212 protein-coding genes, 1 tRNA gene, 11 pseudogenes and 1 riboswitch (2 of these 225 only partly in view) are annotated in these 225,672 nt (G+C 70.7%); of the genes and pseudogenes, 127 read left to right on the top strand and 97 right to left on the bottom strand.

What is annotated here, in order from left to right; genetic code table 11:
* On the top strand, positions 1-287 hold the final stretch of the coding sequence (locus tag ACIOKD_RS13770; RefSeq protein WP_402082594.1) for a TetR family transcriptional regulator. 301 nt of this gene lie to the left of the window's left edge; only the last 287 of its 588 coding nucleotides appear in the window; its start codon lies off the left edge, out of view; the stop codon is at positions 285-287.
* 69 nt (positions 288-356) lie between these two features.
* On the opposite strand, the gene ACIOKD_RS13765 is transcribed toward ACIOKD_RS13770, so the two are convergent.
* The 3 genes from ACIOKD_RS13765 to ACIOKD_RS13755 all read right to left on the bottom strand — a co-directional run bounded on the left by ACIOKD_RS13765 (position 357) and on the right by ACIOKD_RS13755 (position 4,689).
* Entirely contained in the window at positions 357-2,381 is a 2,025-nt protein-coding gene (locus ACIOKD_RS13765; RefSeq protein ID WP_402082516.1) for an FAD-dependent oxidoreductase, read from the bottom strand.
* 201 nt (positions 2,382-2,582) lie between these two features.
* On the bottom strand, positions 2,583-3,968 hold the full coding sequence (locus tag ACIOKD_RS13760) for a cytochrome P450 (RefSeq protein WP_402082513.1): 1,386 nt from the start codon (positions 3,966-3,968) through the stop codon (positions 2,583-2,585).
* A gap of 541 nt (positions 3,969-4,509) precedes the next feature.
* Positions 4,510-4,689 carry a hypothetical protein gene (locus tag ACIOKD_RS13755; RefSeq protein WP_402082511.1) on the bottom strand — a complete coding sequence of 60 codons (180 nt, stop codon included), beginning with the start codon at positions 4,687-4,689 and terminating at the stop codon, positions 4,510-4,512.
* Positions 4,690-4,851: 162 nt separating this feature from the next.
* Between ACIOKD_RS13755 and ACIOKD_RS13750 the strand changes: the two genes are divergently transcribed.
* Together ACIOKD_RS13750 and ACIOKD_RS13745 are read left to right on the top strand one after the other, a co-directional pair.
* Positions 4,852-5,571 carry an HAD family hydrolase gene (locus ACIOKD_RS13750; protein ID WP_402082509.1) on the top strand — a complete coding sequence of 240 codons (720 nt, stop codon included), beginning with the start codon at positions 4,852-4,854 and terminating at the stop codon, positions 5,569-5,571.
* Positions 5,568-6,230, top strand: a complete 663-nt coding sequence (locus ACIOKD_RS13745; protein ID WP_402082506.1) for a hypothetical protein — start codon at positions 5,568-5,570, stop codon at positions 6,228-6,230. The genes ACIOKD_RS13750 and ACIOKD_RS13745 overlap by 4 nt, the downstream gene beginning before the upstream one ends.
* A gap of 7 nt (positions 6,231-6,237) precedes the next feature.
* On the opposite strand, the gene ACIOKD_RS13740 is transcribed toward ACIOKD_RS13745, so the two are convergent.
* The 4 genes from ACIOKD_RS13740 to ACIOKD_RS13725 form a co-directional block, all read right to left on the bottom strand.
* Entirely contained in the window at positions 6,238-7,101 is an 864-nt protein-coding gene (locus tag ACIOKD_RS13740; RefSeq protein ID WP_402082504.1) for a class I SAM-dependent methyltransferase, read from the bottom strand.
* Between the two features lie 97 nt (positions 7,102-7,198).
* Entirely contained in the window at positions 7,199-9,145 is a 1,947-nt protein-coding gene (locus tag ACIOKD_RS13735) for a glycoside hydrolase family 9 protein (protein WP_402082502.1), read from the bottom strand.
* Complete coding sequence (locus tag ACIOKD_RS13730) at positions 9,142-9,276, bottom strand: hypothetical protein (protein ID WP_402082499.1); 135 nt, start codon at positions 9,274-9,276, stop codon at positions 9,142-9,144. The genes ACIOKD_RS13735 and ACIOKD_RS13730 overlap by 4 nt, the downstream gene beginning before the upstream one ends.
* Before the next feature lie 32 nt (positions 9,277-9,308).
* On the bottom strand, positions 9,309-9,515 hold the full coding sequence (locus ACIOKD_RS13725) for a winged helix-turn-helix domain-containing protein (RefSeq protein WP_402082496.1): 207 nt from the start codon (positions 9,513-9,515) through the stop codon (positions 9,309-9,311).
* Between the two features lie 254 nt (positions 9,516-9,769).
* Here ACIOKD_RS13725 and cbiE point away from each other — a divergent pair, with 254 nt between their 5' ends.
* Positions 9,770-11,104, top strand: a complete 1,335-nt coding sequence (gene cbiE, locus ACIOKD_RS13720) for a precorrin-6y C5,15-methyltransferase (decarboxylating) subunit CbiE (RefSeq protein ID WP_402082494.1) — start codon at positions 9,770-9,772, stop codon at positions 11,102-11,104.
* Positions 11,101-11,850, top strand: coding sequence for a precorrin-4 C(11)-methyltransferase (gene cobM / locus ACIOKD_RS13715; protein WP_402082492.1), 750 nt, complete (start codon positions 11,101-11,103; stop codon positions 11,848-11,850). The genes cbiE and cobM overlap by 4 nt, the downstream gene beginning before the upstream one ends.
* 43 nt (positions 11,851-11,893) lie before the next feature.
* On the opposite strand, the gene ACIOKD_RS13710 is transcribed toward cobM, so the two are convergent.
* Positions 11,894-13,036 (bottom strand): cobalt-precorrin-5B (C(1))-methyltransferase, encoded by a 1,143-nt coding sequence (locus tag ACIOKD_RS13710; protein ID WP_402082489.1) that lies wholly within the window; start codon positions 13,034-13,036, stop codon positions 11,894-11,896.
* Positions 13,037-13,054: 18 nt separating this feature from the next.
* Here ACIOKD_RS13710 and ACIOKD_RS13705 point away from each other — a divergent pair, with 18 nt between their 5' ends.
* Positions 13,055-13,822, top strand: a complete 768-nt coding sequence (locus tag ACIOKD_RS13705; RefSeq protein WP_402082486.1) for a cobalt-precorrin-6A reductase — start codon at positions 13,055-13,057, stop codon at positions 13,820-13,822.
* A gap of 112 nt (positions 13,823-13,934) precedes the next feature.
* Here the strand turns inward: ACIOKD_RS13705 and cobJ are convergent, their stop codons facing one another.
* The 3 genes from cobJ to cobG are packed head-to-tail and all read right to left on the bottom strand — an operon-like array spanning position 13,935 to position 17,421.
* Positions 13,935-15,425, bottom strand: coding sequence for a precorrin-3B C(17)-methyltransferase (cobJ, locus tag ACIOKD_RS13700; protein ID WP_402082483.1), 1,491 nt, complete (start codon positions 15,423-15,425; stop codon positions 13,935-13,937).
* Positions 15,422-16,084, bottom strand: a complete 663-nt coding sequence (locus ACIOKD_RS13695; RefSeq protein WP_402082481.1) for a precorrin-8X methylmutase — start codon at positions 16,082-16,084, stop codon at positions 15,422-15,424. Before ACIOKD_RS13695 ends, cobJ begins: the two co-directional genes overlap by 4 nt.
* A gap of 29 nt (positions 16,085-16,113) precedes the next feature.
* Positions 16,114-17,421, bottom strand: a complete 1,308-nt coding sequence (cobG, locus tag ACIOKD_RS13690) for a precorrin-3B synthase (protein ID WP_402082478.1) — start codon at positions 17,419-17,421, stop codon at positions 16,114-16,116.
* 101 nt (positions 17,422-17,522) lie between these two features.
* Positions 17,523-17,597, top strand: a riboswitch (cobalamin riboswitch).
* 92 nt (positions 17,598-17,689) lie between these two features.
* Between cobG and cobN the strand changes: the two genes are divergently transcribed.
* Positions 17,690-21,283 carry a cobaltochelatase subunit CobN gene (gene cobN, locus ACIOKD_RS13685; protein ID WP_402082476.1) on the top strand — a complete coding sequence of 1,198 codons (3,594 nt, stop codon included), beginning with the start codon at positions 17,690-17,692 and terminating at the stop codon, positions 21,281-21,283.
* A gap of 154 nt (positions 21,284-21,437) precedes the next feature.
* Positions 21,438-22,079, top strand: a complete 642-nt coding sequence (locus tag ACIOKD_RS13680) for a superoxide dismutase (RefSeq protein ID WP_402082473.1) — start codon at positions 21,438-21,440, stop codon at positions 22,077-22,079.
* A 40-nt stretch (positions 22,080-22,119) separates the two neighbouring features.
* On the opposite strand, the gene ACIOKD_RS13675 is transcribed toward ACIOKD_RS13680, so the two are convergent.
* Positions 22,120-22,572, bottom strand: a complete 453-nt coding sequence (locus tag ACIOKD_RS13675) for a flavodoxin family protein (RefSeq protein WP_402082470.1) — start codon at positions 22,570-22,572, stop codon at positions 22,120-22,122.
* Between the two features lie 88 nt (positions 22,573-22,660).
* Complete coding sequence (locus tag ACIOKD_RS13670; protein ID WP_402082467.1) at positions 22,661-22,933, bottom strand: hypothetical protein; 273 nt, start codon at positions 22,931-22,933, stop codon at positions 22,661-22,663.
* A 166-nt stretch (positions 22,934-23,099) separates the two neighbouring features.
* Here ACIOKD_RS13670 and ACIOKD_RS13665 point away from each other — a divergent pair, with 166 nt between their 5' ends.
* Positions 23,100-23,429: a hypothetical protein gene (locus ACIOKD_RS13665; RefSeq protein WP_402082464.1), complete on the top strand. Its 330-nt coding sequence runs from the start codon at positions 23,100-23,102 to the stop codon at positions 23,427-23,429.
* Positions 23,430-23,440: 11 nt separating this feature from the next.
* Here ACIOKD_RS13665 and meaB read toward each other — a convergent pair whose 3' ends face one another.
* The 3 genes from meaB to ACIOKD_RS13650 are packed head-to-tail and all read right to left on the bottom strand — an operon-like array spanning position 23,441 to position 28,418.
* Positions 23,441-24,439 (bottom strand): methylmalonyl Co-A mutase-associated GTPase MeaB, encoded by a 999-nt coding sequence (meaB, locus tag ACIOKD_RS13660; protein WP_402082460.1) that lies wholly within the window; start codon positions 24,437-24,439, stop codon positions 23,441-23,443.
* A complete protein-coding gene (scpA, locus tag ACIOKD_RS13655; protein WP_402082458.1) occupies positions 24,436-26,610 on the bottom strand; it encodes a methylmalonyl-CoA mutase in 2,175 nt (724 codons plus the stop codon). The genes meaB and scpA overlap by 4 nt, the downstream gene beginning before the upstream one ends.
* Positions 26,610-28,418 (bottom strand): methylmalonyl-CoA mutase family protein, encoded by a 1,809-nt coding sequence (locus ACIOKD_RS13650; RefSeq protein WP_402082456.1) that lies wholly within the window; start codon positions 28,416-28,418, stop codon positions 26,610-26,612. The genes scpA and ACIOKD_RS13650 overlap by 1 nt, the downstream gene beginning before the upstream one ends.
* Before the next feature lie 87 nt (positions 28,419-28,505).
* Here ACIOKD_RS13650 and ACIOKD_RS13645 point away from each other — a divergent pair.
* A pseudogene (locus ACIOKD_RS13645) lies at positions 28,506-28,670 on the top strand (ABC transporter ATP-binding protein); the annotation flags it as partial.
* Between the two features lie 54 nt (positions 28,671-28,724).
* Here ACIOKD_RS13645 and ACIOKD_RS13640 read toward each other — a convergent pair.
* Positions 28,725-29,120, bottom strand: coding sequence for a ribonuclease domain-containing protein (locus tag ACIOKD_RS13640; RefSeq protein WP_402082454.1), 396 nt, complete (start codon positions 29,118-29,120; stop codon positions 28,725-28,727).
* A 398-nt stretch (positions 29,121-29,518) separates the two neighbouring features.
* Here ACIOKD_RS13640 and ACIOKD_RS13635 point away from each other — a divergent pair, with 398 nt between their 5' ends.
* Positions 29,519-30,232 carry a haloacid dehalogenase type II gene (locus tag ACIOKD_RS13635; protein ID WP_402082451.1) on the top strand — a complete coding sequence of 238 codons (714 nt, stop codon included), beginning with the start codon at positions 29,519-29,521 and terminating at the stop codon, positions 30,230-30,232.
* 153 nt (positions 30,233-30,385) lie between these two features.
* On the opposite strand, the gene ACIOKD_RS13630 is transcribed toward ACIOKD_RS13635, so the two are convergent.
* From ACIOKD_RS13630 to ACIOKD_RS13615, 4 genes are all read right to left on the bottom strand, one after another.
* Positions 30,386-31,183: an ANTAR domain-containing protein gene (locus tag ACIOKD_RS13630; protein ID WP_402082448.1), complete on the bottom strand. Its 798-nt coding sequence runs from the start codon at positions 31,181-31,183 to the stop codon at positions 30,386-30,388.
* A 382-nt stretch (positions 31,184-31,565) separates the two neighbouring features.
* Positions 31,566-32,474 carry a GlxA family transcriptional regulator gene (locus tag ACIOKD_RS13625; protein ID WP_402082445.1) on the bottom strand — a complete coding sequence of 303 codons (909 nt, stop codon included), beginning with the start codon at positions 32,472-32,474 and terminating at the stop codon, positions 31,566-31,568.
* Between the two features lie 10 nt (positions 32,475-32,484).
* A complete protein-coding gene (locus tag ACIOKD_RS13620; RefSeq protein ID WP_402082443.1) occupies positions 32,485-33,084 on the bottom strand; it encodes an isochorismatase family protein in 600 nt (199 codons plus the stop codon).
* A gap of 97 nt (positions 33,085-33,181) precedes the next feature.
* Positions 33,182-33,736 carry an RBBP9/YdeN family alpha/beta hydrolase gene (locus ACIOKD_RS13615; protein ID WP_402082439.1) on the bottom strand — a complete coding sequence of 185 codons (555 nt, stop codon included), beginning with the start codon at positions 33,734-33,736 and terminating at the stop codon, positions 33,182-33,184.
* 98 nt (positions 33,737-33,834) lie between these two features.
* Between ACIOKD_RS13615 and ACIOKD_RS13610 the strand changes: the two genes are divergently transcribed.
* Positions 33,835-33,908, top strand: a tRNA-Met gene (locus tag ACIOKD_RS13610).
* 136 nt (positions 33,909-34,044) lie between these two features.
* Here ACIOKD_RS13610 and ACIOKD_RS13605 read toward each other — a convergent pair.
* On the bottom strand, positions 34,045-34,611 hold the full coding sequence (locus ACIOKD_RS13605) for an AAA family ATPase (protein WP_402082592.1): 567 nt from the start codon (positions 34,609-34,611) through the stop codon (positions 34,045-34,047).
* A 334-nt stretch (positions 34,612-34,945) separates the two neighbouring features.
* Between ACIOKD_RS13605 and ACIOKD_RS13600 the strand changes: the two are divergent.
* Positions 34,946-35,302, top strand: a pseudogene (locus ACIOKD_RS13600) (ADP-ribosylation/crystallin J1); the annotation flags it as partial.
* Between the two features lie 74 nt (positions 35,303-35,376).
* The gene (locus tag ACIOKD_RS13595) at positions 35,377-35,808 is read left to right on the top strand and encodes an ankyrin repeat domain-containing protein (RefSeq protein ID WP_402082436.1); all 432 of its coding nucleotides are present in this window, start codon (positions 35,377-35,379) and stop codon (positions 35,806-35,808) included.
* Between the two features lie 75 nt (positions 35,809-35,883).
* Here the strand turns inward: ACIOKD_RS13595 and ACIOKD_RS13590 are convergent, their stop codons facing one another.
* Positions 35,884-36,420: a cupin domain-containing protein gene (locus ACIOKD_RS13590; protein WP_402082432.1), complete on the bottom strand. Its 537-nt coding sequence runs from the start codon at positions 36,418-36,420 to the stop codon at positions 35,884-35,886.
* Positions 36,421-36,558: 138 nt separating this feature from the next.
* Here ACIOKD_RS13590 and ACIOKD_RS13585 point away from each other — a divergent pair, with 138 nt between their 5' ends.
* From ACIOKD_RS13585 to ACIOKD_RS13500, 18 genes and pseudogenes are all read left to right on the top strand, one after another.
* Positions 36,559-37,020, top strand: coding sequence for an RrF2 family transcriptional regulator (locus ACIOKD_RS13585; RefSeq protein WP_402082429.1), 462 nt, complete (start codon positions 36,559-36,561; stop codon positions 37,018-37,020).
* Entirely contained in the window at positions 37,017-37,934 is a 918-nt protein-coding gene (locus ACIOKD_RS13580) for a DsbA family protein (RefSeq protein WP_402082426.1), read from the top strand. Before ACIOKD_RS13585 ends, ACIOKD_RS13580 begins: the two co-directional genes overlap by 4 nt.
* Positions 37,935-38,485: 551 nt before the next feature.
* On the top strand, positions 38,486-40,057 hold the full coding sequence (locus ACIOKD_RS13575) for an ABC transporter substrate-binding protein (protein WP_402082423.1): 1,572 nt from the start codon (positions 38,486-38,488) through the stop codon (positions 40,055-40,057).
* Between the two features lie 53 nt (positions 40,058-40,110).
* Positions 40,111-41,139: an ABC transporter permease gene (locus ACIOKD_RS13570; RefSeq protein WP_402082421.1), complete on the top strand. Its 1,029-nt coding sequence runs from the start codon at positions 40,111-40,113 to the stop codon at positions 41,137-41,139.
* Positions 41,140-41,141: 2 nt separating this feature from the next.
* Positions 41,142-42,029: an ABC transporter permease gene (locus ACIOKD_RS13565; protein ID WP_402082589.1), complete on the top strand. Its 888-nt coding sequence runs from the start codon at positions 41,142-41,144 to the stop codon at positions 42,027-42,029.
* The gene (locus ACIOKD_RS13560) at positions 42,029-42,952 is read left to right on the top strand and encodes an ABC transporter ATP-binding protein (RefSeq protein ID WP_402082418.1); all 924 of its coding nucleotides are present in this window, start codon (positions 42,029-42,031) and stop codon (positions 42,950-42,952) included. Before ACIOKD_RS13565 ends, ACIOKD_RS13560 begins: the two co-directional genes overlap by 1 nt.
* On the top strand, positions 42,949-43,818 hold the full coding sequence (locus tag ACIOKD_RS13555) for an ABC transporter ATP-binding protein (protein WP_402082415.1): 870 nt from the start codon (positions 42,949-42,951) through the stop codon (positions 43,816-43,818). Before ACIOKD_RS13560 ends, ACIOKD_RS13555 begins: the two co-directional genes overlap by 4 nt.
* A 27-nt stretch (positions 43,819-43,845) precedes the next feature.
* The gene (locus ACIOKD_RS13550) at positions 43,846-45,186 is read left to right on the top strand and encodes an LLM class flavin-dependent oxidoreductase (protein ID WP_402082412.1); all 1,341 of its coding nucleotides are present in this window, start codon (positions 43,846-43,848) and stop codon (positions 45,184-45,186) included.
* A 10-nt stretch (positions 45,187-45,196) separates the two neighbouring features.
* Entirely contained in the window at positions 45,197-45,412 is a 216-nt protein-coding gene (locus tag ACIOKD_RS13545; RefSeq protein WP_402082409.1) for a hypothetical protein, read from the top strand.
* Between the two features lies 1 nt (position 45,413).
* Positions 45,414-46,202, top strand: a complete 789-nt coding sequence (locus ACIOKD_RS13540; RefSeq protein ID WP_402082406.1) for an alpha/beta hydrolase — start codon at positions 45,414-45,416, stop codon at positions 46,200-46,202.
* 61 nt (positions 46,203-46,263) lie between these two features.
* Positions 46,264-46,821 (top strand): NADPH-dependent FMN reductase, encoded by a 558-nt coding sequence (gene ssuE / locus ACIOKD_RS13535; RefSeq protein WP_402082403.1) that lies wholly within the window; start codon positions 46,264-46,266, stop codon positions 46,819-46,821.
* A 150-nt stretch (positions 46,822-46,971) separates the two neighbouring features.
* A complete protein-coding gene (locus ACIOKD_RS13530; RefSeq protein WP_402082401.1) occupies positions 46,972-47,553 on the top strand; it encodes a tellurite resistance TerB family protein in 582 nt (193 codons plus the stop codon).
* A gap of 218 nt (positions 47,554-47,771) precedes the next feature.
* Complete coding sequence (locus tag ACIOKD_RS13525; RefSeq protein WP_402082398.1) at positions 47,772-48,698, top strand: SGNH/GDSL hydrolase family protein; 927 nt, start codon at positions 47,772-47,774, stop codon at positions 48,696-48,698.
* A 162-nt stretch (positions 48,699-48,860) separates the two neighbouring features.
* Positions 48,861-50,222: an NAD(P)/FAD-dependent oxidoreductase gene (locus tag ACIOKD_RS13520; protein ID WP_402082395.1), complete on the top strand. Its 1,362-nt coding sequence runs from the start codon at positions 48,861-48,863 to the stop codon at positions 50,220-50,222.
* Positions 50,223-50,380: 158 nt separating this feature from the next.
* On the top strand, positions 50,381-51,385 hold the full coding sequence (locus ACIOKD_RS13515; RefSeq protein ID WP_402082393.1) for a TIGR03885 family FMN-dependent LLM class oxidoreductase: 1,005 nt from the start codon (positions 50,381-50,383) through the stop codon (positions 51,383-51,385).
* On the top strand, positions 51,376-53,076 hold the full coding sequence (locus ACIOKD_RS13510) for an alpha-amylase family protein (protein WP_402082391.1): 1,701 nt from the start codon (positions 51,376-51,378) through the stop codon (positions 53,074-53,076). The genes ACIOKD_RS13515 and ACIOKD_RS13510 overlap by 10 nt, the downstream gene beginning before the upstream one ends.
* Positions 53,077-53,313: 237 nt before the next feature.
* Positions 53,314-54,468, top strand: a complete 1,155-nt coding sequence (locus ACIOKD_RS13505) for a DUF475 domain-containing protein (protein WP_402082388.1) — start codon at positions 53,314-53,316, stop codon at positions 54,466-54,468.
* A gap of 123 nt (positions 54,469-54,591) precedes the next feature.
* Positions 54,592-54,819: pseudogene (locus ACIOKD_RS13500) on the top strand (MFS transporter); the annotation flags it as partial.
* Here the strand turns inward: ACIOKD_RS13500 and ACIOKD_RS13495 are convergent.
* From ACIOKD_RS13495 to ACIOKD_RS13485, 3 genes are all read right to left on the bottom strand, one after another.
* Positions 54,799-55,134: a YnfA family protein gene (locus ACIOKD_RS13495; protein WP_402082385.1), complete on the bottom strand. Its 336-nt coding sequence runs from the start codon at positions 55,132-55,134 to the stop codon at positions 54,799-54,801. The pseudogene ACIOKD_RS13500 and the gene ACIOKD_RS13495 sit on opposite strands and share 21 nt — an antisense overlap.
* A 149-nt stretch (positions 55,135-55,283) precedes the next feature.
* A complete protein-coding gene (locus ACIOKD_RS13490; protein ID WP_402082383.1) occupies positions 55,284-56,462 on the bottom strand; it encodes an epoxide hydrolase family protein in 1,179 nt (392 codons plus the stop codon).
* A 98-nt stretch (positions 56,463-56,560) separates the two neighbouring features.
* A complete protein-coding gene (locus ACIOKD_RS13485) occupies positions 56,561-56,926 on the bottom strand; it encodes an STAS domain-containing protein (RefSeq protein ID WP_402082381.1) in 366 nt (121 codons plus the stop codon).
* A gap of 183 nt (positions 56,927-57,109) precedes the next feature.
* Between ACIOKD_RS13485 and ACIOKD_RS13480 the strand changes: the two genes are divergently transcribed.
* Positions 57,110-57,556 (top strand): ATP-binding protein, encoded by a 447-nt coding sequence (locus tag ACIOKD_RS13480; RefSeq protein ID WP_402082587.1) that lies wholly within the window; start codon positions 57,110-57,112, stop codon positions 57,554-57,556.
* A 153-nt stretch (positions 57,557-57,709) separates the two neighbouring features.
* Entirely contained in the window at positions 57,710-58,825 is a 1,116-nt protein-coding gene (locus tag ACIOKD_RS13475; RefSeq protein WP_402082379.1) for a DNA alkylation repair protein, read from the top strand.
* Between the two features lie 32 nt (positions 58,826-58,857).
* Here the strand turns inward: ACIOKD_RS13475 and ACIOKD_RS13470 are convergent, their stop codons facing one another.
* On the bottom strand, positions 58,858-59,490 hold the full coding sequence (locus ACIOKD_RS13470; protein WP_402082377.1) for a TetR/AcrR family transcriptional regulator: 633 nt from the start codon (positions 59,488-59,490) through the stop codon (positions 58,858-58,860).
* Between the two features lie 111 nt (positions 59,491-59,601).
* On the opposite strand from ACIOKD_RS13470, the gene ACIOKD_RS13465 reads away from it, so the two are divergent.
* Positions 59,602-60,564: a zinc-binding dehydrogenase gene (locus tag ACIOKD_RS13465; protein WP_402082585.1), complete on the top strand. Its 963-nt coding sequence runs from the start codon at positions 59,602-59,604 to the stop codon at positions 60,562-60,564.
* A 103-nt stretch (positions 60,565-60,667) separates the two neighbouring features.
* Positions 60,668-61,462 carry an SDR family NAD(P)-dependent oxidoreductase gene (locus ACIOKD_RS13460; RefSeq protein ID WP_402082375.1) on the top strand — a complete coding sequence of 265 codons (795 nt, stop codon included), beginning with the start codon at positions 60,668-60,670 and terminating at the stop codon, positions 61,460-61,462.
* 47 nt (positions 61,463-61,509) lie between these two features.
* On the opposite strand, the gene ACIOKD_RS13455 is transcribed toward ACIOKD_RS13460, so the two are convergent.
* The 6 genes from ACIOKD_RS13455 to ACIOKD_RS13430 form a co-directional block, all read right to left on the bottom strand.
* A complete protein-coding gene (locus ACIOKD_RS13455; RefSeq protein WP_402082372.1) occupies positions 61,510-64,452 on the bottom strand; it encodes a LuxR C-terminal-related transcriptional regulator in 2,943 nt (980 codons plus the stop codon).
* Between the two features lie 232 nt (positions 64,453-64,684).
* Positions 64,685-65,545 (bottom strand): alpha/beta hydrolase family protein, encoded by an 861-nt coding sequence (locus ACIOKD_RS13450; protein ID WP_402082370.1) that lies wholly within the window; start codon positions 65,543-65,545, stop codon positions 64,685-64,687.
* A 290-nt stretch (positions 65,546-65,835) separates the two neighbouring features.
* Positions 65,836-68,448, bottom strand: coding sequence for a family 78 glycoside hydrolase catalytic domain (locus tag ACIOKD_RS13445; RefSeq protein ID WP_402082367.1), 2,613 nt, complete (start codon positions 68,446-68,448; stop codon positions 65,836-65,838).
* Between the two features lie 78 nt (positions 68,449-68,526).
* Positions 68,527-69,351: a carbohydrate ABC transporter permease gene (locus tag ACIOKD_RS13440; RefSeq protein WP_402082364.1), complete on the bottom strand. Its 825-nt coding sequence runs from the start codon at positions 69,349-69,351 to the stop codon at positions 68,527-68,529.
* A 4-nt stretch (positions 69,352-69,355) separates the two neighbouring features.
* On the bottom strand, positions 69,356-70,240 hold the full coding sequence (locus ACIOKD_RS13435) for a carbohydrate ABC transporter permease (RefSeq protein WP_402082362.1): 885 nt from the start codon (positions 70,238-70,240) through the stop codon (positions 69,356-69,358).
* Positions 70,241-70,307: 67 nt separating this feature from the next.
* Positions 70,308-71,624: an ABC transporter substrate-binding protein gene (locus tag ACIOKD_RS13430; protein ID WP_402082360.1), complete on the bottom strand. Its 1,317-nt coding sequence runs from the start codon at positions 71,622-71,624 to the stop codon at positions 70,308-70,310.
* Between the two features lie 291 nt (positions 71,625-71,915).
* Here ACIOKD_RS13430 and ACIOKD_RS13425 point away from each other — a divergent pair, with 291 nt between their 5' ends.
* Positions 71,916-72,929: a LacI family DNA-binding transcriptional regulator gene (locus ACIOKD_RS13425; protein ID WP_402082358.1), complete on the top strand. Its 1,014-nt coding sequence runs from the start codon at positions 71,916-71,918 to the stop codon at positions 72,927-72,929.
* Positions 72,930-72,979: 50 nt separating this feature from the next.
* Here ACIOKD_RS13425 and ACIOKD_RS13420 read toward each other — a convergent pair whose 3' ends face one another.
* Positions 72,980-73,354 carry an ATP-binding protein gene (locus ACIOKD_RS13420; RefSeq protein ID WP_402082583.1) on the bottom strand — a complete coding sequence of 125 codons (375 nt, stop codon included), beginning with the start codon at positions 73,352-73,354 and terminating at the stop codon, positions 72,980-72,982.
* A gap of 236 nt (positions 73,355-73,590) precedes the next feature.
* Here ACIOKD_RS13420 and ACIOKD_RS13415 point away from each other — a divergent pair, with 236 nt between their 5' ends.
* The 10 genes from ACIOKD_RS13415 (at position 73,591) to ACIOKD_RS13370 (ending at position 81,830) form a co-directional block, all read left to right on the top strand.
* Positions 73,591-73,776, top strand: a complete 186-nt coding sequence (locus tag ACIOKD_RS13415) for a hypothetical protein (protein WP_402082354.1) — start codon at positions 73,591-73,593, stop codon at positions 73,774-73,776.
* A 5-nt stretch (positions 73,777-73,781) separates the two neighbouring features.
* Complete coding sequence (locus ACIOKD_RS13410; protein WP_402082581.1) at positions 73,782-73,955, top strand: hypothetical protein; 174 nt, start codon at positions 73,782-73,784, stop codon at positions 73,953-73,955.
* A gap of 108 nt (positions 73,956-74,063) precedes the next feature.
* Entirely contained in the window at positions 74,064-74,915 is an 852-nt protein-coding gene (locus ACIOKD_RS13405; RefSeq protein ID WP_402082351.1) for an STAS domain-containing protein, read from the top strand.
* Positions 74,912-75,283, top strand: a complete 372-nt coding sequence (locus ACIOKD_RS13400) for an STAS domain-containing protein (RefSeq protein WP_402082349.1) — start codon at positions 74,912-74,914, stop codon at positions 75,281-75,283. Before ACIOKD_RS13405 ends, ACIOKD_RS13400 begins: the two co-directional genes overlap by 4 nt.
* Positions 75,280-75,702: an ATP-binding protein gene (locus ACIOKD_RS13395; RefSeq protein WP_402082346.1), complete on the top strand. Its 423-nt coding sequence runs from the start codon at positions 75,280-75,282 to the stop codon at positions 75,700-75,702. Before ACIOKD_RS13400 ends, ACIOKD_RS13395 begins: the two co-directional genes overlap by 4 nt.
* On the top strand, positions 75,690-76,757 hold the full coding sequence (locus ACIOKD_RS13390; RefSeq protein WP_402082343.1) for an ATP-binding SpoIIE family protein phosphatase: 1,068 nt from the start codon (positions 75,690-75,692) through the stop codon (positions 76,755-76,757). The genes ACIOKD_RS13395 and ACIOKD_RS13390 overlap by 13 nt, the downstream gene beginning before the upstream one ends.
* Before the next feature lie 51 nt (positions 76,758-76,808).
* Positions 76,809-78,227 (top strand): sensor histidine kinase, encoded by a 1,419-nt coding sequence (locus ACIOKD_RS13385; RefSeq protein WP_402082579.1) that lies wholly within the window; start codon positions 76,809-76,811, stop codon positions 78,225-78,227.
* Positions 78,224-79,828 (top strand): SpoIIE family protein phosphatase, encoded by a 1,605-nt coding sequence (locus ACIOKD_RS13380; RefSeq protein ID WP_402082340.1) that lies wholly within the window; start codon positions 78,224-78,226, stop codon positions 79,826-79,828. Before ACIOKD_RS13385 ends, ACIOKD_RS13380 begins: the two co-directional genes overlap by 4 nt.
* Positions 79,829-79,902: 74 nt before the next feature.
* Positions 79,903-81,141, top strand: a complete 1,239-nt coding sequence (locus tag ACIOKD_RS13375; protein WP_402082337.1) for a sensor histidine kinase — start codon at positions 79,903-79,905, stop codon at positions 81,139-81,141.
* Complete coding sequence (locus tag ACIOKD_RS13370; protein ID WP_402082335.1) at positions 81,138-81,830, top strand: response regulator; 693 nt, start codon at positions 81,138-81,140, stop codon at positions 81,828-81,830. Before ACIOKD_RS13375 ends, ACIOKD_RS13370 begins: the two co-directional genes overlap by 4 nt.
* Before the next feature lie 13 nt (positions 81,831-81,843).
* On the opposite strand, the gene ACIOKD_RS13365 is transcribed toward ACIOKD_RS13370, so the two are convergent.
* On the bottom strand, positions 81,844-82,467 hold the full coding sequence (locus ACIOKD_RS13365) for a flavodoxin family protein (protein ID WP_402082331.1): 624 nt from the start codon (positions 82,465-82,467) through the stop codon (positions 81,844-81,846).
* Positions 82,468-82,621: 154 nt separating this feature from the next.
* Here ACIOKD_RS13365 and ACIOKD_RS13360 point away from each other — a divergent pair, with 154 nt between their 5' ends.
* The 3 genes from ACIOKD_RS13360 (at position 82,622) to ACIOKD_RS13350 (ending at position 84,551) form a co-directional block, all read left to right on the top strand.
* A complete protein-coding gene (locus ACIOKD_RS13360; RefSeq protein WP_210885851.1) occupies positions 82,622-82,783 on the top strand; it encodes a hydrophobic protein in 162 nt (53 codons plus the stop codon).
* Between the two features lie 197 nt (positions 82,784-82,980).
* Entirely contained in the window at positions 82,981-83,337 is a 357-nt protein-coding gene (locus ACIOKD_RS13355) for a PRC-barrel domain containing protein (protein ID WP_402082329.1), read from the top strand.
* 155 nt (positions 83,338-83,492) lie between these two features.
* The gene (locus ACIOKD_RS13350; protein ID WP_402082327.1) at positions 83,493-84,551 is read left to right on the top strand and encodes an enoyl-CoA hydratase/isomerase family protein; all 1,059 of its coding nucleotides are present in this window, start codon (positions 83,493-83,495) and stop codon (positions 84,549-84,551) included.
* 9 nt (positions 84,552-84,560) lie between these two features.
* Here ACIOKD_RS13350 and ACIOKD_RS13345 read toward each other — a convergent pair whose 3' ends face one another.
* The 4 genes from ACIOKD_RS13345 to ACIOKD_RS13330 are packed head-to-tail and all read right to left on the bottom strand — an operon-like array spanning position 84,561 to position 87,914.
* On the bottom strand, positions 84,561-85,190 hold the full coding sequence (locus tag ACIOKD_RS13345; protein WP_402082324.1) for a CoA transferase subunit B: 630 nt from the start codon (positions 85,188-85,190) through the stop codon (positions 84,561-84,563).
* Positions 85,190-85,945 (bottom strand): CoA transferase subunit A, encoded by a 756-nt coding sequence (locus ACIOKD_RS13340; RefSeq protein WP_402082322.1) that lies wholly within the window; start codon positions 85,943-85,945, stop codon positions 85,190-85,192. The genes ACIOKD_RS13345 and ACIOKD_RS13340 overlap by 1 nt, the downstream gene beginning before the upstream one ends.
* Positions 85,942-86,544: a carboxymuconolactone decarboxylase family protein gene (locus tag ACIOKD_RS13335; RefSeq protein ID WP_402082319.1), complete on the bottom strand. Its 603-nt coding sequence runs from the start codon at positions 86,542-86,544 to the stop codon at positions 85,942-85,944. Before ACIOKD_RS13335 ends, ACIOKD_RS13340 begins: the two co-directional genes overlap by 4 nt.
* A 2-nt stretch (positions 86,545-86,546) precedes the next feature.
* Positions 86,547-87,914 carry a hypothetical protein gene (locus tag ACIOKD_RS13330; protein ID WP_402082317.1) on the bottom strand — a complete coding sequence of 456 codons (1,368 nt, stop codon included), beginning with the start codon at positions 87,912-87,914 and terminating at the stop codon, positions 86,547-86,549.
* 266 nt (positions 87,915-88,180) lie between these two features.
* Here ACIOKD_RS13330 and ACIOKD_RS13325 point away from each other — a divergent pair, with 266 nt between their 5' ends.
* The 10 genes from ACIOKD_RS13325 to ACIOKD_RS13280 all read left to right on the top strand — a co-directional run bounded on the left by ACIOKD_RS13325 (position 88,181) and on the right by ACIOKD_RS13280 (position 98,705).
* Entirely contained in the window at positions 88,181-89,005 is an 825-nt protein-coding gene (locus ACIOKD_RS13325) for an SDR family NAD(P)-dependent oxidoreductase (protein ID WP_402082314.1), read from the top strand.
* Positions 88,998-89,945: an amidohydrolase family protein gene (locus ACIOKD_RS13320; RefSeq protein ID WP_402082311.1), complete on the top strand. Its 948-nt coding sequence runs from the start codon at positions 88,998-89,000 to the stop codon at positions 89,943-89,945. The genes ACIOKD_RS13325 and ACIOKD_RS13320 overlap by 8 nt, the downstream gene beginning before the upstream one ends.
* A complete protein-coding gene (locus ACIOKD_RS13315) occupies positions 89,942-91,330 on the top strand; it encodes an FAD-binding oxidoreductase (protein WP_402082308.1) in 1,389 nt (462 codons plus the stop codon). The genes ACIOKD_RS13320 and ACIOKD_RS13315 overlap by 4 nt, the downstream gene beginning before the upstream one ends.
* Positions 91,331-91,467: 137 nt before the next feature.
* Positions 91,468-92,880, top strand: coding sequence for an FAD-binding oxidoreductase (locus ACIOKD_RS13310; protein WP_402082306.1), 1,413 nt, complete (start codon positions 91,468-91,470; stop codon positions 92,878-92,880).
* Positions 92,881-92,978: 98 nt separating this feature from the next.
* Positions 92,979-93,995, top strand: a complete 1,017-nt coding sequence (locus tag ACIOKD_RS13305; RefSeq protein WP_402082304.1) for an ABC transporter substrate-binding protein — start codon at positions 92,979-92,981, stop codon at positions 93,993-93,995.
* An 18-nt stretch (positions 93,996-94,013) separates the two neighbouring features.
* On the top strand, positions 94,014-94,868 hold the full coding sequence (locus ACIOKD_RS13300) for an ABC transporter permease (RefSeq protein ID WP_402082302.1): 855 nt from the start codon (positions 94,014-94,016) through the stop codon (positions 94,866-94,868).
* A 14-nt stretch (positions 94,869-94,882) separates the two neighbouring features.
* Positions 94,883-95,698, top strand: a complete 816-nt coding sequence (locus tag ACIOKD_RS13295) for an ABC transporter permease (protein ID WP_402082299.1) — start codon at positions 94,883-94,885, stop codon at positions 95,696-95,698.
* Positions 95,695-96,672 carry an ABC transporter ATP-binding protein gene (locus tag ACIOKD_RS13290; protein ID WP_402082296.1) on the top strand — a complete coding sequence of 326 codons (978 nt, stop codon included), beginning with the start codon at positions 95,695-95,697 and terminating at the stop codon, positions 96,670-96,672. The genes ACIOKD_RS13295 and ACIOKD_RS13290 overlap by 4 nt, the downstream gene beginning before the upstream one ends.
* A gap of 3 nt (positions 96,673-96,675) precedes the next feature.
* On the top strand, positions 96,676-97,080 hold the full coding sequence (locus ACIOKD_RS13285; protein WP_402082293.1) for a VOC family protein: 405 nt from the start codon (positions 96,676-96,678) through the stop codon (positions 97,078-97,080).
* 539 nt (positions 97,081-97,619) lie between these two features.
* A complete protein-coding gene (locus ACIOKD_RS13280) occupies positions 97,620-98,705 on the top strand; it encodes a LacI family DNA-binding transcriptional regulator (protein WP_402082291.1) in 1,086 nt (361 codons plus the stop codon).
* A 200-nt stretch (positions 98,706-98,905) separates the two neighbouring features.
* On the opposite strand, the gene ACIOKD_RS13275 is transcribed toward ACIOKD_RS13280, so the two are convergent.
* Complete coding sequence (locus tag ACIOKD_RS13275) at positions 98,906-99,883, bottom strand: acetylxylan esterase (RefSeq protein WP_402082288.1); 978 nt, start codon at positions 99,881-99,883, stop codon at positions 98,906-98,908.
* A gap of 420 nt (positions 99,884-100,303) precedes the next feature.
* Between ACIOKD_RS13275 and ACIOKD_RS13270 the strand changes: the two genes are divergently transcribed.
* From ACIOKD_RS13270 to ACIOKD_RS13250, 5 genes are all read left to right on the top strand, one after another.
* Positions 100,304-101,548 carry a sugar ABC transporter substrate-binding protein gene (locus ACIOKD_RS13270; RefSeq protein WP_402082286.1) on the top strand — a complete coding sequence of 415 codons (1,245 nt, stop codon included), beginning with the start codon at positions 100,304-100,306 and terminating at the stop codon, positions 101,546-101,548.
* A 35-nt stretch (positions 101,549-101,583) separates the two neighbouring features.
* Positions 101,584-102,564 carry a carbohydrate ABC transporter permease gene (locus ACIOKD_RS13265; protein ID WP_402082283.1) on the top strand — a complete coding sequence of 327 codons (981 nt, stop codon included), beginning with the start codon at positions 101,584-101,586 and terminating at the stop codon, positions 102,562-102,564.
* Positions 102,561-103,448 carry a carbohydrate ABC transporter permease gene (locus ACIOKD_RS13260; RefSeq protein ID WP_402082281.1) on the top strand — a complete coding sequence of 296 codons (888 nt, stop codon included), beginning with the start codon at positions 102,561-102,563 and terminating at the stop codon, positions 103,446-103,448. Before ACIOKD_RS13265 ends, ACIOKD_RS13260 begins: the two co-directional genes overlap by 4 nt.
* Before the next feature lie 163 nt (positions 103,449-103,611).
* Positions 103,612-104,814, top strand: coding sequence for a glycoside hydrolase family 1 protein (locus ACIOKD_RS13255; RefSeq protein ID WP_402082278.1), 1,203 nt, complete (start codon positions 103,612-103,614; stop codon positions 104,812-104,814).
* Positions 104,815-105,043: 229 nt separating this feature from the next.
* Positions 105,044-106,501, top strand: a complete 1,458-nt coding sequence (locus ACIOKD_RS13250; protein WP_402082273.1) for a glucoamylase family protein — start codon at positions 105,044-105,046, stop codon at positions 106,499-106,501.
* 404 nt (positions 106,502-106,905) lie between these two features.
* Here the strand turns inward: ACIOKD_RS13250 and ACIOKD_RS13245 are convergent, their stop codons facing one another.
* Both ACIOKD_RS13245 and ACIOKD_RS13240 read right to left on the bottom strand, forming a co-directional pair.
* Positions 106,906-107,253: a VOC family protein gene (locus tag ACIOKD_RS13245; protein WP_402082271.1), complete on the bottom strand. Its 348-nt coding sequence runs from the start codon at positions 107,251-107,253 to the stop codon at positions 106,906-106,908.
* 305 nt (positions 107,254-107,558) lie between these two features.
* Positions 107,559-107,735 (bottom strand): hypothetical protein, encoded by a 177-nt coding sequence (locus tag ACIOKD_RS13240; RefSeq protein WP_384796837.1) that lies wholly within the window; start codon positions 107,733-107,735, stop codon positions 107,559-107,561.
* Between the two features lie 356 nt (positions 107,736-108,091).
* Here ACIOKD_RS13240 and ACIOKD_RS13235 point away from each other — a divergent pair, with 356 nt between their 5' ends.
* A complete protein-coding gene (locus tag ACIOKD_RS13235) occupies positions 108,092-108,541 on the top strand; it encodes a DoxX family protein (RefSeq protein ID WP_402082269.1) in 450 nt (149 codons plus the stop codon).
* Between the two features lie 111 nt (positions 108,542-108,652).
* Here the strand turns inward: ACIOKD_RS13235 and ACIOKD_RS13230 are convergent, their stop codons facing one another.
* Positions 108,653-109,303 carry a TetR/AcrR family transcriptional regulator gene (locus ACIOKD_RS13230; RefSeq protein WP_402082266.1) on the bottom strand — a complete coding sequence of 217 codons (651 nt, stop codon included), beginning with the start codon at positions 109,301-109,303 and terminating at the stop codon, positions 108,653-108,655.
* Between the two features lie 212 nt (positions 109,304-109,515).
* On the opposite strand from ACIOKD_RS13230, the gene ACIOKD_RS13225 reads away from it, so the two are divergent.
* From ACIOKD_RS13225 to ACIOKD_RS13215, 3 genes are all read left to right on the top strand, one after another.
* Positions 109,516-111,012 carry an APC family permease gene (locus tag ACIOKD_RS13225; protein ID WP_402082263.1) on the top strand — a complete coding sequence of 499 codons (1,497 nt, stop codon included), beginning with the start codon at positions 109,516-109,518 and terminating at the stop codon, positions 111,010-111,012.
* A 53-nt stretch (positions 111,013-111,065) separates the two neighbouring features.
* On the top strand, positions 111,066-112,157 hold the full coding sequence (locus ACIOKD_RS13220; RefSeq protein WP_402082261.1) for an alcohol dehydrogenase catalytic domain-containing protein: 1,092 nt from the start codon (positions 111,066-111,068) through the stop codon (positions 112,155-112,157).
* An 83-nt stretch (positions 112,158-112,240) separates the two neighbouring features.
* Positions 112,241-113,575 (top strand): NAD-dependent succinate-semialdehyde dehydrogenase, encoded by a 1,335-nt coding sequence (locus ACIOKD_RS13215; protein ID WP_402082258.1) that lies wholly within the window; start codon positions 112,241-112,243, stop codon positions 113,573-113,575.
* 101 nt (positions 113,576-113,676) lie between these two features.
* Here the strand turns inward: ACIOKD_RS13215 and ACIOKD_RS13210 are convergent, their stop codons facing one another.
* Together ACIOKD_RS13210 and ACIOKD_RS13205 are read right to left on the bottom strand one after the other, a co-directional pair.
* On the bottom strand, positions 113,677-114,456 hold the full coding sequence (locus tag ACIOKD_RS13210; protein ID WP_402082255.1) for an SDR family NAD(P)-dependent oxidoreductase: 780 nt from the start codon (positions 114,454-114,456) through the stop codon (positions 113,677-113,679).
* Positions 114,457-114,527: 71 nt separating this feature from the next.
* Complete coding sequence (locus ACIOKD_RS13205) at positions 114,528-115,310, bottom strand: SDR family NAD(P)-dependent oxidoreductase (RefSeq protein ID WP_402082252.1); 783 nt, start codon at positions 115,308-115,310, stop codon at positions 114,528-114,530.
* Between the two features lie 108 nt (positions 115,311-115,418).
* On the opposite strand from ACIOKD_RS13205, the gene ACIOKD_RS13200 reads away from it, so the two are divergent.
* Genes ACIOKD_RS13200 through ACIOKD_RS13175 form a run of 6 tightly spaced genes read left to right on the top strand, consistent with a single transcriptional unit; the run spans position 115,419 to position 121,232 of the window.
* Positions 115,419-116,294, top strand: coding sequence for a fumarylacetoacetate hydrolase family protein (locus tag ACIOKD_RS13200; protein WP_402082249.1), 876 nt, complete (start codon positions 115,419-115,421; stop codon positions 116,292-116,294).
* 4 nt (positions 116,295-116,298) lie between these two features.
* Positions 116,299-117,147, top strand: a complete 849-nt coding sequence (locus tag ACIOKD_RS13195; RefSeq protein ID WP_402082247.1) for a fumarylacetoacetate hydrolase family protein — start codon at positions 116,299-116,301, stop codon at positions 117,145-117,147.
* Positions 117,144-118,391, top strand: a complete 1,248-nt coding sequence (locus ACIOKD_RS13190) for an amidohydrolase family protein (RefSeq protein ID WP_402082244.1) — start codon at positions 117,144-117,146, stop codon at positions 118,389-118,391. The genes ACIOKD_RS13195 and ACIOKD_RS13190 overlap by 4 nt, the downstream gene beginning before the upstream one ends.
* Entirely contained in the window at positions 118,388-119,803 is a 1,416-nt protein-coding gene (locus ACIOKD_RS13185) for a carboxylesterase/lipase family protein (RefSeq protein ID WP_402082241.1), read from the top strand. The genes ACIOKD_RS13190 and ACIOKD_RS13185 overlap by 4 nt, the downstream gene beginning before the upstream one ends.
* Positions 119,804-119,839: 36 nt before the next feature.
* Positions 119,840-120,367: a carboxymuconolactone decarboxylase family protein gene (locus ACIOKD_RS13180; RefSeq protein ID WP_402082239.1), complete on the top strand. Its 528-nt coding sequence runs from the start codon at positions 119,840-119,842 to the stop codon at positions 120,365-120,367.
* Positions 120,368-120,422: 55 nt separating this feature from the next.
* Positions 120,423-121,232 (top strand): SDR family NAD(P)-dependent oxidoreductase, encoded by an 810-nt coding sequence (locus ACIOKD_RS13175; RefSeq protein WP_402082236.1) that lies wholly within the window; start codon positions 120,423-120,425, stop codon positions 121,230-121,232.
* A gap of 13 nt (positions 121,233-121,245) precedes the next feature.
* Here the strand turns inward: ACIOKD_RS13175 and ACIOKD_RS13170 are convergent, their stop codons facing one another.
* Positions 121,246-121,986 (bottom strand): GntR family transcriptional regulator, encoded by a 741-nt coding sequence (locus ACIOKD_RS13170; RefSeq protein WP_402082234.1) that lies wholly within the window; start codon positions 121,984-121,986, stop codon positions 121,246-121,248.
* Between the two features lie 150 nt (positions 121,987-122,136).
* Between ACIOKD_RS13170 and ACIOKD_RS13165 the strand changes: the two genes are divergently transcribed.
* Entirely contained in the window at positions 122,137-123,111 is a 975-nt protein-coding gene (locus tag ACIOKD_RS13165) for an alpha/beta fold hydrolase (protein ID WP_402082232.1), read from the top strand.
* A gap of 78 nt (positions 123,112-123,189) precedes the next feature.
* On the opposite strand, the gene ACIOKD_RS13160 is transcribed toward ACIOKD_RS13165, so the two are convergent.
* From ACIOKD_RS13160 to ACIOKD_RS13135, 6 genes are all read right to left on the bottom strand, one after another.
* Positions 123,190-125,223 (bottom strand): hypothetical protein, encoded by a 2,034-nt coding sequence (locus ACIOKD_RS13160; protein ID WP_402082229.1) that lies wholly within the window; start codon positions 125,221-125,223, stop codon positions 123,190-123,192.
* 208 nt (positions 125,224-125,431) lie between these two features.
* Complete coding sequence (locus ACIOKD_RS13155; RefSeq protein WP_402082226.1) at positions 125,432-126,844, bottom strand: erythromycin esterase family protein; 1,413 nt, start codon at positions 126,842-126,844, stop codon at positions 125,432-125,434.
* Between the two features lie 170 nt (positions 126,845-127,014).
* Positions 127,015-130,056: a family 16 glycoside hydrolase gene (locus tag ACIOKD_RS13150; RefSeq protein WP_402082223.1), complete on the bottom strand. Its 3,042-nt coding sequence runs from the start codon at positions 130,054-130,056 to the stop codon at positions 127,015-127,017.
* Between the two features lie 223 nt (positions 130,057-130,279).
* Entirely contained in the window at positions 130,280-131,554 is a 1,275-nt protein-coding gene (locus tag ACIOKD_RS13145) for a hypothetical protein (RefSeq protein ID WP_402082221.1), read from the bottom strand.
* Between the two features lie 111 nt (positions 131,555-131,665).
* Positions 131,666-133,219 (bottom strand): protein kinase, encoded by a 1,554-nt coding sequence (locus ACIOKD_RS13140; protein WP_402082219.1) that lies wholly within the window; start codon positions 133,217-133,219, stop codon positions 131,666-131,668.
* 19 nt (positions 133,220-133,238) lie between these two features.
* Positions 133,239-134,003, bottom strand: coding sequence for a serine/threonine protein kinase (locus tag ACIOKD_RS13135; protein ID WP_402082576.1), 765 nt, complete (start codon positions 134,001-134,003; stop codon positions 133,239-133,241).
* Between the two features lie 345 nt (positions 134,004-134,348).
* Here ACIOKD_RS13135 and ACIOKD_RS13130 point away from each other — a divergent pair, with 345 nt between their 5' ends.
* Together ACIOKD_RS13130 and ACIOKD_RS13125 are read left to right on the top strand one after the other, a co-directional pair.
* Positions 134,349-134,495, top strand: coding sequence for a hypothetical protein (locus ACIOKD_RS13130; RefSeq protein WP_402082217.1), 147 nt, complete (start codon positions 134,349-134,351; stop codon positions 134,493-134,495).
* An 11-nt stretch (positions 134,496-134,506) separates the two neighbouring features.
* Positions 134,507-135,067: an ester cyclase gene (locus tag ACIOKD_RS13125; protein ID WP_402082214.1), complete on the top strand. Its 561-nt coding sequence runs from the start codon at positions 134,507-134,509 to the stop codon at positions 135,065-135,067.
* A gap of 118 nt (positions 135,068-135,185) precedes the next feature.
* Here ACIOKD_RS13125 and ACIOKD_RS13120 read toward each other — a convergent pair.
* Positions 135,186-135,482 (bottom strand): annotated as a pseudogene (locus ACIOKD_RS13120) (hypothetical protein); the annotation flags it as partial.
* 19 nt (positions 135,483-135,501) lie between these two features.
* A pseudogene (locus tag ACIOKD_RS13115) lies at positions 135,502-136,107 on the bottom strand (LysR family transcriptional regulator); the annotation flags it as partial.
* Positions 136,108-136,258: 151 nt separating this feature from the next.
* Here ACIOKD_RS13115 and ACIOKD_RS13110 point away from each other — a divergent pair.
* Positions 136,259-136,864: a GPP34 family phosphoprotein gene (locus tag ACIOKD_RS13110; protein WP_402082211.1), complete on the top strand. Its 606-nt coding sequence runs from the start codon at positions 136,259-136,261 to the stop codon at positions 136,862-136,864.
* A gap of 254 nt (positions 136,865-137,118) precedes the next feature.
* Here the strand turns inward: ACIOKD_RS13110 and ACIOKD_RS13105 are convergent, their stop codons facing one another.
* Positions 137,119-137,589 (bottom strand): winged helix-turn-helix transcriptional regulator, encoded by a 471-nt coding sequence (locus tag ACIOKD_RS13105; RefSeq protein ID WP_402082209.1) that lies wholly within the window; start codon positions 137,587-137,589, stop codon positions 137,119-137,121.
* A 101-nt stretch (positions 137,590-137,690) separates the two neighbouring features.
* On the opposite strand from ACIOKD_RS13105, the gene ACIOKD_RS13100 reads away from it, so the two are divergent.
* The gene (locus ACIOKD_RS13100) at positions 137,691-138,188 is read left to right on the top strand and encodes a PaaI family thioesterase (RefSeq protein ID WP_402082207.1); all 498 of its coding nucleotides are present in this window, start codon (positions 137,691-137,693) and stop codon (positions 138,186-138,188) included.
* Positions 138,189-138,508: 320 nt separating this feature from the next.
* On the opposite strand, the gene ACIOKD_RS13095 is transcribed toward ACIOKD_RS13100, so the two are convergent.
* Positions 138,509-139,105, bottom strand: a complete 597-nt coding sequence (locus ACIOKD_RS13095; protein WP_402082204.1) for a TetR/AcrR family transcriptional regulator — start codon at positions 139,103-139,105, stop codon at positions 138,509-138,511.
* A 212-nt stretch (positions 139,106-139,317) separates the two neighbouring features.
* On the opposite strand from ACIOKD_RS13095, the gene ACIOKD_RS13090 reads away from it, so the two are divergent.
* The 3 genes from ACIOKD_RS13090 (at position 139,318) to ACIOKD_RS13080 (ending at position 140,917) form a co-directional block, all read left to right on the top strand.
* Positions 139,318-140,280 (top strand): alpha/beta hydrolase family protein, encoded by a 963-nt coding sequence (locus ACIOKD_RS13090; RefSeq protein ID WP_402082573.1) that lies wholly within the window; start codon positions 139,318-139,320, stop codon positions 140,278-140,280.
* Between the two features lie 93 nt (positions 140,281-140,373).
* Positions 140,374-140,592 (top strand): hypothetical protein, encoded by a 219-nt coding sequence (locus ACIOKD_RS13085; RefSeq protein ID WP_402082202.1) that lies wholly within the window; start codon positions 140,374-140,376, stop codon positions 140,590-140,592.
* 31 nt (positions 140,593-140,623) lie between these two features.
* Positions 140,624-140,917 carry a hypothetical protein gene (locus ACIOKD_RS13080; protein WP_402082199.1) on the top strand — a complete coding sequence of 98 codons (294 nt, stop codon included), beginning with the start codon at positions 140,624-140,626 and terminating at the stop codon, positions 140,915-140,917.
* Between the two features lie 373 nt (positions 140,918-141,290).
* Here ACIOKD_RS13080 and ACIOKD_RS13075 read toward each other — a convergent pair.
* Both ACIOKD_RS13075 and ACIOKD_RS13070 read right to left on the bottom strand, forming a co-directional pair.
* Positions 141,291-141,623, bottom strand: a pseudogene (locus tag ACIOKD_RS13075) (LLM class F420-dependent oxidoreductase); the annotation flags it as partial.
* On the bottom strand, positions 141,611-142,786 hold the full coding sequence (locus ACIOKD_RS13070; protein ID WP_402082197.1) for an MFS transporter: 1,176 nt from the start codon (positions 142,784-142,786) through the stop codon (positions 141,611-141,613). The pseudogene ACIOKD_RS13075 and the gene ACIOKD_RS13070, both read right to left, overlap by 13 nt.
* Positions 142,787-142,840: 54 nt before the next feature.
* On the opposite strand from ACIOKD_RS13070, the gene ACIOKD_RS13065 reads away from it, so the two are divergent.
* The 6 genes from ACIOKD_RS13065 to ACIOKD_RS13040 all read left to right on the top strand — a co-directional run bounded on the left by ACIOKD_RS13065 (position 142,841) and on the right by ACIOKD_RS13040 (position 148,543).
* Positions 142,841-143,602: an AraC family transcriptional regulator gene (locus ACIOKD_RS13065; protein ID WP_402082194.1), complete on the top strand. Its 762-nt coding sequence runs from the start codon at positions 142,841-142,843 to the stop codon at positions 143,600-143,602.
* Between the two features lie 379 nt (positions 143,603-143,981).
* Positions 143,982-144,866 (top strand): ABC transporter permease, encoded by an 885-nt coding sequence (locus tag ACIOKD_RS13060; RefSeq protein WP_402082192.1) that lies wholly within the window; start codon positions 143,982-143,984, stop codon positions 144,864-144,866.
* Positions 144,867-144,969: 103 nt separating this feature from the next.
* Positions 144,970-146,025 carry an ABC transporter substrate-binding protein gene (locus ACIOKD_RS13055; RefSeq protein ID WP_402082190.1) on the top strand — a complete coding sequence of 352 codons (1,056 nt, stop codon included), beginning with the start codon at positions 144,970-144,972 and terminating at the stop codon, positions 146,023-146,025.
* A complete protein-coding gene (locus ACIOKD_RS13050) occupies positions 146,012-146,857 on the top strand; it encodes an ABC transporter ATP-binding protein (RefSeq protein ID WP_402082188.1) in 846 nt (281 codons plus the stop codon). Before ACIOKD_RS13055 ends, ACIOKD_RS13050 begins: the two co-directional genes overlap by 14 nt.
* A gap of 135 nt (positions 146,858-146,992) precedes the next feature.
* Positions 146,993-147,541, top strand: a complete 549-nt coding sequence (locus ACIOKD_RS13045) for a hypothetical protein (protein ID WP_402082185.1) — start codon at positions 146,993-146,995, stop codon at positions 147,539-147,541.
* A gap of 267 nt (positions 147,542-147,808) precedes the next feature.
* Positions 147,809-148,543, top strand: a complete 735-nt coding sequence (locus ACIOKD_RS13040; protein WP_402082183.1) for a VOC family protein — start codon at positions 147,809-147,811, stop codon at positions 148,541-148,543.
* Here the strand turns inward: ACIOKD_RS13040 and ACIOKD_RS13035 are convergent.
* A complete protein-coding gene (locus tag ACIOKD_RS13035) occupies positions 148,521-149,213 on the bottom strand; it encodes an alpha/beta fold hydrolase (RefSeq protein ID WP_402082181.1) in 693 nt (230 codons plus the stop codon). The two genes, ACIOKD_RS13040 and ACIOKD_RS13035, sit on opposite strands and share 23 nt — an antisense overlap.
* Before the next feature lie 48 nt (positions 149,214-149,261).
* On the opposite strand from ACIOKD_RS13035, the gene ACIOKD_RS13030 reads away from it, so the two are divergent.
* Entirely contained in the window at positions 149,262-149,405 is a 144-nt protein-coding gene (locus ACIOKD_RS13030) for a hypothetical protein (protein ID WP_402082179.1), read from the top strand.
* A 22-nt stretch (positions 149,406-149,427) separates the two neighbouring features.
* On the opposite strand, the gene ACIOKD_RS13025 is transcribed toward ACIOKD_RS13030, so the two are convergent.
* The 3 genes from ACIOKD_RS13025 to ACIOKD_RS13015 are packed head-to-tail and all read right to left on the bottom strand — an operon-like array spanning position 149,428 to position 151,015.
* Positions 149,428-149,805: a hypothetical protein gene (locus tag ACIOKD_RS13025; RefSeq protein WP_402082176.1), complete on the bottom strand. Its 378-nt coding sequence runs from the start codon at positions 149,803-149,805 to the stop codon at positions 149,428-149,430.
* On the bottom strand, positions 149,805-150,434 hold the full coding sequence (locus tag ACIOKD_RS13020) for an Asp23/Gls24 family envelope stress response protein (RefSeq protein WP_402082173.1): 630 nt from the start codon (positions 150,432-150,434) through the stop codon (positions 149,805-149,807). The genes ACIOKD_RS13025 and ACIOKD_RS13020 overlap by 1 nt, the downstream gene beginning before the upstream one ends.
* The gene (locus ACIOKD_RS13015; RefSeq protein WP_402082171.1) at positions 150,431-151,015 is read right to left on the bottom strand and encodes an RNA polymerase sigma factor; all 585 of its coding nucleotides are present in this window, start codon (positions 151,013-151,015) and stop codon (positions 150,431-150,433) included. Before ACIOKD_RS13015 ends, ACIOKD_RS13020 begins: the two co-directional genes overlap by 4 nt.
* 312 nt (positions 151,016-151,327) lie before the next feature.
* On the opposite strand from ACIOKD_RS13015, the gene ACIOKD_RS13010 reads away from it, so the two are divergent.
* The 8 genes from ACIOKD_RS13010 to ACIOKD_RS12975 all read left to right on the top strand — a co-directional run bounded on the left by ACIOKD_RS13010 (position 151,328) and on the right by ACIOKD_RS12975 (position 156,342).
* Positions 151,328-151,861 carry an Asp23/Gls24 family envelope stress response protein gene (locus tag ACIOKD_RS13010; protein ID WP_402082169.1) on the top strand — a complete coding sequence of 178 codons (534 nt, stop codon included), beginning with the start codon at positions 151,328-151,330 and terminating at the stop codon, positions 151,859-151,861.
* A 146-nt stretch (positions 151,862-152,007) separates the two neighbouring features.
* Positions 152,008-152,193: a hypothetical protein gene (locus tag ACIOKD_RS13005; protein WP_402082596.1), complete on the top strand. Its 186-nt coding sequence runs from the start codon at positions 152,008-152,010 to the stop codon at positions 152,191-152,193.
* Positions 152,190-153,320, top strand: coding sequence for a DUF6286 domain-containing Asp23/Gls24 family envelope stress response protein (locus tag ACIOKD_RS13000; protein ID WP_402082166.1), 1,131 nt, complete (start codon positions 152,190-152,192; stop codon positions 153,318-153,320). The genes ACIOKD_RS13005 and ACIOKD_RS13000 overlap by 4 nt, the downstream gene beginning before the upstream one ends.
* Positions 153,320-153,901, top strand: coding sequence for a hypothetical protein (locus ACIOKD_RS12995; protein WP_402082164.1), 582 nt, complete (start codon positions 153,320-153,322; stop codon positions 153,899-153,901). The genes ACIOKD_RS13000 and ACIOKD_RS12995 overlap by 1 nt, the downstream gene beginning before the upstream one ends.
* Complete coding sequence (locus ACIOKD_RS12990) at positions 153,891-154,841, top strand: YihY/virulence factor BrkB family protein (RefSeq protein ID WP_402082162.1); 951 nt, start codon at positions 153,891-153,893, stop codon at positions 154,839-154,841. The genes ACIOKD_RS12995 and ACIOKD_RS12990 overlap by 11 nt, the downstream gene beginning before the upstream one ends.
* Positions 154,842-154,895: 54 nt before the next feature.
* Positions 154,896-155,234, top strand: coding sequence for an ArsR/SmtB family transcription factor (locus ACIOKD_RS12985; RefSeq protein WP_402082159.1), 339 nt, complete (start codon positions 154,896-154,898; stop codon positions 155,232-155,234).
* A complete protein-coding gene (locus ACIOKD_RS12980; RefSeq protein ID WP_402082157.1) occupies positions 155,231-155,707 on the top strand; it encodes an SRPBCC domain-containing protein in 477 nt (158 codons plus the stop codon). The genes ACIOKD_RS12985 and ACIOKD_RS12980 overlap by 4 nt, the downstream gene beginning before the upstream one ends.
* A complete protein-coding gene (locus tag ACIOKD_RS12975) occupies positions 155,704-156,342 on the top strand; it encodes a dihydrofolate reductase family protein (RefSeq protein ID WP_402082152.1) in 639 nt (212 codons plus the stop codon). Before ACIOKD_RS12980 ends, ACIOKD_RS12975 begins: the two co-directional genes overlap by 4 nt.
* 13 nt (positions 156,343-156,355) lie before the next feature.
* Here ACIOKD_RS12975 and ACIOKD_RS12970 read toward each other — a convergent pair whose 3' ends face one another.
* From ACIOKD_RS12970 to ACIOKD_RS12955, 4 genes are all read right to left on the bottom strand, one after another.
* Entirely contained in the window at positions 156,356-156,817 is a 462-nt protein-coding gene (locus ACIOKD_RS12970) for a hypothetical protein (protein WP_402082150.1), read from the bottom strand.
* Between the two features lie 128 nt (positions 156,818-156,945).
* Complete coding sequence (locus tag ACIOKD_RS12965) at positions 156,946-158,148, bottom strand: FAD-dependent oxidoreductase (RefSeq protein WP_402082148.1); 1,203 nt, start codon at positions 158,146-158,148, stop codon at positions 156,946-156,948.
* 162 nt (positions 158,149-158,310) lie between these two features.
* The gene (locus tag ACIOKD_RS12960) at positions 158,311-159,261 is read right to left on the bottom strand and encodes an ornithine cyclodeaminase family protein (protein WP_402082145.1); all 951 of its coding nucleotides are present in this window, start codon (positions 159,259-159,261) and stop codon (positions 158,311-158,313) included.
* Entirely contained in the window at positions 159,258-160,058 is an 801-nt protein-coding gene (locus ACIOKD_RS12955) for an IclR family transcriptional regulator (protein WP_402082143.1), read from the bottom strand. Before ACIOKD_RS12955 ends, ACIOKD_RS12960 begins: the two co-directional genes overlap by 4 nt.
* Positions 160,059-160,213: 155 nt before the next feature.
* Between ACIOKD_RS12955 and ACIOKD_RS12950 the strand changes: the two genes are divergently transcribed.
* The gene (locus tag ACIOKD_RS12950) at positions 160,214-161,524 is read left to right on the top strand and encodes an amidohydrolase family protein (protein ID WP_402082141.1); all 1,311 of its coding nucleotides are present in this window, start codon (positions 160,214-160,216) and stop codon (positions 161,522-161,524) included.
* Positions 161,521-162,594: a dipeptidase gene (locus ACIOKD_RS12945; RefSeq protein WP_402082138.1), complete on the top strand. Its 1,074-nt coding sequence runs from the start codon at positions 161,521-161,523 to the stop codon at positions 162,592-162,594. Before ACIOKD_RS12950 ends, ACIOKD_RS12945 begins: the two co-directional genes overlap by 4 nt.
* 3 nt (positions 162,595-162,597) lie before the next feature.
* Here ACIOKD_RS12945 and ACIOKD_RS12940 read toward each other — a convergent pair whose 3' ends face one another.
* The 7 genes from ACIOKD_RS12940 to ACIOKD_RS12910 all read right to left on the bottom strand — a co-directional run bounded on the left by ACIOKD_RS12940 (position 162,598) and on the right by ACIOKD_RS12910 (position 169,921).
* Positions 162,598-163,626 carry an iron-siderophore ABC transporter substrate-binding protein gene (locus ACIOKD_RS12940; RefSeq protein WP_402082136.1) on the bottom strand — a complete coding sequence of 343 codons (1,029 nt, stop codon included), beginning with the start codon at positions 163,624-163,626 and terminating at the stop codon, positions 162,598-162,600.
* Between the two features lie 105 nt (positions 163,627-163,731).
* On the bottom strand, positions 163,732-164,664 hold the full coding sequence (locus ACIOKD_RS12935) for an ABC transporter ATP-binding protein (RefSeq protein WP_402082133.1): 933 nt from the start codon (positions 164,662-164,664) through the stop codon (positions 163,732-163,734).
* 2 nt (positions 164,665-164,666) lie between these two features.
* A complete protein-coding gene (locus ACIOKD_RS12930) occupies positions 164,667-165,689 on the bottom strand; it encodes a FecCD family ABC transporter permease (RefSeq protein ID WP_402082571.1) in 1,023 nt (340 codons plus the stop codon).
* An 89-nt stretch (positions 165,690-165,778) separates the two neighbouring features.
* Complete coding sequence (locus tag ACIOKD_RS12925; protein WP_402082130.1) at positions 165,779-166,837, bottom strand: FecCD family ABC transporter permease; 1,059 nt, start codon at positions 166,835-166,837, stop codon at positions 165,779-165,781.
* Between the two features lie 183 nt (positions 166,838-167,020).
* On the bottom strand, positions 167,021-168,631 hold the full coding sequence (locus ACIOKD_RS12920; protein WP_402082127.1) for a cation acetate symporter: 1,611 nt from the start codon (positions 168,629-168,631) through the stop codon (positions 167,021-167,023).
* Positions 168,628-169,056: a DUF485 domain-containing protein gene (locus ACIOKD_RS12915; RefSeq protein WP_402082124.1), complete on the bottom strand. Its 429-nt coding sequence runs from the start codon at positions 169,054-169,056 to the stop codon at positions 168,628-168,630. Before ACIOKD_RS12915 ends, ACIOKD_RS12920 begins: the two co-directional genes overlap by 4 nt.
* 412 nt (positions 169,057-169,468) lie before the next feature.
* The gene (locus ACIOKD_RS12910; RefSeq protein ID WP_402082121.1) at positions 169,469-169,921 is read right to left on the bottom strand and encodes a MarR family winged helix-turn-helix transcriptional regulator; all 453 of its coding nucleotides are present in this window, start codon (positions 169,919-169,921) and stop codon (positions 169,469-169,471) included.
* Between the two features lie 176 nt (positions 169,922-170,097).
* Between ACIOKD_RS12910 and ACIOKD_RS12905 the strand changes: the two genes are divergently transcribed.
* Positions 170,098-171,555, top strand: coding sequence for an MFS transporter (locus tag ACIOKD_RS12905; protein WP_402082118.1), 1,458 nt, complete (start codon positions 170,098-170,100; stop codon positions 171,553-171,555).
* Between the two features lie 215 nt (positions 171,556-171,770).
* On the opposite strand, the pseudogene ACIOKD_RS12900 reads toward ACIOKD_RS12905, so the two are convergent.
* Both ACIOKD_RS12900 and ACIOKD_RS12895 read right to left on the bottom strand, forming a co-directional pair.
* A pseudogene (locus ACIOKD_RS12900) lies at positions 171,771-172,022 on the bottom strand (nuclear transport factor 2 family protein); the annotation flags it as partial.
* Positions 172,019-172,168, bottom strand: a pseudogene (locus tag ACIOKD_RS12895) (LysR family transcriptional regulator); the annotation flags it as partial. The pseudogenes ACIOKD_RS12900 and ACIOKD_RS12895, both read right to left, overlap by 4 nt.
* 180 nt (positions 172,169-172,348) lie before the next feature.
* Between ACIOKD_RS12895 and ACIOKD_RS12890 the strand changes: the two are divergent.
* Together ACIOKD_RS12890 and ACIOKD_RS12885 are read left to right on the top strand one after the other, a co-directional pair.
* A complete protein-coding gene (locus ACIOKD_RS12890) occupies positions 172,349-173,602 on the top strand; it encodes an MFS transporter (RefSeq protein ID WP_402082116.1) in 1,254 nt (417 codons plus the stop codon).
* Between the two features lie 301 nt (positions 173,603-173,903).
* Complete coding sequence (locus ACIOKD_RS12885; protein ID WP_402082113.1) at positions 173,904-174,731, top strand: MHYT domain-containing protein; 828 nt, start codon at positions 173,904-173,906, stop codon at positions 174,729-174,731.
* On the opposite strand, the gene ACIOKD_RS12880 is transcribed toward ACIOKD_RS12885, so the two are convergent.
* From ACIOKD_RS12880 to ACIOKD_RS12870, 3 genes are read right to left on the bottom strand one after another with little or no spacing between them, the layout of a single operon-like run.
* Positions 174,723-175,544: a rod shape-determining protein gene (locus ACIOKD_RS12880; RefSeq protein ID WP_402082110.1), complete on the bottom strand. Its 822-nt coding sequence runs from the start codon at positions 175,542-175,544 to the stop codon at positions 174,723-174,725. The two genes, ACIOKD_RS12885 and ACIOKD_RS12880, sit on opposite strands and share 9 nt — an antisense overlap.
* Positions 175,541-175,933, bottom strand: a complete 393-nt coding sequence (locus ACIOKD_RS12875) for a TraR/DksA family transcriptional regulator (protein ID WP_402082107.1) — start codon at positions 175,931-175,933, stop codon at positions 175,541-175,543. The genes ACIOKD_RS12880 and ACIOKD_RS12875 overlap by 4 nt, the downstream gene beginning before the upstream one ends.
* A gap of 46 nt (positions 175,934-175,979) precedes the next feature.
* A complete protein-coding gene (locus tag ACIOKD_RS12870; RefSeq protein WP_402082104.1) occupies positions 175,980-176,306 on the bottom strand; it encodes a TraR/DksA family transcriptional regulator in 327 nt (108 codons plus the stop codon).
* Positions 176,307-176,555: 249 nt separating this feature from the next.
* Between ACIOKD_RS12870 and ACIOKD_RS12865 the strand changes: the two genes are divergently transcribed.
* Both ACIOKD_RS12865 and ACIOKD_RS12860 read left to right on the top strand, forming a co-directional pair.
* The gene (locus tag ACIOKD_RS12865) at positions 176,556-177,497 is read left to right on the top strand and encodes a HAMP domain-containing sensor histidine kinase (protein WP_402082101.1); all 942 of its coding nucleotides are present in this window, start codon (positions 176,556-176,558) and stop codon (positions 177,495-177,497) included.
* 9 nt (positions 177,498-177,506) lie between these two features.
* On the top strand, positions 177,507-178,172 hold the full coding sequence (locus tag ACIOKD_RS12860; RefSeq protein WP_402082099.1) for a response regulator: 666 nt from the start codon (positions 177,507-177,509) through the stop codon (positions 178,170-178,172).
* Positions 178,173-178,184: 12 nt separating this feature from the next.
* Here ACIOKD_RS12860 and ACIOKD_RS12855 read toward each other — a convergent pair whose 3' ends face one another.
* The 5 genes from ACIOKD_RS12855 to ACIOKD_RS12835 all read right to left on the bottom strand — a co-directional run bounded on the left by ACIOKD_RS12855 (position 178,185) and on the right by ACIOKD_RS12835 (position 185,664).
* Positions 178,185-178,730, bottom strand: coding sequence for a MarR family winged helix-turn-helix transcriptional regulator (locus tag ACIOKD_RS12855; protein WP_402082097.1), 546 nt, complete (start codon positions 178,728-178,730; stop codon positions 178,185-178,187).
* A 55-nt stretch (positions 178,731-178,785) separates the two neighbouring features.
* Entirely contained in the window at positions 178,786-179,217 is a 432-nt protein-coding gene (locus ACIOKD_RS12850; RefSeq protein ID WP_402082094.1) for an STAS domain-containing protein, read from the bottom strand.
* Positions 179,214-180,347, bottom strand: a complete 1,134-nt coding sequence (locus ACIOKD_RS12845) for a B12-binding domain-containing protein (RefSeq protein ID WP_402082092.1) — start codon at positions 180,345-180,347, stop codon at positions 179,214-179,216. The genes ACIOKD_RS12850 and ACIOKD_RS12845 overlap by 4 nt, the downstream gene beginning before the upstream one ends.
* On the bottom strand, positions 180,344-182,011 hold the full coding sequence (locus ACIOKD_RS12840; RefSeq protein ID WP_402082090.1) for a PP2C family protein-serine/threonine phosphatase: 1,668 nt from the start codon (positions 182,009-182,011) through the stop codon (positions 180,344-180,346). The genes ACIOKD_RS12845 and ACIOKD_RS12840 overlap by 4 nt, the downstream gene beginning before the upstream one ends.
* A 206-nt stretch (positions 182,012-182,217) precedes the next feature.
* Positions 182,218-185,664: a CARDB domain-containing protein gene (locus ACIOKD_RS12835; RefSeq protein WP_402082088.1), complete on the bottom strand. Its 3,447-nt coding sequence runs from the start codon at positions 185,662-185,664 to the stop codon at positions 182,218-182,220.
* Positions 185,665-186,191: 527 nt separating this feature from the next.
* Between ACIOKD_RS12835 and ACIOKD_RS12830 the strand changes: the two genes are divergently transcribed.
* From ACIOKD_RS12830 to ACIOKD_RS12805, 6 genes are all read left to right on the top strand, one after another.
* Entirely contained in the window at positions 186,192-190,478 is a 4,287-nt protein-coding gene (locus ACIOKD_RS12830) for a discoidin domain-containing protein (RefSeq protein ID WP_402082086.1), read from the top strand.
* A 90-nt stretch (positions 190,479-190,568) separates the two neighbouring features.
* The gene (locus tag ACIOKD_RS12825; protein WP_402082084.1) at positions 190,569-191,582 is read left to right on the top strand and encodes a LacI family DNA-binding transcriptional regulator; all 1,014 of its coding nucleotides are present in this window, start codon (positions 190,569-190,571) and stop codon (positions 191,580-191,582) included.
* A gap of 424 nt (positions 191,583-192,006) precedes the next feature.
* Positions 192,007-193,425: an ABC transporter substrate-binding protein gene (locus ACIOKD_RS12820; protein ID WP_402082081.1), complete on the top strand. Its 1,419-nt coding sequence runs from the start codon at positions 192,007-192,009 to the stop codon at positions 193,423-193,425.
* A gap of 74 nt (positions 193,426-193,499) precedes the next feature.
* On the top strand, positions 193,500-194,462 hold the full coding sequence (locus ACIOKD_RS12815) for a carbohydrate ABC transporter permease (RefSeq protein ID WP_402082079.1): 963 nt from the start codon (positions 193,500-193,502) through the stop codon (positions 194,460-194,462).
* Between the two features lie 19 nt (positions 194,463-194,481).
* Positions 194,482-195,357 carry a carbohydrate ABC transporter permease gene (locus ACIOKD_RS12810; protein ID WP_402082077.1) on the top strand — a complete coding sequence of 292 codons (876 nt, stop codon included), beginning with the start codon at positions 194,482-194,484 and terminating at the stop codon, positions 195,355-195,357.
* A 161-nt stretch (positions 195,358-195,518) separates the two neighbouring features.
* Entirely contained in the window at positions 195,519-197,135 is a 1,617-nt protein-coding gene (locus ACIOKD_RS12805; RefSeq protein ID WP_402082075.1) for a glycoside hydrolase family 13 protein, read from the top strand.
* 70 nt (positions 197,136-197,205) lie between these two features.
* Here ACIOKD_RS12805 and ACIOKD_RS12800 read toward each other — a convergent pair whose 3' ends face one another.
* A complete protein-coding gene (locus ACIOKD_RS12800) occupies positions 197,206-197,697 on the bottom strand; it encodes a nucleotidyltransferase domain-containing protein (protein WP_402082566.1) in 492 nt (163 codons plus the stop codon).
* Between the two features lie 74 nt (positions 197,698-197,771).
* On the bottom strand, positions 197,772-198,338 hold the full coding sequence (locus ACIOKD_RS12795; RefSeq protein WP_402082073.1) for a heme-binding protein: 567 nt from the start codon (positions 198,336-198,338) through the stop codon (positions 197,772-197,774).
* Positions 198,339-198,668: 330 nt separating this feature from the next.
* Between ACIOKD_RS12795 and ACIOKD_RS12790 the strand changes: the two genes are divergently transcribed.
* Together ACIOKD_RS12790 and ACIOKD_RS12785 are read left to right on the top strand one after the other, a co-directional pair.
* On the top strand, positions 198,669-199,901 hold the full coding sequence (locus ACIOKD_RS12790; RefSeq protein WP_402082563.1) for a sensor histidine kinase: 1,233 nt from the start codon (positions 198,669-198,671) through the stop codon (positions 199,899-199,901).
* Complete coding sequence (locus ACIOKD_RS12785) at positions 199,898-200,530, top strand: response regulator (protein ID WP_402082071.1); 633 nt, start codon at positions 199,898-199,900, stop codon at positions 200,528-200,530. Before ACIOKD_RS12790 ends, ACIOKD_RS12785 begins: the two co-directional genes overlap by 4 nt.
* 237 nt (positions 200,531-200,767) lie before the next feature.
* Here the strand turns inward: ACIOKD_RS12785 and ACIOKD_RS12780 are convergent, their stop codons facing one another.
* Entirely contained in the window at positions 200,768-201,532 is a 765-nt protein-coding gene (locus ACIOKD_RS12780; RefSeq protein ID WP_402082069.1) for a FadR/GntR family transcriptional regulator, read from the bottom strand.
* A 257-nt stretch (positions 201,533-201,789) separates the two neighbouring features.
* Here ACIOKD_RS12780 and ACIOKD_RS12775 point away from each other — a divergent pair, with 257 nt between their 5' ends.
* The 6 genes from ACIOKD_RS12775 to ACIOKD_RS12750 are packed head-to-tail and all read left to right on the top strand — an operon-like array spanning position 201,790 to position 207,889.
* Entirely contained in the window at positions 201,790-203,157 is a 1,368-nt protein-coding gene (locus ACIOKD_RS12775; protein ID WP_402082067.1) for an MFS transporter, read from the top strand.
* Positions 203,154-204,923 carry a dihydroxyacetone kinase family protein gene (locus tag ACIOKD_RS12770; RefSeq protein WP_402082065.1) on the top strand — a complete coding sequence of 590 codons (1,770 nt, stop codon included), beginning with the start codon at positions 203,154-203,156 and terminating at the stop codon, positions 204,921-204,923. The genes ACIOKD_RS12775 and ACIOKD_RS12770 overlap by 4 nt, the downstream gene beginning before the upstream one ends.
* 11 nt (positions 204,924-204,934) lie before the next feature.
* Positions 204,935-205,426, top strand: coding sequence for a ribose-5-phosphate isomerase (locus ACIOKD_RS12765; protein ID WP_402082062.1), 492 nt, complete (start codon positions 204,935-204,937; stop codon positions 205,424-205,426).
* On the top strand, positions 205,426-206,205 hold the full coding sequence (locus ACIOKD_RS12760; RefSeq protein ID WP_402082060.1) for a triose-phosphate isomerase: 780 nt from the start codon (positions 205,426-205,428) through the stop codon (positions 206,203-206,205). The genes ACIOKD_RS12765 and ACIOKD_RS12760 overlap by 1 nt, the downstream gene beginning before the upstream one ends.
* Positions 206,205-207,014 (top strand): sugar phosphate isomerase/epimerase family protein, encoded by an 810-nt coding sequence (locus ACIOKD_RS12755; protein WP_402082058.1) that lies wholly within the window; start codon positions 206,205-206,207, stop codon positions 207,012-207,014. The genes ACIOKD_RS12760 and ACIOKD_RS12755 overlap by 1 nt, the downstream gene beginning before the upstream one ends.
* Complete coding sequence (locus ACIOKD_RS12750) at positions 207,014-207,889, top strand: phosphogluconate dehydrogenase C-terminal domain-containing protein (RefSeq protein ID WP_402082056.1); 876 nt, start codon at positions 207,014-207,016, stop codon at positions 207,887-207,889. Before ACIOKD_RS12755 ends, ACIOKD_RS12750 begins: the two co-directional genes overlap by 1 nt.
* Positions 207,890-207,922: 33 nt before the next feature.
* Here ACIOKD_RS12750 and ACIOKD_RS12745 read toward each other — a convergent pair whose 3' ends face one another.
* From ACIOKD_RS12745 to ACIOKD_RS12715, 7 genes are all read right to left on the bottom strand, one after another.
* On the bottom strand, positions 207,923-210,268 hold the full coding sequence (locus tag ACIOKD_RS12745) for a family 43 glycosylhydrolase (RefSeq protein ID WP_402082054.1): 2,346 nt from the start codon (positions 210,266-210,268) through the stop codon (positions 207,923-207,925).
* Positions 210,265-211,746 (bottom strand): sulfatase-like hydrolase/transferase, encoded by a 1,482-nt coding sequence (locus ACIOKD_RS12740; RefSeq protein ID WP_402082052.1) that lies wholly within the window; start codon positions 211,744-211,746, stop codon positions 210,265-210,267. Before ACIOKD_RS12740 ends, ACIOKD_RS12745 begins: the two co-directional genes overlap by 4 nt.
* The gene (locus tag ACIOKD_RS12735; protein ID WP_402082050.1) at positions 211,743-212,720 is read right to left on the bottom strand and encodes an aliphatic sulfonate ABC transporter substrate-binding protein; all 978 of its coding nucleotides are present in this window, start codon (positions 212,718-212,720) and stop codon (positions 211,743-211,745) included. Before ACIOKD_RS12735 ends, ACIOKD_RS12740 begins: the two co-directional genes overlap by 4 nt.
* A 147-nt stretch (positions 212,721-212,867) precedes the next feature.
* Positions 212,868-213,758, bottom strand: a complete 891-nt coding sequence (locus ACIOKD_RS12730; protein WP_402082048.1) for an ABC transporter ATP-binding protein — start codon at positions 213,756-213,758, stop codon at positions 212,868-212,870.
* The gene (locus ACIOKD_RS12725; protein ID WP_402082046.1) at positions 213,755-214,573 is read right to left on the bottom strand and encodes an ABC transporter permease; all 819 of its coding nucleotides are present in this window, start codon (positions 214,571-214,573) and stop codon (positions 213,755-213,757) included. The genes ACIOKD_RS12730 and ACIOKD_RS12725 overlap by 4 nt, the downstream gene beginning before the upstream one ends.
* Positions 214,574-214,604: 31 nt before the next feature.
* A complete protein-coding gene (locus ACIOKD_RS12720) occupies positions 214,605-215,840 on the bottom strand; it encodes an ROK family protein (RefSeq protein ID WP_402082044.1) in 1,236 nt (411 codons plus the stop codon).
* 195 nt (positions 215,841-216,035) lie between these two features.
* Entirely contained in the window at positions 216,036-217,058 is a 1,023-nt protein-coding gene (locus tag ACIOKD_RS12715) for a formylglycine-generating enzyme family protein (protein ID WP_402082042.1), read from the bottom strand.
* 494 nt (positions 217,059-217,552) lie between these two features.
* Between ACIOKD_RS12715 and dps the strand changes: the two genes are divergently transcribed.
* On the top strand, positions 217,553-218,113 hold the full coding sequence (gene dps, locus ACIOKD_RS12710) for a DNA starvation/stationary phase protection protein Dps (RefSeq protein WP_402082040.1): 561 nt from the start codon (positions 217,553-217,555) through the stop codon (positions 218,111-218,113).
* Positions 218,114-218,158: 45 nt separating this feature from the next.
* Positions 218,159-218,725 carry a type 1 glutamine amidotransferase domain-containing protein gene (locus tag ACIOKD_RS12705; RefSeq protein WP_402082037.1) on the top strand — a complete coding sequence of 189 codons (567 nt, stop codon included), beginning with the start codon at positions 218,159-218,161 and terminating at the stop codon, positions 218,723-218,725.
* A gap of 261 nt (positions 218,726-218,986) precedes the next feature.
* On the opposite strand, the pseudogene ACIOKD_RS12700 reads toward ACIOKD_RS12705, so the two are convergent.
* Positions 218,987-219,118: pseudogene (locus ACIOKD_RS12700) on the bottom strand (catalase); the annotation flags it as partial.
* A 7-nt stretch (positions 219,119-219,125) separates the two neighbouring features.
* Positions 219,126-219,515: a VOC family protein gene (locus ACIOKD_RS12695; RefSeq protein WP_402082035.1), complete on the bottom strand. Its 390-nt coding sequence runs from the start codon at positions 219,513-219,515 to the stop codon at positions 219,126-219,128.
* Between the two features lie 20 nt (positions 219,516-219,535).
* Here ACIOKD_RS12695 and ACIOKD_RS12690 point away from each other — a divergent pair.
* A pseudogene (locus tag ACIOKD_RS12690) lies at positions 219,536-219,619 on the top strand (peptidoglycan-binding protein); the annotation flags it as partial.
* 1 nt (position 219,620) lies between these two features.
* Here ACIOKD_RS12690 and ACIOKD_RS12685 read toward each other — a convergent pair.
* Positions 219,621-219,758 (bottom strand): annotated as a pseudogene (locus tag ACIOKD_RS12685) (peptidoglycan-binding protein); the annotation flags it as partial.
* A 284-nt stretch (positions 219,759-220,042) separates the two neighbouring features.
* Here ACIOKD_RS12685 and ACIOKD_RS12680 point away from each other — a divergent pair.
* The 4 genes from ACIOKD_RS12680 (at position 220,043) to ACIOKD_RS12665 (ending at position 223,437) form a co-directional block, all read left to right on the top strand.
* On the top strand, positions 220,043-220,450 hold the full coding sequence (locus tag ACIOKD_RS12680) for a YciI family protein (protein WP_402082032.1): 408 nt from the start codon (positions 220,043-220,045) through the stop codon (positions 220,448-220,450).
* Positions 220,451-220,456: 6 nt separating this feature from the next.
* On the top strand, positions 220,457-221,602 hold the full coding sequence (locus tag ACIOKD_RS12675; RefSeq protein WP_402082030.1) for an RNA polymerase sigma factor: 1,146 nt from the start codon (positions 220,457-220,459) through the stop codon (positions 221,600-221,602).
* Positions 221,603-221,693: 91 nt separating this feature from the next.
* The gene (locus ACIOKD_RS12670) at positions 221,694-222,437 is read left to right on the top strand and encodes a TetR/AcrR family transcriptional regulator (protein WP_402082028.1); all 744 of its coding nucleotides are present in this window, start codon (positions 221,694-221,696) and stop codon (positions 222,435-222,437) included.
* A gap of 109 nt (positions 222,438-222,546) precedes the next feature.
* On the top strand, positions 222,547-223,437 hold the full coding sequence (locus ACIOKD_RS12665; RefSeq protein WP_402082026.1) for an HD domain-containing protein: 891 nt from the start codon (positions 222,547-222,549) through the stop codon (positions 223,435-223,437).
* A gap of 29 nt (positions 223,438-223,466) precedes the next feature.
* On the opposite strand, the gene ACIOKD_RS12660 is transcribed toward ACIOKD_RS12665, so the two are convergent.
* Entirely contained in the window at positions 223,467-224,642 is a 1,176-nt protein-coding gene (locus ACIOKD_RS12660; RefSeq protein ID WP_402082024.1) for a hypothetical protein, read from the bottom strand.
* 282 nt (positions 224,643-224,924) lie between these two features.
* Here ACIOKD_RS12660 and ACIOKD_RS12655 point away from each other — a divergent pair, with 282 nt between their 5' ends.
* On the top strand, positions 224,925-225,672 hold the 5' portion of the coding sequence (locus tag ACIOKD_RS12655) for a beta-ketoacyl-ACP synthase III (protein ID WP_402082022.1). Its footprint extends 206 nt past the window's final position; the window shows 748 of its 954 coding nt (coding positions 1-748); the start codon lies at positions 224,925-224,927; its stop codon lies beyond the right edge, outside the window.

The following is a 225,672-nucleotide window of genomic DNA, read 5'->3' as shown; positions in this document are numbered from 1 at the left end:
GCCAGAGCGAACGCGGCGCCGACCCGTTGCTGCGGATCGTCTTCGCCCCGCTCCAGGGCACACAGGGAGACACGCTCCGTGCCAACTTCCGTACCCAGGTGAGCGACCGGCTCGCCCTGCGCCTCGACGGGCCCGACGCGGGCCTGCGCGCCGAACTCGCCGTGAGCATGCTGCTCGGCCTCGGCGTGATGTACGGCATCGCGCGGGGCGGCGAACTGCGCGCGGCACCGCTCGACGCCGTCGTGGAACGGTACGCGCCCGCTGTGCAGGCGCACCTGACACCGTGAGCCGGCGACAGGGCCGGCCGATCGGGAAGACACCCCGGCACGTCAGCCCTGTCGACCGGACGAACACCGTCAGCCCGTGTGGACCTTCAACGCCGTCCTGACGGCGGACTCCAGGGCGCCCTCGATCCAGGCGGGCTTGATGGACGTGTGGCACCCCGCGAAATGAATGGGCCCTTCCGAGGCGGGGATGTCCGGGAAGAGTTCCGTGTGCTGGCCCGGAAAGAGGACCGAGGCCTCACCGTAGGCGTAGTGGTCGCGCATCCACGACTGGGTCTTGCACTTGGTCGTGAAGAACACCTCGCAGCGCCGCCCGAAGACCGCCTGCACCCCGGCGAGCGCGCGCAGATACCGCTCCTCGTCGGCGTACGCGTCCCACTTCAGGGCGTCGTCGGACCAGCTGTAGGAGGCGAGGACGACGCCTCCGTCGCTGCCCTCCATCGGATGGGCGTGTTCGAAGAACATGAACCGGTTGGCGTTGTCGCTCACCGAGCCGCCACCGCGGACATGCGCGGCCTCGGGGTCGTCGAGCACGGCGGGCCGGAAGGCACTGAAACACTCCCTGAGGTCGCCGGGGACGGTCACCCCCAGGTCCCGTACGCTCCGATGCGCGCCGAGGTGCCTGCCGTCCCTGACCTGGCCCTTCTTGTACCGGGTGTACAGGTCGTCCTCGATGGAGTTCAGCGCCGCTTCCCACTGCTCCTCGGTGAACTCCCACCAACGCTGTGAGAACTCCAGCAGCACCTTGGTCGCCGCGTCGTAGTGCAGCTCGGTGATGGCCCGGCGCTTGCCGTAGGTCAGCGGCGGGTCGAAGGCCACATGGCGCAGTCCGGAAAAGGGCACGGTGACGATCACCTCGTCGCCTTCGAACACCTCCGTGGCGCCCCCCTTGCCGGTCTGGCAGTCCTCGGACACGGTGTGCACCCGCACCTTGCCGCCGCCGCGCTCGACGCGTACGGCACGCCTGTCGAGCCGTACCTTGCCCTTCACCGGCGCGTACAGCGCGTCGACGAGCTTCGCGGTACCGCCCTTGAGCTCCCAGAACTTCGTCTTGGGGTGGATCAGCGCGCTGCCCAGGAAGCTGTGCAGGAAGGACAGATGGAGCCTTGAGGTCAGGTTCTGGACGGTGCCGACGAGGTCGATGGTCCTGGTGTCGAGAGCGGCGACCTCGGTGAGGTAGCGGTACATGGACCAGTGGCCGTACCGCTTGAGGACCTTGACCCATCCCTCGACGAGAGCCGTGCCCTCCTTGTCGCGGATCAGCAGGTGCGCGGGTTCGAGGGCGTCCGTGAGGATGGCGGCGGCGGTCTTCGTACGGTTGGGGCCCGTGATGCCGAAGGTGTCATTGATCTTCGTCGGGTCCGCCTCGTAATCGGCCCGGCGCATGTGGACGCCGTTGATGTGCATCCAGGTGCGGTTGGCCCGCTTGGTCGGGTTGTCGACCTCCACGTCCACCAGCAGGAACTCCTGGCGTGCGAGGTGGAACTTGTCGATCAGCGCCATGAGGAGCGGGTGGCTCTCGGGCAGCCGCATCGCCCCGGCCTCGGCGTACTGGTTGGGGTCGGCGAAGGGCTGCTCGCCGTTCTCGTGGCCGCCCTTGCGGAAGGTCTTGATCCGGCCGCCGACGCGGTTGTCGTTGGCCTCGATGACGACGACGTCGTGGCCCACCCGGTTGAGCAGATCGGCGGCGAGCAGACCGGCCGGCCCGGCCCCGACGATCAGAACCCGCTTGGACGCCTTGGCCCCGCTCGACGGCAGACCGCTCTCGATGGCCTTCAAGTAGGACGGGACAAGGGACTTGTCGTCCTTGTCGAAGACGACGATGGCGCGGGCGACCGTGGTGTACGCCGCGGGATCGGTGCCGGGCGGCACCGCTGCCGGCGCCGTCGAGGGTGCGATGACAGGGCTCAGCGCGGTGGCGGGAGCGGCCGCGGCCGCGGTGAGCCCGGCGGCAAGGACCGTGGCACCGGTCACCGTGACCACCGAACGCCGGGTCGGCGGCGCGCTGTTGACGTCGGGCAAACCTGAAGTGGTCACGTCCGAGGTAGCCAGGTCCGCAGTGGTCAGGTCCGGAGTGTTCATGTCGTGTGTACTCATCAAGATCATGCTTGGCGCACGACCGGCGCGGAACCAGAGCATTCACACGGACGGGGAGCTCAAACCACTCGTTCCGTCATTTGATGAGCCCCTGGTCAACGCCTTTGTAAGAACCGGACGTTCACCCTGGAAGCTGGGGCGACGCCCTCGGGGCCACCGGGCCGCGGGGGCGCCGAGGGAGTCACCTTTCCGCAGCAGCGTTCAGTACCCGGAGGGCTCGGTCCGCTCGGGCCCGGAGTCGACCCGGGGATCGACGGTCATCAGCAGTGTTCTGGGGCGTACGGTGGCCCGGGCCACCGGCCGGACGATCTGGCCGGGCGCCAGGGCGAACCGCACCTCGCGCGTGATCGTCGCGATCGCGGTGATCAGCTCGGTGAGCGCGAACCGGTCGCCGATGCACTTGTGTCTGCCCGCCCCGAAGGGCAGGAACGCCCCTGCGGGCAGCCGGGCCTGCGCGTCGTCCAGCCAGCGGTCGGGGTCGAAGTCGAGGGGGTCGGAGAAGAGTTCCGGATCGCGGTGCAGGGCGTGCTGGCAGTAGGCCAGCTCCGTACCGGCCGGCACGGTCCACTTCCCGAGGCGGGTGTCCGTGACCGTGCGACGGGTGACGAGCCATCCGGTGTGGTGGAGCCGCAGGGTCTCGGTGATGACGCGGTTGAGGTAGGGGAGCCGCATGACGTCGTCGAAGGTGACCGGCCGCTGACCCAGTACGTCCGCCAGTTCGGCCTGGACGCGGGCCTCGACGGCTGGGTCGCGGGCGAGTTCGTACAGGACCCAGGACAGTACGGATGCCGTCGTCTCTGTTCCGGCCACGGCGAGTGTGAGGATCTCGGAGCAGATCTGGTCCCGGGTGAGGGGTTCGCCGGTCTCCTCGTCCCGGGCGCGCAGCAGCATCGACAGCATGTCGCCGGTGTCGTGGCCGGAGGTCCGCAGTGCGTCGAGCGCTTCGCCGATGGTGGCGCGTACGGCGTCACGGGCTTCGTCGAAGCGGCGGTTGAACGGCAGTGGCAGCCGTTCGGCCCAGTCGGGGAGCATGACGCGCGCTCCGACACCGTTCATGACCACGGACAGATCACTGCGCAGTCGCAGGAACGTTTCTTCATCGAGGCTGCCTGAGAAAACGGTCTTGGCGAGCATGTCGAGGGAGAGCTTGACCATCGCCTCGCGGACGTCGATGACCTCGCCGGGCCGCCAGCGGGAGACAACCGCCTCGGCTTCGTCGCGCATGGTGTCGACGTACCGGGCGATCTCGGTGTGGGTGAACGCCGGCTGCAACTGTCGCCGCTTGCGGACGTGTTCCTGGCCGGCCGCGGTGACCACGCTGTCACCCAGGAGCTGGCCCATCTTCTCGAAGAACCGGCCCTTGTCGAGGCTGGGGCCGAGGTCCACCAGCATGGTGCGGATCAGTGCGGGGTCCTGGACGACGAGGGTTCGGGTGCCGGGCTGAAGGGTGATCTCGACCACGGGACCGTATGTCTCGCGGAGTGAGGCGATGAAGCCGAGGTTGTCGCGCATGAGCTGTATCGCGTGGCCCAGCAGCGGGAGGGAGCCCGCCGCTCTGGGAATGGGTGGAGGCGTGGCGACCGTCACTTGGATCAGTGCTCCTTCACAACGTTCACGGGCGCATTCATCAATGCCCAACTCGGGCTCGATTGCATTCCGGAACGCCAAGTGGTCTTTACCACGTGTGACGGGCGGCTGAGCGGGCAGGCGGCGGATCCGGGCGTCCGGCCGTCATGGCACAGCTGTGGGCCAACCACGACGACTCGTCGCGATCGGCCCACAGGTCATGCCGGGGAAAGGGTCAGTAGGACGGTACGGGCTTGGTGGCGAAGTACGGTTTGCATATGCCACCGTCCCAGTCGGTGGCGATCTCCGGCGGGCTGTTGCCGTCCGCCGATGGCAGCAGGGCCGAGCTGTAGTTGGGGCAGTAGTCGACGACCGTCGACGAGACGGTGACGGGTGCCGGGGCCTCGCGCCAAGTGCCCCTGCCGTCCGCGCTGTTGATCCAGACCGCCTTGTTGCTTGACGTCGTGCGGTGCGGAGTAGCCGTGCCTGATCCGCGGATCGGACCAGGCGGTGCCGCCGGGCTGGTTGCAGTACTCCACCAGGGCGCGGGCGGCGACAGCCCTTAGGGGTGCCCGGGCTCGTGGATGCCGGTGTAGACACAGCGCCCCATGTGCTCGACGAACGTTGGGAGGGGCATCATCTCCGGGTCGGTGACGACCAGCAGGGGCCACAGGAAGTTGCTCCGGACCCCGGCGAACACGAGGATCGTCACCGCGGAGGTCACGGGGCGCGAGATGGGCATGACGATCCGCCGGTACGTACGCAGCCAGGACGCGCCGGGGCGGTACGGGCCCCTCGACGGGCCGGTCAGCCGGCCGGGGCGCGGCGTGCCGGCATGCTAGCGTCGCGATTCTCGGCCGCTGCGACCTGGCGGGCCGCTCGACGGAGCGAAGGGAACCCGCAGGTGAACGCGCATCCCGGTGCCGCAGAAGCCGAAAGCCCGGCGGTGATCCTCTTCGACCTCGGCAACGTCCTCTGCAGTGACCCGTGGGAGTCCTTGCTGCTGACCCCGGGCACGGGGCTGGGGGACCGTCTGGGGCTCGACCGGTCCGCCGTACTGGAGGCCGGCCGACGCTGTTGGCGCACGTTCAGTGTGCGCGAGGCCGAAGAGCCGGAGTACTGGCACGAACTCTCCCGGCAACTGAGCTGCGACATCCCCGCCCAGCTGGTCAAGGAGCTGGAGGAGGAGCTGCTGGTGGCGAACCCCGCCGCCGGAGCACTGCTCGCCGCGGCGTCCGCCGACGGAGACCGACCGGTGGGCATCGCCTCCAACAACACGTCCTTCTGGTACGCGAAGCAGGCGGAACGGCTGGGCCTGGACCGGTGGATCGACCCGGGACTGGTCTTCCTCTCCTGCGGGCTCGGCATCTCCAAGAGCACACCCGGGCGCGGCCTTCTGGAGATCGCCGCGGAGCATGTCCGCCCGTCCTCCACCTTGTTCGTGGAGGACCGGGAGGCCAACCTGGCGCGTGCTCGGGCGCTGCGATTCCGCACAGTCAAGTACGCGTTCAAGTACGCGTTCGAGGACCAGTCCGGCGACGCATCCGGTCACGCGTCCGGTCACGAGTCCCGTGGCGTGTTCGGTGTGTCGGCCGTGGAGTTGTTGGACACACTCACAGGGTGACCGATCCGCCACCGCCAACTCCCGCCCCAGTCAGGGCGATTCCCGTCGCACGGCACACTACCGCCGGTCCGGGGCCCGCGGATCCCGCCGCGCTGACGGCGCTGCTCGCGGAGTACAACTCGCTGCGTACGGAGAGTCTGCAGGCGATCAGCAACCGCATCCAGATCATGAACTTCGCGTTCACCTCCCTCGCGGTCGTCACCGCCGCCATGATCACCTCCGATCTGCCCAGGGGCGTCCTGATCCCGGCCTGTCTGCTCTTCGTCCCCGGCGCGGCGAAGGCGAGCCTGCTGATCTGGCTGGGGGAGTACCACCGCTCCCAGCGGGCCGGCCAGGGCGTCGCGGCGGTCGAGCGCCGCATCAACAGTCTGTTGGGCACGGGAGATGTCCTGAGCTGGGAATCCCGGCTCGTCTCCGCCGGCACGCACATGGGCTACCCGTACATAGCCACCGCGGTGTTCATCCTCAGCACCGGCGTGCTCGCCCAGAGCCTCGGCGGCTACTTCCTGGTCGGACGGCTGGCGCCCAGCCCGACCCTCCGTGACGATCTCGCCGTCGTGGGCGGAGTGCTCCTCTATGCCGTGCTGTGCGAGACGCTCTTCCTGCGGTTCTTCATTCGCCGCTGGCGGGCGATCCGCAGCGCCACCCACAGCGGTTAGGGCCGCCCTACGGCCGTGGGGGCCTGCGCCGAACGAAGATCTCGGTGCCCGGTTGGCGTTCGGAGAAGCGGCCTGTCGGGGAGGCCGCCCGCAGCAGCCGGCGTACGTCCTCCTCGAAGTCGTCCCGGCGTGTGCCGAACAAGTGCGGGGCGGAGAACGACTTCGAGAAGACGCCCGCGACGACGTCGTCACTCGTGCGCTCCAGCGCCTGTCCGCCGGGCACGACATGCCGCTGGGGGCCGGTGAATCCCGCCCGGTCGAACACCGCCGCCTCACCGCCGGGGGTGCCGTGCGGCAGCACGCCCCGGCCGGCCCGGCGGACCGGCCCGAGACAGTCGCTCACCAGCTCTTCCAGGGCCGCGTACGGCACCGCCGGATACGGAAGGCCGTCGACGGTCCGGGTCTCCGTCTTCAGGTCGGAGATGTGCACCAGTGCTCCGCCCGGCCGGAGCATGTCCCTGACGGTGGCCGCCACCAGGTCCCGGTCCATCCAGTGGAAGGACTGCGCGAAGGCCGCGACGCTGAACGTCCCGAGACCGGCGGGCAGCTCCTCGGCACGGGCCCGCACCCACCGCGTCCTCCCGCTCACCCCGCGCGCGGCGGCCTCGCGCGTCGCCTCGGCGATCATTCCGCTGTCCGGGTCCACGCCGACGACCTCGCCGAACAGGTCCACCAGGCCCAGTGCGATGGTGCCGGGTCCGCATCCCACGTCGATGAGGCGTCCTCGCCCGTCGAGTTCCAGGATGTCGGCGAGCGCGTCCGCAAGCCCGGGGGCGTACGGGAGCCGCCCGCGCCGGTAGTAGGCAGCCGTGCCGAGGAACAGGGTGTCGTCCCACTCCCACTCCCACTCCCACTCCCGGTCGGAAGTCATGTCTGCCCTTGCCTCTCACGGAGATCACGTGCACGCCGGGCCTGCCCTGTCCGACACGCGGAACAATCGGATCAATGATTTCACGGGGCCGGTGCGGCTACCGTTCGCCGGCCCGCGCGGTGAGAGCGAAGGCCAGCAGCGCCGTCGTGGTGAAGTCCAGTGCGGGCTCCACGGTCTGCCAGGCGCCCACGTCGTCCAGGTATCGCGCACCCTTGCCGTCGAAGTCGGTCCAGGCTCCCTCCGGCGGGGCGGCCGTGCACTTCCTCATCGTGGGAAAGCTGTTCAACTCCGCCAGTCTCGCGGCGGCGTTGGGGCCGTTGACGACCCCTCCCCGCAGAATGGCGCCCTCGCCGTCGAGGCTGCCCCGGAGGTTGGCCAGCTGATGTTCCGGGCAGTGCGGATAGACCTCACCCGCGCCGATCATGAAGCTGGTTCCCCAGGCGTTGGCGCCCAGGGCCCAGCCTCGCTGCCGGCCGGCGAAGGCCGCGTACCGCGTGTCACCGGTCGCCCCGGCATAGAGACGGGCCGTGGCCACCAGCCCGAAGGTGTGCGGGACGGCGTCGAAGTCGTCGTAGACGGCACCGGCCCCGAACGGGTCGTCCCCGGCGCGGGCGACCCCGTCCTCCAACTGGCGGCGCAGATCCTCGTACAGGTCCGCCGCCGCGATCCCGTGCGCGCGGGAGCCGTCCAGGACGGTGGCCAGGTCCGCGTGGGCCAGGGCACTGACATCCGCGACGCCCAGCGTGCCCTGGACGTCGGAACGCAGATAGGCCCCGGCCCACCGGGCCGCGTCGTCGGCCCAGTCGGTAGCCCGGTCGTCCCCGAGCGCCTGTGCGGCCAAGGCCAGTTCGGCGCCGCCGAACTCCATGTCGTCCTGCCAGGAGTCCTCGGGATAGAAGTTCCCCGGGATCGCGGTGAGGGGCGGCTCGTCGGGGTCGGGGGCGGTGTCGGCAAGGGCGTAGACGGCGGCGGCCTTGCCCAGCCACTCCTCGGCCCGTTCGGGGTCCGTGGTGGCCGCGCGCTGTGCGGCGAGGGCGAAGGCCGCGGCCACCCGTCCCGCGAGACTGGCGCTGACGCCCTCGCCCGGCTCGGCCGCGCGGAAGACCGGCCGGTGCTTGATCGTGTGGTCCGGGTCGCCGGGCGACACGTCGAGCCGGTCGTCGGCCTCCGGAAGCCGCCACACGTCGTGATCCGTCCGTACGGCGTCGTTGCCCGCCCCGATGCCGACCTGCACGTAGAGGGTCTCGCTGTCGCCGTCCCACATCCTGTCCAGCCAGGCCAGCCCGTGCGAGGCCTCGTCGGACAGCTCCGTCATCCCGGGCAGGTCGCGCTGCGCGAGCAGGAGTTCGGCGACCGCGTAGGAGGTGGTGCCGGTGAACTTGAGGAAATCGCCCGCGTCGAACCAGCCGCCCGAGACGTCGACCCGCTCACCGGCCGGGGTCAGCTCCTCGTCGAGCAGCTCGGTGCCCTCCTCGTCGTACTCCGGCGGGTCGTAGACCGTCGCGTCCTGGTCGGCCAGATGAGAGGGGCCGTGCCGCAGGGCGTTTCGGGGGCCGCCGGTGAACACGTCGGCCCCGTCGCGCTGCGCCTGCAGGAAGCGGACGTTGTCGCGCACGAGCGGGGTCATCAGCTCGCGGGCTCCGGCCACCCGGAAGGCGGGCGAGCGGCCGACCGCGCTCCCGGTCAGGACGATGCGGTAGGTGCCGGGCGTGTTCAGCGCGGAGAGGTCGACGGTGCGCACCGAGGGGTACTTGGCGTTCCAGCGACCGGTGACGGCTCCGAGCCTCCCCTCCGTGACCACGTCGTCGTTCCCGGCGTCGACGACCTCGAAGCGTGCTCCCGCGAGTGCTGCCGCGGGTCCCATGACGTAGGCCCGTTTCGTCTCGCCGCGCGCGTAGCCGACCTGGTCGACCCTGATGGCCACCTCGGTCGAGGGAGACCCGTCGCCGCCGAAGGGTAGGCCGTGCAGGCTCGCGGCGAAGAGCAGGGTGCCGAGTCCCGCGGCTGCGGCGACCAGCAGCCGGGGTGTGCGCGGAAGGTTCATGCGTCCACGGGGGCGAGTAGGGCGAGGCTGGCCGCGGGCATCCCGGCGAACAGCAGCGTCATGGACCGGCGGGTGCGCCGCAGCCGGGCGACGGCGGGTGGCATGGAGGGCGAGGCCGCGGCGCCTGGCATGGAGGACATGGTTGCCGGGCGACGGAGGAGGATCACGTCCGCGCCCTCGCGGCCCGTTCCTGAGCGGTGCCGCCCGGATCGGTGCCGTCCGGCCGGTAGCCGACGCCGCGTACCGTCCCGATCGGGCGGGGCGGGCCGACCCGGCGTCGCAGCCGGCCGATCAGGACGTCCACCGCGTTGGACATCGGTTCGCTCGCCTCGTCCCGGCAGCTCTCGGTCGGCTCCGTGCGCGTCACCACCTGGCCCACGCGCAGCGGCGGGCCCCAGATCGGGATCGTCCTTCAGGTCGGGATCGTCCTCCAGGACCAGTACGCGCATGACCTGGAGCTTAGACGCTGCCGATGGCCGGTCCACGGCGGCCCCGAGATGCGTACCCGAGCGTAGGTGCGCAGGTCGGCGCCCCGTAAAGTGCGTCTCTGTCGCCCTCCCGAAACCCGTTCGTGAGACCCCTCCCGAGACCCGCCAGCCCCCCCGAATTCCGAGGTACCGAGCAGTGACCCCCGCACGACCTGGACCGCAGCCCGCCGTCACCGTCGTCGGGATCGGGGCCGACGGCTGGGAAGGCCTGCCGGACCCCTCCCGTACGGCACTTCGCGATGCCCAGGTCCTGATCGGGGGAGCGCGCCAGCTGGACCTGCTGCCCCCGGAGTGTGCCGGGGACCGGATCACCTGGCCCTCGCCCCTGCGGCCGGCCCTCCCCGGTCTTCTCGCGGCGCACACCGGCCGCCGGATCGCCGTACTGGCCAGCGGCGACCCGATGTTCTACGGCATCGGACGCGCCCTCACCGAGGTGCTCGACGAGGTGCACGACGAGGCGCATGACGAGGAACTCGGCGCACTGCGCGTCCTGCCGCACCCGTCCTCCGTCTCCCACGCCGCCGCGCGCCTCGGCTGGCCCGTGGAGGACGTCGAGGTCGTCACGCTCGTCGGTCGGCCCGCCGCGCGCCTCGCCGCCGCCCTGCACGACGGCCGACGGCTCCTCGTGCTCAGCGCGGACGCCACCACCCCCGGTGAGGTCGCCGCCCTGCTACGGGACCGCGGCTTCGGGCCCAGCCGGATGCGGGTGCTGGAACAACTCGGCGGCGCGAAGGAACGTACGACCGGCGAGGCCACGGCCGACGACTGGGCGCGTCCGGCCGGTGACCCCCTCAACATCGTCGCCGTCGAGTGCCGCCGGGCCCCGGACGCCCTGCGGCTCGGTGCCGTACCGGGGCTGCCGGACGAGGCGTACGAGCACGACGGGCAGCTCACCAAGCGGCACATTCGCGCCGCCACGCTCGGCACGCTCGCTCCCGCCCCCGGCGAGCTGCTGTGGGACATCGGCGGCGGCTCGGGTTCGATCGCGATCGAATGGATGCGTACGCACCCCTCGTGCCGGGCGGTCACCGTCGAGCGCGACCCGGTGCGGGCCGAACGCATCACCGGCAACGCGGACCGGCTCGGTGTGCCGGGGCTGCGGGTCGTCACCGGTGCCGCACCCGCCGTCCTGGCCGAACTCCCGCCGCCCGACGCCGTGTTCATCGGCGGCGGGCTCACCGCCCCCGGCCTGCTCGACGCCTGCTGGGAGGCGCTGCCCGCGGGCGGACGGCTGGTCGCCAACACCGTGACCCTGGAGTCGGAGGCACTGCTCGCCGACGCCTACCGGCGTCACGGCGGAGAACTGGTGCGGCTCGCGGTCGCGCACGCCGTGCCGGTGGGCGGTTTCACCGGGTGGCGGCAGGCGATGCCCGTCACCCAGTGGGCCGTACAGAAGCCCGCGCAGAAACCCGCACAGCAGACATCCGACGCGGCCGACGCAGCCGACGACCCCGCAGGAGCAGACAGATGACCGTGTACTTCATCGGCGCCGGACCCGGTGCCGCCGACCTGATCACGGTGCGCGGCGCCCGTACGCTCGCCGCCTGCCACGTCTGTCTGTACGCGGGCAGCCTGGTCCCGCGCGAACTGCTGGCCGAATGCCCGCCGGACGCCCGCCTGATCGACACCGCTCAGCTCAACCTGGACGAGATCATCGCCGAGACGGTCCGCGCGCACGAGGAGGGACACGACGTGGCGCGGCTGCACTCCGGGGACCCGTCGGTGTTCAGCGCGATGGCCGAGCAGATGCGACGGCTGGACGCGGCCGGGGTGCCGTACGAAGTCGTCCCCGGCGTCCCCGCCTTCGCCGCCGCTGCCGCCGCCCTGAAGCGGGAGCTGACCGTGCCGACCGTCGGCCAGACGGTCATCCTCACCCGCGTCGCCCACAGCGCCACCGCCATGCCGGAAGGGGAGGACCTGGCCACCCTCGGCCGCAGCGGCGCGCTCGTCGTGCTGCACCTCGCCGTCCGGTACGTGGACCGGGTGGTCGACGAGTTGCTTCCGCACTACGGCGCCGACTGTCCCGCCGCGGTCGTCGCCTACGCCTCCCGGCCCGACGAGCTGATCGTCCGCGGCAGGCTGGACGAGATCGCCGGGAAGGTGAAGGAGGCCGGCGTGCTGCGGACCGCCGTCATCATGGTCGGGCGGACCCTGGGCGCGGAGCAGTTCCGCGACAGCCACCTGTACTCGACCGAGCGGGACCGCCATGTCTGCTGAGCGTGCTTCCATGGCCGGGCCCGCCACCGGCTGGGACAGGCGCTCACGCCACCGTGCTGCGCCCCACCACCGTGCCCGCCCGGTCGATGCAGATCACATCGACGGCGACCGGCGCCCCGCGCAGCACGGCCAGTGCCTCGTCGCGGGCGGTCGTCGCGACCAGCTCGCCCAGCGGCACCCCGGCCGCCATGCACAGCTGGAGCGCGGCCAGACCGGTGTTGGCCCCGGCCACCTCGGCGGCCAGTGACTCGCCCGCTCCGCCGCGCCGGGCCAACTCGGCGAGAAACGTCTTGTCGACCTGGGAGCGGCCGGAGTGCAGGTCCAGATGGCCCGCGGCCAGCTTGGACAGCTTGGCGAAACCGCCGCAGATGGTCAGCCGGTCGACGGGATGCCGGCGGATGTACTTGAGCACCGCGCCCGCGAAGTCACCCATGTCGAGCAACGCTTCCTCGGGGAGCCGGTACTCGGCGACGACCGTCTGCTCCGACGTCGACCCGGTGCACCCGGCGACATGCGTACGCCCCGCCGCGCGGGCCACGTCCACGCCCCGCCGGATCGAGTCGATCCAGGCCGAGCACGAGTACGGCACCACGACGCCCGTGGTGCCGAGGATGGACAGGCCGCCCAGGATGCCGAGCCGCGGGTTCCAGGTGGAGCGGGCGATCTCCTCGCCGTGGTCGACGGAGACGGTGATCTCGACATCGCCGGTGCCGCCGTGCAGGCCCGCGACCTCGGCGACGTGCTCGCTCATCATCCGGCGGGGGACCGGGTTGACGGCGGGCTCACCGACGGCCAGCGGCAGCCCGGGACGGGTGACGGTGCCCACGCCGGGACCCGCCCGGAAAACCACCCCGGCACCCGCGGGAAGCCGCCGGACCGTGGCCCGTACCAGCGCGCCGTGCGTGACGTCGGGATCGTCACCGGCGTCCTTCACGATCCCCGCCATCGCGTACGTGTCCGTCAGCTCCTCGGCCGCGAGCGCGAACGACGGCGTCTGCCCCCTGGGCAGCGTGATGGTCACCGGGTCGGGAAACTCCCCGGTCAGCAGCGCGGTGTACGCGGCCGTCGTGGCCGCGGTCGCACAGGCGCCGGTGGTCCAGCCGGGCCGCAGCCCGGTGTGCTTGAGTTGGGCGCCACGGCCGCCCTTCGCCTCGCCGACACCGGCACCCTGCTCTTCGCTGTTCATGAACGGACCCGGATCTCCATGCACGTACTGATACTCGGCGGAACGACCGAAGCCCGACAGCTGGCCGGGCTACTGCACGGTACCCCCGGCCTGGAGCTGACCAGCTCCCTGGCCGGGCGCGTCGCCAGCCCCCGGCTGCCCCCGGGCGAGGTCCGCGTCGGCGGTTTCGGCGGGGCCGAGGGGATGGCCGCGTGGCTGCGCGAGCAGGCGGTGGACGTGCTCATCGACGCCACCCACCCTTTCGCCGGAACGATCAGTTTCAACGCGGCGAGCGCTGCCGCCACCGCCCATGTTCCCCTGCTCGCGCTGCGCCGCCCCGGCTGGGTCCCGGCCGAGGGCGACGACTGGCACGAGGCAGGTGCGCTGGAGGAGGCGGCGAGGCTGCTGCCCGACCTCGGCCGACGGGTCTTCCTCACCACCGGCCGCATGGGCCTGGCCGCGTTCGCGCACCTGGACGACCTGTGGTTCCTCGTACGGTCCGTCGACGCGCCCAAGCCTCCGTATCCGGCCCGCATGGAGGTACTGCTGGACCGGGGCCCCTTCATCCTCGACGGGGAACGCGAGCTGCTCCGCCGCCACCGCATCGACGTCCTGGTGACCAAGGACAGCGGAGGAGCCGCCACGGCACCGAAGCTGACGGCGGCGCGGGAGGCGGGAGTGCCCGTGGTCGTGGTCCGCAGGCCGCGGGCCCCCGAGGGCGTCCCCGTGGCCACCGATCCGGAGTCGGCGGCCCGCTGGATCGCCGGGCGATCGACGTGGGGCGCCCCCGTGCAGGGCGCCCCGTAAGGAGCGCGAGGCTCTGACATTCTGCGGCTCCGCCGCGTGGGCGCGCCCAGCCACGACGCACCCGCAGATACCCGACAGGCCTGAACCACCTGGGGAACGCCGCCCGCAGGGCTCACCCTTCCGGATACCGCCGAGGAGTCCAGACGATCTCCTCCTCACCCCCGCGCCGCACGGCGACCCGCGTCTGTGAGGACCCGACCAGCAGAACCGTACGCATGTCGACCTCGGCCGGATCCAGCTCGGCGAGCCGCACGATCCGTACGCGCTCGCCCGCGCCGCCCACGTCGCGGGCGACCACGACCGGCGTGTCCGGTGCCCGGTGCTCAAGCAGCAGCTCGCGGGCCTTGCCCACCTGCCAGGTGCGGCTCTGTGAACCGGGGTTGTACAGGGCCAGCACCAGATCCGCCGAGGCCGCGGCGCGCAGCCGCTCGGCGATGACCTCCCACGGCTTGAGCCGGTCGGACAGGGAGATGGTGGCGTAGTCGTGACCGAGGGGGGCGCCCACGCGGGCGGCGGCGGCGTTGGCCGCGGTCACTCCCGGCAGCACCCGCACCGGGACGTCCGTGTACTCGTTCTGCGAGGCGGCCTCCAGCACGGCGGTCGCCATCGCGAAGACGCCCGGGTCGCCGCCGGAGACGACGGCCACCCGCCGTCCCCGCTGGGCCAGCTGGAGCGCGAACTCGGCGCGCTCGGCCTCCACCCGGTTGTCCGAGCCGTGCCGGAGCTGCCCGGCCCGCCGCGGCACCCGGTCGAGGTAGGTGGTGTAGCCGACCAGGTCGTCGGCGGCGGCGAGGGCGCCCCGCGTCTCGGGGGTCAGCCACAGCGGTCCGGCGGGTCCGGTGCCGACCACGACCACCTCGCCCCGCTCCCGCACGGGCCGCTCGGCGTCGACCCGGCTGGGCAGCACGGCCACCGAGAAGTACGGCACCGACTCCGGGTCCACGTCGGCCAGTTCGGCGACGCGCTCCCCGCTCATGGTGGCCCGCTCGACGTACCGGGCCTCGCCCAGCCGCCCGGAACTCTCCAGCGCGCGCCGCACCTTGGGGAACGTACGGCCCAGCTTCATCACGACGGCCACGTCGGTCGCGGCGAGCCGCGCGGTCAGCTCCTCCTCGGGCAGTGTCCCCGGCAGGATGGTCAGCACCTCCTCGCCCTCGGCGAGCGGGGTGCCGAGCCGGGCCGCGGCGGCGGACACGGACGTGACACCGGGAACGACCTCGGTGTCGTAACGGTCGACGAGCCGCTTGTGCATGTGCATGTACGAGCCGTAGAAGAGCGGATCGCCCTCGGCGAGGACCGCTACCGTGCGCCCCGCGTCGAGATGCGCGGCGAGCCTGGCCGACGCCTCGGCGTAGAACTCGTCCATGGCGCCCTGGTAGCCGCCGGGGTGATCGGTGGTCTCCACCGTGAGCGGGTAGACCAGCCGCTCCTCGACGTGGTCGGCGCGTATGTGCCGCGCCGCGATCGAGCGGGCGATGGACCGCCCGTGCCGGGCACTGTGGTAGGCGATCACGTCCGCCTCGGCGATGACCTCGACGGCCCGCACGGTCATCAGGGACGGGTCGCCGGGGCCGAGCCCGACCCCGTACAGCTTGCCGCTCACTCTTCCTCGCTAGCGATCGCGTTGAGAGCGGAGGCGGCCAGGGCGCTGCCTCCGCGACGGCCGCGTACGACCAGGTGTTCCAGCCCTGACGGGTGCGCGGCGAGTGCGTCCTTGGACTCGGCGGCGCCGATGAAGCCGACCGGGACGCCGATGACGGCGGCCGGACGGGGCGCGCCCTCCTCGATCATCTCCAGGAGGCGGAAGAGGGCCGTGGGGGCGTTGCCGATGGCGACCACGGAGCCCTCAAGACGGTCGCGCCACAGTTCCAGCGCGGCGGCGCTGCGCGTGGTGCCCAGCTTCGCGGCCAGCTCCGGGACGCCCGGGTCGGACAGCGTGCAGAGCACGTCGTTGTCGGCGGGCAGCCGCTTGCGGGTCACACCGCTGGCCACCATCTGGACGTCGCAGAGGATCGGCGCGCCGGCGCGCAGGGCCGCACGGGCCCGCGACACCACGTTCGGTGTGTAGGAGAGGTCGCGTACGAGGTCGACCATCCCGCAGGCGTGGATCATCCGTACGGCGACCTGGCCGACGTCGGGGGGCAGTGCCGCGAGGTCCGCCTCCGCGCGGATCGTGGCGAAGGACCGGCGGTAGATCGCCGCGCCGTCCTTCTCGTAGTCGTACGTGGTCACGGTGTTCTTCTCACTGCTCTCGGTCGTCATACGGCTCAGGTTCGGGCTCGGGTTCGGGTTCAGGTGATCTCCGCCAGGGCGGCGGCGAGACGGGAGGGGTCGGCCAGGGGGACCGTGCGCGCCTCGTCGTGTCCGGGTGCGACGACGGACAGCCGGTAACCCCCCTCCGGGGCGGCGACGACATCGATCCGCTCGCCCCGCGGGTGCCCGCAGCGGCGCTCGCATCCGGACCAGTACAGCGGAAGGCCGCCCCGGTGGTGGGCCGCACCGACCGCGCCGAGCGTGGCGGTCGCGTCCGCCCGTACGTCGGCCCGCGACTTGGCGCAGCCCGGCCGGCCGATACAGGCGCCGACACGCAGCCAGGGCGAGTCGGGATCGGTGACGAGGCCGACGGCGGCGAGACGGGCCAGCGACCCGGTCCGCTGCGCGGCGGTCGTCCCCGGAGTGGGAAGAACCACACCGCGCCACGGGGTCAGCCGCAGCTCACCGGTGGCGACCCGCGTCAACTCCCGCCACTGAGGAGCCGAGAGGCGGCCCAGCGGCACATGCACGGACAGGGCGTCCCCGACCGCTCCCGGCAACGGGCCGTCCGCGCGGCCGGTCTCCCGCGCCTGCCGCTCGTGGCCGATGCCCTCCGCCGTCAGGCGACGACCGACCGCCGCGGTCAACTCGCCCTCCGCGAGCGCCAGCTCGGCCACCCGCCAGGCGCGTGTCCCGTCGGCCCGCTCGGCCTCCAGAAACGCCTCCGCCGCCACCAGAGCGGCCCGCGGCGCGTCCTTCGCCGACACATGGAGCGCCCGGCCGGCCGATCCGAGCGCGAGCTGCGCGCCGCCGTCCGCCGTCGCCCGTACCGTCACGTCGGCTTCGAGCCCGGCCAGATCCCCGCGCCCGTCGTCCAGCGCGAACAGGAACCGACCCGACAGCGCCCGCGCCGCCTCGCTCGCGCACAACGCGGTGTCGAGGGCCGACAGCCAGGGCCGTACGTCCCGCAGACCGTGTGCGTCCAGACCGGACAGCGGGGAGGCGACGATGTTGCGCACCCGCTCGTGCCCGCGGGAGGGCAGCAGCCCGGCGGCGGTCAGCGGCTCGGCCAGTTCGGCTCCGCACCCGGCCGCCAGCCCGCGCAGCTGTACGTTGCCGCGCGAGGTGAGATGCAGGTCACCGTCGCCCAGGCGCTGTGCCGCGTCGGCGAGCGCCTCGGCCTGGCGGACGGTCAGCACACCGCCCGGAATCCTGACCCGGGCCAGCGCCCCGTCGTCCGCCGCGTGCAGCCGCAGGGTCCCCGGGCAGGCGTCACCGCGATCCCGTGAGACCGCTGTGGCCTGGGACGATGGACGGAGGGCAGCCGAGGACATGGCGGCGAGCATACCTACGTTCCCGCAGGCTGTATGCCCCGCCCTTTTTCCCCGCCCCTTACTATTCCTTTCGGTGGATCATCCGATCCGCCACCGCCACCACGGCGACAGGGGAGGAAGCCGGTGCGAAGCCGGCGCGGTCCCGCCACTGTGAGCCCGGCCAGAGAATCCGGGTGAGCCAGGAACTCCCTTTCCCCAGCTCACGAGTTCGCGCGTGAGCACGGGGAGACCCAATCCACCACCGCCCGGGGCGCGGACCCCGAGGAAGGCCCGACGCCACATGATCCTTCTGCTGTCGACGTCCGACACCGACCTGCTCAGCGCTCGCGCGGCCGATGGTCCGGTGCCCTACCGGTTCGCCAACCCGGCCCGCCTCGACATCGACGCCCTCCCCGCCCTCCTGGACGGCGCCGACCTCGTCGTCGTACGCCTCCTCGGCGGTCTGCGCGCCTGGGAGGACGGCCTCGATCTGCTGCTCGCCGACGGCCGCCCGGTCGTCGTCCTCACCGGCGAACAGGCCCCCGACGCCCAGCTGATGGCCGCCTCCACCGTGCCCATCGGCATCGCCGCCGAGGCCCACGCCTACCTCGCCCACGGCGGCCCGGCCAACCTCGACCAACTGGCCCGCTTCCTTGCCGACACGGTCCTGCTGACCGGGCACGGCTTCGACCCGCCCGCCCCGGCCCCGACCTGGGGTCCGCTGGAGCGCACAGCCCGTGAGGTCCCCGGCGCCCCGACCATCGCCGTGCTCTACTACCGGGCCCACCACATGAGCGGCAACACGGCGTTCATCGGCGCCCTGTGCGACGCCGTCGAGGACGCAGGCGGTCGCGCGCTTCCCCTGTACGTCGCCTCCCTGCGAGCCCCCGAGCCGGAGCTGATCGAGGAGCTGCGGGCGGCCGACGCGATCGTCACCACCGTCCTCGCGGCCGGTGGCACCAAGCCCGCCGAGGCCTCCGCGGGCGGCGACGACGAGTCCTGGGACGCGGGCGCCCTCACCGGCCTGGACATCCCGATCCTGCAGGCCCTGTGCCTGACCGGCTCGCGGAGCGCCTGGGAGGAGAGCGACGAGGGCGTCTCACCGCTGGACGCGGCGAGCCAGATCGCGGTCCCGGAGTTCGACGGACGCCTGATCACCGTGCCGTTCTCCTTCAAGGAGATCGACGAGGACGGCCTCCCGGCGTACGTCGCCGACCCCGAGCGGGCCGCCCGGGTGGCCGGCATCGCCGTACGCCACGCCCGGCTCAGGCACCTCCCGGCCGCCGAGAAGCGCCTGGCCCTGGTGCTGTCCGCGTACCCGACCAAGCACTCCCGGATCGGGAACGCGGTCGGCCTCGACACCCCCGCCAGCGCCGTCGCGATCCTGCGCCGGCTCCTCGACGAGGGCTACGACTTCGGGCCGGAGCAGGACATCCCCGGTCTGGTCTCCGGGGACGGCGACGAACTGATCCGCGCGCTGATCGAGGCGGGCGGCCACGACCAGGACTGGCTCACCGAGGAGCAGCTGGCCCGCAACCCGGTCCGTATCCCGGCGGCCGACTACAAGCGCTGGTACGCGACCCTGCCCGCCTCCCTGCGCACCGCCGTCGAGCAGCACTGGGGCCCGGCGCCCGGCGAGATGTTCGTCGACCGCAGCAGCAACCCGGAGGGCGACATCGTGCTCGCGGCCCTGCGCCGCGGGAACCTGCTGATCGTCATCCAGCCGCCGCGCGGCTTCGGCGAGAACCCGATCGCGATCTACCACGACCCCGATCTGCCGCCCTCGCACCACTACCTCGCGGCCTACCGCTGGATCGCCGCCGCTCATGCGGACGGAGGCTTCGGGGCCGACGCGATGATCCACCTCGGCAAGCACGGCAACCTGGAGTGGCTGCCCGGCAAGAACGCGGGCCTGTCCGCCGCCTGCGGCCCCGACGCCGCCCTCGGGGATCTCCCCCTCGTGTACCCGTTCCTGGTCAACGACCCGGGCGAGGGCACCCAGGCCAAGCGCCGCGCCCATGCCACGCTCATCGACCACCTGGTCCCGCCGATGGCCCGCGCCGAGTCCTACGGGGACATCGCGCGCCTGGAGCAACTCCTCGACGAGCACGCCCAGATCGCCGCCATGGACCCGGCGAAGCTCCCCGCGATCCGCGCCCAGATCTGGACCCTCATCCAGGCCGCGAAGCTCGACCACGACCTGGGACTTGAGGACCGCCCCGAGGACGACGGCTTCGACGACTTCCTGCTCCACGTCGACGGCTGGCTGTGCGAGATCAAGGACGCCCAGATCCGCGACGGCCTGCACGTCCTCGGCAACCCGCCGAAGGGCGCGGACCGCGTCAACCTCGTCCTCGCGATCCTCCGCGCCCGCCAGATCTGGGGCGGCGCCGCAGCCCTGCCCGGCCTGCGTGAGGCCCTCGGTCTGGACGAGTCGGCAGCGACCCGCACCACCGCCGACGAGGCCGAGGAGAAGGCGCGCACGCTGGTGCAGGCGATGGACGACGCCGACTGGGACCCGGCCGCCGTCCCCACCGACCAGGGCGAACAGGTCGCCGCCATCCTGGAGTTCGCCGCCCGCGAGGTCGTCCCGCGGCTCGCCGCGACCACCGCCGAACTCGACCACACCGTGCACGCCCTGAACGGCGGCTTCGTCCCCGCGGGCCCCTCCGGGTCGCCCCTGCGCGGCCTGGTCAACGTCCTGCCGACCGGCCGGAACTTCTACTCGGTCGACCCCAAGGCCGTTCCGTCCCGGCTCGCCTGGGAGACCGGCCAGGCCCTCGCCGACTCCCTCCTGGAGCGCTACCGCACCGACAACGGCGACTGGCCCACCTCGGTCGGCCTCTCGCTGTGGGGCACCAGTGCGATGCGTACGTCCGGCGACGACGTCGCCGAAGCACTCGCCCTGCTCGGCGTCCGCCCCGTCTGGGACGACGCCTCACGCCGGGTCACGGGCCTGGAGCCCATCCCGTACGAGGAGTTGGGCCGCCCCCGTATCGACGTGACGCTGCGCATCTCGGGCTTCTTCCGGGACGCCTTCCCGCACACGATCGGCCTGCTCGACGACGCCGTACGCCTGGCCGCCTCCCTCGACGAACCGGCCGAGGCCAACTTCGTACGCGCCCACACCCAGGCCGACCTGGCCGAACACGGCGACGAACGCCGCGCCACCACCCGTATCTTCGGCTCCCGCCCCGGTACGTACGGGGCGGGGATCCTCCAGCTCATCGACTCCCGCGACTGGCGCACCGACGCCGACCTCGCCGAGGTCTACACGGTGTGGGGCGGCTACGCCTACGGCCGTGAACTCGACGGCCGTCCGGCCCGGGACGAGATGGAGACCGCGTACAAGCGCATCGCGGTCGCCGCCAAGAACACGGACACCCGCGAGCACGACATCGCGGACTCGGACGACTACTTCCAGTACCACGGCGGCATGGTCGCCACCGTCCGGGCCCTGCGCGGCACGGCCCCCGAGGCGTACATCGGCGACTCGACCCGTCCCGAGACGGTCCGCACCCGCACGCTCGTCGAGGAGACCTCCCGCGTCTTCCGCGCCCGGGTCGTCAACCCCAAGTGGATCGAGGCGATGCGCCGCCACGGCTACAAGGGTGCTTTCGAACTCGCCGCCACCGTCGACTACCTCTTCGGCTACGACGCCACCACGGGCGTGATCGCCGACTGGATGTACGACAAGCTCACCGAGACCTACGTGCTGGACCCGACCAACCGCGAGTTCCTCCAGCAGGCCAACCCCTGGGCCCTGCACGGCATCGCCGAGCGGCTGCTCGAAGCGGAGTCCCGCGGGATGTGGGAGAAGCCGGACCCGGCGGTGCTGGAAGCGCTGCGCCAGGTCTACCTGGAGACGGAGGGGAACCTGGAGGGCGAGGACTGAGGTCGGAGAGTACTGACGGAGACCGAGTCCGCGGCGAGGGCCGGAGGGGAAACCCCTCCGGCCCTCGCTGTGTTGACCGGCGGTACGCCGCCCCTTCTGCTGGTAGCGTGCAACTGCATACTAGTTGCAATAACACGGCCGAAGGATGTTGGACATGGCGGTTTACACGCTCCCGGAGCTTCCGTACGACTACGCGGCACTCGAACCGGTCATCAATCCGCAGATCGTCGAGCTGCATCACGACAAGCACCACGCGGCGTACGTGAAGGGCGCGAACGACACCCTGGAGCAGCTCGCGGAGGCCCGCGACAAGGAGTCGTGGGGCTCGATCAACGGCCTGGAGAAGAACCTCGCCTTCCATCTCTCCGGGCACATCCTGCACTCCATCTACTGGCACAACATGACCGGCGACGGGGGCGGCGAGCCCCTCGCCGCGGACGGTGTGGGTGAGCTGGCTGACGCGATCTCGGAGTCGTTCGGCTCCTTCGCCGCGTTCAAGGCACAGCTCACCAAGGCGTCCGCGACCACGCAGGGTTCCGGCTGGGGCGTCCTCGCCTACGAGCCGCTCAGCGGACGCCTGATCGCCGAGCAGGTCTACGACCACCAGGGCAACGTCGGCCAGGGCTCGACGCCGCTCCTGGTCTTCGACGCCTGGGAGCACGCCTTCTATCTCCAGTACAAGAACCAGAAGGTCGACTTCATCGACGCCATGTGGGCCGTCGTCAACTGGCAGGACGTGGCCCGGCGTCACGCCGCCGCCAAGGAACGCGGCGACAGCCTGCTGCTCGCGCCCTGACGCCGCAGGCGGCACAGCGCGGGGCTTCCGTGCGGCGCGGTCAGCCCATGAGCCCCGCGGCGACGGAGGCGCCCAGTTCCCCACACGCCTGGATGTCGGCCCTGTCGGGCTCGCCCGTCACGGTCACGGCCTCGGCCGAGCGGCGCCAGCCCAGGCCCCTGACGATCGACTCGATGCCCCGGACCGCGCCGGTGACGTCGTTGCCTCCGTGCACGTAGTAGCCGAAGGGTCTGCCCCGAGTCGTGTCCAGGCAGGGGTAGTAGATCTGGTCGAAGAAATGCTTCAGGGCACCGGACATGTAACCCAGGTTCGCCGGTGTGCCGAGCAGATATCCGTCGGCGGCCAGCACGTCGGCCGCCGTGGCGGCGAGCGCCGCCCGCCGGACGACGCGTACGCCCTCGATCGCCGGGTCGTTCGCGCCGGAGACGACGGCTTCGAACAGCGCCTGGCAGTGCGGCGAAGGCGTGTGGTGCACGATCAGCAAGGTAGCCACCCCCGAACCCTGCCGTGCGGACCCGCGGAGCCGCAAACGGAGCGGTCGGGCGTCTCGTGGCTGCACGGGCCGGGAGGGTGGCGCCGGATCAGCCCAGGGCCACCAGTGTCAGCGCGGCCAGTACGGTGATCGCGGCCACCGGAAGCATCACCGTCCGCGCCCGCTCCAGCCACGCGCGCACGCGCCCGGTGCCGCGTCCGGGGCGCCGCACGGGTACGCGTTCCGCCCGGCCGGGTCCCGCGGCCTGACCGGGACCGAGAAGGATGCTGCACCAGCGGCAGTCGCTCTCGTCGTCGAGCCAGGAGGCGCCCGGCACCTGTGCGAAGAACGCCGAAGGCCCGTCCCCGTCACATGTCGTCATGGCACGTTCAACGAGGGGTCGCCGCGACCGGCTACGCCCGTGCGGACCATCGTGATGCGGTCGTCACCGGGCCCCGGGAGCGGCCGGCCGCCGGTGTGCGGTCCTCCCCGCACGGCCGCCACGTCGACCGCGTACCGTGGTGACATCACGACCGGAGGTCACACACATGTCCGCGCTACCGCACGAGCCGAGCTCAGAGGCATCCTCGGACCCGTACGAGTTCGAGTTCGCCGAGGGACCGCAGACGCTCGCCGAGCTGCGCATCGCGCTCTCGGAGATCAGCCCCGAGCTGCTGACCGCTTTCAACGCCCGGCTCGACGCCGCGACCTTCGGCTGGGACCACGACGAGGTCATCGCCAAGGCCCGCAGGACCGTGGCGTTCAAGAAGCGCGCCAAGGAGGCGGCCGCCGAGGCAGCCGCCCAGGAGGAAGCGGCCGGGGCGCAGCAGGTCGACGATCCGTGGGCCCACCTCGACGTACGGGACAGCACGCCGTGACCCGCTGACCGTCACTCCCCGCCGTCGCCCGCCTCCGGGTCGTTGAACGCCCGAAGGATCTGCTCGGCGGCGCGCGTGGCCGTCAGCTCGCCGTCGCGCACCTGTTCCTCCAGGCCGGGCGTGAGGGCGCGTACGGCCGGATCGGCGTGCAGGCGGCCCAGCAGCTCGTCGCGGACCATGGTCCAGGTCCAGTCGACCTGCTGGTCCCGGCGCTTGGCGGCGAGCCGGCCGTTGGAGTCGAGCAGCGTCCGGTGCTGTTCGAGGCGTTCCCAGACGGTGTCGAGGCCGGTCGATTCCCGGGCACTGCAGCTCAGTACGGGTGGCGTCCAGGCCGCGTCCTTGCCGTGCATCAGCCGCAGGGCGCCCGCCAGTTCGCGCGCGGCGGCCTTGGCGTCCCGTTCGTGCGGGCCGTCCGCCTTGTTGACGGCGATCACGTCCGCCAGTTCCAGGACGCCCTTCTTGATGCCCTGGAGCTGGTCGCCGGTGCGGGCCAGCGTCAGCAGCAGGAAGGAGTCGACCATGTTCGCGACCGCGGTCTCCGACTGGCCGACGCCGACCGTCTCCACCAGCACCACGTCGTGGCCCGCGGCCTCCATGACCACGATCGACTCGCGCGTCGCCTTCGCGACCCCGCCGAGCGTGCCGGCGGTGGGGGAGGGGCGGATGAAGGCCGCCGGGTCGACGGCCAGGCGCTCCATCCGGGTCTTGTCACCCAGGATCGAGCCGCCCGTACGGCTGGACGACGGGTCCACGGCCAGTACCGCCACCCGGTGTCCGAGCCCGGTCAGCATCGTGCCGAACGCGTCGATGAACGTCGACTTGCCGACCCCGGGCACCCCACTGATGCCGATCCGCCGGGCCCGCCCGCTGTACGGAAGCAGCTCGGTGAGCAACTCCTGTGCCAGCGCCCGGTGCTGCGGACGGGTGGACTCGACGAGCGTGATGGCGCGCGCGATCAGCGCCCGCTTCCCGTCGAGCACCCCCTTCACATAGGTGTCGAGTTCGATCACAGGTCGTGCCCGAGACCGGTCGAGAGCCGCTGGACGAGGTCGTACGCCGCGTCCGGGATCACCGTCCCGGGCGGGAACACGGCCGCCGCGCCCATCTCAAGGAGCGTCGGCACGTCCTGCGGCGGGATCACCCCGCCGACGACGACCATGATGTCCTCGCGGCCCTCCGCCGCCAGCTCCTCCCGCAGCGCCGGGACGAGCGTGAGGTGCCCGGCGGCCAGTGAGGAGACGCCCACGATGTGCACGTCGGCCTCCACCGCCTGACGGGCCACCTCGCCCGGCGTCTGGAACAGCGGACCGACATCGACGTCGAAGCCGAGGTCCGCGAAGGCGGTGGCGATCACCTTCTGCCCGCGGTCGTGACCGTCCTGGCCCATCTTGGCGACCAGGATGCGCGGGCGGCGGCCCTCGGCCTCCTCGAAGGAGTCCACGAGCGTACGGGTGCGGTCCACGGACGGGGACTCGCCTGCTTCGTTGCGGTACACACCGGCGATCGTACGGATCTGGCCCGCGTGCCGCCCGTACACCTTCTCCAGCGCGTCCGAGATCTCCCCGACGGTGGCCTTGGCGCGGGCCGCGCGCACCGCCAGTTCCAGCAGGTTGCCCTCGCCGCCGGCCGCCCGGGTCAGGGCGTCGAGCGAGTCCTGGCACGCCCCCTCGTCGCGCTCCGCCCGCAGCCGCCGCAGCTTCTCGATCTGCTGGGTGCGTACGGAGGAGTTGTCGACCGTGCGGACGTCGATCCGCTCGTCGGTCTCGACGCGGTACTTGTTGACGCCGATCACCGGCTGACGGCCCGAGTCGATCCGGGCCTGGGTGCGGGCCGCGGCCTCCTCGATGCGCAGCTTGGGGATGCCCACGTCGATGGCCTTCGCCATACCGCCCGCCGCCTCGACCTCCTCGATGTGCTGCCAGGCCCGCCGGGCGAGGTCGTACGTGAGCTTCTCGACGTACGCGCTGCCGCCCCACGGGTCGATGACCCGGGTCGTGCCGGACTCCTGCTGGATCAGCAGCTGGGTGTTGCGGGCGATGCGCGCCGAGAAGTCGGTGGGCAGGGCGAGCGCCTCGTCGAGCGCGTTGGTGTGCAGCGACTGGGTGTGGCCCTGGGTCGCCGCCATCGCCTCCACGCACGTGCGCGTCACGTTGTTGAACACGTCCTGCGCGGTCAACGACCAGCCCGAGGTCTGCGAATGGGTGCGCAGGGAGAGGGACTTGGGGTTCTGCGGGTCGAACTGCCGCACCAGCTTCGCCCACAGCAGGCGCGCCGCCCGCAACTTGGCGACCTCCATGAAGAAGTTCATGCCGATCGCCCAGAAGAAGGACAGCCGCGGCGCGAACGCGTCCACGTCCAGGCCCACTTCACGGCCAGCCCGGATGTACTCGACGCCGTCGGCGAGGGTGTAGGCCAGCTCCAGGTCGGCCGTCGCCCCGGCTTCCTGAATGTGATAGCCGGAGATGGAGATGGAGTTGTAGCGGGGCATCCGCCGCGAGGTGTACGCGAAGATGTCGGAGATGATCCGCATCGACGGCTTCGGCGGATAGATGTAGGTGTTGCGGACCATGAACTCCTTGAGGATGTCGTTCTGAATGGTCCCGGCCAGCTTCTCCGGCGGTACACCCTGCTCCTCCGCCGCCACGATGTACAGCGCGAGCACCGGCAGCACGGCGCCGTTCATCGTCATCGACACGGACATCCTGTCGAGCGGGATGCCGTCGAACAACTGGCGCATGTCGAGGATGGAGTCGATGGCCACGCCCGCCATACCGACGTCACCCGTCACCCGCGGGTGGTCGCTGTCGTAGCCGCGGTGGGTGGGCAGGTCGAAGGCGACCGACAGACCCTTCTGGCCGGCGGCCAGATTGCGGCGGTAGAAGGCGTTGGACTCCTCGGCCGTCGAGAACCCCGCGTACTGGCGGATCGTCCAGGGCTGGTTGACGTACATGGTGGGGTACGGGCCGCGCAGGTACGGCGCGACGCCCGGGTAGGTCCCCAGGAAGTCGAGGCCTTCCAGGTCATGGCCGGTGTACAGCGGCTTGACCGCGATGCCCTCCGGGGTCTCCCAGAAGGCCTCGTCGTCGCCGGTCGCGTGCTTGACCGCCGTGCGCCAGTCGTCGGGGCCGCCCGCGGCGGCCCGGGTCCCGAGCTGGATCCCGGAGAAGTCGGGGATTCCCATCAGGACACTCCCATGCGGTCGAGGGTTGCGGAGAGCACGGCGACGGCGTCGCAGCCCGCGAAGACGTACGCGTCGACATCCGGGTACTTCCCGGGACGGCCGGCGAGGAACACGTGCTGTGCCCCTGCCGCTTTGAGCGCCTGTGCCGTGCTCGCGGCCTGCTCCTCGTACAGCGCGTCGCTGGAGCACAGACACGTCTCGGTTGTCCCGCTGTCCTCGAAGGCGCCCTCGGTGACGGGCTCGATGCCGCCGGCCCGGAAGAGGTTCGAGACGAAGGAGGTGCGGGCGGTGTGCGCGGCGGCGGGGCCGATGGAGGCCAGGAAGACGCGCGGCCGGCTGCCGGTGGCGGCGAGGTGCGCGTCGGAACGGGCCCGCAGCACCTCGTACGCCTCGTCGCGGCGCACCTTCGGCAGCCCGCCGGACGGCGCCTCGGGTACGGATTCACGCCGCGGAACGCGCTCGGTGAGGTTCGGGAACTCGCTGACCCCGGTGATGGGCTCGCGGCGGGTGGCGAGCTTCGCGCTGCGCGCCTCCCAGGTCCTGGCCAGGTCCTCGCCGAGGCGGCCCGAGCGCAGGGCGGTCGCCTGACCGCCGAGACCCTCGATCCGCTGGAAGAACTCCCAGCCCGCGTGCGCGAGTTCGTCCGTGAGCCGCTCCACGTACCAGGAGCCGCCCGCCGGGTCGATCACCCGGGCCAGATGCGACTCCTCGACCAGGATCGTCGAGGTGTTGCGGGCGATACGGCGGGCGAAGGCGTCCGGCAGCCCGAGGGCGTGGTCGAAGGGCAGCACGGTGACGGCGTCGGCGCCGCCGACTCCGGCGGCGAGCGTGGCGACGGTCGTGCGCAGCATGTTCACCCACGGATCGCGGCGCGACATCATCACCGGCGAGGTCACGGCGTGCTGTGTCTGCGCCCCTGCCCGCGGCGCCCCGCACACCTCGGCGACCCGCGCCCACAGCCGGCGCGCGGCGCGCAGCTTGGCGATGGTGAGGAACTGGTCGGCGGTGGCCGCGTACCGGAACTCCAGCTGCCCGCAAGCCTGTTCGGTGGAGAGCCCCGCCTCGGTCAGCTCCCGCAGGTAGGCGACACCGGTCGCCAGGGAAGCGCCCAGTTCCTGCGCGGCCGAGCCGCCCGCCTCGTGGTACGGCAGCGCGTCCACGGTCAGCGCCCGCAGCCCCGGATACTCCTCGGCGCACAGTCGCGCGAGGGCGGCGGCCGGTGCGAAGTCCAGCGCCTCGCCGCCGCGCGCCTCGTGGCCCAGCGGGTCCGCGCCGAGACTGCCGCGTACGGCGTCCTTGGCGAGGCCCCGCTCCTCGTACAGCCGCAGCAGCTCCCGCGCGGCCGGCTCGGTGTCACGTCCCGCGTCGAGGACGACGGGCGCCAGGTCGAGGAGGACGCCGTCGAGGGCCTGAGCGAGCGACGACACGGGGAAACCGCCCTCGCCGACGACCAGCCAGAGCGAGCTGACGCCGTTCTCCAGGTCCGCGAGGACCGCGGCGCCGTCGGCGGTCGTGTGCCGCTGGCGTACGCCCCAGCCGCCGACGGTGTTCCCGTCGGGCCTGCCCCCTCGTACGAAGGGCGCGAAGCCGGGGAAACCGGGATCAGGGGCCTCGTCGAGCGCCGTGTACAGAGGCCGGGTGGCGAGCCCGTCCTCCAGCGCGGTGGACAGGGCTGCCTCCGCCGTCTCGTCCGAGACCTCCTTGCCCGACTTGTTCAGTACGCCCGCCACGAGGCGTCGCCACTGTTCATGTGTCGCGGAAGGAAACTCGGCGGCCAGCGGGAGCCCGTCGTTGGGCAGGACCGTCATGCTCGGATGCTAGGGCAGATTCCTTGCGTCACAGCAGAGGCGAGGGCTGTGACCTTGCCCTCGCGGCCTCGGTGACCTCCGCCTCACGTCCTGGACGGACTCACCGGCCACCTGGACGTCCGTGCCCGGTTCGAACTCCTGGACCTCATCCGCGGCACCGGGATCACCACCCTGGTGGTCGGCGTGCGGGGCGCCACGGAGAGACACGCGGACGGTGTCGTGCGCGGCAGGTACGCGGTCCGGTCACTCGCCCCGCGGCTGATGGGAGTGGGGGGTCCGCGGGGCGAGGGTTCCTGGACGAGCCGGTCAGCAGCTGTAGTTGACCAGCTTGAACGAGGCGTAGTGGTCGGACGTGTAGTAGTCCTCCCGGACTTCCTCACCGGTGACGATGCGACGGGCACCGCGCGTGGAGGAGCCGGGCGTGATCACCGTGAACTCGTGGTAGTAGCCGGTCGACTGGCCGGGCAGGATACCTTCCCGGTTCTGGAAGACGCTGCCGTCCTGGGAGTAGGGGTAGGGACCGCCCTGCTCGATCAGGTCCAGCGTGTCGTGTGCCTGGGACGGCAGACTGCCGTAACAGATGCTGCCGACCGCCGAGGCGGACGTGCTCGCGGCGTCGGCGGTCGTGGTGCCGCCGACGAGAAGAGCGGACAGGACGGCGGCTGCGGCGCCGATGCGAGTGATCCGTGGGGGGAATCTCATGCCCTCATGATGACGCGCGTAGACAGTGGCATGTCAATGACAACTGCGAGATGTTCACCGTCTCGGCCGATAAGTTCTCATGAATTCAACCTCGCGCGCCGGGCGGCGCCGGGTGGCCCCGGAGGAGGGGCGGGAGGTAATCGCTGTGGCGTCTCGGGCGGCCTACTTGGCAGCATGGCGCAGATGTCCTCCGATCTCCCCTCCTCCGACCTTCCCTCCTCCGTCCGTCCCCTCGACCACCGTTGGCGGGCAGGAGCCCACTGTCTACCTCCTGTGCCGGCCGCTCCCGCCTGCTGGTCGATCCCTCGGGGCGGGTGGCTTCATCACCGGCTTGACCGGTGACGGAAAGCGTGGCGACAATCGTCTGAAACGGGGAGTGCGGATGTTTGCGGGTTGCCATGGCTGAGACAGGCGAGATCGAAGTCGTCGTCTTCGACATCCTCGGAACGATGGTCGACGAACCCGGCGGACTTCGGGCGGCCATCCGCGACGCGGTGCCCGCGGCGGTCGACGACGCGACGGCCGACCGGCTGCTCACCGTGTGGCAGGAGCACGTTGAGCACGAGCAGCGACGCATCGCGGAGCAGGACCGGGCATACGCCAACAGCGAGATCATCGACCGTGAGGCCGCTCGACGCGTGGCCGACCGTGTCGGGCTCACCGACCCGGCGACCATCGAGCGGCTGGCCACCGCGAGCCGGCGTGCGGAGCCCTGGGGTGACTCCCTCGCCGGACTCGCGCGCCTCGCGCGGCGATATCCCGTCCTGGGACTCTCCAACGCCGGCCGTGCGACACTGCTCCGCCTCAACGCGTACGCCGGACTGCGCTGGCACCAGGCACTGTCCGCCGAGGACGCCCGAGCCTACGAGCCCGCACCTGAGGTCTACCGGCTCGCGCTCGACGCGGCAGGCTGCCCACCGGAGCGCGTGCTGATGGTCGCCGCCCACGCATGGGACCTCCGCGGGGCTCAGGTACTGGGCATGCGAACGGCCCATGTCCGGCGGCCGATCGGGGATCCGCCGAAGAGGACCGACACCTTCGACTGGCGGGCGAACAGTCTGGACGAACTGGTCACCGTACTGACCGGCTCGGGAGACGGAGGCCGGCGATGACCGCCCTGCATGTGACGGCGTGGGACGAGAGTGGCGCCGAGGAAGCTGAGCGGAAGTCGCACTGGAACCGGAACGGGCCCTCTCCTGGCCGAAGTTCGTGATCCGCGGGACGTGGGAGGACGCGCCGGAGCCGTACCGCACGTATGCAGCGGGTCAGTCCGACTGAGCACCCTGAGCGGTCGCGGCGGCATGAAGGTGTTCCAGCGCGTCCAGGACCATGGTGTGCCGGTGCCAGAGCAACCAGCGACCCACGTGTGCGCCGACGGCATCCATGGCGGCGAGTTGCGCACGGGTGAAGTCGGTGAGGGGCTGTTCGTGATGGCTTGAGATGATGCCCACGACCCGGTCATTGCGGCCGATCAGCGGCACGCTGTGTGCGGCCCGGCTGCCCGTCTGCAGGATCGCGTGCCGGGACTGGTCGTCGAAGACGTCCGCGACCGCCACGTCCTTCACCGTGATCTGCTGGCGCTGTTCGGCGGACTGCGCGCAGGACGTCGTGGAATCCCGTACGAAGGCGAAGAACTCGGTGAACTCCTGGTTCAGCCCGGTGTGTTTCTCCAAGCGCAGCATGCCCTGCTCCGACAGCTGCACGTTGCCCATGGTGGTCTCGGTGATGTGCAGTACGCGCCGCATCGCGTTCCTCAGCACCACTCCGTGGTTGGTACGGCTCGCCTCGTCCACCCCCAGGTTCGGAAGTGGCGGCGGGCTGTAGCGGGCGCGTCTGGGGAACCACAGTTCGGCGTCCGTGTCAGGTGCCGCGGTGTGCAGTACGGCGTCGGCCAGCGTGTGCAGCTTGATGTTGAACTGCTGTGAGGCCTGCCGCAGCAGTTCGAACGCCTCCTGCTGTGAGGCAAGGCGGTAACGACCGGTCAGCACCCGCTGCGCATGGGCGACACCGATGTGCGCCAGACGTCGGTTGCGCTGCCCCGCCGTCTCGCCCGCTTCCGGCATGCCGGTGGAACGAAGGGTGTGGCGGGGGAGTGGGTGAGGGGATTCCTGACTCACGGCACGGTCTTCCTTACAGCAGCTCGGGCGCGACGGAACACTCGCATGAGTCTCACGTTCTGACGGTGAGGCTCATGGAGCATGAGTGCCTATTGCCCAAGCACCGGCACAACTTTACCCGCAGATGTCACCTCTTAACGACGCGGTATCCGCCGTGACGGAAGAGCGCCGGACGAGTGTCGGAGGTGACTGACGGAGGGGTGGAGATCGCCGCCCGGCGGACGTGGCAGCACGCCTGACCGCTGTGGGCCACCGACCGCCCGACGACATGACCGCCGTGTAACGGCCTGCCGTGGCGTCAGGCTGCCGTGGCGTCAGGCCGGCGCGGTCAGGAGGTGCGGGCACGCAGGCGACGCAGCATGCGGGGATCCTCGAAGCCCACGGAGCGGGCGGCGGCGTCCATGGTCGCGCCGTGGCTGATGAGGTGCTGGGCGCGTTCGAGGCGGAGGGTCTGCTGATAGCGCAGGGGGGTCAGCCCGGTGGCGCGGCTGAAGAGCCGGGTGAGGGTGCGCTCGCTGACGCCCACGGCCGAGGCGACGGCGGGCAGGGGGAGAGACTGGGCGAAGCGTTCGTCGATGAGGTCCTGAGCCCGGTGCACGGTGTCGTCGAGGTGGGAACGGTGCCGGAGCATCGCGCTGGACTGCGGTTCGTGGCCGTTGCGGCGGGCGTAGACGACCATCTCCCGGGCGACCTGGGCGGCGACCGCCGGGCCGTGGCGGTTCGCGACCAGGTGCAGGGCCAGATCGATGCCGCTGGCGATGCCGGCCGAGGTGACCACCCGGTCGTCCGTGGTGAACAGGACGTCCCGGATGACCAGCGCCCGCGGATGACGCGAAGCCAACTCGTCCTGCACGTCATGGTGGGTCGTGCAGTGGCGGCCGTCCAGCAGACCCGCCAGACCGAGCGCCTCGGCCCCGGCGCAGACGCTCGCCACCGTGCCGCCCCTGGTGTGATGGTCCCGGATGGCCTTCAAGGGGCCCTGGCCGATGGCGGGGCTGTCGGCCAGGGTGCCCGCCCGCCAGCCGGGCACCACGACCAGGTCCTCGGGTCCGAGCTCCGGCCAGTCGAGGCGGGCCACCAGCGGCAGCCCCTGCGCCGTGGGGACCTGCGATCGCTCGGCGACGTAGGAGAGCGTGTACGGGTGCCCGAAGTCGTCGGCCGTGGAGAAGACCTGCGCGGGGCCGGCGAGGTCCAGCAGATGGACTCCGGGCACCAGGAAGAAGACGATATGACTCACGATCCGGTCATCATGCCCGAGGTACTGCCGCGGCCTCAAGACCGTCGACCGTCGCGATGGTGGCGAAGCGTCCGGCAAGGGCGTACTCGGTGCGCCTGATGACCTCGTCGGCGGAGAGCGTACGAGGGTCGGCCAGCAGGTCGGCGACGCTCCGGTCGTCGGGAGCGTCGCGGTGCGGGATGGGGTTGGTCGCGGTCGCGTCGGTGACGAACGTGACCTGGTAGCCGAGGTCGCTCGCGACACGGGTGGTGGTCTCCACGCACTGCTCGGTGCGGATGCCGCAGACGACGAGTTCGCGGACACCGCGTTCGGTGAGCACCTGCTGGAGGTTGGTCGTGGTGAAGGCGTTGTGCGAGGTCTTGTGGATCAGCGGCTCGCCCTCCGCCCGCTCCAGTTCCTCCATGAGCCGGACATGGCCGAGCGCCGGGTCGAAGACATCGCCGCTGCCGGGCTCGCAGTGCAGTACCCACACCACGAGGTCCCCGGCCTCGCGGGCGATCCGGACCAGCCGGTTCACCTGATCAGCGATCTTGGGGTCGGAGATCGTCGCCCACAGCGGACGGACACGGAAGGATTCCTGGACATCGATGACGATCAGTGCGCGATTCATGCCCGAAGTCTGAGTCACGCGAGGGGCGTCGCGACACACCGCATCGGGTCCCGAAGCGGACCGATCCGGTCACCGGCCGGAGAACCGGGCCGCAGGCTTACGCGTTCGAGTGGTCGACGAGCGTGCGCAGGAGCTCCCGTCCGGCCGGCCAGTCGCCGAGACCACTGTCGGAGTTGATGTGGCCGCCGTTCTCGACGACATGCGGTCGTGCCTGCCACTCGCGCGCGAACGCGGCGGACGCCGTCGGATCGCAGTACGGATCGTCGTCGCCGGCCACCAGCAGACTCCGGCACGGCAGCGGGTGAGCGGCCATGTCCACGAACGAGGCCGCCGCCCGGCTCGGGAATGACGCGTCCCGGGTGTTCGGAGGAGCGACGAGGAACGCCGTCACCCCGGCGGGGCGCACCCGGTCCAGCCACTCCGCGGCTGCCCAGCAGCCAAGGCTGTGAGCCACCAGCACGACCTCGCTGTCGTGCCGCGCGACGGCCTCGTGGGCGGCCTGGACCGAGTCGACCCAGTCCGACAGCTCGGGCCTGCTCCACGAGGCCGGTGCGATGCGGACGGCCGAGCCGCCCCACTGCTCCTCCCACAAGCTCTGCCAGTGCCGCTCGTCCGAACCGTCGATCCCGGGGATGATGACGTACGAGACCATTGCCCGTCCTCCTTCCGATCGCGGTGCCCGTGCTCGCGGTGGGTGGTCATGGGTGGTCATCGAGACCCTCCACGATGGCGTACGGTAGGCGATGTCGACGCGGGGTGGAGCAGCTCGGTAGCTCGCTGGGCTCATAACCCAGAGGTCGCAGGTTCAAATCCTGTCCCCGCTACTGTCGAAGAGGGTCCGGACCGCACAGGTCCGGACCCTCTTGCGTTCCTCGAACGACGTTCGTCACCGGACGCGGACCCGGGCGGTCGCGACGCACCCCGGAAGACGCGCCGCATGCGTCGCGAGCGCCGCGAACGTCAGCGGCCTCCAGCGCTCTGCGACCGGTCCGGCCCCGCGCCGATACGGGCCAGGACCTGGTCGGCCAGTGCTTGCGGGGGAAGTTCGCCGTCCAGGAACACCGTGTCGCCGGGCAGGGTGTCGGCCGCGGCCATGCACGGACCGATCCTGTCCTTGCACCAGCGCCGGACCCGCTCCTCCCGCTCCGGATCACCCGGGGCATGGATCCGGCCGTCGATCCGCCTCTCCAGTACCTCGCGGGAGACCTTGAGGAAGAAGTGGTGAACGTCGATGCCCGCGTCCTTCAGCGTGCCGAAGATCTCGTCGACATAGGCGGGGTCGACGAGGGTCATGGGGACCAGAACCGGGCGTCGGTACTCCTCGACCAGTCCCACCGCCAGGCTGGCGACCTGCCGCCGCCACAGCCGAAGATCCTGGAAGTCGCCGGTCGGGACCTCCACGATCTCCCGCAGCACATAGCCGACCATCTCCGGGTCGTAGACCAGCGCTTCGGGCCGGCGCGGACGCAACTCGTCCACCAGCGTGCTCTTTCCACTGCCGAAGGCCCCGTTCACCCAGACGATCAACGCCATCTCCTCGCCCCGTCGCCACGCCCGCGGATCGGGCCCGGCACGCCGCATCAGCATGCAGCACGGTCGGCGAGTCGCTCCACCTCGGCTTGCTGGTCGGCGGTACCGCCCTGCTCGTCATGTGATTCCGGCGGCTGTCTTCGTGCGCCACCACAACGAGCGGCCCGCCTGAGGCCTGCGCGTCGCGGCCTCGGTCGTCCGCGGTCGCGACGAACCGTCCGGTGGGGACCGCTCGGAAACCCGGTGGCCGTTGCGCCGGAGCTGCCGATACCGTCGGGCTCCCGGGCAGGCCGCGGCAGCGGTTGCCCCGCCCCGCCTCCTCCACCGAGAGATTCCCGTGACCAGTCTCCGAGCGACGACGACGACCCTGTGGCGCCCCACCGGTCCCAAGGAGCTGGAGTCGGTCCGTCAGCTGGACTGGTGCGCCTGGCCGCCCCGGCTCCCCGAGCAGCCGATCTTCTACCCGGTCCTCAACGAGGACTACGCAGTCAGGATCGCGCGGGACTGGAACGTCAAGCACGACGGCGCCGGTTTCGTCACCCGGTTCGAGGTCGACTCCGACTTCGTGCGCAGGTACCCGGTCCAACAGGCGGGCGGCCGGACGATCCTGGAGTTGTGGGTACCGGCGGAGGAGCTCGACGAGTTCAACGCGCACATCGTCGGCCGGATTCAGGTGGTTCATGAGTTCCACGCGGTCGGGCAGACTCCTGCGGGTTCAGGTTCAGGTTCAGGTTCAGGTTCGGGTGCTGGGTCGGAAGCACTGTGAACAGACGCCGGCAGAAGAAGCTGTCCCAACATCTGGTCAGCGCGGCGACCTTCGGCGACAGCACCAGGATCACCACTCTCCTGCGAGCCGGTGCCGGCCCCGAGACGACCGACACCGAAGGCACCACACCCCTTTACGCCGCATCGGTCCACGGTGCCACCGGCAATGTCCTCCGCCTCCTGGCGGCCGGGGCGCTGCCCGACACCGAGAGCGGACGCGGTGCGGAAGGCACGCCCCTGTGCGGGGCCGCTTGCTGGGGACACGTGGAGACGGTTCGTGCGCTTCTGGCGCACGGTGCCGATCCCCAACTCCGCGAGGACCACGGCACGGGCCGTTCCCCGCTGGAGTGGGCGATGGCCGGGCCCTACCCGGAAACGATCGACGTGCTTCTCGCCGCAGGCGCCCAACCGTCCGGCACGGTCGCCTGACCCGCCTGACCCGCCTGACCCGCCTGACCCGCCTGACCCGCCGCACGTCCCGAGGGCCCGAACCGCCCGGATGCCTCAGGACTGGTCCGGCGAAAGCGCGTACAGCCGGGGGAGGTTGACCACGATCGCCTCCTGTGTGCTGCGGGCGATGACGACCACCGCCTCGTCGTCCGGGTCCGGGTTCTCCTCCCGGTGCGGGACGAACGGCGGTACGAAGATGTAGTCGCCGGGGGAGGTCCGCAGCCGTACCTCCCGCGGCTCCTTGCTCTCGCGCCCTTCCCGGCTTTCGCTTTCGCCCGAGTCGTCGATGAAGACGAATTCCGGGTGCCCGCTCACCACGTAGATGGCGGTCTCGGACTCACCGTGGTGGTGGTCGGAGGAAGCCGTCGAGGGGGCCACATGCGTCTGGCCCATCCACAGCTTCTCGGAGCCGACGTTCTTTCCGCTGACAGCGGCGAACCTGCGCATACCGCCGCTCTGCGCTGTGTCGCCGTCCAGGGAGTCGGCGCGGATGTGGTGCAGACGGCTGCGCAGGGGTGCGGTCGGCTGGTCCGGGGTGTCGTGGAGGTGTGGGTGGAAGCCCTCACCGGGGGTCGTCAGCGGCTCGCTCATGGCGGCGACGCTAGAGCGGTCCCGAAAAGGATGTCAAGAGGTGTCCTTTAGCTTTCACCTGCGGCAATGTTCCCGCAATGTGGGAAACAAGCGGCCGAGGCCCCGCGCGCCGACCCGCCCCTCAGGCATGATGTGCGCATGCATATTTCCGCGAAGGCGGACTACGCCATGAGGGCGCTGCTGGAGCTCGCCCGCGAACCTTCCCGTCCGCTCACCTGTGAAGCCATCGCCTCCTCGCAGGAGATCCCGTTCCGTTTCCTGAAGTCCGTGGTGGGTGAACTGCGCAGAGCCGGCCTGGTGCGCAGCCAGCGCGGCTGCGAGGGCGGTTACTGGCTCGGCAGAGCCGCCGAGGAGATCACCCTGCTCGATGTCACGCGTGCCGTGGACGGTGAGCTGATCACCCTGCGCGGTGAGCCGCTGGCCGGCCTCGACTACCCGGGCCCCGCGACGGCGCTGCCCGATGTGTGGCGAGAGGTCGAGGCGGCTGCCGCGGCGGTCCTGGGCGGGGTGACTCTGACCTCGCTGCTCACCGGTGCAGCGACGAGCGTGACGGGATCGGCGGCAGTGACCGGAGGGCTTGCCCGGAGGGGCGCCGCGTGACAGGCGTGCCGCAGCCGCACCCGTCGCCCAAGTCGTCGCCGCCGGTCGAAGTGGTCGAGTACACCGACCCGTTGTGTCCCTGGGCCTGGGGATCGGAGCCCGTCTTCCGCAGGTTGCGGGCGGCGCTGGCCGGCCGGGTCCGCTGGCGGCGCGCGTACGCGATCCTCTTCGACCACGACGACGACGCACCGCCCGACCCGGCGGCGGAGACGGCCTGGTACGCGCGTTACGTCGAGGAGATCAGCTCGCACAGCCGGGCCCCGCGCGCCGTGCGGCTCAGCCGTATGCCGGCCGACTCCTGGCCCTCCTCACTCGTCGCCAAGGCCGCCGTCCTGCAGGGCGACGAGGTGGGCGAGCGGGTGCTGCGGCGGCTGCGGGAGAGCGTCTTCGTGCTCGGCGAACCTGCGGACACCCCCGAGTCGGCGCTGGCCGCGGTTCGGGGCGTACCGGATCTGGACGCGCGGCGACTGGCGGTCGACGCGGCCTCCGGGGCGGTGCTGGAACAGGTGCGCGCCGACCGGCTGGAGGCCCGCCGTCCGGTGGCCGAGGTGCTCCGCGCGCAAGGCGGGTCGCCGCATCCGGGCGCGGCCAAGGAGACCGCCGAGGGCGGACACCGGTACGCGCTGCCGACCCTGCTCGTCCGGGCCGCGGGCGAGTACCGCGTCGTACCCGGCTGGCGGCCCTTCGAGGTGTACGCGACGGCCGTCGAGGAGCTGAGTCCCGGGCTGTCGGCGGCCCCCGCGCCGCTCTCTCCGGCGGACGCGCTGGAGCGCTACCGCAGCCTGACCGATCCGGAGCGATCGCTGCTGACGGAAGGCCACTGGCCGCCCCCGGGTGCCGTGCGGGTGGACACGGCGGGCGGGCCCCTGTGGCTGCACCCCGACGAGGCGGCGACGCACCCCGCCGCGCCCTGAATCCCTCTCGGCCGAGGCTGTGATCTGCGACGGACGCCGTCCCGCCCAATGAGACACCAATTGGTGTCCATTGACAGTCGGTTGCGGGAGCCCTCAGGATGAGCACCATGCTTACGACGCACCCCGGTGTGGTGTGCCGCTACGTGGACCTGCGGCGCACCAGCAGCGCACTCTGTCGCTGACCCTTCGCCGTCCCCGGTCCGCAGACGCCTGACCGCCGCCGTCGGCGTCGGCTGTCCAGTGCTCGACCGAGCCGTGCCTGCCTCTGCGTCCGGCTCTCCGTGTCCCGTCTCCGTGCCCCGTCGCACACCTTCTTCGCTTCCCGGCCCGCCCCTCCGCGAGCCCGTCGACTCCTGCGGCCCCGCAGTCCCGCGATCCCGCACGCTCCTGCCCTGAGCGCCGCGCGCCCCGAGTGCGCGCCGGCGCTCTCCCCGGCATGTCCGTGCTGCCCGTCCGGGTCCGAGTCGACGTTCCGCATGGGGAGGGTCCGGCCCTTTCGCCTTGCTCCTTCTGCCCCGGCTCCGGCCGGAGCCCGCCAAAGGAAGAACGAGATGCCCGCTCACCTCATCACCCGCCGCCCCGGAGCGGACCGCCGTTCGAACCGAGGCGCAGGCCGCCTGCGGGCCGCAGCCCTGGCAACCGCCTTCGTCGCCGTGCTCACCCCCGTACTGAGCGCCTGCGGCGGTGAATCCGCCGCCTCGGGCGGCGGCTCCACGCTGAAGTGGACCTCCTCGTACTTCCCGACCCACTGGGACCCGGTCGTCGGGGGCAGCGGCGCTCAGTTCCGCGAACTCGCTCTCGCCTACGCTTCGTTGACACGGACGGACGAGAGCGGCAAGGCGGTTCCCGACCTCGCCAAGAGCTGGGAGTACAACGACAAGGGTGACGAGATCACCTTCCATCTGCGCTCCGGCCTGAAGTTCAGCGACGGCGAGCCCGTCGACGCCGCCGCGGTCAAGGCGGCCGTCGAGCGGGCGCAGAAGCAGAAGAACTCGGCGCTCTTCGGCGACCTGACCTCCATCGAGTCGGTCGACGCCGACGGCCTCGACGCGGTCCTGCACCTCAGTCAGGTCGACTACCAGATCCCCCAGTTGCTCGGTCAGCGGGTGCTGCAGATCGCCAGCCCCAAGGCGGCCGAGAACCCCGAGGAACTGGACCAGAACCCGGTCGGGGCGGGCCCGTTCGTCGTCACCCAGGTGATCCCGGGCACCAAGGCGCTCCTGAAGAAGAACCCGGACTACTGGGACGCGAAGAACATCCACATCGACAACGTCGAACTGACCTCCGCCCCCGACGCCTCCACCGTCGTCTCCGGCCTGCAGACAGGTGTCTACAACTTCGCGGACCTGGAACCGAGTCAGGCGTCCGCCGCCAAGAAGGCCGGCCTGGACGTCTTCGTACAGCCGGGGTTCAACGCCTCCAACCTCAGCCTCAACGTCAACAAGGCGCCCTTCGACAACGACAAGGTCGTAGACGCCGTACGCCACGCGGTCAACCGGGAGGAGTTCGTCGACAAGCTGACCTTCGGCTACGGCGAGGTGACCGACCAGCCGTTCCCCAAGGGGTACGAGGCCTACGACCCCAAGTCGGAGAACGCCTACCCCTACGACCCGGCGAAGTCGAGGAAGCTCCTCGCCGAAGCGGGCTACAAGTCCGGCGACCTCAAGCTGAACCTGGTCATCCCGGCGGAGGACCCCCAGGCGGAGATCGTCCAGTCGCAGCTGGCCGAGGTCGGTATCAAGGTCACCATCAAGATCGACAAGAACTGGGCCACCCCGTTCTTCGCGAAGGACCTGACGTTCTCGCTGTACTCGACCACCGGCCGTGACTCCGCGGCGCAGACCCTCACCGCCCACTTCGGCCCCGACGGCCCGCTGAACCTCAGCACGCCCTACGAGCCGGACGGTTTCGAGGCCGCCATCGCCAAGGTGCGCAAGACCCCGCTGGACGCCCCCGACTACACGCGGGTGCTCCAGGCGGCGACCCGGGCGGGCCTGGAGAGCAAGGCGCTGGTCTTCACCTACTCCCAGCCGAACCTCATCGCCAAGAGCAGGTCGATCTCCGACCTGCCGAAGAACCCGGCCCACATCGACTGGACCGGCGTGACCATCTCCGGCAGCTGACGTCCACCCCACCCGGCCCACCACAGAAGCCACCACAAGAGAGGGGCAAGCCCATGACGACGACCGCGGAACAGGCCCCACCCGCCCGCCGTCGCGGGGTTCTCGGGACCAGGGCGCGGCACACGCTCGGCCGCCTCCTGGTCACCCTGGCCCGGTCGGTCGCGATCTTCGTGCCCGTCTTCCTGGTCGCGACCTTCGTGACCTTCGCGCTGCGGTCGATGAGCGGACTCAGCCCGGCGCGGATCCAGTTGGGCGAGGAGGCGACCCCCGAGGCGATCGCGCGGGTCGAGGCCCAGTGGGGTCTCGACCGGCCCTTCCTGGTCCAGTACTGGGACTGGTTCAACGGTGTCCTGCACGGACAGCTCGGCACCAGCTGGACCAACGGCGCCGACATCTCCACGCTCATCGGCCTGGGCCTCGGAGTGAGCCTGTCCGTCGCCACGTTCGCGCTGATCATCGGCGTGGTCCTCGGCTTCACCCTCGGCACGCTCGCGGCGCTCAAGCGCACCACCTGGATCGACCGGGCCGTCACCGGCTTCGTCACCCTGATCTCGGTGATGCCCGCGTTCGTCGTCGGCATCGTGCTGGTCGCGGTCTTCGCGGTGGGACTGCACCTGTTCCCCTCCGCCGGTTACATCCCGGCGGAACAGGGTTTCGGCCCCTGGCTCGCGCACATCACGCTCCCGGCCCTCGCGCTCAGTTTCGACGTCGTCGCGGACGTGGCCCGCCAGCTCCGCGGCAGTCTCGTCGCCGCCTTCCGCGAGAACTACGTGACAGGCGCGGTCGTACGGGGCCTGAGTCCCCGCCGGATCTTCCTCGGCCATGTGCTGCGCAACGGGATCGGCCCGGCCCTGGCCACCCTCGGCCTGAAGTTCCCCGCACTGGTCGGCGCCTCCGTCGTCACCGAGTGGATCTTCGGTCTGCAGGGCTTCGGAAGGTTCGCCAACGACTCCGCCCAGGCCGGTGACGTACCGGCCGTGCAGGGCGTGCTCGTCGTGTCGATCGTCCTGGTCGTCCTCTTCAACCTGATCGTCAACCTGGTGCTGGCACGTGTCACGCCGGCATCCCAGCGGGGGGTATGACCATGGTGCGCCGCGTCCTCACCCTGACATCCGGCCGGATCGCCGTGGTCATCCTCACCCTGATCGCGCTGCTCGCGGTCCTCGGTCCGCTGCTCGCCCCGCAGAATCCCCTGGCCACCAGCGACAACACCCTCGCCGCGGCCTCGGGATCCCACTGGCTGGGCACCGACCACCTCGGCCGGGACACCTTCAGCCGGCTCCTGGACGGCTCACGCGTCAGCGTGCTCGGCTCCCTCGAAGTCGCCGTGATGGCGCTGGTCGTCGGCACGGTCCCGGGCATCCTGTCGGTCTACCTCGGCCGGACCTTCGAATGGCTCACCCTGCGCCTGGCCGACACGCTGGTCGCCCTGCCGTTCCTGCTGTTCGCGGTCGCCGTCATCGCACTCCTGGGCAACGGCATCACCCAGGCCATGCTCGTGACAGGAGCCCTGGTCTCACCGCTCTTCTACCGGGTGGCCCGCGCCGCCACCCTGGCCGTCGCCCGCTCGCCGTACGTGGAGGCCGCGCTCGTCTCGGGCGCCTCGACCGGCTGGATCGTCCGCCGTCACGTCTGGGTCAAGGTGCTCCCGCCGATCGCCGTCGCGCTCGCCCAGACCATCGGCGTCGGCTTCATCATCGTCTCCAGCCTGACCTTCCTCGGTATCGGCGTCCAGCCACCCGCACCCACCTGGGGCGGCCTGCTCGCCTCCGACCTCGGCTACCTCAGCTACCAGCCGTGGGCGCCCCTCGCCCCCGCGGTGCTGATCATGATCACCGTCTGGGCCGGCAACCTGCTCGCCGACGCGATCCGCGATGTCTCCGGCGAGGCGGGCCGGGCCTTCGTCAACACCCGCAGGGCCCGCGCCAATAGCCTCGGTAAGTCCGACCCCGTATCCACCGGAGGTGCGTGATGACGACGCTGTCCCAACTGTCGGGCAACGCCGCTCCCCAACTGTCGGGCAATGCCGCTCCCGGCACCACTCCGAGTGCCGCCGGGCCCCGCGCGGCACTCGCGCCGGCCGCCCCCGTGCTCGCTGTGCGCGGCGTGCGCATCAGTGACCAGGTCACCGACCGCGAGATCGTCCACGGGGTGAGTTTCGAACTCACCCCGGGGAAAACGGTCGGCATCGTCGGCGAGTCGGGCAGCGGCAAGACCCTCACCTGCCGGGCCGCGCTGGGCATCCTGCCCCCGCACTTCGAGGTCTCCGCCGGCTCGATCGAGATCGCCGGCACCGACATCGCGACCCTGACACCCCAGCAGTGGACGGCCCTGCGCGGCGCCACGATCAGTGCCGTCTTCCAGGACCCGGCGTCCTACCTCAACCCCTCGATCCGGGTGGGCGCGCAGATCGCCGAGGTCATCCGGGTCAAGAAGGGGCTGAAGCGGCGCGAAGCCCGCCACCGTGCCGTCGAGCTGCTCCAAGCCGTGCAACTGCGCGATCCGGAGCTGGTCTACGGCCAGTACACGCACGAACTGTCCGGAGGCATGCTCCAGCGTGTCCTGATCGCCGCCGCGATCGCCGCCGACCCACGGATCCTCATCGCCGACGAGGCGACGACCGCGCTCGACGTCACGGTCCAGGCCGAGATCCTCGACCTCCTCGCCGAACTGCGCGAACAGGCCGGTCTCGCCCTGGTGGTCGTCTCCCACGACCTGGCCGTCGTCGCCCAGCTGTGCGACGAGGTCCTCGTCATGCGCGAGGGCGAGGTGGTGGAACAGGGCACGACGAGCGACGTACTCCACCGTCCGCGCCACGAGTACACCCGACTGCTCATCGCCGAGCACGACCAGTACGGCCTGGAGAAGTTCCTCACACCGCGGGAGACATCGTGACCACCGAACACGCGCGGGAGAGGTCCGCCAACACCCCGGCGGACGAGCACGCGGTCCTGGAGGTCACCGGCCTGGAAGTGCACTACGGTCCGCGCAGGCGGCGCCGCCGCGCCCTGCACGACGTCTCGCTGAGCGTCGCACCCGGGGAAACCGTCGGGATCATCGGCGAGACGGGATCGGGCAAGTCCACCTTCGCCCGTACCGTTCTGGGCCTGGTGCGCGCCTCCGCGGGCCGGATCGTCATCGGCGGCGAGGACGTCGGGGCGTACGGCAGCCGTCAGTGGCGCGGGCTGCGCCGCCGCGGCATCGTCCAGTACGTCTTCCAGGATCCGCTGCGCAGCCTCGACCCCGACCTCACCATCGAGGAGTCGCTGATCGAGCCGCTGCTCATCCAGGGCGTCGCACGACAGGAAGCGGCCGACCGGGCCCGTACGTTCCTCGCCCGCGTCCAGCTCTCCGAGGAACTGCTCGACCGGTTGCCCGGCGAGCTGTCCGGCGGCCAGCGCCAGCGGGTCGCGGTGGCCAGGGCCCTGGTCACCGAGCCGAAGCTGGTCATCCTCGACGAGCCGGTCAGTGCCCTCGACTCCGCCAACCGCGTGCAGATACTGCAGATCCTCAAGGACCTGCGCGCGGCGGGTGTGGCCCTCGTCTTCATCTCCCACGACCTGGGGTCCGTCGCCGGGATCGCCGACCGCATCGCGGTGCTCCACCAGGGCGAACTCGTCGAGGTCGGCGCGGCCCGCCAGGTCATCACCGACCCCCGGCACGTCTACACCCGGCTGCTCGTCGGCTCCGCCCCCACCCTGCGGACGGCATCGGCCGACCGCGCCGAACGTGACCGCCTCCGCGCGCTGCTGCACGCCTGAACCGCTGTTCCACCGAGAGGAATCCGCATGCCCCGCACGATCCACCTCGCCCTGCACCCCTACGGCGTCGGCGGCCCCGGCCAGCACGGTCTCTGGAAGGACCCGAGCGTCGCCAAGAACGCCAGCATCGACATCGACTACTACATCAAGCAGGCCCAGGCGGCCGAACACGCCCTCTTCGACGCCCTGTTCGTCGTCGACAGCCAGTTCATCAACTCCACCTACCCGGCGCACTACCTCAACCGGCTCGAACCACTGACCCTGTTGTCGGCGGTCGCCACCCACACCCGGCACATCGGCCTGGTCGGCACGGCGAGTTCGACCTACAACTCGCCCTTCAACCTCGCCCGCCGGTTCGCCTCCCTCGACCACATCAGCGGCGGCCGGGCCGGCTGGAACGTGGTGACCAGCTTCGACACCGGCACGTCCAGGAACTACGGGCTCGACGAGCACCTCGACTACACCACCCGCTACGGCAGGGCCCTGGAGTTCGTCCAGGTCGCCCGCGGCCTGTGGGACTCCTACGAGGACGACGCGTTCCCCGCCGACGTCGAGCGGGGCGTCTTCCTCGACCCCGCCAAGCTGCACGAACTCAACCACGAGGGCGAGCACTTCAAGGTCGCCGGACCGCTCAACCTCTCCCGCTCGCCGCAGGGCCAGCCGGTCATCTTCCAGGCCGGCGTCTCGGAGGAGGGGCGCGACCTCGCCGCACAGGTCGCCGAGGGCATCTACGCGCCGGGCGGTTCGCTGCGGCAGGCGCAGGACTACTACGCCGACATCAAGAAGCGCACCGCCTCGTACGGCCGGGACCCCGAGCACATCAAGATCTTCATCCATGGCGGACCGGTCGTCGCCGCCACCGACGAGGCCGCCAGGCGCCGCGAACGGGAGATCTTCGAGGAGGACAACGACTTCAAGGGCAACCTCGCACTCCTGGGCCGCTCCTTCGGCGCGTACGACTTCGGCGCGCACGACCTGGACGCGCCGTTCCCGGACGTGGCGCACCTCGCCGAGAAGGGTGGCCGCACCGGCGCGTCCAAACTGATCGAGCGGGCCAAGGCGGAAAACCTGACTCTGCGTCAGGTGGCGGAGTCCGTCAGCGAGTTCCGCCGCTCGCCGTTCGTCGGAGCGCCGGGGACCGTCGCCGACACCATCGAGCAGTGGTTCGACGCCGGCACCTTCGACGGCATCAACCTCGCTTTCCGCAACAACGCCGACCTGGAACTCTTCGTCGACGGCGTCGTCCCGATCCTCCAGAAGCGCGGACTGTTCCGCACGGAGTACGCGTCCGACACCCTGCGCGGCAACCTCGGACTGCCGGTCCCCGCCCACCGCCACACCCGCGAGCCCAGCCTCGCGGACCACTGAGGGCAGCGAGATGGGTGAACTGTCGGTGGCGGGCGGGCGGGACGTCCCCACGGTCCGGTTCCCGGCCGCCACCCCACCGGACGCGGCGGACGTGCTGATCGTCGGCGCGGGCCCCGCCGTCCTCGACCACGACACCGCCGTCCACGCCCTCGAACTCATCGCGACCGAGGTGGCACCCGCCCCGGGGCGGCAGCCCGCGACCGAGCCCGCACCCGCAGGAGTCTGACATGACCGAATACACCGACCACCACGCCCCCGAGGGCCTGCGCACGCGCGGCACCGTCATCGTGGTACCCGGCAGGGGAGAGACCCGCGAGACCTACACCCGGCTGGGCAGACGACTGGCCGCCGACGCCTACCGCGTCCGTGTCGTCGAGGCCCCGGACATCGACGCCGACGACCTGGACGGCCAACTCGCCGACTTCGGGGTCCGGTTGGCCGCCGCCGGCGACGGGACCGCGGGTGAGAACGGGACCGGGGACGGGATCGTCCGCCCGGTCGTGCTGGTGGGCGCGGACACCGGGGCCCTCGCCGTCGCCGCGCTCGTCGGCCGGGTGGGCACCCCCACCGCCCAGCGACCGGACGCCGTCGTACTCGCCGGGCTTCCGGGCCGCACCACCGGTGCCGTCGACGCCGCCGGTACCTGGGACGACGAACTCGACGTACGCACGTCCTGCCCCGCCCACCGGGGCAGGCTCACGGACGACACCGGGGTACGCCGTGGCGCACTCGGCGAGTCGGTGCCGGAGGCACTGCTCGCGGCGGCCCACGGCAGCGAGGCGGATGTCCCGGCGCTGATCCTCGTCGGTGACGCCGATCCGCTCGCGGACCACGACGCGCTCGTCCGCACGGCCAAGTCCCTTCCCCGCGCCCGCCTGTCGACCGTCCGCGGTGGTCACCACGACGTGCTGAACGACCTGCAGCACCGCTCGGTGGCGGCCGAGATCGTCACCTTTCTGGAGACCCTGCGCAACGAACTGGTGCCCCTGATCGCCGTGGAGACCAGCGCCTGGTGAGTGGACCCCGTCCCGTCCCTCATGTGCCACGTCCGAACCCCGCATCCTGAAAGGTCCCCTCATGGCCGCGATTCTGTCCGTCTCCGGAAGCCCTTCGGCCACCTCCCGCACCACGCGACTCCTGCGCCACCTGGACGACCGGCTACGGGACCAGGGGCACGACGTCGTCTCCCTGGAGGTGCGCACCCTGCCCGCCGAAGCGCTGCTCGGTGCCGACTTCCGGCACCCGGCCGTCGTCGCGGCCACAGCACTGTTCGAGCGGGTGGACGGAGTGGTGATCGGCACCCCCGTCTACAAGGCCGCCTACTCGGGGCTGCTGAAGTCGCTGCTCGACCTGCTCCCGCAGTACGCGCTGGCCGGCAAGACGGTACTGCCGCTCGCCACCGGCGGCAGCACGGCCCACGTCCTGGCCATCGACTACGCGCTGCGCCCGGTTCTGAGCTCGATGGGGGCCGCGCACATCGTCCAGGGCTGGTTCACGCTCGACAAGGACATCACCGCCGGGGACGACGGCAGCCTGACCGTCGCGCCGGGTGCGGCGGAGGCCCTGGCCCAGGTCACGGACCAGTTCTCCGTCGCGCTGGGAGGCCGTACGACGGTGCTGGCGCCCGTGGGGTAGACCGGGTTCGCCCGTCTCGGCCATACGGATGATCTTTTTACGTTACCTTTGCCAATCGGGAACCTCTCCGGACGCGGCAGCCGTTCATCCGACGGACCGCGCGCACGTATCAACCGCGCACAGGTAACAGCAGAAGCCGAGGTGGCAGTAGTGGCGATGTTCGACCGGCTCAAGGAGCAGGCGAAGAACCTCCAGCAGTCCCGGAGCGGCGGGGGAGGGACGGGTCAGGGACAGCACGGTGGCCGTGCGCCCGGCTCGTCCTCCGCCGGTTCCTCGGGCTCCTCCGGTGGCTCGAAGGCTCAGCTGCTCGGACTGTTCAAGTCCCAGCTCGCGTCGGCGAAGGCCGAGCTGAAGAGCGGCTCCTACCGGGACGCCAGCATGGCGATGTGCGCCCTGGTGGCCGCGGCCGACGGCCGGGTGGAGCCGGCGGAGAGGCAGCGCGTGGAGGAGCTGATCGTCTCGAACGAGGTGCTGCAGAACTTCCCCGCGGACCAGCTGCGTCAGCGCTTCAACCAGCACGTGGACCGGCTCATGGCCAACTTCGAACAGGGCAAGGCCGAGGCACTGCGGGACATCGCCAAGGCGGCCAAGAAGCCGGCGGAGGCGCGCGCGGTCGTCCAGACCGGCATGGTCGTCGCGGGCGCCGACGGCCAGTTCGAGGCGTCCGAGCAGCACGCGATCCGTGAGGCGTGCACGGCGCTCGGGCTGTCGCCCACGGAGTTCGGCGTCTAGAGCGTGCGGCGCCGTCGTGGTCGGCCGCGCGGTTCCCCGCGCCCCCGAAGGGCGAAAAGCAGGGTCGCAGCCCCGTTCTCAAGGGCGCGGGGAACTGCGCGCTGGGCCACGACGGCGCCGCAGACGACAACAGCAGGGCCCCCACCTCTGGTCCCCGGACCGAACTGGCCGGTATACAAGGGCAGTCACTCGCCGTCCCGGACCCAGGGGGAAGCTCGATGAACCGTCGCACCCAGTACGACAGGCCCGCATCGAACCGCCGCCGGGCGACCGCCATGGCGGCAGCCGTCAGCGGCTGCGCCCTCGTCGTCGCCTCCGCGGCGCCCGTCGCGGCACACGGCGGTCATGGCGGAGGGCACGGCAAGGGCACGGACTACGCCGCGCTGGGCGACTCCTACACCTCGGGCCCGCTGATACCGAAGCAGGTGGACGCGGACTGCGCGCGCTCCGACCGCAACTACCCCTCACTCGTCGCCGCGGAGCGAAAAGTGTCCACGTTCAAGGACGTGAGCTGCGGCGGCGCCACGACCGAGCACATGTGGAAGGCCCAGGGCACCAACCCTCCGCAGCTCGACGCCGTGCAGCGGGGCACCGACCTGGTGACCGTCCAGATCGGCGGCAACGACATCGGGTTCGGCTCCATCATCGGCACCTGCGCGCAACTGAGTGCGCAGGACCTTTCGGGTAATCCGTGTCAGCGTCACTACACGACGGCGTCCGGTGCCGACCGGCTGACGCTGAAGATCCTCGACACCGCTCCCAAAATCGCCGCCGTACTGCGGGCCGTGCACGACAGGGCGCCGCACGCGCGCGTGGTCGTCGTCGGCTACCCGGCTCTCCTGCCGGACGACGGCAGCGGCTGCTACCCCTCGGTACCGTTCGCGGCGAAGGACTTCCCCTATCTGCGCGACACCGGTAAGCGCCTCAACCTGATGATGCGTGTGGTGGCGAAGCTGAACCACGCGGAATACGTCGACACGTACGGGCCCACGATCGGGCACGACATGTGCAAGGCGCCGGCGGTCCGCTGGATCGAACCCCTGCAACCGGCCTCGCCCGCGGCTCCGGCACACCCCAACGCCAAGGGCGAGGCGGCCATGGCCGGTGCCGTTCTGAAGCAGCTGCGCAAGGGGCACGGCCACTGACGGACGCCCTCTTTCCGCTGCCCTCCTCTCCGGGCCGGAGCCGACTCGCCGGTCGCAGGAGGTACGTCGGCTCGTCTCGTTGAGGGATCACCATGTGCGATGAGGGGACTCGGGGGCACAGGGGAGTGGGGGAGCCCGACAGTACGCGGCCGGTTGAAAGGGATGAACATCGTGGTACGACCGAAGATCTTGGTGGTGGGAGCGGGCTTCGCGGGAGTGGAGTGCGTCCGCCGCCTTGAGCGCAAACTGGGACCCGACGAGGCCGACCTGGCGCTGGTGACACCGTTCTCCTACCAGCTCTACCTGCCGCTGCTGCCGCAGGTCGCCTCGGGGGTGCTCACCCCGCAGTCGATCGCCGTGTCGCTGCGCCGCAGCCGCAGGTACCGCACCCGCATCATTCCCGGCGGTGCCATCGGTGTGGACGTGAAGGCCAAGGTCTGTGTCGTCCGCAAGATCACGGGCGAGATCGTCAACGAGCGGTACGACCAGATCGTGCTGGCACCGGGCAGCGTCACCCGTACCTTCGACATCCCGGGCCTCGCCGACAACGCCCGCGGCATGAAGACGCTCGCCGAGGCCGCGTACATCCGTGACCATGTGATCTCGCAGCTCGACGTCGCCGACGCCAGTCACGACGAGGCCGAGCGGGCGGCCCGGCTCCAGTTCGTGGTGGTCGGCGGCGGCTACGCCGGCACCGAGACCGCCGCGTGCCTGCAGCGCCTGACGCACAACGCCGTCAAGCGCTACCCCAGGCTCGACCCGAAACTGATCAAGTGGCATCTGATCGACATCGCACCGAAGCTGATGCCCGAACTGGGCGACAAACTCGGCGACAGCGCCTTGCGGATCCTGCGCGGGCGGGGCATCGACGTCTCACTGGGTGTGTCCATCGAGAAGGCGGGCCCCGAAGAGGTCACCTTCACCGACGGCCGGGTGATCCCGACCCACACGCTGATCTGGACCGCCGGAGTCGCGGCGAGCCCGCTCATCGCGACCCTGGGCGCCGAGACGGTCAAGGGCCGCCTCGCGGTCAGTTCGGAGATGTCCCTGCGCGGACACGACGGCGTCTTCGCACTCGGCGACGCCGCCGCCGTACCGGACGAGGCCAAGGACGTGGCGGGCGCCGTCTGCCCGCCGACCGCCCAGCACGCGATGCGCCAGGGCAAGCACGTCGCCGACAACGTCATCGCCCAGCTGCGCGGGCAGCGGATGACGCCGTACGTCCACAAGGACCTGGGACTCGTCGTCGACCTCGGAGGCTTCGACGCCGTGTCCAAGCCGCTCGGCGTCGAGCTGCGCGGCCTGCCCGCCCTGGTCGCCGCCCGCGGCTACCACTGGGCGGCGCTGCGCACCAACGTGGCGAAGGCCAGGGTGGCGACGAACTGGGTGCTGAACTCCCTGGCCGGCGACGATTTCGTACGCACGGGGTTCCAGTCGCGTACGCCCGCGACGCTGCGGGACTTCGAGTACACGAACGCGTATCTGACCCCGGAGGAGATCCGGGAGCGCGTCGAGGCCGGGTGACGAGCGCGTTCAGGCCGGCGCCGGGAACGTGTCCGGTGTCGGAAGGGTGACGTAGGACCCCGTGGGGTCCCGGGACGTACCGAGGTGGGGCGCACGCCAACGCGCGGCGTGCGCCCATCACTTCGCTGAGGTGCCGTCCGAGGGGTACCCGCCGTGGCATGACCGTCTATGGATTGCACGCCTCGCACGAGCAGGTGCCGCCCGCGGACCTGCTCGACGCCGTGGTGCACGCGGAACGCAAGGGCTTCACCGCCGCCATGTGCTCGGACCACTTCTCCCCGTGGAGCGCCCGCCAGGGGGAGTCCGGGTTCGCCTGGTCGTGGCTCGGAGCCGCCCTCCAGGCCACCGACCGGGTGCCGTTCGGCGTCGTGAACGCGCCGGGCCAGCGCTACCACCCCGCGATCGTCGCCCAGGCCGTCTCCAGCCTCGCCGCCATGTATCCGGCCAGGTTCTGGGTGGCGCTCGGCAGCGGCGAGGCCTCGAACGAGCACATCACCGGAGCGGGCTGGCCCCGCAAGGACGTCCGCAACGCCCGCCTGCGGGAGTGCGTCGAGATCATCCGCGCACTGCTCCAGGGGGAGGAGGTCAGCCACGACGGCCTGGTGACCGTGGACCGGGCCCGGCTGTGGACACTGCCGCCCGAGGTCCCGCCGCTGATCGGAGCCGCCTGCAGCACGGCCACCGCCGCCCGGTGCGCCGAATGGGCCGACGGACTGATCACGGTCAACGCCCCGAGGGAACAACTGCGTGAGATCGTCGGCGCGTACCGCGACGCGGGCGGCCGTGGCCCCCTGCACCTCCAGGCGCACCTGAGCTGGGCGCCCGACGAGGAGGAGGCCATGGCGCTGGCGCACGACCAGTGGCGCACCAACGTGCACGGGCCCCCGGCGAGTTGGGACCTGGACTCCGCGGAGCTGTTCGACACCGTCAGTGAGCACGTCACCCCCGAACGGGTGGCCGAGAGCGTCAACATCTCGTCCGACCTGGGCCGGCACACCGCCTGGCTGCAGGAGTACGCCGAGCTGGGCTTCGACGCCGTGATGCTCCACCACGTGGGGCGTGAACAGGGCCCGTTCATCGACGCGTTCGCCGCCGAGGTGCTGCCGCGGCTCGACGTCACGCGCCCCCTGCCCGCCACGGCGAAGGAGTACCGATGCGTCTGACCCGTACCTCCGACCTGTGGTGGAAGAACGCGGTCGTGTACTGCCTGGACGTCGAGACCTACCAGGACGGGAACGGCGACGGGACCGGCGACTTCGCGGGCCTCACCCAGCGCGTCGACCATCTGGCGCGCCTCGGTGTGACCTGCGTATGGCTCATGCCGTTCTATCCGACCCGCGAGCGCGACGACGGATACGACATCACGGACTTCTACGGCGTCGACCCGCGCCTGGGCACCCTCGGTGACTTCACCGAGTTCGTGCGCACCGCCCGGGACCGTGGCATCCGGGTGATCGCCGACCTCGTCGTCAACCACACCTCCGAGGACCACCCGTGGTTCAAGGACGCCCGATCCGGCCGCGACTCCGCGCACCGCGACTGGTACGTCTGGGCGGACGAGCCGCCCGAGGACGGCCCTGAAGGAGTGGTCTTCCCCGACGCGGAGGACAGCCTGTGGGAGTACGACAAGGGCAGCGGCCAGTACTACCTGCACCGTTTCTACAAGCAGCAGCCCGACCTCAACGTCGCGAACCCCGAGGTCCGCGAGGAGATAGCCCGCGTCATGGGCTTCTGGACGCAGCTCGGACTGTCCGGCTTCCGCGTCGACGCCGTGCCCTTCCTGCTGGAGACCGACGGACAGGACGACGCCGGGGCGCTGCCCGACCCGCACGAGTACCTCGCCGATCTCCGCGCCTTCCTCGGCCGCCGCAACGGCGAGTCGATACTGCTCGGCGAGGTCAATCTGCCCTATGACGGCCTCGCCCGGTTCTTCGGCGACCCCGACTCGGACCGCGGCGACGAACTCACCATGTGCTTCGACTTCGTCGCGATGCAGCGGATGTACCTGTCCATGGCGCGCGAGGACGCCGGACCGCTGGCCGCCGCACTGCGCGAGCGCCCGGCCGCACCGCGGGACGCCCACTGGGCCACGTTCGTGCGCAACCACGACGAGCTGACCCTCGACAAGCTGAGCGACGCCGAACGGGCCGAGGTGTTCGCGGCCTTCGGCCCCGAGAAGGACATGCAGCTGTACGACCGGGGGCTGCGCCGCAGGCTGCCGCCCATGGTCGACGGCGACCGGCGCCGCGTCGAACTCGCCTACAGCCTGCTGTTCACCCTGCCGGGCACCCCCGTGCTCTTCTACGGCGAGGAGATCGGCATGGGGGAGAACCTGGCGGCCGAGGGGCGCCAGGCCGTGCGCACGCCCATGCAGTGGACTCCGGAAGCGGGCGCGGGCTTCTCCACCGCCGGCCCCGACGCGTTCCCCAACCCGCTGGTGGAGGGCGCGTTCGGCTGCCAGCAGGTCAACGTGTACGAGCAGAGCCGCGATCCGGGCTCACTGCTGAGCCGTATCCGGCTGTTCGCCGAACGCTACCGGGAGGCGCCCGAACTGGCCTGGGGCGATCACGGGCTGATCGACACGGGGGAGAGGTCGGTCCTCGCGCATGTCGGCCGCACCACCGGCGGGACGGTCCTTGCGGTGCACAACTTCGCGGGCGAGCCGGTCACCGTAGGGCTGCGGCTGTCCGAGGCCGGGCCGGGCGGGCGGCTGACGGATCTGCTCGACGAGGGGCACGCCGGCCTCACGGTGTCCGATGACGGGCTGTTCCGGGTCGAGTTGCCCGCCTACGGATACCGGTGGCTTCGCGTCGGAACCATGGCGGACGACCCCGAAAGCGTGGTGGCCGACTGACACCGGGCCTGACCCGGCCGTGACCCGGTCCGGTTCAGGCCTCGGTCCGGCCCGGCTCGAATCATCGCGGGATCCCCGGAGAATCACCGCGAAAGCATCCGCGAATCACCGCGGGAACAGCAAGGGCTCCGTGGGTACCATCGACGTTGCCCTCACCTCCCACGCACCACGCGGACACCGCCCACCACACGACAGCGCAACGGGGCCCACGGCCCCCAGTACACGATGGGGTAACCAGTGCTTTTGAAAACCTTCGGCTGGTCGTTCGCGGTCACCGCGCTCGCCCTGGTGGCAGCGGTCTTCTACGGAGGGTGGACCGGCTTCGGCGTCGTGGCGATCCTCGCCATCCTCGAAATCTCCCTGTCGTTCGACAACGCGGTCGTCAACGCCGGAATCCTGAAGAAGATGAGTGCCTTCTGGCAGAAGATCTTCCTCACTATCGGTGTCCTCATCGCCGTGTTCGGCATGCGACTGGTCTTCCCCGTCGTCATCGTGGCGGTCAGCGCCTCCATGGGGCCGATCGAGGCCGTCGACCTGGCCCTCACGGACAAGGACCGCTACCAGCAACTGGTGACCGACGCCCACCCGTCGATCGCCGCCTTCGGCGGCATCTTCCTGCTGATGATCTTCCTCGACTTCATCTTCGAGGACCGGGACATCAAATGGCTCGGCTGGCTGGAGCGGCCGCTCGCCAAGCTCGGCAAGGTCGACATGCTGTCGGTCTGCATCGCCCTGATCGTGCTGCTGCTCGCTTCCCTGACCTTCGCGGCCCACGCCCACCAGCACGGCGGTGTCCACGCCGACAAGGCGGAGACGGTCCTCCTCTCCGGTATCGCGGGCCTGGTCACGTACATGATCGTGGGCGGCCTCTCGGGTCACTTCGAGAACCGGATCGAGGAGGACGAGGAACGCGAGCAGGAGGCGCGGGGCGAGGCCGAACGCAGCGGCGGGCCCCGTTCCGCGGTCGCCCTGGCCGGCAAGGCCGCGTTCTTCATGTTCCTCTACCTCGAAGTCCTGGACGCGTCCTTCTCCTTCGACGGCGTGATCGGCGCCTTCGCCATCACCAACGACATCGTCCTGATGGCACTGGGCCTCGGCACCGGCGCGATGTACGTCCGTTCGCTGACCGTCTACCTGGTCCGCCAGGGCACCCTGGACGACTACGTCTACCTGGAGCACGGCGCCCACTACGCGATCGGCGCCCTGTCCGTCATCCTCCTCGTCACCATCCAGTACGAGATCAACGAGGTGATCACCGGCCTCGTCGGCGTCGTCCTGATCGGCTGGTCCTTCCTGTCCTCCGTGCGCCGCAACAAGGCACTCGCCAAGGAGGGGTCAGGGGAACCGGCCGATCCGGACAAGGACAGGGCCGGGGCCGCGGCCGACTCCTGAAACCCCCGGCAGCGCCCACTTCCGTCCTGACACCGAGAGTCTTTGTCCATGGCCCCACCCTGCCGCCGACGGCAAGGTGGGGCCATGAGTCGAGTCGCGTGGTGTCCGGGGCGGCGGCGGGCCGGCCTGGCGGCGTTGTCCGTCGGCGACCTGCTGTCCGCCCTCGCACCGCACTACGAGGTGATGCCGCTCGGGCGGATCGTCGCGGCGCTGTGCCACGGTTCGTTCTTCGGCGTCGGCTCGCCGGTCGCCCGCGGTCTGGTCGCCCGCGGTCCGGTCGCGCCGGAGAGGACGTCCCGCGCGGTGACGGTCATGTTCGCCGGGCCGGAATCAGTGCGAACGAGGGGCGTACATGATCACCGCCATACCGGTGAGGCAGACCAGGGCGCCGACGATGTCGTAACGGTCGGGACGGTAGCCGTCGGCGACCATGCCCCAGGCGATCGATCCCGCGACGAAGACTCCGCCGTAAGCGGCGAGGATGCGCCCGAAGTCGTCGTCGGACTGGAAGGTGGCGACCACGCCGTAGAGGCCGAGGGCGATGACGCCGGCGCCGATCCAGATCCAGCCCTTGTGCTCGCGAACGCCCTGCCACACCAGCCAGGCCCCGCCGATCTCGAAGAGGGCGGCGACGACGAACAGGGCGACGGAACGAGCGACGGTCATACCGGCCGACCCTACCCGCGGACCCCGTCCACGACCGGCAGCGTCCGGCCACGCCAGGGACCGCCACCGGGCCGCCCGGCTCCTCCGGTTGTGCCGTTGTGCGCGACCACATCCTCGCCTTGGCCGTGCTCGGCGGCTCTCGCGCTTCCTCAGTTCCTCGCCGCCGCCGCCCGGTAGGGACGGAAGAACGCCCGCAGTTCCTCCGCGTAGAGCTCGGGCTCCTCGAACGGTGCGAAGTGCCCACCGCGCGCGGGCTCCTTCACGTACACGGCATTCGTCGTGCGTTCCAGCCACGCCCTCGGCGGGCGGACGATGTCACCCTGGAAGAGCGAGAAACCGGACGGCACCTCGACCCGGCGGGTGAGCTGCTCGGGCGGGAGCGCGCCGTTGGCGTTGTACATGCGCATCGAGGAGCCGATCGTCCCCGTGAGCCAGTAGAGCGTGACGTTCGTGAGGATCTCGTCCTTCGTGAAGCTCCGTTCGAGGTCGCCGTCGCAGTCGCTCCACGCCCGCAGCTTCTCGACGATCCACGCGGCGAGCCCGGCCGGTGAGTCGTTGAGCCCGGCGGCGGCGGTCTGGGGCCTCGTGCGGTGCATGGCGCCGTAGGCACCCTCGCTCGCGCCCCATGCCGCGGCGTTCGCGAACCAGGCACGCTCCTCGGGGGTGAGGTCGGCCGGGTCGCCGGCGAAGACGGGCAGCCCGCCGTCCATGCGGTGGACCGCCACCACCCGGTCGGGGTGGTCGAGCGCGAGATAGCGGCTCACATGGCTGCCGATGTCCCCGCCCGCCGCGCCGAACCGCGCGTAGCCGAGGACGTCCATGAGTTCGGCCCACAGGCCGGCGACGCCGATCGAGTCGAGGGGCGGGCCCAAGGGGCGGTCCGAGTACCCGTAGCCCGGCATGTCGGGCACGACCACGTCGAACGCGTCGGCGGGGTCGGCGCCGTGCGCGCCGGGATCGGTCAGCAGCGGGACGACCTTCGAGTAACGCCAGAACGAGTCCGGCCAGCCGTGGCTGAGTACCAGCGGCAGCACGGGGCCGGGCGGCGCGACAGCCCGGGCGTGCACGAAATGGATGCCCAGACCGCCGAGCCGGACGCGGAAGCGGGGCAGCCGGGCGAGCGCGGCCTCCTGCGCCGGCCAGTCGAACGTGTCCGCCCAGTGGGCGACGAGTTCACGGAGGTAGTCGACATCGGTCCCGAGCGACCATCCGGCGTCCTCAGGTGCGTCCGGCCAGCGTGTCGCGCGCAACCGCGTACGGAGATCTTCGAGTGCCGCGGGCTCGGTGTGCGGGGTGAACGGCTCCGGCTGAGGCGATGCGTCCGACATGTCCCGCATGCTACGCGGCGCGTCCGGCCCGCTCTTCACAGGAGAAGGTCCGACCGGAGAGGGTCCGACCGGAGAGAGTCCGGTCGGGCGTCAGGCGGTCAGGCGGCCACGGCCTGCGCGATGGTGGAGTGGCAACTGATCAACGTGTCCATCCCGACGATCTGCAGGATCCGCAGCACGGATTCCTGTGCACCGGCGATGCGAAGCCAGCCCTGGGTGTCACTCACAGCCTGGTACGCGCCGATGAAGACGCTGATCCCGCTGGAGTCCATGAAGGTCACACCGCTGAGGTCGACCACCGTCCGCGGATGCGTCGCGCTGTCGGGCGACAGCAGAGCCTTGGTGAGCATGTCCTTGACGGTGTGGTCGATCTCGCCGCGCACGGTCACGACACGGATGCCGTCGATCTCGGAGTGCTCGACGGAGAGCCGACCTGGCTGATCCACGCTCTGAATGGGGGTCACCGTCTCCTCGACTGCGGTTGGGTGCCCGGACTTGTCCCGGGCCACGAGGTGCCCGGCCATTGTGCCCGAACGCCCCACCTCCCGCACCCACACAGCTGTGCCGGAGAGCACATTTGTACGATGCATGAAGGGCGTTACGACGGGTAGCGGAGCGCCTGTGAACGGAGAATGAGGGCGATGCCGGTGGGATCCCACGACGACGGTGACGGCTGTACAGGGGCGGACAGACACCTGATGCAGACCGGCTACGCCATAGGCGGGGAGGACGGATGCATCGCCGATGCCCGCCGGCACGCCGCGGCCTTCCTCGAACGGGTCCGCACCGAGCAGCACTCGTCCGTCACCGACCGCGTGATGGATCTGACCCGGCTGGTGGTCAGCGAGCTGGTCACCAATGCCTGCAAGTACGCCCCCGGCCCCGTCCTGATGGAGCTTCGCGTCACCCCTGAGACCGTGGACGTCATCGTGTGGGACAGCGATCCGACGGTCCCCGAGGCGCATGCCGCCGATGCGGGCAGGGTCGGCCGGCACGGCCTGGAGATCGTCAAGGCCGTGACCCAGGACCTGGAGATCCACCGTGAGCCGGTCGGCAAGCGGATAACGGCCCGCATCGCCCTGGCCGACCCGTAACCGCCCCTGTCCGACCCATGACCGTGCTCTGGCGGTGCCCTGGTGCGCGCGCGGGCACGCCCGGCCATGAAGCGCCGGCCGGGATGAGCCCGCGCGGCCTGGACCGGCAGCTCACCGCCGCCCCGCACCACCTCGCCCGACAGAGGGATCGCCATGCCGTTCGCCGACGAGCTCATCGGCCGCCACACCGTTCAGAGCCTCACCCGTGCCATGCGGGCCGCCGCCCCGGATGCCGAACTCACGGCGCTGCGCGCGGCACCCGGGCTGATCGACCCGTTGTCCCTGCGGGAGCGCGCCGACCTGCTGCGCGACGCCCTGCTCGCGGACCTCCCGGGCGACTACGCGGCGCTGGCCCGGACGGTACGCATCGCCCGCGACGGCGCACCGCATTTCACCGGCTGGCTGCTCTGGCCGGTCACCAGCGCTCTCGCCACGCGCGCCGTCGAGGAGGGCGGTACGGCGGCCTTCGACGACGCGATGGACCTCCTCGCGAGTCTCACCGGGCGCCTGTCCTCGGAGTTCGCCATCAGGACCCTGCTGCGGCACGATCTCGACCGGGCCCTCGGCGTCGTCGTGGGCGACTGGACCGGGTCGGCCGACGCCGACGTGCGCAGGCTGGCTTCCGAGGGCACCCGCCCCTACCTTCCCTGGGCGGTACGGGTCCCGGAGATCCTGGCCCGTCCCACGGTGACCGTGCCCATCCTGGACGCCCTCTACCGGGACGGGAGCGAGTACGTACGCCGCTCGGTCGCCAACCATCTCAACGACCTCAGCCGCGACCATCCCGAGGTCGTCGTCGACACGGCCCGCCGCTGGCTCAGGAGCCCCGAAGCCACCACTGAGCGTCTGGTGCGCCACGGGCTGCGCACCCTGGTCAAACGAGGCCACCCCGGCGCCCTGGAACTGCTGGGTTTCGCTCCCGCGACCCTGGAGGTCGAGGGACCTCGACTGGACCGGGGCGTCGTCCCGTTCGGCGGCACGGTCCGCTTCACGGCTTCGATCCGCAACGCCGGTGACGTCCAGGCGCGGCTGACGATCGACTACGTCGTGCACCACCGCAAGGCCAATGGCGGCCAGACCGGCAAGACCTTCAAACTCACCACCCGCACCCTCGCACCGGACGAACGGATCGACATCGCACGGGAGCATTCGTTCCGGCCGATCACCACGCGCCGCTACCATCCCGGGCCGCACGCGATCTCCCTGCAGATCAACGGAGTCGCGACACCCCGAGCCGACTTCGAACTGACGGCCCCTGACACGTCATGAGCGGCCCGCCCGCACGTCTCCGTCAGGTGCTGTCAGGTGCCGTCGGGTGTCGTGAACGCCAGCCGTGCCGCCGGCGGCAGCGGCGCGTGCCGGGGGCAGGACTCGAACGCCTGAATCACGAATCCGGCGAAGCGCCGGGAGGCCATGACCTGGGCGGCGGTCGATGCGGTGTGGATCCCCTTGTTGGCCATGAGCACGAGAATGAGGTCGTCCAGGACGAAGTCGGGACGCAAACGCCCGGCCTCCTTGGCGCGCTGGGCCAGTTCGGCGACCGCGCTCACCGTGTACGCACGGCCCGCGTCCACGTCCGTCGCGCCGGGGAACGTGGACATGAAGGCTTCGGTGAAACCCCGGTCGCGTGCGTGCAGTTCACACACCTTCTCGATCACCTGGCAGAAGCCCCGCCAGGGATCGGGATCGGCGCACCCCTCGTCGACGATGGCACGGCACGCGTGCAACTGGTCCGCGAAGACCGCGGTGACCAGTGTCTGCTTGGTCGGGAAGCGGCGGTACAGGGTGGCGGGGCCGACCGCGGCGCGCCGGGCGATCTCCCGCATCGGTACGTCCAGGCCCTCGGCCGCGAACAGTTTCCTGGCCGCGTCGAGGATGCGTTCGCGGTTGTCCAGGGCGTCGGAACGCAGCGTGTGAGGCAAACGATCGGTCATCTCTCTCACTTTACCCAAGTGGACGGGGGCGTCCGTTAACGTCCGGGAGGTGGAAGCAGCCGCCGGGACCAGCGGGGCGCGGCGCACCGATCCGAGCACGTGGAGACGACATTGAAGGCGATCGCGATCCGGACGTACGGAGACCCCGAAGGCCTGGTCGTGGTCGACCTGCCGACACCCTCGCCGGCCGCCGGACAGGTGCTGATCACCGCGGAGGCGGTGGGCGTCGGCGGTGTCGACGCCGTGATCCGAAGGGGCACTCTGGCCGCCTACGGTTTCAAGGAGGGGCATGTACCCGGCAGCGAGGTGGCGGGCACCGTCGCCGCGGTGGGCGACGGCGTCGACACGTCATGGATCGGCCGACGGGTGTGGGGATTCACCGGCACGGGCGGCGGCTATGTCGAACAGGCCGTCGTCCCGGTGCGGGAGATCCTCCCTCTCCCCGATGGCCTTTCCGCTGCCGACGCGGTGACGCTCGGCAGCTCCGGAGTCGTCGCGCACTACGCACTGGCGCATGCCCGTTTCGCCCCCGGCGAGGCGGTCCTGGTGCGTGGCGCGGCCGGCAGCATCGGGATCATGACCGTCCAGTTGGCGGCCCTGGGCGGTGCCGCCGCGGTGGCGGTCACCACGTCGTCGGCCGAACGCGGCGCTCGTCTGCGCCACTTGGGCGCGACCCATGTACTGGACCGCGCCGGCGACGGTGGACAGGACGCTCCCGCCGGCTACGACGTCATCATCGACATCGTCGCCGGGCAGGACATGCCGTCGTTCTTCGACAGGCTCAACCCGAACGGCCGCATGGTCGCCGTCGGCGTCGTGGCGGGCCCGCCCCCGGCGGACTTCGGCACGAAGATGATCGCGGCGTTCCGGAAGTCGCTGTCCTTCGCCACCTTCAGCGCGGACACCGTCACCTCGGCCGACCGGCATGCCGTACGGAGCGAACAGTTCGCCGCCGCGGGCCGCGGGGAGCTGGAGACGGTCGTGCACGAGCTGCTTCCGCTGGACCAGGCCGTACTGGCCCACCGGAAGATGGACGCCGGTGAGGTGTTCGGCAGGATCGTGCTGACGCCGTAGCCCCTGTCCAGCGACCATCTGGGGGCTCTGAGCAGGCGTCCCTTGTTGCGGGAGTGGCTGAATGGGTACCCAGCCGACGAACGCAGAGAAAGGGGCGTGTGAGATGCGCATCGATCTGACCGGCCGCACGGCACTGGTCACCGGGTCCACTCAGGGAATCGGCGCGGCGATCGCCGCCGGTCTCGCACGGGCCGGCGCCCGTGTCGCCGTGAACGGCCGGAGCGAACAGCGTGCCGAGGAGAGTGCGGCCCGGCTGGCCGAGGACGTGCCCGGAGCGGACGTGGTGCCCGTGGCCGCGGACGTGACCACCGAGGAGGGGGCGGCGCGGGTGGTGGACGCCCTGCCGCAGGTGGACATTCTCGTCAACAACCTCGGGATCTTCGGGTCCGCGGACCCCCTGGAGATCACCGACGACGAATGGCGCCGCTACTTCGAGGTCAATGTGCTGGCGGCCGTGCGACTGATCCGCTCGTACCTGCCGGGCATGACGGAGCGGGGCTGGGGGCGGATCCAGAACATCGCCAGCGACTCGGCGGTGGTGATCCCCGCGGAGATGATCCACTACGGCATGTCGAAGACCGCCCTGCTCGCGGTGGGCCGCGGCTTCGCGAAGCAGGCGGCGGGCACCGGTGTCACGGTGAACTCGGTCATCGCCGGCCCCACGCACACGGGAGGCGTCGAGGACTTCGTGTACGGGCTCGTCGACCGTGACCTTCCCTGGGACGAGGCCCAGCGTGCCTTCATGAAGGAGTACCGACCGCAGTCCCTGCTGCAGCGGCTGATCGAGCCGGAGGAGATCGCGAACATGGTCGTCTACCTCAGCTCGGACCAGGCGTCGGCCACCACGGGAGGCGCGCTGCGGGTCGACGGCGGATACGTCGACTCCATCCTGCCGTGACGCGCCGTTCCGCCGTACGCCGTTCTGCCAAGGGGTGGACCGCCCGCTCAGGCAGGACACGTCCCGTTCCGGTCCGTCTGCTCGACCATCCGTGACAGTTCCACCCGTGAGCGCACCCCGAGCACGGCGAACACCTTCCGCAGGTGATAGTCCACCGTGCGGGTGCTCACAGCCAGACGCAGCGCCACCTCCCGGTTCGTGGCACCCTCGGCCACACAGCGCGCGATCCGCAACTGCTGCGGCGTGAGGCCTTCCAGCGCACCGGCCCTCGCCGCGGCCGGAGCCGCCCCGTTCGCCCTCAGTTCGGCACGCGCCTGGTCCGCCCAGATACGGGCACCGCATCGCTCGAAGGAGACCAGCGCGGCCCGCAGACAGCCGCCTGCCTCCCGAAGACGGCGCCGCCTGCGCAGCCACTTGCCGTACAACAACTGCGTACGCGCCTGCTCGAAGTCGCCGCCCGCCTGCGCGTGCAGGCGGAGGGCGTCCTCGTACAACGCGTCGGCCCGGTCCGCGTCGGCCACCAGCGCCCGGCACCGGGCCAGCTGGGCGGGGGCCTGCACGTCGGCGCCGAAGTGTGCCCACAGCGCGAACTCCTCCACGACGGCGCGTGCGTCCTCCCGCTGTCCGGCGAGCACCGCGGCCTCCACATAGCAGGGCATGACCAGCATGCGTACGGCGAAGTGGCCACTGTCCGGGCCCGGGCGGACCAGCGGGCCGAGCCGGGCAGCCGCCTCGAAGGGACGCCCGCGCCCCAGGTCGGCGCGGCCGGAGGCCCATTCGGCGAGGGTCGTGGCCTGGATCAGCCCGTGACGCCGTGCGGTGGTCAGCGCGGCGCCCGCGTGGTGCGCGACGAGCGTCGACTCGTCCGCGATCGATGCCGCCAGGGCCAGCACGGCATGGTGGTGGGCGGCCACGTTGCTCTGCCCGTACCGGTGGGCGGAACGCACTCCCTCCTCCGCGTGCGCCCGGGCCCGCGCGTGCTGCCCCGTCCGCAACTCCGCGTAGGCCAACAGCTCCAGAGCCCGCGGCACGGATGCCTCCGGGCCCCGCGAGCGGGCCGCCGCGAGGGTCCGCGCGCCGATCCGGCAGGCGGCGGGCACGTCCCCCAGTAGGAGGGCCGCCGCGCCCGACCACAGCAGCCGCTCCGGCCCGTCCTCCTCCCAGGCGTGCTCGACCACGCGTCGCAGCCGGGGGATGGCCCGGCCGAAGTCCCGTTCCAGCATCGCCCGCATGCCGTGCAGGTAGTCCAGCGGCAGGCTGTCCGGCCGGGCGGCGGGGGCCGCCGAGGACGGGACCCCGCAAGGGGTGACGGAGCGGGCGACGGTGGCCCGCGCCGTGGCGACGGGGGCGGTCGGCAGGTCCGCGACCGCGCGGCCGTGCACGACCGCCCCGGCGGTCACCGTCGCCACCGCGGTACTGTCCGCCGCGTCCAGCGCCCGCAGACAGGCGACGGCGTCTCCCGTGGCCCAGGCGGCCTCCGCGGCGGCGAGCCCCGCGAGCAGGGCGTGCGCGGGATCGTCGTCGGTGAGCAGGGAGTGGCCGAGCAGCAGGGCCTCACCGGCGTCGGCCGCGGGGCCGTCGCGCAACGCGAGGATTCCCCGCACCCAGGCCGAACGGCCCCGGACGACGGCGGGAAGGGCGCCGTCGCGGGCCCGGCCGATCAACCGGCGGGCCACCCGCGCCCGGCCCGCGAGCAGTGCCTGCCCGGCCGCCGCGGTCAGGTGCTCCGCCCGCTCGCGCCCGTCCGCCGTCAGCTCCGCGGCGCGGGCGTACGCAGCCGAACGCTGAGCGCGGGACGCGGAGACGCGGGGGTCGGCCGCGGCGGCGGACAGCTGATCCGCCATCGGCGGGGCGTGCCCGGCGACCGACCAGGCCCGATGGAGCAGCGCGACGAGTCCGTGCCCCTCGCTCTCCAGAACGGAGGCGAGTGCCCGGTGCGCGGCGCGCCGCCGGTCGGGAGGAGCGCAGGCGTGGACAGCCCTGCGGATCAGAGGGCTGGTGAAGCGGAACCGCCCGCCGGACAGCACCAGGACGTCCGGGAGCCGGTCCGGACCGAGTGCGGCCTGTGCCCGGTCGAGCCGCGCCGCCGCCCCGCGGACCAGGTCGGCGTCGGCGCCGGCGCCCTCGGGATCGTGCTCGTGCGCGGCCGCCACCAGCAGGAGGAGTTCGCCCGCGGCGGCGGAGTAACCCGCCAGATGGGCGCCGGCCGCACTCCGCAGCGCCTCGGCGTCGGCCTGCGGCCACGGCAACCGGTGTTCGCCGGACAGTTCCGCGGCGGACAGCCCGGCCACCAGCGCGCGCAGCAGGGCCGGATTGCCTTCGGCCTCGTCCAGCAGTTCCGCGCGGACGGCCGGGTCGACGGGCCCGCACGCCGTGTCGTCGAGCAGCGCGTCCATGGCGGACGAGGACAGCGGTGCGAGCGTCAGGACGGGCAGTGCGGCGAAGTCGGGATCGGCCGTGTACTGCCCGGCGACCGTGAGGAGCAGGCGCACCGGTCCGGTCGCGGGCAGGCGCCGGGCGGCGAACCCCAGGGCGGCCCGCGAGGGAGCGTCCCACAGGTGCGCGTCGTCGACGCAGACCAGCAGGGGCGAGCCCGCGGCGGCGGCGGTCAGCGATCGGAGCAGCCCCTCCGGTGTCGTCCCGGCGTCCGGAACGCCGACGGTCCGTCCTCCCGGCAGTCCGCCCGCGGCACACCGCAGCGCGTGCACTCCGCTCAGTGGCAGTGCGGACTCCGCACGACTGGCCCGCACGCGCAGCACGGGTCCGGCCGTGAAGGAGCGGGCCGCCCAGGCGAGCAGCGCGCTACGGCCGAGGCCCGGATCCCCGGTCAGTACGAGCACCGGGGCGTCCGCGCCGGGCAGGTCCGACACGGCCGCCAGCGCGGCGAGTTCCGCGTTTCGGCCGTGCAGCGGAAGAGATCGCGGTGGGGGTGACTGCGGTGAGGGAGACTGCGGTGGGGGAGACTGGGGCGCGTTCGTCCGTCCGGTCATCCCTGTGACGTTACTTTCGCGCGGCGAGAGGCGGAAGCTCTCCGTCCGGGTCCTCCCGTCACCCGGTTTCCCTCTCCCACCTGCGCCGACACGGTCCTGCGCCGGAGTTCACTTGTACGTCTGCCCAGCCGCGGCTCCGCAGATCTGTGCACCCGCACAGCGCCGGTGGGCGGCCGCGTTCCCCACACGACCGCCCACCGGCTGCTTTTCGGGTGCCTACCGGGTGCCTGCCTCAGGAGGTGTGCGGGCAGTTGCCCCGGTACTCCTCGATGGTCAGGCTCGGCCGCGGCAGCGGGCAGAGGAACTGCTCGTAGCGGGTGTCGTTGTCCACGAACCGCTTGAGCCAGGAAATGCTGTACTTCGCGATCGTCGTGTTGGACGTGTTCGGTGTGAAGTGCGTCGCGCTGTTGAGCTCCAGGTATGCCTTGTCGGTGGACGACGGCAGGCTCTGGTAGAACGGCTCCGCGTGCGAGGCGACGGACGCGATCGAGTCGCCGTCCGCTCCGAAGATCAGAGTGGGGGTGCTGACCTCGGGCCAGGACTTGTCGGTGTTCCAGGGCGTCAGCGGGATCGCCGCCTGGAGCGACGGGCGGGACTTGGCTGCCTCAAGACTGCCGCCGCCTCCCATCGAGTGCCCCACCACCGCGAGCCGGCTGCTGTCGATCCGGGTGCGTACGCTGCTGCGCTCGGTGAGGTAGTCCAGTGAGGCCAGCAGTTGCCGACCGCGCGAGTCCGGCTGGTCCGAGGTCGTCAGGGTGTCGATGGTGAAGACGACGAAGCCCTGGGAGGCCAGCCGTGGGCCCAGCCACGACATCGAGGACTGGGTGGCGGTGAACCCGGGGGCGATCGCCACCGCGCCGAACGTGCCGTCGCTGGTGCTCGTCGGGTAGTACACGGTTCCGCCGCCGAAGCCGCTGACCGACAGCGAGGAGACGGACGTCTGGGACACGCTGTACGAACCGCGTGTCGCCTCGATGCTCGACGTGGTGGGGGCGGGTCCGCGCTCGTAGGGGTTGTCCGCGGCGTGCGCCCCGGGCGTCGCCAGGGAGCTGAGACCCACGACGGCGGCCAGCGCCGCGAGGGCACCGGTCACCCGCTTCGCGGTCCTTCCCCCGCGGTCGCGCCGGCTGTGGACGGCGGACCCGGGTGGAACCGTCCCGGGAGTGAGCGAGCTGTTCTGCGAGTGCTGCTGCACGACGAAGTCGTCCTCTCGGCCGTGACGAGCCGTCGGACCGGACGCGGCGCACGAAGGACTCTCATGGCACGCCCGGCGGCTCTGCCGACGGCGCCGACCGGTGGTCGGCTGTGCCACTGTCCGGCCAGGAGGCAGGCGAGGCCATCGGCAATATCACCGGCCTTCAACAAACGGCCCCAGGACCCGGGTCATCTGACGGCAATGCTGCCCGCGTGGTCGAGGTCGCGGGTGTCGAGGTGGTGTCGGCCGGGGCCCACGGTCAGCGGAGCGTGCCCGGGGAGTTCGACCAGGCCCTGGCAGCCGTCCGGGACCGCGACCTCCGCGGTCATGCCCGAGGCGGTCAGTTCCCAGGAGATGGCGGCCTGGCCGTAGGGCGTCTCGTGGCGGGCCTCGGCCCAGGTGATGCCACCCCCGGGACGCGGCCGGAAACGCAGCGTGCGGTAGCCGGGGGAGGAGAGGTCGAGCCCGGCGACGACCCGGTGCATCCAGTCGGCCACGGCGCCCAGCGCGTAGTGGTTGAAGGACGTCATCCCACCGGAGTTGAGGGTGCCGTCCGGCAGGAGGCTGTCCCAGCGCTCCCAGATGGTGGTCGCGCCCATGGACACGGTGTAGAGCCAGGACGGGCACCGGGTCTGGGTCAGCAGCCGGTACGCCACCTCCAGGTGTCCGGTGTCGGTCAGCGCGTCGCAGATCAGTGGCGTGCCGACGAAACCGGTGGCGATCCGGGCATCGTCCTGGAGCACCAGTTCCGCGAGGCGGTCACCCGCTGCCCGGCGCTGCTGGGAGTCGTCCAGCAGACCGAAGACCAGAGCCACCGAGTACGCGGTCGGGGCGTCGCTGGTCATACGGCCGTCCGGCCGCACATAGCGGGCCCTGAAGGCGCGGGTCACTTCGTCCGCGAGCTGCCCGTAGCGTGCGGCCAGTTCCGGGTGGCCGAGTTCCTGGGCCGACCACTGGAGGTGGCGGGCGGAGTGGGCGAAGTACGCGGTCGCCACCAGGTAGCGGTCGGTGCGGGCGCCCGCCGGGTCGTCCGGCGGGGCGATCGGGTCCAGCCAGTCCCCGAGCTGGTGCCCGGTGTCCCACAGCCGGCTCTCACCAGCCAGCCGGTCCATCAGGTCCACCCAGGCGCGGCCCATGGGGAAGTGACGGCGCAGCAGTTCCAGGTCGCCGAAGCGCTGGTAGAGCACCCACGGGGTGAGGGTCGCGACATCACCCCAGGCGGCGCCCGGCTGGATCGGCGTCCACAGGGGGCCGCCGGGGATGACCGGCACGTACCAGGGGATCGTGCCGTCGGGCAACTGCTCGACGGCGACGTCGTCCAGCCAGGAGTCGAGCATGCCGGCACAGTCGTACAGGAAGGACGCGGTGGGGGCGAAGACCTGGATGTCGCCGGTCCAGCCGAGGCGTTCGTCGCGCTGGGGGCAGTCGGTGGGGATGTCGACGAAGTTGCCGCGCATGCTCCACACGACGTTCTCGTGCAGCCGGTTGACCATGGGGTCGCTGCACTCGAACCAGCCGGTGCGGGTCATGTCGGTGTGGTACACCCGGGCTGTCACATCCCTTGCGGTCAACGCGCCCGGCCAGCCGCTGACTTCGGCGTAACGGAAGCCGTGCAGGGTGAAGCGCGGTTCCCAGGTCTGCTCGCCGGAGCCGTCGAGGACGTAGGTGTCGGTGGACGTCGCCCCGCGCAGGGGGCGGGTGGCGAGTTCGCCGTCCTGGAGTACCTCGGCGTGGCGCAGGGTGATGGTCGTGCCCACCGGGCCGGCGACGGTGATGCGCAGCCGGCCGACGAGATTCTGGCCGAAGTCCAGGACATGGCGGCCGTCGCCCCTGGCGGTGACGGTGGTGGGTGCGAGCTCCTGGGTGCAGCGGACGGGGCCGCCCTTGGGGGCGACCAGGGTGCGTGGGTCGCGGGTACGGGTGGCGACCGGTGTCCACGACTCGGCCTGGTCCGGGCCGCCTTGCGGGGCCGACCAGTCGGCGTCGTGCAGGCGCGCGTCGAAGGTCTCGCCCTCGTAGAGGCCGCTGAAGAGGATCGGGCCGGGTGCGGCCTGCCAGGAGCCGTCGGTGGCGACAACCGTCGTGGTGCCGTCGGCCAGGGTGACTTCGAGCTGGGCGAGGAGGGACTGGTCGCTGCCGTAGAGGTCGCGGTAGCCACCGTCGAAGCCGATGTGGCCGCGGTACCAGCCGTCCCCGAGCCACGCACCGATGGTGTTGGCGCCCGGTACGAGGTGCTCGGTGACGTCGTAGGTGTAGTACCGCAGGCGTTCGCCGTACACGGTCCAGCCCGGCGAGAGGATGTCGTCACCGATCCGGCGGCCGTTGATCTCGGCCTCGTACACGCCGTGGGCGGTCGCGTAGAGCCGGGCCCGGAGCACCGGGGCGTCCAGGGTGAAGGCCCGGCGGACGAGGGCCGGGCGCCGGTCGGTGCCGGGCTCCTCGCGCCAGGCCGCGCCGACCGGTACGGCGCTCCAGTCGGCGGCGTCCAGGAGCCCGGCCTCGACCGTGCTCGGCTCGCTCCAGCCGGTCGGGTCCGTCGCCCCGTCCACCCACACCCGTACGCGTACGCCGACCCGTGCACGGGAGTCGAGGGGCTCGCCGGGCCACGGTACGAGGACCTGTTCCGCGTGTGCCGTCCGGCCGGTGCGGTGGAGGACGCCGTCCCGGTCGAGTTCGAATTCGTAGGCGTCCTGGACGGCGGCTCCCCGGGGCAGACGCCAGGTCAGACGTGGCCGGGCGACGCCGATACCGAGGCCGTCGGGCAGGTGCTCGAAGGTGACCGGGGCAGGCTGAGAGGACATGGGTGGGGGACCTTCCGTGGATACGGGTGCGGACGGCCGGCGCCTGGCCGGTGCTGAAGCCCTGTGGGGGCGCGGCCGTCAACCCTTGACGGCTCCCGAGGTGAGGCCCTTCATCACCTTCTGGTTGAGGAAGAGGTAGATCACCAGGGTGCCGAAGACGTTGATGCAGATGGCGGCGAACAGCGGGCCGTACCGGGTGGCGCCGAAGTCGCCGGTGAAGTTGAGCAGACCGACCTGGATGGTGCGCAGGTCCTGGCTGTTGGTGAAGGTCAGCGCGATCAGCAGGTCGTTCCAGATGAAGAAGAACTGCACCAGCCCGACGGTCAGGATCGCGTTGCGGACCATGGGCAGACCGATGGTCCAGAAGGCGCGCAGGATGCCCGCGCCATCGATGGTGGCCGCCTCGAACAGCTCGCGCGGGACGGTCCTGTAGTAGGTGGCCATCATGAACACCGTCAGGGGCAGACCGGTCCCCGTGTAGGTGAGGATCAGTGGCCACAGGGTGCCGGACAGGCCGGTCCGGAAGTACACCGTGAACAGGGGCAGCAGGATCATCTGGGCGGGGACCATCATGCCCGTGAGGAAGATCAGCAGGGTCAGACCGCGGCCCTTCCACACCATGACCTGGAGGGCGAACCCGGCCGCGGTGCCCAGCAGCAGGATCAGCGCGAGCGCCGGCAGGACGGCGAGCAGGCTGTTCTGCACGTACAGGCCGATGTGCCCGGTGGTCCAGGCGTCGGTGTAGTTGCCCCACTCCCAGGTGGTGGGCAGCGACCAGGTGGAGTTGTTGAGGTAGTCGTCGTTGGACTTCAGCGAGGTCAGGAACATCCAGACGAGCGGATAGACCTCGACGACCAGGAGCACTGAGACGAGGAGCTTGACCCACGGTCGGCGAATCGGCATGGGGTCAGCCCTCCGTGAGGTCGCGCCGCGAGACACGGAAGACGACCAGGGTCACCAGGAGACAGACCACGGTCAGCAGCAGCGCGATCGTGCTGCCGTAGCCGTAGTCGCCGTAGGTGAACGACGTCTGGAACATGTACAGGGTCAGTGGTGTGGTCCCGCTGCCGGGACCGCCGTTGGTCAGTGCCACGATCGAGTCGAAGACCTTGAGCGTGCCGTTGACGCTGAAGATGACCGACGACATCAGCACCGGGAACGACATCGGCAGGACGATGTGGCGCACCAGCCGCAGGCCGGAGGCACCGTCGAGGCGGGCGGACTCCAGCACTTCCTCGGGGATGTCCACAAGGCCGGCGAAGAGCAGCACGGCGTAGAAGCCCATGGAGCGCCAGATGTCCATGATGATCAGGACCCAGAAGGCGTGGCCCGCGCTGCCGAACCAGTCGACGGAGTCCAGACCGACGGCGTTGAGCAGGGAGTTGACCGGGCCGGTCTGCGGGGCCACCTGGAAGAACTTCTGGAAGAGCAGGCCGACGGCCACCGTGGGCAGGACGACGGGGAAGAACACCAGGGTACGGACGAGCGCGGAGGCCCGCTTGAGGAAGAACACGTACAGCAGAGCCAGCAGGTAGCCGGCGACGACCTGGCCGACGGTCACGACGACCGCGTACTTGGCGGTGAACCACAGGGCGTCCCGTACGGCGGGGTCGGAGAACAGGCGCTGGAAGTTGTCCAGGCCGTTGCCGGTGAAGCCCTCGATGGTGTTGCCCTCGGTGAACGAGTACCCGAAGGACCACACCATGGGGACCAGCATGATCAGGGAGTAGACGAGCAGGGCGGGACCGAGGAGGATCAGGACCGCCTTGCGGTCACCGAGTACGCGGTGCATGGAGGGTGTCCAGTTCGTGAGGTGTCAGGCTGTCGTCGGCGAGGGCCCGTCGCCGGGCCCGTCCGCCTCACTTCTCGGCCAGGGCGTCCTGCACGGTCCGCATGAACTTCTCGGGGCTCAGGCTGCCGGCGACCAGGCCGGCCGCGTTGCTCTGGCTGACCGTGGTCGCCTTGGTGGAGAACAGGGCCTCGAACCAGAGCACGTTCTGCCGGGACCCGCTGATCGTTTTGCGGACCTGCCCGGTGACCTCGTTGCTGTCCTCGACGGGTGTGTTGACCTTGAAGCCGGAGATGGCCCCCTGGTCCTTGAGGGCGGTGCTGCCGTAGTTCTCGGCGATGCAGGACACCCAGGCGCCGGTCTTCTTGTCGAAGGACCTGGCGCCGAGGGTGATGCCCAGGCCGACGTTGGAGGGGTACTGCTCGATCGAGCCCTTGCCGCCCTCGACGGCCGGGAAGGGCATGAAGCCGACGTTGTCGGCCCCCACCTTGTTCTGCTTCTCGTCGGCGATGTTCGCCAGCGCCCAGCTGCCCATGTAGAGCATGCCGGCCTCGCCGTTGAGGAACTCGTTCATGGAGGTGTCGTAGTCGATGGAGCCGACGCCCTTGCCGAAGTAGCCCTTCTTGCCGAGGTCGGCCACTTCCTGGGCGGCCTTGACGTACTCGGGGTCCGTCAGCTCGGCCTTGCCGTCCGCCACGGCCTGCAGGGCGTCGGGGCCCAGGCTGCGGTAGAGATAGCCGCTGATCAGCCGGGTCAGGGGCCAGCCCTGCTGACCGGAGGCCGAGAACGGCTGGATGCCCTTGGCCGCCAACGTGCCCGCTGCCGAGACCAGTTCGGCCCAGGTGGCGGGCACGGTCAGCCCGTTGGCGCTGAAGATCTTCTTGTTGTAGAAGATCCCCTCGATGTTGTACTCGTACGGCAGAACCTCCACCTTGCCGCCGTACAGCGCCTTGATGGTGGAGACGGCCGCGGGCTCCAACTGGTCGTAGACACCGAGCGACTTCAGCTCGGCCTCCAGATCGGCGACCTTGCCGGACTTGTACAACTGCTGCGTCAGAGCGGGGGCGTTGCCCGCCGCGAACTGGACCGGCAGCGCGTCCTGCCCGGCGAGCAGCTGCAGCTTCTGGTCCAGGCTCGCCTGCGGAACGGTCTCGACCTTCAGTGGCAGACCGTCCTCGGCGGTCCTGCACTCGCCCTTGGACAGGGTGGTCAGCGCCGTCTTGACGGTCGTGTTCTCCGTGACGCTCAAGTAGCTGAAGTTCTCGGGTGCCGCAGCGGAACCGCCGCCCGTGCCTCCGCAGGCGGAGACGAGGACGACCATGGCGGCGGCGCCCGCGGTCGACCCGGCGAGGCGGGCCCTTCTGGCGGAGGTCGAGGAGGTGGTCACAGCATGGCTCCCTGTCATCGTTGAACGAAGGCGCGACGGAAACGCGACGGATGCGTACGGCGAAGGCCCTGCGCAGAGTGTCCGGACGAGAGTTTGTATAACGTTCTCTACGTCGAAGTGCGCACCACAGTGCACGCAGCGAAAGCCCTCGTCAAGACATCGCGCCGCAACATCGCCGAAAAGCCGACTACATCTGGCGCCCGACCCGGATCGTCCTGTAGAACGTTGTCTTCGGCAGGACGGCACCCGGGGGCAGCGCGCATGCAGCAGGGATCACAGCGGAAGAAGCGCGTGACGATCACGGATGTCGCGCGTCACGCGGGAGTGTCCACCGCCGCGGTCTCCAAGGTCATGCGCAACGCGTACGGGGTCAGCGCGGCCATGCGGGAGAAGGTCCGGGCCGCCATGGCGGAGCTGGACTACCGCCCCCATGCCGCCGCGCGCGGAATGCGCGGCCGGACGTACACCATCGGCATCCTGCTGGACAACATCCGCAACACCTTCTTCGCCGACATCCTCGACGGCGTCCGGGACGAACTGCGGGACAGCGAGTACACCGTGCTGATCGGCGCCGCGGGCTTCGACGCCGAGGCGCAGGACAAGACCATCCGGTCCATGGTCGACCGTCAGATGGACGGCCTCGTCCTGATCGCCCCCAGCACCCAGCGCTCCGAAGTGCTGGCCACCGCCCAGTCGACGCCCACGGTGGTCATCGGCCACCACGACGCGTCCGACCTGCACGACTCCGTCGTCGACGCCGACGGCTCCGGTGCCGGCCTCGTCGTGGACCACCTGGTCTCCCTCGGGCACCGCAACATCGCGCTGGTCTCCTCTCCCGGGACCCGGGCGAGCAGATGGGCCCGTACACCGGAGATCGTCCTGAGTGACGGGTACGCCGAGGCGATGGGCCGCCATCACCTCGCGGAGCACACCCGGATCTGCCGGACGTCGTACTCCGACGAAGGCGGCTACAAGGCAGGTATGAGTCTGCTGACCGCGGCGGACCGGCCCACTGCGATCATGACGGGAGCCGACGTGGCCGCACTCGGTGTCTGGCGGGCGGCCCATGAACTGGGCCTGCGGGTCCCCCAGGACGTCTCCCTGGTGGGCTACAACAACACCGCCATCGCCGATCTCGCCACCGTGCAGCTCACCAGTGTCGACCAGGCCGGGCACAACATGGGGGCCACCGCCGCGCGGCTGCTCATCGAGCGGGTGGAGGGCCGGCGCGACCACGCCGTCCGGACGACCATGACGCCGCGTCTCGTCGTCCGTAGGAGCACTTCGGCGCCGTCGGCGGTCTGAGGGAGCAGTTCACCGGGACATGGCGAGGGCGGCGGATGCCGGCGGCCGGCTCAGTGGGCCAGGGCGATGGACGCGGTGACGCGCTTGCCGGCCGGTTCGAGGTCCACCCGGAACTCCTGGGCGACGGCCATGACGATCTCCAGGCCGTGCTGGCCGACTCTGCGCGGGTCGACGGAGCGGGCCACGGGCCTGACGCCGACGCTGTCGTGCACGCTCACCGCCACCACGGCGTCGGTGATGCGCAGCTCCATCAGCAGGGGGCCGGGGGCGTATTTGTGGGCGTTGGTGACCAGCTCGCTGACCACCAGTTGCGTAAGGTCCGTCGCGCGGGCTGAGACGGGCACGCCGTGGTCCGTTCCGGCGCGGGCCAGGAAGTCGGCCGCGAAGCGTCGTGCTTCGGCGATGCAGGCGCCGCCTCCGCTCATGGAGACGGAGGCGGCTATGGCATGGGCTTCCGACGGGCCCGCGCCGCCTCTCCCGACTGACTCCACTTTTTGTCCACCTTCGTTCCCGTTGTCCGTTCGCGGCTACCCTGTTTGGCGTGACACATGCTGCTTCCACTGGGATCGACCACTCGTGCGAGCGTGGCGGCCCCAGCCGTCGGGGCAGGCTTCAGGCGCGAGCTCCGGCCCGAGCCGCGTCGGCGAACCGGGTCGAGGACATGGTGACAGACGCGTATCCCGCACGGTCCGGTCATCTGCCGGTGACCCGGTCCGACGTCGGCGGTGTCCGCGTCATCAGCCTGTGCGGCGACCTGGACCATGCCGCCCGTGACGCGATCGGCGACGCGCCGCACCCGCCGGCCGGCGCCGAGCGCCCCGGACCGTGGCAGACCTCACCGGCGTGACCTGCATGGACTGCAGCGGCATCGATCCGCTCATCGCCGCCCCTCGTGCGGCTCAGGACGCCCGGGGCCGGCTGCGCGTGGCCGGGGCACGGCAGTCCGTACCGCGGGTGATCGAACCTGTCGGGGTCGACGCCCTCGTCCCGTGCCGCCCCACACTGCGTCAGGCGCCGGCGAGCTGACCTGCGGGTTGCCCGTGCGGTTGCGCGGCGCATGTCCGTGAGAGCAAGTGCCGTAGGCTTCGCAGGTCGTCCCTGGCACGTAAATATGAACATTGAAGGAGCGCCGGAATGGCGAAGCGAGACAGCGCTGCGGACCTGGTAGGGCTCTTGACGGTCGAGGGTCAGGACCTGGCCGCGGCGTGGGTGCGGGAGGTGTCGGGTTCGCTGGGCGGACGCATCGGCGCCGCCGAGCTCGACCGCGAGCTGCGGGAGCTGTACGACGCCCTGGTGGACGCGTTGCGTCAGGGGGCCACCGACGTCCACTCGGAACAGATGTCCGAAATTCGTGCCCTGCTGACGGAGCTGTCGAGGAACAGGGCCCGCCAGGGGTTCTCGCCGAGTGAGACCGCGATCGGTGTCTTCGGGCTGAAGCGGGTCCTCGAACCCGTCCTGCAGAACGGCACCGCCGAACAGATCCGTGCCTATCTGGACTTGAGCGCCGTCCTCGACGGTCTGGGTCTCTTCGTGATCGAGACCTACACGCAGACGCGCGACGAGCTCATCACCGCGCAGGCCGAGCAGCTCCTTGAGCTGTCCACGCCGGTGGTGCGGCTGTGGGACGGGGTCATCGCCGTGCCGCTCGTCGGCACCCTGGACTCGGCCCGCACGCAGGTGGTGATGGAGAAGCTTCTGCAAGCGCTCGTGGACACGGGCTCGGAGCAGGCGATCATCGACATCACGGGTGTTCCCGCGGTGGACACGCAGGTCGCCCAGCACCTGCTCAAGACCATCGTCGCCGCCCGGCTCATGGGCGCCGAATGCACCGTGTCCGGCATCAGCCCGCAGATCGCGCAGACCATCGTCGCGCTGGGCATCGAGTTCGACGACATCGTGACGAAGGCGAGCCTCGCCGACGCCCTCAAGCTGGCGCTGCGCCGGTCCGGTGTGGACCTGGTCGCCCACGAGGGTGCGCAGCGATGAGCGAGCGCATTCCGATTCTGCGTATCGGAGACATCCTGCTGGTGTCCGTCCAGTTCGATCTGGAGGACCAGATGGTGCTGAACCTCCAGGAGGACCTGGCGAACGAGATCGTCGCCAAGTCCGCCCGGGGCGTCGTCATCGACATCAGCGCCCTGGAGATCGTCGACTCCTTCGTGGGGCGCATGCTCGCGACGGTGGCCGCCATCTCGCGCGTGCTCGACGCCAGGACGGTGGTGGTGGGCATGCGTCCCGCCGTGGCCATCACCCTGGTCGAGCTGGGCCTTTCGCTCGGCGGGGTCAGCACTGCCCTGGACCTTGAGAAGGGGCTGGCGAAGCTGCGTCAACCCACCAGTTCGGCCTTGCGGTGACAGCGCCCTGGACCGCGGGCGAAGACCCGCAGGTCTACCCCATCGCGCGCAGCGGCGATCTCGTGCACATCCGGCAGGCCATCCGGGCGCTGTCCCAGAAGTGCCGGCTGTCCCTGGTCGACCAGACGAAGATGATCACCGCGGCGAGCGAACTCGCCCGCAACACCCTCATCTACGGCGGTGGGGGCACGGTCAGTTCCGGGCTGGTCAGCGCGAACGGCAAGCGGGGCGTGGCGGCCGTCTTCGAGGACTCCGGCCCCGGTATCGCCGATGTCGAGCAGGCGATGACGGACGGCTGGACGTCCGGCGGCGGGCTGGGGCTCGGCCTCAGCGGTGCCCGGCGCCTCGTCGACGACTTCCGGCTGGTCACCGCGCCCGGCGAGGGAACGACCGTGACCATCATCAAGTGGGTGCGGTGAACGCCGCCGTCGCCCTGAACTGCGAGGACGTCGCCTGGTTCAGGGACGGCGCCTCACTGGCGGCAGCCGCCCGGGGCGCCGCCGCCACACTGGCCAGGCGTATCGGACTGAGCAGCCACCGGTCCGCCGAGGTCGCCCTCGCCGTCACCGAGGCCGCCACGAACATACAACGGCATGCCGACGACGGAGCCCTGCTGCTGCGCGTGGTGCGATCCGGCGACCAGGCCGGCGTGGAGTTCCTCACCGTGGACTCGGGGCCGGGAATCGCGGACGTTCCCGCCGCGCTGGCCGACGGATCGTCCAGCGCGGGCACGCTGGGCATCGGCCTGGGCGCCGTCTCCCGTCTCGCGGACCAGTTCGACCTGCACTCCGTGCCGGGCCGCGGCACGGTCATGGCCGCACAGTTCTGGCCGCGCACCGCGGACGGCAGAGCCGTCGTCGCCTCCGGGGACCTGTCCACCGCCGCCGGGGTGACGCGGCCCATCAGCGGTGAGACCGTGTGCGGGGACGCGTGGGCCGTACGCGTCGACGACAGCGGCGGCGCCGGGGACCGCCCGGCGATCCTGGTGATGCTGTGCGACGGACTGGGGCACGGACCCCTCGCCGCGCGCGCGAGCGGGGCCGCGGTCAAGGCGTTCCAGGAGACCCGTGATCTCAGTCCGGCGGGCGCACTCGACGCGGTGCACCTCGCCCTGCGGGGGACACGCGGCGGCGCGGTCGCCGTGGCACGGATCGAGCCGGCCGCAGGGCGGGTGCTGTACTGCGGAATCGGCAACGTGAGCGGCTTCCTCATCGGCGACGACGGCCGCAGGGCCCTGCTGTCGGCACCCGGCATCGTCGGTGCGCACATGCGGCGACTGCGGACGTTCGAGGAACCGCTCCCGGCCCACGGCGCCCTGGTGATGCACTCCGACGGTCTGACCGAACGCTGGGACCATCACACCCTGCCCGGTCTGCTGCGCCACACACCGCTCGTCATGGCCGGTCAGCTGCTGCGAGAGGCAGGAGTGCGGCGGGACGACGCCAGTGTCGTCGTGATCAAGGGGGCATGGTGACCGGCGAGGGGCTGGACGAGCGTGGTGTCTGACCCGGGCCCTCGCGGCGACGTGCCCCGCCGCGACCGCTCGTTCGCCGTCGGCCCTGGCCGCACGGTGGCGCCCTTCGTCCTGTCCTCGTCCCAGGACGTGTTCGGCCTGCGGCGAACCGCGCAACAGGCGGCGGCGGCGATGTCCCTGGAACGACAGGACCAGGTCCGGCTGGCGACCGCGCTGAGCGAACTCGGACGGGACCGGCTCGGCTGCCGCGGCCTGGAGGTCTTCTTCGGCCTGGTCCCACCGGGCCGGCCGACGGCCCTGCTCGTGACGTTCGTGTGGACCGGCGGACCGCCCCCGGCGCAGGAGACGCTCGACCTGGCCGCGAAACTCGCGGGGATCGAGTACGAGGCCGCCTCGGCGGGAGGCCGCATCGTCGTCAGTCAGCCGCTCACCCCGGAGGCCGCCGACACGGCCGAGCAGCAGGCCCGGCTGACGGAGGTCCTCAAGGCCGCTCGCCGGTCGACGGAGGCGGACGATCTCCGCGCCCGGACCCGCGACCTGATCGCCACACTGGAGGAGACCCGCGCCCAGCAGGAGGAACTGCGCCGTCTCAACGAAGAGCTGGAGGAGACCAACCGGGGTGTCCTCGCGCTGTACACCGAGTTGACGCAGGAGCTGGAAGCCACCAACAGCGGTGTTCTCGCACTGCACACCGAACTGGAGGACAAGCGCCACCAGTTGCAGGAAGCGAGCGAGGCCAAGACCCGCTTCTGGACGAACATCAGCCATGAACTGCGCACCCCGGTCAACTCCGTGGTCGCCCTGTCCACACTGCTGCTGGCCCCCAGTTCGCCCGCCCTCACCGCCGAGCAGCGCGAACAGGTCGAACTCATCGGGTCGTCCGGCCAGACGCTCCTGTCACTCGTGAGCGACCTGCTGGACGTCGCCAAGGCTGAAGCCGGCCACCTCGACATCCATCCGGGGCCGGTCGATCTGCGGCTGCTGGTCGCCCACCTCAGGGGCCTCCTCCTGAGCAGCCACGGACACGAACGGGTGACCCTCGTCACACCTCGCGCCGAACAGCAGCCGCCGCTGGTGACCGACGAGACGCTGCTGGTCCGCATCCTGCGCAACCTCCTCTCCAACGCGCTGAAGTTCACCGAGCGGGGCGAGGTACGCCTGGAGATCGACGTCGATCCCGAACCCTCGGCCCCCGCCGTGCTGTTCACCGTCACGGACACGGGGATCGGCATCCCGCCCGAAGAACTCGGCCGGGTCTTCGAGGTCTTCTACCAGGTCCGCGGCCCCCACCAGAGCGGCCGGCCCGGCACCGGCCTCGGCCTGCCCTACGCCCGCACCCTCGCCGAGCTGCTCGGCGGCACCCTGACCCTCACCAGTACCGTGGGCGTCGGCACCAAGGTGGAGGTTCGCCTGCCGGATCTGGGCCATGAGTACACGCAGCGACCGCAGAACGGAAAGGGCGGGCCGTGACCGACAGTGCCCAGGAGCGTCTGCCCGCGACCGTCCTGGTCGTCGACGACAACGAGACGAACCGCTACGTCCTCACCAGCTGGCTGCAGCGCGCGGGACACTCCGTCATCAGCGCCAGCACGGGAGAGCAGGGCCTCGACCGGCTGCACGGCGGACCGGGCGTGCTCCCGGACATCGCGATCATCGACGTCCGGCTGCCCGACATGAGCGGCTTCGAGGTCAGTGAACGGGTCAAGAACAGCCCGCGGACCGCCCATCTGCCGATCATCCAGATCTCCGCCGCCGCGATCACCCCCGACGATCACGCGGAAGGGCTGAGACGGGGAGCGGACGCCTATCTCGACCAGCCCATCGACCCCGGCGAGCTCCTCGCCACCGTCACCGCCACCCTGCGCTATGCCAGAGCCCGGCAGCGCGCCGAGAAGCTCGCGCACCGCCTCATAGCGCTGAACCACGCGACGCTGGACGTCTACAGCGCCGTCGGCTTCCACTCCTTCGCGTCGGCGGCCACCGGCGGCGCGGCCGCCGTCCTGGACAGCCCCGCCAGCGCGGTGTTCCTCTCGCCCCAGACGCAGGCCGTGCACAGCATGACCGACGACGCCCAGGCCACCGTACGCATCCATCCCGCACACCCGGGCCTCCTGAAGCAGCTCGCGGCCCACAGCCTGGGCCAGGACACCGGCGTCGTGATCGTCCGCGTCCCGCACGGCCAGTGGCAGGCCATGCTGCCGGGCGACCACCTCTGCGGAGACGTCGCGCTCGCGGTGTCCCGCACCAAACGCGGCCGTCCACCCGTCTGCCTGGCCGTCCCCGTGACCGCCCTGCGGGGCGCCGACGACGAACAGCTCCTGCAGCAACTGGCCAACGCCAGCGCCCTCGCCCTCGAAGCCCTGCGGACCTACAACGAGGAACACGCCCTGGGCCTGGCCCTGCAGCGCTCCTTCCTCCCCAAGGAACTGCCGGCCGTCCCGGGCGTCCAGCTGGCATTCCGCTACCTCCCTGCCTCCGAACACGCGGAGATCGGGGGAGACTTCTACGAAGCGGTGCGGACGGTCAACGGCCTGCTGCTCGCCATCGGAGACGTCGTCGGGCACTCGGTGACAGCCGCGACCGTCATGGGCGAGGTACGCCACGCACTGCGGGCCTACGCCATCGAAGGGCACGCTCCGCACCACATACTGGACCGGCTGGAAACGCTGCTGGGCCAGTCCCAGCCCGGCATCACCGTCACCCTGTGCCTCGTCCTGGTCGAACCGGACGAACGCCGCCTGCACATCGCCAACGCGGGCCACATCCCGCCCCTGGTGATCGACCCGGAGAAGGGGCCGCGGTTCCACGAACCCCACGGTCCGCTGATCGGCCTGGGCCTCCCGCATCCGCCGCCCACCGTGGTGGAGGCCCCGCCCGGCACCCGGCTGCTCATGGTGACGGACGGTCTCGTCGAGGTACGGGCCGCGCATCTGGACGCCACCCTCGCCGAGTTCCGCGAGGCCGTGGCCGACGGGCCGGCCGATCTGGAGGAGATGTGCGACCTCCTCCTCGCGCGCTTCGGGCAGAACAAGGACGACGACATCGCCCTGATCACCGCACTGTTCACATAGGGCTCGGCGGCCGGATCATCCTGGGTGCGGCAGGAGGCTAGGCTCTGCCTGTGCTCGGATCAGTGGGGTCGGACTTGAGGAAGAACACGCCTGTTCCCGCGGCCCGTTGGGGTGCGCTGGGCGTGGTGGGCCGGGACGCGGTGTTCACCGTGCTGCTCGCTCCACCGGTGTTCGCGCAGGTGACGGCCCCGCTCGGCGCACAGTTCGGTGACCTGCCGGAACGCTCGCCGGGACTGCCGGGTCTGCTGGTGACGGCAGCCCTCTGGCTCCCGCTGGTGCTGCGTCGCAGGTGGCCCGCCGTGTGCCTCGCGCTGGTCGCGGGCGCGTTCGCGGTCCATGAACTCGTCGGCTATCCGCAGACCTGCGCGAGTCTGGGCCTGTACATCGCGCTGTACAGCCTGGGAGCCCACGGACACCGCGCCGGCGGCGTGCGCCGCGCCCTGGCGGTCGCCGCCGTGATCACGGCCTTCACGCTGTTCGCGCTCGGGCTGCACCACAGAGGGTCGCCCCAGCACGTGCCCGACTTCGTCCTCATGTTCCTGATCCTGGTGGCGTGCTGGGCCGTGGGCAGAACGGTACGGGCCCGGCAGGACGGGGAGGCGGAACGGCGCCGGCTCAGCGTGGAGGCGGCGACGGCACGCGAACGGGCGCGCATCGCGCGGGAGTTGCACGACGTGGTGACCCACCATGTCACCGCCATGGTGGTCCAGGCGGACGCCGCCCAGTTCCTGCTCGCCGACGCGCCCGAGCGGGTGGAGACCGGACTCGAAGCGATCAGCGACTCCGGGCGGCGGGCCCTGCGAGACCTCCAGCACCTCCTGGGCGTACTGCAGGCGTCCGGCGGCCCCCCGAGCGCGTCGTCCGCGCCGGACCGTACCCCGGAGCCGGGCGGACTGAGCGATCTGGTCGAGCGGACCCGGACCGCCGGACAGCCCGTGGAACTGGCGGAGCGCGGCGAACGGCGCGAGCTGGCCACCGCGGTGGAACTGGCCGCGTACCGCGTGGTGCAGGAAGCGCTGACCAACGCGCTCAAACACGCCCCGGGCCACCGGACGCTCGTCCAGGTCCACTACGGCCGCGAGGACGTGGAGGTCGAGGTGACCACCGAGGGAGCGCCCGCCGCAGCGAGCGCCCAGCGACGCGCACCGCTGGGCCGGGGCGGCGGGCACGGCCTGATCGGGCTGCGCGAACGGGTGAGTGTGTTCGGCGGCGAACTGTCGGCCGGCGACCGGCCGGACGGCGGCTTCAGCGTCCACGCGCGCATACCGTCCGCCGGCCACGGGGAAGCCGCGGCACACGGGGAAGCGCGATGACCGGGCCCGGTTCCGCCGCCCCGATCAGAGTCCTGGTCTGCGACGACCAGGAACTCGTACGGACCGGCTACGTCACCATCTTCACCGCGCAGCCGGACATCGAGGTCGTGGGAGAGGCCGGAGACGGCCGCACGGCGGTGGAGATCGCCCGACGGCTGCGCCCGGACGTGGTGGTGATGGACATCCGCATGCCCCTGCTCGACGGTATCGAGGCGACCAGGCTGCTCGCCGGCCCCGGCGTCGTCGAACCGATGCGGGTCCTGGTGGTCACCACCTTCAACCTCGACGAGTACGTGTACGAGGCGCTGCGGGCCGGGGCGAGCGGCTTCCTGCTCAAGGACTCGCCCCCGCGCGACCTGGTGAACGGCGTCCGGACGGTCGACGCGGGTGAGTCGCTGCTGGCACCCGCCGTCACCCGGCAACTCGTCGGCACGTTCGCCGACCGGCTCCGCCGACCCCGACGGCACCCCGCCGCAACGGCGTTGGCCGCTCTGGCGCCGCGCGAGACGGAGGTGCTGAAACTGATCGCCGAGGGCCTGTCCAACACCGAGATCGCCGACCGGATGGTCATCAGCCGCGAGACCGTCAAGACGTACGTGTCCCGCATCCTGACCAAGCTGGATCTGCGGGACCGTGTCCAAGCCGTCGTGCTGGCCCATCGGGTGGGCCTGGTCGGCGCCCACGACTGAGCGCGGGCTCCGGTCAACTCGCGGGATACGGAGATGCCTTGAGCTGCCGCGCCAGGTGGGCCGTGTTGGCCGCCAGAGTGGCTGTCGTGGCCGAGGTGGTCTCGGGAGTCTTGTCGAGGTCCTGGTAGTCGGTGCCCTGCATGGCTTCACCGACCCAGTAGGTGACCGCGTTCGGAGCGAGTGAGAAACCCACGTCGTTGAGCCCCTGGAAGAGGTCGGCGCTCACCTTGTGGGCCCCGTCCTCGTTGCCGACGACACACACCGCGGCGACCTTCCCGTAGGTGAGCATCCGCCCCTCGTCGTCCGTCTCGGAGATCTCCGCGTCCAGGCGTTCCATGACCCGCTGGGCGATGCTGGACGGGTGGCCCAGCCAGATCGGCGTGGCGAGGACCAGGATGTCGGCCCCCAGGATCGTGTCCCGGATCGCCGGCCATGCGTCGCCCTCCCCCATGTCGGTCTCCACTCCGGGGCGGACGTCGTGATCGGCGATCCGGATCACCTTGCCGGTGACACCGTGCTCGCCCAGCGCCGCCATGGTCTGCTCGGCCAGTAGCTGCGAACTGGAGGCGGCGGGCGACGGCGACAGGGTGCAGACGAGTGCGACAGCCCGCAGAGGGGTCGTTTCTGTGATGGTCATGGCGCAGGAGTACCCCTCGTTCCGGCCGCATACCCAAGTTCACCGGAGAGGCGGAGGCCCGGCGGTGTGTCGGCAGCGGAATGTGCGCGACCCGTGAATTCGTGTGCGTGGATGGAGATCAACCGGGCACACGATGGTTCGGAGGTTGACAAACATGATTCCCCTGCTTCTTGTTCTTCTGCTGGCTCTGATTCTCTTCGGTGCGGGATTCGCGCTGAAAATTCTGTGGTGGGTCGCGATCGTCGTGCTGGTCCTGTGGCTGATCGGCTTCGTCGCCCGCCCGAAGGGTGGGAGCGGCCGCTGGTACCGCTGGTAGCCGACCGCATCGGTCCAGTTCGGGCAGCGTGTGGCGGCACTGGTTCCCGATGGCTCGAATCGGGTGCGTGAAGTTCTGGACGAGGGGCACCCGCCGCAAAGACGGCGGTTACCGCAATCGCTGTGCACGACGTACGGAAAAAGAGGGCCCGGTGGGGAAACCCGCTGTCCTCTGTTTACCGGAGGAGTTGTTTTCGCGTGACTGAGAATGTATGGGGTTACAAGTCGACCGCGGGTCGTCTGGCGGGTGTCGACCTGACGGGTTACAAGGTCGAGGCCACGGACGGCGGTATCGGCAAGGTCGACAAGCACTCCGACGAGGTCGGTGACGCCTACCTGGTGGTGGACACCGGTGTATGGATCTTCGGCAAGGAGGTCCTGCTCCCCGCCAGCACGGTCGTCAGCATCGACCAGGGCGAGCAGAAGATCGTTGTCGACCGCACCAAGCAGCAGATCAAGGACGCTCCGGAGTTCGACCGCGACAAGCACCTGGGTGACCAGGGCTACCGCGACGAGCTGGGCACGCACTACGGCACCGGCGGCCCGCACATCTGAGCCGGACCAGTTCCGCATCACGCCGCGGCCCCGGGACTCCTTCCAGAGTCCCGGGGCCGCCGCGCTGCCCCGGACCGCCCGGCGGTCCGCGGCACTGAGAAGATCGACCAGCTCATGCGGGTCGTCCTGACCCGCGGCCTGACGGAGGTATGTGAATGACCGGCAGTGAAGACTCCGTCCTGCTGCACAGGGCCGGCCGGGCCGCCCACCTCACCCTCAACCGCCCGAGGGCCATCAACGCCCTCGACCACGCCATGGTGCGGCGCGTCGACGAGGCGCTGACCGCGTGGGAGCACGACCCCGCCGTGGAGACGGTCGTCATCACCGGAGCGGGGGAGCGCGGCCTGTGCGCGGGCGGCGACATCCGGGCCATCCACGACGACGCCCGCGACGGGGACGGCACCGCCTCGGCCGCGTTCTGGCGCGACGAGTACCGCCTCAACGCCCGTATCGCCCGCTGGCCCAAGCCGTACGTCGCCGTCATGGACGGCATCGTCATGGGCGGGGGCGTCGGCGTCTCCGCGCACGGCAGCGTCCGGGTCGTCACCGAACGGTCGAGGATCGCCATGCCCGAGACCGGCATCGGCTTCGTGCCCGACGTCGGCGGCACCTACCTGCTCTCTCGCGCCCCCGGCGAGCTGGGCACCAGGCTCGCGCTGACGGGCGCGGCGGTCGGCGCGGGGGACGCCCTGTTGTGCGGGCTCGCCGACCACTACGTACCGTCCGGCTCGCTCCCGCGCTTCCTCGACGACCTCGCCGAGCTGCCCGTACGGGAAGCCCTGGACCGGTATGCGCGGTCCGCGCCGGAGGGGGAGCCGGCCGGGCAGCGGGAGTGGACCGACTCCTGCTTCGCCGCCGACACGGTCGAGGAGATCGTGCGACGGTTGCTCGACCACGGCGATCCGGCGGCGAAGGAGACCGCGGAGACCCTGCTCGCCAAGTCGCCCACCGCGCTGAAGGTCACCCTGGCCGCTCTGCGCCGCGCCCGGCGGCTCGGCCCGCTGGAACGGGTGCTGGAGCAGGAGTACCGCGTCTCCTGCGCGGCCCTGACCACGCCCGACCTGGTCGAGGGCATCCGCGCCCAGCTCATCGACAAGGACCGCAACCCGCGCTGGTCGCCGCCCACCCTCGCCGAGGTCACCGCCGCCGACGTGGAACGCTTCTTCGAGCCGCTCGACGAGGGCGGCAACGAACTCGGGTTCAGGGAATTCTGAGCCGAGTGGTCAGCCCCGTACCGGCGCCCCCGTGCGCGCCGCGACCTCACGGGCGGTCACGCCAGGTGCCCTTTCCACGACGGTCAGTCCGTCCGCGGTGATGTCGAAGACACCCAGGTCGGTGATGACGCGATGGACGCAGGCGCGGCCGGTGAGCGGCAGCGTGCACGTGTCGACGAGCTTCGGAGCCCCGTCCTTGGCGGTGTGCTCCATCAGCACGATCACGCGGCGGGCACCGTGGACCAGGTCCATGGCACCCCCCATCCCCTTGATCATCTTTCCCGGGATGCTCCAGTTGGCCAGGTCGCCCCCGGCGGACACCTGCATGGCACCCAGGACGGCGGTGTCGATGTGGCCACCCCTGATCATGCCGAAGGACAGCGCGGAGTCGAAGAAGGAGGCCCCGGGCAGGACGGTCACCGTCTCCTTGCCCGCATTGATCAGGTCCGGGTCCACCTCCCGCTCGCCGGGGTACGGGCCGGTGCCGAGGATGCCGTTCTCCGAGTGCAGGGTCACCCGCACGTGCGGGGACAGGTGGTCCGGGATCGTCGTGGGCAGCCCTATGCCCAGATTGACGTACGAGCCGTCGGTCAGCTCCCTGGCGGCACGGGCCGCCATCTGCTCACGGGTCCAGGCCATCAGCCGCGCACCGTCCTCTTCTCGATCCTTTTGGCGATGGCCTGCGCAGAGGTCAGGGGCACGACCCGTTGGACGAACACGCCGGGCAGGTGCACCTCGTCGGGAGCGATGTCTCCCGGCTCGACGAGTTCCTCCACCTCCGCGACGGTGACGCGGCCGGCCATCGCGGCCAGCGGGTTGAAGTTGGCGGCGGCCCTGCGGAAGACCAGGTTGCCGTGGGCGTCCCCCCGCCAGGCGCGTACGAGGGCGAAGTCGGTGGCGATGCCGTGTTCGAGGACGTGCGACCGGCCGGCGAACGTCCGGGTCTCCTTCACCGGCGAGGCGACGGCCACCGAACCGTCGGCCGCGTACCGCCACGGCAGTCCGCCGTCGGCGACCTGCGTGCCGACGCCGGCCGGGGTGTAGAACGCCGGGATACCGGCGCCCCCGGCGCGCAGCCGCTCCGCGAGTGTGCCCTGGGGGACCAGCTCGACCTCCAGCTCGCCGGAGAGGTACTGCCGGGCGAACTCCTTGTTCTCGCCCACGTACGAGCCGGTCACCCGGCTGATCCGGCCGGCGGCGAGCAGGATGCCGAGGCCCGCGCCGTCCACACCGCAGTTGTTGGACACGACGGACAGCCCGGTGCTGCCGCGGGCGTGCAGCGCGTCGATCACGACGTTCGGCACGCCGCTCAGTCCGAACCCGCCGACGGCCAGCGACGATCCGTCGGCGATGTCATGGACCGCCTCGGCGGCGGTCAAACGCACCTTGTTCACGGGCGGGACTCCTTCACGGGTACGCGGAACAGGCGCAGTTGGAGGGCGAGCGTGGCGTAGTAGCCGACCAGCGTGGAGAGTTCGAAGAGAGCGACCTCGCCCAGGGCGGCGCCGCCAGCCGCGTACCAGTCGTCGTCGAGCGGGTCCGAGGGGGTGGCCAGGGCACGGGTGGCCGACCACGCGGCGCGTTCGAACGGGTCGGTGAAGCCCGGATCCGCTCCTTCGCGCAGAGCGCGCACCTCCGCCTCGGTGAGCCCGGCGGCCCTGGCCAGCGGTTCGTGGGCGTACCGCTCGAAGTCGCTGTCCCAGACGGCGGCCACGACGAGGACGGCGCTCTCGCGCACCCGGGACGACAGGTCCGTCCGATAGCGGATCGCCGCGCCCAGCGCCTGTAGGTCGCGGCCCAGCCGTGGGCTGAACAGCATCGCGTTGAAGGGGCCGTTGAGGCGTCCCTCGGGGTCCGTGAGAGCGAACAACTGAGGACCGTCGGAGCGTGGGCCGCCGGTGATCTCCTCGTACAGGAGCCGTTGGGCGGGGGAGAGGTCGTCGGGGTGCAGGAGGGGCAGCCGGTGGCCGGGGCCCGGCGGGGTCGAGGGCATCCTCACCGCTCCGTACGGGCCGGGGGCTCCGCCACCTCGGGCGCCTCGGCCACCTCGCGCGCGAGGGCCGCCAGGTCCGCGTCGGTGAGCAGCCGGGCTTCCCGCGTCATGAGGTCGCGGGCTCTGCGCAGGATCTCGTCGACCTGGGCGACCGTGGTGTCGACACCCAGCGCGGTCAGCTTGTCGGCGAGTGTGTACGGGCCGCTGTCCGCGGTGAAGGGGACCCTGCGCGCGTTGCCGACGAGAGCCGGCTCCAGGCAGTTGTGCAGCAGGGGATCGACCGCGGTCTCCTGGGTGATGAGGTCCATCCCGCCCCAGGAGAAGGCACTCGTGCCGGTCACCGGGTGGTTCCACGCCAGGTGATAGCCCGTCAACTCCTCGCCCGCGCGCGCCAGTTCGGTGAGACGCTCGGTCCTGATCCCGGTGCGCACCCCGTACAGGGCCTCGAAGGCCAGCGCGGTGGCGGCCAGGTCGGCGTTGCCGGGGCCGCCGCAGTAGCCGTTGACCGACAGTTCGACGACATCGGCGCCCGCCCGGACGGCGGCGACGGCGCAGGCGACGGCCAGGCCGAACGTGTTGTGCGGATGCAGGCCGACCTCGACTCCGGGGGCGAGTTCCCTGGTGCGGGTGACCAGATGGGCGTACGCCTCGGGGCTCATGGCGCCGGGGCCGTCGAAGAGCGTGAGCTCGGTGGCGCCCGCGCCCGTCAGCGCGGTGACGGATTCGTCCAGGATCTCGTCGGTGAGGTAGGAGACCATCAGCATCGGGACGACGGCGTCGAGTCCGCGCGAGCGGGCGTGCCGGATGAGGGGCAGGGCAAGGGCGAGCACGTCGGCGCGCCCACGGGGCGTCGCGGGGGTGCGCCAGTCCTCGCCCCGCCAGGCCTGCCGGTAGACGGCCGGGTTGTAGATGAGTGACGCCTCGCCGAGGCCCTGGACCCAGATCTGTACGGCGTCGTAGCCCGCGTCGGCGGCGCGGTCGATGTCCACGGTGGTGCGCAGCAGGGGCAGCACCGCCCGGCAGTCGGGGTTCTCGCCCTTGATGACCTCGACCTCCGCCCGCAACGTTCTGTCGTCGCGCCCGGCGAGACCGGCCGTGACCACCTCGCGGACCCCGGCACCGGCGAGTCGGCGCAGATACGCCTCCTTCGCCCCGGTGGAGGCGACGACGCCGGGCAGGGTCTCCACCGATCGCAGCGTGGCGTCCCGCAGCCGTACCGACCCGGGCATCGGTCCGCGTACGTCGGGGCGGCGGGTGAGCGGGCTCACCGACCAGCGGCCGGGTTCGTACGCGCCCGGTGAGCGCTTGTCGGCCAGTTCCGCGCGGAAGCGGGTGATCTCCTCATCGGTGAAGACGGCCGGCTTGTCCATGGATCCCTCCGGAAACGGAAACGTACGGGAACTGGTCCGACGACGTGCGGGAACAGCTCTGGCTGAGCGCCATTCAAGCATCGCTCACGCTGGCCTGTCGACACTAAGGCTTCGATCATTGGTGCCGGTCTGCATGTTTGCCCATCCGTGTTTACTTTCTGTCGACACTAGGTGAAACTGCCGACAGTCGGCCGCTCCGGCCGCGTCACGCTCGGGACGGCGTTCCACCTGATGCCAGGACCGGGCTCGAACCAAGGGAGACATCCGTGACCCAGGACGTGCCCTCCGCACGGCCCGGCCGTCTGGCCGGACGGGTTGCCGTCATCAGCGGCGCCGGCAGTGTCGGCCCCGGCTGGGGCAACGGCCGTGCCACCGCGGTGATCTTCGCCCGAGAGGGCGCCACCGTGTATCTCACCGACCGGGACAAGGACGCCCTCGACATCACCGCGGACCGCGTTCGCGCGGAGGGCGGCACCGCGCACACCCACCTGCTCGACGTGACCGAACCGGACGCCGTCGAGGCCTACTTCCAGGACGCCGAACGGCAGGCGGGACGCATCGACGTCCTGGTCAACAACGTCGGAGGCTCCCGCGCCGGCGGAGCGGCCGAACTGTCCCTCGCGGACTGGGACAGCCAACTGCGCACCAACCTCACCAGCGCCTTTCTGGCCTGCAAACACGCCGTCCCGATCATGCGGCGCGGGGGCGGTGGCTCGATCGTCAACACCGCCTCGGCGTCCGGACTGCGCTGGACCGGCGCGGCACAGGTGGGGTACGCGGCTGCCAAGGCCGCCGTCATCCAGCTCTCCCGCGTGACGGCCGTCCAGTACGCGCCCGACCGCATCCGTGTGAACACCGTCGTCCCCGGACAACTGCACACCCCGATGGTCGAGGCGCGCCTGGCCCGGCAGCGGGCCGACGGCGACGTGGACAGACTGCTCGCCCAGCGGCAGGCCCGTATCCCGCTGGGGTTCATGGGGGACGGCCGGGACACGGCGTACGCGGCGCTCTTCCTCGCGTCCGACGAGGCCCGCTTCGTCACCGGCACCGAGATCGTCGTCGACGGCGGAATGACGGCGCGCTGTGACTGAGCCCGCCCTCCACGCGACGCACCCGGCACCCTCGCCGGGCTGCCCGCCCCCGCACCCGGCTCCCCGCAGGCCCATCCTGGCGCTGCCGCCGGGCAGTTGCGACGCGCACTGCCACATCCTCGGCCCGGCCGCGGTCTTCCCCTACGCGCCCGAGCGCACCTTCACCCCCGTCGACGCCCCCAAGGAACAGGTCGCGGCCCTCCACGCCCACCTGGGCCTGTCCCGCGCGGTCGTCGTCCAGTCGTCCTGCAACGGCCATGACCACCGCACGCTCCTGGACGCCCTCACAGCGGGCCGTGGCACGCTGCGCGGAGTCGCCCTCATCGGCGAACGGACCACTCGGGTGGAGATCGAGGAACTCCACCGTGCCGGAGTCCGCGCGTTCCGGCTCAACTTCCTGCCGCACCTGCGCATCGCGCCCACCCGCGAGGAGATCGACTCCGTGCTGGAACGCGTCGACGGGCTCGGCTGGGCCTGCGAACTGCACCTCACCGGGGACGAGGTCGCCGACCACGAAGCCCTCATCCGTTCCCTGCCCGGCCGGGTGGTGATCGACCACCTCGCGCGGGTCGACCTCGGCGACGGGCCGGACAGTCCCGCCCTGCGCAGCCTGCGCCGTCTCCTCGACTCCGGTGGCGTCTGGCTGAAGGTGAGCGGGGCGGACCGGGTCTCCCGGCAGGGGCCGCCCTACGCGGACGCCGTGGCCCTGGCCGCGTCCTTCGTGCGACAGGCGCCCGACCGGGTCGTGTGGGGCACCGACTACCCGCACGTCAATATCCGCGGTGCCGCTCCCGACGACGGTCTGCTGGTGGACCTGCTCGCCGACATCGCCCCCGACCCCGTCCTTCTGCACCGGCTCATGGTCGACAACCCGGCCGAACTCTTCGACTTCCCGACCGATCCCGGCGATCCGCCCGACCCGCACGTGGAGCAGACATGAGCGACTTCGACGGCATCCTCCTCACCCGGGGTGCCCCCGGTTACGAGGAGGCGCGGCTCGCCGCCGTCTGGAACCTGCGCAAGCCCGACCGCCGTCCCGACGCCATCCTGGTGGCCGCCGGCGACCGTGACGTCCAGGAGGGGGTGCGCTGGGCCGCGGCTCGCGGACTGCGCGTCTCCGTCCGCTCCGGAGGCCACAGCTGGATCGGCAACGGGGTACGGGACGGTGGTCTGCTGATCGACCTCTCCGCCCTGGACGAGGTCGTCGTCGACGCCCGCCGACGCCGGGCCACCGTCCGCCCCGCCGTCCAGGGCAGCCGTTTCAACGCGCTGCTCGCCGCCGAGGGACTGGTCTTCCCCAGTGGCCACTGCCCCTCCGTGGGCGTGGGCGGATTCCTGATAGGCGGCGGCTACGGCTGGAACTCCCGGGCGCTGGGACCGGCCTGCTTCAGCGTGGAGGCGGTCGACGCCGTCCTCGCCGACGGCAGCCTGGTCCACGCCACCGACGAGACCCACCCGGACCTCATGTGGGCCGTACGCGGCTCGGGGCCGGGCTTCTTCGCGGTCGTGACGCGTTTTCACCTGCGGGTGTATCCGGCGTACGAGCAGATCCTGCGCAGCGCGTACGTGTTCCCGTACGAGCTGCGGGACGAGGTGCTGGCCTGGACCTACGAGGCCGTGCCGGGGATCTCCGACTCCCTGGAGATGTCGGCCAAGGTCGCCCGCACGCCAGGTGTACCGCGACCCACCACGATGATCACGGCAGCCGCCTTCTGCACCCCGGGGGAGGGCCCGGAGATGCTGCGACCCCTGGAGAAGGCACCCTTCCTGCGCCACGCGTTGCGCAAGGCCGAGCGGGTGCCGTCGACCCTGGACGACCTGTACGCCCTCTCCGACGGCCTGACTCCTCGGGGCAGGCGCTACGCGGTCGACGGAGTGTGGACGGACGCGCCGGTCCATGACGTGCTCGACGCCGGCCGCGAGGTGCTGGAGGGACTGCCCGGCCCGGACAGCTTTCTGCTCTGGATGCTCTGGGGCGGGCAGGCGACCCGGGAGAACGCCTGCTGGTCCACTCAGGCCCGGCTGTACTTCTCGCCGAACGCCGTGTGGCACGACCCCGCCGACGACCTGCGCCACGAGACCTGGGCGCACGACGTGCTGCGGGCCATGGCCCCGGTCGCGCACGGCACCCAGTTCGCCGACGCCAATCCGGCCGACCGTCCCGACCACGGGTTGGAACCGCGGCAGAGCGTGCGACTGGAGGAACTGCGCCGCCGGTACGACCCCCATGGGGTGTTCCGCTCGTATCTGTCGCCGCACGAGTCCACCACGGCCCTGGCCGCGCACCGGCGCCACGGCGCGCGTGACGACGGCGTCCACGCGTAACAGCCGCTGTTGAACACACGCTGTTGAACACTCCCTAGTGTCGACAGAAAGCCGAAAATACCGTCGCACGGCCTCTTGACCTCCGTTTTGTGTCGACAGTACGGTTCGGAATGTCTGCACCACCCAAGGAGCCACACTTGCCAAGGACGTCTGATCCCCATCCTGCCTCGTCCCCGCGTGGAGCTGTCGGCGGAGATCTCACCGGAGCTCTCCTGCGCCGTGGCGACGCCGGCTATGAGAAGACCCGTCTCGACGCCGTGTGGAACGCGCGCAAGCCGGACCGGTTCCCCGAAGTCATCGTCGTCGCCGAGGACGAGCGGGACGTCGTCCTGGCCGTACGGCTGGCCCGGGCCGAAGGACTGCGCGTCTCCGTCCGCTCCGGCGGGCACAGCTGGGTCGGCAACGGCGTACGGGAGGGCGGACTGCTGATCGACCTGTCCCGCCTGCAGGAGATCAGCCTCGACCCGCACGGCCGCACCGCCGCCGTCCAGCCGTCGGCCAAGGGGCCGGCGATCCAGCGGGCCCTCGCCCCGCACGGGCTGTTCTTCCCGACCGGTCACGCACCCACCGTCGGCATCGGAGGCTTCATCCTCGGCGGTGGCTACGGCTGGAACTCCCGCCACCTGGGGCCGGCCTGTCTGAGCATCCGCGCGATCGACGTGGTCCTCGCCGACGGCACGCTGGTGCACGCCACCGACGAGACGCACCCCGACCTGCTGTGGGCGGCACGGGGCAGCGGGCCAGGCTTCTTCGGTGTCGTCACCCGCTTCCACCTAGACGTCCACGAACGGCCGACCGAGATCAGGCGGACGGTGCACAGCTACCCCCTGGCCCTGCGCGACGAGGTGCTCGCCTGGTCCTACGACCTCCTGGAGCGCCTGCCCAGCACCGTGGAGTTCTCCGCCAAGGTCGGCTTCACCCCGGGCCTCGGCACCCCGGCGATCTCCCTGACCGCCACCGCCTTCTGCACCCCGGGCCACGGCCCCGAGGCCCTGGCCCCGCTGGAGGAAGCACCCTTCCGGGACCAGGCCCTGCGTGCCGTGGTCGGCGAGCCGACCACCATCGACGAGCTGTACGACATCGCCGACCGCCTCAACCCGGAGGGCCTGCGCTGGGCCGTGGACGGTGTATGGGTGCAGGGCACGGCCGAGGAGATCGTCGGCGCGGCCCGGCCGGTGCTGGACACCGTCCCCGACGGGACCAGCTTCGTGCTGTGGATGCTGTGGGGTCACTACCCGCCGCGCCCCGAAGCCTGCTGGTCGGCCCAGGCCAAGGCCTATCTCTCGCCCAACGCCGGCTGGTACGACCCGGCCGAGGACCTCACGCACGAGAGCTGGGTGCACGGCTCGCTGTCCGCCGTGCATCACCTGTCCCAAGGCCTGCAGTTCTCCGACAACAACCTCGCCGACCGCTTCGACCTCGGCCTCAGCGCCGAGAACGCCGAACGGCTGGAGAGGATCCGTGCCGTCCACGATCCCGACGGGCTCTTCCGCACCTATATGACCCCGGCCGAGTCGACCACCGCCTACGCGGCCGCCGGCCGCGCGTAGCACCGTACGCGTCGCACCTACGCGTCACCCGGAGAGCCGCATTCGCCCGTGGGGCCGCATCCACGGGCCGCCGCAACTGTGCAAAGGAGCACACCCTCATGCCGAAGAGCACGCGAAGCATCAGAAACCCGTTCGGTCGTCTCGCCGTCGGTGTGGTGACGCTCGTCGTCGCCGCCCCGCTCGCCGCCTGCGGATCGGGCGACGCCACGTCGGCCGGCAGCGACGGGTCGGCGAAGATCACCGTGCTGCGCTCCAACGGCGCGCTGTTCGAGCCGCTGTACATCGCCGAGCAGCAGGGCTACTTCGAGGACGCGGGCCTCGACGTCACCATCAAGGCGGGCGCCCAGGACACCTCGCAGAACGCCCCGTCCGTCCTCAACGGCGAAGCCCAGTTCGCGATGACCGACAGCTCCGGCTTCCTCAAGGGCGCCGCGAAGAACATGCCCATCCGCATCGCCACCGGGCTGGTGTCCGCCACCACGAAGACCGATCCCACCGACGGTCTCCTGGTCAAGAAGAGCAGTTCCATCAAGGGGTTCGCGGACCTGGAGGGCAGGACCGTGGGGCTGTCCGCCCTCGGCGGCACGATCCAGTTCATCGTCGAGTACCTGGTCGAGAAGGACGGCGGCGACCCCACCAAGGTCAAGTTCGTCTCCCTGCCGACCACCTCACTCACCGACGCGGCCACCACCGGCAAGACGGATGCCGTCTACTCCTTCGGGGCCTTCTTCGCGGCGGGCGAGCAAGCAGGTCTGCGCTCCATCGGCAACGGGATGAACGACCTCCCCGGCATCGCCCAGGGCGTACTCTTCGCCACCCAGAAGTACCTGTCCTCGAACTCCGCCACGGCGAAGAAGTTCACCGACGCCGTCGCCAAGGCGATCACCTACGCCAACGCGCACCCCGACGCCGTCAAGGCGATCGACAAGAAGTACACCCAGCTGCCCGCGGACTACATCGAGAAGTCGCAGATCGCCTACTACGACAAGAACATCGACACCACCGTGATGCGTACCGTCATCACGAAGATGCACGGCTACGACCTGCTCAGCAGCGCCCCGAAGGACGACGCCATCTACTGGGACAAGGCTCCGACGGTCACCGCCGGCAGCTGAGAGCGGCAGAGGTACACCATGGCCATCTCCACGACGGACCGGCGCCCGGTGGCCCCGGACCGAAAGCGCCCCGCCCGGCGCACACGGCACACCCGGGCAGGGAACCCGGGGCGCCGCGTGCTCCTGATGCTCCAACTCTCCGCCGTCCTCGCCGTCCTGCTGATCTGGGCGGCGCTCGCGGCGGCCCGGCTGGCGAGCGCGACCGCGCTGCCCGGACCGACGGCGGTGTTCGGGCAGTTCCCGGAGCTGTTCGGCGACCCCGTCTACTGGCAGGCGGTGGGGGACACCCTGAACGGAGCAGTGACCGGCTTCGTCGCCGCCGCCGTGCTCGGCGTACCGCTGGGCCTGGTCACGGGCACCTACGCGGCGGCCGAGCAGTCGTCCCGGCTGCTCGTCGACGTCCTGCGGTCCTTCCCGGTCATCGCCCTGCTGCCGGTGTTCCTGCTGGTACTGGGGTCCACACCGACGACGAAGACCACCGTCGTCCTCCTCGCCTGCTTCTTCCCCGTCTTCCTCCAGGCCCAGTACGGCGCCCGGTCGGTGACCCCGATGATCGCGGAGACCATGGACAGCTACCGCGTCCCCCGGCACCTGCGCTTTCGCAAGGTGATCCTGCCCAGCGCCACGCCCTCGGTCATGACCGGGCTGCGACTGGCGGCGACGACCTCCGTACTGGTGGCCATCGGCGTCGAGGTGCTCACCACACTCCCGGGAATCGGCCACGAGGTCGTGCAGGCGCAGCAGGGCGGGGCCGCGGCCCGGGCGTACGCCTACATCATCACCGCGGGCGCGATCGGCTACTCGATCAACCTGCTGTCCCAGTCCGCCGAACGACGCCTGCTGCGCTGGCGTCCACCGGCCCACACCGACTGACGAGGGGAGACACCATGTCCACGCGTTCCCCGGGCGCCCTCTGGCAGTCCCTGCTCAAGCAGCTGTGGCTGCCGGCCCTGTGCGTAGCCGTCCTCCTGCTCGCCACCGCGGGCAGCACCAGCTTCTACTTCCCGCCGGCCACCGATGTGCTCGCCACCCTGTGGCGGGAACTCCTGCACGGCGGACTCGTCGACGACCTGCTGTTCTCCCTGCGCAACATCGCACTCGGTCTTGCCCTCGCCACGGTCGTCGGAGTCGGAGCGGGCCTCGTCATCGGCGAGATCGACCTGCTGCGGCAGGCGACCGGCCCGCTGCTGGACTTCGCCCGCGCCACCCCGACGGTGGCGTTCGTCCCCGTCATCATCCTGACCCTGGGCATCGGCTCCGGCCCGAAGATCTTCCTCATCGCCCTGGGTTCGCTGTGGCCGATCCTGCTCAACACCATCAGCGGCGTGCACGGCATCAACCCGGCCGTGCACGAGACCGCCCGCGGCTACCGCATCCCCTGGAGACTGAGGTTGTCGAAAGTGGTGCTCCCCGGAGCCCTGCCGCAGATCTTCGCCGGTATCCGCGTGGCCCTCTCGATCGCGGTGGTCCTCATGGTCGTCAGCGAGATCTACGGATCGCCCGTGGGCCTGGGCAACTTCATCCTGCAGAGCGGCTCCAGCTTCGCCGTCCCGGAGACCTGGGCCGGCACCGTGCTGATCGGCATCCTCGGCTACGGCCTGAGCGTGCTCCTCCTGGCGGCCGAGTACATGCTGCTCGGCTGGTACCACCAGCGTCCGCCGCGCGCCCGGCGGGCCATGTCCCGAAGCGAGGCCAAGACATGACGCAGCGACACGTGAAGACGGGCAGGGGCGGATCCAGCCTGGTCGTGGAGGACGTCGGCAAGACGTACGGCCACGGCGCGGACGAGCACCGGGTGATCGAGGGACTCTCGCTACGGGTCGACCCCGGCGAATTCGTCTGCGTCGTCGGCCCGTCCGGTGCGGGCAAGACCACCCTGCTGCGCTGTCTGTCCGGTCTGATCCGCCCCACCACGGGCACGATCCGCTACGGCGACGAACTCCTCACCCGCCCGCACGCCGACATCGCGGTCGTCTTCCAGGACTACCGCGGTTCCCTGCTGCCCTGGATGCGGGTACGGGACAACGTGGCCTTCCCCCTGGAGGGGATGGGAGTCAAGCGCGCCGAACGCAACCGGCGGGCCGAGGAATGCCTGAACGCCGTCGGCCTGGCGGACGTCGGCGACAAGTACCCCTGGCAGCTCTCGGGCGGTATGCAGCAGCGGGTGGCCATCGCCCGCGGACTCGCCTACGAGGCGCCCGTACTGCTGATGGACGAGCCCTTCGGGTCGGTCGACGCCCAGTCCCGTTTCGACCTGGAGGACCTGACACTCTCGCTCCGCGCCTCCCTCGGCATCACCGTCGTCCTCGTCACCCACGACATCGACGAGGCCGTCTACCTCGGCGACCGCGTGGTCGTCATCGGCGGCCGTCCCACCACGGTCGTCGACAACCTGAAGGTCGACCTGGGCGCCGACCGCGACCAGATCACCACCCGCGCCGACCACCGCTTCACCGACCTGCGGACCCGGGTCCTGACCATGATCCGCGAGGCACAGGGCCAGGGACGGGCACCGGCCGCGCCGACCTCGGCACGGACCGAACCGACGCAGGGGGAGCCGCCCCCCGATGGGCCGACGTCCGAGGAGCCGGCGCACGACCGGCCGTCCGGCGACACCACGGGGCGCAGCCGGGACGACGGCCCGGCCCGGGAGAAGACCGTACGGGCGGTGAGCTGACCGATGACCCGCTTCGACCATGTGGGCATCTCCGTGCCCGACCTGGAGGCCGCCACGTCCTGGTACTGCGCTGCCCTGGACCTCACCGCGGCCCCGGTGTTCGCCATCCCGGGCACCGATCTGCGAGGGGTCATGCTCCTGCACGACAGTGGCTACCGCATCGAACTGCTGCACCGCCCCTCGGCCGGGCCGGGCCCGACACCGGGCAGCGCCCTCGACGCGGCGGGCACACACGGCTTCGGCCATATGTGCCTGTGCGTCGAGGACGTGGCGGCGGAGTTCGCACGGCTCGTGGAGGCAGGCGCCGGGGTGAGCATGCCTCCGCGGCCGGCCCCACGCCCCGGGGCCGTCATGGCCTTCGTGACCGACCCCTACGGCAACCTCATCGAACTGCTCGACCGCGACTGAGGACGCGGACCTGTCCCCCGTCCAGCACGTTTCCCGACCCCGCCGCCGCCGTCTCCGCCGTCTCCGCCGTCTCCGCGCGGCCCGTGGTCCCGCCATGAGCGGTTCGCTGACGGCGCTGCTCACCGCGACCATGCGCCCCCCCCCGTGCACGCTGAGGGTCCCCTCGTGGGACCGGGACCCGAGGGACTGGCCGCTCCGCTGCGTGGAGCGGAGGAGAAGATCGTGGGGGCGGTGTGCGGTGTCATCGCCCACGCGGCCCCCGGCGGTCAGCGGGCGGCCCCGTCGGATGCCGCGGCCCTGGCGCCGACGAATTCGAAGTGGCGGGCGCTACAAGGCAGTTGCAGACCACCGGGCGACATGCGTCGAAGCCGCGCGCCGACTGAGCTGTGTGCTTCCAGTCGGTCGAACTTGATCAGACTTGGGCGGCCCACGCCTCTCCGGTTGCCTCACGGACCTGCACGCCCCTAGGGTGAATGCGCTTTCATCGACATGCATGCATCACAAGAGACGGGGGCCTGACCCATGAACGGCGCCGCATCGTGAACGCGATTCCCACGGTGTACGACGTGGCCGAACGCTCCGGAGTGTCCATCGCCACGGTGTCCAGGGTGTACCGCAGCCCCGACTCCGTACGCGCCGCCACCCGCGAACGTGTGCTGGCGGCGGCGAGCGAGCTGGGATACGTGCCGAGCGGCAGCGCCCGTGGTCTCGCCAGCCGTTCCACCGGTGTCCTCGGCCTGTGCTTCCCGGACTACTCCGACCCCGACACGGTCGGCGCCGAGGACGACGACGCCGCGATGCTCTACTCGGACCAGATCATCCGGGGCATGGAGCGCGCGGCCCGTCGGCAGGGGTACGCGCTGCTGATCGCGGCCTCCCTCGCCGGGGGTCCGGAGAGCCTGGTGGCCCAGGTCGCCGGCCGGGTGGACGGCTTCGCCGTGATGGCCCGCACGGTGCCGACGGAGGAACTCGAAGCGATCTCCCGGCGCCGACCGGTGGTGATGCTGGCCGGTCCCCGTGCGCAGGACCCCTCACTGGACCATCTCGACCACGTCGAGGTCGCCAACGAGGACGGTCAGTACGAGCTGACCCGGCACCTGGTCCGCGACCACGGGCTGCGCCGCCTCGCCTACGTGGGACTCGTGGACGACTCACCGGATGTCGAGGCGCGGTTCCGGGGCTTCCGCCGGGCCTGCGTCGAGGCGGGTGTCGAGGCCGCCGACGCACCGGCCCTGCGCATGCCGATGATGACCCAGGCCGAGGGCGCCCGCGCCGCTCGCCTGCTGTGCGAGGGAGGCGGGGACCGGCCCGAGGCGTTCGTGTTCGCCAACGACCAGATGGCGGTGGGCGCGCTCCAGGCGCTCGAACGTCGTGGCCTGCGCGTACCCGACGACGTCGTGGTGACCGGCTTCGACGGCATCCCGCTGAGCCGCATGGTGCGCCCCGCGCTGACCACCGTGCGTCAGCCGATGGTGCGTATGGGGGAGGAGGCCGTCGACCTGCTCGTACGACGGCTGAGCGGACAGCCTCCGCGGGAGCCCGTCTCCCTGATGCTGCCGGTCAGTGTGGCCCGCAGGGCGAGCTGCGGCTGCGAGGAGACGACGACCCTGCCGACGGTCGGTTGACGAGCAGCGGGATTCCGTCCGCGGGCCGATCACGGCCATGTCGAGCCGCTGGCTGTCAGCCGTCGGCTGTCGGCTGTCGGCCGTCAGGCGTTGGGGTCGTGGTGATGAGGAGAAGCGTGCACGAGCCGGCGGCGTGCCAGCCGTTTCCGGTTGACCGGTCACGTGATACCCGACCTACCGACCTCACCTCCTCCACGACCTCACCTCAACCACGATCCGAAGAACTCCGACGTGACCTGCCCCAGATGTCGTCGCTGCTCCGGCTCGCCCGGGTAGGGGAAGTGCCCGGCGTCCAGAACTTCCAGTCGGCGTGGTCCGGCGAGCGCGTTGTGCACGGCGAACTGGCCCGGCGGCGGCACCACGGGGTCGAACAGGGCACAGGCGGACAGCACCGGGATGCGCAGGTGTGCTGCCGCGGTCGCCGCGTCGAAGTAGGCGAGCACATCAAGGGCCTGCGGATGTCGGCGGACGTGAGTGCGCACGGACTCGCCGCTGCCGGTGCAGGGCAGGGTGCACCGCAGTGGGTGGTTCCCGAAGGTCGGCACGGTCAGCGTGGCCGCGGCGAACCGGTCGTCCCAGGGCAGCGCCAGCGCACCGATCCCGCCGCCGAAGCTCTCACCGAGGTACCCCAGTCGCCGGCCGTCCGGCGTGGACGAGGGAACCAGTTCCAGCAGGGCCGAGGCGGCGCCCCACACCGCCGCGACGCAGTCGCCGATGAGGTAGGTGTCCCGCGAGCCGATGCCGTGCAGCACGTGCCGGTCCGGGTCCGAGGGGACACCCGGCCGCAGACCGAGAGCGGGAAGTCCGGGCGCGATCGGCAGGATCGCCGCGGACCGAGGCAGCGGAAGCGGTAGGTCGGCGCCGACTTCCTGGCGTCCGCCGTAGCCGTGCCCGATGACGAAACCGTGACGTACGGGCCCGTCGCACGGTAGCGCCAGCAAAGCGGCACACCTGCCGCCGAGCGCGTCGTAGAAGACCTCGTGTACGCGGAAGCCGTCGCGCTCCTCCACGACATCGCCGAGCAGCGGACGCGGATCCACCCGCGCCGCCGCGTCCCGGCGCCCCCACCAGAAGCCGTCAAAGTCCGACGGCCCGCCCGGCGCCCCCACAGCCAACAGATCCTCAAGCCCGTACCCGTAGGCCGGATCGAACCCGAAGGAGTGGAGAAGAGAAGTCACACGACGACTGTAACCACCCCAACACCCCAACACTCCGGCCCCCAAGGACCGCGGGCAACGGCACCCCCAGCCCTCACACCCGACACCACCCCGGCCCCTGAAGGGGCGCGGGGAACGGCGCACCCAACCCCCAACCCCCAACCCCCCAACCCCCCACCCCCCATCCCCACCCCAAGCGGAGCGCCCACCCATGCAATGATCCGTTTTGCGTTGCTCCCGCACAGACTGTCCCCGCGTCCCGGGCCGGTCGAGCACCGCGAACCGCCCGCCGGATGTCCCGCTCGTTACGGGAGTGTGACCAAGACCCCTCTTGCCAGGTCAGGAATCGCTGCCACAGAGTGATGTATGCGCTTACAGACAGCGCATACATCGTGAACCCAGTCGTGAATTTCAGCCGTGAAGCTCAAGGAGGAGCCGCCCATGAACCGCGCCGTCGCAACCGGGTCGATCGCACTCACCCTGGCGTCTGCGCTCACCCTCACCGCCTGTGGCGGCTCGGGTGGCGCGGACGTGGCAGCAGACGCCAAGCAGACCCTGACCGTATGGGCGATGGGCACGGAGGGGGAGAAGCTCGGCGACGTGGCCGAGGAGTACGAGAAGTCCCACTCCAACCTCACGGTCAAGGTCACCCCGATCGGCTGGGACGTGGCCCACCAGAAGCTGGTCGCCGCCGCTGCCGCCGGGAAGCTCCCCGACGTGGTGCAGATGGGCGGAAGCTACCTCGGCGAGTTCGCCGACATGGGAGTCCTGGAGCCGGTCGACACCAAGACCATCCACGAAACCGACTACTTTCCCGCCGCCTGGCAGCAGGGCTCCTACGACGGCAAGACCTACGGCGCCCCGTGGTACGTCGACACGCGCGTGCTCTTCTACCGCACCGACCTCGCCAAGAAGGCGGGCATCGACAAGGCCCCGGCCACCATGGCCGAGCTGCAGAGCGCCGCCGAGGCGTACCAGGGGAAGGCCGGCACCAAGTGGGGCCTGTCCATCCAGCCGGGCGGCCTCGACACCGTCCAGAGCTTCTACCAGTTCCTGTACTCCGCCGGCGGCGCCATCATCGACGAGGACGGCAAGGCCGCCGTGAACTCCGCCGCGGCCGTCAAGGCGCTGGAGAACTACGGCAGCTACTTCGACAAGGGCCTGAGCGAGAAGTCCGTACGCCCCGGCTACGACGTCACCAAGGACTTCAACACGGGCGCCGTGCCCATGTTCTTCGGCGGCCCCTGGCTCACGAACCTCATCGACGAGAACTACCCCGACCTGAAGGACAAGTGGGCCGTCGCTCCCGTACCCGCCGACGCGGCGTCCGTGTCCATGGCCGGCGGTTCCAGCCTGGCCGTCTCCGCGGACAGCGACCACAAGGCCGCCGCCAAGGAACTCGTCGCCTACCTCACCGGCGCCAAGGGCCAGACGGACTGGTTCGAGCGGACCAGCGACCTGCCCGCCAACACCGAGGCGTGGACGACCGGTGACCTCGCCACCGATCCGACCATGCAGGTCTGGCGGCAGCAGATGGACACCGCCCGCGCCACCCCCTCCCAGCCCAAGCTGACCGAGATCACCTCCAAGGTGGACACCGCCATCGAGTCGGTCACCCAGGGCAAGTCCTCCGCGAAGGAAGCGCTGGACAAGGCCCAGTCCGAGATCGAAGGCCTCGTGCAGTAGTAGGCAGCAGGAGGCCGTAGCAGAAAGTCCCCCTCATGTCCCTCACCACAGGACCGGCCGCCCCGCAGGCGGCGGCCGTCGACAAGAGCCCGCACGGCGGCGGCAGGACAGGTCGTGACCGCCGCGGCAACCGCTCGCTCAGCAAGCACAACCTCACCGGATGGCTGTTCTCCACACCGTTCCTGGTGCTGTTCGGCGTCTTCATGCTCTTCCCGATCGTCGCCACGCTCCTGATGAGCTTCACCGACTTCGGCGCACGGAACGTCACCCGCCCGCTGGAGGCGGAGTTCGTCGGACTGGACAACTACACCCAGCTGTTCCAGGACGACAAGTTCCTCAAGGCCCTGTTCAACACCGGCTACTTCGTGGTCGTCGGCGTACCCGCGACCATCGTCCTCGGACTGCTCGCGGCGATCCTGCTGAACAACGGCATCGACCGGGCCCGCACCCTGTTCCGCGTCGGCTTCTACGCACCGGTCGTCACGACCATCGTCGCCGTGGCCGTCGTCTGGCGCTTCGTGCTCGACCCGTCCGACGGGCTGATCGCCTCCCTCGCCTCCGAAGTCGGCCTGACCGCCCCGGACTTCCTCGGCTCGGAGACCTGGGCGATGCCGTCCCTGATCACCATGGCGGTGTGGCGCAACCTGGGCACCGTCATGGTGCTGTGCATCGCCGGTCTCCAGGCGATTCCCGCCGACGTGCGCGAGGCGGCCCGCCTAGACGGCGCCGGAGCCTGGCAGGAACTGCGCGGCATCACCGTCCCGCTGCTGCGGCCCACCCTGCTGTACGCCACGGTCATCACCACCATCGGCTACCTCAACGTCTTCGAGGAACCCTTCGTGATGACCCAGGGCGGCCCCTCCGACTCCACGCTCACCGTGTCGCTCGACATGTACCGCGAGGGCTTCAACTTCTTCCACATGGGCTACGCCAGCGCCATGGCGTACGTCCTGTTCGTCGTGATCATGGGCATCACGGTGCTCCAGCTCCGACTGCTGAAGGACAACACCCGATGACCGCCGAGACCGCCGAGAAGACCCCCAAGGCCCCGGTCCGCCCGGCCCGCCGCCGTACCGGCCGGGCGCGCACCCCGCTGCTGTACATGATCGCCTCGGTCGCGCTGCTGCTGATGGCCGCCCCGTTCCTGTGGATGGCACTGTCCGCGTTCAAGACGAAGCAGGACCTCACGGCGAACCCGCCCGTGTGGATCCCCTCCCGCTGGACGCTGGACAACTTCACGTCGCTGCTCGACCAGCTCGACATGCCGCAGTACTTCCTGAACTCGCTGGTCGTGGCCGTTCTGGTGACTGTCAGCAACCTGCTGTTCTGCTCCATGCTCGGCTACGCCCTGGCCAAGCTCGACTTCACCGGGCGTTCCAAGGTCTTCGCGGTCGTGCTGGCCGCCCTGATGGTCCCCGGCAACCTCATGATCCTGCCGTTGTACGTCCTGATGAACGGCCTCGGCCTCATCGACACGTACGCCGGACTGGTACTGCCCTTCGCGGCGGGCGCGTTCGGGGTGTTCCTGATGCGGCAGTTCATGCTGTCCGTGCCCGACGAGCTCCTTGAGGCGGCCCGGCTCGACGGCGCGGGGGAGTGGTACATCTTCTGGCGGATCGTGATCCCGCTGGTCAAGCCCGCCCTCGCGACGCTGACGATCTTCACCTTCCTCGGTTCCTGGAACAACTTCATCTGGCCCCTGATCGCCACCAACGACCCGGGCAAGTACACGCTGCCGGTGGCGCTCGCGACCTTCGCCAACGATCCCAACCGCACGGTCGGCGGCGGCAACGGCATGCTGATGGCCGGCTCGCTCCTCGTCGTACTGCCGGTCCTGGCCGTCTTCGCCGTCCTGCAACGGCACTTCACGCAGGGCATCGCCACAGCGGGCCTGAAGTAGCCCACCGGGCTCACCGGGCGCCTCATCCCGCGGCCTCCGCGCACCCGCTCCTCCCGGCCTCCCCGCACCCGCCGGTCGATCGGCCCTTTCGCCGGCCCCCGGGCCGGATCGCCATGTCACCACCCCGCCTCCCACCCCCACACCAGAAAGACAGAAACCGACGATGACGCACTCCACCACCCGCTTCCCCGACGGCTTCCTGTGGGGCGCCTCCACCGCCGCCCACCAGATCGAGGGCAACAACGTCAACAGCGACTGGTGGCGCAAGGAGCACGACCCCGCGGCCGGGATCGCCGAGCCCAGCCTGGACGCCTGCGACAGCTACCACCGCTGGGAGCAGGACATGGACCTGCTCGCCGAACTGAGCTTCACCGACTACCGGTTCAGCATCGAGTGGGCCCGCATCGAACCGGTCCGCGGCACCTTCTCGCGCGCCGAGATCGCCCACTACCGCCGGATGGTCGAGGGCGCCCTCGCGCGCGGTCTGCGCCCGATGGTCACCCTGCACCACTTCACCGTCCCGCAGTGGTTCGAGGACTTCGGCGGCTGGACCGCCGACGGCGCGGTCGAGCTCTTCGCCCGTTACGTCGAGGAGTGCGCGCCCGTCATCGCCGACGGCGTGAGGCACGTGTGCACCATCAACGAGCCGAACATGATCGCCGTCATGGCCGGCCTCGCGAAGACCGGGAACCAGGGCTTTCCGCCCGCCGGTCTGCCCACCCCCGACGAGGAGACCACCCGCGCGGTCATCGCCGCCCACCACGCGGCCGTCAAGGTCCTTCGCGCCGGTCACCCCGACATCCAGGTCGGCTGGACCATCGCCAACCAGGTCTACCAGGCCCTGCCGGGCGCCGAGCAGGTCACCGCCGACTACCGCCACCCCCGCGAGGACGTCTTCATCGAGGCCGCCCGCGGCGACGACTGGATCGGCGTGCAGTCCTACACCCGTACCAAGATCGCCGAGACCGGTCCCGTACCGGCGCCCGACGACGTCGAACGCACCCTCACACAGTGGGAGTATTACCCGGCCGCCGTCGGGCACGCCCTGCGCCACACCGCCGAGGTCATCGGCGACGGCACCCCGCTGATCGTCACCGAGAACGGCATCGCCGCCTCGGACGACAGCCGTCGCGTCGACTACTACACCGGCGCCCTCGGTGAGGTCGCCGCCGCGATCGAGGACGGCCTGAACGTGCGGGGCTACCTTGCGTGGAGCGCCCTCGACAACTACGAATGGGGCTCGTTCAAGCCGACCTTCGGGCTCATCGCCGTGGACCCGCACACCTTCGAGCGCACGGCGAAGCCGTCCGCCGTGTGGCTCGGCAGCCTCGGCCGCGACCGCGTCCTGCCGCGCGCCACGGTCTGACCGCGCCCCTCCCCGGACCGGGAGCCGGCCGGCACCTGACACCGGCCGGCTCCCACCCCACCCCCGATCCATCGCCCTGCCCCCTCCATCGCCTCACTCCCGCACCACCTCACTCCCGCACCACCGCACCACCGCACCACCGCACCACCGCACCACCGCACCACCGCACTTCGCACCACGGACACGTATCCTTCCGCCTGCCTGCTCACCGCAGAGGAGCCAGAGCCGCATGAACCGTCGTAGCTTCCTGACCGCCGCAGCGACCACCACAGCCGCCGCCACCTGTGTCACGTCCCTCACGGGGACGGCCACTGCCGCCCAGGCCGGGCGAACCGACGCGGAACGCCGCCTGCTGCGTGACTGGTTCGTCGCGACCCACCGCTCGATGGAGGCCATGACGACCGAACTCGGCCTGGCCGCCGACAAGATCGACGTCGTCGGCGGCGGTACGCCGGTGCCGTCCGCGCAGACCTCGCCGACCAACATCGGCTGCGGTCTGTGGTCCACCGTCGCCGCCGCCGGACTCGGAGTCATCTCCGCGGCCACCATGCACCGCCGGCTGGCCCGCACGATCGCCGCCGTGGAACGGTTGGAACGCGCCCACGGCTTCTGGTTCAACTGGTACGACGCGCACGACGGTTCACTGCTGACGGCCTGGCCCGAGACCGGCGACCCGGTACGGCCGTTCCTGTCCAGCGTCGACAACGCGTGGCTGGTGACCGGTCTGCGGATCGCCGCGGACGCCGCCCCCGAACTGCGCCCCCGCGTCGCCGCCCTCCTCGCCGACGCCGACTGGTCGTACTACTACACGCCCTACGACCCGGCCGACCCCGTCGCAGGTCCCGGGCAGCTGCGGGGCGGCTTCTGGCCGGACAAGCCCGGCAAGGGCGAACCCACGGGACATCACTACGGCGCCCTCAACACCGAACCCCGTATGGCCAGTTACCTCGGTATCGCCGACGGCTCACTGCCCACCGAGCACTACTGGCACCTGCTCCGCACCATGCTCCCGGGAATGGGCCAGGAACAGGAACCGCGGGGCGCGTACGTCGAGATCGACGGCGTACGCGTGTGGGAGGGCCACTACACCTACCGCGGCCGCGACCTCGTCCCGACCTGGGGCGGTTCCATGTTCGAGGCGCTGATGGTCCCGCTGTTCGTGCCCGAGTCCGAGTGGTCCCCGCGTTCCTGGGGCACCACCCACCGGCGGTACGTCCGCAGTCACATCGAACACGGCCTGATCGAGCAGGACTTGGGCTACTGGGGCTTCTCCCCGGCCTCCGTACCCGCCGGTGGCTACCGTGAGTACGGCGTCGACGCCATCGGTATGCAGGAGGACGGCTACAACTCCCTGGGCGTCGTCACCCCGCACGCCTCCTTCCTCGCCCTGCCCCAGGCCCCGACCGAGGCTCTCTCCAACCTCCGCTCCCTGGACCGTGCCTTCGGCGCCTATGACGACCGCTACGGTTTCCGCGACTCGGTGGATGTGACGACCGGCCGTGTGAGCGACTACGTACTGGCCCTGGACCAGGGCATGATCACCGCGGCCATCGCCCAGCATCTGCGTCCCGGCCTGCTCCAGACGCCGTTCCGCACGGCGGGCTTCACCTCCCGAGTGCGTCCGCTGCTGCGCAAGGAGCGGTTCTCGATCCAAGGGCTGTCGCGAAAGTCGATTCCGGTCATGTAATGATCACGCGCTGCGGCACGTGAGGACCTGACGGACGAACCGTGGGCCCGGCTGGAACTCGCCTGGGATGTGGGAGTCGACCCGACGGTGTGCCGGGCCCATCAGCACGCCGCCAGGGCAGGTCCAATGGCCGACCCGCAGTGCCTATTAGGCGTACGGCTCCTGGAAGAACCGCGCCTACCTGCGCAGACGCGGGATCCTCCGCACGATCCCGGAGAAGGAGGAGCAGATCCGCAACCGCTAGGAGCTGGGCTCTCGTGGAGGGTGCCCGCCGAAGTTCGCCCTGATCGGCTACCGCGAGCGCCACGCGGTGGAGTGCGGGACCGACCGCCTGAAAAGGCACCGAGCCGTGGCGACGAGATACGACGAGCCGGCTGTCCGCCACCCCAGCGGGGGAGAGGCCGTCAGCGGTGGCCCAGCACATTGACCACCTGTCCACTGGGATCGCGGACGAAGAACCGCCGCACGCCCCACTCCTCATCCTGCAAGGGGTGCACGATCTCCGCACCGCTCTTCCGCATGACCGCGTAAGCCGCGTCCACGTCGTCCACCTCGACGCTCATGTCGGGGGTGACAGGTGCGGTCTTGTCACTGGTCATGACGCTGATCTGCGCTGTCGGGATGGACGGGGAGGCGAGCGTCATGATCCAGCCGTGGTTCATCACTTCCTCGAAGCCCAGCAGGCCATAGAACTCCCGGCTCTCCTGCGCCGCCTCCGACTGGATGTTGGGCACGACACGGCGAACGGTCATCGACGACTCCAAGTGAGAACAAACGTGTCTCCATGTATCCCCAGGAGTACTACGCCACGTCCACCGCCGCACACCCTTTCGCAACACGCTCGCCCCGTCACGACGCCCGGCACGCACTCTCGCCGCACCGGACCACGGACCGCGGTGAGGCGCGCGCGCCGTCAGGGCCGAGGGTCTCGCCACCCGCGCCCCAGACCGCGAGGACTCAAGGCCTGTCGGCACCGGGCTCGTACCCGGGAGACTTCCGAGCCCGCGCAGTGCCCTGCGTCCCGCCGCTCATGAGGAACTCGCCCTCCGGCCAGGTCCTAGCTGTTGGCCTGGCCCCGCTCCGACCGCTCGGCCCACACCTGTGCCGCCTGCAGATCCGCTTCCTCCTGCGAGGTGCCCGCCTTCACCAGGATGATCCCGCGCGACCCGTCCGGGAACGTGACCTTGCGCATCGCTGTGCCCAACGGGCCTCCCGGTGTCGGTTCCTCCGGCATGGCGGCTCCTTTCGATGGCGAAACCCCCAGGCTATCCGGGTCACCGCGGCAATTGGGACAGCTGAGCCAGGAGTGCGGGAAACAGAGCCGGTCAGAGACGGCGGCCGTCGTCCGTCGGCAGGGTCGGACCGTCCCTCGCTCGAAGCACTTCGCGTCACACCGGCCGCACCCGCCGCACGGACCCCGTCATGAGGGCCGGCACGCGGGCGGGAGCCGGTCAGGGGCCCACGACCTCGGCAGCTGTTTGAACCCGGGGCGCCCCGCGCACGTACGGTCGACTGAGGGGTGCGACCCGGACTCCGTGGTCCATTTCCCCCTCATTCCGCCGATCACGTACTGGCCTCTGGGGAGTTCTGATGACCACTTCGCGCCTCGATGACTGGCTGACGTCGCGCCAGCCCTTCGCACTGGGCCTGTTCCGTATGGTCCTTGGCCTGTTGTTCACCACCGAGGGCGCTGCCACGGTCTTCGGGGTGCTGGACCGCAAGGCCGGTCCGACGGGTGACTGGCCCTTCTGGTACGCGGGGGTGATCGAGCTGGTGTGCGGCGCCCTTGTCCTCCTCGGGGTCGTCACCCGTGGCGCGGCGTTCCTCAGCTCGGGAATCATGGCGTTCGCCTACTTCACGGAGCACCAGCAGGACGGCCTCTTCCCGCTGCAGAACGGCGGGCTGGCCCCGGTGCTCTTCTGCTGGGGGTTCCTGCTCGTCGTGTTCTTCGGCCCGGGCGCCTTCGCGCTGGAACGCCTGGTGGGACGCGAGCGGGCCGCGCTTCCCGTCACCGGCCCGGTGGCCGAACGGTCCCGATGACCGACTGATCCTTCGAGGCGGCCTTCGCAACAGCCTTCGCAGCAGCCTCAGGACGGCTTTCGGGAGGCCGGTGTAGAACTCGCGGCAGCACCGCACCGGTGCTGCCGCGACTCAGGACGGCTCGCGCGGCGGCTCCAACGCCCCCGCCCCGAGCCCCAGTTCAGCCTCCGCCACCGTCCTGGCCAAGTGGGCGATCGGGACTCCGCGCTGGTCGGCGCTGGTGTTGATGTAGGCGCTGGCCCCGTCGATCGCCACCAGGATGCGTACGGCCGCCGCCCACGGGTCGGCGCAGACGAAGTCCCCTGACTCCGTACCGCCGGTGATCGTCTTCTCTATGCGCCTGCACCAGAGCAGTTCCTGGGCCACGACGTGGTCGCGCAGTCCGGGACGGTAGCGCGAGAGATGCCGTGCGTTGAGCCAGAGCCTGCTCACGTTGTCGAACTCGGTGCTGGACATCAGCGTGAAGAAACGCCGCAGGGCCGCCCGCGGAGTGTCGTCACCGGGGCCGTCCGGCCGCTCGGGCAGCAGTGTGTCCAGGTCGGCCATGGTGGCGGCCGTGAAGGCCTCGGCCACCAGAGTGTCGGCCGCCGGGAAGTAGTGGCCGACGAGTCCGGGCCGGACACCGAGTTCGTCGGCGACCCTGCGCAGGGTGACGCACTCCAGCCCTTCGACGAGGCCGACCTGTGCGGCGACGGCGACGATCTCGTGGCGGCGCTCGGCGGGAGCCTTGCGGACCCGCTTGCTCGGACCTCTTGACGTCATGCCGCGAATGTTATTGAGTATGCGACCAATAAGCAATTGGTCATGCGCCCAATAAGCGTTGCTGTCCGAATACCGTCGGCCGCGGTCCTGTAACCACCCCTCGGTGTCACGCCACGACGGACCGGGACGGCCGGACGGCCGTCCGCGCGCGCATCACCGTCTGGAAGCGCCAGGAACCGTCAAGAACCGTCAAGAACCGTCAGGAGACGAACGTGGACGACACCCGCACCGATGCCGGTGAACTCGCCGAGTACGGCTATCAGCAGGAGCTGAGACGGACCCTGTCCGCGTGGGCCGTCTTCGCGATCGGGTTCGCGACGATCTCGCCCGTGGTCGGCATCTACGCCGTCGTCCAGCTGGGCTTCGTCTTCGCGGGTCCCACCTGGATCTGGGCGGTCGTGGTGGCCTTCCTCGGCCAGCTGCTGGTCGCCGTGGTCTACGCCGAGCTGTCCTCCCAGTTCCCGATCACGGGAGGCGTGTACCAGTGGGTGCGCAGACTCGGCGGTCCACGCCTGGGCTGGCTGGTGGGCTGGATCTACCTCGCCTCGGCCGTCGCCTCGCTGACGACGGTGGCCTACCTGGGAGCGACCTGGCTGTACATGCTGGCCGGTGACGGCGTCCCCTCGCCCGCCCTGCACGTACTCCTCGGCGTGGTCTTCGTGGCCGTCGCACTCGGGATCAACCTGCTCGGGGTCAACCCCGTGAAGCACTTCCTGAACGCCGGCATCATCGCCGAGGGCGTCGCGTCCATCGCGGTGAGTCTGATCCTCCTGCTCTTCGTGCGACACAACGGCTTCGGGATCCTCTTCGAGACCCTGGGCGCGCAGGACGTCTCGGGCGGATCCGTGACGGCCGGACTGCTGACCTGCCTCGCGGTCGCCGGCTGGGCGTTCCTCGGCTTCGACGCGACCACACAGGTGGCCGAGGAGACCGAACAGCCCCGCAGCAGCGTGCCGCGCGCCCTGCTGCGCGCCTACCTCTTCGTCGCGTTCACCGTGCTGCTGACCGGTCTCGCCGTGACGCTCGCGCTGCGGCGGCCCGAGGACGCCGTCTCCGGGGCGATCGTCGACCCCGTCTTCGAGGCGGTGACCCAGGGGCTCGGCGGCTGGAGCGAGAAGCCGTTCATCGTCGTCGTCCTGATCGCGTTCTTCGCGTGCGCGATCTCCATCCAGACCTACATCGGCCGCGCCGTCTACGCCTTCGCCCGTGACCGCCAGCTGCCCTTCTCCCAGACGCTCGCGACGGTCGGCTCCCGGCAGATCCCGTACGTCTCCCTCATCGCGACCGCCGTCCTCGCCGGGCTCGGACTGCTGCTGGGGCTGAACGGCAACGCGGCGGCCACCCTGATCGCGTTCGGCTCCGGCGGGTTCTACTTCGTCTTCCTGGCGGTCGCGGTCGTGGCCCTCGTGGCCCGGCTCAGCGGACGCTGGAACCCTGCCGCCGGTCAGCTGCGGCTCGGTCGCACCGGGCTCGTCGTCAACGTACTCGCCGTGCTGTGGCTGCTGTTCGAAGCGGTCAACATCGCCTGGCCGCGCAGCGAACTCGCCCCTGTCGACGGCAGCTGGACGCAGGTCTGGGCCGTGGTCCTGGTCTTCTCCGCGCTGTTCGTCATCGGCCTCGTGTACGTCGTCGTCGCCAAGCCCCACACCAAGCTCGCCCCGCGTCCGGCCACGGACGGCCCGACCGCAGAAGAAGTGAAGGCGTCCTGATGCCGTCGAATTCCTCCCCAGTCATGTCCTCCCCGGCCGAATCCTCCCCGGCCATGTCCTCGTCAGCCATCGTCTTCGACCCGGTGGCGGGCCTCGGTACGCGCGAGGTCACCCTGCGCCCCGCCGGTCCAGGTGAGGTCGAGATCGAGGTCCGTGCCGCCGGTGTGTGCCATTCGGACCTGCACATCGTGTCCGGCGACTGGGCCACCGACCGCCCGCTCGTCCTCGGGCACGAGGCGGCGGGTGTGGTCACCGGGGTCGGCGCCGGTGTCACCTCCGTGCGGCCCGGCGACCACGTGGTGCTGTCCTGGTTCGCGCCGTGCCGCCGCTGCCGCAAGTGTGTGGCCGGTCAGGGCTGGCTGTGCACAGGCACCAAGGCCGTCGCCAACACCCTCCCCGACGGCACGACCCCGTTCACCGACGCCGACGGCGAGGCGGTCTGGCCCTACCTGGGCCTCGGCGCCTTCACCGGCCGGCTTGTCGTCCCGGAGACGGCCGCGGTGCAGGTGCCCGACGAACTGCCCTTCGCTGTCGGGGCGTTGCTCGGCTGCTCCATCACGACCGGGATCGGCGCGGTCGTGAACACCGCCGGAGTACGGCCCGGCGAGTCCGCGGTCGTCATCGGCACCGGCGGAGTCGGTCTCTCCGTGGTGATGGGCCTGGCGCTGGTCGGCGCCGATCCCATCATCGCCGTCGACCTCTCGCCCGAACGCCTCGAAGCGGCACGGAGGTTCGGCGCCACCCACACTCTCGACGGGGCGCGCGACGACGTGGCCGCCTGGTGTCAGGACGAGCTCGGCGGTGTGGACTACGCCTTCGAGGCGATCGGCAGCCCGAAGGTCGTGGAGACGCTCCCCGCCATGCTCACCTCCGGCGGCGCGGCTGTCCTCGTCGGTATGGCGGCCACCGGCGCCACCGGCTCGTTCGACCTCTTCGACCTCGCCGACCAGGGCAAACGCATCCTCGGGTGCAACTATGGTTCCAGCGTCGGCGAGCTCGACATCCCGAAGCTGGCCCGCCTGTACCTCGCCGGGCGCCTGCCGCTGGACGACCTGGTCGGGAAGGTCCGCCCGCTGAAGGAGGCACCGCTCGCCTTCGACGACCTCCGGTCGAACACCGGAGTGCGGACGATCCTCGAACCATGACGGTGAGTCCCGGCCCGTATCCCGCGGGCCGGCCGCAGCCCGGTACCCCGCCCGACCCTCACCACGCAGCACCTGGAGATCGCATGTACGCCGTCACCGACCCGGCCACCGCAGAGGTCGTCGAGACCTACCCGACCGCCACCGACTCCCAGGTCGCGGAGGCTGTGGACACCGCCCACACCGCTGCCGCGTGGGGCCGCTCCAGTTCGGTCGGTGAGCGGGCGGCTCTGCTGCGAAGGCTCGGTGACCTGCACGCCGAGCACCAGGACGAACTGGCCGCGAGCATCGTCCGTGAGATGGGCAAGCCCCTCGCCGAGGCGGCGGGCGAGGTCGGCTTCTGCACGGAGATCTACCACTACTACGCGGACCACGCCGAGGAGTTCCTCGCCGACGAACCACTCGACGTGACCTCCGGGCCGGGCAGTGCCGTCGTCCGACGCAGCCCGGTGGGTGTCCTGCTCGGCATCATGCCGTGGAACTTCCCCGCCTATCAGGTCGCCCGCTTCGCCGCCCCGAACCTGGCGATCGGCAACACCGTGGTCCTCAAGCACGCCCCGCAGTGCCCCGCCACCGCCGCCCTGCTGGAGAGGCTGTTCGCCGAGGCGGGCTTCCCGGCCGGGGCCTACGTCAACGTCTACGCGACCAACGAGCAGATCGCCGACGTGATCGCCGACCCGCGCGTCCAGGGTGTCTCGCTCACGGGTTCGGAGCGGGCGGGCTCGGCCGTCGCCGAGATCGCCGGCCGCCACCTGAAGAAGGTCGTCCTCGAACTCGGCGGCTCCGACCCGTTCGTCGTCCTGTCCACCGACGACCTCGACGCGGTCGTCGACTCCGCCGTGGCCGCCCGGCTCGACAACACCGGCCAGGCCTGCAACGCGGCCAAGCGCTTCGTGGTCGTCGAGGGGCTGTACGAGCAGTTCGTCGAGAAGTTCAGCGCCCGGCTCCTCGCGGGGGAGACGGGCGCGCCCCTGTCGTCCGTGGCCGCCGCCGAGAACCTCGCCCGTCAGGTCGACGCGGCCGTCGCGGAGGGCGCGACCCTGCACAGCACCGGCCGGCGCGACGGGGCCCACTTCCCGGCCGGTGTCCTCACCGGACTCACCACCGCAGACACCGCCGCCCGGCAGGAACTGTTCGGCCCGGTCGCCATGGTCTTCGCCGCCACCGACGAGGACGACGCCGTCCGTATCGCCAACGACACGCCGTACGGCCTCGGCTCCTACGTCTTCACCATCGACCCGGCCCAGGCGGAGCGGGTCGCCGACCGGATCGAGGCCGGCATGGTCTTCGTCAACGGGGTCGGCGCAGAGGGTGCCGAACTGCCCTTCGGCGGCATCAAGCGCTCGGGCTTCGGACGCGAGCTGGGCCGTCCCGGCATCGAGGAGTTCGTCAACAAGAAGCTGATCCGCACGGTGGCGTAATGAATCGTGAGCCGTGAGTCGTGCACCGCGAGCCGTGCACCGGCAGTGGTGAACCGTGGCAGGAGGGTGGCGGTGTCCGGCGAAGAAGGGCCGCCCTCCTGTCACGCGCCGATCATGTTGTAGCCGCCGTCGGCGATCAGGAAGCCGCCGGTGATGTGGTGCGCGTCCTCCGTGGCCAGGAACAGCGCGGCTCCCGCCAGCTCCTCCGGCCCCGGAATGCGTCCCATCGGAGTCGCCTTGCGCAGCTGCTCCCCGCGCCCGTTCTTCCAGTCCTCCCGGCCCAGCGTCGCGGTCGTCTCGATGAACCCGGGCGCGAAGACGTTGACCCGGACGGCAGGGGCGAAGGCGTGCGCGTACGACTTCGTCAGGCCGATGATCCCGTACTTCGCGGCGGCGTACTGAGGTGCCCGTGCGCTGCCCCGCGCCACCACCGTCGATCCGATGTTGACGATCGAGCCGCCCCCCTCCTGCTCCAGCATCCGCGCGCCGAACTCGTGCGTGCACAGCAGGGTGCCCTTGATGTCGACCGCGAGGACATGGTCGACGGACTCCTCGGTGAGGTCCCGCCAGGACATCTGCTCACGGGCCACGTCGCCGACGTTGTTGACCGCCACGTCGAGCCGGCCGAACGCCTCCCACACCTCGTCCGCCATGCGCCGGATCTGCTCGTGCTCGGCTATGTCCGCCTGGACGATCACGGCCTTGCGGCCCAGTGCGGTCACCCGCTCGGCGGTGGCCGCCGCGCCCGCACGCGAGCTGCGGTAGTGGATCGCGACATCGGCGCCCTCCTGGGCGGCCCGGACGGCGATCTCGGCACCGAATCCGGTACCGGCGCCGGTGACGAGCACGGTCTTGTCGGTGAAGCGCTGGGAGTTGGTCATGACGGCTCCTTGGGTGTCGGACGAATGGGGTGTCGCACGGATGGGGTGTCGCGGGCGGGTGGACCTGTGCGTCAGACGAGGGTCCGGCCGCCGTCCGCGTACAGCACCTGTCCGGTGATGAAAGCGGCCTCGGCGGAGGAGAGGAACAGGGTGGGACCGACCAGATCCCCGGGCCGTCCGAGCCGTCCGGCGGGCACCAGCGCCTCCATCGAGGCACGCATGCCCGGCTTGTCGAGGTAGGCGCGGGTGAGGTCGGTCTCGGTGTAGCCGGGGGCGACCGCGTTGACGGTGACGCCGTGGGGCGCCCATTCCCGGGCCATGACCCGCATGAGCTGATTGATGCCGCCCTTGGTCGCCGCGTACGGCGCGTGGTCGCGGTGGGCGAGCAGTCCGGACACGGAGGAGAGGTAGACGATGCGGCCGTAGCCGCCGGGCACCATGACGTTGCCCACGGCCCGGCCCAGCCAGAAGCCGCTGCTGAGGTTGATGGCGACGATGCGCTCCCAGACCTCGTCGGGCGTCTTCAGGACGGGACGGCGGTCGTTGGTGCCGACGGCGTGCACGAACACGTCCAGGCCGCCCAGGAATCCGACGGCGTCCGTGACCGCGTCATGGCAGGCGTCCGCGGAGGTGAGGTCCACACTCAGACCGCGCACGGTGCCGCCGGCGCCGCGTGAAGCGTCCGTACCGCTGGTACCGCCCGTGCGCGTGACCTCGGCCAGTTGTCCGGCGTCCCGGTCCAGGACGATCACATCCGCGCCCGCGTCCGCCAGGGCCTCGATCACAGCCGAGCCGATCCCGCCCGCACCGGCCACGAGCGCGCGTGTTCCGGTGAAGTTCCACGTCGTCTTCATGCTCCGGACCGTAATCGACCTTCATTCAATGTGTCCACACTTGACGCCACTGTTGACGTGAATACCGGAATCATGGAGGGTGAGTGTCGACAGTTACGAGGAGGTCAGATGAAACTGGTGACGTTCGACGACGGGCTCGTGGGCCGCCTGGACGGCGACACGGTGATCGAGCTCGACGTTCCGTCGACCCGGGTGTTCTTCGAGCGCGACGGTCAGGTCGCCGAGACCGGGCGGACGCGTCCACTCGCCGACGTCCGGCTGCGCGCGCCGATCGTGCCCAGGAAGTTCTTCCACACGGCCGGCAACTTCCGCGAGCACCACGAGGACCTGGTACGGGTCGACTGGTCGCACCCGGTCAACAAGGGCATCGTGTTCTTCCAGAACGTGGACGCGATCATCGGCCACGACGAGCCGATCGTGTACCCGGCCAATCTGACCCGGGAGATGGACTACGAGCTCGAACTCGCTGTGGTCATCGGCAAACCCGGCAAGTTCTTCACCGCCGAGCAGGCCGTCGAGCACATCGGCGGCTACCTGGTCTTCAACGACATCACCGCGCGCGACATCCAGCGCAAGGAGATGGAGTCAGGTGTCTTCTCCTTCTCCAAGGCCATCGACACCTTCTGCCCGATCGGCCCCTACATCGTGACCGCGGACGAGATCGACGACCCGCACGACCTCGACATGGAGCTGCGCGTCAACGGAGACGTACGGCAGAAGTCGAACACCTCCCGTATGTCGGTGTCGATTCCCCAACTGGTCGCCTACCACTCCCCGCAGACCTACAGCGCGGGCGACATCATCACCACCGGCACCATCGCCGGAGTCGCGGCGAGCACCGAGGACCCCTTCGCCAACTACCTGAAGCCCGGCGACGTCGTCGAGGCGGAGATCGAGCGCCTGGGCGTGCTGCGCAACCGTGTCGTCTCCTGGCAGGACGCACACGGCACACCCGAGCCGCCCGCAGAGCAGTGGGTGGTGTGAGGGCATGCGCATCGTCAATCTCGCGGGCCGTCTGGCCCTGTCGCTCAGCGACGGCCGCGGCGGTGACCGCGCCGTGGACGTGTCCGCCGGCGGCTTCGACACCGACCCGAGGGCCGTCTTCGACCAGTGGGACGCCCTGCTGCACTGGTCCGCCGGTGTCGACCCGGCGACGGCCGTCCCGTACGAGGAGTCCGACCTGCGCGCACCCGTCCCCGAGCCGCGCCAGATCTTCGCCGTCGCCCTCAACTACCGCCCGCACACGTCGGAAGCGGGCTACGAGGAGCCGGCCGAGCCGCTGGTCTTCACCAAGTTCCCCAGTTGCCTCACCGGCCCCTACGGCACCATCGACCTGCCGCCCGGCCATGTCGACTGGGAACTGGAGATGGTCGCGGTCATCGGCCGTGACGCCTACCGGGTGCCGGAGGAGGACGGCTGGGACCCGGTCGTCGCGCTCACCGTGGGACAGGACCTGTCCGAGCGGATCGTCCAACTCGCGGGCCGCCCGGCCCAGTTCTCCCTCGGCAAGTCCTTCCCCGGCTTCGGCCCGGTGGGACCCGCTCTGGTCGGTGTCGACGAACCGGCCGACCGCGACGACCTGGAACTGACCTGTGAACTGAACGGGGAGACCGTCCAGCACGACCGCACCTCGAACATGATCTTCCCGGTGCCACGGCTGGTCGCCCACCTCAGCGCGATCTGCCCGCTGCGCCCCGGCGACCTGATCTTCACCGGGACGCCCGCGGGAGTCGGCAACCGGCGTACGCCCCAGCGTTTCATAGGGTCCGATGACACCCTCGTCAGCAGGATCGGAGACCTGGGCGAGATGCGGCACACCTTCAGGAGCGCACGATGAGCGACAGGACCAGCGACAGGACCAGCGGCAGGACTGTCTTCACCGGAGTGCGGGTCTTCGACGGGACGGGGCGCGACCCCTTCCCCGCCGAGGTCCTTGTCGAGGGCGAGCGCATCACCGCCGTAGCCTCCCGGATCCCGGCCACGGGCCTGGCGGGCGCCCGGATCGTGGACGGCGGAGGCGGCACCCTGATCCCCGGCCTGGTCGACTCCCACACCCACCTGGGCTTCGGGTCCACCGTCGAGCACCGCTCCCGCCGCCGCGACGAGCCCGTCGAGGAGAAGGCCCTGCTGGTGGCCCACGCGGGCCGCGTCCTGCTGGACCAGGGCTTCACCAGCGCGTACTCCGGCGGCAACCGCCTGCCGCGTACCGAGACGGCCGCCCGCAAGGCGTTCGACGAGGGGTGGATGCCGGGACCACGCTTCAAGGCGGCCTCATGGGAAGGCACCGCTGGGATGGTCGAACCCGGGGTGTACGACTTCCCGGGCATCGACGGCCGGGCGTCCGACCCCGAGTCGGTGAGCCGTTTCGTCGGGGAGATGGCGGACCTGGACGTCGACATCGTCAAGCTGTCGCTGTCGGGCGAGAGCGCGGTGGTGCAGGGCACCTCACGGATCGTGCAGTTCACCGAGGAGGAGGTCGCGGCGGCAGCGGCAGTGGCCCGTGAGCGCGGCGTCTGGCTGACCGCCCACGCCCACGCGGCCGAGTCGATCAAAATGGCCGTACGCCACGGCATCCGTGCCGTCTACCACTGCACCTTCGCCGACGAGGAAGCCCTCGACCTGCTGGAGGCCGCGCGCGACCGGCTCTTCGTGGCACCGACCCCCGGCATCATCCACGCCAACCTGCACGAGGCCGACAGCGAGCCCGAGCCCGGCATGGAGGTGGAGGCCACCCAGAAGGCGGTCCGGGAGGTCGTCCCCGAACTCGTCCGGCGCGGGATCCGCGTCGTCCCGGGCGGCGACTACGGCTTCGCCTGGAACCCGGTCGGCCGCAACGCCCGCGACCTGCAGCTCTTCGTCGACTGGTTCGGCTTCACCCCGGCCGAGGCACTGCGCGCCGCCACCGGGTACGGCGGCCAGGTGATGGGCATGGGGGACGAACTGGGCCTGATCCGGGAGGGGTTCCTCGCCGATCTCGTCCTGGTCGACGGCGATCCGCTGGACGACATCAGCATCCTCCAGGACCGCGACCGACTCGTAGCGATCATGAAGAACGGCTCGCTGTACAAGGCGCCGGCGTGAACGGCGCCGGCGCACCCGGGGCACGCACCGGCGCCGGGCGGCTGGTGGGGGAGTGGGACGGCCCGGTCGCCGTGTTCCGCGGCATCCCCTTCGCCGAACCTCCCGTCGGCGATCTGCGCTGGCGGCCACCGCGGCCCGCCGCCGCCTGGGACGGCGAGCGCAGGGCCGTCGAGTTCGGTCCGGCGCCCCCGCAGCCACAGCCGCCGAGCGACTCGGTCATGTACCGCACCAACTTCGCCGACCGGCGCACGCTGGTGATGAGCGAGGACTGCCTCTACCTCAATGTGTGGACACCCGATCCCGCACCGGGCACGGGCCTGCCCGTCATGGTGTGGATCCACGGCGGCGGCAACCGCTACGGACACGGCTCCCAGGACATCCACGACGGCCGCGCCCTGGCCGCCCGTGGCCTGGTGGTCGTCACCCTCAACCACCGCCTCGGTGCCCTGGGTTTCCTCGCCCACCCGGGCCTGGCCGCCGAGGACGAGCTCGACGCCTCCGGCAACTACGGACTCCTCGACATCGCCGCCGCCCTCACCTGGGTCCACACCCACATCGCGGCCTTCGGCGGCGACCCCGACCGGGTCACCCTCGCGGGCAACTCCGCGGGCGCGGCCCATATCTGCCACCTGATGGCCGCACCGGCCGCCCGTCCCCACTTCCGGGCGGCCCTCGGCCAGAGCGCCTCCGGCGTGGGCCGGGCGGAGGGTCCGCTGCCCGGTCAGGACGAGGCACAGAAACGGGGACTGGCCTACGCGGACGAGTTCGGTGGCCGGGACATCGACGCACTGCGCCACGTCTGCGGAGTCGAACTCATCGTGCGCGGCCACTTCGGGCCCGTCGTCGACGGCAGAATCCTCACCGAACCGACCGACGACGTCTTCGCCACGGGCCGCCAGCACCGGGTCCCGCTGCTGGTGGGCACCAACCGCGACGAGGGCACGGTCTACGCCGCCGCGGACCGGGACTCCGACGCCGTGGCCGTGGGCGACGCCCGGTTCGTTCGCCCCGTGTGGCAGTGGGCGGGATCCCACGCCGCCACGGGTACGCCGACCTGGATGTACCGGTTCGACCGGCGGCCCCCGCTGCCACCCGGCCTGACCGGCGCGCCCGACAGGACCGGCCCTCCTGACCCGGGCGTCTACCACACCGCCGAACTCCCGTACGTGTCCGACAACCTGGGCCGGCGGCCCGACTGGCCCTGGCAGGAGACGGACCGGCGACTTGCCGCGCTGATGGCCGACACCTGGGCGCGCTTCGTCGCCACGAGTGATCCGGGTTGTCCGGGTGATGGGGGCAGCTCGGACCTGCCGCCCTGGCCCCGGTTCACCGGACCCGACACCTCACCCGCCATGTTCTTCGGCGACACCGTGCGCCAGGACGTCCTGAGCCGGCCCGCCGCACCCGTGTGAGCGGGCAGACCTGGAGTCAACAGAAGGGAACGGCCCGTGGCTCGACTCCCGGGTACCGACGGAGCCGGTGACATCGCGGAGCGCATCCGCGAGCGGCGCGGCGGCACGCTGCGCCCCCTCGACCGGATGCTGCTCCACAGTCCGCAGGTGGCGGACGGCTGGAACAGCCTGCTGGGCGCCGTCCGGCAGCGTATGACCCTGCCCGCCGACATCCGCGAACTCATCGTCCTGCGCATCGCCGTGCTCAACCGGGCCCCCTACGAATGGGCGGCCCACGAAGGCGACGCACGCGCCGCCGGACTCGACGACCGGCACCTCGACGCGCTCCGCGCCGAGGACGCCGCCACCCATCCCGACCTCGACGAACGCAGGCGCCGGGTCGTCGCCTACACCGACGCCATGACCCGCGACGTCCACGTCCCCGCCGACGTCTTCGACGCCCTGCGCCCGCACTTCGGCCCGGCCGAACTGGTCGAACTGACCGTCACGGCAGCCGCGTACAGCATGGTCTCCCGTCTTCTGGTCGCGCTGGAGGTGGAGCTGCCGACAGGCACCGGCGGATGACTGCCGCCGGCCCCATCCCCACAACCCCTACCCACGTCTTTCTCAGGAGGACAACGTGACCGCTCCCCGCTCCGGGCCCACGGCAGAGCCCGGTACCGGTCGGCTGCACGGCAAGGTCGCCCTCGTCACCGGCGCCGGTGCCGGTATCGGCCAGGGATGCGCGCTGCTCTTCGCCGAGCAGGGCGCCACCGTGGTCGGCTGCGACGTGGACCCGGCCGCCGCCGAGCGCACCCGCAAGCTGGCCGCCGACCGCGGTCTCACCGTCGAGGTGCTCGCCCCGCTGGACATGACCGACCCGGCCGACGCCCGGCGGTTCGCCGACGAGGCGTTCGCACGGCACGGCCGCGTGGACGCCCTGGTCACCGCCGGTGCCATCGCCCCGCACATGGCCACCGCGGCCGAGATGGACTTCGACACGCAGTGGACGCCGACCATGCGGGGCGAGGTCGATGTGGTCTTCCTGCCGGTGCAGGCCGCCTGGCCGCACCTGGAGGCGTCCGGGGGCGGTTCGATCGTCAACTTCGCCTCGGTCAACGCCTTCCGCGGCAGCGGCACGTTCGGGATGGTCGCCCACTGCGCGGGCAAGGCCGCCGTGCTCGGGCTGACCCGTCAACTCGCTGTGGAGGGAGGGCCCCTGGGCATCCGGGCCAACACCATCTCGCCGGGCATGGTCCGCACCCCCGCCACCGAGTCGGCGGGCGCACACGAGGGCGCGGCGCAGAAGGCGCTGCTGGCCCGCATCCCGCTGGGCCGGGTGGGCAGGCCCGAGGACATCGCCTGGTGCGCCGTCTATCTGCTGTCCGACGAGTCGACCTGGGTGACGGGTGGGAACTTCCCCGTGGACGGCGGAGTGCTGGCCAAGTGAGGTCCGGGGAGGGTCAGTCGGCCGAGCGGCGTTTGCGGGCGGCCTTGCCGCTGCCCGGGGTGTCCTGCTCGATCTGCTCCTCCACGGCCCGCAGCGCCCGCACGGTCGCACCGGCGATCAGCGCCGAGGCGAGCTCCCCGTCCCGTTCCTCGCATGCCTGGATGAGCCGTTCCTGGTCGTCCACGCTGTAGGCCAGACGGCCGGGACGGGTCAGGCTCAGGTGTCGCAGCATCAGTGTCCGCAGGGCGAGCGAGTCGAGGATCTGCTTGAGGGTGGTGTTGCCCACGATCTCGGTCATCCGCTCCTGGAGCAGCACATGACTCCAGAAGTACGTGTCCACGTCGGCGGCGTCGGCGAGTTCGCGCATCGCCTCCACCCGGGTGCGCAACTCGGCCAACTCGGTGTCGGTGGCCCGCAGGACCAGCAGGCCCGCGAGCATCGACAGCAACTGGCGGCGTACTTGGTAGATGTCCTTGATGTCCGTGAGAGAGGGGGCGGCGACCCGGGGGCGGCGCCGCGCCTTCATCTCGACCAGGCCCTCCTGTTCGAGAAGCATCAGGGCCTCGCGCACCGGGGTGCGGCTGGTGTCGAACCGGCGGGACAGCTCGACGCTGTTGAGGTCCTGGCCCGGCTGCAGCCGGCCCTCGATGATGCCGGCGCCGACCCACTCGGCGATCTGCGCCACCAGCGGTTCCCGTCGGTCCCGTAGCCGCAGCAGTCGCTCCAGCACCAGGTGCGTGTCCTGATCCGACATGCGCCGTGTCCCCCTGTTTCGGGTCCGGAGATCTCAAAGATGGCTCAACGGTGTCGACACTACCGCATTCGGAGATCAAATCCGGCGGTGATCCGGTACCCCCTGTCGACACCTGCGAGGAAACGCAAGTACACGTATGGGAGAAAAAGAGTGGAAGACGACAACAGGGCTCCCTCGCCCACTTCGGCCCTCAGCAGACGGGCAGTGGTCGGCGGCGCCGCCCTCGCCGCGCTGACGACGTCCGGCGCGATCGCGGGAACCGCCCGTGCCACCACCGGTACGGGCCTTCCCTGGCGGCCGGTGCCGGTGCCCGCCCAGCGGCCCGTCACCGAGTACCAGGTGCCTGTGGCCGGCGGCGGCAGTCTGTGGTGCTGGGACACCGGCGGCACCGGTGAGCCGGTCGTGCTGCTGCACCCCGGCTCGGGCAGTGGGGAGAGCTGGCCGTATCAGCAGCCCGTTCTGGCCGCCGCCGGTCACCGCGTCATCGGCTACTCGCGGCGGGGCGCGTACCGTTCCGTCGCCGGCACCAGGGCGGAGGCCGGCACCGCGTCCGCGGATCTCGACGTGCTCGCCGACCATCTCGGGCTCGACCGCTTCCATCTCTCCGGCTCGGCCGCCGGGGGCCCGCCGGCGATCGACTACGCCCTCTCGCACGAGGACCGGCTGCTCAGCCTCACCGTCTCCGGCAGCATCATGGGCGTACAGGACGCCGAGTATCTGGAGCTGACCGAGGCGCTCCAGCCGGACGCGTTCGGGGACCTGCCCGTGGCCCTCAAGGAACTCGGACCCTCCTATCGGGGCGGTGACCTGGAGGGAGTGGCGGCCTGGCTGGCCATCAACGCCCGCGCCCGGACCGCCGACGCCTTCGCGCAGTCCCTCGCGCACACCATCACCTGGGCGGCACTGGAGACGCTGACGCTCCCGGTCCAGCTGATCACCGGGGACGGCGACCTGTACAGCCCGCCGTCCGTCATGCGCATGCACGCCCAGCACCTCCGCAAGGCGCGGACACATGTGGTCGACGAGGCCGGCCACAACCCGCACTGGGAACAGCCCGCCGCCTGGAACCGGCTCCTGGTCACGTTCCTGAGGGAACACGGTCGCGGCAAGCACGGCCGACACTGACAGGAGACGGCAGCAGCGGCACAACGGACTCCGGCCCCCGGGATGTAGTGCCACCCCGGGGGCCGGTTCACGTCCGGATCACGCCACCGTCAGCGTGAGCGCCCCCGTGTAGGAGTGGCCCGCCTCGATGGCGGTGGGTGTGCCGTCGACCGTCAGCGTCACGGTCCTGCCCCGCGGGGCCCTGACGGTCGCGTCGGCGGCCAGGGTCAGTGCGCTCAGGTGGGAGGTCTTGGTCACCGTCCAGCTGGAGCCGCTGCCCAGGGTCACCACGACACCGTTGTTGACGACCGGGGACACGGTGTTGGTGACCTCGCTGATCTCCCGGTAGTCGGCGATGGTGAGGGTGGGCACCCGGTGCTTCGTGGTGGTGGCGGAGATGACGCCCTTGAGAGTGGAACGGGTGAAGGCGAGGACCAGGTTCTGTCCTTGCAGGCCCGCGTTGCCGCCGCCCCGGACGGCGTTGTAGAAGTCGCCGCTCAGCTCGATGTCGGTGAAGGAGGCGGTCGCGTCGGTGGCCTGGGCGCTGGTGGTGACCCAGGTCGACGACTTGGCGGGGGAGCCGGTGGGCTCCGTGTAGGTGCCGGTCATCTCGGTCTTCCAGGGCTTGCCCGTGACCGGGACACTGCTGGGCCGGTCGGTGTCCATCAACTGGAAGATGACGCCGTTGCCCGGCCTGAGGGTGGCGCCCCCGGACCCGTCGACGGTGACCTCGGCGGCGACGGCCTTGCACATGAAGGTGGTCTTGCCGGTGGTGACCCGGGTGCCGCCGTCGACGGTGACCGAACCGGCCGCGTACCAGAGAACCATGAAGCGGCCCGCGTCGACGACGGTCGAGCGGACCGGGAGCTTCCGCAACTCGGCCTTGCTGAGGCCGATCTCCAGTGAGTCGTTGAGTGCCGCGACGGCTTCCTTGGTGCTGTCGCCGTAGTGCGCCGAGGCGCCCCAGTGGATGAGGGCGTAGTCGCCCACGTCGAAGGTGCAGCCGAGGAAGTGTTCGGTGACGCTCCCGATGGCGTAGGAGCCGTAGCCCTGGCCCTTGGTGTTGCCGATGTGGCTGTTGATCGCGGTGAGGGTGCACCTGCTGCCGCCGTCGACGGACAGGGCACCCCATGTCTCCGAGGTGATGGAGGAGTTGACGTACGACGCCCGGGTGCTCGCGCCGAGCAGGTTGGTGGTGCGGACGTTGCCCGACAGGCCCAGCATCCACGGCACGGTGATCATGTACCGGGTGTCGCCGGTGCCGGTCTCCGGGTACTCGGCGGGTACGTGGCTGCCGTCGGCGCAGTGCAGTGTGGAGTTCTTGACGACGACGTTGGCGGTGGCGTCGGCGATGACCGCGGTGCGGACCACGCCCTCGTTCTTGATGACGGCCCCGTCGAGCACGAGGGTGGTGCCCTCTCCGGTGCCGACGACGGAGGCGCCGTAGCCGATGAAGTCGCACCGGCCGTTGCCGTCGAAGGCGATCCTCGGCCGGGTCAGGGTGTAGGAGCCGCCGCCCGCGACGTACACGCCGTTGTACGACTCGCCGTTGGACAGCAGGATGATGTCACGCGCGGCGGTGTCGGTGACAGTGCCGCCGCGTACGTTGGAGGGCACGGACCTGGACTCGTCCACGCCGGCCGCGTCGACGTAGAGCGCCTGCCGCATCGGGAAGCTGAGGTCGCTGAAGGTGACGTCGTTGGCCACGGCGACATCCAGGACCACCCTGCCCCGGTAGGTGCCGGCGGCGACGGCGGTGGCCAACCCGCCGTACCCGTCGGTCAGTTCGTGCAGCTTGGCGCCCGTCTCCACACCGTTGACGGTGAGGGTGAGGCGGTACCCCTCCGGGGCGGCGACGACCCCGCCCTCCTCGATGACGAGCCGGCTCACCGTGGTGGTCCCGGTGAGCTCCAGAATCTCCCCGGAGCCGACGGTGAGGGTCTTGCCGTCCTTGGGGTGTCCCGCGGTGTGCTTCGTGGAATGTGCCGAGGCCGGGGCGGTCAGCGCGGGGGTGACCGCGAGTCCGGCGATCGCCACGAGGAGAGCGCGGGGGCGGGCCCGGTAGGTGACGTCCTGGTCCATCACGGACGCCCCGGCCTGGCGGTCCGCACCTGTGCTGCTTCTGCGTGCCACTGTGAACTCCCTTGTCGTCCGGTGCATTCGGGCATGGCCGACCGTCACCGGCGCGGCGGACGCACCGGTGACGGCGGCGGGCGAACCCATGGAGAAGGCCTGCAGGCGAGGTTCGACTGCACGGTACTGTCGACACTTCTGGGCCTACAAGGGGTGTGACACAGATGCACAGCTAGTCTCTGGCGACACTATCCGCGGTGGTCGCGAGTCAGGGAGTGCCCAGGTACTCGGTGGCCTCGACCTCGTTGAGATGAATGAGGATGTCGTGCGCCCTGCCGAGGCCGATCTTGTACGTCATGGGGTCGGGCCATCCCGCGCCGATGTTGTAGGTGACGCGCGGCTTCGCGAGCCAGGCACGGGCGGCGTTCGGAGCCGTACGCATGTCGAGGACGTAGTCCTCCTGGCGGACCTTGTCCAGGGTGTCCTCGTTGGAGCCCGCCTGCGCGGCACCGACCCGGTAGGTCCGCATCACGTTGTCGTCGGCGCCGAACGCCTTGAACGCGCCCTGGTGGAGGCTGAAGCCGATGCTGACGTAGTCCTTGCCCAAGGCGTCGTGCAGGAAGGCCCCTTGGGTCTTGGGGTACCGCGCGTCGAACGAGTCGTAGGACACATGGGTGTTGTGCGCAGACAGGAGGACCTTGTCGCCGGTGTGCTCGCGCCACCACGCCACGTTCTCGGCCATCACCTCGTCGCGCATCCTCATCATCTTCGTGACCTCGGCCTCGTCGGTGACGTCGAGGGAGTAGCCCTCGGTCATCTGATCGATGGCCCTGGCGTGCTGCACGGCCCACAGGTGCGCCCGCTGGTCGCCGCGCGCCGGCCGCTGGTCCCGCAGCAGCTCGTACACCTCGCGGGTCCGCTCCGCCCGCTCGGCGCGCTCGGCGAGCGGCAGTTGGAGGTACTGCTCGCTGTAGGTGCCGGCGTCGGTGGTCGGGGCCAGCCCGCGGTAGAGCTCGGTGACACGGTCCAGCAGCCGCGGGTGTTCGCGGGCCACATGGTCCGTCACCCGCTCGTACGACTCCGGCCCCGCGTAACCCATGTCGTTGCCCATGAACTGCACCGGGTCCTTCGGGTGGCCGCGGTTGTAGTCGCGCATCCACCCGATGAGGTCGATGTAGTCCTGGTTGTTCCAGATCCGGTACGCGCCCTGGAACTCCGCGCGCGCTATGTCCTTCAAGTCGCCCTTGCCGTACAGCACATACTCGTTGACCCGCACGCCGCTGCTCCAGGGCAGCTCCAGGGAGAAGGTCCGGAAGCCCTTCTTCTCGACCAGGTAGCGGAAGAGCCGGTGCTTCATGCGGAAGAAGTCCCGCGAGCCGTGGGTGGCTTCGCCCAGGCCCACCACGTCGGCGTCCCCGACCATGTGGCCCAGCGCGTCGAGGTCCCGCAGACCGCCTTCGGGGTCGGTGCTCCGCAAAGTGTGGGCACTGCGCTCGATGGCGTCGACCACACTCTCCGGGTTCTGCCCCAGGGCCGCCGCCCGCGATGTGCTTGCGGTGGTCGACGCCGGGACCGGAGCCGGCGAGCCCTGCACCGCGTCCGCGAGGGCCGGGGTGGCGAGGGCCATCGCGCCGAGGGAGAGGAGGACCGAGGGAATGATCACTGCCTTGCTTCGCGTCATGGCCATAGATTCCCGCGCGGACAGGGGGCGCCACGAACCCATACGCTGCCCACCCCGAGGTACCGCAGGCACTACCCCCGGCCCCCGGCAGACCCCATGTACGACAGCCGGGCCCGGTGTCGACCGGGCCCGGCCTGGGCTCACTTCACACCACTTCACACCACTTCAGGTCACGTGAGCGGCTCCAGCCTGATGTTGCGGAACCGGACCTTGTTCCCGTGGTCCTGCAGCCGGATCGCCCCCGCCGACGGCGTCTCGGCCCGGCCCGAGGCGGTGGGGCTGTCGAGGGTGATGTCGTCGTGCACCTTCTGGCCGTTCCACACCACGGTCAGCCTGGCATCCGCGGTCTTCTTGCCGCTGTCGTCGTAGCGGGCGGCACGGAAGACGATGTCGTACGTCTGCCAGGTCTCGGGCGCCTTGGCAGCGTTGACGTCGGGCGTCTTCTTCAGATAGATGGCTCCGGCCTCGTTGGTGTCCGGTGTGGTGTCACCGTAGGAGTCGAGGATCTGCAGCTCGTAGCGGTCCTGGATGAAGATCCCGCTGTTCCCGCGGTTCTGTCCGGTGACGTCGTCGGGCAGCAGCGGAACCCGGAACTCGGCGTGCAGCTTGAAGTCCTGGTACGCGTCGATGGTCCGGATGTCACCGCAGCACACCTCCATGGACTTCTCGTCGGCGAGCGGCCACTCCAGCCGTCGGCCGTCCGTGTGCTGCCACTGCGACTGCGAGGCCGCGGTCCCGTCGAAGAGCGCGAGGGACGCGCCCTGCGGGCGGACCGTGATCAGGTCGAGGTTGACATGGCCGGTGTCCCCGGCTTCGTAGCGGTAGGAGATGGTGTTGTTCCCCTTGCGCAGCGTCACCTTCTCGGTCTGCGTGGACCAGGTGTCCCAGTTGCTGGTGGAGGCGAGCTTCACCTGCCGCAGCTTCTTCCCGTTGGCGTACAGGGAGAGCGACTTGGTTCCCTCGAACGGGTTCGGGCCGTTGGAGTAGCGCAGGTTGACGTCGTAGGTGCCCGACTTCTTGACCTGTACGTCGAAGGCCGTGCCGACCTTGTCCTCCGTGTTGTACCGGGCGACGAACCCGCTGCCCGAGTAGCCGGTGTGGTCCGTGGCGATACCGGCCGTGCCCGTGAGACGCGCCTCCTCGGCCTCGTACAGGGTGGCGGCCGGCGGCTGCTCGCCGGGCATGGCGTTGAGCGTGTACCAGGCCTCGGTGTTCCACAGCGACTCACCGGACTCGGAGGTGAAGGGGCGCGGGGAGCGCAGGTGCACGACCCGGCCGGGCTTCAGGTCGTCAAGCCGCAGCTTCACGGTCCGCTTGTCCTTGGACAACTCGGCCGACCGCACGGGGAGCACCTCTTCGGCGATCTTCGGACCGCCGTAGTCGGAGGTCGGGGTGTAGCGCCACTGCTCGGCCTTGTAGTGCTTGGCCAGTTCCTCGGCGGTCTTCGCGGACACCGGCTGCGTGTAGGTCAGGTCGAAGCCGCCCGGTACGGCGCGCATCGTCTTGATGTCGAAGGTGTTGCCGCCGTTGGGCGTCAGCTTCTGCAGACCGAACTTGAGCTTGCCCTCCTGGCCCCAGTTGCCGTCCGCGCCCAGACCGCCGGCGTAGATCGAGCCGTCGGGGCCGTAGCTGAGGCGGTTCACACCGGCTTCGAGCCCCTGCGTGTAGCGGAACACGGCGCCCTGGTACTGGCCCTTCACCTTCTCCAGGTACGCGCGCTGCAGGCCGCCGTAGGTCACGTCGCCGATCAGCATCTGGCCCTTGAACTGGCCCTTCTTCACATACAGCGGTGTGGAGGGCGAGTTGGCGATCTCGTTCTGCGGCAGCCACAGCACCGGACTGGTCGGCTCGGCCGCGTCGAAGGGGCCGGACGGCTCGGTGTAGTGGTTGAAGAAGCGGCCCTGCTTGACGTGCACGAGCTTCGACGAGGGCAGCCAGCCGCCCTGGTTGTCCGTGGCGAAGATCTCGCCCTCCGGACCCCACCCGATCCCGTTCGGCGTCCGCAGCCCACCCGCGACCGGACTGATCTTCCCGGTCTTCTTACTGACCTTGTACGTGGTCCCGCGGCCCGGCGCCGGCTGCGGAACGGTGGTCGCGCCGCCGAGGTTGATGGAGACGGACAGGTTCACGTAGAAGTGGCCGTCGCGGTAGAGGAGTCCGAAGGCGAACTCGTGGAAGTTGCCGCCGTACGGCCAGGTGGCGACCTTGCGGTACTCGTCGGTGACGTCGTCGTGGTTCTTGTCGACGAGCCGGGTCAGCTGGTGCTTCTGCGAGACGTACAGCGAGCCGCCGACATACTTGATGCCCATGGGCTCCCGCAGCCCGCTCGCCACCTTCTTGACGGTGACCTTGTCCTTGCTGGTCTCGCCGGTCACGTTGTCGAGCAGGTACACCTCTCCGGCAACGTTGTCGGAGCCGCCCCAGGTGCTGATCGCCAGCCGTCCGTCGGGCAGCCAGTCCATTCCGGTGACCTGCGGTTCGAAACCGTCGGGGCGCAGGTCGGTGAGCGTCAGGTCGGGGCGTACTTCGGTGAGCGGGAGGCCGTCGCCGGGGGTGTCGTTGCTTCCTTCGCACTCCTTGCGTCCGGGGGCCGTGACCCGCACGACTCCGGCGTCCGTGCTCAGGGCGTCGCGCGGCACGGTCGTGAAGTCGCTCGCGCCCGGCGGCTTCCAGGCCAGCCGCAGTTCCTGCCCGCCGTCCCGCTCGAAGTGCTCGATGCGCAGGGGGTGCGAGCCCGCGGTGAGCTGGACGGAGGTGTCCTTCGGCTCCGCGCCGTGCAGCCCGTCGTGGTCGATGACGGTGGCGCCGTCGATGCTCAGCCGGGAGCCGTCGTCGCTGGTGAGACGCAACCCGTAATCGCCGTCGCTCGGTACGACCAGATAGCCCGTCACTTCCGAGACGAACCGGTCGGAGAACCCGCCGAAGTCATCGGTCGTGGACCAGTCCACCGTCGACTTGAGCGCGTCGTGATTGGGGGTCTGCCCGGGTTTGAGGGTGCACAGCTTGCTCAGGGGCGTCTGCACGTCGAACACGCGCAGGGTGACCCCGGGCTCCTGGGGCGGGATGGCCGCGGCGGCGTCCGTGGCGGCGTTCGTGGGGGCGTTCGTGGCGGCCGAGGACCCTGGTGCGGCCAGGAGACCGCCGGCCAGGACGACTCCGGTCAGCAGAGAGGTGAGAAGTCTTCGGGCACGCAGGAACTGATGCTGTGACAACGGTCCTCCATGAAGCGGGACCGGACCGTGCCGGACTGCGTTCCGGTCTTCTCTGACGTGGCTGCGGTGCGCCGCCAACCTACGGGGCTTTCACTTGGCATGTCCATACTTTGTACTGTGAGTGTTCAAAGTCCTGTCCGCCGAACGAGCCGTGGGGGCACCGCGTTCGAGCGGTGCCCCCACGGTGCCGATCCCCGGGGTGCTGTCCGGTTCCCGACAGACGTCAGGAGGCGCAGACCGGTACGTCGGGCAGCTTGTCGTCCGGAGCGCTGACATAGATGTTGGACATGTAGCCGCCGTACTGGGGCAGGTACGCCCACCAGTTGTTGGTGTACGGCGGTACGGAGACGGTCTGGCCCTGCTTCTGGCAGCTGATCAGGACCTCCGCACCGGCGGGCAGACGTGTCGTGGAGCCCGACTCGGTGGTCGCCGCCGCACGGACGTGGACCTGCTCGCCCCAGGTGCCGTACCACTTCCCGGCCGGCCTCGTCGCGCCGGGCACGTCGAGGCTGCGGGTCAGCCGGCCGATGTCGGTGTAGGCCCGGCCGTACGTGGTGCCGAGCGGGTGCAGGGTGAGGACGGCGACGATGGTCCGGTCGCCGGCGCCGACCGTGCCGGTGGTGTGCAGGGCCGGCCGGGACAGGTTCACCGCCGCCGCGGACTTCGCGCCCGCGGACTTCACTTCGGCGGCTTCCCGGCCCGCGGACTGCGACGCCGATGTCGCGTTGCGCGTGCTGTCGGGACCGCAGGTGCCGTCCTCGTACTCGCCCGACCAGCCCTGCTTGACGGCCCAGGGCCGGTCGAAGGCGCCGGGAATGCCGAAGTGCTGGTCGAAGGAGTCCGAGGCGCAACGCGTCGACTGCCGCAGGTTGGACATGATGAACTCCCGTACGGGCGCCGGGGCCTGTTCCAGGATGTAGCGGTAGATCTTGACCGTGTCCCGGGCCGAGAGGGCGGTGTATCCCCAGTAGCCCTCGTATCCGGCGGGCGGACCGGCCGTGTCGCTCAGGACGAGGTCCTTCTTCATGCGTTCGATGATCGCCGGGCCGCCGTTGACCTCCCAGTAGTGGCTGGCCGCGTCGTCGTAGCTGCTGCGGAGCATCGGTTCCAGCAGGGCGCGGTCGGCGGCCGGGACGGTGTAGTTCGGACCCCGGTCCCGGAAGAAGTCGAGCACCAGCAGCAGCTTGACGACGGATGCCGAGCGGAACTGCATGCTCGCGTTCAGCTGGTCGGTGAAGGTCCCTGTCTGCCGGTCGTAGACCGCGACACCGGCGGTGACATCGGCAGGGACCTCGACCTGGGCGGTCGCGGGGGACACCGTGCCCCCGGCACCGGCTGTCGTACCACCCGGTGCGGCCGGCGCGGCGGACGCGGTGGTGGCCGCTGTCGCCAGACAGAGCAGCAGGGCGCTCACCGAGAGCAGTGCCCGCCGTGCCGCCTTCGGCCCGCTGCGGACGGCCGGTCCCGGCCCGCTGTCGAGGGATGAGATGTGCCGCATGATCAGATGCCCCCTGTTGCGTACGGTGACGTGATGATCCGCCGACGCTATGCGGGGAGGGCCCGGGGCCGCCCCTGACGCATGTCAGGGGCCGGCCCCGGGCCCCATGTGTCAGGCCGTGTACTCCTTGAGATTGGCGAGGACTTCGTCCACGTAGGGCTGTACGGCCTTCGGTACACCACCGGCCTCGATGACGGTCCGGTCACTCGTGCGGTAACCGGCCGCTATCAGCGCGGGCAGGTTCTCCCGCAGGTCGTTCTGCTTGAAGCGCTGGTCGAGCCAGCAGGTGAACACGGACATCGTCCCGATGGCGTCGGCAGGTGACATGTAGTCCTTGTCCCCGTCGCGGTCACCGTCCACGGCCCATGCCTTGAACACCGCCGGCGTCCACATGGCGATGCCGTGCTCACCGGTGGCGGGCCGGGACGCCTTCGGGTCGAAACCGCTCTCGGCCTTGAGCATCGCGGCCAGCAACGCCGGAGTGACCTCCGCGTCCGTGCACCGCTTCGCGGCATCCGTGATGATGCGCCGCAGTGGGACGGGCACGTCGGAGTCGGCGGGAATGGCCCCGGGCAGCGCGGTGTCGGCGAGCGAGGTCGCGGTCGCGATCGCCGAGGACTTCGACTTCTCTGGGGCGTCCTCGCCGCCGGAGGGTACGAAGGCCACTAAGGTGCCGGCGACCGTGGCACAGGCGGTGAGACCGGCGGCGAGCAGGACCGCCGGACGCCGGTACACGGGCCGGGGAAGACGTTCGACGTGCAACGCCTCCACCCGGCGCGACAGTTCACCCGCGTCCAGAGCCGCTCGGGAGGCATGGTCGGGAGCCAGACATTCGACGATCAGCTTGCGCCACTCCGGCTCAAGGGAGTCGTCCAGGCGGAGCGGGGCCGAACCGTTGGCATAGGCCTGAGCGGCCAGCGAGCGAGCCCGGGCCGTCCCGCCGGGGAACGGATGCAGGCCACCCGTCAGCACCTGGTGCGCCAGCACACCGAACGCCCAGATGTCCGCCGTCTTGCGTACGGTCGTGCCGTGGACGCCCGTGCGCTCCGACCACCACTCCGGGGGCACGTGGTCGAGCGACCCCAGCGGCGGAACGTACGCGTGCGTGCCCTCCAGCTCCACGGTGAGCCCGAAGTCCGCGAGCCACACGGCCCGTTCGGGACCGAGGAGGATGTTCGCGGGCTTGAGGTCCGCGTGGATCCAGCCGTGCGTGTGCATGTGTGCCAGTCCGGAAGCCACCCCGCTGAGGATCCGCTCGGCCTCCGGCAGCGGACGCCCGGTTCCGCCGGCCGCCAGGAGATCCTGGAGGCTGCGTTCCGCACGGTCCATCACCAGTGCCGTCATGCCGTCCAGTTCGGGCCGCTCGGGATCCCGCAGGGTCACGACCGCGTGGGTGCGTACGAGATGGGGGTGGTCCGCCTCCGTGCTGAACTGTGCCTCCTTGCGGGCCAGTTCCTCCATCGACGCACGCTGTCCCGGCGTCAGCAGGTCGGTGCGCAGAAGCTTGACGGCGACGGCCGAGCCGCCCGCGGCACTGTCGACGACCTTTTCCGCGGCGTACACGCTGCCCCAACTGCCCGAGCCGATCAGGCCGGTGATCTCCCAGTCCGAGATCCGGTATCCCGGCGCGGGGTCGAGCGGGGGAGTGCTGTGCGAGTGGTTCATCCTGGGTGGGCCTTTCGGTTCAGCGTCTGACGGCTGGGGGGAGCAGAGCCAAGTGCTCTTCACGGACCAGATTGAACCGCAGCGCGAGGCTCACCAGCCGTTCGCGCTTGCCTCCCGCCTTGCCGTACGAGCCACCAGGCCCCTCCCGCAGCCGCAGCTTGGTGTCGGCGAGATAGTCGATGTGGTAATTGACCGCGGACCGGGTCAGATCATGGCAACTCGGCATCGGTCGCAGCCGTTCGAGGACCTCCCCCACGCCCGGGACGGCCGCGCTCGAAGGGAGGCGCAGCCGAGGTTCGCACAGAGCCAGCAGGATCAGGAAATACTTGGACGTGGGGTTCAGTGAGAAGGGGCTCGTGGTCGGTTCCCCGGTAGAGCTGTCGCACCCGGCTTCCGTATACGCGTGCTGGGGTGCGAACACCTTGAATTCCATGGGGTTTTCGGCCGCGGGCAGAATTACCCGGGACAGCTCGAACGGGACGGGTGCGCCAATCCGTCCCGGTGCGACACGGATGTGTTCCCCCGCACCTTCGAGGTTCTCCACGACGTACGTCGCCTCGGCACTGTAATTGGAAAGACGCCAGTAGTCCTCCACGGCGGCGACCTGGCCGGCGCAGCGCGACACGGCGGGATCACGCAAGGGTATGGGCAGGGGTGTCCCGGGCTCCCCCCGCCCGAACTCGGCGCTCTGGCCCGGGCTCAGCCGCACCAGACGCGGCTCGGGCCTGGGGTCGTCGGAACGGCGGACTACGGCGTCGGAAAGCTGCACAATTACGGTGGTCACTGCGAATAGTCCCCAAATGGTCAACGGCTCGACGGGCATTCGGCGCACGGTGCGGAAGGGTGAATGCGCGGCATGCTCGGGTCTCGGCGAAATGTCAAGCAAAGTGCCGGGGTGGCAAGCCCGATACGTTTGACGCCGGGAGCGCGGAAGTAGTTCCCCGGAAGGGCACTTGAGAAGGGTGGATCGCGGAGCTCCGGTGCGGGGTCGGGGGAGGGAGAACACATTCCGCGGCACATGTGCGTGAAGCGCCCTCCGTGCGTTCGGTGCGGGGCGCGGTCTGCCGCGCGAAGCGGCGCCGCGGCCGACGACCTGTGATCATGTCTGTCCTCGGACCCGGCTCGGAGCATGCTGAGCACAAGCCGGCAGCGCCTGACCACGACCCGTCCCAGAGCCGTCGAGGCCGTGACACAGGCCCGCCACGAGTGGGAGCACGAGGCCGTCCTGAACGCCGACACCATCGAGACCACGCACGCCGTCACCTACACCCGTTAGCGTGCCCGACCATGAACCGCTTCGTGCTGCCCGACGAGTCCGTGCTCCGCGCCCGGGAGACACTCGTCCTCGACCATTTCCGCGACGAGGTGGCCCAGGACTGGGACGCCACTCTGTCCACCTTCCCGCACCCGCACTACGAACTCATCGCGCAGATGAAGGTGCACGACGGCGACTCGGACGTGCGCGCCTACTACGACGACACACGCGTGGCCTTCCCCGACCAACGGCACGAGATCATCGCGTTCCGCCACAGCGTCGACGCCGTCATCGTCGAGTTCTGGCTGCTGGGCACACACCTCGGCCCCCTGGGTCGGATCCCGCCCACAGGAGGCCGACACCGTACGCGCATGAACGCGTTCTTCGTCTTCGACGAGAACGAGAACCTCGTCACCGAGCGCATCTACTTCGACCAGCTGACCATCCTCAAGCAGCTGGTGGCGGGCGTCGACAAGCGCAAGCCGAGCGGCCTGCTCAAGCTCGCCCGCATCGTCAGGGGAGTCCTGTCCATGGCGGGCGGCAAGCCGGATCCGCGACTCGTCGACACCACCCCGCCCGACTTCGTCAAATGACCCCGGCCTGAACAGGAGGAGGGGGTGGCGCCGTCGCCACCCCCTCCTCCCGGCAGCCTTCGCGTCAACCGCGTCGGGTCACTTCGGCGGCCCCCGTGACGGTGAACGTGCCGCGCTGGTACTCGCAGCAGCCGGCGAACACACTGTAGAGAGCCGGCACCGCCGTGGTGGTGGCGCCGGTGGTGTCCGTGATCTCGGCGTCGAAGCGGTCGAAGCCACCGGTGGGCAGGGCCGCGCACACCGCGGAGTGCGACTCGTCGAGCGTTCCGGTGATCGGCCCGTAGCCGTACGAGACGGACGGCACCTTGGTGCACTCCGCGGCCGGACCGTCCGCGGTCGCGATGCGCAGGGCGTCCAGGTGGTACTCCGGCGCCGCCTTCAGCGTGACCGGGGTCTGCACCACGACCTGATGGCTGATGTGCCGGTCCTCCTCCGGCGTAGGTGTTCCGGGACGACCAGGAGGTGGTGTCGTCGTCGAGGAGCACGGCGGTGTCCCGGGCCGTCACGCTGCTCGTCTCGTGTCCGGTGGCGACGGCGTGGAGCCGGTCGGCGCCGATGAGCCGGGCGTGCACACCACGTTGTTCCAGATCCTCGGTCCTGACCCAGCAGACGGCGAGGTCCAGGCTGCCGTCGGCGACCCGGGCGACCCGGGCGACCCGGGTGTGTGCGAGGGCGCGATCCACGCGTCGATGTGGAGCTGGGCCACCGCTGCGGCCCGCGTGGTCAGGTCGGGAGGTAGCCGGTTGACGTAGCCGAGCCGTACAGGTTCCGATCCGGCCGGTCGGCCGGCGCGCCGCTGGAATCAGCGGCTCTATCCAGCAGGGCGCGGGTGTGCGGGAGCAGCGCCGAACCGGCCGGGGCGAGGGACACCGAGCGGCGGTCGCGATCGAACAGCCGCACGCCCAGGTCGCGTTCGAGGGCCTTGATCCGCTGTGACAGGGAGGGCCCGGCGATCAGCAGGCGCTCGGCGGCCCGGCCAAGTTCAGCTCCTCGGCGAACGCGACGAAGTACCGCAGTCGGCGCGGCTCCATGCGCGTCATGCTACGTGGGTGAGAGGCCGGCCTTCCAGCGGCGGGAGCCTACAGTGACGTCGGGACCGATACCTCTGGTACCTCTGGTACCGATATCTCTGGCACCGATATCTCTGACACCGGTACCTCTGACACAGATGCCTCTGACATGGAGCTCGTCATGACCACACCGCGCGACCTGTTGATCATCACCATGGACGTGGCGTCCAGCAGTCCCGTCGGGCAGGGGGACCTGTCCCTGGCTCTCGCGGGAGCCGAGCTGATCGATCTCGGCGAGGCCCAGGCCCTCACTCTGGACGACGACCGCATCGTGCCAGGCCCGCAGGGGACCCTTGAAGATCGCCTGTTGGGTGAGGCCGCCGCGGCGCTCACCCGCGAGGCGCCGTACGAGACCGTCGAGGACTGGCTGTGGCGCCGGGGCCGCGGGCTGTCCTCGGCCTATCTCGACGTCCTGGGCGCGGAAGGGGAGACCACGCGCCCGCGCCATCAGTGGATCCCGTTCCGGAGTGACGCGACGACGTTGACCGACTCACCGGCCCGTCGCCGGGCGGCCGACCGCTGGGCGTCCGGCGAGCCCGTTCTCGCCTTCCTCGCGGCGGCTGTGGGCGTTCACGAGGAGCCGGCCGAAGAGGCCGCGACCCTCGTCGACGACAGCGTGGTGACCGTACTGGCCGCAGTCAACGACGCGGTGCGGGAACTGGAGGCCGTGCGGCAGCGGCGGAGCATCGAGAACGCGGCTTTCGACAACATCTGGCGCGGCCAGTGACGAAGAGGTGACGAAAGCCCGGGTGGCGCCGCAGCCATGTGCTCTCCGGTGGGAGTCGGACTCCGACCGTGCCCTCACCCGTCGTGCGGACACCGAGCGCGCGGCCTTCCGGGTGTCGGTCACGGCGACCCCCTGGTGTTCGGCGACACCCAGGACCGGGTGACCGCGTGGCTCGATGAGCGACTGGGCGGCGCTGAGGAGCTGCACCCTGGCACCGCTGGTCCGTCCCACACGGCGAGTGTGCGACCGGTCGTCTATCGCCTGCCGGGCCGTGCGGAGGGCCCCGGGCGGGTACGTGCCTCCTGGGGGCGCAGTGGGCCGTGGCTGTGGGCGCAGGTGACGACCGTGTGCACGGGTTCGCCGCATTCCGCGTGGAAGACGTCGAGCGGTGGCCCCTCCGGGTCTGCGGTGTACCGGTCTCCCCATCCCTTGAGGGCGAGCATCACGGGCCACAGGTCCCAGCCCTTTTTCGTGAGCCGGTACTCGTGCCGGGTGCGCCGACCGGACTCCTGGTAGGGAACGGTGTCCAGGATCCCCGCTCCGACCAACTTGCGCAGTCGGTCCGCGAGCACCGCGTCCGAGAGACCGATGTGCCGCCGGAAGTCGTCGAAGCGCCGGACTCCGTTCATGGCGTCCCGGAGCACGAGAAGCGACCATTTCTCGCCGACCACATCCAGCGTTCGCTGGACCGTGCAGTTCTCGGTGCTGACCTCGCCCCACTCCATGTGACGACCTTAGGCCAGCTTCACCATTGACAGCCAGACGGCGGGCTGGCTAGCTTCGGTAAAAATAGTCAGCTGGTGGAACGACCGGTGGAGAAGGGGTCATGGACAGATCGCGAACGTTCACCTGGGAGGATCCGGCCGTTTCGGCGGGCGCGGTGGGAAAGGCCTCGGGCCTGGACTTTCTGCGCGACATCGTCGCCGGACGCCTGCCCGTCCCGCCCATCTCCGCCGCCCTGGGCTTCGCCTTGGAAGAGGTCGAGCACGGCCGGGCCGTCTTCGTCCTGGCTCCCGGAGAAGAGCACTACAACCCGATCGGAAGCGTCCACGGCGGTGTCTATGCCACGCTGCTCGACTCGGCGGCCGGCTGTGCCGTGCAGTCGGTGCTGCCCCAGGGCATGGCGTACACCTCGCTCGACCTCTCTTTGAAGTTCCTGCGCCCGATCACTGTGGACACGGGCAAGGTCCGCGCTGTCGGCACAGTCCTGAACAGTGGCCGCCGTACCGCCCTCGCGCAGGCCGAACTCTTCGACTCCGCCGACCGCCTGCTCGCCCACGCCACCAGCAGCTGCCTGCTCTTCCCGATGCCCGGGGCGAGCTGATCGACCCTCGCCCTCATGGACTCGCGTTCTCCGCGGTCACCGTGTCGAGGCGCCCGTCATGATGTGTGACTGCCGCGTGCCGCTGATGTGGGACCGCCCGCAAGCGGCGCCCGCTCACCCTGCCGGTCACTACGTTCCCGAAGAACGCCCGAACGCGCTCCTGGAACTCAGTTGTCTCCCGTTGTCTCCCGTTGTCTCCCGTTGTCTCCCGTTGTCTCTTGTGTCTTTTGTGTCTCCCGAGTCATTCGGGATGTCGCGAAAGTCTTCGGAGAGGGCCGTGACGAACTTCCGGCGCGGGGTCGGCGCGGGGGCTGTTCGGCTCAGGGCTGTCGAGGTTGCCGCAGTCCCAGCAGGAGCAGCTCGATCAGCCGTCGCGGGTTGTAGCGCGGGTCGCTGTCCCGTCCGATGCAGAGATTGCCGATGCCGCGCATCAGCTCGTAGGGCTGTGTGCCGGACCGGATGTCCCCGGAGTCGACCGCGGCCGCGAGCAGTTCCGTGCAGACGGGGCCCAGGCGGTCGAGGAAGTAGGTGTGCAGCGCGGTGAAGCGGCTGCTGTCCGACTGGAGGGCGTCGGCGAGTCCGTGCTTGGTGACCAGGAAGTCGACGAAGAGGTCGATCCACTGGCGGAGGGCGTCGAACGGCGTATCGGCCTCGGCCAGCAGTCGCGGACCGGCCTCCGCGCATGCCTCGATCTGGTGGCGGTAGACGGCGGTGACGAGATCCGCCCGGGTGGGGAAGTGACGGTAGATCGTCCCCATCCCGACACCCGCTTCGGCCGCGATCTGGCGGATCGGCGCGTCGACGCCCGAGGTGACGAACACCTCGGCGGCGGCGGCGAGCAGCGTCTGCTGATTGCGCACCGCGTCGGCCCGTTTGTTGCGGGCCGCCGCCTTCCCGGTGGGGTTCTCGGTGGACACCAGGCTTCCTTCCGGCTGCGTTTGACAAAGCGGAGCGCTGTTCCGAATAATATGTGGAGCAACGTTCCGGTTCAGATTAGCCGAGAGCGGACATGGCTGACCACCCGACCAGAAGGGAACCGCTCCTCATGAGTGCGTACACCGATACCGACGCCGATACCGATACCGACGCCGACACAGGCACAAGCAGCGGCACCGGGACCGAGGCCGGGGTGGAGGCCGGTAACGGTACCGCCGCCGTCCTCGGCTCGCCCGCCCCCGTCCTCTCGTACAGCCCGGTAGTGCTGTCCGTGCCAGGACGGCCCGCGGAGCTGCAGGTGCGTGTCTCCGCGCCGGCGACCGGAACCGATCTGCCCGTGATCCTCCTCTCCCACGGTCACGGCGGCTCGAACCACCTCTCCTCGCTGCACGGATACGCGCCGCTCGCCGACTTCTGGGCGGCGCACGGGTTCGTGGTCGTCCAGCCGACCCACCTCAGCTCCAGGATGCTGACCGACGTGCTCGCCGGTGCCCCCGGCGGACCCTTCTTCTGGCGCTCGCGTGCCGAGGACATGACGCACATCCTCGACCGGTTCGATGCCATCGAGGCCGCCGTGCCGCAGCTCGCGGGGCGGATCGACCACGAGAAGGTCGCGGTCGCGGGTCACTCGCTGGGCGGCTTCACCGCCGGTCTGCTGCTGGGGGCTCGCGTCACCGACCCCGACAGCGGTGAGGTGGTGGACCTCGCCGAACCCCGTATCAAGGCGGGTGTGCTGCTGGCCGCCCCCGGCAGGGGTGGTGACGCGCTGAACGGCCCCGTGGCCAAGGGGATTCCCTTCTTCAAGGCCATCGACTTCTCCACGATGACCACCCCCACGCTGGTCGTCGCCGGGGACAAGGACGACCCGCGGCACTTCACGGACATGGGCCCGGACTGGCACGCGGACCCGTACACCCTCGCGCCCGGCCCCAAGACCCTGCTCACCCTGTTCGACGCCGAACACGGGCTCGGCGGGATCGCCGGGTACGACGTCGCCGAGACCACGGACGAGAACCCCGAGCGGGTCGCCGTGGTCGGGCGGCTCACCGCGGCCTACCTCCGCACGCGCTTCCACCCCGGTGACGGCGCGTGGCAGGAGACGCGGGACGCGCTGACGACCGGCGCGAAGAAGTGGGGGCGGGTCGAATCCAAGTAGTCCGCCGCGGCGGCTTCTGAGGAGTCATGGCTCGCTGCCGGGGAACCCGGCCTCGCACGACAGCCGATCTACCCACCGCGAGCAGGAGACGCCATGACGGAGAACGACAGCGACCGCCGAGCACACCACCGTTGCAAGGTGTGCGGCAGCAGGCCCGCCGCGAACCAGACGGTGTGCGAGCACTGCAGAGCCGTACTCGAACTCCCGGATCCGTCCGGGCTGGTCGAGGACGAGGGTGCGGCTGTACGGCGTGACTTCGAGCGCCGTGGCGGTCGGACGGGAACCGGGGGGACCCAGGCCGATGGCCGGTGAATCGGCGGGCATCGGGGGTACACGGCCCGGCATGGCACCGAAGAAAGATCACTCCATGTCCCTGAGGGCCGTGCGGCAGCTGCACCGGATGCGCACCTTCTACGCCGCCGCCGTCCTGCTGTGGGCCGCGTCGGCCGCCTGGGTGGGCCGGCAACATCCCGGGAGCCGGCAGATGTGGGTGTCCGCGCTCTTCATGCTGGTCTTCATGGGTCTGCTGGCCGTGACGTCCCTGTGGCTGCACCGTCTGCAGGGCACGGGCGCGGACAAGCCCGCGCACCACGCCGCTCCGCGCGGGACACCTGCTCGCCGTCACGTCAACGCCTGAACCATGCATGCCTAACCGTGGACGCCTGAATCGTGCATGCCTGAATCGTGCATGCCTGAACCGTGGACGCCTGAGCTTCGTCGTCCGGCGAGGGGGACACCTATGCCACAGCGTGCGAGTGATGAGGCCACGCCGTCATGGCTCAGGCCCGGCACTCGGTGGGGACCGTGGCTCTACGGGCCGATGCTCTGCCTGACTAGCGGGTACCTGGTGTGGCGGGTGTCCGACGGAGCCGATGCGAGAAGCGTGGCGGTGTCGGCGTTCCAGGTGCTGGTGTGGGCGGCCCTTCTGGCCGTCAACCTGACCGCACGGCGCAGGCGTCGCAGTTCGTGACGGCAGCGGGCTGTGGGCTGCGGGCCGCGGACAGTGTGTCTCAGGTGTTCGCCGGCTCCCCGAGCAGTCTCCGGGTGTGCCGTCGGTCCGTCTCGCCGGCCGGGCCCGTCGACGAGAACACCACCTGCGTCGCCCCGGCCTCTCGATATCTATCGGCGTACCTCGGCATCTATCGGCGTACCTCGGCGGCGACGGCCGGGACGATGTGCTCGGCGAGCGGACGGGGTCCGGTCGGCAACGGCAGGAGGCCGTCCGCGCGTTCGCCCGAGACGCGCAGCGACTGGGGACCCATGGCGCCCATCAGGAGCGGTCCCGGCGCTTCGGCTTCCGGCACCCGCGCCGACAGGGGCGTGGCCGCGGTCAGCAGTCCGCCGTCGGTGTGGTGGACGCCAAGTGCTTCGGCGCCGTCGGCTCAGGCAGTCCGCGGAACAGCAGCCAGCTCAGGGCCGGCAGCAGGATCAGTGGCGCCAGGGCGGTGCGCAGGGAGGTCGCGTCGGCGATGGTGCCGATGAGGGGCGTGACCAGCCCGCCGACGCTGACGGTCAGTCCGAGGGTGATTCCGCCGGCGGTGCCGACGCGCGTGGGCAGATAGTCCTGCCCGAGGGTGACGTGCAGGGAGAAGGGGACGTACAGGGCGACGGAGGTCAGCGCCACGAACAGGTAGAACGCCGGGCCGGGGACGAACACGGTGCCCGCGAGGGCGGGGACCGTGAGGAGGTAGGCCCAGCGGGCGACGGCGACCCGGTCCCAGCGGTTGGCCAGGTTCCCGCCCACCACCGAGCCCACCGCGCCGCCGAGATACAGCACGAACAGGGCCAGGGTGCCGGCCGTGGTGCTCCCGCCCGGGCGCTGCTGGGCGTAGAGCGAGATGAAGGTGCTGAGGCCGACGAACTCGATGGACCTGAGGATCACTGACAGCGACAGTCTCACGAACGACGCCTTGTCGTCCGTACCGGCCATGGCCGCGGCGTTGCCGGAGCGGCGGTGTGTCCTGCCCAAAGCATGCAGGACGGGCAGGCACAGCACGCTGCCCGCGAGGGCCGGCACCACGAGAAGGGGTGACATGCGCAGGCCGCCTGAGGAGACGACTGCGGTCACCATGAGCGGCGCGGCGGCGAAACCGAGGTTGCCGCCCACCGAGAACCAGCCCATCGCGCTGTGACTGCCCTCGCTGAGGAGTCTGGCCACACGAGCGGACTCCGGATGGTAGGCGGCGACCCCGAGGCCGGACACCGCCACGAAGAGCAGCGTCAGCGGGTAGGAACCGCTCAGGCCGCTCAGGGCGATACCAAGACCGCCGAGGGCTGTGCTCACCGGCAGGATCCAGGGCATCGCCCAGCGGTCCGCGAGCAGGCCGAACACCGGCTGGGCCACCGAGGACAGCAAGGACGCGGCGAGCACGATGCCCGATACCGCGGTGTAGCCGTACGCACGCTCGGCGACGAAGAAGGGGACGAGAGACGCGACCGCGCCCTGGTAGACGTCCACACAGGCATGGCCGACCGACAGCAAAGTGATCGCTCTATTTCTTGACACACCGTCATCGTCTTCGTCCGGCCGGATGTCGCGCTTCCGATAACCTGCCGGGCAATGTCAGGAAGCCGCCACGATCCCGTCGCACCGACCCGCGCCCAGTCGCTGGCGTCGGGGGCCGCCATCGACGCCCACCTCCACGACGACCACCAGATCGTCTACGCGGGCAGGGGGGTACTGGCCGTCACGACCGGTACCGGCACCTGGATCGCGCCGGCCACGCGCGCCCTCTGGGTGCCGGCCGGCACCGTGCACGCGCACCAGGCCCACGGCGAACTCGAACTGCATCTCGTCGGCGTGGCCGCGAACGACAACCCGCTCGGTCTGGACGAGCCGACCGTGCTGGCCGTCGGCCCCCTCCTGCGGGAACTGATCCTCGCCTACACCCGCACCCCGCACCCCGACAGTCCCGAACGAGGGCGGTTGCGGGCCGTACTCCTCGACCAGTTGCGGGCGTCGGCGCAGCAGCCCCTGCACCTGCCGACTCCGAACTCCCCCCAGCTGCGGGCGGTGTGCGAGATCCTGCACGCGGATCCGGCCGACGGCCGCACCCTGGCGGCCCTGGGCCGCGAGGTAGGTGCCAGTGACCGCACCCTCTCCCGCCTCTTCAGAGCTGACCTCGGCATGAGCTTTCCGCAGTGGCGTACCCAACTGCGCCTGTATCGCGCGCTGATCATGCTGGCCGAGAACACTCCCGTGACGGTCGTGGCCCACAGGTGCGGCTGGTCGTCCCCGAGCGCGTTCATCGACGTCTTCCGCCGCACCTTCGGACACACTCCGGGAAGTCACCAGTCGCACGCACCCGGGCAGTCCCGCTAGCAGACAGACCTGACACGCCGGCACACCTGACATGCCGGCACACCTGCTGCGCCGCTCTGCGGCGCACCCGCGGCGGGACTTGGTCCCAGGTAGTGGGACACCTCTTGGTGAAGTGCCTCGGCTGCTGTACAAATGGGCCCCATGAATCACGAACCGCTGGTGCGACGCCTGGTCATCGACCTGTGCCGACGCCCCGTTTCGTGTTGTTCGTGTTGTTGATCCCGCGTTCCTGACGCGCTCCGCCGTCCGGTGATGTGCCCGGCGGCGGTCCCCGCTGTCCGTTCTCCCGCACCTCGGTGCGTTCTCTGCGTTTCCCGGCCCGGCCGGCCTCGACCGCTCATCTTCCTGCGCCCATGGCGCCCATGGAGGCCCCGTCCCCATGTCCACCATCCCCTCCCAGCCACGGACCGACCGCACTTCGCGGACCGACCCCACTCCGCTGCCGGGCGAGCCGCCGGCGCGGCGACGTCGCCGCGGCACAGCCCGCCTACGTCACATCGCCCTGCCCTTCGGCTCGCTCCTGCTGTTCCTCCTCCTGTGGCAACTGCTGGCGGTGAGCGGAACATGGAGCGAGACACTCGTCCCGCCGCCGGCCAAGGTCTGGAGCGCGTTCATCGACGTGTCCACGACCCACGACGGAGTACGCGGCTACAACGGCACCACCCTCATCGAGCACCTCGGCATCAGCCTGCGACGTATCGCGCTCGGCGCCGGTATCGGCATCGCGCTCGGGGTGGTCCTCGGCCTCGTCATGGGCACCGTCGGCTGGGTCCGTTCGCTCTTCGAGCCCTGGATCACCTTCCTGCGGACCCTGCCGCCGCTGGCGTACTTCTCGCTGCTCATCATCTGGCTGGGCATCAACGAGGAACCCAAGATCACACTGCTGGCCGTGGCGGCGTTCCCGCCGGTGGCGGTGTCCACCACCACCGCGGTGACCGCCGTGTCGCAGAGCCTCGTCGAGGCGGCCCGCGCCCTCGGCGGGTCCCGGTGGGACGTCGTCAAGGACGTCATCGTGCCGTCCGCCCTGCCGGAGACACTGACCGGCATCCGGCTGGCCGTGGGTGTCGCCTACTCCTCGCTCGTCGCAGCCGAACTGGTCAACGGACTGCCCGGTATCGGCGGCATGGTCAAGGACGCCGCCAACTACAACAACACCCCGGTGGTGCTCGTCGGCATCATCGCCATCGGGATCTCCGGACTCGTCATCGACGGGCTGCTGCTCCGGCTGGAGCGCGCTGTCGTGCCCTGGCGCGGACGCGTCTAGGTGGCTGTCCAGGGGGCTTCTGACGGAGATCCGCCGGCAGCCTCCGGACCCCTTCTCCTCTCGTCTCCTCCCGCTTGCCTCCTCCTACAGAAACGGCCCCACCATGTCTCGCTCCACCCCGCAAGGCCCATCCCGACGCCTGCTGCTCGCCGGCGCCCTGGCAGCGGTGTCCGCGGCCGCCACCGGCTGCTCCTCGGACAGCGAGGCATCCTCGTCCGGCGGTTCCAAGCGGCTGCGCATCGGCTACTTCGCCTTCCCCAGCGGCGACCTGCTCGTGAAGAACAAGAAGCTGCTGGAGAAGGAGCTGCCTGACTACAAGATCACCTGGATCAAGTTCGACTCCGGCGCCAGCGTCAACCAGGCGTTCCTCGGCAAGTCCCTGGACATCGCCGCGCTGGGCTCCAGCCCGTTCGCCCGCGGCATCTCCGGGAGTTCACCGATCCCGTACAAGGTCGCCTTCGTCCTCGACGTGGCGGGTGAGAACGAGGCCCTGGTGGCCCGCAAGGGCGCCGGTGTGTCCGACGTCGCCGGTCTCAGGGGGAAGACGATCGCCACCCCCTTCGCCTCGACCTCGCACTACAGCCTGCTGGCGGCGCTGGAGACGGCCGGTTTGAAGACGTCCGACGTCAAGCTGGTCGACCTGCAACCGCAGGCGATCATCGCCGCCTGGCAGCGGGGTGACATCGACGCCGCCTACGTCTGGCTGCCGACCCTGGACGAGCTGCGCAAAACCGGCACCCAGCTCACCAGCAGCAAGGAGATCGGCGCGGCGGGCAAGCCGACCCTCGACCTGGCTGTCGTGTCCGACGAACTCATCTCCAGGGACCCGAAGGCGATCGACACCTGGCGGAAGGTGGAGGCACAGGCCCTGAACCTGCTCAAGTCCGACCCCGACGGCTCGGTCGAGGCCGTCGCCGCCGAGCTGGGCATCAGTGCGGCGGACGCCAAGGCACAGCTCGCACAGGGAGTGTTCCTCACTCCGGAAGAGGTCGCCTCCGCCGACTGGCTGGGCACCGACGGCAGTCCGGGCGAACTGCTGACCTACGTCACCGACACCGCTGAGTTCCTGGCCGGCCAGAAGCAGATCGATGCCGCGCCGTCCGCGGACACCGTCCGCCGGGCCTTCTATCTGAAGGGGCTTCCCGATGTCCTCAAGTGACACCGTGAGCAAGGGAGTTGGCGGAGCCGACAGCGAGAGGGCCGAGGTGCGGGACGACGAACGGGCCGGGTCCGTCCGGCTCGACCACGTCACTCACCAGTACGGCCGGGGCGGCGAGACCGTCACGGCCGTCGGGCCGGTCGATCTGACCGTACCCGCGGGCGAGTTCCTGGTCCTCGTCGGCGCGTCCGGCTGCGGCAAGAGCACACTGTTGCGGCTGATCGCCGGATTCGAGCAGCCCACCCACGGCTCGGTGCGGGTCTCCGGCGCGGCGCCGCGGCCGGGCGGAACGGCAGGCGTGGTGTTCCAGACACTTCGGCTGTTCCCCTGGCGGACGGTGCAGGGCAACATCGACCTCGCGCTGCGGTACGCGGGGGTCGAACGCGCCCAATGGCCAGAGCGACGGGCGGAGTTGCTGGCCCGTGTCGGCCTCGACGGGACAGGGAAGCGGCGTGTGTGGGAGATATCCGGCGGTCAGCAGCAGCGCGTCGCCATCGCCCGCGCCCTCGCTGCCGAGAACCCGCTGTTCCTGCTCGACGAGCCGTTCGCGGCACTGGACGCACTGACGCGCGAGCGGCTCCAGGAGGACGTGCGACAGGTGACCGCCGAGACGGGACGGACCACGGTGTTCGTCACCCACTCCGCGGACGAGGCGGTGTTCCTCGGCTCCCGCATCGTGGTCCTGACCAGGAGTCCCGGCACCGTCGCCCTGGACCTGCCGATCACACTCCCGCGAGGTGCCGTCGACGCGGACGAACTGCGCGAGTCACGCGAGTTCGTCGACCTGCGCGCGCGGGTCGCCCACGCGGTCAAAGCGGCGGCCGCGGCCTGATGTCTTTCTCTGCGACCCACCGGCTGTCCGCAAGGCCGGCCGGTGGGGAGCCTGATCCCGACCTCGGCTGTGGCCTCACAAGGTCACAACAGCCCAAGTGCGAGGCTTAGTTGGTCTCCGTTTACACTCTCGCCCATGATCTCTCTGGACGACCCGCGCTGGCCTGCCCTCGACCACCGGGGCTGGTCGGAAGGACGGGGTGCGCCGGACGCGCCCTTCGTCCCGGACGAGTTGCGGCACCTGGTGGCGGATCCCGCGAACGGCGAGCGCTTCACCGACCTGTGGCCCTATCTGTGTTCCGAGGGAACCGCCTGGCCGGCCGCCTACGCCGCCGTGCCCCACCTCGTCACCCTCGCGCGCGGCCTTCCCACGGCCGAGTCCGGGCGTGACGACTACCTGTACGTCGTCGGCCTGGTGGCCCTGTGTTCCGGTGAACTCGGGGAGGTCCCCGACGACCTGCCCGACGACATCGCCGACGCCTACAGGAAGGCCCTCCCCGAGGCCTTGGGTCTGCTGGCCGAGACGCTGGCCACGGCGGAGCACGACCAGATCTCGACCCGCTACCTGCTCGCCGCCGTGGCTGCCCTCAAGGGCCATGCCGAATACGCCGAGATACTCAACGAGCTCGACGTCTACGCCGAGTGCCAGTCCTGCGGCGAACCCATGCTCGAACTCCCGGAGTAGCCACCTCTCGGGCCACGCCGGCCACGGACCTCATCCCGCCGGGCCCTGTCTACCGTGCTCGCGGTGTCGAGCTCGCCTGTCGGCGGCTGGCCCGGCCGGACCCGACACGCAACCGCTTCCGATACCCCTCGGGGTGAGTGCCGGTGGGCCCGAGGGGGCGGTGCGTCGGCGTAAACCCGGATGCGGTTGAGGCGGGCGCACGCCTACGCTCGCGTGCGAGGCGCCGACCACGTGCCTTGCCGCCAGCGCCAGTCAGGGGGACCGGAGATGGACCGGGAAACGAGTAGTCAGCTGTTCGCGCTCTGCTTCGACGCGAGAGGGCCCGTGAGTCTCGCGCGGTTCTGGTCACGCTTCCTCGACTGGGAGACGGTCGACGATCCGCAGGACGGCATCGTGCTCCTGCCCAGTGACGACACCGGGTTCCGCCTCCGTTTCCTGCCGTCCCAGGAGCAGAAGACCGGCCAGAACCGGATCCACTTCGATCTGACGAGTACGTCTCTGGAGGACCAGCAGCGGACGGTGGACCGGGCGCTGGCACTCGGCGCACAGCACATCGACATCGGCCAGCTCCCGGAAGAGGGGCATGTGGTGCTCGCGGACCCGGAAGGCAACGAGTTCTGCGTCATCGGGCCGGGCAACAACTTTCTCGCCGACTGCGGCTTCATCGGAGCGCTGGCCTGCGACGGCTCACAGGAAGTCGGGTACTTCTGGAGCAAGGCGCTCGGCTGGCCCCTGGTCTGGGACCAGGATCAGGAGACCGCGATCCGCTCTCCGCACGGCGGACCGAAGATCACGTGGGGCGGGCCGCCGCTGGCGCCGAGGACAGGTAGGGACCGGCTGCGTTTCGACCTCGCCCCCACCGCCGACGGTGACCTGCGGACGGAGGTCGACCGGCTGCTCTCCCTCGGGGCGAAGCGCATCGACACCGGCCAGGGCGACCTCGGAAGTGTGGCGATGACCGATCCCGACGGCAACGAGTTCAGTGTCCTGACACCCCGGTAGTCCCGGTAGCGGGCGGCACCAGCTCCAGGACGGTGGAGACCGCGGTGCGGTGCCAGTCCCCGGCATGGCGGAGCATCGCGTGGTCGCCGCCCGCCATGTCCACGAACGCCGCCCGGGCGCCCGCTGCACGGGCACGACGCACGAACGCCTTGGACAGGCGGGGATCCGTGACACGGTCGCGGTCACCGTGCAGCACGACGACCTCCTTGTGCCGCAGATGAGCCACCGGCTCGCCCTCGGGGCACCAGGGAGCCAGCGCCAGAACGCCGCTGACCCGCGCCGAGCCCGCGGCACGCAGCGCCGCCCGGCCGCCCATCGAGTGGCCGACGAGAACGACCGGGACGTCCGGAGCGAGGCGCCGGAGTTCTTCGAGCGCCCGCCGCGCGTCCCGCAGGGAGTCGGCGTCGCCGCCGTTCCATCCCCGTACGCGGTAACGCACCTCCGCCAGCAGGACGTCGTCGTCCGGTATCGCACGGGCGACGGCACGTACGAAGGGCTTCATACGCACGGCCGCGAGGTGCCAGGGACGGGACGGGGCACGGCTGTCCGACCTGCCGCCGTGCAGGAACAGGACGGCGGCACGGGGTGAGCGGGGCAGGTGCCGCACCGCCAGCGCGGGGGCGTGGGCGCTCGCCGACTCATCGGTGGACGCCCGTTCGTGCACTGTCATTGCCCCGCTCCCGTCTGTCGAGCCGCCGCAGCCCAGTCCGCCGGTCCGATGGACCCCGCCCGCACCAGCCAGGCCGTCCTGATGCAGGACGCTGTGGACGGGGCGTCGGGCATGGGGATCATGGTCGAGCCGAAGGGCGGCTCCGAGCGACCGACCTCGACTCCCCTCGCCCTGTTGCGCCTCCCCGCATGACCGAAGTCCGCGACGGCGGACGTCACACCTGGCCGGTGACGGTCACGGTGACCCGCGCCGGTGCGGGCTCAGCCGGGAACCTCTCGACCAGGTGGGCCTCGACGCGGCCACGCGCGGCGCGGGCCACGTCCAGTGCTCGCGCCTGCCTGAGCGCGACGAGATGGATCTCGACGTGCCGGCGCCCGACGCTGTCCGGCCGACTCAGCCGTATTCCCGATGCCGGCCCTCCTGGAGTCAGTACTCCCGCTGTCGGTGTCCCGCCCTCGCCCCGCCGCTGCCTGACCCGGGTCGAGCGCAACCGGCCGGAGAGCCCCGGCCTGAGAAAGGCCACTCCCGGCACGCTCTCCACGGCCAGGGCGATCTCCTCGGTCAGCGGGGAGTGTGCGATGTCGGGGGTCATCAGGTACGTCCTTCCTGGCTGTCGGCCGCGGTGTCGATCAGGTCGGTGACATGGACGTCCACCGTCGCCACGGCCACGCCGAGCTCACGGTCCGCGGCCTCGCGGACCCGGCCGCGTACCTCTTCGGCGAGCTCCGGCAGTTGGACGCCGGCCGGGGCGTGAATGGCCAGGCGGACCTCGACCGGCCCGTCGGCGGTGTCGGAGGTGGAGAGGGAGAGGGGGATGAGCCGGCAGGAACCCGCCCGTACGCCGCTCACGGTCTCGGCCGCCGCACGCAGGGCGCGGGCAGCGACCGCTTCCATGATCCACAGGTCCTCGTCGGGCTCGCCGAGGGGCAGGGGGCGGCCGGGACGCAGTTCGAGACGTACCACCTCCATGACGCGTCGTGTCAGCGTCGTCGCCTCGGACGCGTAGTTGTCCGCCGTCTCGTCACGAAGGCCGCGTACCGCGGATTCCAGCTCGTCGAGATCGAGGACGGCCTGCCGGCAGTGCGGGCAGGTCTGCCGATGCGGGTCGTCGGTCTGCTGCTCCCAGTCGTCCCAGACCCGGGACAGCAGTCTGCCGCACGGCAGCAGCTCGTCGTCGACGCCGCCGGTGTTCGCGTTGGGCGGGTCGGTGTGAGCGGTCATCGCCAAGCCCCCATTGCTTGTGTCAGGCAGCGTCGTGCGCGGAAGACACGGGCGCGCACAGCCTCCTGGCTGATACCGACCGCGTCCGCGATGAATTCGTAGGATCGACCGTCCAATTCTCGCAGTACCCAGCAGGCGCGCTGCTCGACCGACAGCAGGTCGAGAGCTTCGCCCAGCTCACGCACCGCGTCGCGGGCCTCGGCGATCCTGGCCGGGGAGGCCGAGTGCTCGGGCGCCGCCAGATCCCGCGCGGCCTCCAGCGGGACCACCGGCTTGCGGGCGCGCAGCACGTTCAGGCAGCGGTTGGTGACGATCCTGTACATCCATGTGCCGAACGACGAGCGGTGGTGGAACTCCGGGAGCCGTCGCCAGGCGTTGATGAACGCGTCCTGTACGGCGTCCTCCGCCTCCGCCCGCCCGCCGAGCAGGCGGGTGGCCAACCGGATCAGCGCCGGGGCATGGGCCTGTACGAGAACGGCGAAGGCGTCCTCGTCCCCTTCCGCGGCCCGTACCGTCAGCAGCGTGTCGTCGGTCTCGCCCCGGGCGTCCGGTGGCGCGTTCTGTCTGCGGGCCCCCGCCACTGGGCGGCTCCTCTCGTCCGGTTCCGCAGGTTGGACACGTCGGTGCCGCCCGCTGTTACGCGCGTGCCGCCTCTTGTTACGCGTGATTCCGCGAAACGGCCAGGGGACAGGTGTGTCCTCCTGATGATCCGTTGCCGGCACCTCCGCGGATGGCCCGCGAACGGTCGGACATTCATGCGGGACCCGTCGGCGAGACGGGTGCGGGTGTCGGCAACTGAGCGGAGATTTTCCGGGTATCCGCGTCACAGGCGTGGCTGCGGCGGGTCCATCGCAGTGAGAGCAGCCGACCGGCTACAGGAAGAGGGACGTGCCATGACCACGCAGACCGAACCGACCACGCAGACCGTACCGACCGCGTCGACCGCCAAGGACGTGTCGGTCCCGCAGGGCAGCAAGGCGGCGCAGACGACGACGGCGTTGTCCGGGGGTGTCACCGGGGCCGACCAGCCGGCGGCGGACCGCGGTCGCACCTCGATCGCCGATGTCGTCGTCGTGAAGGTCGCGGGTATCGCGGCGCGGGAGATCCCGGGTGTGTACGACATGGGCGGCGGCCTCTCCCGCACCATCGGCGCCGTTCGCGACCGGGTGCCGGGCGGCGGCCGGCCGAACGTGGGGCGCGGAGTGAAGGTCGAGGTCGGCGAGCGGCAGACGGCCATCGACCTCGACCTGGTCGTGGAGTACGGAGTTCCCATCACGGACGTGGCGCGTGACGTCCGGGAGAACGTGATCTCCGCGGTGGAGCGTGTCACCGGCCTCGACGTGGTGGAGGTCAACGTCACGGTCAACGACGTGCATCTGCCCGAGGAGGACGGCGAGGCGTCGGCGACGGACTCCCGCGTGGAGTGAGCGGGCCGTCGCACACCGGAGGGCGCCCAGCCGGTGCAAGACGACCGGTGAACGAGCACCGGTGAACGAGGACCGGTGAACGAGCACCGGTGAAGAGGACCGGTGCAGAGGAATGGTGAAAGAGGCCAGGACATGGACGTGACCACGTGACCAGAGCATTCGTCGGGATGATCGCAGGGATGGCACTGGCCTTCGCCGGTTTCTTCGGAGGTTTCGGGGCGTTCCTGCTCGTGGCCGCGCTGGGCGGCCTGGGGTGGGCCGCAGGCCGTTGGTTCGATGGCGGAGGCCGCCTCCAGGATCTGCGCGACGGCTATGAGCGGAGCCGTCGATGACCACCGCGGACCGGCGCGGCACCACGACCGTCTCGGAAAAGGCGGTCCGCAGGATCGCCGAGCGGGCGGCCACCGAGGCCGTGCCGGGCCCGGGGACAGGAACGGGGACAGGAACGGGGACAGCGACAGGAACGGGGACAGGAGCCGCTATCGGCACCCGGGCCCGTGCCTCCAAGGGCTCGGCCGTCGTGCACGGTCGCCGGGCGGACGTGAGTGTCGACGTCACCCTGCCCTACCCGGCGCCACTGCCGGAGACGGTCCGCCGGCTCCAGGACCATGTCACCGCACGTACGCACCAGTTGACCGGCCTCGACGTCACCCGAGCACGCGTCGGCGTCACCGCTCTGGAACCGGTAGCGGGGCCGGGACCGGTTCCGGCATCAGTCCCGGCCCCGGCCCCGGCCCCGGCCGCGGCGGAGAGCGCGTCGCCGGACAGGCCCGCCGCGAACAGGCCTCCCGTGGACGAGCCCGCCCAGGCGCCGTCGAACTCGCGGACGCCGCTGCGGTGGTGGTCCGGGCGACGGCTGCCGACACTGCTGCTCGCCCTGTCGGCCTTGGCGGCCTGCGGCGCCCTGGCGGTCGACCTGATCCTGGTGCACGCTGCCGGCCGGCCGGCAGCGCTCTGGCGCACCGACGCACTGCACTGGCTCTCGCGGCACGGCCCCGGGGACGCGACCGTGACGGCCTGCGCCGCCGCGGTCGCGCTCCTCGGTCTGCTGATGATCGTCCTGGCCCTCGCCCCAGGACATCGCGGACTGCTCACGGTCACCGCGCCCGCTCCGAACCTGTGGGCGGCCCTGGACCGTACGGCGGTCGCCGCGCTCGTGAGGGACGCGGTGGGCCGGACGCGCGGAATCGGCCCCGTGCAGGTGCGGGTGCGCCGCCGCAGCGTCACCGTCCGGGCCGGCCTGGCCTTCGGTGACCGTGCACTCGCCTTCGACGAGGCGCGGCACATGGCCCGCCGGGCACTGGAGAGCTGCGATCTGCGTCGCGTACCGAGACTGCGCGTCAGAGTCCGGCCCGGGGCCGCCTGGGATCCCGGTACGACGGTTGGGGACGGCGGGGGAGCGCAGCGTACGCTCACGACCGGTGCCGACGACACGGCCCTCGAAGGAGTCACCCGCTGATGCGACGTTCCCGTACGGTCCTCGACCGGACCGCCCTCGCCGTGGTCGGCCTGGTGTTCCTTCTCGGCGGTACCTGGCTCGCCCTCACCCGGGCGCCCTGGGCCGCGCGCCTTCCGGCCTGGTGGCCGGAGCCCGGCGCCCGTGCCGTGCTGGTGTATCCGGCCGGACTCGCCGAACTGCGCTCCACGGACTGGTGGACGCCCTCGGTCATGGCCGCGTCGATCGCAGCGACCGCGCTTCTCGCTCTGTGGTGCGTCCGCCTGCTGCGCGGCGGGGCCCGCCCGTCGATGCCGCTGCCGTCGCCCGGCAGCACTCTGCGGACCCGGGCCCTGGAGGACGTCGTGACCCGGCACGTGGCCGGGATCGGCGGCGTCGGCCGCTGCCGCGTCCGAGTGCTCGCACGACGGGACCAGTTCCAGGTGCGCCTGCGGGTCTGGCTCCAGCCCGATGTGGCCCCGGCCGCCGTCCTGCCCGCCCTCGCCGAGCTCGCCGGCCGGACGGAGAGCTCCCTCACCCCGTACAGCGTGCGTACGCGCGTCCGCTTCTCCACCCGTTCGCACCGCATGAGTCATGTCCGCTGAACCACGGCCCGCCGTCACCGGCGGTGGCCCCCGCGCACTGGAGCCGGTATGGCGTGGCAGCCGGACCCCGGCGGCCTGGGGGATCGCGCTGCGCCGTACACCGTTGTCCATGTGGCGGGACGACGTCTCCGACTACGCGGCCGCGCTCACCTACTACGCGATCCTGGCGGTGCTGCCCTCCCTGTTCGTCACCGTCATCGCCTTCAGCATGATCAGCCCGGGCACCGCCGAGGACTTCATCGCCCATGTCACCGCCTACGCCCCGGACCAGTCCGGCACCCAGCTGCACGACGTGCTGACCCATACGCTGCGAGACGGCTCGGCCGCCTGGACGCTGCTGGGCGGCGGCATCGTGAGCGCGCTGTGGTCCGCCTCCAGCTATCTCGCCGTCTTCCGCCGCGCCCTGCACCGTATGCACCACGAGGCCGACCACCGTTCGCCCTGGCACACGGCCCCCCGCATCCTGCTGACCGCCTTCGCCCTCCTGGGCCTGCTGCTCGTCAGCGCGCTCCTCCTGTTGCTGACCGGGCCGATCGCCGAGACCACCGGCCGCCTCCTCGGCGTCGACGCGATGGCCGCGTGGACCTGGGACCTGCTGCGCTGGCCGCTCCTGCTGTGCCTGGTGGCGCTGCTGGTCGTCATCGTCTTCCACACCGGACCCGTACCGGCCCGCCGCCGAAAGCACAGCGTCCCCGGCGGGATCCTGGCGGCTGGCCTGTGGCTCGTCGTCTCCGGAGGGTTCGCCCTGTACACCTCCGCGCTCGGCACCTACAGCAAGCTCTACGGGTCCCTCGCGGGCGCGGTGGTCTTCCTCATCTGGCTGTGGCTCTCCAACCTCGCGCTGCTCGCCGGGGCGCAGTTCACCGCCGAACTGAGCGGGCTGAGCAGGAGAGAGCGACCGGCCCTGCCGTCGGCAGCAGGTTCCCCCGAAGCCGCCTGAACCCAGTGACGTGCTCCCTTGCGCCGACCTCCGTGTCTCGCAATACTTAGCCTCATGGCACAGTATTCGGCGCACCTGGACGGTGTGTTCGTCGCGCTCGCCGACCCGACCCGGCGCGCGGTGGTCCGGCGTCTCGGTCGCGGCTCCACGAGCGTCGGTGAGCTCGCCCGCGAGTTCCCCATGACCCTTCCCTCGTTCATGAAGCATGTGCGCACGCTCGAAGCGAACGGGCTGATCCGCACGGTCAAGTCCGGCCGGGTCCGCACCTGTGTGCTCAACCGCGACCGGCTCACCCTCGTCGACGACTGGCTCGCGGAGCAGCGCCGGACCTGGGAGGAGCGGACCGACCGCCTCGAACAGTTCGTCACCGACCCCGAGGAGAACAGACAGTGAACCCGGACCTCGATCTCAGCCTGGAGCGAATCATCCGCGCCCCGCGCGCGACTGTGTGGAGCGCCTGGGCCGACCCGTCCCGGCTGGAGAAGTGGTGGCTACCGGCCCCGCTGCGCTGTCGGGTGGACCACCTGGAACTGCGGCCCGGCGGGGCGTTCGTGACACGGATGAGCGACGACGACACCGAGTTCGTCCCTCACCTGGACGCGTGCTTCCTCGCCGTCGACGAACTCCAGCGGATCGTGTTCACCAACGCCGTCGACAGCACCTGGCGTCCGGCGAACCCCGCCCCGGTCACGATGACCGCCACGATCACGCTGCACGAGCATCCGGACGGCACGGACTACCGGATGCTCGTCCGGCACGGCGACCCGGAGTCCCGTGCCCGTCACGACAAGCTCGGCTTCGCCGACGGCTGGGGGACGGTCGCGGGTCAACTGGCCGCGCTGGCCGAGAGCGTGGCCCCGCGATGAAGATCACCCTCACCGAGTTCGTCACGCTCGACGGGGTCTGCCAGGGCCCCGGCTCACCGGACGAGGACACCAGCGACGGGTTCACCCGCGGCGGCTGGCTCGTACCCCACATCGACGGGACGTTCGTCCAGCGCGTCTCCGACTGGCTCGACCTCGCCGACGGCCTGCTGCTCGGCCGCCGCACCTACGAGGCGTTCGCCCGCGACTGGCCGAAGATCACCGACCCCGCCGATCCCTTCACCGGGCGGATGAACTCACTGCCGAAGTACGTCGTGTCGAACACCCTCACCGAGGGGACCTGGCACCCCACGACCGTGCTCGACGGCGACCCGCTCCGGACGGTCGCCGAGCTGAAGTCGCGACCGGGACGGGAACTCCAGATCCACGGCAGCGCCCGCCTGGGCGAGGCGCTGCTCACGGCGGGCCTGATCGACACGCTGCGCCTCGTCGTCGCGCCCACGGTGCTGCGGACCGGCCGGCGTCTGCTGACCGGCCCGGGCATCCCGTCCGGCCTGCGACTGGTCCACCACGAGGCGACGCCGAACGGCCTGCTGCTCCTCGAATACGAGACAGCGGGGCAGGCTCCCACCGGCGAGTACCAGGGCGTCACCGATTTCCTCGGGACATCTCCCTGAGGCGCCACGGAACCTACCCGGACGGGGTGTCCGGGCTGTCGGGACGGGCGGTGTGGTCGGGGTGGCCCTTCGTGCGGCGGTCCTCCTTCATCTCGGCTTCGTAGAGGTGGTCGCGTCCGTCGGCGAGGTCGCGCAGAGCGCGTCGCTCCAGATCCTTGAACGGCTGGTAGTAGGTCCCGTCGTAGGCCTCGACGATCTGGAACGTCCAATGGCCGGGGATCACATTGCGGCCCAGGGTCTCGCGCTCCAGACGGTCGGCGTACTCGGTGTGGCCCGCCTCGCGCAGGAGCCCGACCGCGCGGTCCAGCTGCAGGTCGGCCCCTCCGGTCAGTTGGTGGAAGGAGTACAGATGTCCCCGGGCCCGCTCGGTGGTCTCCAGCGCCTCGGACAGAGCACCGAGCGCTTCCACGGTCTCGTCACTGACTCCCTCGGGGCGCTGATGGGCGCGGTCAGGACCGTCGTTCGGTTGGTTCATGCTCTGCCGCATGCCCGCGGAACGCGGACACATATGCCGCTTCGGCGGTACGAGTGCCCGGATGGCGCACGCAACCCGTCGGCGCTGTCAGTGCCCGCCGGGCCCTCTCCGCGGTGCTCGCACGCGGTTCACGGCGTCTGCCCGTCACCGGCGAACATGTCGATCAGGCTATGGGGTGTCTTGTCGCCGTACAGGAGCTCGTGGAGTTCGGTGCCCTCGGCGGCGGCTTCGGCGCCGCGGGTGAACATGGCCTGCTCGTACTCGGCGAGGGCACCTTCGACGTCGTCGGGACGGGCGGCGAGGGCCTTACCGAGTTCGGCGCCGTCGTACATGGCGAGGTTGGCGCCTTCGCCGTTCGGGACCGAGAGGTGGGCGGCGTCGCCGAGCAGGGTCACCCCCGGCACCCGCTCCCAGCGGTGTCCGACGGGCAGGGCGTTGAGAGGGCGCAGGACCGGCGCGGTCTCACCGTCGGTGATCAGCGCGGTGAGCTCCGGTGCCCAGCCGTCGAACTCCTTCGCGATCCGCGCGGCGACCGCGGCGGGGTCGCCGAAGTCGATGGCCGCGAACCACTCCCGCGACTCGCTGAGCATCACGTAGGTGTGGAGGGTGCCGCCGCTCTCCCGGTGTGCCAGGATCGCCCTGCCCGGCGTGAGCGCGAACATCGACCCGCCGCCGACCGCTTTCGCACTGGCCGGGTGCCGGGTGTCGCTGTCGAACAGGTAGGTCTCGACGAACGACATGCCGGCGTACTCCGGGGTGACGGCGGTGAGCAGCGGCCTGACCCGGGACCATGCGCCGTCCGCGCCGACCAGCAGGCTCGTGACGACGGTGGTGCCGTCGGCGAAGGTCACCTCGTGCCGTCCCGCACCGAGCGCACGGGTACCGCTGACCTTGTGCCCCCACCGAACGGTGCCGGCCGGGAGCGAGTCGAGCAGTATCCGCCGCAGCTCGCCGCGCAGCACCTCGGGGCGGACGCCCGTACCGTCGTCGGCCTTGTCGAACAGGACGGACCCGTCCACGTCGAGGACCCGTATCGCCTCGCGGCCCTCAAGGACGAGGTCGCGGAACTCGTCGGTGAGGCCTGCCGTCTCCAAGGCGAGTTGGCCGTTGTACTCGTGGATGTCGAGCATTCCGCCCTGCGCACGCGCCGTCGGTGAGGCCTCGGCCTCGTAGACCGTGGCCGGGATGCCGTGGACGTGCAGAACGCGGGCCAGGGTGAGTCCGCCGAGCCCGGCGCCGATGATCGTGACGTGAGTGCTGTCAGAGTCAGTGCTGTCAGTGCTGTGAGCGCTCTGAGTGCTCTGAGTGCTTGGGGTGGCCCGAGTGTTCATGGTGATTCCCTGCCTGTCGTACGCCTGCCGGATGTGCGCCCGGCGGATCTCCAGCAAGGTCTCAGTCCGCGCCGACAAGCCGCCGACACCGGACCGACAGCTCTCGACGGCTGTCTACAGGTGACCGACACGCGCCGCCGCCAGCGGGTCGCCGGCCCGCCATCACAGGTCGACGGTCGTGCCCCACCCCTCGCGCACGGCGACGGCGTGGGCGACATGTGCCGCGGCCACGTCCAGGGCGGCGTGCCCGGTTGACTTGAACAGCGTCAGTCCGTTCTCGTCCCGACGGCCGGGGTGCGCACCGGAGAGGACGGAGCCGAGGAGGGTGACGGCCCTTCCCGCGGGCAGGTCCTGCAGTTCGTGCGCGCCCGCCGGCGGTTCGGCGGCGTGGGCGCCGGGCCACTCCGCGAAAAGGAGAGCGTCCCGGACGGTGTCGGCGTCCACCTCGGGGCCGTGGGAGCCGCCCACCGAACTGACATGGGCGCCGGGAGCGAGCCAGTCCCGGCGGATCACCGGGCGGACGGCGCCGGTGCAGCAGAACACCACATCGGCACCGCGTACGGCCGCTTCGGCGCTCGGCGCGGGCTCGGCCGCGGGGTGCGGACCGGCGGCGGAGAGGACACGCTGCGGGTCCCGCCCGGCCACGGCCACGGGTGTCGTGGGATGGAGGAGCGCGAGCAGGGCGATCTGGGCCCGCGCCTGGGCTCCGGCACCGAGAACGGCGATACGGCCGGGACGGGGCGCGGCCAGGGCGAGGGCGCTGTGGGTGGCTGCCGCGGCCGTCCGTATCCCGGTGAGGGACTCGGCGTCGAGGAGAGCCAGCGGCCGGCCGTCCTCGGGGTCGAAGAGGGCGACGATGCCACGGTGGCTGCTCCGTCCGGCCCGCGCCGGGTCGGCGAACACGGAGACGAGCTTGGCCGCGAGCCCGAGACCGGGAACGTAACCGGGCATGACGCCCAGCAGCCCGCCCGGGGCGCGGGCGGCGACGCGCGGCGGTGCGGAGGCCTCGCCCCGGCTGACGGCGATCAGCGCCTGTGCCACGGCATCCATGACCCGGTGCGGGTCGAGCGCGGCGCGGGTCTGGGCGCGGTCGAGAACGAGGACACCACTCATACCGGTCCGTTCGTGGGGGCGCAGTTGGTGGGGTCGGAGGAGGGTGCGGATGCGCCGGGGGCGGTCAGGAGCCGTCGCAGTGCGTCGGTGGCCTCGCGCAGGTGCTCCCGAAGTTCGGGGAGGCGGGAGGGCGTGAACTCGGCGTCCAGGCCGACGAGAGTCACCGCGCAGACCGGTGCGCCGGACGTCGGTGAGACGGCGCGGCCGAGCGAGGCGACGGGCTGTTCGTTGCGGCCGTGTTCGACGGCGAATCCGGTCCGCTCCGCGCGTTCGACGTCGGCGAGCAGCCCGTCGGGGCCCTCGAACGGGTGCCCGGCCGCTTCGGCGGGACGCAGGTAGGGGGTGCGGGCCGCGGGGGAGAGGGCGGCGACGAGCGCGAGGGGGCCCGCGAACCGGTGAACGGGCAGACCCTCTCCGATCAGGTCGGTGATCATCGCGAGCCGCTCGGGCCGTACGGCGTCGATCACCCGTGACCGGTCGTCCTCCAGCACCTGGAGGTTGGCCATCATGCCGGTGCGCTCGGACAGCTCGGTGAGCACCGGGCGGGCGATGGCCGTCAGTGAGTTCCTGGCCGCGGACGACGACAGCCGGAGCACCGCGGTGCCCGGCAGATAGCGGTCACCGGCCCGCAGCACCCACCCCCGGCGTACGAGATCGAGGAGGACGCGGTAGGCGGTCGCGCGGTGCAGCCCGACCTCCTCGGCCAGGTCGGTCAGGCGCGGGGGGTGCGGTGACCGCGCGACGGCCTCGACCAGGTCCAGGGCCTTGTCCACCGCGGTGCGGGGCGCTTCGGGCACGTCCGACCACTCCTTGTGGCGTCGGGGTACGGCGGCGTACGGTGATGCGTGTTGCGTGGCACGTTACATGTGTTACGTACAGCGCAACAACCGCCTGGCCACCCTGAGCCGGACGACCACCCGAGCCGGATGAGCACGATGAGCGAGAGGCGAAGATGACGAACGGAGCTTCGGGAGCGCCGACCCCGCACGCCCCGCCACCGGCGGGGACGGTCGCCGTGTATCGCGGTGCCACGCTGTTCGACGGAACCGGACGGGCGCTCCGGCCCGCGACGTCGATCGTCGTCGACGGCGCGACGATCCGATCGGTCGGTGACGACGCCGAGATCGCCGCGTCCCTCCCTGCCGGCGTGCACGTCCACGACCTCGACGGGCGCTTCGTCATGCCGGGCCTGATCGACTCCCACCAGCACCTCGCCACACCCCCCGACCGGCCCGCCGCCGAAGCGGTGCTGGACCGCCTCGTCCACAGCGGTGTCACGGCGATCCGCGACATGGCGGACGACCTGCGACAGGTCGGCGACCTCGCCCGGGCCACCCTCGTCGGCGAGATCCCCGGCCCCGACATCCGCTACGCCGCGCTGATGGCGGGACCTGGCTTCTTCGACGACCCGCGGACCCACCAGGTCTCCCAGGGGGAGACCCCGGGCGCCGTGCCGTGGATGCAGGCGATCACCCCGGACACGGACCTGCGCGTGGCGGTGGCCCTGGCGCGCGGCACGCACGCCGCCGCCATCAAGGTGTACGCCGATCTCGACCACCGCACGGTCGCCGCGATCACCGCCGAGGCACACCGCCAGGGCATCCCCGTCTGGGCGCACGCCGCCGTCTTCCCGGCGACACCCCGACAGGTCGTCGAGGCCGGTGTCGACAGCGTCTCCCATGTCACGCTGCTCGCCTTCGAGGGCGCCGACGGGCCGCTGACGACGTACAAGGACAAACCACCGGTCGACCACCAGAGGTTCGCCGCCGAGGACGACCCGCACCTCGACGGACTCTTCGCCCTGATGTGCCGCCGCGGCACCGTTCTCGACGCGACCGCCGGCATGTGGGAGAGCGACGAGCTGGCGGGGGAGGGCCCGGAGGGCACGGCACGCGCGCGTGCCAGTGCCCGACTCGCCGCCCACATCACGGCTCAGGCGTACCGCGCCGGCGTGGACCTCTCGACGGGCACCGACTACGAGACCGCTCCCGAGGATCCCTTCCCCGCTCTGTTCGAGGAGCTGGCGTTCCTCGTGCGCCGCTGCGGAATCCCGCCCGAGGAGGTGCTGCGCTCGGCCACCCTGATCGGCGCCCGGAGCGCCGGAGCCGAGGACCTCATGGGCAGCGTGGAACCCGGCAAGCTCGCCAACTTCGTGGTCCTCGACGAGAATCCGTTGCTCGACATCGACCACCTGCGCAGCGTCACCCTCACCGTCAAGCGTGGCCACCGCTTCGAGCGCGGCGCGTACAAGGAAGCCCGATGACCTCCACTCCCATGATCATCAACGCGCTCGGGCAGCTCGACAACCCCAACGCGCCCCGGTCGGCCGAGGCCGCCGCACAGCTCAACCAGACCAGTGAGCAACTCACCTTCGACGCCCGCACCTTGGCGGACGCCCGCGCCTCGGGCCTCACCGCCGTCAACATCACCCTCGGCTACACCATGGGCGACCTGCCCCCGTACGAGCACACGCTGCACGAGATCGACGTCTGGGACGGGATCGTGCGGGAGCACGCGGCGGACCTGCTGAAGGTGCGTACGGTCGCCGACCTCCACCTGGCACGGGAATCGGGCCGGATCGGTGTCGTCTACGGCTTCCAGAACGCCGTCGCGGTCGGCGAGGACACCGGCCGCGTCGCCACGTTCGCCGAGCTGGGCGTGCGCGTCGTCCAACTCACCTACAACCAGGCCAACCACATCGGCGACGGCTCCATGGCACCGGCCAACCGGGGGCTGAGCGACTTCGGCCGCCGCGTGGTCGAGGCGCTCAACGAACACGACCTGATGGTCGACCTCTCGCACAGCGGCGAGCGCACCTGCCTGGAGGCCGCGGCGTTCTCCCGTACACCGGTGTCGATCAACCACACCGGCTGCCGGGCGCTGGCCGACCTGCCGCGCAACAAGACCGACGAGGAACTGCGGCTGGTCGCCTCGCGCGGGGGGTTCGTGGGCATCTACTTCATGCCGTTCCTCAGCCTGTCCGGGCATGCCACGGCCGCGGACGTCGTCGAGCACATCGACCACGCCGTGAACGTGTGCGGTGAGGACCACGTCGGCATCGGCACCGACGGGCCCGTCACCTCCATCGACGACCTCGACGCCTACCGCGCGGATCTCGCCGAGCACGTGGCGCTGCGCCGGGCGGCCGGAGTCGGCGCGGCGGGGGAGCGCGCCGACACGCTCCCCTTCGTCCTCGACCTGCGCGGGGTGGACCAGTTCAGGGAACTGATCCGCCTCCTGGAACAGCGCGGACACCGCTCCGAACGCATCGAGAAGATCCTCGGACGCAACTTCCTCGACTACGCGGACCGGGTGTGGGCGAAGACCGCGTGAGGACTACGTGAGTGCCGCCGCGAACAGCGGCACCACGTGCTCCAGCGCGTAGTCGACCGACAGTACGGAGTCCATCGCGAAGGCCGAGCTGATGTCCTGGTCGTCGAAGACGACGGAGTGGCCCTTCCGCACGGACGGTACGGCCTTGAAGAGCGGATCGGAGCTGATCTTCTTCGCGGTGACGCCGATGGGAGCCATCACGGTCAGGCCGGCGTCGAGGAGGTCGAGGTTCTCCTCCGAGACGGGCACGGAGAACGCGGACCCGGCCTTGGCCTCGATGGCGGGGTTGTTCTCGAATCCCAGCCGCTCGACGAAGTCGACCCGGCCCGTGCCGCGGACGTACGCGCCCCAGGCGGAAGCGGTCCGCGACCCGAGCGTGATGGTCTCGTCCTTGAACTCCGGGTGCGCCTTCGCGGCGTCGCTGAACTTCTTCCCCGTCTCGGCGATCAGCTTCTTGCCGTCTGCGGAGAGGCCGAGGGCCTGGGCGACCATGGTGGTCTGCTTCTCCCAGGAGATCTTGTACTGGTCGCCGCCCTTCGGCACTCCGACGGTCGGCGCGATCTTGCTCAGGGTGTCGTAACGCGTCTGGTCGCCGCTGGACTTGGTGTCCAGGATCAGGTCGGGCTTCAGGGCCGCGATCTTCTCGTACTCGGGCTCCAGCGTGCCGATCTTCTGCGGGCTTTTGTTGTAGAGGCCCTTGGCCCAGGGGCCGACTCCGTCGCCGCCGAAGGCGAGCCAGTCGCTGGCTCCGACCGGCTGCACCCCGAGCGAGAGCGCGGCCTCGGCGTCTCCCCAGCCGAGCGCCACCACGCGCTTGGGGGCCTCCTCCACGGTGACCGTGCCGAACTTGGTGGTGACCTTGGCAGGGAACGCGCCGTCGGACGTCCGGGCGGCGCTGTCCTGGGTGCCGGACTCGCCGGACGAACCGCAGGCGGCCAGCGCCCCCATCAGGGTGAGCGCGAGGGCGCCGGTCAGCAGGCGCGGTCGGCGCGGTCGGCGTCGGGAGCCGGAGTCGGCGGAGCGAGGGGCCATGGTGGGTGCTCTTTCCGGGAGGTTCATCGAGGTACTCGACAGAGGTGAGAGGGCGAAGGGGTGAAGGGAGGAAGGGGGTTCAGGGGCTCAGGAAGGGTCAGGGACTCAGGACGGGGCGAGCCGGGAGTCGTCGGCCGGTGGCGCCGTGATGTGGTGCCGTCCCATCGGAACGATCAGGGGGGTGGCCGACGCCGGGTCCGGGACGACCGCGCTGCGCAGCCCGAACACCTCGTGCACCAGGTCCTCGGTGACGATCGCGGTCGGGGTGCCCTCGGCGACGACCCGGCCGTCCTTCATCGCGATGAGGTGGTCGGCGTACCGGCACGCGAGGTTGAGATCGTGCAGGACGACGGCGAGGGTGACACCGCGTTGTCGGTTGAGGTCGGTCAGCAGATCCAGGACGTCCAGTTGGTGGCTGATGTCGAGGTAGGTGGTGGGCTCGTCCAGCAGCAGGATGTCGGTCTCCTGGGCCAGGGCCATGGCGATCCAGACGCGCTGGCGCTGCCCGCCGGAGAGCTCGTCCAGCGGCCGGTCGGCGAGGTCGAGGACGTCGGTGGCGAGCATGGCCGCGGCGACGGCCTCGGTGTCGGACGCCGTCCAGCGCCGGAACCAGCCCTGGTGCGGATACCGGCCGCGGCCGACCAGATCGGCGACGGTGATGGCTTCCGGCGCCACCGGGGACTGCGGCAGCACGCCCAGCGTCGCGGCCACCTGCCGGGTGGGCAGCTCCTGGATGCTGCGGCCGTCGAGGAGGACGGCTCCCGCCGACGGCACGAGCAGCCGTGCCATCGAGCGCAGCAGCGTGGACTTGCCGCAGGCGTTGGGGCCCACGACGCAGGTGATGCGGCCGGGTGGCAGGTCGACGTCGAGCTTCGAGATGATCTCGCGCTCTCCGTATCCGAGGGTCAGGTCCCGGGCCTGGAGGGTGTGCGAGGCGGGCGGGATGTGCGGGGCGTGCGGGGAGGTCACCGTCGTCTCCTTGAGGGTGCCGAGCGGTTCACGGAGCTCGCCGGAACCTTCGTCCGATGGGCGCGTCATGGTCAGCCGCCCCTGCCCACGCGGTTGGCGCGCGCGAGCAGCCACAGCAGGTACGGCGCACCGACGAGGCTGGTCACGATCCCCACCGGCAACTGCGTGCCGGGGATGAGGTGCTGGGCCGCGTAGTCGGCGAGGATGACCAGCGCGGCTCCGACCAGGGCCGAGGGCACCAGGGCCGCGCCGTGCCCGGGGAGCAGGCGCCGGGCGATGGGCGGGGACACGAAGGCGACGAATCCGACGGGTCCGGCAGCCGCCGTCGCCAGACCCGCGAGGGCGGTCGCACAGGCCAGCATGGCGAGCCGGCTGCGCTCGACCCGCGCGCCCAGACCGCCGGCGGCCTCGTCGCCCAACTGCAGCGCGGGCAGGGCACGCGAGACCACCAGGGCCAGGGGCAGCAGCACGACCGCTCCGCCGAACAGGGGCCAGAAGTGGGTCCAGGAACGGCCGTTGAGACTGCCGGTCAGCCAGAGGAAGGCGTTCTGGGCCTCGGTGACATCCGATCGCGTCATGACGTACGAGACGACGCTCGACAGGCCCGTACCGATGCCGATGCCCACGAGGACCAGGCGGTAGCCGCTGATCCCCTTGCGCCAGGCCAGCAGGTACACGGCGGCCCCGGTCAGCAGCGCGCCCGCCAGGGCGACCACCGACAGCGCGATCCCGCTCAGCCCGAGGACCATGCTCGCCAGGACGGCCGCCGCGCTGGCGCCCGCGCTGACGCCGATGACATCGGGGCTGGCCAGCGGGTTGCGCAGCAGACCTTGGAACACCGCTCCGGAGACACCGAAGCAGCCGCCGACCAGCAGGGCCAGCAGGGCTCGCGGCAGGCGCAGTTCGAGGACGACGAACTGTGTCCCCGCGTCGCCGCCCCCGGCCAGGGTGGCGAGGACGTCGGCGAGCGGAATGACGAAGTCGCCGGTGGTGAGGGACAGGGCGAACGCCGCGAGTACGACGGCGAGCAGGACGCCGCTCACGAGGGCGCCGCGTGCCTGCCCACGGCGTCTGACGCGGATCAGCCGGGCCACGGCGTCGTGCGTTGCGGCGGGACGACCGGTCGCCCCTCTCGGCTCCGGGGACGCGGTGGGCGTACTGCCCGCGGACGTGCTCCTGCGGTTCACAGTTCGACCACGTTCCGGCGGCGGACGAGCAGGACGAAGGGGATGGCGCCCAGCGCGGCGGTGATCACACCGACCTGCACCTCACCGGGCCGCGCGATCAGTCGGCCCACGACATCGGCGAAGAGCAGCAGGGCCGGTGCGAGCAGTGCGCTGTAGGGGAGGATCCACTTGTGGTCGGGGCCGGTGATCAGACGTGCCGCGTGCGGAACGGCCAGGCCCAGGAACCCGATCGGTCCCGCGATAGCCGTGGCCGCGCCGCAGAGCAGCACGACACTCACGGCGCCGGCCAGCCGCACCGCGACGACGCGCTGGCCCAGTCCGCGCGCGATGTCGTCGCCGAGGGCGAGGGCGTTGAGGGAAGGCCCCAGCAGCAGGGCCAGCACTCCGCCGACGGCGACGAAGGGGAACGCCTGCCACAGGACATCGGTGTCACGGCCGTTGAGCGCGCCCACCTGCCAGAACCGGAACTGGTCGAACGTCCGGCTGTCCCTGAGCAGCATGGCGCTGGTCAGGGAGCCCAGCACGGCGGTGGTGGCCGCTCCGGCGAGCGCCAGTTTCACCGGTGTCGCGCCCTCGCGGCCCAGGCTGCCGATGCCGTGGACGAGTACGGCGGCGACACAGGCCCCGAGGAAACCGAACCAGATGTACTGGGCGGGCTCGGTCAGCGACAGGACGCTGATCGCGAAGACGACGGTGACGGAGGCGCCCGCGTTCACACCCAGCAGGCCCGGATCCGCCAGGGGGTTGCGCGCGACGCCCTGCATCAGGGCTCCCGCGACACCGAGCGCCGAACCGGCCAGCAGACCGGCGAGCGTGCGGGGGAGGCGGACCTCCTGGATGATCATCTGGCCGTGGACGGAACGGTCGGGACTGAACACTCCGGCCACCACGTCGTGCGGGGCCACGTCGCCCGACCCCACGGCGAGACTGAGCACGCTCACGGCGGCCAGTGCCAGGGCCGCGGCGAGCAGACCCGCGCTCAGGGCGGGTCTGCCGTGACGGCGGCGGACGCGCGTGGCGTCGACGGGTCCGGGCGGGGAGAGGGAGACGGTCACGCGACGCGTATCCGAGGGTGCGTGCCGCGGGTGAACGGCGACGGGGCGAAGCGCACTTGAGGTCGTCCTTGTCCGCCCGCTCGCGGGCAGCGCAGAGTTGCGGAACCGTGAGTTCCGATAATCAGTAAGGTAAGCCAAACCTAACACCAAGAAAGATGGTGTACGCACCCGGTCCCGGCACGGTCATCTCGGCCTGGGTTCCGGGCCCGCCAGGATTCTGGCCTCGATCCGTTCGTAGTCCTTCTTCCGGCGCTGGTTCTCGCGGCGTCCCGAGAACATCGTGCCGAGCCAGCCGAACGCGAAGCCCAGGGGAATGGACACCAGGCCGGTCGTGGTGAACGGGAACCAGTTGAAGTCGGCCTGGGGAAAGGCCGCCATGGGTGTCCCCGAGACGAGCCGGGTACCGGGCATCAGGACGAGGACCGCGAGCGAGCCGCCGATGAGCGTGCACAGCAGGCCGGTTCGGGTGTAGCGGCGCCAGAAGAGGCTGTAGACCAGCGCGGGGGCGATGGCCGAGGCGGCCAGACAGAAGGAGAGCGTCGCCAGGGGCTGGAGACTGCGGTGCTGGATGAGGCCGGCCAGCACGATCGTCGGTATTCCGACGGCGAGCGCGGAGACCCGGGCGACGGTCATCTCCCGTACCGGCGACCGGGGGGTGGCGCGGCTGGCGTAGACGTCGTGGGCCAGGGAGTTGGCGCAGGCGAGGATCATGCTGGCGACCGAGGCGAGCAGGGTGAGGAAGATCGCCGCCGTGACCGTGGTGAACAGGAAGGTCTCGGCGCGGGTGACATGGGTGCCGAAGACAGCCCGGGAGCCGAGGAGATAGGCCGTGTTGCCGCGCGGGTCGGCCGTGGTGATCCCGCTCCGCCCGAGGAGCGCGGTCGCCCCGGTCGCGACGATGGTGATGATCAGCATGAACAGGGCCACGGACGACACCGCCCAGGACATCGAGCGGCGTACCTGCCGTGCGCTGTCCGCCGTGAACATGCGCATCGTGACGTGGGGCAGACAGGCGCCGCCGAGCACGATGGCGAACTGTGTGCTGATCATGTCCAGGCCCGCGTGCGGACCCCCGGCGAACTGCAGGCCGGAGCGCAGGAACGCCTCGCCCGCCCCGCTGTGTTCCGCGGCCGTGCCGAACAGCTCTCCCGGGTCCCACGCGAAGGTGCGGAGCATCAGGAAGGCGACCACGGACCCCGAGCCGAGGAGCATGACCATCTTCAGGATCTGGATGAGGGCGGTGCCCTTCATCCCGCCGATGGCCGCGTAGGTGATCATCAGGCCGCCGACGCCGATGACGCACCCGGTCTTCATGGTGGCGCTGCTGAAGCCGAGGATGAAGGCGAGCAGCTGGCCGGTGCTGGCGAGCTGGACCAGCATCATCGGCAGCAGCGAGGCGATGGTCACGACACACGTCGTGATGCGCACGGCGCGGCCGGGCATCCGCCGGGCGATGGCGTCCCCCGTGGTGAAACGTCCGGTGTTCCGCAGGGGTTCGGCCAGCAGGAACATCAGGAGCAGCAGGGACAGGAGGGTGCTGAGGGCGAGGACGACACCGTCGTAGCCGCAGAGCGCGATGACGCCGCCGATGGTGAGGACGGTGGCCGCGGAGATGTAGTCGCCCGCGATGGCGAGACCGTTGCGCATCGGGGACAACGAGCGGTAGCCGGTGTAGAACTCGTCGAGGTCGTCCCGGTCCGGGCCCGCGATGACGCAGAGCAGCAGGGTCACGGTGACGACGGTGCAGAAGGCGACCAGGGACCAGGTCTGTGCGGTGCCGCTGAACTCCGTCATTGTCCGGGCTCCCGCTCGGCCAGTAGGGCCGTGCGTTGCCGCATACGGCGTGCGAGCGGATCGACGTACCGGCTCGCCGTGTACTCGAAGAGCACGATCGCCAGCCAGGTGACGGGGAGTTGGACCAGGCCGAGCACCATGCCGGTGGACAGACCGCCGGTGACGGGCTTCGTCATGAAGGACGGGGCGCGGACGGAGAGGATCAGGAAGGCGGTGAAGTAGGCGAGGACCGTGAAGGTGGCGACCCGGCGCTGTCTGCGGTACGCCCGGCGCAGAATCCGCAGGTCGCGGTGGTGCCCGGGGGTGGAGGGGCGCGTGATGCGCTCGGGTAAGTGTTCTTCGGTGGCGGCCCAGGCGGGCGGGGCGGCGGGGTGCCTGGCCCGGTGGGGCTGCGGGGCGTACGCATCCGAGGGGTCGTCGGACATCCCGGTTCTCCTAGCGCGGCAGGGGTCCGTGGCATGCGCGGACCGCAGGGAGGTGGGGAGATGTGTTCGATTTCTCGCACGCTATTCGGCGAGACCGTCAGGCGAGGCCTTTTGGTCGATCTGGCTCGTTTGCGCGTGTCAGTGGCGTCGGCCTCGGACGGTGGGCCTGTCAACCGGTGCGGGATGAGCGTGAAGGGGCAGGTGAGGGTCGGCGGGGGTCGATCGGCGTCCTAGGGGCAAGGGCTTTCGGTCGTCAGGGCGCTTGCTGGGTCGCAGGGCCCCCGCGCCTGGTATCTTCCGGTCTCCCTCATAGGGCTCATGAGTACCCCTCCGCGGGCTTCGCGAACCCGTCACCGTCCCTACTGCCGTGCCTGGGGCGGGAGTTGAGGGAGCCGGCCGACGTCGGCGAACGTCATGGGCGCGGCCAGGGCCTGCCGCCGAGCCGCTCGATGCCGGTGTTGAAGCGCCGCAGACAGCCGGCGAACTCCGCGATGTCCTCGTCGGACCAGTCGGCCATGACCCGGTCCAGGGAGCCGACGGTCCGCTCGCGCTCCTCGTCGAGTATCCGCGCCCCCTTGTCCGTGATGCGGAACTTGCGGGCCAGTCCGCCGTCGGGGTCGGGAATGCGCTCCGCGAGTCCGGCACGCACGGCCGAGGCGGTCTGCCGGTTGAGGGTCGAGGCGTCGAGCCCGAACGCGTCGCTCAGCTCACCGATCGACATGGGCCCCTGTACGCGGATGCGGCTGAGCAGAATGTAGGAACTCCGTTCCAGCACGCTCTCCTTGCTGCGCCCGCCGTGCGCCGCGAGCGCGTGCCTGCCGAGCAGCATCTGCTCGTACTCGACCTCGTACGTCGGCCTGCCCATGTGCCACTGCCTCCCACTGTCCTGAACAGGGCCGACGCGGCAAATTTCTGCGCAGGCCCCGCCCCCATCCTCGCACAGGCTGTGCAATGAACACATGTCATGCATCATGCATAAGATATGTACACTGCATTCTCAGTACCCCGAAAGAAATGCAAAGAGATGCAAGGAGTCCCTTGATGGGAGCCCCACCGACGTCCCGCCACACCACTGGCGTGATCGCCACGCTGGCCTTCGCCGGCACCACGGCGGCGATCATGCAGACCCTGGTCACGCCGCTGATCGCGGACCTGCCGCGGATCCTGCACAGCTCGGCCTCGAACACGGCGTGGGTGATCACGGTCACCCTGCTGGTGGCGGCTGTCTGTGTGCCGGTCACCGGACGCCTGGGCGACCTGCTGGGCAAGCGGCGGATGCTCCTCGCCTGCTCCGTGCCCCTCATCGTGGGCTCGGTGGTGTGCGCGCTCTCGTCGTCCGTCGTCCCGATGATCGTCGGCCGCGGTCTGCAGGGCATGGGAATGGGCATGGTGCCGCTCGGCATCGCACTCCTGCGTGACGTGGTCCCGGCCGAGAAGCTCAGCTCCTCCATCGCGCTCGTCAGCGCGTCCATGGGCATCGGAGGCGGTCTCGGTCTGCCGATCGCCGCCGCGGTCGCCCAGTACGCGAGCTGGCGCGTGCTGTTCTGGGGCTCCGCCGTCCTGGCCGTGGCGATCGCCGCCCTGATCTGGTTCCTGATCCCCGACGTCCCCGCCGGGGCCAAGGGCCAGCGCTTCGACGCGCCCGGCGCGATCGGACTCGGTGTCGGCCTGGTCTGCCTGCTGCTCGCGGTCTCCAAGGGCGCCGAGTGGGGTTGGGGTTCGGCGACGACGCTCGGCCTGTCCGGCGCAGCCGTCGTGGTGCTGCTCGCCTGGGGCGTGTGGGAGACCCGCACCCGGGACCCCCTGGTCGACCTGCGCACCACGGCCCGTCCCCGGGTCCTGCTCACCAACCTCGCCTCGCTCTTCGTCGGCTTCGGCATGTACTCCGGCATGCTGATCGTTCCCCAGCTGCTGCAGTTCCCCGAGGCGACCGGCTACGGCCTGGGACAGTCGATGCTCGCTGCGGGCCTGTGGATGGCCCCCGGCGGCATCATGATGATGATCGTCTCCCCGCTCGGCGGAAAGCTGACCGACGCACGCGGCCCGAAGTTCACGCTGATCTGCGGCATCCTGGTCATCGCCGCCGGCTACGGCGTGTCCCTCGCGCTGATGGGCTCCGCCTGGGGCCTGATGCTCGTCCTCATGATCACCAGCAGCGGCGTGGGTCTCGCCTACGGGGCGATGCCCGCCCTGATCATGAGCTCGGTGCCGCTCTCCGAGACCGCCGCCGCGAACGGCTTCAACACCCTCATGCGCTCGCTCGGCACCTCCGTGGGCGCCGCTGTCGTCGGCGTGGTCCTCTCCCAGATGTCCGTCACCATGGGCGGCTTCAGCATCACCTCGGAGGACGGCTTCCGTACCGCCCTGATCATCGGCGGCGCCGTCGCCCTGGTGGCCGCCGTCATCGCGGCCGTCATCCCGGCCGCCCGTCCGGTCGCGGCCGACCCGGCCCCTGCCGACCGCCTCGACGAGTCCGAGCGGGCCGCGGTGCAGGCCTGACGCTCGTCCGGCACGAAGCGGCCCCGGAACTCCCACGGGAGTTCCGGGGCCGCTCCACGCGCGGTTTCAGGACGACGGCTTGCTCTCACCCAGGGTTCAGGAGGACGGTCCGGGCCCAACCAGGGTTCAGGCTGACGGGCCGGGCCCATCCGGGTGCAGGGGGACGGTCCGGTCCCATCCAGGGTGCAGGACGACGGCTTGCTCTCACCCAGGGTTCAGAGGGACGGGTTGGTCTCACCCGCGAAGACGATGATCCGGTCGATGAGCGATCGCCGCAGGTGGACGATGTCGGTCCCGGTCAGGCGCGGGCCGTCGTCCGGTGTGGCGAAGGCCCACTGGCAGCGGGCCCAGTCGTCCGGCATGTCGACCTCCGAGCAGCGGGTCATCGTGCCGGTTCCCGCCGGGTGGCGCCGGACGTCCAGTGCGAACCGCTCGACTGCCTCGATGCCCTCGCTGCGCCACAACGGGCGAACAACCGCACCCCGAGAGCCTTCTCCAGCGCGGCCACACGCCTTGAGACGACCTGCTGGGTGATCGCCAACTCGTCGGCGGCGTCCTGGAACCGCCCCGCGTCCGCGGCTGCCACGAAGGTGCGCACGGCATCGAGATCCACGCCGACGACCTCAGCGGCACAGCGCTTGTCACAAACGCCCAGCGACTCTCACAGCCATCGGTTGTGCGGTCCCGGTGGATCGGTCGTTTGATCTCGTGATCTGCTACTCGCTTTGATGCCGACGGCCGACGGCCGACGGTCAGAGTGCGGTCGTTCGGATCGGCGAGGGGTGCATCGGGGATGGCGGGTGGGCGGACGCTGGGGCGGCGCTTCGGCTGGTTGTGGGCGGCCTTCGCCGTCAGCTCGTACGGCACGGGGATCGGGTTCGGTGCGTTTCCGCTGATCGCGGTCCTGGTACTGCACTCCGGACCGGCCCAGGTCGCGGCGCTGGCCGCCGCGGGGCGAGCCGTGGGCGCCCTGGTGGCGGTCCCCCTAGGCCCGTGGGTGGAGTTCCGTCGTAAACGGCCGGTGATGGTAGCGATGGACCTGACCCGGTTCGCGGCGCTGATGAGCGTCCCCGCCGCGTTCGCGCTCGGCCGGCTCGGCTTCGCCCAGCTCCTCGTCGTATCCGTCGTGGTCGCCACGGCCGACATCGCGTTCAGGGCGGCAGGCGGCGCGTATCTGAAGGGGCTCCTGCCGCCGGCGGACCTGCTGGTCGCGAACAGCAGGTTCGAGTCCACTACCTGGACCGCGACCATGGTCGGGCCACCGCTCGGCGGATACGCGATCGGGCTGTTCGGCCCGGTGACGACCCTGGTGGCGAACGCGGTCAGCTACCTGCTCTCGGCCCTGGGCATCCGCGCCATCGGCGGCAGCGAGCCGGTTCCCGTGCGCACCGGTGCGCCGCGACTGCGGGCACGCGATCTGCTCGAAGGCTGGCGCCACATCCTCGCCCACCCCGCGCTGCGCCCGCTGTTCCTCAACTCCATCGTGGTCAACGGCCTGATCATGGCCTCCGAGCCGCTGCTCGCCGTACTCCTGCTTGACAGCCTCGGGTTCGCACCCTGGCAGTACGGCCTGGTGTTCGCGGCGCCCTGCATCGGCGGCCTGGTCGGCGCACGCCTCGCACACCGGCTCGTGGCGCGGTTCGGGCGGCACAAGGTACTGCGCACCGCCGGGGCACTGCGGGCGTGCTGGCCGCTCGGCCTGGTGTTCGTCCAGCCCGGTGTCCCCGGGATCGTCCTCATCATCGTCGTCCAACTCGGCCTGGTGACCTGCTGCGGCGTGTTCAACCCGGTACTGGCCACCTGCCGGCTCGACCACACCGACCCCGGCAGGGTCGCCCGCACGCTGACCGCCTGGTCGGTCAGCAGCAGCGCCGCCATCGCGGCCATGACCGCCGTCTGGGGTCTGCTGGCGGCCCTCATCGGCCCCCGCACCGCCATCGCGGTCGCCGGAGTCGTCCTCCTGGCCACCCCGCTGCTGCTTCCACGCCGCGCGGACCGGTACTCAAGAGGTGAAGACCAGTTGCCCGGGATCAAGGGTGGGATATAGGGACAATGTGCGTGATGGCATGCAGGAGGAATATGCCTGTACAAGTCTCAATTTGATTGCGTCACAGGTCTCAGAGTGACAAGCAGGGGGCGCATACCTAGCATTGGCCACCCGCTCACCCCCCGAGGCCATGGCATGACGGAACGTCATGTGCTGTGCCGCCGTCCGCCCCCAGGGTCGGTTCCGGAGCGCGGCAGACACAGGTGCCGGTGAACTCGGCTCGTCTGTCCGCCCGGACGGTTCTGCGAAAAGGTTCCTGCAACGCGGGCCCGTACGGGTTCCGCGGTCCGAAAGGCGTTCGGTGAACAGCACAGTCAGCCAGTTCAACTTCGGAATGATCACTCCGGTCGTCGCGTTCCTGATGGCCTGCGCCGGTGCGGCGCTCGGTCTGCGCTGCACGACACGGTCGGTTCGCATGGGCGCACGGGGCCGCCGGGGCCCGTGGCTCACACTGGGCGCGATCTGTATCGGATCAGGCATCTGGACGATGCACTTCATCGCCATGATCGGGTTCACCATCGACGGTGCGTCGATCCGGTACGACCCGGCCCTCACGTTCCTCAGCCTGGGTGTCGCGGTGGCCGTGGTCCTGCTCGGCGTGTTGATCGTGGGTTACCGCGGCGCGTCGCCCCGCACCCTGGGAGTGGCCGGTGTGGTCACCGGCGCGGGCGTCGCGGCGATGCACTACATCGGAATGAACGGCATGGAGTTCGCCGGGCACATGACCTTCGACCCGGTGACGGTCGGCCTGTCGGTCCTGATAGCCGTCACGGCGGCCACCGCCGCACTCTGGGCGGCCGTGTCCCTGCACACCCTGGCGTCCGCCGCGGCCGCGAGCGTCATCATGGGCGTCGCGGTCACGGGCATGCACTACACCGGTATGGCCGCCATGAGCGTGCACGTCGACGCGGGCTCCAGGGTCCAGGGCCAGTCCTCGATGGACCTGCTCTTCTCCCTGATCCCCATGGTGGGCGGACCGATCGTCGTACTGGTCCTGGCGGCCGTGATCGTCATGTTCGATCCCGACATGCTCGCCGGCAACGAACCCGTACAGAACAGGCAGGGTCACGAGCCGGAGCCCGCGCCCGTCGCGGACGCGCGGCCCACCGCGTCCTGGCCCTCACTCTGACGCCGGGCCGACGTCGAGGGCCGGCGGCCACGGGTGGGCGTGGGCCGTCCGCAGGAGTTGCGCGGCGCCGCGGACCGCCGCGGTGTGCGGTGCCGGCACGGGCCGCGCGGGAGCGTGCAGCCGGCCGGCGAGGCTGTACGTGATGTCCGGGCGCAGGGCGCCTCCGCCCGCCAGGAGCACACCCCCCTGGAGGGCGTCGAGCGTCACGGGGGTGCGGTCCTGTTCCAGCATGCCGGTCACCATGGCGACGATCGCGTCGGCTATCAGCGCGGGAGGGGTGTGTCTGTCCAGGTCGCCGGTGCCCAGCACGGTGTGGCGGGCGTCCACCACACCGCCGTCGGCGAGCAGCGTGACCTCGGTGAGATGGGCCCCGATGTCCACGACGAGCAACGGGCGGGTCAGGTCGGCGTCCACGGCCACGGCCACGGCGCGTGCGGTGGGAACCGTCAGCACCGTACGCGGGCGCAGGACCTCGACGGCGGTGCGGGCCTCTGCCCGGTAGGCGACACCGCCCAGCACGGGTGTCGTGAGAATGAGCAGCGGGCGGCCGAGACGGGGCAGCCGGTGGCCGAGCAGCCGGTCCAGCATCCGGGAGGTACCGGGGGTGTCGACGATGGTGCCGCGCTGTACGGGGTACGTGGCGCCGCCGCCGGGGAAGGTCACCGTGGGCACGTCGAGGATCATCCGGCGTCCGGACGTCCAGGCACGGGTGCGGGCGCTGCCCAGGTCGAGGGCGATGCCTGAGCAGTGCCGGCACCAGGGCCAGGAGCGGTGCCGGCCCGCGAGGCGGCGAGCGTCTCGTGCGGTGGTCATCGTCCGGCCTCCCTGACCTGTTGGCACCGGGTGCAGTAGCGGCCATGCGGCACCACCGTCAGTCGTGCGCGGTCGATGGGTACCCGGCACACATTGCAGATGCCGTAGCCGCCCCGGTCCATGCGCGCGAGCGCGGCCCCGATGTCGGCGAGGACCATACGGGCGGAGGCGGCGAGCTTGCCGCGGACCTCGGCCTGGGGAGCGGCCCGGCGGTCGCGCGGCGCGTCGGCGCCGTTCGTGGCGGAGGCCGAGAGCTGTTGCGCCTGCCGCAGTTGTCTCAGCTGCTCCTGGCGGAACGCGCGTTGCTCGTACAGGTTCTCGCGCAGTGCGGCGAGGTCGTCGGCCGACAGGGTCGTGTCGCGGTCGTCGATGATGTGGTCGGTCACCATGTCACCCCCAGGGCAGGACGGATATCGGAGGTCGGACGGGCTGTCGTCAGGCGGTGTCGCGTCGGCAGGGGACGCAGAACCGCGTGTACGGCAGGATCTCCAGTCGCTCGACCGGAATGGGTTCGGCGCAGTCGAGGCAGTTGCCGTAGTTGCCGTCCCGGACGCGGGTGAAGGCGGCCTCGACCTCGGCAAGGACCCGCCGGACGGTGTCCTTCTGCGCGGACACCACGTGTTTCTCCACGTCCGCCCCCGCCTCGTCGAGGGCCCGCAGTTGCGTGAGGCGGGAGTTGCGTTCGTGTTCGAGGCGTTGGAGGGCTTCGTGTGTCGGCAGGCGCTCAAGCCGGGTGCCGGGCCGGGGTGTGTCGAGTGACATGGTGGGTCCTTCTTGACGAGGACGAACCTTGACGAAGGTCAGGATCCAGGTGGGTCGGTCCTGTCCCACCCTGGCCGGTACGCCGTACGAATCCCATCGGGCGCGATACCCATCCGCGGCCGGTTCCGGGGCCCATCGGGCAATGGGCAGCCCGGATCGCGAAAATGGGCATTGATGCCCATCGACGGTGGAACCGGGAACAGGCAGGCTTGGGTGGAAGATCGTCGCACGAGGAAAGGCGTCATCCCGTTGTCCCTGTTCTGGCGGATCTTCGCGCTCAACGCGGTGGTGCTCGGGATCGCCACCGCGCTGCTGCTGCTGGCTCCGGTGACCGTCTCCGTGCCGGTGGTGCTGACCGAGGCGGTCATCCTCGTCTCCGGCCTGGCCGTCATGCTGGTCGCCAACGCGGCCCTGCTGCGGATCGGCCTGGCCCCGCTGGACCGGCTCACCCGGCTGATGACCACCGTCGATCTGCTGCGCCCCGGGCAGCGGCTGCCGGAACACGGCCGCGGCGAGACCGCCGAACTGATCCGCACCTTCAACGCCATGGTCGAACGCCTCGAACACGAACGGGCCACCAGCAGCGCCCGCGTCCTGGTAGGGCAGGAGGCGGAGCGGCGCCGTATCGCCCAGGAGCTGCACGACGAGGTGGGCCAGAGCATGACCGCGATCCTGCTGGTCCTCAAACGCGCGGCGGACGAGGCCGAGGAGCCCCTGCGCGGCGACCTGCGGCAGGTGCAGGAGATCACCCGGGGGAGCCTGGACGAGGTGCGCCGTGTGGTACGCCGACTGCGGCCGGGCGTGCTGGAGGATCTGGGCCTCATCAGTGCGCTGACCTCGCTGACCACCGAGTTCGCCACCCACGCCGGTCTGCGCGTGGTGCGGCGCTTCGACCCCGGCCTGCCCATGCTGGCCCCGCAGACGGAACTGGTCCTGTACCGCGTCGCTCAGGAGGCCCTGACCAACACGGCCCGCCATGCCGAGGCCGGCCGGGTCGAGGTGAGCCTGCACCACGTCGGCGGGAAGGTGGTGCTGGACGTCAGCGACGACGGCCGCGGCTCCGGCGTCGCCCGCGAAGGGGCGGGCATCCGCGGAATGCGCGAGCGGGCCCTGCTGATCGGGGCCACGCTGGATGTCACCTCCGAGCCGGACGCGGGTACGCAGGTCCGGCTGACCGTGCCCGTCCTCTAGGAAGCAGCCATGACCACGCCCGACACTTCCTTGATCCGCATCCTCCTCGCCGACGACCACGCGCTGGTACGTCGCGGAGTGCGGCTCATCCTCGACGGGGAACCGGACCTGCGGGTCGTCGCCGAGGCCGGGGACGGCGCCCAGGCCGTCGAACTGGCCCGCACCCAGGAGGTCGACCTGGCCGTACTGGACATCGCCATGCCCCGGATGACGGGCCTGCAGGCCGCCCGCGAGCTCGCCGCGCTGAAACCCGGCGTGCGGGTGCTGATGCTGACGATGCACGACAACGAGCAGTACTTCTTCCAGGCGTTGAAGGCGGGCGCCAGCGGATACGTGCTGAAGTCCGTGGCCGACCGCGACCTGGTGGCCGCCTGCCGGGCCGCGATGCGCGACGAGCCCTTCCTGTACCCGGGCGCGGTCACCGCGCTGATCCGCAACTACCTCGACCGGGTCCGCCACGGCGAGGAGCCGCCCGGCCAGGTGCTGAGCGCACGCGAGGAGGAGGTCCTCAAACTCGTGGCCGAGGGCCACTCCTCGAAGGAGATCGCCGAAATGCTGTTCATCAGCATCAAGACCGTCCACCGGCACCGGGCGAACGTGCTGCACAAGCTCGGCCTGCGCGACCGCCTGGAACTCACCCGCTACGCCATCCGCGTCGGTCTGATCGAAGCCTGAACTCCCGGGCGCTCAGGCGGCGGAGGACCCGCCGGGGAGGCCGGCCGCGCCGTTGGCACCCGAAGCGCCGGCGTGGGCACCGGATGCGCCGCCTTCGCCCCTGACCGCGGTGAGTTGGGCGTGCAGCCCGGCCAGACCTTCGGCCAGTGCGTGCCGTTCGGCGTCGGACATGGCGTCCATGGCCTCGCGGAGCATGGCCTCGCGCTGCTCACGGACGCGCCGCAGGTGGGTTCGCCCCGCCGCGGTCAGCCGGAGGGTGACCTCCCGTCCGCTGGCGGGACAGGGCAGCCGCTCCAGGAAGCCGATGGCCTGCAGACGGTCGCAGAGCCGGCTGACCGAAGGAGGCGCGGCGGCGAGCTGTTCGCACACGACCCGCATCCGTACCCCCTCCTCGCATTCGACGAGGTACATCAGGCGCAGTTGGGAAGGGGAGGCCGGAGCCCCGGCTGTGGCTCGTCCGGTCCTCTCCCACATCAGGTCGAGGAGCTCGGTGACGCCCCCGGCGGACCGGGCGGCCTCGCGCGAGGACCTGCGCGAGGTGAAGTCTGGTGCTGGCATGGGCTCCCCGTCGGTGTGCGGCTTCCGCGCCGCGGACGGCCGGCGGGGAAGGACGTCAGGTGGTGCTTTCCGGTCCGGTGGGGCGGGCCGTCATCGCTTCCCCGCCCGTACGGGGATCTTCTCCCCTGCCGAGTGAGGAGTTCGCGGTGCCGGTGGGGGACGTCGTGAGGTAGTCCAGGCTACCGGTGATGGTCAGCAGCCGCTCCAAGGTTGTCGGACGGTCGTCCAGATGGAGCCGGACACCGACCTGATCGACGCGTCGGCGGATCATCAGCAGGACGGACAGACCCATGGAGTCGATGGTGGCGAGCCCGGCACAGTGCAGATGCAGGTCGTGCAGGCGCGGGTGCCCGGTGAGGGTGGCGGTGACAGCGGTCAGGAGGCTGTCGGCGGTGTCGTAGTCGAGATCTCCGTCGAGTTCGATCCGGACCGTGTCCTCGGTGTCGACCGTGGTGAGACGCAGATGGGCGGGGGGCAGCATGGTCATGAGCGGCTCTCGGCGGTGCTGTGGTCGACGGGGGTGAGGGCCTCGGCGCCGCGTTCGAGGACGCGGGTGGCCCGCGGGAAGTCCTTGAGCTCACGGGCCAGGGCGGCCAGGGCCGGCGGCAGGCTGCTCGCGGGCACGCCGCGGGCGGTGAGGATCCGGGCGGTCCAGGTGATGAACCCGGCGAAGAGGTCCTCGTCGCCGAGATACAGGGCGGTGGCGAGGAAGTCCACGATGTGCGCGAGGTCTTCGGCCGTCCGCTCAAGCTGCGGTTCGCTGTACGTGCGCATGGCGGGGAACGCGTCCTGGAGGGCCGTGAAGACGGCGCGCACCAGCGAAGCGCTGTTGCGGGTGATCAGGGTGTACTCCTGGTCGGCCAGGTGGGGCAGGTCGTCCATCTGCTGGTGGTCGGCCCGCGGACGGGGCAGCGGACCCAGGGCGAGCCGGTCGGCCGCGGAGCGGGCGTCGGGCGCCCACGCGTCGGCGTCCAGCAGAAAGGCGTAGCGGCCGTCCGGCCCGAAGGCGGCTCCTCCGACGAGTACGGGGACGCCGATGGCCTGGCAGGCGGTGATCGCGGCGTGCGCGGTGGGCAGCCGGGTGGCGATGGAGCTGGAGAGGGCGACCGCGTCGGAGTCGGTGCGGTGCAGGTGGGCGATGAGGTGCGGGGCGGGCACCTGGGCGCCGAGGTAGTCCACCTGCCAGCCGCGCAGGGTCAGCACCTCGGCGAGGAGGCGGGCGGGCAGCGCGTGCCATTCGCCGTCGACGCAGGCCACCGTGATCCTGCCGCGGGTGGGGGTGGTGCGCGCGGCGGGGTGCAGGGCGAGCGCGGCGACGGCCCGTTCGTTGATGGCGGTCGCCGCGTGTTCCTGGGCCACACTGAGGCGGTCGGCGGCCCACTCCTCGCCCACCTTGCCCTGTACGCGGGCGATGACGTCCAGCAGCACGCTCTCCGGTTCGACACCGCGCTCCAGGGCGCCCAGCACCACCTCGACGGCCGTGTACTCGTCGGCCACGGAGACGGCGTCCCACAGCTCGCCGGCCAGTTGCTCGACAACGGGTTCGCCGACTGGTTCGCCTGCGGGTTCTCCGGCGGTTCCGGCGAGGGAAGGCCGGTGCGGGGTACGGGTGCTCATGCGGTGAACCTGCCCCGGGTGTGGCCGTTCACCGCACTGAGGTGGTGCGTACGAGGTGCGGAGATCACGACGACGGCCATGTCGTCGTGGCGTCCCTTGCCGACCCACTGGGCGGCGAGCATCTGGACGCGTTCCACGATGCTCTCGGACGGCATGCCCACGCACTCCGACAGGACGCGCTTGAGCCGTTCCTCGCCGAACTGGACCCCGCCCATCGGCCCGCCCTCGGCCTCCGTGATCCCGTCGGTGTAGAGCACGCACGATTCCCCGGGTGCGAGGGTGAGGGCGGTGGTGTGCGCGGGGGCCTCCGGCATGGCGCCCACCAGGGTGCCGCGGGTCCCGGCCTCCTCCACCGTGCCGCTCGCACGCACGATCAGCGGGGTCAGGTGTCCGGCGCTGGTGAGCCGCAGGTTCACCGCGTTGCCCTCCCGTACGGCGGAGGCCAGGACCAGTGTCGCGAAGCGGGTGTGGTGGGAATTCAGCAGCGCGGTGTTCAGCAGACTGATCATTCGCTGATGGTCGTCGGCCAGGGGAAGCAGCGCGTGCAGGGTGTTGCGGATCTTCCCGGTCAGTACGGCCGCTTCCAGCCCCTTGCCGCACACGTCCCCCAGTGCGACCAGCGACGCCTCACCCTCGACGGCGGCCGGGTGCACGTCGTAGAAGTCGCCGCCGACCCGTTCGTGGTCCGCCGAGGGCCGGTAGCCGCCGGCGTAGTCCACGCCCGAGATCTGGTGCAGCGAGGGCGGCAGCAGCTCGCGCATCAGCACCTCGGTGATCGAGGTCTGCTCCGCGTACAGACGGGCGGCCGACATCGCGGCCCCGGCGCGCGCGGCGAACAGCCGGGCGAAGACCTCCTCGCTCTCGGTGAACGCCGCGCCGCCCGAACGGCGCAGCAGGACGAGGGCACCGGCCGGGACGCCGTGGCCGGGCAGCGGGGTGATCACTATCGAGCCGACCGTGCCGAAGCCCTCGGGCACCATCCAGACCGGTGCGGCGGACGGATCGATCCACCGCGAGGGGACCGGCGGGAACCCGCGCAGCGCCTCACCGAGCCCCGGTACCTCGTCGGGGTCGACCGATTCGTGGGCCAGCACGGGAGTGCCCCCGCGCAGGCAGGTCACCACCGGCAGCCGTCGCCCGTGTGTCGGCGCGATCACCAGTGCCGCGTCGGCGAGATGCTCCGCGGCCAGTTGTGCGGTCACATCCATGCAGCGTCCCAGGTTGAGGGAGGAGAGCAGCGTGCTGGACGCCTCGGCCAGGAACGCGGTCCGCTTCCGTTCCATGCGCAGAGCCTTCTGCGCGAGCTGGTGATCGGTGTCGTCGACCAGCCACCACGCCACCGTGCCCTCGTCCTGCGGGCTGGGATGGGCCTCGAAGGTGCGCTCACCGATCACACCCGTCACCGGCGCGTCCGCCTCCTGGCCGGTGGGTGAAGCAGGTGCCCGTCCAGGTGCCCGCAACGCTTCGTGCGCCGCCGACAGCCAGGCCGGGACCGCGTCCGCGAAGCGTGTGCCGGGCCGGATCCCGGGCAGCAGATCTGACGCGGCATCGTTGTGCAGCACGACCGTGCCCTGGTCGTCAGCGACCAGGACGGGATACGGGGCATCGCCCCATAGGGGCGCCTGCTGCGTGCCGACACCGGTTTGCGCTTGGGTGGAGACCAAAAATAGAGGACCCGCTGGGCGAATCCCTCACCTCACAACTCCTGGAAAACATTGCCTCACGGCAACGATCTCCCATGTCGTCGCTCCTGGCAACCATGCGTGGTGTCCACCGGACCGCACAGGACGGATCTCCGGCCCCTGTCGCGGGGGCCGGAGACCCTTTGTTCAGGCCGGCCATTCAGCCAAGCCTTCAGCCGTTCGGCGGTTCAGCGGTTGAGGCGGGCGGCGGACGCCCCGACGGGTGCGCCGGTGACGGTGAACTGCGAGCCCGGCTCGATGAGTACGCTCCCTTCGGCCGAGTCGGTGATCGTGACGTTCGTCAGAGCGGCGCTGCCCCGGGCGCCGCTCATCGCGAGGATGCCGGAGCCGTTCCTGGACCCGTCGATCCGCACGTCGGTGATCTTCACGCCCGGCATCGCGCCGCCACCCGTCTTGAACTGGATGCCGTCGTACGTCGAGTCGAGGATCTCGGTGTCACGGATCGTCACGCCGGGGATGTCCTGGCCCTGCGCGAAGAGCGTGATGGCGCCGAACTCCTGGTCCTCGTTCCAGAACGCGCCGCCCGTCCGGTGCAGGGCGTTGCCCGCGATGAGGGTCTGCCCGGAGAACGGGAGCGGGTCGTGGTCGGTGGCGAGCATGATGCCCGGGTAGTTCATCGTGTCGGCGATGACGTTGTTCTCGATGGTGTTGCCGTAACCGCCGTACACCGCGATGCCGTTGGCCCGCCACGGCAACTGGATGGTGTTGTTGCGGAAGTGGTTGTCGTGGCCGATGTCGACCGAGGTGTCCTTCACGTACTTGCTTGACCACACCGCGAGCGCGTCGTCACCGGTGTTGCGGAAGGACGAGTTGTAGACGGTGGAGTTGCGGGTGCCGTTGGCGAAGTTGATGCCGTCGGCGTAGGTGTTGCGGATGCGGACGCCGGAGAACTCCAGCCCGTCGCCGGGGCCCCACAGTTCGGGGATGTTGGAGTAGTCGCGGCCGGCCCACACACCGACGTTGGCGTGCTCGATCCACACGTTGGTGATCTTCGTGCCCTTGCCGAAGCGGCCGTTGAGACCGACCCCGCCCTCGGCGTTGCCGTCACCGCCCCGGATGGTGCCCGAGCCGAAGATGGCGATGTCGGAGATCTGGGTGTTGTGGTCGATGTCGAAGCCGAAGTTGCCCTCGTGCGGGTGGTTGATGCCACCGGCCTGGTGCGGCGGGGTGAGCGTGTAGAGCTGGGAGTGCCACATGCCCGCACCCCGGATGGTGACGTCCCGGATGCCGACCTGGTTGTACTGGCCGCGGTCGAGCGGGTCGTCGGTGAGGATCTTCTGCTCCTGGCGCCACTGCCCGGCGGGGATCCACACGCAGGAGATCGTGCCGTTCTGGTCGGCGGTGACCGCCCGCTGGAGGGCGTCGGTGTCGTCGAGTCCGTCGTTCGGGACGGCCCCGTACTCGGTGATCGAGGTGCAGTTCGCCGGCTTGGTGGTCGCGGGCGCGACCTGTTCCAGGTCGACCAGGTCGATGACGTAGAACGCGGCCGTGTCACCCGCGTCCCGCTGCAGACGGAACGTGGTGCCCGCCGGGTAGGTCTGCGACAGCAGCGCGTGCGACTCGTCGAAGAGCCGCCGGGCGTCACTGCCCGGCGTGTTGGTCAGTCCCTCGGGGTCGTCGGTGGTCCCGTACAGCCAGCTGTGCTTCGACGACAGGTCGAGCTTTCGCACGTAGGTGTCGTTGGCGTACAGGCTGATCGTGGCTTGCGCTCCGCCGCCGCTCGCGGCGTCCGGGACGGAGTTGCGCACCACGATGGAGTTGGAGGAAGTGGTCGAGGTGAACTCGACGAACTGGCCTGTGGAGTTCAGCCGGACGGACTCGCGGCCGGAGGACTCGGTGGCGAAGTTGGTGTGTCCGAAGGTCCGCTTGGCGTCGGCGGTGAGCAGCGTGCCCTGGTAGCGGCCGTCCTCCGCCTCCAGTTCGGTGTACGGGACGGCGGCGCCCCGGCCGACGACGAGGGACTTGGCGAGGACGTTGTTGTTCTCGTTGGTCTCGGTGACGACGCCGGTTGCGTCGGCGGTCGCGGTGAGGGTGGCTCCGCCGCTGGTCGCCGTCCATGTGCCGCTGATGGCCACGTTCACGGTGGCTCCGGCCGCCACCTGTCCGGTCGTACCGTTGAGGGTGGTGGAGCCGACCTGGAGCCTGGTCACCGAGCCGGCCGCCGCGGCGGTGGTGCCGCGGTTGTGCACGGCCACGGTGAAGGAGACGGGCGAGCCGACGGCCGGGTTGGCCGGGCTGGTGGTGATGCCGCTGACTTCGAGGTCCGGGCCGGGGGCCTGGCCGACGACGAGCCGGGTCGCGGCGGTGCGGCTGTTGTTGCTGTCGTCGAGTTCGGCGACGGTGTCGCGCGGGTCGACCACGGCGGAGACGCTGTAACTGCCGGCCGGCCGGGTGCCCGCGGCGACGGCCACGGTGGCGGACGCGCCCGGTTCGAGGGCGGGTACGTTTCCGCTGCCCGCGACCGTTCCCTCAAGACTGGCCTCGACGGTCGTGGCGGCCGAGCGTGCCGTGCCCGCGTTGCGGACGGTGGCGCCGACGGTCACGGCGTCCCGCTCGGAGGGCGAGGCGGGTGTCCAGTCCAGGCCGGTGACGGTCAGGTCGGGCGCGGGTGCGGCGGTCCCGACGATCTGGAACTCGGCGACCTGCCCGCCGGGAGCCCCGGTGTTGGAGAAGAACCGGAGCCGGACGTCGGAGAAGCGGCCGGTGACCGGGATGGTCACCGAGTTGTTGTCCCGGGAGGGGCTGAAGGCGTAGTCGGCGCGGTCGCGCAGCGAGGTGAAGCCGCTCGCCGAGTTCTCCCGGCCGAGCACCTGGATGCCCTGGGTCCTGGTGCCCCACACCTGGTCCGGGTTGAGCTTGACCACGACGGCGGTGATGTCCGCGTCGGCGCCGAGCTTCACGGTCAGGTCGGAGGGGTGACCCGCCGCCTCCCAGTAGGTGGAGGTGGAGTCGTCGGTGGCGTTGGCGGCCACGTACGACTGGACCGACGAGGTGGCCTCGGCCGGTTTGTTGCGGGCCAGGTTGGTGCCGGTGGGCGGCTGAGTGGTGCCCCCGTCGTCGCCGATCACCTCCAGCTCGGACAGCTGAGCGGCGTTCCAGCCGGTGTTCCCGGTGATGTTCACGCGGACATAGCGTGCCGTTGCGGGGGAGGCGAGGGTGACCGGGACGGTGTTGGCCTGCGCGGGGTTGAACGCCCGGCCCGCCGAGGCCGCGAGTGTGCTGAAGCTGGAGCCGTCGGTGCTGCCCTGCAACGAGAGCGTCTGGCTACGGCTCTCCCAGGCGGCGGGCAGTTTGAGCACCACCTGGTCGACGGTGCGGGTCGCGCCGAGGTCGACCTGGACCCACTGCGGGAAGGACCCCGTCGGCCCCTCCCAGTACGAGGCCTGGGCGCCGTCGGTGACGTTTCCGGCGGTGTACGAGCCGTTCGAGCCGCCCGCCGTGGCCGGCCGGCCGAGCGCGAGGTTGACGGCCGCCGCCGCCTTCGCCCGCTCGGTGTCGGGGGCGGTGGCCGCCCGGGCGCTCGACGTGAGGGCCAGCGGTACCAGCCCGGTCGTCATGAGCGTGGCTATGACGGCACCGGTCAGTGACCGGCGGCCGAGGGGTCTCCATCTCATGGGGTCCTCTGTTCCGTTGTTCCGTTTGTTCCGTGGGGGAGCGGGAGCACGGCAGTCGGCCTTGGCACACCGGGGCAGGCACGGGGGAGTGCGGGAGAGGGAGGGGAGTGTCCGACGAGGAATGCACCGGCCTTGCGCGTAAATTGAGCTGCTCAGTCGATTCTTTGCGGAAACTACGCCCACAGGTTTCTAGCCTGTCTCCATTTTGTCAACGGTCCAGGTCGTACCGGTAGTTGACGTGGAAGCAGCTTGCATCGCTTGCGGTCCTACTTGCGTTATCCGACAGACCCTACGAAAGCCGCTGGCCCGGTGCCACAGCAGGTGAGGGCGGATAGCAGCGTCGCGTTTCGGGCATGCTCACGCCATAGACGTACCGGCCACGGTCTGCAACTCTCTGATCGATCGACGCAAAAGACAGTACTCTTCGCCGCACATTGAAGCGCGATGCGCCGAACCCCCACGGACACCCACCCACACAGCCGCCCCGGGGCCGCCCACCTCCGGACCGGGACGGAGATCGGGGACACATGAGACCGCTACGCCGGGGATGGCGGGGGACAGCCGCCGTTCTCTCCACCGCTCTGCTCCTGCTGGGCCGGCCGGCGCCGGCCGCCGCCGCGGAGGCCGCCGGACCCGACCTCGCCGCCGGACGGCCCGCCACCGCCAGCAGCGCCCACACCGCATACGCGGCGGGCAGTATCACCGACGGCAACCAGGGAACGTACTGGCAGAGCGCCGGGAGCAGCCTCCCCCAGTGGGTCCAGACGGACCTGGGTGCGACCGCCCGCGTGGACGAGGTGGTGCTGCGACTGCCCGCCGGCTGGGAGAGCCGCAGCCAGACCCTGGCCGTCCAGGGCAGTGCGGACGGTACCAGCTTCACCACGCTGAAGACCTCCGCGTCCTACGCCTTCAGCCCCGGCAGTGCCAACACGGTGACGGTGACCTTCCCCGCCGCCCAGGCGCGGCACGTGCGGATCGAGATCACCGCCAACACCGGGTGGCAGGCCGCCCAGCTCTCCGAGCTGGAGGTCCACGAAGCCGGTGACTCCTCGGCGAACCTGGCCCGCGGCCGCACCCTCACCGCCGCCAGTCACCACGAGACCTATGTCCCGGCCAACGCTGCCGACGGCAACAGGGCCAGCTACTGGGAGAGCCGCAACAACGACCTGCCGCAGTGGATCCAGGCCGACCTGGCTTCCTCCGTGCGCGTCAACCGGGTCGTGCTGCGCCTGCCCGACGGCTGGGGCGCCCGCAGCCAGACCCTGAAGATCCAGGGCAGTGCCAACGGCACCGACTTCACCGACCTGACCGCCTCCAAGGCCTACGCCTTCGCGCCGGGCGACGGCAACTCGGTGACGATCTCCTTCGACGCGACCACCACCCGGTACGTACGCGTCCTGGTCACCGCCAACACCGTGCAGGCCGCGGCCCAGTTGTCCGAACTGGAGGTCTACGGCCCGGCGACCGGCGACACCCAGGCACCCAGCGCGCCCGCGGACCTCGCCCACACCGAGCCCGCCACCGGCCAGGTCCGTCTGACCTGGAAGGCGTCCGACGACAACACCGGCGTCACCGGCTACGACGTGTACGCCGACAACGAGCTGCTGACCAGCGTCGCGGGCACGGTCACCACCTACACCGACAACCGCCCCGGGAACGCCACGGTCTCGTACTTCGTGCGGGCCAAGGACGCGGCCGGGAACGTCTCCGGGAATAGCAACACCGTCACCCGCCGCGGCGACAGCGGAGACACCCAGGCACCCACCGCGCCCGCGAACCTGGCCCTCACCGAACCGGCCGCCGGGCAGATCCGCCTCGCCTGGAACGCCTCCAGCGACAACACCGGCGTCACCGGCTACGAGGTGTACGCCGAAAACAGCCTGCTCACCACGGTCGGCGGCACGGTCACCACGTACACCGACAACCGTTCCGCGAGTGCCACGGTGTCGTACTTCGTGCGGGCCAAGGACGCGGCCGGGAACATCTCCGGGAACAGCAACACCGTGACTCGCGACGGCACTTCGGGTCCCGGCTCCAACCTCGCGGTCGGCAAGGCGATCACGGCCTCCTCGACCGTGCACACCTTCGCCGCCGAGAACGCCAACGACAACAGCACTTCCACCTACTGGGAGGGCTCCGGCCACCCCGCCACCCTCACCGTGAAGCTCGGCGCCAACGCCGACGTCTCCTCGCTCGTCCTCAAACTCAACCCGGACAGCTCCTGGGGCGCCCGCACCCAGAACATCCAGGTCCTCGGCCGCGAGCAGGACGCCTCCGGCCATACGAGTCTGGTCGCCGCGAAGGACTACGCCTTCAACCCCTCCAGCGGCAACAGCGTCACCGTGCCCGTCACCGCGCGCGTGGCCGACGTACAGCTGCGCTTCACCTCCAACACGGGTGCCCCGGCCGGGCAGATCGCCGAGTTCCAGGTGATCGGCACCGCCGCACCCAACCCGGACCTTGAGGTCACCGAGCTGACCGCGTCCCCGGCCTCACCGGTCGAGTCCGACGAGATCACCCTCACCGCCACCGTCCGCAACAGCGGCGAGACCGCCGCACCCGCCAGCGCCGTCGCCCTGCGCCTGGGCGGCACCAAGGTCGCCACGTCGGCCGTCCCAGCACTCGCGGCCGGAGCGACACGCACCGTCAGCGCCTCCATCGGGGCACGCGACGCGGGCACCTACCAACTCAGCGCCGTGGCCGACGACGCCGGTGCGGTCATCGAGCAGAACGAGACCAACAACACCTACACCAGCCCCGCTTCACTCGTCGTACGCCCGGTCAGCAGCTCCGACCTCGTGCCGGTGCCGACCACCACACCGTCCGGCCCCGCGGACGGCGACACCGTCACCTTCAAGGTCGCCGTGCGCAACCAGGGCACCACCGCCTCGGCGGGCGGCGCACACGGCCTCACCGTCGCGCTGGTCGACTCCAAGGGCGCCACCGTACGGACCCTGACCGGCTCGTACGACGGCACGATCGCCGCCGGTGCCACCACCGGCGCCGTCACGCTGGGCACCTGGACCGCCGCCAACGGCTCGTACACGGTACGCACCACGGTCGCCGCCGACGCCAACGAACTCCCGGTCAAGCGGGAGAACAACACGGCGACCCAGTCCTTGTTCGTCGGACGCGGCGCCGACATGCCCTACGACATGTACGAGGCGGAGGACGGCAGCACCGGTGGCGGCGCGGCGACCGTCGGGCCCAACCGGACCGTCGGCGACCTCGCGGGCGAGGCGTCGGGCCGCAAGGCGGTCACCCTCGACAGCACCGGCGAATACGTGGAGTTCACCACCAAGGCCGCCACGAACACGCTGGTCACCCGCTTCTCCATCCCGGACTCCGCGGGCGGCGGCGGGATCGACGCCACCCTCGACGTCTACGTCGACGGCACCTTCCGCAAGGCACTGCCGCTCACCTCGAAGTACGCCTGGCTGTACGGGGCGGAGGCCGGTCCCGGCAACTCCCCGTCCGCGGGAGCCCCGAGACACATCTACGACGAGGCGCACCTGATGCTGGGCGAGACCGTCCCGGAGGGGGCGAAGATCCGGCTGCAGAAGGACACGGCCAACACCTCCAGGTACGCGATCGACTTCGTCAGCCTGGAGCAGGTCTCACCGGTCGCCAACCCGGACCCGGCCGCGTACGCCGTCCCGGCCGGTTTCGGTCACCAGGACGTGCAGAACGCCCTCGACCGGGTGCGGATGGACACCACCGGCAAGCTCACCGGTGTCTACCTCCCGGCCGGCAGCTATGAGACGTCGAGCAAGTTCCAGGTGTACGGCAAGGCCGTGCAGGTGGTCGGCGCCGGGCCCTGGTACACGCAGTTCCACGCCCCGTCGGGCCAGGACAACACCGACATCGGCTTCCGGGCCGAGAACTCCGCCAAGGGGTCCTCGTTCAGGAACTTCGCCTACTTCGGCAACTACACCTCCCGTATCGACGGGCCCGGCAAGGTGTTCGACTTCGCGAACGTGTCGGACATGGTCATCGACAACACCTGGACCGAGCACATGGTCTGCCTCTACTGGGGAGCCAACACCGACCGGGTGACGATCAGCGACGCACGGATCCGCAACACGTTCGCCGACGCGATCAACATGACCAACGGGTCGACGGACAACCACGTGGTCAACAACGAGTCCCGGGCCTCCGGCGACGACAGCTTCGCGCTGTTCTCCGCGATCGACGCGGGCGGCGCCGACATGAAGGACAACCTCTACGAGAACCTGACCTCGATCCTCACCTGGCGGGCGGCGGGCATCGCCGTCTACGGCGGCTACGACAACACCTTCCGCAACATCCACATCGCCGACACCCTGGTCTACTCGGGCATCACGATCAGCTCGCTGGACTTCGGTTATCCGATGAACGGGTTCGGCACCGAGCCGACGACCGTCGAGAACGTCTCGGTGGTCCGCTCCGGTGGCCACTTCTGGGGCAACCAGACCTTCCCCGGCATCTGGCTGTTCTCCGCCTCGAAGGTCTTCCAGGGCATCCGAGTCAACGACGTGGACATCGTGGACCCGACCTACAGCGGAATCATGTTCCAGACCCAGTACGACGCCGGCGGGCGGCCGATCAACCCGATCAAGGACACGATCCTCACGGACATCTCGGTGACGGGGGCCCGCAGGAGCGGGGACGCCTACGACGCGAAGTCCGGGTTCGGACTGTGGGCCAACGAGCTGCCGGAACAGGGTCAGGGTCCGGCGGTCGGTGAGGTCACCTTCAACGGTCTGCGGTTCAGCGGCAACGCCGTGGACGTACGGAACACCACCTCCACCTTCAAGATCAACATCAACCCCTGACGGACCGCTGACGGGAGAGAGGAAAGCACCCGAAGGGAGGCCACAAGGCTGGCGCAAGCCGTTTGCGCGGCTTGCGCTAGCCTTGCGCTCATGACGCGACGACTTGCTCAGGTAGCCAAGAAGGTTGGAGTCAGCGAGGCCACGGTCAGCCGGGTCCTCAACGGCAAGCCCGGAGTGTCGGACAGCACCCGGCAGTCCGTGCTCACCGCGCTGGACGTCCTCGGCTACGAGCGTCCCACCCAGCTGCGCGGCGAGCGGGCGCGTCTGGTCGGCCTGGTCCTGCCCGAACTGCAGAACCCGATCTTCCCCCTGTTCGCCGAGGTCATCGGTGGCGCGCTGGCCCAGCAGGGGCTCACCCCGGTGCTGTGCACCCAGACCAAGGGCGGTGTCTCCGAGGCGGACTACGTGGAGCTGCTGCTGCAACAGCACGTCTCCGGTGTGGTGTTCGCGGGTGGCGGCCTGTTCGCCCAGGCGGACGCGCCGCACGACCACTACCGGCAGCTCGCCGAACGGCGTATCCCGGTCGTGCTGATCAACGCCCCGATCGAGGGGCTCGACTTTCCCTGTGTCTCCTGCGACGACGCCGTCGCGGTGGAGCAGGCGTGGCGCCACCTCACCCTGCTGGGGCACGAGCGCATCGGCGTGGTCCTCGGCCCGAGCGACCACATTCCCTCCCGGCGCAAGCTGGCCGCCGCCCGGGTCGCCGCGGAGGTGGCCGGCGGGTCCCTGCCCGACGCGTACGTGGAGCGTTCGATGTTCTCCCTGGAGGGCGGCCAGGCGGCGACCACCCGACTGCTGGACCGCGGTGTCACCGGCGTCGTCTGCGCCAGTGACCCGCTCGCGCTCGGCGCCATCCGTGCCGCCCGCAGGCGGGGCCTCGCGGTGCCCGAGCAGGTCTCGGTCGTGGGCTATGACGACTCCGCGTTCATGAACTGCACCGAGCCCCCGCTGACCACCGTGCGCCAGCCCGTCGAGGCCATGGGGCGGGCCGCGGTGGACCTCTTGTGCGCCCAGATCCAGGGCGCCGAAGTCCAGCCCGGCGAGCTGCTGTTCGAGCCGGAACTGGTGGTCCGCGGCTCCACGACGCAGGCTCCTCGGGGCTAGGGGGCTTCTGATGGATCTCCGCGGCGTCGCCGCGCCCGGCACGCTCCCCCAGCCTCCGGCCGGGGGACCCCCACTCGCTGCACCGGCCGAAATCCCAAGTACGTCCAGTACGAGGGCTTCCGGTCGGCACACCGAGAGCACGCACCGGACGCCGCTCCTTCCCCACGGAGATCCATCAGAAGCCCCCTAGTCCGCACGGCATTCCCCACGACAGAAGCGCGGCGAGGCCCGGCCCGGTCTCGTCGCGCTTCTGCTTGCGTGCTCGCAGCTCCCTGAGATCACTCGTATGCGGCGTACTGTCAATCATTTACGAAAGCTGCGCGAGATATTGCGGTCATCTGTTGGCGGTGGTTGAGTGTGCGGCGCCCCACATCGCACCGGTGATGAGGGCGCCTTCCACGTTCATGCCCGAAGGGGACCATCCATGAGAAGAGCTCGGTTCCGCCGCACCCGCCGCGTCGGCGCGGTCACCCTCGCTTCCGCGCTCACGCTGACGGCACTCGCCGCCTGCGGTACGAGCAGCAGCGGCGACGACGGCGACAACGGCTCCGGCAACGGCGCGAAAGCCGATCCCGCCGCACCGCTGGACCCGAAGACGAAGGTGTCCATCTCCATCGACTGCATGCCCCCCGCGGCCAAGGCGGCCGAGCTCAGGCAGTGGAACCAGGACGTCAAGGAGTTCAACAAGAAGTACCCGAACGTCACCATCAAGGGGCGTTCCACGCCGGGTCAGTGTCTGGAGCCACCCCGCTTCACCGCGATGCTCAAGGCGAAGTCCCAACCCGACGTGTTCTACACGTACTTCACCGACCTGCCCCAGGTCCTCGACAACGACGGCGCCCAGGACATCACCGCCTACGTCAACGACAAGAGCGTCCCGCTGCTCAAGGACATCGACCCCGACGTCCTGGGCTCGCTGAAGAAGGACGGCAAGCTCTACGGCCTGCCCACCAGCAACTACCGTATGGGTCTGCTCATCAACCGCAAGCTCTTCGAAGAGGCAGGACTCGACCCGGACTCCCCGCCGGCGACCTGGGCGGACGTCCGCACCGCGGCCAAGAAGATCGCGGGGCTCGGCGGCGGTGTCGCCGGATTCGGCGAGTACAGCGCGGCCAACACCGGCGGCTGGCACTTCACCGCGCAGATGTACAGCCTCGGGGGCGACGTCGTCGACACGAGCGGCAAGAAGGCCGCCTTCAACGACGCGACCGGCAAGGAGGTCGCCGAGAACCTGCACGCCATGCGCTGGGACGACGACTCCATGGGCAAGACCCAACTGCTCAAGTGGGGCGACCTCCAGAAGCAGATCGCCACCGACAAGCTGGGCATGTTCCTCGCCGCGCCCGACGACGTCACGTACATGGTCCAGCAACTCGGCGCCAAGTACGAGAACTTCGGCATGGGACCGATCCCGGGCGGTGAGAACACCCTCGCCGGCGGCAACAACTACATGATCAAGCAGGGTATATCGGCCGACAAGGTCAAGGCCTCCGTCGCCTGGCTGAACTTCAAGTTCACCACGGTCGGCAAGGGCCAGTACGACTGGAAGCGCTCCAAGGCCGACGCCCTGCCCGTCGGGCTCCCGCAGCCGAACCTGTGGCTGAACGGCTCCAAGGCCAAGGACGACGCGGCCCGCAAGGAGTTCGCCACCATGCCGGTGGAGAACTTCAAGGCGTTCACCGACAACCCCGTCCCGGGCAAGGCCGAACCGCCGAAGGCCCAGGAGATCTACAAGGTCCTCGACAACGTCATGTCGGGCATCCTCACCAACAAGGACGCCGACATCGACAAGCTCCTGTCCACCGCCGAGTCCCAGGTCAACCAGGTCCTCGCCACCCAGTGACCGTGCGGCGGCCGGGCGGGTGACACCGCCGCCCGGCCCGCCCGCGCGCCGCCGCAGCACGTCAAGGAGCGAGCATGTCGGCCCCCACCCTCACCAAGGACCCGGCGGTCAAGGACCGCCGTCCCCGCAGACCCCGCGCCGGTGCCCCGCACCGCCCGGACGGCGGGTTCGGCAAGACCCTGCGCCGCAACCTCACCGCCCACGGCTTCCTCATCGGAGCGGTGCTGTGCTTCGCCTTCTTCTCCTGGTACCCGATCGTCCGGGAGTTCCTCCTCGCCTTCCAGAAGACCGAGGACGGCGACGTCAGCTGGGTGGGCTGGGACAACTTCGTCACGGTCTGGAACGACCCGGCCTTCGGCCAGGCCTGGCGCAACACCCTGTGGTTCACCGTGCTGGCCCTGCTCCTCGGCTTCGTCGTACCGTTCGTCACCGCCCTGCTCATCAATGAGTTCCGGCACGGCCAGGGCTACTTGAGACTGCTGGTCTACCTGCCGGTGATGCTCCCGCCGACGGCGTCGGTCCTGCTCTTCAAGTACCTGTACGACCCCGGGTACGGCATGTTCAACGAGGTACTCGGCGTCTTCGGCGTCCCCGCCCAGCAGTGGCTCCAGGACCCGGACACCGCGATGCTCTCCGTGGTCGTCGCCTCGACCTGGATGAACATGGGCGGCGCGACACTCATCTACCTCGCCGCACTCCAGGGCGTCCCCGGCGAGCTGTACGAGGCCGCCGAACTCGACGGCGCGGGACTGTTCCGCAAGGTCTGGCATGTCACCGTCCCGCAGACCCGGCTCATCCTGCTGCTGATGCTCCTCATGCAGATCATCGCCACCATGCAGGTCTTCATCGAGCCGTTCCTGCTCACCGGCGGCGCCGGGCCCGAGGGCTCCACCACCACCGTCGTGTACCTGATCTACCAGTACGCCTTCAACTTCAACAACTACGGCGCCGCGGCGGCACTCGGCCTGCTCCTGCTCGTCCTGCTGGCCGGCTTCTCCGCCGTGTACACCAGGCTCAACCGCGCCGACCAGGACTAGGTCCGGGGGAGACACGCACATGTCCACTCGCACGCTGATCTCACCCGCCCAACTGGCCCGCCCGCGCGGCAGAGCCGTGTACTGGGTGTGCTTCGCCCTCGTCGTCGTCCTGTTCACGCTGGCCTTCCTCGGCCCGCTGTACTGGATGGTGACGAGCGGACTCAAGACCACCCAGGAAGCCGTCCAGACCCCGCCCACCTGGGTCCCCGGCTCCGTCCACGCGGAGAACTACAAGCGGGCCTGGGAGGTGATGGACCTGGCCAAACTCCTCCTGAACACCCTCTACTACGCGTTCGGCGCTCTCGCCTTCCAGCTGGTGCTCGACGTCGCCGCCGCCTACTCGCTGTCCAAACTGCGGCCCGTACTCGGCAAGATGATCCTCGGCCTGATGCTGGCCACCCTGATGATCCCGGCGACCGTCCTCGTCGTACCGCAGTACCTCACCGCGCTGGACGTGCCCATCGTCCAACGCAACCTGCTCAACTCGCCCTGGGCGATCTGGCTCCCGTCGGTCACCAACGCCTTCAACATCTTCCTGCTCAAGCGGTTCTTCGACTCGATCCCCAGGGAACTGCTCGACGCGGCCTCGATGGACGGCGCAGGACCCCTGCGCGTCCTGTGGTCCATCGTGCTGCCGGTCTCCCGGCCCATCCTCGGCGTCGTGTCCATCTTCGCCGTCGTCGGCGTCTGGAAGGACTTCCTCTGGCCCATGCTGGTCCTGCCCGACCCGTCGAAGCAGACCCTCGCCGTCGGCATCTACTCCCTGGCGACCAGCGTGCCCGAGAACGTCCTGATCGCCTCACTGACCATCGCGTCCCTGCCCACGCTCATCCTCTTCCTCATCTTCCAGCGCAACATCATGAGCGGACTGACGGCCGGCGGCCTCAAGGGCTGACCGAGCACCCGCGGTCCGGGCACCACCCGCGCACTCCGGGCACCTCCCGCAGCGAACACCACGCAGGCGCCCCCACCGATCCTCCGCCGCCGCCCCGTTCCCGACGCCTCGCTGTCCGGGGCGGCGGTGGAGAACCACCCCTGCCCCGAAAGGACCGACACGTGGCAGCCCCTCAGCCCGCAACGACCCCCGGACACACCGACGACTGGTGGCGCGGTGCCGCCATCTACCAGGTGTACCCGCGCAGCTTCGCCGACGGCGACGGTGACGGCACCGGGGACCTCGCGGGCGTACGGTCGAGATTGCCCTACCTCGCCGAACTGGGCGTCGACGCGATCTGGTTCACCCCCTGGTACCTGTCCCCGCTCGCCGACGGCGGTTACGACGTCGCCGACTACCGCACCATCGACCCGGCCTTCGGAGACCTGGCCGAGGCCGAGCGGCTGATCGCCGAGGCGCGCGAACTCGGCATCCGCACCATCGTGGACATCGTGCCCAACCACGTCTCCGACCAGCACGCCTGGTTCCGCGCCGCGCTCGCCGCCGGTCCCGGCAGCCCGGAGCGCAAGCTCTTCCACTTCCGGCCCGGCCGCGGCGAACACGGCGAACTCCCGCCCAACGACTGGCCTTCGCAGTTCTCCGGCCAGACCTGGACCCGGGTCGAGGACGGCGAGTGGTACCTGCACCTGTTCACCCCGCAGCAGCCCGACCTCAACTGGGCCCACCCCGCCGTGCGGGAGGAACACGAGGAGGTGCTGCGGTTCTGGTTCGAGCGCGGAGTGGCCGGTGTGCGCATCGATTCCGCCGCACTGCCCGCCAAGGACCCCGACCTGCCCGAGTTCGTGGAGGGGCGCGACCCCCACCCGTACATCGACCGGGACGACCTGCACGAGATCTACCGCTCCTGGCGGCGCATCGCCGACGAGTACGACGGCGTCTTCGTCGGCGAGGTCTGGCTGCCGGACTCCGAACGGTTCGCCCGCTACCTCCGTCCCGACGAACTGCACACCGCGTTCAACTTCAGCTTCCTGTCCTGCCCTTGGGACGCGGACCGGCTGCGCGCCGCCATCGACGACACCCTCGCCGAACACGCCCCGGTCGGCGCCCCCGCCACCTGGGTGCTGTGCAACCACGACGTCACCCGCACGGTCACCCGCTACGGGCGTCAGGACACCGGCTTCGACTTCGCCACCAAGACCTACGGCACGCCGACCGACCTGCGGCTGGGCACCCGTCGCGCACGCGCCGCCGCCCTGCTCACCCTCGCCCTGCCCGGCTCCGTCTACCTCTACCAGGGCGAGGAACTGGGCCTGCCCGAGGCGGAGATACCCCGGGACCGGATCCAGGACCCGATGCACTTCCGCTCCGGCGGCACCGACCCGGGCCGCGACGGCTGCCGGGTCCCGCTGCCCTGGACGGCCGACGCCCCGTACGCCGGCTTCGGCTCAGCGGCCGAACCCTGGTTGCCCCAGCCCGACGGCTGGCCCGCGTACGCCGCCGACCACCAGGCCGACGACCCCGACTCCATGCTCAACCTCTACCGCGCCGCGCTGGAACTGCGCCGCGCCGACCCGGCCCTCGGCGACGGCCTTCTGCGATGGCTGCCCTCCTCCGCCGGCGTCCTCGCCTTCCGCCGCTCCCCGGACCTCACCTGCGTGGTGAACCTGGCGGGCGATCCGGCGGCCCTGCCGGACCACACGGAGGTGCTCCTCTCCAGCGGGCCCCTGACCGCCGACGGCAGGCTGCCCTGCGACACGGCGGTATGGCTGCGGAGTTGAGAACACATCGTCCGGTACGAAGCCGGAAGTGCGGTACGAAGTACGGGCATGAGTCCGGGCACAAGCCCGGTCAGAAGTGGGTGGCGATCCCGAAGACCCGCCGCAGCTGAGCCATGTCATGACGGTCGCGGTCGGTCGGCTCGTACCCCTGGTGGAAGTAGACCTGCTGCTCGGCCGACAGACACGGGACGGCCGTCCCCCGGATCGTGCCGCTGACGAAACACGGGGCGGGATAGACGAACGGGCGGTGCGGGTCCGGGGAGGCCTGCACCGCGGACCCGTCCGACGCGAAGGCCAGTGGATGCAGATCGATCTCGCGACCGTGCGGGTCCGTGACCACGAACCGCACGGGACGCCAGTCCACCGTCTCGGCGAATCCGGCCTCCGCGAGGGCCGCCACGACGGTCCGTTCCTGGTCCTTCCGGTGCATCAGGTCCAGGTCGCGGTGTCGACGTGTCCGCTCCCCGACGAGAGCGTCGACACCCCACCCCCCGCCCACCCAGACGTCGACGGCTGCCTCACGCAACACGGCGAGCACGGACAGTACGTCGTCAGCGGTCATCACGAGAGCACGGTAGCTGTGCGACGACTGGGCGGACCAAGGGATTTGTGGCAGCCGGGTACCTACGTGGGAACCTACTTGTCCAGCGCCGTGACACCGGCCCGGGCGTACTTCTCGTCGAGGTCGCCGGACGGCGCGCCCGCCACGCCGACGCCCGCGATCGGCGCACCCTTGGTGGTGACCGGCGCACCGCCCGCGAGGAACAGGGTGCCCGGGATGTCCTTGAGGTTCGGGGCCTGCTCCAGTCGCTTGGCCAGTTCGGAGGTGGGCGCGTTCCACGACACCGACGTGTACGCCTTCTTCACCGCGGACTCGTACGACTGCGGGCCGGCGCCGTCGCCGCGCAGTGTCACCACGGTGTTGCCGTCGCGGTCGACGACGGCGACGGAGACGCGCTGGTTGTCCTTGCGCGCCGCGTCGAGCGCCGCCCGCGCGGCCCGGCTCGCGGCGTCGACCGTCAGTCGGGTGGACTGCGTCAGGTTCTTGTTCGAGGCGTCGGCCTGCACCGCTGCCCGGGCGGTGGGCACCGACGAAGTGGCGCTCGCCGAATAGGCGCCGTAACCGCCGAGAGTGACGGCGGCGACCAGGGCGCCACCGGTGACGACGCGGGTACGACGGGAGACCTTCTTGACGTGCTTCATGGCTGCCCATTCCTCAAGGTGTGCGGATGGAGGTGTACGGAGGCAGGTGGCGGGTCCCGGCTGTGCGGGCCGCCCTGCCCTGTCATCCATCGTGGGTCCGGGAAGGGCGCCCGACGGTCGGTGCATCGGCTGCGCGCGGCGCGCGGAACGGACGACACGGGCATCAACCGATCGGTTGACCCCAGGACCGTCCCTTTGGGCAACAATGGAGATGTTTACCCAGTTCAGGAGGCTTACGTGCGGTCCGATCAGAGCGGTTCGCCCCCGGGTCCGCGCCCTGGCGCGGCGGTTCCCGTCGGCGAACCGGACGAGCGCGGACTGGCACTGGTCATGCATGTCGTCTTCTTCGTGCTGCTGGCCACCTCCCTGACCCGTTTCGTCCAGCGCCACGCCGAGGAGCCGCGCGCTCCCTGGGTGATCGGCCTGGCCGTCGTACTGGCGGTCCTCTACGCGATCGACACCGTCGTGACCGAGGGGACACCTCCGTCGCGCGGCCCGGGCTCATGGCCACCTCCTCCACGGCTGATCCGGCTGGGAGCGGTCGTCGCCACCTGGGCGGTGCTCGTCGTTGGCGCGCCGAGTTTCGCGTGGGTGGCGGTGCCCTTGTTCTACGCCGCGCTGCGGGCCCTGCCGCCCGTCGCCGCGTACCTCCTGGTCGCCTTCCTCACGCTCCTCGTCGTCTCCGCGCAGCTCGCGCTGGCGCCGCGGTTCAGCCTCGACCTCGTCGTCGGTCCCGCGGCCGTCGCCACCCTCGCCACCGCGGTCTTCGTGCACATGCGGCGGCAGGCGGTCCGACAGCGCGCCCTCATCGACGACCTGATCGGCACCCGCCGGGAACTGGCGGCCACCGAACGCCGCGAGGGTGTCCTCGCCGAGCGCCAGCGGCTGTCCATGGAGATTCACGACACCCTCGCCCAAGGGTTGTCGAGCCAGCAGATGCTGCTCCAGGCCGCCCTGCGGACCTGGGACGCCGACCCGGCCAAGGCCCGCGAGCACGTCCGTACCGCCACGTCCGTCACCGAGCACAACCTCGCCGAGGCGCGCCGTTTCGTGCACGACCTGGCGCCGGCCGACCTCGCCAGGGGCGGCGGCCTCGAAGCCGCGCTGCGCACTCTCGCGGCGCGCGAGTCCGGCGCCGAGCTGAGCGTCCGCGTACACGTCGACGGTGACGGCGGCGGTGGCGGTGACGGTGGCGGTGGTGGTGAGGATGGTGGTGGTGGACGTACGGCCCCGCTGCCCGACCGCGCGCAGTCCGCGCTCCTGCGGATCGCCCAGGGCGCGCTCGCCAATGTCCGGGAGCACTCGGGCGCCACGGCCACCGCGCTCACGCTCACCCGGCTCGACGACCGTGTGGTCCTCGACATCGCCGACAACGGGCGCGGCTTCGACCCCGCCGCCGTCACCGATGCCCCGTCCGGCGGGCGCGGACACGGGCTCCGGGCGATGCGGGCGCGGCTACGGCAGCTCGGCGGCACGCTGACCATCGAGTCCACGCCGGGGGAGGGCACCGTCCTGACCGCCACTGTCCCGGTCGCCCCGCACACCGAGGAGACGCCGCGATGACCGACCTGCCTGTACGCCTCCTGGTCTGCGACGACCACGCCGTCGTACGCGCCGGACTGCTCGCCCTGCTCGACAGCGAACCCGACATCGAGGTGGTGGGCCAGGCGGGCACCGGCGAGGAGGCGCTCGCCCTGGCCGCGCGGCTCAGGCCCGACGTGGTGCTGATGGACCTGCAGCTCGGTGAGGGCATGGACGGCGTGGCGGCGACGCGCCGTCTGACCAGCGGGTCGGGCGTCCCGCACGTCCTCGTCCTGACCACGTACGACACCGACGCGGACATCACCCGGGCGATCGAGGCCGGAGCGACCGGCTATCTCCTGAAGGCCGAGCGGCCGGAGGAGCTGTTCGCCGCGATCCGGGCGGCGGCGCAGGGGCGTACGACGCTGTCGGCGCCCGTCGCCAGCCGGGTCATGGCCAATCTGCGCGCGCCGCGGGCCGCGCTGACCGATCGCGAGCGGGACATCCTCGGGCAGTTGGCCCGAGGGCTCGGCAACCGGGACATCGCCCGTGCGCTGTTCATCAGCGAGGCGACGGTGAAGACGCACCTGGGCCGCATCTACGACAAGCTCGGCGTCGACACGCGCGCGGGCGCGGTTTCCGTCGCGAACGACCGCCGCCTTCTCCCATGACAGGGAGGACTGACCGACTGCCTTTCGTCTGCGGGCCGGTGGTGGCTGGTCGCGCAGTTCCCCGCGCCCCTCAAGGGGCGCGGGGAACTGCGCAGTCGTGTGCGCGCCACAACGGCGCCGTTTCTCAGGGGCGCGGGGAACGGCGCAGGCTTAAGGGGCGCGGGGAACTGCGCAGTCTTTTAGGGGCGCGGGGAACGGCGCAATCCTTGGGCTCGGCCACGACCGGACCCGAGCCGACTACGGCGCCTCCGCGTCGACGGACTCCCGGAGCCGCCGGCTGGCCATCACCATGTGCTCGGCCATCGCCCGATCCGCCCCCTCAGGATCCCGCGCCCGCAACGCCCGCAGCACCGCGTCATGCTCACACAACGTCCCACTGACCGTGCCCTCGATGTCACTGACCCGTTCCATCCACACCTGGAGCAGCGCCCGGATGCTGTGCAGGATGTCGCTCAGCACGCTGTTGCGCGCGATGCGGGCCAGCTCCAGATGGAAGTCGATGTCGGCATCGATGAAGGCCTTGGCATCGTCGCCGGCCGTCCGCATGTGCCTCAGATGCTCCTCCAGACGCGTCAGGTCCTCGTCCGTGGCGCGCTCCGCGGCCAGCCGGGCCGACACCGCCTCCAGGTAGGTGCGCACCTCCACCAGATCCTGCGTACGCCGCTGCCCCAGCATCAGCCCCCAGTTGATCGCCCGGGGCAGGAACTCCGAGGTGCCCTCGCGCACGTACGAGCCGGAGCCGGGGCGGATCTCGATGATGCCGAGCACGTCCAGGGCGGACAGCGCGCCGCGGACGCTGGAGCGGGCGACGCCGAGCGCCTCGGCGAGCTGGCGCTCGGCGGGCAGCCGGGTGCCGGGCTTGATGTCACCCGCCGACAGGTGGTCGAGCAGCCGCTTGGCGACCTCGCTCACGGAGGACTCACGCACCACGGGGCGCAGGAGTTGGGCGAGGTCGGGGGCGGCCCCGGAGGTCTGATCGTCGGGTTGACTGGTCACGGTCACCAGTCAACCAGATGCGGTACGCAACGGGCTGACCAGTCGGTTCCTCCGTGTCGAAGACGTGTCGAACACGTGCCGAAGGACGGATTTGTCAAGAGTTGCGAGAAGGTCGAATCTGAGACCGTCCTCACATTGGTAAATTGGTGACCAATTTGAGGAGTCGGCATAGCGTGAAACCGTTCCGGTCGGCCGCCCGTGCGGCGAGCCGTCCGGCCCGACCCATCCCGGACGGAGCTGTCCGGGCGAGCCGAGGAGTCGCCATGGTTGCCGACGCGCCATCCGCGGCAGTCGAAAGAACTGCCATCAAGAAGGTCTCAGTCCGCCTCGTGCCGTTCGTGGCACTGATGTTCTTCGTGAACTACCTGGACCGCACAGCCGTCTCATTCGCCGAGCCGAACGGCATGGGCCAGGATCTGGCGCTCACCGCCGCCCAGTTCGGCTTCGCGTCCGGGATCTTCTTCCTCGGTTACATCGTGCTTGAGGTCCCCAGCAACATGGCCCTGCACCGCTTCGGTGCCCGCCGCTGGCTGGCCCGGATCATGGTGACCTGGGGCATCGTCTCCCTCCTGTTCACCTGGGTGGACAGCACGGGCCAGCTCTACACGCTGCGTTTCCTGCTCGGCGTGGCGGAAGCGGGCTTCTTCCCCGGAGCGATCCTCTTCCTCAGCCAGTGGGTGCCCTCGCGGCACCGCACCAAGATCCTCGGGCTCTTCTACCTGGCGCAGCCGCTGACCACCGTTCTCGGCGCCCCGCTGGCGGGCTGGCTCATCGGCCACCACGGCCTGTTCGGCCTTGAGGGCTGGCGGGTGATGTTCCTGTTCGTGTCGGTGCCCGCCATCCTCCTGGGCGTCATCGCGTGGTTCTACCTCGTCGACAAGCCCGCCGACGCCAAGTGGCTCACGCCCGCCGAGCGCACCTGGCTGACCGAGGAACTCGCCGCGGAGAACGCGCGGAAGACGGGCCACGACGACAAGCACGCCAAGGGCGACCTCAAGAAGGCCTTCACCAACGGTCGTGTCTGGGTACTGGCGATGGTCTACTTCGGCTTCGTCTACGGCCTGTACGCACTCGCCTTCTTCCTGCCGACGATCATCGACGGCTTCCAGGAGCAGTACGGCACCACCTTCAGCGTGATGGACAAGGCCTGGATCACCGCGATCCCGTACCTGCCGGCCGCGATCGTCCTCTTCTTCTGGACGCGTCACGCCACCAAGCACGGCACCCGCGTCTGGCACGTGGCCGGACCCGCCGTGGTCGGCGGTGTCACCATCCCGCTCGCCCTCTACATGGGCTCGCCGGCCGCCACGGTCGCGGTGATCACCGTGACCGCGTGTTCCATCTTCGCCGCCCTGCCCGTCTTCTGGTCCGTACCCTCCCGCTTCCTGACCGGAGCCGCGGCAGCCGCCGGTATCGCCCTCATCAACACCGCGGGAAACGTCGCCGGATTCGCGTCCAGTTACATCACCGGCTGGCTCAAGGACTGGACCGGTGGCTACTACGTGCCGCTCTACCTGGTCGGCTTCTTCATGCTCCTGTCCGCCGTCCTGATGATCTGGCTCTCCGCCCGGGGCGGCACCGCGGAGCCGGCCCCCGCAGCAGAGAACAAGCCCATGGAGGCCCTCCGATGACCCGGCTCTTCAACGACCCCGCGGCCTTCGCCGACGAAGCCCTCGAAGGCTTCGCCGCCGCCCACCGCGGCTGGGTGCGGCCCGTCACCGGAGGCGTCGTCCGCGCCGCCGGGACCCCGTCGGGGCAGGTCGCCGTCGTCGTCGGCGGCGGATCCGGCCACTACCCGGCCTTCTCCGGACTGGTCGGCCGGGGCCTCGCGCACGGCGCAGCCGTCGGCAACGTCTTCGCCTCGCCCTCCGCACAGCAGATCCGCTCCGTGGCACGGTCCGCCAGCGGCGGCGCGGGCGTCCTGCTGCTGTACGGCAACTACGCGGGCGACGTACTCCACTTCGGACAGGCCGCCGAACGCCTGGCGGGCGACGGCATCGAGGCCCGTACCTTCGCCGTCACCGACGACATCTCCTCCGCCGCGCCACAGGAGTCCGCCCAACGGCGCGGCGTCGCGGGCGATCTGCCCGTCTTCAAGGCCGCCGCCGCCGCGGCCGAGGAGGGCCTGCCGCTGGCCGAGGTGCTGCGCGTGGCCGAACACGCCAACGCCCGCACCCGCTCCTTCGGCATCGCCTTCTCCGGCTGCACCCTGCCCGGCGCCGACCACCCCCTGTTCACCGTCCCCGAGGCCCGGATGGCCGTCGGCCTCGGCATCCACGGGGAGCCCGGCATCGGCGAGGAGCCCCTGCCGACCGCCGACGAGGCGGCACGGCTCATGGTCGCCGCCCTCCTCAAGGAACTGCCCGAGGACATCGACACGCCCGCCGGACAGCGCGCCGCCGTGATACTCAACGGCCTGGGCTCGGTCAAGTACGAGGAACTGTTCGTCGTCTACCGCAAGGTGGCCGCCCTGCTCGGCGACGCGGGCGTGGACATCGTCGACCCGGAGGTGGGCGAACTCGTCACCAGCTTCGACATGGCAGGCGTGTCCCTCACGCTGACATGGCTCGACGACCGACTTGAGCAACTGTGGCGCGCTCCGGCCGACACCCCCGCCTACCGCAAGGGCGCCCCGGTCGCGCAGGAGTCCGCGGCCGAGGCGGTGCCACACGTAGAGGACATCGACGACACCCGCGTCCCGGACGCCACCGAGGAGTCCCGCGGCTCGGCCGCCCACGTCCTGGCGGCCCTGAACGCCCTGGCCGACACCGTCGACACACACGCCGACGAACTCGGCCGGATCGACGCGGTGGCCGGGGACGGCGACCACGGCATCGGCATGCGGCGCGGCTCCACCGCCGCCCTGCGGGCAGCCGTCCGCGCCCACGACCTGGGAGCCGGCGCCGGAACCGTCCTCATCCACGCCGGAGACGCCTGGGCCGACAAGGCGGGCGGCACCTCCGGCGCCCTGTGGGGCACCATCCTGCGCTCCCTCGGTACGCGCCTCGGTGACCAGGACGCCGCGACCGCGACCGCGGTCGCCCGGGGAGTGTCGGACGCCTCCGACGCCGTACGCCGCCTGGGTGGCGCCGAGGTCGGCGACAAGACGATGGTCGACGTCCTCGTGCCCTTCGCCGGCATCCTCGCCGAGGCCGCGGGCGAGGGCCTGCCGCTCACCGAGTCCTGGCAGCGTGCCGCCGTCGCCGCCGAGAAGGCAGCCGCCGCCACCGCGGACCTGCTGCCCCGCAAGGGCCGCGCCCGGCCGCACGCCGAGAAGTCCCTGGGCACCCCCGACGCGGGCGCCCACTCGCTCGCCCTCATCACCCGCGCCGTACACGGCGTCCTGCCCGACCACCCGCTCGACCACCCGCTCGACCAGCCGTCCGACCAGCACTGAGGAAAGCCGCCATGACCGACAAGCTCCGTATCGTCGTCGGATCCGACGACGCAGGCCACCAGTACAAGGAAGCCCTCAAGCAGGACCTGCTGGGCAGTTCGCTGGTCGCCGAGGTCACCGACGTCGGCGTCGACGCCGACGGACACACCGCCTACCCCAAGGTCGCCATAGCCGCCGCCGAGATGGTCGCCCGCGGCGAGGCCGACCGTGCCCTGCTGGTGTGCGGCACCGGCCTGGGCGTGGCCATCGCGGCCAACAAGGTCAAGGGCATCCGTGCCGTCACCGCCCACGACTCCTTCTCCGTCGAGCGGGCGGTCCTCTCCAACAACGCGCAGATCCTGACCTTCGGCCAGCGCGTCGTCGGCCTCGAACTCGCCCGCCGCCTTGCCGCCGAATGGCTCACCTACCGCTTCGACGAGACGTCCGCGTCCGCGGCGAAGGTGCAGCTCATGTGCGACTACGAGGACGCCGCCGAGGCCTCCGGCGCCGGGGCGGCGGCCTGATGCCCGCCCCCACCCGGCCGCCCCTCCTGCTGGGGGTGAGCCTGAAGATGTACTTCGGCCACCACCAGACACTCAACTGGGCCCGGAAAATAGCCACTTCGGCCGACGAGCACCCCGCCGTGACCTCCGGCGCGGCCCGCCTCTTCGTCCTGCCGGCCTTCCCGACCCTGATCCCGGCCGCCGGAATCCTCGCGCCGTACGGCATCGCGCTCGGCGCCCAGGACATCGCCACCGAGGACACCGGCCCGTACACCGGCGAGGTCGGCGGCCCCCTCCTCAAGGAGATCGGCTGCCGCTACGCCGAGGTCGGCCACGCCGAGCGCCGCCGCCTGTACGGCGAGGGCGACACGGTCGTCGCCGCCAAGACGGCCGCCGCCCTGCGCAACGGCCTCACCCCCGTCCTGTGCATCGGCGAACGCGACCGGGGCACACCCCGGGAAGCGGCCGAACGCACGGTCGCCGAGGCCGCCCGCCTCCTCCACGGCCTGGACGGCACGGTCGTCCTCGCGTACGAGCCCCAGTGGGCGATCGGCGCACCGGAACCGGCCTCGGCCGAACACATCGCCACCGTCTGCACTGCCCTGCGGGACTGGGTGAACACCCGCCCCCAGCACGCCGGTTCACAGGTCATCTACGGCGGCAGCGCGGGCCCCGGCCTGCTCACCCGCCTCGCGGGAGCGGCGGACGGCCTCTTCCTCGGCCGCTTCGCCCACGACCCGGACAACGTCCGCGCGATCCTCGACGAGATCAGCGCCCCGGCCGACGCGGCGGTGGCGTGATGGCCTACGGAATCAGCACGTACGCGTACTTCTGGCGCTTCTCCGACCGGGCACCCCGGCCGATGACGCTCCCCGAGATGCTGGACGACACCGCCCGACTGGGCGGCCAGGTCTTCCAGATCTGCGACTACGCACCGATCGAGTCGTACGACCGCGTGCGGCTGGCCGACGTACGCGCGACGGCGGACGACCTAGGCCTGCGCCTGGAACTCGGCACACGCGGCGTCCGCCCCGGCCATCTGCTCACGTACCTGGACATGGCACGGCAGTTGGACGTCACCCTGGTCCGCTCCATGCTCAACACGGCGGACCACCGGCCGGACACCACCGAGGCGGTCTCCCTCCTGAAGGAGGCGGTGCCCCACTACGAGGACGCGGGCGTGACCCTCGGCCTGGAGACCTACGAGCAGGTGGCGACCGACGACCTGCTGGCTGTCGTACGCGGGGTCGACAGCGAGCGGCTCGGCGTCGTCCTCGACCCGGGCAACAGCGTGGCCCGCCTGGAGCGTCCGGCGGACGTGGTGGCCGCCACCGCGCCGCACGTGGTCAACATCCACGTCAAGGACTTCGCCTTCACCCGCAGGGACGGCTGGGTCGGCTTCACCTACGCCGGCTGCCTCCTCGGAGAAGGCCTCCTGGACCACGACGCGATGATCGCCGCCGTACGGGCCGCCCGGCCGGACGCGGACGGCGTCAACCAGATCGTGGAGCACTGGCTCCCGTGGCAGGACGAGGGCTTCGACGCCACCGCCCGGCTCGAAGACCAGTGGACACAGCACAGCATCAACACCCTTCTGAGGAGTAAGTAATGGCCACCGAGATCCAGACCCAGGTCGACGTCAGGACCGTCGCCGTCATCGGGGCCGCCGGCAAGATGGGCCAGCGTGTCTCCAACAACCTGGTCGAGAGCGACTTCCGGGTGCTTTTCAGCGAGGCCTCGCCCAAGGGCCAGGAGCTGATCCGCGACCTCGGCCGCGAACTGACCGGGTCCGCCGACGCCGTCGCCGAGGCCGACGTGGTCATCCTCGCCGTCCCGGACGTCGTCCTCGGCAAGGTCTCCGAGGAACTCGTCCCGCTGATGAGGCCGGGCACGGTCGTGCTCACCCTCGACCCGGCCGCCGCGTACGCGGGTCTGCTGTTCCACCGCGCCGACATCCACTACGCGTGTGCCCACCCCTGCCACCCGTCGGTGTTCCTGGAGCGCACGACGGAGGAGGAGTGGCAGGACACCTTCGGTGGCATCGCCGCTCCGCAGGAGGTCGTCGCCGCGTACGAGGGCGGCGACGAGGCCAAGCAGGAACTGGCCGACTCGGTCATCCGCGTGATGTACGCGCCGGTGGTCGACGTCCACTGGGTCACCGTCAAGCAGCTCGCCGTCCTGGAGCCGACGCTCGTCGAGACGATCGCCTGCATGGTCGGCGCCCTCCTCACCGAGGCGCTGCACGAGACGGTCCACACCGTCGGCGTGCCGGAGAAGGCGGCCCGCGCGATGCTCCTGGGGCACACCCAGGTCGCCCTGGCCAACACCCTCAAGGGCTCCAACCCGTTCTCGGACGCCTGCCTGATCGCCATGGACTACGGCCGCGAGTCCATCGTGCGCGACGACTGGAAGAAGGTCTTCGAGGACGACGAGCTCGACAAGGTCATCACGCGCATGCTGAAGATCAAGGAGATCAAGCGCTGACCGGTGACGCGGGCGATGCGGACCACCGCCGTGTCAGCCGCGAAAGGTGCGTACGTAGTCGAAGCGGGCCGTCGCCCCGGCCGTGTTGAGCGACACCAGGCCGATCCGCAGGGCCTGCTCGTCCGGTAGAGCCCATACGCCGGTCCACGTCCAGTGCACGCCGTCGGTGCTGGTGGCAGCGCGTACCTCGTGCTCGCCGCCCGCCTCGTCGGCGTGGTGGGCCAGCCGCATCCAGAGCGTCTGTGCGGGCGGCCCGCCGAACATCGGGCCGTAGGCCACGGCGGTCGGCGGTGTGGTCGTGGGCCGGGCGCCCTCCTTCGCGAACTCGGTGACGTGGGTGACCTTCCCGTCGGTGTGGCTCAGCGGCAGCACCGCGTGCACCAGCTTGAAGTACCGGTCGTCGCTCCCGTAGAGCACCAGCCCGGCCTGCTGGTTGCCGGGACCGTTCGACAGGTCGAGTTTCGTCTCGACCGTGAAGTCACCGGCCGGTGCGGGGCGGGTGAGGACCGAGGCGGTGTTGGTGCCGAGGTGCAGTTCGGCGTTCTGGGTCGGCCAGGACAGGACGCCCTCGCCGGTCGCCGCACCAGCGGCCGGACCGCGGACCCAGCTCCAGTCGGAGGACAGGGTGGCGGAGTCGAACTCGTCGCTGTGGGCGGGCAGTCGCGCACCGGGGCGCGGGTCTGCGACGCGCCGCGTGACCGGTTCGTGGAGCTTCGCGGCTCCCACGTTGTCGGCGGCCGCTCCGCCCCCGAGGGCGGCGGTGCCGACCTTCCCGGCCCGTACGGCCGCCGCCGGCACGGTACGGGTTCGGGTGGCGACGGCGTCGCGCAGCCGGTCCGCGCTCACCTCGACGGTGAGGCGGTTGCCGCGCAGCTCGGCGGCCACGTTGCGCCAGGCGTCCCACTGGTAGCCGGACGGGAGCGCGGTCACCTGCTGCCCGGCGCTGACACCGTTCACCAGGACGTCGGTGACCAGGGCGTTGCGGGCCCGGTCCAGCCAGGCCACGACATGGTTCGCGGGGTTCTGGTAGGCGAGGACCAGACCGGCCGACCCGCCCGCCGTACCGACCCGGAGGTCGGCTTCAGCACGTACCCGGGCCGGAGCGTTGCCGGAAGTGACGAGGAAGGACGGGGCGGTGGTGCTGCCCAGGTGGGTGACGAAGGTGCCGGGGTCCTGCTCGGTGGCCGTCGCCCAGGCCTTCGTACCGGAGCCCTGCGCCTGCCAGCCCTTGAGCGAGCCGTCGTTGAAGGTGCCGCCTGCCTGCCAGGTGGTGACGGGCACCTCGCTGCCGTCGGAGGAGGGACCGGCGCCGGCCCTGACGACGGGCCAGCCGTCGATCCAGTCGAGCCGGTCGACCAGCATCGGACGCCTGCTGAGGGTGCGGTCGATGCCCGGCACGAGGTCGAGGTCGGGGTCGTCGGCGGGAATCGCGTGGTAGACGAGCCAGTCCTGCCCGGCCAGGTCGGTCTGCAGCGCGTTGTGGCCCGGCCCGATCCAGCGGTCGCTCGAACCGACCACTATGCCGCCCTTGCTGACGGGGGACATCAGGTCGACACCCCGGTCGTCGGTGAAGGGCCCGGTCGGACCGGTGGAGCGGCCCACCTTGACCTGGTAGCCGCTGTACGCGCCGTCGCAGCAGCCCGCGTCCGAGTAGAAGAGGTAGTAGTAGCCGTCGCGGCGGACGACGAAACCGCCCTCCATCCGGCGGCCCTGGGCGACCTCGGTGACCGTGCCCTCGATCCGTGTGCGGTCGCCGTTCATGCGCGCCACACAGATCGTGTCGTAGCTGCCCCAGTACAGGTACGGCTGTCCGCCCACGTCGGTGAACTGCGCCTGGTCGATGTCCCCGGTCGCGCAGCCGCTGTCCGCCGGCAGTACGGCACCCGCGTCCGTCCAGGGCCCGGTCGGCGTGGGCGCGGTGGCCACCCCGACGGTGTCCTGGTTCGGCACGGAGTAGAAGAGGTTGTAGTGGCCGTTCGTGTAACGGACGTCGGGTGCCCACAGTCGGGAGCCCCGGTGCCAGGCAGGCTGTGTCGAAGGCGTGAACACCTCGCCCGCGTACGTCCAGTGGGTGAGGTCGGCCGACTTCAGGATCGGCAGCATGCGTTCGGCGGTCTGGCCCTGGCTCTGGAAGACGGGGTTCTGCGTGCCGTAGGCGTACCAGTAGCCGTCCTTGCCGCGGATCACCGCCGGGTCGGGGAAGGTGTCGACGGTGCCGGCCGTCACCGGGTTGGTGTACGTGGACGCCCGTGCGGGGGAGGCGGCGGCGGTCCCGGCGGGCGGGAGGACCGCGAGCAGAAGGCCGGCGAGCGCGGCGACGGCCTGCGCGGTGCGAGTCGTTCTTCGGTTCACTCGGTTCACTCCGTTCACTTGGTTCATGGGGGTGAGACCTCACTGCTCGAAGGAGCCTCGAACGAGCTCAGGGTCGGGTCGTAGTCAAAGGCGCCGATGTCGTACATGGACGTCATCCAGTGGTGGAAGTTGTCGCCGCGCTCCCGGAGCAGGTCGTACAGACGGCGCATCAGGCGCAGCCGGACGGCCTCCAGTTCGGGGTCCGGGTAGCGGTTGGTCAGCTCGTGCGGGTCGGATTCGAGGTCGTACAGCTCGTTGACCGAGTCGGGATTGACGACCAGCTTGTAGCGGTTGTCGCGCAGCATGCGCTGGGGGTACGGGAAGTGGTGGCCGTGGAACTCGGCGAGCAACTCCTCCGGCCACTCGGGGTGTTCGCCGCGCACCAGCGGCAGCAGACTGCGGCTGTCGGTGGCAGGCGTCGGGTCGCAGCCCGCCAGTTCGAGGATGGTCGCCGTGCAGTCGGTGAGACTGACGAACTCTGTCCGCTCCTGCGGGGGTTGTCCCGGCACGCGGATGATTCCGGGGATGCGGTAGATGTCCTCGTACATCGCCGGACCCTTGTCGTGCAGTCGGTGGGCGCCGGTGAACTCGCCGTGGTCGGCGGTGAAGAAGACCGAGGTGTCGTCCTCCAGGCCGAGTTCGTCGAGCCGGGTGAGGATGCGCCCGATCTGCTCGTCGACGAGGGTGACGTAACCCCAGTAGACGGCGATGAGTTTGCGGGTGACTTCGAGCGGCATGGTGTCGAAGGTCCAGTGCGCGCTGTAGTTGCGCTGCACGGGCGGTTTGCCCTCGAAGGTCTCCGCGATCGAGGCGGGCAGTTCGACGAGTTCCGGGTCGTAGAGGTCGTAGTAGGCGTCCGGCAGCAGATAGGGCAGGTGCGGGCCGAAGAAGTGGGTGGCCAGGTAGAAGGGGCGGCCGTCGGCGGCGTACCTCTCCAGGAGTTCGATGGCACGGGTCGCGAGGTAGTGCTCGAACGTCGCCTCCACCGGCTGCTGGAGGCGCGCGGCGAGGAGGTTGCCCGGATTGCCGTTGGGTGTGGTCCCGCGTACCGGATCGGTGATGCGGTACGCGGGCAGGTCCCGTTCCTTGAGATGGGCGAGGTAGTCGGGGTGGTCGACGGGGTTGTGCCAGCCCGGCAGGTCGGGGCCCTCGAAGCCGTAGGAGGCGGCGTTGCGGTGGGTGCCGACGTGCCACTTGCCCACCAGGCCCAGTTGGTAGTCGCGCTCGGCAAGCGCGGCGGGGAAGGTGAAGGCGTCCTCGGCCAGGTCCTCCAGGTAGCCGACGTTGCGCTCGTGGTTGGCGAGCAGCTTGTGCCGGAAGGGGGCCTGGCCGGTGAGCAGACTGGCCCGCGCCGGTGTGCAGATGGCGGTGGGCGTGTAGAAGCGGTCGAAGCGGGTGCCGGTGGCGGCGAGCCGGTCCAGGTTCGGGGTGGCGACGTGCGGATTGCCGTAACAGCCCAGTGTGTCCACGCGGTGCTGGTCGGTCATCAGGAAGAGGAGGTTCACGCGGCGGCCTTCGTGTAGACGTCGCCCGCGTAGAAGGCGGTCGCGGCCGGTGCCTCCTTCAGCTGGCCGGTGCTCACGAAGAAGTCGGTCATGGTGTCCAGCCACTTGCCGACCGTGCCGTCCTTCGTCTTCGCGACGAGTTCGGCGGTCGTCAGCGTCTCCACGTGACTCGCGTCCGCCGTCACCTTGTCCTGCGGCACCTTCAGGAGAGCGGCGGTGAGCGTGACCGACTCCTCGGGGTGTGCGGCACGCCAGCCGTTGGCCTCCTGGAGCACCTTGACGACCTTCGCCTCGGCGGGGCCCTTCTTCCCGCCGGTGACGAACGCCGTGGGGAAGGAGCCGCCGATGTCCTTGGTGCTCGCCACCTCGACCAGGTCCGGCACCTTCTGCTTGATGGTGTCGATGAGCGGGTAGTTGATGCCGGCCCCGTCGATCTGCCCGGAGGAGAAGGCCGAGACGATGGTCGGCGCGTCCATCGCGACCTTCTTGATGTCGTCCATCGTCATTCCGGCCTTTCGCAGGGCGAGTTGGAGGATCATCTCGCCGGAGGTGCCTTCCGGCACGCCGACCTTCTTGCCCTTCAGCCCGGCGATCGAGGTGATGCCCGGCTTGGCGATCACGCGGTCGGCATAGGTGAGCGTGTCGATGGCGACCACCCGGGCCTTGCCCGAGGCGGGCAGCCACAGCGCGCCGGGACCGATGTAGCCGTAGTCGAGATCCCCACTGCCCAGCGCCTGGATCTGAATGGGCCCATTGACGAAGGTCTTGTACGAGGCGGACAGGCCGTGCTTCTTCCACAGGCCCTGGTCGTCGGCGATGGCCAGCAGACTGGCGCCGTTGTAGTCGGCGATGTAGCCGAAGCGGATCTTGGTCGCACCACCGCTGTCGTCGTCGTCCGAGGAGCAGGCGGACACGGAGAGCGCGAGCGCTGTGGCGGAGAGTGAGGTGAGGAGGGTGCGGCGGGACATGCTCATGGCGATGAGCCTTTCGTTTCGTTTCAGCCCGTCCGGCGATTGAGGACGAGCGCGAAGCGCGACAGGGGGTCTGGGGCGCAGCCCCGGGGGACGGGGACGGGAACGGGCAGGGGCGGCGGGGGCGAGGGAATCGCAGCCGAGTGCCGGTCAGGTCGCCGGGGCTGCCGGGGTCGCCGGTTCCTGGTGGTACACGGAGTGCCAGACCTCGTTGCGGATGCGGGCGAACTCGGCGGACAGCCGCAGCTCCTCGGTCCGCGGATAGGGCAGGTCCACGTCGATGACCCGGTGGACCCGCCCCGGCCGGGCGGCCATCACGACAACGCGGCGGGCCAGATAGACGGCCTCGTCGACGTCGTGGGTGACGAAGAGGACGGTCCGCCGCTCGCGGGTCCAGGTGTGCAGCAGCTGATCCTGCAACTGCACCCGGGTGAGGGCGTCCAGGGCTCCGAACGGCTCGTCCATCAGCAGGACTTCGGGGTCGACCGCGTAGGCCCTAGCGATCGCGCAGCGCTGCTTCATGCCGCCGGACAGCGTCTTGGGCAGCGCGTCGGCGAACTCGGTGAGTCCGACGAGCTCGATGGCGTGGTCGGCCTTGCGGCGCCGCTCGGCGGCGGACAGGGAGGTGAGCTTGAGCCCGAACTCGACGTTGCCGCGCACGGTGAGCCAGGGGAAGAGCGCGTACTGCTGGAAGATGACACCGCGCTCGGGTCCGGGACCCGTCACGACGGATCCGTCGACCAGGACCTGGCCGGTGGTCGGTTCGGCGAGGCCGGCGGCCAGGTTCAGCAGCGTCGACTTGCCGCAGCCCGAGGGGCCCACGACCGTGACGAACTCGCGGTCGGCGATGTCCAGCGACACCTCGTCGAGGGCGGTGAACTCCCCTTGTTGCAGCGGGAACGTCTTGCCGGCGGCACGGAAGGAGATCTTGGCGGCGGAGGAGGCGGAGGAGGTGTGTGAGCCGGGGGTGTCGAGCGCACCGGGCGTACGGGGCGCGCCGGGTCCACCGGGTATGTCGGAGGGCACGCGTGCGGATGTCATCGTCGCTCCTGCCAGGCCGTCAGATGGTGTTCCGCGCGCAGCAGCAGGCGGTCCATCACCAGGCCGATCACTCCGATGCTGATCAGCCCGACGAAGATCGTCGGCAGGTCGTAGTAGGTCTGCGCGTGCATCATCTCGTAGCCGAGGCCCTTGTCCGCGGCGATGAGTTCGGCCGCGACGACCGTGGCCCAGGAGGCCCCGAGTCCGATGCGCATACCGACGAGCAGGAACGGGGTGGCGGCCGGAACGACCACCTTGAGGAAGATCACACGGTCCCGGGCGCCCAGCACACGGGCCGCGTCGACGAGCGTGCTGTCCACGCCGATCACCCCCTGGAACGCGGCGACCACGCTGGACAGGAACGCGGCCAGGAAGATCACGAAGACCTTGGGTGTCTCACCGATACCCATGGTCACGATGGCGAGAGGGATGATCGCCAGCGGTGGCACGGTCCGGAAGAACTGCACGTACGGTTCGAGCAGACCGCGGGCCAGCGGGTACCAGCCCATGAGGAATCCGACGGGCACGGCCAGCAGGGTGCCCAGGGCGAAGCCGAGGAAGACCCGGCGCAGGCTGGCGAGGGCGTCCTCGCCCAGTGTGCCGTCGCCCGCCATGTCCAGGGCGCGGGAGCCGACCGACAGGGGGCCCGGCACGTCGACCAGCCGGGCCGAGGTGGCTACGGCCCACACGGCGATGCCCAGGGTGAGTGCCGCCAGGTTGAGCACGAACGGGGGCACGGTCCGGGGCCGGCGTCGCGGGGCGGACGGGGCGGGCGTCTTGTCGGGGCTCCTGCCGGGGGCGGTGAGCACGGTCATGGCGACCTCGTCGGGACGGGGAGGGTCACGGTCACTCCACGGAATTCGGTGTGTGATAGCGGGTGAGCAGGGGGGAGTCGTGCAGGACCAGCGCGATGGCGCCGAGTGCGCCGCCCACCTCGCCGAGCGTGGCCGGCCGCAGATCGATGTCCGGCCGGGAGACCGGCATCAGATGGGCGGACAGGGCGCGTTCGACGGGTTCGAAGAGGGCGGGTCCGGCCTCGGCGAGTTCGCCGCCGAGCACCGTGACGTGCGGGCCGACCGCGTTGCACACGGCAGCGAGGACGGTCCCCACCCGGGTGCCGACGTCGTCCAGCACACGGCGTGCGGCCGGGTCCGTTGGCAGCGCCGCGAGAAAGCCGTCCAGATCACCGGCGCCGGGAAAGGCGTCGAGCACGGCGCCGATCGAGGCCGCCGTCTCCAGACAGCCGTCCTTGCCGCACGAACATCGGCGCCCGCCCGGTTCGGCCGTGATGTGGCCGAACTCGCCGGACAGTCCGCGGGCTCCCCGGTGCAGGGCACCGCCCACCACCAGACCTCCGCCGACGCCGTGCGACAGCCGCAGATAGAGCACGTCCTGAACGCCTGCCGCCGCTCCCCAGGTCGCCTCGGCCAGCGCCGCGAGCCGGGTGTTGTTGTCGAGCAGCACGGGTACGCCGAAGCGCTTGCGCAGCAGGACCGGCAGGTCCTCGTGGGGCCGGGGTGCGCCGGCCGCGGGGGAGCCGGGCCGTTCGGCGACGGGGGCGCCGGTGGTGGAGGCGTTGGTGGCCGGGGCGCCGGTCGCGGGGGCGTCGTGCACCGGTCCGACCACGCCCACGCCGATGCCGCTGAGCGCCCCGAGGCGCAAGGTGCCCCCGGCGAGCCCGCCGACCAGCCGTGCGGCCAGGTCGACGCGCTTCTCCCACGTCAGACCCGCGCCGTGCGGGGCGCTCGCGGAACCGATCACCTCGTGGGCGACGTTCACCGCGGCGACGTGCACCGCGCGCCGCGCGAAGTCGATGCCGATGGCCTGGCCCGCGTCCCGGTGGAGCGTCAGGGTCTCGACCGGCCGGCCGCGGCGGCGCTCGGCGGGCGCGGGAGCCGTGGCCACGACGGCTCCACTGTCCGCCAGGGCGGACACGATGTCGTACAGGGTCGTACGGGACAGCCCTGTCAGCCGCCCCAACTCGGCCCTGTTGAGCGGGCCGTGTGTGCGCATCTGCCGCAGGACGAGTTCCTCGTGACCACGGCGCAGCCGTGCCAGGGGACCCTCGTGGTCGTGTGCCATGGGGCACAGGATGCGGACTGGGCAGCTTTTACGTCAACAGTCCGGAAAAAATCCGTGGACCCGCTACCGAGCTCCGCACGGCTATGAACGTGCAGGTCAGAGCAGTGTGAGAGGCGTCCTGCGGAGTGGGTACGTTTCACGAGTCTGCAATGTTGCGGTCACCGGCCGAGGCGGGCCACGCGCGGACGGGGCCCCTCAGGCGTCCCAGGCGCAGCGGAAGCCGAGGTTGCCCGTGCTGCTGTCGGGCGTGTTGGCCGTACGGGCGGCGACACGGTAGCGGTTGCAGTACGAACTGTGGCAGAGGTAGGAGCCACCCCGCATGACGCGGGACGCGCCCTGCGACGGGCCCTTCGGATCGCTGCGCGGGCGCTCGGAGTGCCGCGTGCCCCACCGGTCCGCACACCACTCCCACACGTTCCCGGACATGTTGTGCAGCCCGTGGCCGTTGGGCTCGTAGGCGTCCACGGGCGCCGTACCCCGGTAGCCGTCCTCGGCGGTGTTCTTGGTCGGGAAGTGCCCCTGCCAGATGTTGCAGCGGTGCTCGCCCGCCGGCGTCAGCTCGTCCCCCCAGGGGAAGCGGCGCTGTACCAGACCGCCCCGCGCGGCGTACTCCCACTCGGCCTCGGTGGGCAGTCGCGCCCCGGCCCAGCGGCAGTACGCGGCGGCGTCGTTCCAGGAGAGATGGATTACGGGGTGGTCGCCGCGGTCGGCCACCGAACTGCCCGGGCCCTCCGGGGTCCGCCAGGTCGCGCCCTCGACGCCGCACCACCAGGGCGTCTGCGGCGGCCGGGCCGCGCCGCGCCGCAGGACCGCGGGCAGGAATCCGGCGAAGACGAACGACCAGCCGAAGCGCTCCGCCTCGGTGAGGTGACCGGTCGCCTCGGCGAACCGGGCGAACCGGTCGTTGGTCACCGCACAGGCGTCGATCCGGAAGGGTGACAGGACGACCTCGCGCACCGGTCCCTCGCCGTCGTCGGGGAAGCCGTCCGGGTCCTGGGTTCCCATCAGGAAGGAACCGCCGCCCAGCAGCACACTCGCGTCCCGGTACCGGTACCGGTCCTGGCCCCGGTCCCGGCCCTGACTCCGGTGCCGGTCCTGGTCCCGCACCTCGTCCGGCGCGTGGTCCGCGGTGGCGCGGACCGCGGGACCGAGGGAAAGTCCCGCCGCGCCCCGGTCGACCGAGGGCGCGCAACAGTTCCCGGACTCCACCCCGTCCACGCGGCCTCCCTCAAGCAGTGATCTCTGTTCGAGGCTACGGCACCTGAGGGAAGTCGATCATTGCGGCCTCCGTCGAGCGCGCAGGCCGGAAGACACCTCGGACCTTGTGAAGTGGCAGGGGTCCGGGCGCTGCCTGATGCTGGGCTGTACGGGCCGCACGTCCAGGATCCCCGCATCACCGCCTGTCTGCGCAGTCTGCGCGCCACCGCCGCTCAGGTGGCACCGCTGCGCGTGGGGAGCAGTCGCCCTCGCGGGTGGGTGGCTTCGCCCCGCTGCTCACCCGCGAGGACCGTGACCTCGCCTCCCCGCACCCCGTCACGGAGCCGCGTGTCGCCCCGACGGTTCGGATGAGGCCGTGGTGGATTGCGTTCGCACACCAGGGGTACCGGGAGGGGGCAAATCCGTACGAGACGTACCCGTACGCGATCTATGAGCTGTACGTGATGTGCAAGCTGAACGAGCTGCACGAAATGTACGAGACAGGAGACACAGACATGGCTTCTCAGGCCACCCCCCGCTACACCGTCCCGGGCCTCACGGTGGAGAACGCCGCCACGCTCATCGAGATGCTGCAGCTGCGGCTGCACGCCCTCAACGATCTCCACCTCACGCTCAAGCACGTCCACTGGAACGTGGTGGGGCCGCACTTCATCGCCGTGCACGAAATGCTCGACCCGCAGGTCGACCGCGCACGTGACATGGCCGACGATGTCGCGGAGCGTCTCGCGGCCCTCGGCGGCGTCGCCCACGGCACTCCTGGCGCGCTGGTCGAAGAGCGCACGTGGAAGGACTACAGCGTGCAGCGGGCCGACGCGATCGCCCACCTCGGCGCGCTCGACGTCGTGTACACCGGTCTGATCCAGGACGTCCGCGCCGCGGTCGAGAAGGCGGGTGACATCGACCCGGCCACCGAGGACCTGATGATCGAGCAGCTGCGTGACCTCGAACAGTTCCAGTGGTTCGTCCGCGCGCACCTGGAGACCGCGGGCGGCACCCTCACCACGGCCGACGCCACCTCGGAGACGGATGCCGCCGAGCAGGCCGTGCAGTCCTGACGGACACACCACGCCACCTTCGGAACGAGAGAGAGGCTCACCTCCATGTCTGACAAGCCGCTCAACGGCCACCGGGTACTGGTGCTCGTCACCAACTACGGAGTTGAGCAGGACGAATTGGTGGTACCGGTCCGCCGGCTCCGGGAGAACGGGGCGGACGTCACCGTCGCAGCCGTGAGCTCGGATCCCATCCAGACGCTGGTGGGCGACAAGGACCCCGGAGAGACGGTGGAGCCCACCACGACGCTCGATGCGCTGGATCCCGACGCGTACCAGCTGCTGCTGCTCCCCGGCGGCACCATCAACGCCGACCAGCTCCGCCTGCAGAGCAAGGCCCTTGAGACGGTCAAGGCGTTCGCGGCGTCGGGCCGGCCGATCGCCGCGATCTGCCACGGCCCCTGGGCTCTGGTGGAGGCCGACGTCCTGAACGGCAAGACGCTGACGTCCTTCGCGTCCGTGCGCACCGACATCCGCAACGCGGGCGCCAAGGAATGGGTGGACGAGGAGGTCGTGAGCGACAGCGCGAACGGCTACACCCTGGTCACTTCCCGGACGCCGAAGGACCTCGACGCATTCGTACATGCCGTCGACAAGGCCCTGGTCGGCACCTGAACCCCGCCACAGCCAACTTCGACAGCTGTCAGCCTGCGGTCCGCCCCGTGTTCCTGCCCGCTCGGACAGGAACACGGGGCGGACCGCGTGCGGGATCAGACGGGCTGGGTGAAACGGTCCCGGGCACGGTGACGCGCTCCAGCGCCCCGTCGGACCGGGCGCCGAGTGCCTCGCCGTGGCGGAACGCCTCGGTGAGCATGAGCAGCAGACGGGGGCCGATGCCCGAGGCCACCGCGACGGTGTCGACCTTGGCGTCGCGCGGTCGGCGAACGTCTGGACGGCGAGTTCCCCTTGCGGATACGCGCCGGACTCGATGGCGTCGGCGAGGTCGCGGCGGTGGAAGTCGCGGTCCACCCCCGCGGTGATCCACGCCTCTTCCCGGACCAGCGAGTGGCACCGCTCAGCCGAGATAGTGCGCGCGGCCCTCGTCGTCGAGCTCGAAAGGCCCGTCGGGCAGGACGCAGAACTCGTTGCCCTCGGGGTCCGCCATCACCAGGAACCCGCCGTCGGCGTACTGGTCGAGCCTGCGGCCGCCGAGCGCCTCGATGCGCCGCTGCTCGACGGCCGGGTCAGGCGCGGTGATGTCGAAGTGCATACGGTTCTTGCCCGTCCTGGGCGCGGACGTCCGCTGGAATCCCATGCCCAGCCCCAGCTCCCGGCGCAGCCACACGTAGGGGCCCGTACGGCCCACCACCGGCCTGCCGAGGACTTCGGACCAGAACGCGGCAAGCCGTTCGGGGTCGGTGGCGTCGATGATGAGTGCGTTGATCTGCGTCGCTGAGTCCGCCATGCCCCCATCGTCCCACCACGGCGTCAGCCGACCACATCGGTGGCGGGAACCGCGGCTGCGCCCAGCCCAACCTGACCGCGTCATGGACGAAGTCCGTCTCCGCTAGACCGCGGCGGCTCCGTAGAAGCCCGTGTTCCAGGCCTTCATCGCTTTGAGCGAAGGCGCTGTGCAGGCGTCGAAGGCCCGGCCGGTGTACGTCTTCTGCGCGGGCCAGGTCGTGGCCGCCATCGAGGTCTGCGCCATGATCCCGCCACCCGTCCGCGGCGGACCGCACAGTAGCCGACGACCCCGTCATGATCGGAAACCCCCCGCATCCCGATCATCACAAGTATGAGCAAAGAGAAAGTAAAGCGGCCTCGGGCGCACGGCTCCACACACCGGATCGACGTCCAGTCGTAGCCTCACTCCGCGCGGTGTCCCCGAAGTCCGGGAGAAGATTCCCCGGGGGAGTGTCGAGAACCCGTACGCGGCTCCGTCCCCGCAGTGAACACGGCCACAAGGGGCCGTACCGCACCAGGGAGAACACGATGGCCAAGTACTTGCTGCTCAAGCACTACCGGGGCGGGCCGGCATCGCTCAACGACGTGCCGATGGAGCAGTGGACACCGGAGGAGGTCTCGGCCCACATGCGGTACATGAGCGACTTCGCGGCGCGGCTCGAAGGCAACGGCGAGTTCGTCGACAGCCAGGCCCTGTCGTCGGAGGGCACGTTCGTGCGTTACGACGGCGAGGGACGGCCGCCGGTCACCGACGGTCCGTTCGCGGAGACCAAGGACCTGATCGCAGGCTGGATGGTGATCGACGTCGAGACCCACGAGCGGGCGCTCGAAGTGGCCGGCGAGCTGTCCGCGGCTCCGGGCGCGGGCGGGAAGCCGGTACAGGAGTGGCTGGAAGTGCGGCCGTTCCTGTCCGCGTGTGTGACCGTCACGGACTGACCCACGGTGGACGAGTCCCTGCTGCGGACGCTCACGCCCGCCGTGCTCGCCGTCCTCGTCCGTCGCGGAGCCGACTTCGCGGCGGCCGAGGACGCCGTGCAGGACGCCCTGGTCGAAGCCGTGCGCGTGTGGCCGGACAACGCGCCGCGAGACCCCAAGGGCTGGCTGGTCACGGCGGCCTGGCGCAAGTTCCTCGACGCCGTCCGCGCCGACACCTCCCGGCGGCACCGGGAGGTGCGCGCCGATCGCGAGCCCGTGCCCATCCCGGGCGAGGCGGCCGACGACACGCTCCAGCTGTACTTCCTGTGCGCGCACCCGACCCTGACACCGGCCTCTGCCGTCGCCCTCACGCTGCGCGCGGTCGGCGGCCTGACCACGCGGCAGATCGCGCGGGCCTACCTGGTGCCGGAGGCGACCATGGCCCAGCGGATCAGCCGGGCCAAGCGGACCGTCTCGGACGTCCGCTTCAACCGGCCCGCTGACGTCGCCACGGTCCTGCGCGTGCTCTACCTGGTCTTCAACGAGGGCTACTCCGGCGACGTCGACCTGGCCGCCGAGGCGATCCGGCTCACCCGCCACCTCGCGACCAGGACCGGGCACGAGGAGGTCGCCGGCCTGCTGGCGCTCATGCTGCTCCACCACGCACGGCGCCCGGCACGGACCGGCGCCGACGGCAGGCTCGTACCCCTCGCCGAGCAGGACCGCGGTCTGTGGAACACCCGGCTGATCGCGGAGGGTGTCGACATTCTCCAGACGGCCCTCGCCCGCGACCGGCTGGGCGAGTTCCAGGCGCAGGCCGCCGTCGCCGCGCTGCACGCCGACGCGCGGTGCGCCGCGGAGACCGACTGGGTGCAGATCGTCGAGTGGTACGACGAGCTGATACGGCTGACCGGCAACCCGGTGGCCCGCCTCAACCGGGCCGTCGCGGTGGGCGAGGCCGACGGCCCGCGCGCCGGCCTGACCGCACTGGCGCGACTCGACCCCTCACTACCCCGCCACACCGCTGTCAAGGCCTACCTGCGCGAGCGCGACGGCGACCCGGTGACCGCGGCACGGCTCTACGCCGAGGCCGCCCGGTCGGCGCCCAGCCTCCCCGAACGGGAGCACCTCACGCGACAGGCCGCACGGCTCAACGCGGACCTGCGCGGCTGAGCGGAGTACGGCAGACCTGGCAGTGTCAGATTTTCCTCTCGGTTTCCAAGTTTCGGGTACGGGGCCGCGGTTGACGTCGTACGGTCGCCGCATGCCCGTCGACGAACACATGGCCGCCCTGCCCTCTCTGCGCCAGCGGCGTCGAGCGGCCGCCACCCAGGAGATCCTGGACGCGGCCGAGCGACAGATCGCCGAGAGCGGCCCCGCGGCCCTGTCACTGCGTGCCGTCGCCCGGAGCCTGGGCATGACCGTGCAGGCGCTCTACCACTACTTCCCGAGCCGGGACGAGCTGGTCACGGCACTCATCGCCAAGGCGTACGAAGCCCTGGGCGACGCCGTCCGGGCCGCCGTCGACGCCGCGCGGGACGACTCGCCCCTGGAGCGGGTGCTGAGCGCGGCCGAGGGCTATCGCCGATGGGCCGTCGAGCATCCCGAGCGGTTCCAGCTCCTGTACGGCACGCCGTTGCGGTACTACGAGGCTCCCGTCGAGGGTCCGACCACCCGGGCGGTGCGCCGGATGGGCGCGATCTTCGAACGCGAGATGTTCGACGGCTGCACCCCGGCACAACTGGCCGCGGTCGACGCCTCCGAGCTGTCGCCCGCCTTCGTGGCGTATCTGGACCAGATGTCGCCGACCGGTCAGGACGCTCTGCCGCCGGCCGTGACCGCCCTCGTCATGAGCGCGTGGGGGCACCTGCACGGCCTGGTCGTCCTGGAGGTGTTCGGGCACACCGTGTTCCTCGGTGAACACCAGGCCGAGATCTTCCGCATGGGGATGCGGAACACGCTGAAGGACATCTTCAGCCGGATTCCATCGGTCGACCAGGTCTGTTGACCACCCCCTCTGGCGGGAATCCGGAGCTCATCGGCATTTTCGCCGCTGTTCGCTCTGTGGCGCCGTCCATAGGCTCGTGGCATCAACCGCCGACGAGAAGGCTGTCCGCATGTCCGACAAGAGCGACGTCGACACGAGTGATTCCCTTACCAGCAATTCCCGTACGCGTGATTCCCGTGCGAGTGATCCCGGCAGGAGCAACGGAGGAGAGGGCGTCACCCGGCGCACGGCACTCGGGTGTGGTGCCGGTGTCGCCGCGATCAGCGCGGCCGCCGCGCTCGCCACCGCGGTGTCCGCTCCCCCCGCCGCCGCGGCGGGAACGGCGAGGCGCGGCAACGCTTCGGCCCCCGGTGCGGACGCCCTGCCCAGGACCGTGGCCGGAGTGCGCATCCCCCACAGCGAACTGGCCCGGAACACCGTGCGGTTCGTGCGGAGCGTGTCCTCCGGGACGCTCTTCAACCACGTCATGAGGACGTACCTCTTCGGCTCCCTGTTGTGCGACCGACGCGGCGTGCACTACGACGGCGAACTCGCGTTCGTCGCCGCGGCTCTGCACGACCTCGGTCTGGTCGAGGCGTACCGGACCCGGGCCGAGCGCTTCGAAGTCGACGGTGCCGACGCCGCACAGCGGTTCCTGCGGGAACAGCGCATGCCGGCCGAACGCGTAGCGGTCGTATGGGATGCGATCGCCCTGCACACCAACGCCGGTATCGCCACCCGGAAAAGGCCGGAGATCGCGATGGTCTCCGTGGGATCGGGAGCGGATTTCTCGGGGAACGAGCTGCAGCGAATACCGTCCGACGCCCTGGAAGAGATACTGGCGGCCTTCCCCAGGAAAGGGTTCAAGCAGGACGCCCTCGACACCATCCTTTCGCTGTGCCGCACCCGACCCATGTCGGTGCTCATGCACCCCTTCGCCGAAGTCGGCCGCCGTCACATCCCCGAATTCCCGGTGCCCACGGTGGAGGATCTCCTGCTCGCCGCGCCATTCGAGGAGTGACAGGCCCCCGCCCCGTCAGGGCGCGACGCTCACTTGCCCGGTGCCGCCTTGCGCAGGGTGGTGATGCAGGTGCTGATGGCCTCCTGGAGCTCCTCCAGGCGCTGCAGCATGTCGTCCTCGTAGATGGTGTCGAGGTCGTCGACGTCGTCGAAGGTCAGCTCCTCGAAGACCTTCGTCGCCTTCTGCAGGCTGCTGTAGAACTTCGTACGCCGCTCCTGGAGGCGGAGTTCGGGGTCGGCCTGGATGGTCTGGGCGACGATGTCCTTCATCGAGTCGAACGCCTCGGAGGCCCACTCGCTGGTGTCCTCGTTCTCGTCCAGTTCGTCGATGAGCGAGAGGTGGCGTTCGGCCTCGGCGCGCAGCTCCGCGGGGGCGTCGATGGTCTGCCCTGCGGGAGTCTTGACCTGGCCGTTCTCCACGATGTCGCGGACATAGCCGATGCGGCTGGCGGCCTGCGTCTCGGAGGCGACCGCCTTCTTGAGGTCGTCGGTGCGGGCGATGTCACGGGCCATCTCCGTCTGCAGCGCCGGGTCCTCCTGCAACCGGTCGAGAAGCGCCGCGCGGGCCGCCTTCGCCGTGGAGGGGTCGGCGAGGATCGCCGCCCGCAGCGCGGTGGGGTTCTCGGCGACCTCCAGGGCCTTCGTCGGCCGGATGCCCTCGGCCTCGGCCGCTGCGGCGATCGCCGTGCCGCGCTCGGAGGAGGCGCTGGAACGGGAGACGTAATACGTGTGCCACACGTCGGAGTCCGGCAACTCCACGTCCTGCCCGGGCGCCAGCGCCTCGAAGTACGGGACGAGACCGTCGTCGGCCGCCTTGTCCCACGCCTTGTAGTAGCGCATGACCCGCTCGGGCGAGCACCCGGCCAGCTCGGCGAAGCCCTTCGCGGAGACCTTCCGCGTCTCCCCGGGCGTCTCGCCGCCGGGCCGCACACTGCGCGCCACCTTCAGCGCGAACGCCCAGCCGCCGGCCCGCACGTACGCCCCGAAGTCCTGGGCGTCCTGCGCGACCTCGGCGGGCACGTCGTCCGGCGCGGCGTCGGCGTGCGCGTCGTCGTGAACGGCCTCGTCGTGCGCGTCGTCCGCCGGAACCTCGTCGACGGACGTCGCGGGCTCGACCCAGAACTCCCCGGTCTCCGCGGCAGCCTGTCCGGGCACCTGGTCGACGGGCGGAACGGCCGGTTCGGTTTGAGCGGTCACTACGGTCACTGGGAGACTCTCCTGGGGAAGGACAAGGCTACAAAGGGCAGCGTACGCAGCCTATATGAACCTGTTCATGAGGGTTCGAACTCCCTTGCGCGGACCACTCCGACCCACCCGCCCCTACCGCCTTGCCCCTCTCCCGCCCAACAGGGGGCCGGACCCGCAGGTAACTCTCCGCCTTCACTCAAGTACGCTTAGTCAATGAACGTTTCGAGTGCGGGACTCCGTGGAACGCAGGGGCCGGCCGCAGTGGTGACGGGCGTGGGCTCCCATCTTCCACCCCGTCGCATGACCAACGACGAGCTGTGCTCCCGACTGGACAGCAGCGACGCGTGGATCCGGGAGAGAATCGGCATCCAGGAGCGTCGCCGAGCGGACGCGACGGTGTCCACGGGAGACCTGGCCCTGGAAGCCGCGCGGCGGGCGATGCGGTCGGCCGGCGTCACGGAGGTCGACGCCCTCGTCCTGGCCACGACCACCCCGGACCACCACTGCCCGGCCACCGCGCCCGCGGTCGCCCACCGGCTCGGCCTGCGCGGCACGATCGCCTTCGACGTCACCGCGGGCTGCGCGGGATTCGTGTACGGGTCGGCCGTCGCCGCCGGCCTCATCAGCGCGGGCAGCGCCCGGAGGGTCCTCGTCGTGGGCGCGGAGACGATGTCGGCCATCATCGACTCCGAAGACCGCGCGACGGCCCCGCTCTTCGGCGACGGCGCGGGGGCCATGGTCCTGGAGGCCGGGCTCGCGGGACAGGACGGCAGCCTCGGATCCTTCGCCTGGGGAAGCGACGGCTCGCTCGCCGACGCCATCGTCATCCCGGCCGGCGGAGCCCGCGAGCGCGACCGACGGGCCACCGCGCCCGCGGGGGACTTCTTCGTTCACATGCGCGGAAACGAGGTCTTCCGGCACGCGGTGCGCCGGATGAGCCAGGCCGCCCGGGACGCGGCACAGGCCGCGGGCTGGACGCTCGACGAGGTCGACCGGCTGATCGTCCACCAGGCCAACGGGCGCATCGCCGCCTCCGTCGCCGACGCCC

The sequence above is a fragment of the Streptomyces sp. NPDC087844 genome, from assembly GCF_044742785.1.
GTDB lineage: Bacteria > Actinomycetota > Actinomycetes > Streptomycetales > Streptomycetaceae > Streptomyces.
The sequence above is the reverse complement of the archived record's forward strand: the minus strand, read 5'-3'. Positions and strand labels throughout refer to the sequence as shown.

Bases quoted from the DNA above. Each gene is read 5' to 3' on its own strand.
- ACIOKD_RS13765 (WP_402082516.1), bottom strand. From the start codon at position 2,381: ATGAGTACACACGACATGAACACTCCGGACCTGACCACTGCGGACCTG.
- ACIOKD_RS13755 (WP_402082511.1), bottom strand. From the start codon at position 4,689: ATGCCCATCTCGCGCCCCGTGACCTCCGCGGTGACGATCCTCGTGTTC.
- ACIOKD_RS13740 (WP_402082504.1), bottom strand. From the start codon at position 7,101: ATGACTTCCGACCGGGAGTGGGAGTGGGAGTGGGAGTGGGACGACACC.
- ACIOKD_RS13735 (WP_402082502.1), bottom strand. From the start codon at position 9,145: ATGAACCTTCCGCGCACACCCCGGCTGCTGGTCGCCGCAGCCGCGGGA.
- ACIOKD_RS13730 (WP_402082499.1), bottom strand. From the start codon at position 9,276: ATGCCAGGCGCCGCGGCCTCGCCCTCCATGCCACCCGCCGTCGCCCGG.
- cobM (WP_402082492.1), top strand. From the start codon at position 11,101: ATGACCGTGTACTTCATCGGCGCCGGACCCGGTGCCGCCGACCTGATC.
- ACIOKD_RS13710 (WP_402082489.1), bottom strand. From the start codon at position 13,036: ATGAACAGCGAAGAGCAGGGTGCCGGTGTCGGCGAGGCGAAGGGCGGC.
- ACIOKD_RS13705 (WP_402082486.1), top strand. From the start codon at position 13,055: ATGCACGTACTGATACTCGGCGGAACGACCGAAGCCCGACAGCTGGCC.
- ACIOKD_RS13695 (WP_402082481.1), bottom strand. From the start codon at position 16,084: ATGACGACCGAGAGCAGTGAGAAGAACACCGTGACCACGTACGACTAC.
- cobG (WP_402082478.1), bottom strand. From the start codon at position 17,421: ATGCTCGCCGCCATGTCCTCGGCTGCCCTCCGTCCATCGTCCCAGGCC.
- cobN (WP_402082476.1), top strand. From the start codon at position 17,690: ATGATCCTTCTGCTGTCGACGTCCGACACCGACCTGCTCAGCGCTCGC.
- ACIOKD_RS13680 (WP_402082473.1), top strand. From the start codon at position 21,438: ATGGCGGTTTACACGCTCCCGGAGCTTCCGTACGACTACGCGGCACTC.
- ACIOKD_RS13670 (WP_402082467.1), bottom strand. From the start codon at position 22,933: ATGACGACATGTGACGGGGACGGGCCTTCGGCGTTCTTCGCACAGGTG.
- ACIOKD_RS13665 (WP_402082464.1), top strand. From the start codon at position 23,100: ATGTCCGCGCTACCGCACGAGCCGAGCTCAGAGGCATCCTCGGACCCG.
- scpA (WP_402082458.1), bottom strand. From the start codon at position 26,610: ATGGGAATCCCCGACTTCTCCGGGATCCAGCTCGGGACCCGGGCCGCC.
- ACIOKD_RS13650 (WP_402082456.1), bottom strand. From the start codon at position 28,418: ATGACGGTCCTGCCCAACGACGGGCTCCCGCTGGCCGCCGAGTTTCCT.
- ACIOKD_RS13640 (WP_402082454.1), bottom strand. From the start codon at position 29,120: ATGAGATTCCCCCCACGGATCACTCGCATCGGCGCCGCAGCCGCCGTC.
- ACIOKD_RS13635 (WP_402082451.1), top strand. From the start codon at position 29,519: ATGGCTGAGACAGGCGAGATCGAAGTCGTCGTCTTCGACATCCTCGGA.
- ACIOKD_RS13630 (WP_402082448.1), bottom strand. From the start codon at position 31,183: ATGCCGGAAGCGGGCGAGACGGCGGGGCAGCGCAACCGACGTCTGGCG.
- ACIOKD_RS13620 (WP_402082443.1), bottom strand. From the start codon at position 33,084: ATGAATCGCGCACTGATCGTCATCGATGTCCAGGAATCCTTCCGTGTC.
- ACIOKD_RS13615 (WP_402082439.1), bottom strand. From the start codon at position 33,736: ATGGTCTCGTACGTCATCATCCCCGGGATCGACGGTTCGGACGAGCGG.
- ACIOKD_RS13590 (WP_402082432.1), bottom strand. From the start codon at position 36,420: ATGAGCGAGCCGCTGACGACCCCCGGTGAGGGCTTCCACCCACACCTC.
- ACIOKD_RS13585 (WP_402082429.1), top strand. From the start codon at position 36,559: ATGCATATTTCCGCGAAGGCGGACTACGCCATGAGGGCGCTGCTGGAG.
- ACIOKD_RS13575 (WP_402082423.1), top strand. From the start codon at position 38,486: ATGCCCGCTCACCTCATCACCCGCCGCCCCGGAGCGGACCGCCGTTCG.
- ACIOKD_RS13570 (WP_402082421.1), top strand. From the start codon at position 40,111: ATGACGACGACCGCGGAACAGGCCCCACCCGCCCGCCGTCGCGGGGTT.
- ACIOKD_RS13565 (WP_402082589.1), top strand. From the start codon at position 41,142: ATGGTGCGCCGCGTCCTCACCCTGACATCCGGCCGGATCGCCGTGGTC.
- ACIOKD_RS13560 (WP_402082418.1), top strand. From the start codon at position 42,029: ATGACGACGCTGTCCCAACTGTCGGGCAACGCCGCTCCCCAACTGTCG.
- ACIOKD_RS13550 (WP_402082412.1), top strand. From the start codon at position 43,846: ATGCCCCGCACGATCCACCTCGCCCTGCACCCCTACGGCGTCGGCGGC.
- ACIOKD_RS13545 (WP_402082409.1), top strand. From the start codon at position 45,197: ATGGGTGAACTGTCGGTGGCGGGCGGGCGGGACGTCCCCACGGTCCGG.
- ACIOKD_RS13540 (WP_402082406.1), top strand. From the start codon at position 45,414: ATGACCGAATACACCGACCACCACGCCCCCGAGGGCCTGCGCACGCGC.
- ssuE (WP_402082403.1), top strand. From the start codon at position 46,264: ATGGCCGCGATTCTGTCCGTCTCCGGAAGCCCTTCGGCCACCTCCCGC.
- ACIOKD_RS13525 (WP_402082398.1), top strand. From the start codon at position 47,772: ATGAACCGTCGCACCCAGTACGACAGGCCCGCATCGAACCGCCGCCGG.
- ACIOKD_RS13520 (WP_402082395.1), top strand. From the start codon at position 48,861: ATGAACATCGTGGTACGACCGAAGATCTTGGTGGTGGGAGCGGGCTTC.
- ACIOKD_RS13515 (WP_402082393.1), top strand. From the start codon at position 50,381: ATGACCGTCTATGGATTGCACGCCTCGCACGAGCAGGTGCCGCCCGCG.
- ACIOKD_RS13510 (WP_402082391.1), top strand. From the start codon at position 51,376: ATGCGTCTGACCCGTACCTCCGACCTGTGGTGGAAGAACGCGGTCGTG.
- ACIOKD_RS13495 (WP_402082385.1), bottom strand. From the start codon at position 55,134: ATGACCGTCGCTCGTTCCGTCGCCCTGTTCGTCGTCGCCGCCCTCTTC.
- ACIOKD_RS13490 (WP_402082383.1), bottom strand. From the start codon at position 56,462: ATGTCGGACGCATCGCCTCAGCCGGAGCCGTTCACCCCGCACACCGAG.
- ACIOKD_RS13475 (WP_402082379.1), top strand. From the start codon at position 57,710: ATGCCGTTCGCCGACGAGCTCATCGGCCGCCACACCGTTCAGAGCCTC.
- ACIOKD_RS13470 (WP_402082377.1), bottom strand. From the start codon at position 59,490: ATGACCGATCGTTTGCCTCACACGCTGCGTTCCGACGCCCTGGACAAC.
- ACIOKD_RS13460 (WP_402082375.1), top strand. From the start codon at position 60,668: ATGCGCATCGATCTGACCGGCCGCACGGCACTGGTCACCGGGTCCACT.
- ACIOKD_RS13455 (WP_402082372.1), bottom strand. From the start codon at position 64,452: ATGACCGGACGGACGAACGCGCCCCAGTCTCCCCCACCGCAGTCTCCC.
- ACIOKD_RS13445 (WP_402082367.1), bottom strand. From the start codon at position 68,448: ATGTCCTCTCAGCCTGCCCCGGTCACCTTCGAGCACCTGCCCGACGGC.
- ACIOKD_RS13440 (WP_402082364.1), bottom strand. From the start codon at position 69,351: ATGCCGATTCGCCGACCGTGGGTCAAGCTCCTCGTCTCAGTGCTCCTG.
- ACIOKD_RS13435 (WP_402082362.1), bottom strand. From the start codon at position 70,240: ATGCACCGCGTACTCGGTGACCGCAAGGCGGTCCTGATCCTCCTCGGT.
- ACIOKD_RS13420 (WP_402082583.1), bottom strand. From the start codon at position 73,354: ATGAGCGGAGGCGGCGCCTGCATCGCCGAAGCACGACGCTTCGCGGCC.
- ACIOKD_RS13415 (WP_402082354.1), top strand. From the start codon at position 73,591: ATGGTGACAGACGCGTATCCCGCACGGTCCGGTCATCTGCCGGTGACC.
- ACIOKD_RS13410 (WP_402082581.1), top strand. From the start codon at position 73,782: ATGGACTGCAGCGGCATCGATCCGCTCATCGCCGCCCCTCGTGCGGCT.
- ACIOKD_RS13405 (WP_402082351.1), top strand. From the start codon at position 74,064: ATGGCGAAGCGAGACAGCGCTGCGGACCTGGTAGGGCTCTTGACGGTC.
- ACIOKD_RS13400 (WP_402082349.1), top strand. From the start codon at position 74,912: ATGAGCGAGCGCATTCCGATTCTGCGTATCGGAGACATCCTGCTGGTG.
- ACIOKD_RS13370 (WP_402082335.1), top strand. From the start codon at position 81,138: ATGACCGGGCCCGGTTCCGCCGCCCCGATCAGAGTCCTGGTCTGCGAC.
- ACIOKD_RS13365 (WP_402082331.1), bottom strand. From the start codon at position 82,467: ATGACCATCACAGAAACGACCCCTCTGCGGGCTGTCGCACTCGTCTGC.
- ACIOKD_RS13360 (WP_210885851.1), top strand. From the start codon at position 82,622: ATGATTCCCCTGCTTCTTGTTCTTCTGCTGGCTCTGATTCTCTTCGGT.
- ACIOKD_RS13350 (WP_402082327.1), top strand. From the start codon at position 83,493: ATGACCGGCAGTGAAGACTCCGTCCTGCTGCACAGGGCCGGCCGGGCC.
- ACIOKD_RS13345 (WP_402082324.1), bottom strand. From the start codon at position 85,190: ATGGCCTGGACCCGTGAGCAGATGGCGGCCCGTGCCGCCAGGGAGCTG.
- ACIOKD_RS13335 (WP_402082319.1), bottom strand. From the start codon at position 86,544: ATGCCCTCGACCCCGCCGGGCCCCGGCCACCGGCTGCCCCTCCTGCAC.
- ACIOKD_RS13330 (WP_402082317.1), bottom strand. From the start codon at position 87,914: ATGGACAAGCCGGCCGTCTTCACCGATGAGGAGATCACCCGCTTCCGC.
- ACIOKD_RS13315 (WP_402082308.1), top strand. From the start codon at position 89,942: ATGAGCGACTTCGACGGCATCCTCCTCACCCGGGGTGCCCCCGGTTAC.
- ACIOKD_RS13305 (WP_402082304.1), top strand. From the start codon at position 92,979: ATGCCGAAGAGCACGCGAAGCATCAGAAACCCGTTCGGTCGTCTCGCC.
- ACIOKD_RS13300 (WP_402082302.1), top strand. From the start codon at position 94,014: ATGGCCATCTCCACGACGGACCGGCGCCCGGTGGCCCCGGACCGAAAG.
- ACIOKD_RS13295 (WP_402082299.1), top strand. From the start codon at position 94,883: ATGTCCACGCGTTCCCCGGGCGCCCTCTGGCAGTCCCTGCTCAAGCAG.
- ACIOKD_RS13290 (WP_402082296.1), top strand. From the start codon at position 95,695: ATGACGCAGCGACACGTGAAGACGGGCAGGGGCGGATCCAGCCTGGTC.
- ACIOKD_RS13285 (WP_402082293.1), top strand. From the start codon at position 96,676: ATGACCCGCTTCGACCATGTGGGCATCTCCGTGCCCGACCTGGAGGCC.
- ACIOKD_RS13270 (WP_402082286.1), top strand. From the start codon at position 100,304: ATGAACCGCGCCGTCGCAACCGGGTCGATCGCACTCACCCTGGCGTCT.
- ACIOKD_RS13265 (WP_402082283.1), top strand. From the start codon at position 101,584: ATGTCCCTCACCACAGGACCGGCCGCCCCGCAGGCGGCGGCCGTCGAC.
- ACIOKD_RS13260 (WP_402082281.1), top strand. From the start codon at position 102,561: ATGACCGCCGAGACCGCCGAGAAGACCCCCAAGGCCCCGGTCCGCCCG.
- ACIOKD_RS13255 (WP_402082278.1), top strand. From the start codon at position 103,612: ATGACGCACTCCACCACCCGCTTCCCCGACGGCTTCCTGTGGGGCGCC.
- ACIOKD_RS13250 (WP_402082273.1), top strand. From the start codon at position 105,044: ATGAACCGTCGTAGCTTCCTGACCGCCGCAGCGACCACCACAGCCGCC.
- ACIOKD_RS13245 (WP_402082271.1), bottom strand. From the start codon at position 107,253: ATGACCGTTCGCCGTGTCGTGCCCAACATCCAGTCGGAGGCGGCGCAG.
- ACIOKD_RS13240 (WP_384796837.1), bottom strand. From the start codon at position 107,735: ATGCCGGAGGAACCGACACCGGGAGGCCCGTTGGGCACAGCGATGCGC.
- ACIOKD_RS13235 (WP_402082269.1), top strand. From the start codon at position 108,092: ATGACCACTTCGCGCCTCGATGACTGGCTGACGTCGCGCCAGCCCTTC.
- ACIOKD_RS13230 (WP_402082266.1), bottom strand. From the start codon at position 109,303: ATGACGTCAAGAGGTCCGAGCAAGCGGGTCCGCAAGGCTCCCGCCGAG.
- ACIOKD_RS13220 (WP_402082261.1), top strand. From the start codon at position 111,066: ATGTCCTCGTCAGCCATCGTCTTCGACCCGGTGGCGGGCCTCGGTACG.
- ACIOKD_RS13215 (WP_402082258.1), top strand. From the start codon at position 112,241: ATGTACGCCGTCACCGACCCGGCCACCGCAGAGGTCGTCGAGACCTAC.
- ACIOKD_RS13210 (WP_402082255.1), bottom strand. From the start codon at position 114,456: ATGACCAACTCCCAGCGCTTCACCGACAAGACCGTGCTCGTCACCGGC.
- ACIOKD_RS13205 (WP_402082252.1), bottom strand. From the start codon at position 115,310: ATGAAGACGACGTGGAACTTCACCGGAACACGCGCGCTCGTGGCCGGT.
- ACIOKD_RS13200 (WP_402082249.1), top strand. From the start codon at position 115,419: ATGAAACTGGTGACGTTCGACGACGGGCTCGTGGGCCGCCTGGACGGC.
- ACIOKD_RS13195 (WP_402082247.1), top strand. From the start codon at position 116,299: ATGCGCATCGTCAATCTCGCGGGCCGTCTGGCCCTGTCGCTCAGCGAC.
- ACIOKD_RS13190 (WP_402082244.1), top strand. From the start codon at position 117,144: ATGAGCGACAGGACCAGCGACAGGACCAGCGGCAGGACTGTCTTCACC.
- ACIOKD_RS13170 (WP_402082234.1), bottom strand. From the start codon at position 121,986: ATGTCGGATCAGGACACGCACCTGGTGCTGGAGCGACTGCTGCGGCTA.
- ACIOKD_RS13155 (WP_402082226.1), bottom strand. From the start codon at position 126,844: ATGACGCGAAGCAAGGCAGTGATCATTCCCTCGGTCCTCCTCTCCCTC.
- ACIOKD_RS13145 (WP_402082221.1), bottom strand. From the start codon at position 131,554: ATGCGGCACATCTCATCCCTCGACAGCGGGCCGGGACCGGCCGTCCGC.
- ACIOKD_RS13140 (WP_402082219.1), bottom strand. From the start codon at position 133,219: ATGAACCACTCGCACAGCACTCCCCCGCTCGACCCCGCGCCGGGATAC.
- ACIOKD_RS13130 (WP_402082217.1), top strand. From the start codon at position 134,349: ATGCTGAGCACAAGCCGGCAGCGCCTGACCACGACCCGTCCCAGAGCC.
- ACIOKD_RS13125 (WP_402082214.1), top strand. From the start codon at position 134,507: ATGAACCGCTTCGTGCTGCCCGACGAGTCCGTGCTCCGCGCCCGGGAG.
- ACIOKD_RS13110 (WP_402082211.1), top strand. From the start codon at position 136,259: ATGACCACACCGCGCGACCTGTTGATCATCACCATGGACGTGGCGTCC.
- ACIOKD_RS13105 (WP_402082209.1), bottom strand. From the start codon at position 137,589: ATGGAGTGGGGCGAGGTCAGCACCGAGAACTGCACGGTCCAGCGAACG.
- ACIOKD_RS13100 (WP_402082207.1), top strand. From the start codon at position 137,691: ATGGACAGATCGCGAACGTTCACCTGGGAGGATCCGGCCGTTTCGGCG.
- ACIOKD_RS13085 (WP_402082202.1), top strand. From the start codon at position 140,374: ATGACGGAGAACGACAGCGACCGCCGAGCACACCACCGTTGCAAGGTG.
- ACIOKD_RS13080 (WP_402082199.1), top strand. From the start codon at position 140,624: ATGGCACCGAAGAAAGATCACTCCATGTCCCTGAGGGCCGTGCGGCAG.
- ACIOKD_RS13065 (WP_402082194.1), top strand. From the start codon at position 142,841: ATGTCAGGAAGCCGCCACGATCCCGTCGCACCGACCCGCGCCCAGTCG.
- ACIOKD_RS13060 (WP_402082192.1), top strand. From the start codon at position 143,982: ATGTCCACCATCCCCTCCCAGCCACGGACCGACCGCACTTCGCGGACC.
- ACIOKD_RS13055 (WP_402082190.1), top strand. From the start codon at position 144,970: ATGTCTCGCTCCACCCCGCAAGGCCCATCCCGACGCCTGCTGCTCGCC.
- ACIOKD_RS13050 (WP_402082188.1), top strand. From the start codon at position 146,012: ATGTCCTCAAGTGACACCGTGAGCAAGGGAGTTGGCGGAGCCGACAGC.
- ACIOKD_RS13045 (WP_402082185.1), top strand. From the start codon at position 146,993: ATGATCTCTCTGGACGACCCGCGCTGGCCTGCCCTCGACCACCGGGGC.
- ACIOKD_RS13040 (WP_402082183.1), top strand. From the start codon at position 147,809: ATGGACCGGGAAACGAGTAGTCAGCTGTTCGCGCTCTGCTTCGACGCG.
- ACIOKD_RS13035 (WP_402082181.1), bottom strand. From the start codon at position 149,213: ATGACAGTGCACGAACGGGCGTCCACCGATGAGTCGGCGAGCGCCCAC.
- ACIOKD_RS13030 (WP_402082179.1), top strand. From the start codon at position 149,262: ATGGACCCCGCCCGCACCAGCCAGGCCGTCCTGATGCAGGACGCTGTG.
- ACIOKD_RS13025 (WP_402082176.1), bottom strand. From the start codon at position 149,805: ATGACCCCCGACATCGCACACTCCCCGCTGACCGAGGAGATCGCCCTG.
- ACIOKD_RS13020 (WP_402082173.1), bottom strand. From the start codon at position 150,434: ATGACCGCTCACACCGACCCGCCCAACGCGAACACCGGCGGCGTCGAC.
- ACIOKD_RS13010 (WP_402082169.1), top strand. From the start codon at position 151,328: ATGACCACGCAGACCGAACCGACCACGCAGACCGTACCGACCGCGTCG.
- ACIOKD_RS13000 (WP_402082166.1), top strand. From the start codon at position 152,190: ATGACCACCGCGGACCGGCGCGGCACCACGACCGTCTCGGAAAAGGCG.
- ACIOKD_RS12995 (WP_402082164.1), top strand. From the start codon at position 153,320: ATGCGACGTTCCCGTACGGTCCTCGACCGGACCGCCCTCGCCGTGGTC.
- ACIOKD_RS12990 (WP_402082162.1), top strand. From the start codon at position 153,891: ATGTCCGCTGAACCACGGCCCGCCGTCACCGGCGGTGGCCCCCGCGCA.
- ACIOKD_RS12985 (WP_402082159.1), top strand. From the start codon at position 154,896: ATGGCACAGTATTCGGCGCACCTGGACGGTGTGTTCGTCGCGCTCGCC.
- ACIOKD_RS12975 (WP_402082152.1), top strand. From the start codon at position 155,704: ATGAAGATCACCCTCACCGAGTTCGTCACGCTCGACGGGGTCTGCCAG.
- ACIOKD_RS12970 (WP_402082150.1), bottom strand. From the start codon at position 156,817: ATGAACCAACCGAACGACGGTCCTGACCGCGCCCATCAGCGCCCCGAG.
- ACIOKD_RS12965 (WP_402082148.1), bottom strand. From the start codon at position 158,148: ATGAACACTCGGGCCACCCCAAGCACTCAGAGCACTCAGAGCGCTCAC.
- ACIOKD_RS12960 (WP_402082145.1), bottom strand. From the start codon at position 159,261: ATGAGTGGTGTCCTCGTTCTCGACCGCGCCCAGACCCGCGCCGCGCTC.
- ACIOKD_RS12950 (WP_402082141.1), top strand. From the start codon at position 160,214: ATGACGAACGGAGCTTCGGGAGCGCCGACCCCGCACGCCCCGCCACCG.
- ACIOKD_RS12945 (WP_402082138.1), top strand. From the start codon at position 161,521: ATGACCTCCACTCCCATGATCATCAACGCGCTCGGGCAGCTCGACAAC.
- ACIOKD_RS12940 (WP_402082136.1), bottom strand. From the start codon at position 163,626: ATGGCCCCTCGCTCCGCCGACTCCGGCTCCCGACGCCGACCGCGCCGA.
- ACIOKD_RS12935 (WP_402082133.1), bottom strand. From the start codon at position 164,664: ATGACGCGCCCATCGGACGAAGGTTCCGGCGAGCTCCGTGAACCGCTC.
- ACIOKD_RS12920 (WP_402082127.1), bottom strand. From the start codon at position 168,631: ATGACGGAGTTCAGCGGCACCGCACAGACCTGGTCCCTGGTCGCCTTC.
- ACIOKD_RS12915 (WP_402082124.1), bottom strand. From the start codon at position 169,056: ATGTCCGACGACCCCTCGGATGCGTACGCCCCGCAGCCCCACCGGGCC.
- ACIOKD_RS12910 (WP_402082121.1), bottom strand. From the start codon at position 169,921: ATGGGCAGGCCGACGTACGAGGTCGAGTACGAGCAGATGCTGCTCGGC.
- ACIOKD_RS12905 (WP_402082118.1), top strand. From the start codon at position 170,098: ATGGGAGCCCCACCGACGTCCCGCCACACCACTGGCGTGATCGCCACG.
- ACIOKD_RS12890 (WP_402082116.1), top strand. From the start codon at position 172,349: ATGGCGGGTGGGCGGACGCTGGGGCGGCGCTTCGGCTGGTTGTGGGCG.
- ACIOKD_RS12880 (WP_402082110.1), bottom strand. From the start codon at position 175,544: ATGACCACCGCACGAGACGCTCGCCGCCTCGCGGGCCGGCACCGCTCC.
- ACIOKD_RS12875 (WP_402082107.1), bottom strand. From the start codon at position 175,933: ATGGTGACCGACCACATCATCGACGACCGCGACACGACCCTGTCGGCC.
- ACIOKD_RS12870 (WP_402082104.1), bottom strand. From the start codon at position 176,306: ATGTCACTCGACACACCCCGGCCCGGCACCCGGCTTGAGCGCCTGCCG.
- ACIOKD_RS12860 (WP_402082099.1), top strand. From the start codon at position 177,507: ATGACCACGCCCGACACTTCCTTGATCCGCATCCTCCTCGCCGACGAC.
- ACIOKD_RS12855 (WP_402082097.1), bottom strand. From the start codon at position 178,730: ATGCCAGCACCAGACTTCACCTCGCGCAGGTCCTCGCGCGAGGCCGCC.
- ACIOKD_RS12850 (WP_402082094.1), bottom strand. From the start codon at position 179,217: ATGACCATGCTGCCCCCCGCCCATCTGCGTCTCACCACGGTCGACACC.
- ACIOKD_RS12845 (WP_402082092.1), bottom strand. From the start codon at position 180,347: ATGAGCACCCGTACCCCGCACCGGCCTTCCCTCGCCGGAACCGCCGGA.
- ACIOKD_RS12835 (WP_402082088.1), bottom strand. From the start codon at position 185,664: ATGAGATGGAGACCCCTCGGCCGCCGGTCACTGACCGGTGCCGTCATA.
- ACIOKD_RS12830 (WP_402082086.1), top strand. From the start codon at position 186,192: ATGAGACCGCTACGCCGGGGATGGCGGGGGACAGCCGCCGTTCTCTCC.
- ACIOKD_RS12825 (WP_402082084.1), top strand. From the start codon at position 190,569: ATGACGCGACGACTTGCTCAGGTAGCCAAGAAGGTTGGAGTCAGCGAG.
- ACIOKD_RS12820 (WP_402082081.1), top strand. From the start codon at position 192,007: ATGAGAAGAGCTCGGTTCCGCCGCACCCGCCGCGTCGGCGCGGTCACC.
- ACIOKD_RS12815 (WP_402082079.1), top strand. From the start codon at position 193,500: ATGTCGGCCCCCACCCTCACCAAGGACCCGGCGGTCAAGGACCGCCGT.
- ACIOKD_RS12810 (WP_402082077.1), top strand. From the start codon at position 194,482: ATGTCCACTCGCACGCTGATCTCACCCGCCCAACTGGCCCGCCCGCGC.
- ACIOKD_RS12800 (WP_402082566.1), bottom strand. From the start codon at position 197,697: ATGACCGCTGACGACGTACTGTCCGTGCTCGCCGTGTTGCGTGAGGCA.
- ACIOKD_RS12795 (WP_402082073.1), bottom strand. From the start codon at position 198,338: ATGAAGCACGTCAAGAAGGTCTCCCGTCGTACCCGCGTCGTCACCGGT.
- ACIOKD_RS12790 (WP_402082563.1), top strand. From the start codon at position 198,669: ATGCATGTCGTCTTCTTCGTGCTGCTGGCCACCTCCCTGACCCGTTTC.
- ACIOKD_RS12785 (WP_402082071.1), top strand. From the start codon at position 199,898: ATGACCGACCTGCCTGTACGCCTCCTGGTCTGCGACGACCACGCCGTC.
- ACIOKD_RS12775 (WP_402082067.1), top strand. From the start codon at position 201,790: ATGGTTGCCGACGCGCCATCCGCGGCAGTCGAAAGAACTGCCATCAAG.
- ACIOKD_RS12770 (WP_402082065.1), top strand. From the start codon at position 203,154: ATGACCCGGCTCTTCAACGACCCCGCGGCCTTCGCCGACGAAGCCCTC.
- ACIOKD_RS12765 (WP_402082062.1), top strand. From the start codon at position 204,935: ATGACCGACAAGCTCCGTATCGTCGTCGGATCCGACGACGCAGGCCAC.
- ACIOKD_RS12760 (WP_402082060.1), top strand. From the start codon at position 205,426: ATGCCCGCCCCCACCCGGCCGCCCCTCCTGCTGGGGGTGAGCCTGAAG.
- ACIOKD_RS12755 (WP_402082058.1), top strand. From the start codon at position 206,205: ATGGCCTACGGAATCAGCACGTACGCGTACTTCTGGCGCTTCTCCGAC.
- ACIOKD_RS12750 (WP_402082056.1), top strand. From the start codon at position 207,014: ATGGCCACCGAGATCCAGACCCAGGTCGACGTCAGGACCGTCGCCGTC.
- ACIOKD_RS12745 (WP_402082054.1), bottom strand. From the start codon at position 210,268: ATGAACCAAGTGAACGGAGTGAACCGAGTGAACCGAAGAACGACTCGC.
- ACIOKD_RS12735 (WP_402082050.1), bottom strand. From the start codon at position 212,720: ATGAGCATGTCCCGCCGCACCCTCCTCACCTCACTCTCCGCCACAGCG.
- ACIOKD_RS12730 (WP_402082048.1), bottom strand. From the start codon at position 213,758: ATGACATCCGCACGCGTGCCCTCCGACATACCCGGTGGACCCGGCGCG.
- ACIOKD_RS12725 (WP_402082046.1), bottom strand. From the start codon at position 214,573: ATGACCGTGCTCACCGCCCCCGGCAGGAGCCCCGACAAGACGCCCGCC.
- ACIOKD_RS12720 (WP_402082044.1), bottom strand. From the start codon at position 215,840: ATGGCACACGACCACGAGGGTCCCCTGGCACGGCTGCGCCGTGGTCAC.
- dps (WP_402082040.1), top strand. From the start codon at position 217,553: ATGGCTTCTCAGGCCACCCCCCGCTACACCGTCCCGGGCCTCACGGTG.
- ACIOKD_RS12705 (WP_402082037.1), top strand. From the start codon at position 218,159: ATGTCTGACAAGCCGCTCAACGGCCACCGGGTACTGGTGCTCGTCACC.
- ACIOKD_RS12695 (WP_402082035.1), bottom strand. From the start codon at position 219,515: ATGGCGGACTCAGCGACGCAGATCAACGCACTCATCATCGACGCCACC.
- ACIOKD_RS12680 (WP_402082032.1), top strand. From the start codon at position 220,043: ATGGCCAAGTACTTGCTGCTCAAGCACTACCGGGGCGGGCCGGCATCG.
- ACIOKD_RS12670 (WP_402082028.1), top strand. From the start codon at position 221,694: ATGCCCGTCGACGAACACATGGCCGCCCTGCCCTCTCTGCGCCAGCGG.
- ACIOKD_RS12665 (WP_402082026.1), top strand. From the start codon at position 222,547: ATGTCCGACAAGAGCGACGTCGACACGAGTGATTCCCTTACCAGCAAT.